Origin of the sequence: Moraxella sp. FZFQ2102 (genome assembly GCF_024137865.1) — a bacterium.
GTDB lineage: Bacteria > Pseudomonadota > Gammaproteobacteria > Pseudomonadales > Moraxellaceae > Moraxella.
In genome coordinates, this window is record NZ_CP099960.1 from 403700 (window position 1) to 634385 (window position 230686).

Annotated in this window: 216 protein-coding genes, 7 tRNA genes and 4 pseudogenes (2 of these 227 cut by a window edge); 125 read left to right on the forward strand and 102 right to left on the reverse strand. The window is 46.7% G+C overall.

The features are described 5' to 3' along the window. The 3 genes from NGM44_RS01865 to argS all read left to right on the forward strand — a co-directional run. Positions 1 to 1531 carry the 3' portion of an ATP-binding protein gene (locus NGM44_RS01865; RefSeq protein WP_253223987.1) on the forward strand. It extends 851 nt beyond the left edge of the window, so only the last 1531 of its 2382 coding nucleotides appear in the window; its start codon lies off the left edge, out of view; it ends in the stop codon at positions 1529 to 1531. Between the two features lie 146 nt (positions 1532 to 1677). Further along, positions 1678 to 2325 (forward strand): endonuclease III, encoded by a 648-nt coding sequence (gene nth / locus NGM44_RS01870; protein WP_253224599.1) that lies wholly within the window; start codon positions 1678 to 1680, stop codon positions 2323 to 2325. A gap of 115 nt (positions 2326 to 2440) precedes the next feature. Continuing rightward, positions 2441 to 4168 carry an arginine--tRNA ligase gene (gene argS / locus NGM44_RS01875; protein WP_253223988.1) on the forward strand — a complete coding sequence of 576 codons (1728 nt, stop codon included), beginning with the start codon at positions 2441 to 2443 and terminating at the stop codon, positions 4166 to 4168. A gap of 301 nt (positions 4169 to 4469) precedes the next feature. Here the strand turns inward: argS and NGM44_RS01880 are convergent, their stop codons facing one another. The 3 genes from NGM44_RS01880 to NGM44_RS01890 all read right to left on the reverse strand — a co-directional run bounded on the left by NGM44_RS01880 (position 4470) and on the right by NGM44_RS01890 (position 7094). Next, positions 4470 to 4958: a flavin reductase gene (locus NGM44_RS01880; protein ID WP_253223989.1), complete on the reverse strand. Its 489-nt coding sequence runs from the start codon at positions 4956 to 4958 to the stop codon at positions 4470 to 4472. Positions 4959 to 5045: 87 nt separating this feature from the next. Then, positions 5046 to 6074 carry a methionine synthase gene (locus NGM44_RS01885; protein ID WP_253223990.1) on the reverse strand — a complete coding sequence of 343 codons (1029 nt, stop codon included), beginning with the start codon at positions 6072 to 6074 and terminating at the stop codon, positions 5046 to 5048. Positions 6075 to 6131: 57 nt separating this feature from the next. After that, the gene (locus NGM44_RS01890; protein WP_253223991.1) at positions 6132 to 7094 is read right to left on the reverse strand and encodes a putative oxygenase MesX; all 963 of its coding nucleotides are present in this window, start codon (positions 7092 to 7094) and stop codon (positions 6132 to 6134) included. Positions 7095 to 7327: 233 nt separating this feature from the next. On the opposite strand from NGM44_RS01890, the gene NGM44_RS01895 reads away from it, so the two are divergent. Both NGM44_RS01895 and NGM44_RS01900 read left to right on the forward strand, forming a co-directional pair. Beyond that, the gene (locus NGM44_RS01895) at positions 7328 to 8020 is read left to right on the forward strand and encodes an AzlC family ABC transporter permease (protein WP_253223992.1); all 693 of its coding nucleotides are present in this window, start codon (positions 7328 to 7330) and stop codon (positions 8018 to 8020) included. A gap of 47 nt (positions 8021 to 8067) precedes the next feature. Beyond that, on the forward strand, positions 8068 to 8379 hold the full coding sequence (locus NGM44_RS01900; protein ID WP_253223993.1) for an AzlD domain-containing protein: 312 nt from the start codon (positions 8068 to 8070) through the stop codon (positions 8377 to 8379). A gap of 82 nt (positions 8380 to 8461) precedes the next feature. On the opposite strand, the gene NGM44_RS01905 is transcribed toward NGM44_RS01900, so the two are convergent. The 5 genes from NGM44_RS01905 to NGM44_RS01925 form a co-directional block, all read right to left on the reverse strand. Beyond that, positions 8462 to 9184 carry a PAP2 family protein gene (locus NGM44_RS01905; protein WP_253223994.1) on the reverse strand — a complete coding sequence of 241 codons (723 nt, stop codon included), beginning with the start codon at positions 9182 to 9184 and terminating at the stop codon, positions 8462 to 8464. Positions 9185 to 9253: 69 nt separating this feature from the next. After that, positions 9254 to 10876, reverse strand: coding sequence for an MCR-1 family phosphoethanolamine--lipid A transferase (locus NGM44_RS01910; protein WP_253223995.1), 1623 nt, complete (start codon positions 10874 to 10876; stop codon positions 9254 to 9256). Positions 10877 to 11184: 308 nt separating this feature from the next. Then, positions 11185 to 13464 (reverse strand): site-specific recombinase, encoded by a 2280-nt coding sequence (locus NGM44_RS01915; protein WP_253223996.1) that lies wholly within the window; start codon positions 13462 to 13464, stop codon positions 11185 to 11187. Between the two features lie 519 nt (positions 13465 to 13983). Continuing rightward, positions 13984 to 15759, reverse strand: coding sequence for an acyl-CoA dehydrogenase C-terminal domain-containing protein (locus tag NGM44_RS01920; protein ID WP_253223997.1), 1776 nt, complete (start codon positions 15757 to 15759; stop codon positions 13984 to 13986). A gap of 142 nt (positions 15760 to 15901) precedes the next feature. After that, positions 15902 to 17734: an acyl-CoA dehydrogenase C-terminal domain-containing protein gene (locus NGM44_RS01925; protein ID WP_253223998.1), complete on the reverse strand. Its 1833-nt coding sequence runs from the start codon at positions 17732 to 17734 to the stop codon at positions 15902 to 15904. Positions 17735 to 17901: 167 nt separating this feature from the next. Here NGM44_RS01925 and NGM44_RS01930 point away from each other — a divergent pair, with 167 nt between their 5' ends. Then, entirely contained in the window at positions 17902 to 18348 is a 447-nt protein-coding gene (locus NGM44_RS01930) for a hypothetical protein (protein WP_253223999.1), read from the forward strand. A gap of 52 nt (positions 18349 to 18400) precedes the next feature. Here NGM44_RS01930 and purU read toward each other — a convergent pair whose 3' ends face one another. From purU to NGM44_RS01965, 7 genes are all read right to left on the reverse strand, one after another. Beyond that, positions 18401 to 19276: a formyltetrahydrofolate deformylase gene (purU, locus tag NGM44_RS01935; RefSeq protein ID WP_253224000.1), complete on the reverse strand. Its 876-nt coding sequence runs from the start codon at positions 19274 to 19276 to the stop codon at positions 18401 to 18403. Between the two features lie 112 nt (positions 19277 to 19388). After that, the gene (locus tag NGM44_RS01940) at positions 19389 to 20183 is read right to left on the reverse strand and encodes an ABC transporter ATP-binding protein (RefSeq protein ID WP_253224600.1); all 795 of its coding nucleotides are present in this window, start codon (positions 20181 to 20183) and stop codon (positions 19389 to 19391) included. Between the two features lie 10 nt (positions 20184 to 20193). After that, complete coding sequence (locus tag NGM44_RS01945; protein ID WP_253224001.1) at positions 20194 to 21087, reverse strand: ABC transporter permease; 894 nt, start codon at positions 21085 to 21087, stop codon at positions 20194 to 20196. A gap of 221 nt (positions 21088 to 21308) precedes the next feature. Further along, positions 21309 to 22310: an ABC transporter substrate-binding protein gene (locus tag NGM44_RS01950; protein WP_371923521.1), complete on the reverse strand. Its 1002-nt coding sequence runs from the start codon at positions 22308 to 22310 to the stop codon at positions 21309 to 21311. Between the two features lie 413 nt (positions 22311 to 22723). Then, positions 22724 to 22800, reverse strand: a tRNA-Ile gene (locus NGM44_RS01955). A gap of 92 nt (positions 22801 to 22892) precedes the next feature. Then, positions 22893 to 23060, reverse strand: coding sequence for a hypothetical protein (locus tag NGM44_RS01960; protein ID WP_253224002.1), 168 nt, complete (start codon positions 23058 to 23060; stop codon positions 22893 to 22895). Between the two features lie 178 nt (positions 23061 to 23238). After that, complete coding sequence (locus NGM44_RS01965; protein WP_253224003.1) at positions 23239 to 25854, reverse strand: heavy metal translocating P-type ATPase; 2616 nt, start codon at positions 25852 to 25854, stop codon at positions 23239 to 23241. Positions 25855 to 25988: 134 nt separating this feature from the next. Between NGM44_RS01965 and mrcB the strand changes: the two are divergent. Further along, positions 25989 to 28480: pseudogene (gene mrcB / locus NGM44_RS01970) on the forward strand (penicillin-binding protein 1B). Between the two features lie 86 nt (positions 28481 to 28566). Here the strand turns inward: mrcB and NGM44_RS01975 are convergent. Beyond that, positions 28567 to 29409 (reverse strand): arylamine N-acetyltransferase, encoded by an 843-nt coding sequence (locus NGM44_RS01975; protein ID WP_253224005.1) that lies wholly within the window; start codon positions 29407 to 29409, stop codon positions 28567 to 28569. A 187-nt stretch (positions 29410 to 29596) separates the two neighbouring features. On the opposite strand from NGM44_RS01975, the gene prmA reads away from it, so the two are divergent. The 5 genes from prmA to NGM44_RS02000 all read left to right on the forward strand — a co-directional run bounded on the left by prmA (position 29597) and on the right by NGM44_RS02000 (position 34201). Beyond that, positions 29597 to 30520 carry a 50S ribosomal protein L11 methyltransferase gene (gene prmA, locus NGM44_RS01980; RefSeq protein WP_253224006.1) on the forward strand — a complete coding sequence of 308 codons (924 nt, stop codon included), beginning with the start codon at positions 29597 to 29599 and terminating at the stop codon, positions 30518 to 30520. Between the two features lie 149 nt (positions 30521 to 30669). Then, the gene (locus tag NGM44_RS01985; protein ID WP_253224007.1) at positions 30670 to 30921 is read left to right on the forward strand and encodes a helix-turn-helix domain-containing protein; all 252 of its coding nucleotides are present in this window, start codon (positions 30670 to 30672) and stop codon (positions 30919 to 30921) included. A gap of 282 nt (positions 30922 to 31203) precedes the next feature. Next, a complete protein-coding gene (purH, locus tag NGM44_RS01990; RefSeq protein WP_253224008.1) occupies positions 31204 to 32805 on the forward strand; it encodes a bifunctional phosphoribosylaminoimidazolecarboxamide formyltransferase/IMP cyclohydrolase in 1602 nt (533 codons plus the stop codon). 209 nt (positions 32806 to 33014) lie between these two features. Further along, positions 33015 to 33794: a phenylalanine 4-monooxygenase gene (gene phhA, locus NGM44_RS01995; protein ID WP_253224009.1), complete on the forward strand. Its 780-nt coding sequence runs from the start codon at positions 33015 to 33017 to the stop codon at positions 33792 to 33794. Between the two features lie 62 nt (positions 33795 to 33856). Next, a complete protein-coding gene (locus NGM44_RS02000; RefSeq protein WP_253224010.1) occupies positions 33857 to 34201 on the forward strand; it encodes a 4a-hydroxytetrahydrobiopterin dehydratase in 345 nt (114 codons plus the stop codon). 69 nt (positions 34202 to 34270) lie between these two features. On the opposite strand, the gene NGM44_RS02005 is transcribed toward NGM44_RS02000, so the two are convergent. Then, on the reverse strand, positions 34271 to 36121 hold the full coding sequence (locus NGM44_RS02005) for a SurA N-terminal domain-containing protein (protein ID WP_253224011.1): 1851 nt from the start codon (positions 36119 to 36121) through the stop codon (positions 34271 to 34273). A gap of 196 nt (positions 36122 to 36317) precedes the next feature. Continuing rightward, positions 36318 to 36590: an HU family DNA-binding protein gene (locus NGM44_RS02010; protein ID WP_253224012.1), complete on the reverse strand. Its 273-nt coding sequence runs from the start codon at positions 36588 to 36590 to the stop codon at positions 36318 to 36320. 416 nt (positions 36591 to 37006) lie between these two features. Here NGM44_RS02010 and NGM44_RS02015 point away from each other — a divergent pair, with 416 nt between their 5' ends. The 8 genes from NGM44_RS02015 to fdx all read left to right on the forward strand — a co-directional run bounded on the left by NGM44_RS02015 (position 37007) and on the right by fdx (position 43920). After that, positions 37007 to 37687, forward strand: coding sequence for a hypothetical protein (locus tag NGM44_RS02015; RefSeq protein WP_253224013.1), 681 nt, complete (start codon positions 37007 to 37009; stop codon positions 37685 to 37687). Positions 37688 to 37908: 221 nt separating this feature from the next. Beyond that, positions 37909 to 38412, forward strand: coding sequence for an Rrf2 family transcriptional regulator (locus NGM44_RS02020; RefSeq protein ID WP_253224014.1), 504 nt, complete (start codon positions 37909 to 37911; stop codon positions 38410 to 38412). Next, positions 38409 to 39632: an IscS subfamily cysteine desulfurase gene (locus NGM44_RS02025; protein WP_253224015.1), complete on the forward strand. Its 1224-nt coding sequence runs from the start codon at positions 38409 to 38411 to the stop codon at positions 39630 to 39632. Before NGM44_RS02020 ends, NGM44_RS02025 begins: the two co-directional genes overlap by 4 nt. A 415-nt stretch (positions 39633 to 40047) precedes the next feature. Then, positions 40048 to 40431, forward strand: coding sequence for a Fe-S cluster assembly scaffold IscU (gene iscU / locus NGM44_RS02030; protein ID WP_078254322.1), 384 nt, complete (start codon positions 40048 to 40050; stop codon positions 40429 to 40431). 63 nt (positions 40432 to 40494) lie between these two features. Continuing rightward, entirely contained in the window at positions 40495 to 40815 is a 321-nt protein-coding gene (iscA, locus tag NGM44_RS02035) for an iron-sulfur cluster assembly protein IscA (RefSeq protein WP_253224016.1), read from the forward strand. 17 nt (positions 40816 to 40832) lie between these two features. Continuing rightward, on the forward strand, positions 40833 to 41360 hold the full coding sequence (gene hscB, locus NGM44_RS02040; protein WP_253224017.1) for a Fe-S protein assembly co-chaperone HscB: 528 nt from the start codon (positions 40833 to 40835) through the stop codon (positions 41358 to 41360). A gap of 199 nt (positions 41361 to 41559) precedes the next feature. Beyond that, positions 41560 to 43419 (forward strand): Fe-S protein assembly chaperone HscA, encoded by a 1860-nt coding sequence (hscA, locus tag NGM44_RS02045; protein WP_253224018.1) that lies wholly within the window; start codon positions 41560 to 41562, stop codon positions 43417 to 43419. 162 nt (positions 43420 to 43581) lie between these two features. Then, positions 43582 to 43920, forward strand: a complete 339-nt coding sequence (fdx, locus tag NGM44_RS02050; RefSeq protein WP_253224019.1) for an ISC system 2Fe-2S type ferredoxin — start codon at positions 43582 to 43584, stop codon at positions 43918 to 43920. A 219-nt stretch (positions 43921 to 44139) separates the two neighbouring features. Here the strand turns inward: fdx and purN are convergent, their stop codons facing one another. Together purN and purM are read right to left on the reverse strand one after the other, a co-directional pair. Next, positions 44140 to 44802 (reverse strand): phosphoribosylglycinamide formyltransferase, encoded by a 663-nt coding sequence (gene purN / locus NGM44_RS02055; protein ID WP_253224020.1) that lies wholly within the window; start codon positions 44800 to 44802, stop codon positions 44140 to 44142. After that, positions 44802 to 45845 (reverse strand): phosphoribosylformylglycinamidine cyclo-ligase, encoded by a 1044-nt coding sequence (gene purM / locus NGM44_RS02060; protein ID WP_253224021.1) that lies wholly within the window; start codon positions 45843 to 45845, stop codon positions 44802 to 44804. Before purM ends, purN begins: the two co-directional genes overlap by 1 nt. Positions 45846 to 46046: 201 nt before the next feature. On the opposite strand from purM, the gene NGM44_RS02065 reads away from it, so the two are divergent. The 3 genes from NGM44_RS02065 to NGM44_RS02075 all read left to right on the forward strand — a co-directional run bounded on the left by NGM44_RS02065 (position 46047) and on the right by NGM44_RS02075 (position 48806). Beyond that, a complete protein-coding gene (locus NGM44_RS02065; protein ID WP_253224022.1) occupies positions 46047 to 47156 on the forward strand; it encodes an AI-2E family transporter in 1110 nt (369 codons plus the stop codon). Between the two features lie 151 nt (positions 47157 to 47307). Further along, positions 47308 to 48063, forward strand: a complete 756-nt coding sequence (locus NGM44_RS02070) for a DnaA ATPase domain-containing protein (protein ID WP_253224023.1) — start codon at positions 47308 to 47310, stop codon at positions 48061 to 48063. 92 nt (positions 48064 to 48155) lie between these two features. Next, positions 48156 to 48806: a DUF2057 domain-containing protein gene (locus NGM44_RS02075; RefSeq protein ID WP_253224024.1), complete on the forward strand. Its 651-nt coding sequence runs from the start codon at positions 48156 to 48158 to the stop codon at positions 48804 to 48806. Positions 48807 to 48899: 93 nt separating this feature from the next. On the opposite strand, the gene zupT is transcribed toward NGM44_RS02075, so the two are convergent. The 7 genes from zupT to NGM44_RS02110 form a co-directional block, all read right to left on the reverse strand. Further along, the gene (gene zupT / locus NGM44_RS02080; RefSeq protein ID WP_253224025.1) at positions 48900 to 49718 is read right to left on the reverse strand and encodes a zinc transporter ZupT; all 819 of its coding nucleotides are present in this window, start codon (positions 49716 to 49718) and stop codon (positions 48900 to 48902) included. A 71-nt stretch (positions 49719 to 49789) separates the two neighbouring features. Then, positions 49790 to 50047 (reverse strand): 50S ribosomal protein L27, encoded by a 258-nt coding sequence (gene rpmA, locus NGM44_RS02085; RefSeq protein ID WP_078254332.1) that lies wholly within the window; start codon positions 50045 to 50047, stop codon positions 49790 to 49792. Positions 50048 to 50110: 63 nt separating this feature from the next. Beyond that, the gene (rplU, locus tag NGM44_RS02090) at positions 50111 to 50422 is read right to left on the reverse strand and encodes a 50S ribosomal protein L21 (protein ID WP_253224026.1); all 312 of its coding nucleotides are present in this window, start codon (positions 50420 to 50422) and stop codon (positions 50111 to 50113) included. Between the two features lie 131 nt (positions 50423 to 50553). Next, positions 50554 to 50961, reverse strand: coding sequence for a hypothetical protein (locus NGM44_RS02095; RefSeq protein WP_253224027.1), 408 nt, complete (start codon positions 50959 to 50961; stop codon positions 50554 to 50556). 42 nt (positions 50962 to 51003) lie between these two features. Further along, complete coding sequence (locus tag NGM44_RS02100) at positions 51004 to 51516, reverse strand: TPM domain-containing protein (RefSeq protein WP_253224028.1); 513 nt, start codon at positions 51514 to 51516, stop codon at positions 51004 to 51006. Then, a complete protein-coding gene (locus NGM44_RS10865) occupies positions 51516 to 52514 on the reverse strand; it encodes a YgcG family protein (protein ID WP_305884153.1) in 999 nt (332 codons plus the stop codon). The genes NGM44_RS02100 and NGM44_RS10865 overlap by 1 nt, the downstream gene beginning before the upstream one ends. A 102-nt stretch (positions 52515 to 52616) precedes the next feature. Then, positions 52617 to 53222, reverse strand: a complete 606-nt coding sequence (locus NGM44_RS02110; RefSeq protein WP_253224029.1) for a LemA family protein — start codon at positions 53220 to 53222, stop codon at positions 52617 to 52619. 448 nt (positions 53223 to 53670) lie between these two features. On the opposite strand from NGM44_RS02110, the gene NGM44_RS02115 reads away from it, so the two are divergent. Further along, positions 53671 to 55179, forward strand: coding sequence for an alanine/glycine:cation symporter family protein (locus NGM44_RS02115; protein ID WP_371923522.1), 1509 nt, complete (start codon positions 53671 to 53673; stop codon positions 55177 to 55179). Between the two features lie 136 nt (positions 55180 to 55315). On the opposite strand, the gene metH is transcribed toward NGM44_RS02115, so the two are convergent. Further along, positions 55316 to 59077, reverse strand: coding sequence for a methionine synthase (gene metH, locus NGM44_RS02120; RefSeq protein WP_253224031.1), 3762 nt, complete (start codon positions 59075 to 59077; stop codon positions 55316 to 55318). A gap of 173 nt (positions 59078 to 59250) precedes the next feature. On the opposite strand from metH, the gene NGM44_RS02125 reads away from it, so the two are divergent. The 17 genes from NGM44_RS02125 to argB all read left to right on the forward strand — a co-directional run bounded on the left by NGM44_RS02125 (position 59251) and on the right by argB (position 70637). After that, positions 59251 to 59871 (forward strand): tetratricopeptide repeat protein, encoded by a 621-nt coding sequence (locus NGM44_RS02125; protein WP_253224032.1) that lies wholly within the window; start codon positions 59251 to 59253, stop codon positions 59869 to 59871. A 42-nt stretch (positions 59872 to 59913) separates the two neighbouring features. Continuing rightward, the gene (locus tag NGM44_RS02130) at positions 59914 to 61065 is read left to right on the forward strand and encodes a tetratricopeptide repeat protein (protein ID WP_253224033.1); all 1152 of its coding nucleotides are present in this window, start codon (positions 59914 to 59916) and stop codon (positions 61063 to 61065) included. A 22-nt stretch (positions 61066 to 61087) separates the two neighbouring features. Next, positions 61088 to 61651, forward strand: a complete 564-nt coding sequence (locus NGM44_RS02135) for a DUF1543 domain-containing protein (RefSeq protein ID WP_253224034.1) — start codon at positions 61088 to 61090, stop codon at positions 61649 to 61651. Positions 61652 to 61687: 36 nt separating this feature from the next. Continuing rightward, a complete protein-coding gene (gene truD / locus NGM44_RS02140) occupies positions 61688 to 62770 on the forward strand; it encodes a tRNA pseudouridine(13) synthase TruD (RefSeq protein ID WP_253224035.1) in 1083 nt (360 codons plus the stop codon). Positions 62771 to 62807: 37 nt separating this feature from the next. After that, on the forward strand, positions 62808 to 63287 hold the full coding sequence (locus NGM44_RS02145; RefSeq protein ID WP_253224036.1) for a low molecular weight protein-tyrosine-phosphatase: 480 nt from the start codon (positions 62808 to 62810) through the stop codon (positions 63285 to 63287). A gap of 108 nt (positions 63288 to 63395) precedes the next feature. Further along, complete coding sequence (murB, locus tag NGM44_RS02150) at positions 63396 to 64457, forward strand: UDP-N-acetylmuramate dehydrogenase (RefSeq protein ID WP_253224037.1); 1062 nt, start codon at positions 63396 to 63398, stop codon at positions 64455 to 64457. Beyond that, positions 64441 to 65163 carry a YdcF family protein gene (locus NGM44_RS02155; protein WP_253224038.1) on the forward strand — a complete coding sequence of 241 codons (723 nt, stop codon included), beginning with the start codon at positions 64441 to 64443 and terminating at the stop codon, positions 65161 to 65163. Before murB ends, NGM44_RS02155 begins: the two co-directional genes overlap by 17 nt. Before the next feature lie 62 nt (positions 65164 to 65225). Next, a tRNA-Ser gene (locus NGM44_RS02160) sits at positions 65226 to 65316 on the forward strand. Positions 65317 to 65356: 40 nt separating this feature from the next. Next, positions 65357 to 65447, forward strand: a tRNA-Ser gene (locus NGM44_RS02165). A gap of 221 nt (positions 65448 to 65668) precedes the next feature. After that, the gene (locus NGM44_RS02170; protein ID WP_253224039.1) at positions 65669 to 66325 is read left to right on the forward strand and encodes a LysE/ArgO family amino acid transporter; all 657 of its coding nucleotides are present in this window, start codon (positions 65669 to 65671) and stop codon (positions 66323 to 66325) included. A 95-nt stretch (positions 66326 to 66420) separates the two neighbouring features. Then, positions 66421 to 67488, forward strand: a complete 1068-nt coding sequence (gene rsgA, locus NGM44_RS02175) for a ribosome small subunit-dependent GTPase A (RefSeq protein ID WP_253224040.1) — start codon at positions 66421 to 66423, stop codon at positions 67486 to 67488. 3 nt (positions 67489 to 67491) lie between these two features. Further along, positions 67492 to 67683, forward strand: a complete 192-nt coding sequence (locus NGM44_RS02180; protein ID WP_253224041.1) for a hypothetical protein — start codon at positions 67492 to 67494, stop codon at positions 67681 to 67683. 86 nt (positions 67684 to 67769) lie between these two features. After that, positions 67770 to 68183, forward strand: coding sequence for a rhodanese-like domain-containing protein (locus NGM44_RS02185; protein ID WP_253224042.1), 414 nt, complete (start codon positions 67770 to 67772; stop codon positions 68181 to 68183). Between the two features lie 100 nt (positions 68184 to 68283). After that, entirely contained in the window at positions 68284 to 68541 is a 258-nt protein-coding gene (grxC, locus tag NGM44_RS02190; RefSeq protein WP_253224043.1) for a glutaredoxin 3, read from the forward strand. Positions 68542 to 68573: 32 nt separating this feature from the next. Continuing rightward, a complete protein-coding gene (secB, locus tag NGM44_RS02195; RefSeq protein ID WP_253224044.1) occupies positions 68574 to 69029 on the forward strand; it encodes a protein-export chaperone SecB in 456 nt (151 codons plus the stop codon). A 217-nt stretch (positions 69030 to 69246) separates the two neighbouring features. Next, positions 69247 to 69711 carry a dUTP diphosphatase gene (dut, locus tag NGM44_RS02200; protein WP_253224045.1) on the forward strand — a complete coding sequence of 155 codons (465 nt, stop codon included), beginning with the start codon at positions 69247 to 69249 and terminating at the stop codon, positions 69709 to 69711. Between the two features lie 29 nt (positions 69712 to 69740). Further along, complete coding sequence (gene argB, locus NGM44_RS02205) at positions 69741 to 70637, forward strand: acetylglutamate kinase (protein WP_253224046.1); 897 nt, start codon at positions 69741 to 69743, stop codon at positions 70635 to 70637. A 254-nt stretch (positions 70638 to 70891) separates the two neighbouring features. On the opposite strand, the gene NGM44_RS02210 is transcribed toward argB, so the two are convergent. The 3 genes from NGM44_RS02210 to NGM44_RS02220 all read right to left on the reverse strand — a co-directional run bounded on the left by NGM44_RS02210 (position 70892) and on the right by NGM44_RS02220 (position 75057). After that, positions 70892 to 71899, reverse strand: coding sequence for a porin (locus tag NGM44_RS02210; RefSeq protein ID WP_253224047.1), 1008 nt, complete (start codon positions 71897 to 71899; stop codon positions 70892 to 70894). Positions 71900 to 72485: 586 nt separating this feature from the next. Further along, a complete protein-coding gene (locus tag NGM44_RS02215; protein WP_253224048.1) occupies positions 72486 to 73544 on the reverse strand; it encodes a porin in 1059 nt (352 codons plus the stop codon). Between the two features lie 424 nt (positions 73545 to 73968). Further along, entirely contained in the window at positions 73969 to 75057 is a 1089-nt protein-coding gene (locus tag NGM44_RS02220) for a porin (RefSeq protein WP_253224049.1), read from the reverse strand. Between the two features lie 636 nt (positions 75058 to 75693). Here NGM44_RS02220 and NGM44_RS02225 point away from each other — a divergent pair. Together NGM44_RS02225 and NGM44_RS02230 are read left to right on the forward strand one after the other, a co-directional pair. Continuing rightward, positions 75694 to 76392 (forward strand): tRNA-(ms[2]io[6]A)-hydroxylase, encoded by a 699-nt coding sequence (locus tag NGM44_RS02225; RefSeq protein ID WP_253224050.1) that lies wholly within the window; start codon positions 75694 to 75696, stop codon positions 76390 to 76392. 38 nt (positions 76393 to 76430) lie between these two features. After that, positions 76431 to 77885: an NAD(P)H-hydrate dehydratase gene (locus tag NGM44_RS02230; RefSeq protein ID WP_253224051.1), complete on the forward strand. Its 1455-nt coding sequence runs from the start codon at positions 76431 to 76433 to the stop codon at positions 77883 to 77885. A 142-nt stretch (positions 77886 to 78027) separates the two neighbouring features. Here NGM44_RS02230 and NGM44_RS02235 read toward each other — a convergent pair whose 3' ends face one another. The 3 genes from NGM44_RS02235 to NGM44_RS02245 all read right to left on the reverse strand — a co-directional run bounded on the left by NGM44_RS02235 (position 78028) and on the right by NGM44_RS02245 (position 81495). After that, on the reverse strand, positions 78028 to 79032 hold the full coding sequence (locus NGM44_RS02235) for an ABC transporter substrate-binding protein (protein WP_253224052.1): 1005 nt from the start codon (positions 79030 to 79032) through the stop codon (positions 78028 to 78030). A 99-nt stretch (positions 79033 to 79131) separates the two neighbouring features. Then, positions 79132 to 80190: an ABC transporter substrate-binding protein gene (locus tag NGM44_RS02240; RefSeq protein ID WP_253224053.1), complete on the reverse strand. Its 1059-nt coding sequence runs from the start codon at positions 80188 to 80190 to the stop codon at positions 79132 to 79134. 207 nt (positions 80191 to 80397) lie between these two features. Further along, positions 80398 to 81495 carry a hypothetical protein gene (locus NGM44_RS02245; protein ID WP_253224054.1) on the reverse strand — a complete coding sequence of 366 codons (1098 nt, stop codon included), beginning with the start codon at positions 81493 to 81495 and terminating at the stop codon, positions 80398 to 80400. A gap of 190 nt (positions 81496 to 81685) precedes the next feature. On the opposite strand from NGM44_RS02245, the gene NGM44_RS02250 reads away from it, so the two are divergent. Both NGM44_RS02250 and NGM44_RS02255 read left to right on the forward strand, forming a co-directional pair. Next, complete coding sequence (locus NGM44_RS02250; RefSeq protein WP_253224055.1) at positions 81686 to 82477, forward strand: methyltransferase domain-containing protein; 792 nt, start codon at positions 81686 to 81688, stop codon at positions 82475 to 82477. Then, the gene (locus NGM44_RS02255; protein ID WP_253224056.1) at positions 82474 to 83361 is read left to right on the forward strand and encodes a DMT family transporter; all 888 of its coding nucleotides are present in this window, start codon (positions 82474 to 82476) and stop codon (positions 83359 to 83361) included. Before NGM44_RS02250 ends, NGM44_RS02255 begins: the two co-directional genes overlap by 4 nt. A gap of 55 nt (positions 83362 to 83416) precedes the next feature. Here the strand turns inward: NGM44_RS02255 and NGM44_RS02260 are convergent, their stop codons facing one another. From NGM44_RS02260 to pepN, 4 genes are all read right to left on the reverse strand, one after another. Further along, on the reverse strand, positions 83417 to 84148 hold the full coding sequence (locus NGM44_RS02260; RefSeq protein ID WP_253224057.1) for a 16S rRNA (uracil(1498)-N(3))-methyltransferase: 732 nt from the start codon (positions 84146 to 84148) through the stop codon (positions 83417 to 83419). Between the two features lie 15 nt (positions 84149 to 84163). Beyond that, positions 84164 to 85516 (reverse strand): 3-deoxy-D-manno-octulosonic acid transferase, encoded by a 1353-nt coding sequence (locus NGM44_RS02265; protein ID WP_253224058.1) that lies wholly within the window; start codon positions 85514 to 85516, stop codon positions 84164 to 84166. Positions 85517 to 85618: 102 nt separating this feature from the next. Then, positions 85619 to 86323, reverse strand: a complete 705-nt coding sequence (locus NGM44_RS02270) for a DUF805 domain-containing protein (protein ID WP_253224059.1) — start codon at positions 86321 to 86323, stop codon at positions 85619 to 85621. Between the two features lie 128 nt (positions 86324 to 86451). Beyond that, on the reverse strand, positions 86452 to 89022 hold the full coding sequence (gene pepN / locus NGM44_RS02275; RefSeq protein WP_253224060.1) for an aminopeptidase N: 2571 nt from the start codon (positions 89020 to 89022) through the stop codon (positions 86452 to 86454). A gap of 241 nt (positions 89023 to 89263) precedes the next feature. On the opposite strand from pepN, the gene pal reads away from it, so the two are divergent. After that, positions 89264 to 89788, forward strand: a complete 525-nt coding sequence (pal, locus tag NGM44_RS02280) for a peptidoglycan-associated lipoprotein Pal (protein WP_253224061.1) — start codon at positions 89264 to 89266, stop codon at positions 89786 to 89788. Between the two features lie 113 nt (positions 89789 to 89901). Then, positions 89902 to 90471: a 4'-phosphopantetheinyl transferase superfamily protein gene (locus NGM44_RS02285; protein WP_253224062.1), complete on the forward strand. Its 570-nt coding sequence runs from the start codon at positions 89902 to 89904 to the stop codon at positions 90469 to 90471. Positions 90472 to 90697: 226 nt separating this feature from the next. On the opposite strand, the gene NGM44_RS02290 is transcribed toward NGM44_RS02285, so the two are convergent. The 8 genes from NGM44_RS02290 to ruvB form a co-directional block, all read right to left on the reverse strand. After that, positions 90698 to 91498 carry a hypothetical protein gene (locus NGM44_RS02290; protein WP_253224063.1) on the reverse strand — a complete coding sequence of 267 codons (801 nt, stop codon included), beginning with the start codon at positions 91496 to 91498 and terminating at the stop codon, positions 90698 to 90700. Between the two features lie 308 nt (positions 91499 to 91806). Then, complete coding sequence (locus NGM44_RS02295; protein ID WP_253224064.1) at positions 91807 to 92565, reverse strand: hypothetical protein; 759 nt, start codon at positions 92563 to 92565, stop codon at positions 91807 to 91809. After that, positions 92562 to 93539 carry a type II secretion system protein J gene (locus NGM44_RS02300; protein WP_253224065.1) on the reverse strand — a complete coding sequence of 326 codons (978 nt, stop codon included), beginning with the start codon at positions 93537 to 93539 and terminating at the stop codon, positions 92562 to 92564. Before NGM44_RS02300 ends, NGM44_RS02295 begins: the two co-directional genes overlap by 4 nt. Beyond that, a complete protein-coding gene (locus NGM44_RS02305) occupies positions 93532 to 94074 on the reverse strand; it encodes a prepilin-type N-terminal cleavage/methylation domain-containing protein (protein WP_253224066.1) in 543 nt (180 codons plus the stop codon). Before NGM44_RS02305 ends, NGM44_RS02300 begins: the two co-directional genes overlap by 8 nt. Beyond that, positions 94071 to 94844 (reverse strand): ComF family protein, encoded by a 774-nt coding sequence (locus NGM44_RS02310; protein WP_253224067.1) that lies wholly within the window; start codon positions 94842 to 94844, stop codon positions 94071 to 94073. The genes NGM44_RS02305 and NGM44_RS02310 overlap by 4 nt, the downstream gene beginning before the upstream one ends. Positions 94845 to 94857: 13 nt before the next feature. Then, entirely contained in the window at positions 94858 to 96129 is a 1272-nt protein-coding gene (locus NGM44_RS02315; RefSeq protein WP_253224068.1) for a phospholipase A, read from the reverse strand. 37 nt (positions 96130 to 96166) lie between these two features. After that, positions 96167 to 96682, reverse strand: coding sequence for a DUF3465 domain-containing protein (locus NGM44_RS02320; protein WP_253224069.1), 516 nt, complete (start codon positions 96680 to 96682; stop codon positions 96167 to 96169). 174 nt (positions 96683 to 96856) lie between these two features. Next, positions 96857 to 97846 carry a Holliday junction branch migration DNA helicase RuvB gene (gene ruvB / locus NGM44_RS02325; protein ID WP_253224070.1) on the reverse strand — a complete coding sequence of 330 codons (990 nt, stop codon included), beginning with the start codon at positions 97844 to 97846 and terminating at the stop codon, positions 96857 to 96859. 265 nt (positions 97847 to 98111) lie between these two features. On the opposite strand from ruvB, the gene NGM44_RS02330 reads away from it, so the two are divergent. The 6 genes from NGM44_RS02330 (at position 98112) to NGM44_RS02355 (ending at position 106131) form a co-directional block, all read left to right on the forward strand. Beyond that, complete coding sequence (locus NGM44_RS02330; RefSeq protein WP_253224071.1) at positions 98112 to 98606, forward strand: MCR_0457 family protein; 495 nt, start codon at positions 98112 to 98114, stop codon at positions 98604 to 98606. Positions 98607 to 98724: 118 nt separating this feature from the next. Next, positions 98725 to 99723 (forward strand): porphobilinogen synthase, encoded by a 999-nt coding sequence (gene hemB / locus NGM44_RS02335; RefSeq protein WP_253224072.1) that lies wholly within the window; start codon positions 98725 to 98727, stop codon positions 99721 to 99723. Between the two features lie 194 nt (positions 99724 to 99917). Continuing rightward, on the forward strand, positions 99918 to 102230 hold the full coding sequence (locus tag NGM44_RS02340; protein ID WP_253224073.1) for an NADP-dependent malic enzyme: 2313 nt from the start codon (positions 99918 to 99920) through the stop codon (positions 102228 to 102230). Positions 102231 to 102377: 147 nt separating this feature from the next. Continuing rightward, entirely contained in the window at positions 102378 to 103556 is a 1179-nt protein-coding gene (locus NGM44_RS02345; RefSeq protein ID WP_253224074.1) for a tRNA nucleotidyltransferase, read from the forward strand. A 4-nt stretch (positions 103557 to 103560) separates the two neighbouring features. Then, a complete protein-coding gene (locus NGM44_RS02350; protein WP_253224075.1) occupies positions 103561 to 104376 on the forward strand; it encodes a pteridine reductase in 816 nt (271 codons plus the stop codon). Between the two features lie 369 nt (positions 104377 to 104745). After that, on the forward strand, positions 104746 to 106131 hold the full coding sequence (locus NGM44_RS02355) for an APC family permease (RefSeq protein WP_253224076.1): 1386 nt from the start codon (positions 104746 to 104748) through the stop codon (positions 106129 to 106131). Between the two features lie 129 nt (positions 106132 to 106260). Here the strand turns inward: NGM44_RS02355 and NGM44_RS02360 are convergent, their stop codons facing one another. Then, the gene (locus NGM44_RS02360; RefSeq protein WP_253224602.1) at positions 106261 to 106980 is read right to left on the reverse strand and encodes a TetR/AcrR family transcriptional regulator; all 720 of its coding nucleotides are present in this window, start codon (positions 106978 to 106980) and stop codon (positions 106261 to 106263) included. A gap of 398 nt (positions 106981 to 107378) precedes the next feature. Here NGM44_RS02360 and NGM44_RS02365 point away from each other — a divergent pair, with 398 nt between their 5' ends. From NGM44_RS02365 to NGM44_RS02380, 4 genes are all read left to right on the forward strand, one after another. After that, positions 107379 to 108563 carry a fatty acid desaturase gene (locus NGM44_RS02365; RefSeq protein ID WP_253224077.1) on the forward strand — a complete coding sequence of 395 codons (1185 nt, stop codon included), beginning with the start codon at positions 107379 to 107381 and terminating at the stop codon, positions 108561 to 108563. A gap of 106 nt (positions 108564 to 108669) precedes the next feature. After that, a complete protein-coding gene (locus tag NGM44_RS02370; RefSeq protein ID WP_253224078.1) occupies positions 108670 to 110196 on the forward strand; it encodes a protein adenylyltransferase SelO family protein in 1527 nt (508 codons plus the stop codon). Positions 110197 to 110325: 129 nt separating this feature from the next. Then, positions 110326 to 110511, forward strand: coding sequence for a cbb3-type cytochrome oxidase assembly protein CcoS (gene ccoS / locus NGM44_RS02375; RefSeq protein ID WP_253224079.1), 186 nt, complete (start codon positions 110326 to 110328; stop codon positions 110509 to 110511). Next, complete coding sequence (locus NGM44_RS02380; protein ID WP_253224080.1) at positions 110511 to 111317, forward strand: sulfite exporter TauE/SafE family protein; 807 nt, start codon at positions 110511 to 110513, stop codon at positions 111315 to 111317. The genes ccoS and NGM44_RS02380 overlap by 1 nt, the downstream gene beginning before the upstream one ends. A gap of 93 nt (positions 111318 to 111410) precedes the next feature. Here NGM44_RS02380 and NGM44_RS02385 read toward each other — a convergent pair whose 3' ends face one another. From NGM44_RS02385 to hisA, 8 genes are all read right to left on the reverse strand, one after another. Continuing rightward, entirely contained in the window at positions 111411 to 111584 is a 174-nt protein-coding gene (locus tag NGM44_RS02385; protein WP_253224081.1) for a hypothetical protein, read from the reverse strand. A gap of 183 nt (positions 111585 to 111767) precedes the next feature. Then, positions 111768 to 111923, reverse strand: a complete 156-nt coding sequence (locus NGM44_RS02390; protein ID WP_253224082.1) for a hypothetical protein — start codon at positions 111921 to 111923, stop codon at positions 111768 to 111770. A 22-nt stretch (positions 111924 to 111945) separates the two neighbouring features. Beyond that, the gene (locus NGM44_RS02395) at positions 111946 to 112413 is read right to left on the reverse strand and encodes a hypothetical protein (RefSeq protein WP_253224083.1); all 468 of its coding nucleotides are present in this window, start codon (positions 112411 to 112413) and stop codon (positions 111946 to 111948) included. A 1-nt stretch (position 112414) separates the two neighbouring features. Further along, positions 112415 to 112927 (reverse strand): hypothetical protein, encoded by a 513-nt coding sequence (locus NGM44_RS02400; RefSeq protein WP_253224084.1) that lies wholly within the window; start codon positions 112925 to 112927, stop codon positions 112415 to 112417. Positions 112928 to 112951: 24 nt separating this feature from the next. After that, positions 112952 to 113440 (reverse strand): hypothetical protein, encoded by a 489-nt coding sequence (locus NGM44_RS02405; RefSeq protein WP_253224085.1) that lies wholly within the window; start codon positions 113438 to 113440, stop codon positions 112952 to 112954. A 3-nt stretch (positions 113441 to 113443) separates the two neighbouring features. Continuing rightward, positions 113444 to 114457: a S1 family peptidase gene (locus NGM44_RS02410; RefSeq protein WP_253224086.1), complete on the reverse strand. Its 1014-nt coding sequence runs from the start codon at positions 114455 to 114457 to the stop codon at positions 113444 to 113446. Beyond that, positions 114454 to 114723, reverse strand: coding sequence for a hypothetical protein (locus NGM44_RS02415; protein ID WP_253224087.1), 270 nt, complete (start codon positions 114721 to 114723; stop codon positions 114454 to 114456). The genes NGM44_RS02410 and NGM44_RS02415 overlap by 4 nt, the downstream gene beginning before the upstream one ends. A gap of 206 nt (positions 114724 to 114929) precedes the next feature. After that, a complete protein-coding gene (hisA, locus tag NGM44_RS02420; RefSeq protein WP_253224603.1) occupies positions 114930 to 115655 on the reverse strand; it encodes a 1-(5-phosphoribosyl)-5-[(5-phosphoribosylamino)methylideneamino]imidazole-4-carboxamide isomerase in 726 nt (241 codons plus the stop codon). Positions 115656 to 116206: 551 nt separating this feature from the next. Here hisA and NGM44_RS02425 point away from each other — a divergent pair. From NGM44_RS02425 to nqrF, 6 genes are read left to right on the forward strand one after another with little or no spacing between them, the layout of a single operon-like run. Then, positions 116207 to 117559, forward strand: coding sequence for a Na(+)-translocating NADH-quinone reductase subunit A (locus NGM44_RS02425; protein WP_253224088.1), 1353 nt, complete (start codon positions 116207 to 116209; stop codon positions 117557 to 117559). Between the two features lie 2 nt (positions 117560 to 117561). Further along, positions 117562 to 118791, forward strand: a complete 1230-nt coding sequence (locus tag NGM44_RS02430; protein ID WP_253224089.1) for an NADH:ubiquinone reductase (Na(+)-transporting) subunit B — start codon at positions 117562 to 117564, stop codon at positions 118789 to 118791. Continuing rightward, complete coding sequence (locus NGM44_RS02435; protein ID WP_253224090.1) at positions 118775 to 119581, forward strand: Na(+)-translocating NADH-quinone reductase subunit C; 807 nt, start codon at positions 118775 to 118777, stop codon at positions 119579 to 119581. Before NGM44_RS02430 ends, NGM44_RS02435 begins: the two co-directional genes overlap by 17 nt. A 2-nt stretch (positions 119582 to 119583) precedes the next feature. Beyond that, positions 119584 to 120246 (forward strand): NADH:ubiquinone reductase (Na(+)-transporting) subunit D, encoded by a 663-nt coding sequence (locus NGM44_RS02440; RefSeq protein ID WP_253224091.1) that lies wholly within the window; start codon positions 119584 to 119586, stop codon positions 120244 to 120246. Further along, positions 120246 to 120854 (forward strand): NADH:ubiquinone reductase (Na(+)-transporting) subunit E, encoded by a 609-nt coding sequence (gene nqrE, locus NGM44_RS02445; protein WP_253224092.1) that lies wholly within the window; start codon positions 120246 to 120248, stop codon positions 120852 to 120854. The genes NGM44_RS02440 and nqrE overlap by 1 nt, the downstream gene beginning before the upstream one ends. 20 nt (positions 120855 to 120874) lie before the next feature. Further along, positions 120875 to 122110 (forward strand): NADH:ubiquinone reductase (Na(+)-transporting) subunit F, encoded by a 1236-nt coding sequence (gene nqrF, locus NGM44_RS02450; protein ID WP_253224093.1) that lies wholly within the window; start codon positions 120875 to 120877, stop codon positions 122108 to 122110. A 181-nt stretch (positions 122111 to 122291) separates the two neighbouring features. Here nqrF and NGM44_RS02455 read toward each other — a convergent pair whose 3' ends face one another. The 7 genes and pseudogenes from NGM44_RS02455 to NGM44_RS02490 all read right to left on the reverse strand — a co-directional run bounded on the left by NGM44_RS02455 (position 122292) and on the right by NGM44_RS02490 (position 134258). Continuing rightward, on the reverse strand, positions 122292 to 123836 hold the full coding sequence (locus tag NGM44_RS02455; protein WP_253224094.1) for an aspartate aminotransferase family protein: 1545 nt from the start codon (positions 123834 to 123836) through the stop codon (positions 122292 to 122294). Between the two features lie 74 nt (positions 123837 to 123910). Then, positions 123911 to 125127 (reverse strand): annotated as a pseudogene (locus NGM44_RS10875) (restriction endonuclease subunit S). Beyond that, entirely contained in the window at positions 125127 to 128282 is a 3156-nt protein-coding gene (locus tag NGM44_RS02470) for a type I restriction endonuclease subunit R (RefSeq protein WP_253224097.1), read from the reverse strand. Before NGM44_RS02470 ends, NGM44_RS10875 begins: the two are co-directional and overlap by 1 nt. A gap of 71 nt (positions 128283 to 128353) precedes the next feature. Further along, positions 128354 to 130006 carry an RNA-binding domain-containing protein gene (locus NGM44_RS02475; RefSeq protein ID WP_253224604.1) on the reverse strand — a complete coding sequence of 551 codons (1653 nt, stop codon included), beginning with the start codon at positions 130004 to 130006 and terminating at the stop codon, positions 128354 to 128356. Between the two features lie 30 nt (positions 130007 to 130036). Continuing rightward, positions 130037 to 131221, reverse strand: a complete 1185-nt coding sequence (locus NGM44_RS02480; protein ID WP_253224098.1) for a restriction endonuclease subunit S — start codon at positions 131219 to 131221, stop codon at positions 130037 to 130039. A gap of 2 nt (positions 131222 to 131223) precedes the next feature. After that, positions 131224 to 132768, reverse strand: a complete 1545-nt coding sequence (locus NGM44_RS02485) for a type I restriction-modification system subunit M (RefSeq protein WP_253224605.1) — start codon at positions 132766 to 132768, stop codon at positions 131224 to 131226. A gap of 128 nt (positions 132769 to 132896) precedes the next feature. Further along, positions 132897 to 134258, reverse strand: coding sequence for a diaminobutyrate--2-oxoglutarate transaminase (locus tag NGM44_RS02490; RefSeq protein ID WP_078317817.1), 1362 nt, complete (start codon positions 134256 to 134258; stop codon positions 132897 to 132899). 303 nt (positions 134259 to 134561) lie between these two features. On the opposite strand from NGM44_RS02490, the gene queE reads away from it, so the two are divergent. The 4 genes from queE (at position 134562) to NGM44_RS02510 (ending at position 137996) form a co-directional block, all read left to right on the forward strand. After that, complete coding sequence (gene queE, locus NGM44_RS02495) at positions 134562 to 135284, forward strand: 7-carboxy-7-deazaguanine synthase QueE (protein ID WP_253224099.1); 723 nt, start codon at positions 134562 to 134564, stop codon at positions 135282 to 135284. 17 nt (positions 135285 to 135301) lie between these two features. Beyond that, complete coding sequence (locus tag NGM44_RS02500; protein ID WP_371923525.1) at positions 135302 to 136267, forward strand: multidrug resistance efflux transporter family protein; 966 nt, start codon at positions 135302 to 135304, stop codon at positions 136265 to 136267. After that, a complete protein-coding gene (locus NGM44_RS02505) occupies positions 136268 to 136900 on the forward strand; it encodes a trimeric intracellular cation channel family protein (protein WP_253224100.1) in 633 nt (210 codons plus the stop codon). A 133-nt stretch (positions 136901 to 137033) separates the two neighbouring features. After that, on the forward strand, positions 137034 to 137996 hold the full coding sequence (locus NGM44_RS02510) for a bile acid:sodium symporter family protein (protein ID WP_253224101.1): 963 nt from the start codon (positions 137034 to 137036) through the stop codon (positions 137994 to 137996). Positions 137997 to 138264: 268 nt separating this feature from the next. Here the strand turns inward: NGM44_RS02510 and NGM44_RS02515 are convergent, their stop codons facing one another. Both NGM44_RS02515 and NGM44_RS02520 read right to left on the reverse strand, forming a co-directional pair. Further along, a complete protein-coding gene (locus tag NGM44_RS02515) occupies positions 138265 to 139509 on the reverse strand; it encodes an NnrS family protein (RefSeq protein WP_253224102.1) in 1245 nt (414 codons plus the stop codon). Positions 139510 to 139792: 283 nt separating this feature from the next. Continuing rightward, positions 139793 to 140488, reverse strand: a complete 696-nt coding sequence (locus NGM44_RS02520) for a YggS family pyridoxal phosphate-dependent enzyme (RefSeq protein ID WP_253224103.1) — start codon at positions 140486 to 140488, stop codon at positions 139793 to 139795. A gap of 138 nt (positions 140489 to 140626) precedes the next feature. Here NGM44_RS02520 and NGM44_RS02525 point away from each other — a divergent pair, with 138 nt between their 5' ends. Beyond that, positions 140627 to 141667, forward strand: a complete 1041-nt coding sequence (locus NGM44_RS02525) for a type IV pilus twitching motility protein PilT (protein ID WP_253224104.1) — start codon at positions 140627 to 140629, stop codon at positions 141665 to 141667. A 64-nt stretch (positions 141668 to 141731) separates the two neighbouring features. Here the strand turns inward: NGM44_RS02525 and fur are convergent, their stop codons facing one another. Then, positions 141732 to 142166, reverse strand: a complete 435-nt coding sequence (gene fur / locus NGM44_RS02530) for a ferric iron uptake transcriptional regulator (protein WP_253224105.1) — start codon at positions 142164 to 142166, stop codon at positions 141732 to 141734. A gap of 258 nt (positions 142167 to 142424) precedes the next feature. Between fur and NGM44_RS02535 the strand changes: the two genes are divergently transcribed. Continuing rightward, positions 142425 to 142805 (forward strand): outer membrane protein assembly factor BamE, encoded by a 381-nt coding sequence (locus NGM44_RS02535; RefSeq protein WP_253224106.1) that lies wholly within the window; start codon positions 142425 to 142427, stop codon positions 142803 to 142805. Between the two features lie 104 nt (positions 142806 to 142909). Here NGM44_RS02535 and NGM44_RS02540 read toward each other — a convergent pair whose 3' ends face one another. The 4 genes from NGM44_RS02540 to NGM44_RS02555 all read right to left on the reverse strand — a co-directional run bounded on the left by NGM44_RS02540 (position 142910) and on the right by NGM44_RS02555 (position 145784). Then, positions 142910 to 143254 (reverse strand): RnfH family protein, encoded by a 345-nt coding sequence (locus NGM44_RS02540; RefSeq protein WP_253224107.1) that lies wholly within the window; start codon positions 143252 to 143254, stop codon positions 142910 to 142912. After that, a complete protein-coding gene (locus NGM44_RS02545; protein WP_253224108.1) occupies positions 143251 to 144333 on the reverse strand; it encodes a hypothetical protein in 1083 nt (360 codons plus the stop codon). Before NGM44_RS02545 ends, NGM44_RS02540 begins: the two co-directional genes overlap by 4 nt. Positions 144334 to 144457: 124 nt before the next feature. After that, a complete protein-coding gene (locus NGM44_RS02550; RefSeq protein ID WP_253224109.1) occupies positions 144458 to 145153 on the reverse strand; it encodes a cytochrome c in 696 nt (231 codons plus the stop codon). A 385-nt stretch (positions 145154 to 145538) separates the two neighbouring features. After that, positions 145539 to 145784 carry a cytochrome c5 family protein gene (locus tag NGM44_RS02555; RefSeq protein WP_371923536.1) on the reverse strand — a complete coding sequence of 82 codons (246 nt, stop codon included), beginning with the start codon at positions 145782 to 145784 and terminating at the stop codon, positions 145539 to 145541. A gap of 251 nt (positions 145785 to 146035) precedes the next feature. On the opposite strand from NGM44_RS02555, the gene yihA reads away from it, so the two are divergent. The 3 genes from yihA (at position 146036) to NGM44_RS02570 (ending at position 148130) form a co-directional block, all read left to right on the forward strand. Beyond that, on the forward strand, positions 146036 to 146761 hold the full coding sequence (gene yihA / locus NGM44_RS02560; protein ID WP_253224111.1) for a ribosome biogenesis GTP-binding protein YihA/YsxC: 726 nt from the start codon (positions 146036 to 146038) through the stop codon (positions 146759 to 146761). Further along, entirely contained in the window at positions 146754 to 147590 is an 837-nt protein-coding gene (gene rsmI, locus NGM44_RS02565) for a 16S rRNA (cytidine(1402)-2'-O)-methyltransferase (protein WP_253224112.1), read from the forward strand. Before yihA ends, rsmI begins: the two co-directional genes overlap by 8 nt. Before the next feature lie 93 nt (positions 147591 to 147683). Then, positions 147684 to 148130 carry a GatB/YqeY domain-containing protein gene (locus NGM44_RS02570; protein WP_253224113.1) on the forward strand — a complete coding sequence of 149 codons (447 nt, stop codon included), beginning with the start codon at positions 147684 to 147686 and terminating at the stop codon, positions 148128 to 148130. A 243-nt stretch (positions 148131 to 148373) separates the two neighbouring features. Here the strand turns inward: NGM44_RS02570 and NGM44_RS02575 are convergent, their stop codons facing one another. Then, positions 148374 to 149897 carry a M48 family metalloprotease gene (locus NGM44_RS02575; protein WP_253224114.1) on the reverse strand — a complete coding sequence of 508 codons (1524 nt, stop codon included), beginning with the start codon at positions 149895 to 149897 and terminating at the stop codon, positions 148374 to 148376. A 269-nt stretch (positions 149898 to 150166) separates the two neighbouring features. Here NGM44_RS02575 and NGM44_RS02580 point away from each other — a divergent pair, with 269 nt between their 5' ends. From NGM44_RS02580 to NGM44_RS02635, 12 genes and pseudogenes are all read left to right on the forward strand, one after another. Continuing rightward, positions 150167 to 151810: an ABC transporter substrate-binding protein gene (locus NGM44_RS02580; RefSeq protein ID WP_253224115.1), complete on the forward strand. Its 1644-nt coding sequence runs from the start codon at positions 150167 to 150169 to the stop codon at positions 151808 to 151810. 41 nt (positions 151811 to 151851) lie between these two features. Next, the gene (locus NGM44_RS02585) at positions 151852 to 152007 is read left to right on the forward strand and encodes a hypothetical protein (protein ID WP_253224116.1); all 156 of its coding nucleotides are present in this window, start codon (positions 151852 to 151854) and stop codon (positions 152005 to 152007) included. 12 nt (positions 152008 to 152019) lie between these two features. Beyond that, positions 152020 to 153474, forward strand: a pseudogene (locus NGM44_RS02590) (ABC transporter substrate-binding protein). Positions 153475 to 153666: 192 nt separating this feature from the next. Next, on the forward strand, positions 153667 to 154587 hold the full coding sequence (oppB, locus tag NGM44_RS02595; protein WP_253224117.1) for an oligopeptide ABC transporter permease OppB: 921 nt from the start codon (positions 153667 to 153669) through the stop codon (positions 154585 to 154587). 30 nt (positions 154588 to 154617) lie between these two features. Then, entirely contained in the window at positions 154618 to 155517 is a 900-nt protein-coding gene (gene oppC, locus NGM44_RS02600) for an oligopeptide ABC transporter permease OppC (RefSeq protein WP_253224118.1), read from the forward strand. Between the two features lie 28 nt (positions 155518 to 155545). Continuing rightward, positions 155546 to 156523: an oligopeptide ABC transporter ATP-binding protein OppD gene (oppD, locus tag NGM44_RS02605; RefSeq protein WP_253224119.1), complete on the forward strand. Its 978-nt coding sequence runs from the start codon at positions 155546 to 155548 to the stop codon at positions 156521 to 156523. 3 nt (positions 156524 to 156526) lie between these two features. Then, positions 156527 to 157510, forward strand: a complete 984-nt coding sequence (gene oppF / locus NGM44_RS02610; RefSeq protein ID WP_253224120.1) for a murein tripeptide/oligopeptide ABC transporter ATP binding protein OppF — start codon at positions 156527 to 156529, stop codon at positions 157508 to 157510. A gap of 111 nt (positions 157511 to 157621) precedes the next feature. Beyond that, a complete protein-coding gene (locus NGM44_RS02615) occupies positions 157622 to 157954 on the forward strand; it encodes a sulfurtransferase TusA family protein (protein WP_253224121.1) in 333 nt (110 codons plus the stop codon). 416 nt (positions 157955 to 158370) lie between these two features. Further along, entirely contained in the window at positions 158371 to 159228 is an 858-nt protein-coding gene (gene rpoH, locus NGM44_RS02620) for an RNA polymerase sigma factor RpoH (protein WP_253224607.1), read from the forward strand. A 99-nt stretch (positions 159229 to 159327) separates the two neighbouring features. Then, positions 159328 to 159702 carry a DUF423 domain-containing protein gene (locus tag NGM44_RS02625; RefSeq protein ID WP_253224122.1) on the forward strand — a complete coding sequence of 125 codons (375 nt, stop codon included), beginning with the start codon at positions 159328 to 159330 and terminating at the stop codon, positions 159700 to 159702. A 50-nt stretch (positions 159703 to 159752) separates the two neighbouring features. Continuing rightward, complete coding sequence (gene thiS / locus NGM44_RS02630) at positions 159753 to 159953, forward strand: sulfur carrier protein ThiS (RefSeq protein ID WP_253224123.1); 201 nt, start codon at positions 159753 to 159755, stop codon at positions 159951 to 159953. 201 nt (positions 159954 to 160154) lie between these two features. Further along, on the forward strand, positions 160155 to 161015 hold the full coding sequence (locus NGM44_RS02635) for a carbon-nitrogen hydrolase family protein (protein ID WP_253224124.1): 861 nt from the start codon (positions 160155 to 160157) through the stop codon (positions 161013 to 161015). Between the two features lie 27 nt (positions 161016 to 161042). On the opposite strand, the gene NGM44_RS02640 is transcribed toward NGM44_RS02635, so the two are convergent. Beyond that, entirely contained in the window at positions 161043 to 161885 is an 843-nt protein-coding gene (locus NGM44_RS02640; RefSeq protein WP_253224125.1) for a nucleoside-diphosphate sugar epimerase, read from the reverse strand. Between the two features lie 15 nt (positions 161886 to 161900). Next, positions 161901 to 163709: a DUF4105 domain-containing protein gene (locus NGM44_RS02645; protein ID WP_253224126.1), complete on the reverse strand. Its 1809-nt coding sequence runs from the start codon at positions 163707 to 163709 to the stop codon at positions 161901 to 161903. 151 nt (positions 163710 to 163860) lie between these two features. Here NGM44_RS02645 and ampD point away from each other — a divergent pair, with 151 nt between their 5' ends. From ampD to fdxA, 4 genes are all read left to right on the forward strand, one after another. Further along, positions 163861 to 164466: a 1,6-anhydro-N-acetylmuramyl-L-alanine amidase AmpD gene (ampD, locus tag NGM44_RS02650; protein ID WP_253224127.1), complete on the forward strand. Its 606-nt coding sequence runs from the start codon at positions 163861 to 163863 to the stop codon at positions 164464 to 164466. 124 nt (positions 164467 to 164590) lie between these two features. Further along, positions 164591 to 166141 carry a murein biosynthesis integral membrane protein MurJ gene (gene murJ / locus NGM44_RS02655; RefSeq protein ID WP_253224128.1) on the forward strand — a complete coding sequence of 517 codons (1551 nt, stop codon included), beginning with the start codon at positions 164591 to 164593 and terminating at the stop codon, positions 166139 to 166141. Between the two features lie 526 nt (positions 166142 to 166667). After that, positions 166668 to 167147: a hypothetical protein gene (locus tag NGM44_RS02660; RefSeq protein ID WP_253224129.1), complete on the forward strand. Its 480-nt coding sequence runs from the start codon at positions 166668 to 166670 to the stop codon at positions 167145 to 167147. Between the two features lie 237 nt (positions 167148 to 167384). Further along, positions 167385 to 167708, forward strand: a complete 324-nt coding sequence (fdxA, locus tag NGM44_RS02665) for a ferredoxin FdxA (protein WP_253224130.1) — start codon at positions 167385 to 167387, stop codon at positions 167706 to 167708. Positions 167709 to 167822: 114 nt separating this feature from the next. On the opposite strand, the pseudogene NGM44_RS02670 reads toward fdxA, so the two are convergent. Both NGM44_RS02670 and NGM44_RS02675 read right to left on the reverse strand, forming a co-directional pair. After that, a pseudogene (locus NGM44_RS02670) lies at positions 167823 to 169328 on the reverse strand (alanine/glycine:cation symporter family protein). Between the two features lie 237 nt (positions 169329 to 169565). Next, entirely contained in the window at positions 169566 to 170876 is a 1311-nt protein-coding gene (locus NGM44_RS02675; RefSeq protein ID WP_253224608.1) for a solute carrier family 23 protein, read from the reverse strand. Positions 170877 to 171173: 297 nt separating this feature from the next. Between NGM44_RS02675 and NGM44_RS02680 the strand changes: the two genes are divergently transcribed. From NGM44_RS02680 to lspA, 4 genes are all read left to right on the forward strand, one after another. Next, the gene (locus NGM44_RS02680; protein WP_253224131.1) at positions 171174 to 171971 is read left to right on the forward strand and encodes a thioesterase family protein; all 798 of its coding nucleotides are present in this window, start codon (positions 171174 to 171176) and stop codon (positions 171969 to 171971) included. Continuing rightward, on the forward strand, positions 171964 to 172563 hold the full coding sequence (locus NGM44_RS02685) for a methyltransferase domain-containing protein (RefSeq protein ID WP_253224132.1): 600 nt from the start codon (positions 171964 to 171966) through the stop codon (positions 172561 to 172563). The genes NGM44_RS02680 and NGM44_RS02685 overlap by 8 nt, the downstream gene beginning before the upstream one ends. A gap of 119 nt (positions 172564 to 172682) precedes the next feature. After that, positions 172683 to 175466, forward strand: coding sequence for an isoleucine--tRNA ligase (gene ileS / locus NGM44_RS02690; protein WP_253224133.1), 2784 nt, complete (start codon positions 172683 to 172685; stop codon positions 175464 to 175466). Continuing rightward, positions 175459 to 175983 (forward strand): signal peptidase II, encoded by a 525-nt coding sequence (gene lspA / locus NGM44_RS02695; RefSeq protein ID WP_253224134.1) that lies wholly within the window; start codon positions 175459 to 175461, stop codon positions 175981 to 175983. The genes ileS and lspA overlap by 8 nt, the downstream gene beginning before the upstream one ends. A 65-nt stretch (positions 175984 to 176048) precedes the next feature. On the opposite strand, the gene NGM44_RS02700 is transcribed toward lspA, so the two are convergent. Beyond that, entirely contained in the window at positions 176049 to 176711 is a 663-nt protein-coding gene (locus NGM44_RS02700; RefSeq protein ID WP_253224135.1) for a LysE family translocator, read from the reverse strand. A gap of 106 nt (positions 176712 to 176817) precedes the next feature. On the opposite strand from NGM44_RS02700, the gene NGM44_RS02705 reads away from it, so the two are divergent. Then, positions 176818 to 177309 (forward strand): peptidylprolyl isomerase, encoded by a 492-nt coding sequence (locus NGM44_RS02705; RefSeq protein WP_253224136.1) that lies wholly within the window; start codon positions 176818 to 176820, stop codon positions 177307 to 177309. Between the two features lie 77 nt (positions 177310 to 177386). Here the strand turns inward: NGM44_RS02705 and NGM44_RS02710 are convergent, their stop codons facing one another. Further along, entirely contained in the window at positions 177387 to 178163 is a 777-nt protein-coding gene (locus NGM44_RS02710) for a 1-acyl-sn-glycerol-3-phosphate acyltransferase (RefSeq protein ID WP_253224137.1), read from the reverse strand. Between the two features lie 204 nt (positions 178164 to 178367). Then, complete coding sequence (locus NGM44_RS02715; RefSeq protein ID WP_253224138.1) at positions 178368 to 178853, reverse strand: peptidylprolyl isomerase; 486 nt, start codon at positions 178851 to 178853, stop codon at positions 178368 to 178370. Positions 178854 to 179075: 222 nt separating this feature from the next. On the opposite strand from NGM44_RS02715, the gene NGM44_RS02720 reads away from it, so the two are divergent. Both NGM44_RS02720 and NGM44_RS02725 read left to right on the forward strand, forming a co-directional pair. Continuing rightward, positions 179076 to 180857, forward strand: a complete 1782-nt coding sequence (locus NGM44_RS02720; RefSeq protein WP_253224139.1) for a M61 family metallopeptidase — start codon at positions 179076 to 179078, stop codon at positions 180855 to 180857. 166 nt (positions 180858 to 181023) lie between these two features. After that, on the forward strand, positions 181024 to 181308 hold the full coding sequence (locus NGM44_RS02725) for a hypothetical protein (RefSeq protein WP_253224140.1): 285 nt from the start codon (positions 181024 to 181026) through the stop codon (positions 181306 to 181308). 42 nt (positions 181309 to 181350) lie between these two features. Here NGM44_RS02725 and NGM44_RS02730 read toward each other — a convergent pair whose 3' ends face one another. The 3 genes from NGM44_RS02730 to NGM44_RS02740 form a co-directional block, all read right to left on the reverse strand. Then, positions 181351 to 182073, reverse strand: coding sequence for a pseudouridine synthase (locus tag NGM44_RS02730; protein ID WP_253224141.1), 723 nt, complete (start codon positions 182071 to 182073; stop codon positions 181351 to 181353). A gap of 122 nt (positions 182074 to 182195) precedes the next feature. Next, positions 182196 to 184259, reverse strand: a complete 2064-nt coding sequence (locus tag NGM44_RS02735; RefSeq protein ID WP_253224142.1) for an OmpA family protein — start codon at positions 184257 to 184259, stop codon at positions 182196 to 182198. A 48-nt stretch (positions 184260 to 184307) separates the two neighbouring features. Further along, positions 184308 to 184577, reverse strand: coding sequence for a hypothetical protein (locus tag NGM44_RS02740; RefSeq protein ID WP_253224143.1), 270 nt, complete (start codon positions 184575 to 184577; stop codon positions 184308 to 184310). Between NGM44_RS02740 and NGM44_RS02745 the strand changes: the two genes are divergently transcribed. Both NGM44_RS02745 and NGM44_RS02750 read left to right on the forward strand, forming a co-directional pair. After that, entirely contained in the window at positions 184576 to 185181 is a 606-nt protein-coding gene (locus NGM44_RS02745; RefSeq protein ID WP_253224144.1) for a rhomboid family intramembrane serine protease, read from the forward strand. The two genes, NGM44_RS02740 and NGM44_RS02745, sit on opposite strands and share 2 nt — an antisense overlap. 43 nt (positions 185182 to 185224) lie before the next feature. Continuing rightward, positions 185225 to 186094: a PhzF family phenazine biosynthesis protein gene (locus tag NGM44_RS02750; protein WP_253224145.1), complete on the forward strand. Its 870-nt coding sequence runs from the start codon at positions 185225 to 185227 to the stop codon at positions 186092 to 186094. A gap of 28 nt (positions 186095 to 186122) precedes the next feature. Here NGM44_RS02750 and NGM44_RS02755 read toward each other — a convergent pair whose 3' ends face one another. Both NGM44_RS02755 and ccmA read right to left on the reverse strand, forming a co-directional pair. Continuing rightward, on the reverse strand, positions 186123 to 186797 hold the full coding sequence (locus NGM44_RS02755; protein ID WP_253224146.1) for a heme exporter protein CcmB: 675 nt from the start codon (positions 186795 to 186797) through the stop codon (positions 186123 to 186125). Next, positions 186794 to 187441: a heme ABC exporter ATP-binding protein CcmA gene (gene ccmA, locus NGM44_RS02760; protein ID WP_253224147.1), complete on the reverse strand. Its 648-nt coding sequence runs from the start codon at positions 187439 to 187441 to the stop codon at positions 186794 to 186796. Before ccmA ends, NGM44_RS02755 begins: the two co-directional genes overlap by 4 nt. Before the next feature lie 198 nt (positions 187442 to 187639). On the opposite strand from ccmA, the gene NGM44_RS02765 reads away from it, so the two are divergent. Both NGM44_RS02765 and NGM44_RS02770 read left to right on the forward strand, forming a co-directional pair. Next, the gene (locus NGM44_RS02765) at positions 187640 to 188377 is read left to right on the forward strand and encodes a hypothetical protein (protein ID WP_253224148.1); all 738 of its coding nucleotides are present in this window, start codon (positions 187640 to 187642) and stop codon (positions 188375 to 188377) included. Positions 188378 to 188462: 85 nt separating this feature from the next. Further along, positions 188463 to 189365, forward strand: a complete 903-nt coding sequence (locus NGM44_RS02770; protein ID WP_253224149.1) for a histone deacetylase — start codon at positions 188463 to 188465, stop codon at positions 189363 to 189365. Between the two features lie 37 nt (positions 189366 to 189402). Here NGM44_RS02770 and NGM44_RS02775 read toward each other — a convergent pair whose 3' ends face one another. Continuing rightward, positions 189403 to 191088, reverse strand: a complete 1686-nt coding sequence (locus NGM44_RS02775; RefSeq protein ID WP_253224150.1) for a phosphoethanolamine transferase — start codon at positions 191086 to 191088, stop codon at positions 189403 to 189405. Between the two features lie 133 nt (positions 191089 to 191221). Then, positions 191222 to 194137 carry a valine--tRNA ligase gene (locus NGM44_RS02780; protein WP_253224151.1) on the reverse strand — a complete coding sequence of 972 codons (2916 nt, stop codon included), beginning with the start codon at positions 194135 to 194137 and terminating at the stop codon, positions 191222 to 191224. A gap of 323 nt (positions 194138 to 194460) precedes the next feature. Here NGM44_RS02780 and NGM44_RS02785 point away from each other — a divergent pair, with 323 nt between their 5' ends. Next, on the forward strand, positions 194461 to 195930 hold the full coding sequence (locus NGM44_RS02785; RefSeq protein ID WP_253224152.1) for a DASS family sodium-coupled anion symporter: 1470 nt from the start codon (positions 194461 to 194463) through the stop codon (positions 195928 to 195930). A gap of 140 nt (positions 195931 to 196070) precedes the next feature. Here the strand turns inward: NGM44_RS02785 and NGM44_RS02790 are convergent, their stop codons facing one another. The 5 genes from NGM44_RS02790 to NGM44_RS02810 form a co-directional block, all read right to left on the reverse strand. Then, positions 196071 to 196514, reverse strand: coding sequence for a YbjQ family protein (locus tag NGM44_RS02790; protein ID WP_253224609.1), 444 nt, complete (start codon positions 196512 to 196514; stop codon positions 196071 to 196073). Further along, complete coding sequence (locus tag NGM44_RS02795) at positions 196514 to 196885, reverse strand: YbjQ family protein (RefSeq protein ID WP_253224153.1); 372 nt, start codon at positions 196883 to 196885, stop codon at positions 196514 to 196516. The genes NGM44_RS02790 and NGM44_RS02795 overlap by 1 nt, the downstream gene beginning before the upstream one ends. Before the next feature lie 95 nt (positions 196886 to 196980). Then, positions 196981 to 197502, reverse strand: a complete 522-nt coding sequence (locus tag NGM44_RS02800; protein WP_253224154.1) for a UPF0149 family protein — start codon at positions 197500 to 197502, stop codon at positions 196981 to 196983. Between the two features lie 78 nt (positions 197503 to 197580). After that, positions 197581 to 197808: a PA3496 family putative envelope integrity protein gene (locus tag NGM44_RS02805; protein WP_253224155.1), complete on the reverse strand. Its 228-nt coding sequence runs from the start codon at positions 197806 to 197808 to the stop codon at positions 197581 to 197583. Between the two features lie 104 nt (positions 197809 to 197912). Then, positions 197913 to 199148, reverse strand: a complete 1236-nt coding sequence (locus NGM44_RS02810; RefSeq protein WP_253224156.1) for a hypothetical protein — start codon at positions 199146 to 199148, stop codon at positions 197913 to 197915. 190 nt (positions 199149 to 199338) lie between these two features. On the opposite strand from NGM44_RS02810, the gene serB reads away from it, so the two are divergent. The 4 genes from serB to hemJ all read left to right on the forward strand — a co-directional run bounded on the left by serB (position 199339) and on the right by hemJ (position 202647). Next, positions 199339 to 200448, forward strand: coding sequence for a phosphoserine phosphatase SerB (gene serB / locus NGM44_RS02815; RefSeq protein WP_253224157.1), 1110 nt, complete (start codon positions 199339 to 199341; stop codon positions 200446 to 200448). A 36-nt stretch (positions 200449 to 200484) separates the two neighbouring features. Then, positions 200485 to 200994, forward strand: coding sequence for a hypothetical protein (locus tag NGM44_RS02820; protein ID WP_253224158.1), 510 nt, complete (start codon positions 200485 to 200487; stop codon positions 200992 to 200994). A gap of 104 nt (positions 200995 to 201098) precedes the next feature. Then, complete coding sequence (bioB, locus tag NGM44_RS02825; protein ID WP_253224159.1) at positions 201099 to 202139, forward strand: biotin synthase BioB; 1041 nt, start codon at positions 201099 to 201101, stop codon at positions 202137 to 202139. Positions 202140 to 202221: 82 nt separating this feature from the next. After that, positions 202222 to 202647: a protoporphyrinogen oxidase HemJ gene (gene hemJ / locus NGM44_RS02830; protein ID WP_253224160.1), complete on the forward strand. Its 426-nt coding sequence runs from the start codon at positions 202222 to 202224 to the stop codon at positions 202645 to 202647. Between the two features lie 119 nt (positions 202648 to 202766). On the opposite strand, the gene NGM44_RS02835 is transcribed toward hemJ, so the two are convergent. Beyond that, entirely contained in the window at positions 202767 to 203837 is a 1071-nt protein-coding gene (locus NGM44_RS02835; protein WP_253224161.1) for an enoyl-CoA hydratase/isomerase family protein, read from the reverse strand. Between the two features lie 216 nt (positions 203838 to 204053). On the opposite strand from NGM44_RS02835, the gene yaaA reads away from it, so the two are divergent. Further along, complete coding sequence (yaaA, locus tag NGM44_RS02840) at positions 204054 to 204833, forward strand: peroxide stress protein YaaA (protein ID WP_253224162.1); 780 nt, start codon at positions 204054 to 204056, stop codon at positions 204831 to 204833. A 47-nt stretch (positions 204834 to 204880) separates the two neighbouring features. Further along, entirely contained in the window at positions 204881 to 205915 is a 1035-nt protein-coding gene (locus NGM44_RS02845) for a thermonuclease family protein (protein ID WP_253224163.1), read from the forward strand. Positions 205916 to 206019: 104 nt separating this feature from the next. On the opposite strand, the gene NGM44_RS02850 is transcribed toward NGM44_RS02845, so the two are convergent. After that, positions 206020 to 206104: transfer RNA gene (locus tag NGM44_RS02850), tRNA-Leu, on the reverse strand. A 206-nt stretch (positions 206105 to 206310) separates the two neighbouring features. Then, positions 206311 to 207363: a DUF4105 domain-containing protein gene (locus NGM44_RS02855; protein WP_253224164.1), complete on the reverse strand. Its 1053-nt coding sequence runs from the start codon at positions 207361 to 207363 to the stop codon at positions 206311 to 206313. Positions 207364 to 207479: 116 nt separating this feature from the next. On the opposite strand from NGM44_RS02855, the gene NGM44_RS02860 reads away from it, so the two are divergent. The 6 genes from NGM44_RS02860 (at position 207480) to NGM44_RS02885 (ending at position 210840) form a co-directional block, all read left to right on the forward strand. Beyond that, the gene (locus tag NGM44_RS02860) at positions 207480 to 207791 is read left to right on the forward strand and encodes a rhodanese-like domain-containing protein (RefSeq protein WP_253224165.1); all 312 of its coding nucleotides are present in this window, start codon (positions 207480 to 207482) and stop codon (positions 207789 to 207791) included. Positions 207792 to 208056: 265 nt separating this feature from the next. Next, positions 208057 to 208133, forward strand: a tRNA-Pro gene (locus NGM44_RS02865). A gap of 59 nt (positions 208134 to 208192) precedes the next feature. Continuing rightward, positions 208193 to 208269 (forward strand) — tRNA-Arg (locus NGM44_RS02870). A gap of 22 nt (positions 208270 to 208291) precedes the next feature. After that, positions 208292 to 208367: transfer RNA gene (locus NGM44_RS02875), tRNA-His, on the forward strand. Positions 208368 to 208610: 243 nt separating this feature from the next. Then, positions 208611 to 209399, forward strand: a complete 789-nt coding sequence (locus tag NGM44_RS02880; protein ID WP_253224166.1) for a thiazole synthase — start codon at positions 208611 to 208613, stop codon at positions 209397 to 209399. Positions 209400 to 209481: 82 nt separating this feature from the next. Beyond that, positions 209482 to 210840: a wax ester/triacylglycerol synthase family O-acyltransferase gene (locus NGM44_RS02885; RefSeq protein ID WP_253224167.1), complete on the forward strand. Its 1359-nt coding sequence runs from the start codon at positions 209482 to 209484 to the stop codon at positions 210838 to 210840. A 119-nt stretch (positions 210841 to 210959) separates the two neighbouring features. Here NGM44_RS02885 and NGM44_RS10850 read toward each other — a convergent pair whose 3' ends face one another. Then, the gene (locus NGM44_RS10850) at positions 210960 to 211091 is read right to left on the reverse strand and encodes a hypothetical protein (RefSeq protein WP_256470638.1); all 132 of its coding nucleotides are present in this window, start codon (positions 211089 to 211091) and stop codon (positions 210960 to 210962) included. Between the two features lie 590 nt (positions 211092 to 211681). Here NGM44_RS10850 and NGM44_RS02890 point away from each other — a divergent pair. The 9 genes from NGM44_RS02890 to NGM44_RS02930 all read left to right on the forward strand — a co-directional run bounded on the left by NGM44_RS02890 (position 211682) and on the right by NGM44_RS02930 (position 218438). Continuing rightward, positions 211682 to 212572, forward strand: coding sequence for an urea transporter (locus tag NGM44_RS02890; RefSeq protein ID WP_253224168.1), 891 nt, complete (start codon positions 211682 to 211684; stop codon positions 212570 to 212572). Between the two features lie 30 nt (positions 212573 to 212602). Next, positions 212603 to 212905, forward strand: coding sequence for an urease subunit gamma (ureA, locus tag NGM44_RS02895; protein WP_253224169.1), 303 nt, complete (start codon positions 212603 to 212605; stop codon positions 212903 to 212905). 39 nt (positions 212906 to 212944) lie between these two features. After that, positions 212945 to 213250 (forward strand): urease subunit beta, encoded by a 306-nt coding sequence (gene ureB, locus NGM44_RS02900; RefSeq protein WP_253224170.1) that lies wholly within the window; start codon positions 212945 to 212947, stop codon positions 213248 to 213250. A 9-nt stretch (positions 213251 to 213259) separates the two neighbouring features. Continuing rightward, positions 213260 to 214990: an urease subunit alpha gene (gene ureC, locus NGM44_RS02905; protein WP_253224171.1), complete on the forward strand. Its 1731-nt coding sequence runs from the start codon at positions 213260 to 213262 to the stop codon at positions 214988 to 214990. An 11-nt stretch (positions 214991 to 215001) separates the two neighbouring features. After that, the gene (gene ureE / locus NGM44_RS02910) at positions 215002 to 215568 is read left to right on the forward strand and encodes an urease accessory protein UreE (RefSeq protein ID WP_253224172.1); all 567 of its coding nucleotides are present in this window, start codon (positions 215002 to 215004) and stop codon (positions 215566 to 215568) included. Positions 215569 to 215571: 3 nt separating this feature from the next. Next, a complete protein-coding gene (locus NGM44_RS02915) occupies positions 215572 to 216267 on the forward strand; it encodes an urease accessory protein UreF (RefSeq protein WP_253224173.1) in 696 nt (231 codons plus the stop codon). Between the two features lie 25 nt (positions 216268 to 216292). Continuing rightward, a complete protein-coding gene (locus tag NGM44_RS02920) occupies positions 216293 to 216877 on the forward strand; it encodes a HupE/UreJ family protein (RefSeq protein ID WP_253224174.1) in 585 nt (194 codons plus the stop codon). Between the two features lie 31 nt (positions 216878 to 216908). After that, positions 216909 to 217544, forward strand: coding sequence for an urease accessory protein UreG (ureG, locus tag NGM44_RS02925; RefSeq protein WP_253224175.1), 636 nt, complete (start codon positions 216909 to 216911; stop codon positions 217542 to 217544). 72 nt (positions 217545 to 217616) lie between these two features. Continuing rightward, complete coding sequence (locus NGM44_RS02930; RefSeq protein ID WP_253224176.1) at positions 217617 to 218438, forward strand: urease accessory protein UreD; 822 nt, start codon at positions 217617 to 217619, stop codon at positions 218436 to 218438. 69 nt (positions 218439 to 218507) lie between these two features. On the opposite strand, the gene NGM44_RS02935 is transcribed toward NGM44_RS02930, so the two are convergent. Next, positions 218508 to 219338: an inositol monophosphatase family protein gene (locus tag NGM44_RS02935; protein ID WP_253224177.1), complete on the reverse strand. Its 831-nt coding sequence runs from the start codon at positions 219336 to 219338 to the stop codon at positions 218508 to 218510. Positions 219339 to 219438: 100 nt separating this feature from the next. Further along, positions 219439 to 221538 (reverse strand): 1-deoxy-D-xylulose-5-phosphate synthase, encoded by a 2100-nt coding sequence (gene dxs / locus NGM44_RS02940; protein WP_253224178.1) that lies wholly within the window; start codon positions 221536 to 221538, stop codon positions 219439 to 219441. Positions 221539 to 221823: 285 nt separating this feature from the next. Between dxs and ribA the strand changes: the two genes are divergently transcribed. From ribA to NGM44_RS02955, 3 genes are all read left to right on the forward strand, one after another. Further along, complete coding sequence (gene ribA, locus NGM44_RS02945; RefSeq protein WP_253224179.1) at positions 221824 to 222435, forward strand: GTP cyclohydrolase II; 612 nt, start codon at positions 221824 to 221826, stop codon at positions 222433 to 222435. Between the two features lie 29 nt (positions 222436 to 222464). Further along, positions 222465 to 223415 carry an oxygen-dependent coproporphyrinogen oxidase gene (gene hemF, locus NGM44_RS02950; RefSeq protein ID WP_253224180.1) on the forward strand — a complete coding sequence of 317 codons (951 nt, stop codon included), beginning with the start codon at positions 222465 to 222467 and terminating at the stop codon, positions 223413 to 223415. A 142-nt stretch (positions 223416 to 223557) separates the two neighbouring features. Then, complete coding sequence (locus NGM44_RS02955; protein ID WP_253224181.1) at positions 223558 to 224040, forward strand: cytochrome c; 483 nt, start codon at positions 223558 to 223560, stop codon at positions 224038 to 224040. Positions 224041 to 224181: 141 nt separating this feature from the next. Here NGM44_RS02955 and rplS read toward each other — a convergent pair whose 3' ends face one another. The 4 genes from rplS to rpsP all read right to left on the reverse strand — a co-directional run bounded on the left by rplS (position 224182) and on the right by rpsP (position 226405). Continuing rightward, positions 224182 to 224550, reverse strand: coding sequence for a 50S ribosomal protein L19 (gene rplS / locus NGM44_RS02960; RefSeq protein WP_103033791.1), 369 nt, complete (start codon positions 224548 to 224550; stop codon positions 224182 to 224184). 135 nt (positions 224551 to 224685) lie between these two features. Further along, on the reverse strand, positions 224686 to 225432 hold the full coding sequence (gene trmD / locus NGM44_RS02965; RefSeq protein ID WP_253224182.1) for a tRNA (guanosine(37)-N1)-methyltransferase TrmD: 747 nt from the start codon (positions 225430 to 225432) through the stop codon (positions 224686 to 224688). A gap of 80 nt (positions 225433 to 225512) precedes the next feature. Next, positions 225513 to 226046 (reverse strand): ribosome maturation factor RimM, encoded by a 534-nt coding sequence (gene rimM, locus NGM44_RS02970; protein ID WP_253224610.1) that lies wholly within the window; start codon positions 226044 to 226046, stop codon positions 225513 to 225515. Between the two features lie 110 nt (positions 226047 to 226156). After that, positions 226157 to 226405 carry a 30S ribosomal protein S16 gene (rpsP, locus tag NGM44_RS02975; RefSeq protein WP_078253324.1) on the reverse strand — a complete coding sequence of 83 codons (249 nt, stop codon included), beginning with the start codon at positions 226403 to 226405 and terminating at the stop codon, positions 226157 to 226159. 237 nt (positions 226406 to 226642) lie between these two features. Here rpsP and NGM44_RS02980 point away from each other — a divergent pair, with 237 nt between their 5' ends. After that, positions 226643 to 228040 (forward strand): ATP-binding protein, encoded by a 1398-nt coding sequence (locus tag NGM44_RS02980; RefSeq protein ID WP_253224183.1) that lies wholly within the window; start codon positions 226643 to 226645, stop codon positions 228038 to 228040. A gap of 37 nt (positions 228041 to 228077) precedes the next feature. Here the strand turns inward: NGM44_RS02980 and NGM44_RS02985 are convergent, their stop codons facing one another. The 3 genes from NGM44_RS02985 to NGM44_RS02995 form a co-directional block, all read right to left on the reverse strand. Next, positions 228078 to 229766 carry an ATP-binding protein gene (locus NGM44_RS02985; RefSeq protein WP_253224184.1) on the reverse strand — a complete coding sequence of 563 codons (1689 nt, stop codon included), beginning with the start codon at positions 229764 to 229766 and terminating at the stop codon, positions 228078 to 228080. A 66-nt stretch (positions 229767 to 229832) separates the two neighbouring features. Then, the gene (locus NGM44_RS02990; RefSeq protein WP_253224185.1) at positions 229833 to 230555 is read right to left on the reverse strand and encodes a response regulator; all 723 of its coding nucleotides are present in this window, start codon (positions 230553 to 230555) and stop codon (positions 229833 to 229835) included. A 48-nt stretch (positions 230556 to 230603) separates the two neighbouring features. Then, positions 230604 to 230686, reverse strand: partial view of a F0F1 ATP synthase subunit epsilon gene (locus NGM44_RS02995; protein ID WP_253224186.1) — the final stretch only. Its footprint extends 337 nt past the window's final position; the window shows 83 of its 420 coding nt (coding positions 338-420); its start codon lies off the right edge, out of view; the stop codon is at positions 230604 to 230606.

Sequence of the window (230686 nt, forward strand, 5' to 3'; positions counted from 1 at the left end):
CCCTGCGGTGCTGTCAGATGTGCCGAGCCGCTATGCGGTCAATGTACTGGTGAGTCATAAGGCAGGAACAGGTGCGCCGATTGTTTTTGAAGATTTGCCGACGCATTTGAACTTACTTGGTCATATCGAATACACCACAGAGCTTGGCACGGTACTGACCGATGTCAGCATGATTCGCGCAGGTGCGCTGCACAAGGCAAATGGCGGATTTTTGCTGCTTGAAGCGCAAAGCCTACTTGAGCATCCTTATGCATGGCAAGGGCTCAAGCGCGCACTACAGTCCAAGCAAATCAAAATCTCAAGCCTTGAGCAGATGCTCACCTTGACAGGCAGTCTGTCACTTGAGCCTGACAGCGTCGATTTGGATGTCAAAGTCATCTTGCTTGGTGAAGCTGATCTTTATTATGAATTATTAGAATTTGAACCTGAATTTAATTCAGTGTTTAAAATTCGTGCTGATTTTCACGATACCATCGCGCGCACCGCCGAGAGCGAAACAGGACTGGTGTGTAAGATGGTGGACATGGTCAAAGGCTATGAACTGCCGCACTTTGATAATACTGCGATGGCAGCGATTATCGATGAGTTATCTAAGCTTGCCGATGACAAAAATAAGCTTGATCTACACGCCAATCGCTTATCTGCACTGATGGTCGAATCGGCGCGTATCGCGATGATGAACGGCGATAAAATGGTTGGTGCAAACCATGTCAAATCTGCACTTGCTGATATGTTTGAGCGCACAAGCTACCTACAAGAGCTGTACTGGCAAGAGATCGAAAACGGTCAGCAAATCATCAGCACCACAGGGCGCGCCACAGGGCAAATCAACGCCCTAACGGTCATTAGCTATGCTGACAGTGAGTTTGGTCTGCCTGCGCGCTTGACGGCATTGATTCAGCCGAATTTCGGTCATGGCGAAATCCTAGATATCGAGCGAGATGTCGAACTTGGTGGTAGTCTGCACGCCAAAGGAATGCTGATCATGTCAAGTTTTCTGCGCTCATTGTTTAGTGAATTTCATGAATTGAACTTCAGTGCATCACTGGCGTTTGAACAAAGTTATGCACATATCGATGGCGACAGTGCCACACTGGCTGAGTGCTGCGCGCTGTTATCTGCGCTTGCCGATGTGCCGATTGCCCAAAATCTTGCCATTACAGGCTCGATGAATCAGCTGGGACAAGCGCAAGCGGTCGGTGGCGTGAATGCCAAGATCGCAGGCTTTTTTGATGCTTGTGTCGAAAAAGGACTTGATGGCACACAAGGGGTTATTCTGCCACGCACAAACCTTGATCAGCTCATGCTCAGAGATGACATCGTCGCTGCCTGCGCTGCCGATCAATTCGCCATCTATGCCATCGACGACATCCGCCAAGCACTCACCCTGCTCACCGGCATGGCGGTCGATGATAAGAACAAAAATGGTGAATATAAGAAAACCACGCTGTTTGGTAAAATCGCCAAACGCTTAGCATCATGGGAAGATGATGACGATGATAAATCCGATAAAGATATGAAGAAAAAATAATCTATCTTTATCAATAATATGATGAATAATTGCCATTGATTATTTAGTAAATTATGACAAAATCAAAAACCCTAAGCGCTGTCAAAGCCGGCAAAACCAGTAAGCTTGCCACAGCAAAAACCGCCGATACGCCGCCATCACGCCCAATGAGCGAACCAAAGCGTGTATCATTTTTTCAAAAGCTTGCCAAGCATATCAAAGAACCTGTCACTGAGCTGAATTATTCGAGCGACTTTGAGCTATTGATCGCGGTGATGCTCTCAGCCCAAGCCACAGATAAAAGCGTGAACATCGCTACCGATAAGCTATTTAAAGTGGCAAATACACCACAAGCGATACTTGATCTAGGTTTGGATGGTCTAAAATCTTATATTAGCTCCATCGGCTTATATAATTCAAAAGCCACCAATGTGATCAAAACTTGCCAAGATTTGCTTGATAAGCATGGCGGGCAAGTACCCCGTACTCGAGCCGAGCTTGAAGCCTTGGCGGGCGTGGGTCGCAAGACTGCCAATGTCGTGTTAAATACCGCATTCGGTCAGCCTGTGATGGCGGTAGATACACACATTTTTCGCGTTGGTAATCGCACGGGGCTTGCCACTGGCAAAACTGTCCTAGCGGTCGAAAAAGCACTGATGAAACGCATTCCGACGCAGTATCTGGTCGATGCGCACCATTATCTGATCCTGCACGGCCGCTACACTTGTATGGCGCGCAGCCCTAAGTGCGGTGCGTGCGTGGTGTTTGATGAATGTATGTTTAAAGATAAGGAAAAATGGGCACAGATTGACTGAGCTTTGCCGCTTTTTCCTTCCAAAAACCCAAGCTTTTTTAGCAAAAATTTGTTATTATATGCCGTTTTTCTGGGCGAATTTTTATACAGATTTTTAGACAATTTGACGGTCAATTATGAATATTCAACAATTATTAAATGATAAAGTCTATCAAGCGATGATCGCAGCGGGCGCAAGCGAAGATGCGCAAGCCTTGGTGCGTCAGTCAGGCAAGCCACAATTTGGTGATTATCAAGCCAATGGTATCATGGGCGCTGCCAAAAAACTGGGCAAAAATCCTCGTGAATTCGCCCAAAGCGTATTAGATCACCTAGACCTTAGCGAAATCGCTGACAAAACTGAAATCGCAGGTGCGGGTTTTATCAATATTTTCTTAAAAAATGATTGGATTGCAAACAGTGCCAATGCTGCCAATAGCAATGACAAACTTGGCGTAAACACCACCCAAAATCAGCGCGTCGTCGTCGATTATTCATCGCCAAATGTCGCCAAAGAAATGCATGTCGGTCATCTACGCTCGACCATCATCGGTGACAGTGTCGTGCGTACACTTGAGTTTCTGGGCAATACCGTCATCCGCGCCAACCATGTCGGCGACTGGGGCACGCAGTTTGGTATGCTGATCGCTTATCTTGAAAAAATGCAAAACGAAAACGCCACCGATATGGATCTATCCGACATCGAAGAGTTTTATCGTCAAGCGAAATTAAACTATGATAACGATGAGGCCTTTGCTGAGAAATCGCGCAATTATGTGGTCAAGCTACAAAGTGGCGATGAGTATTGCTTGTCAATGTGGCGTAAGCTTGTCGATATCACCATGACCCAATGCCAAGCGACTTATGATCGCATGAATGTGACTTTAACGCCAAATGATGTCATGGGTGAAAGCCTGTATAACCCAATGCTACCACAAGTTGTGCAAGCACTCAAGGATCAAGGCTTGGCAGTTGAAGATGATGGCGCTGTTGTTGTATTTTTAGATGAATTTAAAAACAAAGACGGCGAGCCAATGGGTGTCATCATTCAGAAAAAAGACGGCGGCTATTTATATACCACCACCGATATCGCCGCTGCCAAGTACCGCTATGAGACCTTGCAAGGCGATCGTGCATTGGTCTTTACCGATGCTCGTCAAGCACAGCACATGGCACAGGCTTGGCTCATCACTCGAAAAGCTGGCTTTGTGCCTGAGTCATTCAGCCTTGAGCACTTCACTTTCGGCATGATGCTTGGCAAAGATGGCAAACCCTTCAAAACCCGTACAGGCGGTACAGTAAAACTTAACGATCTACTGGACGAAGCCATCGAGCGCGCCACCGTGCTGATCAATGAGAAAAACCCTGATTTGACCGACAGCGAAAAACAAGCGGTCATCAACGCCGTCGCCATCGGTGCGGTGAAATATGCCGATTTGTCAAAAAACCGCAACACTGACTATGTGTTTGATTGGGATAATATGCTGTCGTTCGAAGGCAATACCGCGCCATATATGCAATATGCCTACACGCGCATCCGCTCAATCTTCGCCAAAGCTGGCATCGATGGCAACAGCTTAACGGGCGACATCACCATCAGCGATGATAAAGAGCGCGCATTGGCGGTGAAACTATTGCAATTTGAAGAAGTGCTATTGTCCGTTGCCAAAGATGGCTTGCCACATTTATTGTGCCAATATCTGTTTGAATTGGCGGGGGTGTTCTCAGGCTTTTATGAAGCCTGCCCGATTCTATCAGCGGACGAAGCAACCAAAACCAGTCGCTTACTATTGGCAAATCTGACCGCCAAAACCTTAAAACAAGGTTTGGATTTGCTTGGCATTAAGACTGTTGAAAAGATGTGATTTAATGATGTTGCGGGGTGTGTTATATACACCCCACTTTTTTAAATGATTAAGATATTATTTAAATCAGCTGTTCGCACCATTAAGATTCTGATGTGTCCAATTCTCAAAGAAATTTTGCCAAAATTATCATAAAATTCAAACATCTGCATTCAATTGAAGCATATAGCACCCCCTAAATTTTTATTTATTCAAATAATTTCTATAAATTTAAATAAAATTAAATAAAATTAAGGGCGTATCAATAACGCCCTTTTATCATTCCAAGATAACGATTTGACCTTATCGGAAAAACAATCCACTACCCTTGCGCCACCACCGAATGATACGCGCGATCACAATAAGCCAAGCCCTTTGCTGTACCATCACCTGACTTAACGGCAATGATTTTACAGATAAAAATACTGTGCGTGCCGACGGTTTTGATCTCGTCAATCTGACAATCAAAGCTCACCAAGCTATCGCACAAAACTGGCGAACCTGTGGCAAGCATCGTCCACCCTGCCTTGGCAAATCGCTCATCGGCAGTCAAAGGCGATGCAAACACACCCGATAAATCCGCTTGGCGCTCGCTCAAAGTATTGACGCACAGCACCTGATTTTCGACAAAATGCTCATACGAGCGCGCATTGCCGTTCATGCACACAAGCAAAGTCGGCGGCGTATCGGTAACACTGCACACCGCCGATGCGGTAAAACCATGCCGACCCGATTTGCCATCGGTGGTGACGATATGTACAGCGCTGACAAGCTTGGACATCGCATTTCTAAATTCTGTATTTGTAATCATTGCTTCACTTATATTTATAAAAAATTTGAGCAAAAGTCAGGATTACTCCCAACTTTTGCTATTTGATTGAATTATTCTGCAAATCGCTTAAGACAGTTCAGCACGCACCAGTGCCGCCCCTGCTGCGAGTGCTTCAAGCTTGCCGCGAGCCACAGAGCGAGATAGAGGCGCCATGCCGCAGTTGGTGCAAGGATACAGCTTGTCCGCATCGACAAATTGCAAAGCTTTACGCAAAGTATCCGCCACCGCTTCAGGCGTCTCTATCGCATTGGTCGCCACATCGATCGCACCCACCATGACTTTTTTACCACGCAACAGCTCAATCAAATCCATCGGCACGCGCGAATTTTGACACTCAAGCGAGACGATGTCAATGTTTGATTGCTGAAGCTTCGGGAAGCTTTCTTCGTACTGTCGCCATTCACTGCCCAGCGTTTTTTTCCAGTCGTTATTCGCTTCAATACCATAGCCATAGCAGATGTGTACGGCGGTTTCACACTTCAGCCCTTCGATGGCACGCTCAAGTGCTGCTACGCCCCAATCATTTAATTCATCAAAAAATACATTAAAAGCTGGCTCATCAAACTGGATAATATCCACGCCACAAGCTTCCAGTTCTTTGGCTTCTTCGTTAAGAATTTTTGCAAATTCCCATGCCAATTTCTCACGGCTTTTATAATGCGCATCATACAAAGTATCAATCATGGTCATCGGCCCTGGCAATGCCCATTTGATCGGCTTATCAGTATGCTGACGCAAAAATTTGGCATCATCGACGAATACCGACTTTGGACGAGACACCGCACCGACAACTGTCGGCACGCTGGCATCATAGCGGTTGCGGATACGCACGGTTTCTCGCTGATTAAAATCCACACCGTCTAGATGCTCGATGAATGTCGTCACAAAATGCTGGCGTGTCTGCTCGCCATCGCTGACGATATCAATGCCTGCACTGATTTGCTCTTGGAGTGATACCAATAGTGCATCTTGCTTGGCCTCACGCAGTGCATCGCCCGACAGTTTCCACGGCGACCACAGTTTTTCAGGCTCGGCAAGCCATACAGGTTTTGGCAAGCTGCCTGCGGTTGATGTTGGTAATAATAGTTTGCTCATGATATATTGCCTTTATAAATTTGTTTAATTTCAAATACTTAATCTAATATACCACAATCACTGAACGAATTTTGCCAAAATATCTGCATAAGGCTTGATGAAATGCTCTTGGGTATACTCACCTTGCTTAATGGCAAGTTCGGTACGCTCAACGCGGTCATATTCTACTTTTGTTAAAGAATAATCTTCGTAAGTCAAGCTTGGTGTATAGACTTCACCCGCCACCGAATTGGCATTATAAATCTCAGGGCGATAGATTTTTTGGAATGCTTCCATCGTTGCGATGGTGCTGATCAATTCAAGATTGCTATAATCATTTAATAGATCACCTGCATGATAAAATGCAAATGGCGCGACAGATTTTGGTGGCATAAAATAACGAACCTTTAAGCCCATCTTATCAAAATATTCGTCGGTCAATGAATCAGCTTCTTGCTGATATTCCACGCCCAAAATCGGATGTACATTGGTTGTGCGATGATAAGTCTTAGTGGTTGAGACACTTAGGCAAATCACTGGGGCTTTTTTAAATTTCGCTGTATAAGCATCTGATGTTAAGATTTGTTTAAAAAGCTCGCCATGCAGTACGCCATAATCATCTGGCACGCTAAAAGTCGGTTTGTCTTGATTATACTCACGCAGTAGCACGCTAAAATCATAATCGCGCACATAAGATGAGAAGCTATTACCGACGATACCATCTGTTTTTTGGCCAGTTTTGTGGTCGATGATATAGGTTTTTAGCATCTCAATCGCTGGAAAAAACTCACCATCACCGATGACATCAATATCTGCTGAGACGATCTCAAGCTCAACGCTATAACGGTTGGCGGTCGGATTATCCCAATTTGCCAAATCATTGAATCGCTTATCGATCATGCGTATGACATTTTGTAGATTTTCTTTACGATTATCACCACGCGCAAGGTTGGCAAAGTTGGTGGTCAAGCGCGTACTTTGGGCAGGGATATAATTTTCGTCAAATTTTAGCGTTTTGACTTGGCAGCTTAATGTGGTCATATTGCACCTATTTTCATTGTGAATTTGGATGAATTTCGAACAGGACATATTAAACCGCATTTTTAACATGAATACAATTGATATATTTTTGAAAAAAGATGAATATTTTTCAATTTATAACGCCACACTACTATTTTCAATACATTTGGCGCGGTAAAATTACTTGAGAAACAGTGAATTTAAGTTATAATAAGCGTTTTTACATAACCAGCTCTGATTATTTAGCCTAATTTATGACCCAATCCAACCGCGCCGCCTTTATCCAAGGCTGTCAAGCCGCTCTCCCTATTGCCTTAGGTTATATCCCTGTGGCGATTGCTTTTGGTATGGCGACGACAGCAGCAGGGTTTCCGACTTGGGTGATTGTGGCGATGAGCCTGTTTATTTATGCTGGGGCTAGCCAGTTTCTGCTGTTTGCATCCATCATGAGCGGTGCGAGTGTGACGGCAGTGGTCGGACTGTGCGCCCTGCTCGACTCTCGGCATCTACTGTATGCACCACTGATGAAACGCCATCTCAAATCCAGTGATGGTATGATTTGGATTGCACCACTGATTACCGATGAAGTCTTTGCAACCGCGATGGCAAAGCTAAAAGACATCGACCGCCAAAAGCCATGGCTAATTGGACTTGCTATCGTCTCTTGGGTCTCATGGTGGGGTGGGACGATTGTCGGGATTTTTGGTGGTAAGCTGCTTGCTAATTATCCGACGATGAGCGCGACGATGAATTTTGCATTTGTTGCACTGTTTGTTTCATTATCGACGCACGCTTTTATCAGTGAGCCACGCTTTCGCATTGCGCTGATTGTGTCTGCAATTGTGGCGGTGATTTGTACACAGTTTGGACATGGTGAAATTGCGCTGTTGGTGGCGGGATTTGCAGGGGTGTTGGTGCAGTTGATAATTAGCAGGTTTATTCGATAATGTTTAGTAATGCTAACTTTTCCACTTTAGTGATTTCGGTTGCAGCAATGGCGATTTTGACTGCTTTGTCTCGCGCTTTGCCATTTTTATTATCGGACAACTCACCGATCATTCGCTTTTTTACTGCTGAAAATTCACCACTTGCACCATTAGGTGGTGCGATTATCGTGGCGATGACGATGGTGCTTGCTTTGCCATTTTTTAGTGCGCCAACTGAGCATAACCCCCTCATTGCAAGCGTCTTTGGTATCATCACCACCATCATTGCCACCATGCGTAAGATCAATACCGGCATGAGCGTAATCATCGGCATGGTGGGATTTTTGATCGGTGTAATGGTGGATAAGGTGATTTTATAAGGATTTGAAAATCAATCCATTAGATCGATAAAAACGGGGTGCTTAAAACACGCCCTTTTTTATTGTAAAATTTTCTAAACGATTAAACTTGTTCACCCTTCTTAAAAAACACCCACGCAAGCCCTGCCGACATCGCCCACGCAAGCATCATCGACACCACCGAATGGCTCAAAAAATGATCGCCAATCATCATCTTATAGCAGCCCATCACCCAGCCCAATGCCATCACCGCGATGGTGATCGCACCACGACGGCGGCGCAAACTTGGCACAAAAGCAAAGGCAAACAGCGCAAATCCGCTACTGGCATGCGCCGCAGGAAAGCACTTATCAGGAATAGTGTTACGCATACTATCAAGCATCGGCAAATACGGCAGCGTGCCATCAAAAATTGTCAAATGCACAGGGCAGACCACATGAGTATAAGCCTTCAATGACGCGACAACTGTCGGCACTAGAATCAAAGTCAGCACCAGATACACAAGCTCACGCACGCGAAATTTTGCCACTGGGACAAGCCACTTGGCAGTGATGGCATTGCCCTTTTTCTCATGATAAGCGCGGTAAATGGTCGCAACCAGCAAGTAAATCAGCATCGCCATCAGTAGCTTTTTTAGTCCAGAATACAGCAGTAAATCGGGCAAAAAAGCTTGCTTGGCAACCATCCAATGCCCCATACCCAGATAGAACCAATCAGCGACCATCAGATCAATCTGACTATGTTCAAGGGTCAGCGCAGCAACGATCGCCATGACAAGAGCGATGCTCATCTCGACAAGCAGGCGTTTATTTGATAAATACGGCATAACAAACCCCACCCCACCGCCCTTAATACGAATGATTGTGCGGTGGGTTTGGAAAAATAAAGGGAGAAATCAGCGGATGAATGCGGTGCGGTCTTTGACTTTATCCGCGGTAACATCGAACAGCTTTAATAATGTCGGTGTAATCGCATCATGTGTCAGTGCGGTGTCACTGGCAGTTGGCGTGAACGATGAATTATTTGACCAAAAGAATGCCGGTACCGCTCGTTGTTCTTTTGGTGCAAAGGCATTAGGCATACCATGCAGATAGACACCGTTCTCACCCAGACTTTCGCCATGATCGCTGACATACAGCATCGAGACATCATAGGCATTGCTGTGCGTCTGCAGCCACTGGATACTTTGAGCGATAAAATCATCGGTCGCAAGTAGTGCATTATCATAGGCGTTGATGAGCGATTGATGTTCGCACTTGGCAAGCTCATTACCTTCACACACTGGCGTGAATTTGGCAAACTTTTCATCATATCGCTTAAAATACGCAGGCCCGTGATTGCCCATTTGGTGCAGCATGATCAGCATATCTTTGCCAGTATTGGCAGCGACAAAGTCATCTAAGCCAACGAGCATACCGACATCGCGGCATTCGTTATAAGGATTGGTGTTGCAGATGGTGTTGTTGGTCGCGGATTTATAATCGGCAAATTGCGCTTTTGGCAGCTTATCCATCACGCCTTTTGAGTCTGAATTATTATCACGCCACAAGATGCTCACGCCCAAGCGATCCAGCGTATCAAGCACATTTTCTTGGTACTTGGCGGTATCGACATCGTACTCATCCGCGCCTAAATAGCTGAACATACACGGCACAGAGTATGCCGTCGATGTGCCACACGATGTCACTTGGCTAAAATTGGTCACGCCATCGATCTTGGCAAGCTGCGGGAAAGTATCGCGCTCATAGCCATTGAAGCTGACATGATCGGCGCGTGCCGTCTCACCGACGACGAACACCACTAGGCGTGGCTTACGCATATCAGGCTTGGTTGCTTGTACCGCGTCTTTGGCGTGATAAATGGTATCTTTTGGCGCACTGGCTTTTTTATACTCAATACTGGCAAGCTTACCCACCGAGTAGATTGGCATGATCGGATTGACATAGCTACGCAGCGGCTTATGCACGCGAAAGAAACTGGCATAATGACTGCTGAACGCCACCACAGGCAGTAAAATCAGCGCAAGACTTGCCACGATCAAGCCCAATCGGCGCATCAAACCCTTGCCCCAAGTCGGATAATCCACCTTGACAAAAGCCACAAGCAAACTTGGTAACACGCCCAAGCCAATGATACGCATGATAAACGCTGCGTTTAATAGATCCTTGGTCTCGGCTTGGTCGGTCTGTAGGGCATTTTGGAGCATGGTCGTGTCATAGACCGTGCCATAAGTGTCAGTAAAATAACTGGTCACCGCGCCCATGATTAATAGCAAAATCAACACAGGCTTTAGCACATAGCGATACGATGATAACAGCGTGGTGATCAGTAGCATCGCGCCAAAGAGCACGACAGCGATCGTCAGCACAAAGCCGAGATTGTCCGCGATGGGATAGGTTTGGCTGATTTTATCAAAAAAGGTAAGATTGGCGGTCGCGGTCAAGAAAACGGCAACACTTGCCACAAGAACAAACGGACTGACCGAGCGTCGGTACCACACAGAAGTATGCTGCACCATGAGAAACTACTCAAAAAATAAACGGTGGGATAATTGCGGCAATTATACTGCAATTTTTTAAGAAATCCAGTACAATTTATCTGATATACAAAATTATGCGATACAGAAATATTTCAGAAATTTTATTAGCAGTCATTGCACAATCCCATACTGGATATACACTTGAGAGTATTTATAATTTGTATATAAAATTGATAATTATTCGCACTATTCCGATAGATTGACAAGCTGACATAAAAAAATGACGAAAAGCAAAAGTTTTCGTCATTGTGATGATATTGGCTATTAATTATCCAATGTCTTGTGCATTATTTAGGCAGCTTTGGTTTGACATCAGGTTTTGGTAATGAATTTGGCGTGCAATCATCGCTGCTCTGACCATCGATCAGCGGTACGCCATTTTCGCCACACACAGGTTCAAAGGTTGCTTCGATGATGTCATTTTTGATCTCTTGGGCGTCTTTTGGCTTAAAGTGCAGACGACGCACGATGGCATCAGAGAAAAACTGCGTTTCTTTGTCTTTGACTTCATCGAAAATGATCTCACCATCGCTGTTGATTTTGGCGTATTTGACCGTTTCTTTGCGCGGCCAAAAAAAGTCAAGCGGATGCTTTACAAAATGGCTAAATACCATGCTGTTAAGCTTTTTCCATTCAAAAAAGCGCACGCCTTTTGAACGCAGTGCCACCATCAAGGCAAGCGAGAAGCTCACCATCAAGTTCACCATACCAATCAGCAGCACACCGATGAACGACAGCGTAATCACTTGCCAAGTCAGATCCTGCGGCGCAAGATGATAAATGCCGTGAATGAAGTTCGCCGATGCAAAGGCAATGTGGCGAATATCCAGCGGCAAGCCAAGCATATAGCCGACGGTCGCGGTACTACCAAGGAAACAACCAAAAATAAAGTTCCCCATGATCGCACCTAGGTTTGCTTCGACGAAATCGCCAAGCTTGTTCTGCCAAGAGCTTGACATCACTGACTGTAGCCACGGATGGCGTTTAATGCGCTCGCCGATTTTATTGTACGCCGCCAAGTTATCATAATAACCTGAAATCAAGCCTGAAACAAACAAGAACACACCTGCAATGGCTGCGTGCGGCAAGGACAGTGAGCGAATCGGATCAAGGTCATGCAATAGATGAGCTGCCATCTTGCCATCGATCATCGGCGCACCATGCAGATACTGCCAAGTCCACGCGATCACGAACGCCACCGGCATCGCCACCGAGATATTACCCATGATTGCCACGAACTGCGTACGCAAAATATCGACGATCAGCTCAGCAAGCTTCGTCAGTTGTTGGGATTTTTTGCCCGAGCCTTCTGAGATAGTGGACGCGATCGCAGCTGCTGTCATCGCAGGCTGCTTGGTTGCGACCGTGCCTTTGGCGATATGAATAAACACAAAGCCCAAGCCATAGATCATGCTGTTCATGAATGCCTTGCCGATCGGCGCAAGCACCAAGTACGAGCCAAGCACCTTCAATGTCGCCATAAAGCCGATGAACAGACCACCGATGGCGGCTTTTTTTGACATTTTCATAAAGCCTGCGCGGTCGGTACTGATGTAGTTCTCACCGACGCGACTGGCGTTCTCAGTCACTTTACGCGACAGAAGCTTGGTGTTACTTTCGATCAATGAGCTAAAGCGATAGCGCGTGTTCGCCGTGCGCACCACTTGGGTCATCAGCTCAATCACCGCCTTATCACGGTTTTTGTCTTTATCCGTCACAAGACTCACCAGCACCTGCATACGGTGCAAGCTCTGCTCAAGACGCACAAGCAAATTGGTCATGCGAATCGAGATACCTGTCTTGTACACGCGTTTACGCACGCGGGTGACGATGTCTTGGCACTGCTCAACCATCACCAATAATGGCGCAGGATCGATGTCCACTTCAGGCATGACATCGGTCATCTCATCGAGATGGTGCGACTGGCGATACTGATTGACGAACAGTGTCGCTTCTTGGTTCTGCGCCACGAACGCTGCTGAGTGATTGAGCAGTTCTGGATAAAATTCCATCAGCTCAGGATGCAGACCCATGCCACTGATGCGATAAGATAAGATGACGATAGCGTTTAGAATGTTGTTCTTGATCTGCGCGACCAAGTTTAGATCATGCTTACCCACCTGCACCAGATCCACCAGCCGATCCCATTTTTCAGCATCGATATTAGCAATCCAGCGGTAGTCATTTTTATGATCAAACAGATCATTGGCAAGCTCCACCACCAGCTCTTCGTTGGGCAATAATGGCAAAAAACGATGTCCGACAAGCTTATTGACACTACCAAAAAAAGTCTCATCAGACGCGATGCCCGCATCGGTATATAGTGGAATTTGGCGATATTGCGTAATCAAGCGCAGCATGAAAGCCGCCAAGCCCTGACCGTATTCAGGGTTGGCTTGTAATAATTCGATCAACTCATCAAACTTGGCATTGGCAGCATCGACATCATCGGCATCGACACGCAGTGCATCAACCAAGCGCTTTAGTGATGCAGGCTCGGGTAGTTCTTGTAGTTTGACGATGTATTGTAAAATATGTTCTAAATCGTGATTATGCGATAGCGTCACAAAGTACTCCACTTGTTGGCGGTATCGTACCGCTCTGTACAAAATTTGTACAATTTTTCTCAATCTTTGGTAGGACACTCTAACACACTTGGGCAATTTTGCCAAATTTCAGAGCAGGATTTACCACAGAATTTTGTATCGAAATCTTTTGCTTTTTGCATTTTTATGATAAATGTTATGCAGGGATTTTAAAGTAAAAATGCTTGGGAATTACATATACTTGTAGGTTATTTAAGTTTGAATTGATAAAAAATTTAAAATACCTATAGGGCGTGCCGCACGCACCCTCAAAATACCTAATGCGTCAAATCTCCAAAAGATTTTTGCAAAAATTTATTATAAAAATCAAATCGTTATAATAAATTGGTGCGGATACCGCACCCTACGCATTAGGTTTTTAATCAAAATGCGTGTTGATGAGATGGGTTTATACAATATCAATGAACAATACCCATGACAAACCTACTACCCAAAAAAAAGCTTGGCGATCACTCACCAAGCTTTTTTCACAGCGATAATTTACGCAAAAAACCCAGCATCAAACGCCATGATACTGCTTGATCCTGCCGCTGCCATCTTGGCGTGTGCATCTAAGCTTGGCAGACTGCGCGCGACGAAATAGTCGGCAAGTTTGCGTTTATTTTCATAAAACTCACCTGCCTTACCTTCGCACGCGTTGATGATCAACAGATACATATAGCCATAGCACAGATAGCCAACCGCGTGCAGATAATCGACCGCGCTTGCGTTGATGGCATTGGCATCGTCTTTGCTGGCAGCGATCAGCTTGGCGGTCAGTTCGCGCACGGTTTGCACCGATGATTTGACACTTGCCACGATGGAGTGCGATGAAGCACTTGCACCAGCCGCAGCATCAATCTCATCTAAGAATGCCGACATCGCCACGCCGCCATCTTTAACGACCTTACGACCCAACAAATCCAGCGATTGAATGCCGTTCGTGCCTTCATAGATCTGTGAGATACGCGTATCGCGGACGATCTGCTCCATGCCCCATTCTTTGATATAGCCGTGTCCGCCGAATACCTGCTGACAGTCGATCGCTGCGGCGAATGATTTGTCAGTGACGAATGCTTTGACAATCGGCGTCAGTAGCGCGACTTTGGCATTGGCTGCTTTTGCTGCGGCGGTATCATCGCTGTATTTAGCGGTGTCGAGATTTTGTGCCACATACATCGCAAAGGTACGCGCCGCGACGCTGTTGGTCTTAGCATTCAAGAGCATACGGCGTACATCAGCAAAATGAATGATCGGATCGGCCGCTTTATCTGCATTGACGACACCGGTATCAGCACGACCTTGTAGGCGATCTTGGGCATAGCGCGCGGCATTTTGGTAAGCCAGTACACTTGCGCCAAGCCCTTGTAAGCCCATGGTCACGCGCTCATAGTTCATCATCACAAACATCGCAGCAAGGCCTGTATTCTCCGCACCGACCAGATAGCCTTTTGCACCGTCAAAATTCATCACGCAAGTGGCTGATGCTTTGATGCCCATCTTATGCTCGATGCTGCCTGCTTGCACGGCGTTGCGCTCGCCTAGGCTACCATCATCATTGACCATGAATTTTGGCACGATAAACAGCGAAATGCCCTTTGAGCCAGCTGGCGCGTCAGGCGTCTTAGCAAGCACCAAGTGAATGATATTTTCTGCCAAATCATGCTCGCCGCCGGTGATAAAAATCTTCGTACCCGTGATGGCATAGCTACCGTCATCATTCGGTAGAGCGCGCGTCTTGATGATTCCAAGATCCGTGCCTGCGTGCGCTTCGGTCAAGCACATCGTCCCTGCCCATTGCCCTGCGTACATTTTCTCAAGGTATTTGGTTTTTTGTTCATCGCTAGCAGCAGCCAGTAAGCAGATACTGGCACCGACGGTGAGATTTGGATACAAGGCAAAAGATTGGTTGGTGGCAAAAAGCATCTCTTCGGTCAGCATCGTGACCATCTTTGGCATGCCTTGACCGCCGAAATTTGGATCACCGCCAAGTCCGATCCAGCCCGCTTCGGCATACTGCGCGAATGCTTGTCTGAAGCCTGCTGGCGTTGCCACTTTGCCATCGCCTAGGTATTTTGCCCCTTCTTCATCGCCCGATTGATTGATCGGCAGCAGCACTTCACTGGCAAATTTCGCCATCTCATCTAGAATCATATCGACCGTTTCTTCATCGACATGGCTGAGCTTTTCGTTATTTTGCCAAAATTTCGGCGCATCAAACACTTCTTTTAGTGTAAAACGCATTTCATCCAAGGGAGCGGTATAGGTCAATGACATGATAATTTCCTTATAGTCGGTTTTTAAGTAATTCAAAATAACAGCATGATTGCACCATTTAAAACAAAGCTAGAGATTAAGCCGCAGATGATATAAATCCAAGAAACGATCTATTGCTTCAAATGACACAATCATAGTAATTTTAATACACAAATTGCTCAATATCCATCGCCATCAAGGTCTCTTCGCCGCTGTTGATGCGTGCGACATGGACGGCGGTGCGTGGTAAGAGCTTGGTGAAATAAAACTGCGCGGTCTTGATCTTGGCATCATAAAATCCATAATCACCGTGCAATGATTTATCACTGTCAAGATCTGCATCATACTCATCAAGCTTCACTTGCGCGACGACCGCCATGCGCGCCCACAGATAAGCAAGGGTCACATAGCCTGAGAAATACAGATAATCGACTGCGGCAGCACCGAGGGCGTCTGGGTTTTGTGTGCCTTGTAAGCCGATGCGTGCGGTGATGTCGCCCCACTGTTTATTCAGCTTGGCAAGTGGGCGGATGAATTGACCAAGTGCGTCATTTTCTTCATGTTCTTTACAGAATTTATGAATGATCTTGGTGAAATTGGCAAGCATACGCCCTTGCGAACCCATCACTTTACGACCCAACAAATCCAGCGACTGAATCTCTGTCGTGCCTTCGTACAAGCAAGCGATGCGCGTATCGCGGACATTTTGCTCCATGCCCCATTCGCTGATAAAGCCGTGACCGCCATAGACTTGCACACCGTGGTTCGCTGATTCAAAGCCTGTCTCGGTCAAGAACGCTTTAGCAATCGGTGTCAATAACGACAGCATATCATCGGCAAATTTCACATCCACACCATCGACGCCTGCGCCCTTATGCACGATGTCGGCATATTGTGACAGATAATACACCAGCGCGCGCCCACCTTCGGCAAAGGCTTTGGTGGTCAAAATCATATTGCGCACCGCAGGATGGTGGATGATACGGTCAGCGGCTTTGTCTTTGTCTTTCACACCCGAAATGGCGCGCATCGCGGTACGGTCTTTGGCATAAGTGATTGCCCCTTGGAAAGCAAACTGCGCCGCCGTCAAGCCCTGAATCGCCGTGCCAATACGCGCGACATTCATAAAGGTAAACATACAGTTTAGACCGCGGTTTTCAGGGCCGATCAGATAACCTGTCGCACCGTCGAAATTCATCACACAAGTTGCTGATGCTTTGATACCCATCTTATGCTCGATCGAGCCACAAGTCACGCCATTGCGCGCACCGATTGAGCCATCGGCATTGACCAAGAATTTCGGCACGATAAATAGCGAAATACCCTTAGTGCCAGCTGGTGCGTCAGGTAGGCGTGCTAGCACGATGTGGATGATGTTTTCGGTCAAATCATGCTCGCCTGCTGAGATGAAGATTTTTTGTCCTGTGATGGCATAGCTGCCGTCATCATTCGGCATGGCGCGTGTCTTGATGATGCCAAGATCTGAGCCTGCGTGCGCTTCAGTCAGACACATCGTACCCGACCACAGACCTGTGTTCAGCTTTTCTAGATAAGTGGCTTTTTGTTCATCAGTACCGTGGTGTTCGATGGTGGCGATCGCCCCGTGTGACAGCCCTGGGTACATAGAGAATGACCAGTTTGCCGTACCCATCATTTCGCTGACCGCACTTGATAAAGTGGTTGGCAAGCCCATGCCGCCGTATTCAGGCTCGGCGGTCAAGGCAGGAAAGCCCAATTCACAGTAGCTTTCATACGCTTGTTTAAAGCCTGTCGGCGTATAGACATTACCATCTTCGAAGCGGCAGCCTTCGATGTCACCCGTACGATTCAATGGCGATAGCACGCTTTGGGCAAAATCCGCCGCCGCTTCTAAGTAACTATTAACCGTCTCGGTATCCAGTTCAGCGTAGGCAGGTAGGCGCGCGTAGTGGCTTTGGCTGTCTAGTAGCTCGTGCATGACGAATTGAATGTCGCGAAGTGGGGCTGTGTATTGCATAGCTTATCCTTAATTATCTTAAAAATTGATAGCCATAAAATAAGCGATACATCCAAATCATGCAAGCCACCCAAAGCGACTGATGGGTCATGTTTTGGGTTTGATTTGTATTTATTTTAAGTATTTGATAAGATAAATCATTCAATCTACCGTATTTTGAACATTTTATGAAAACTTTATCTGACTATCTGTTTAATTTCGCCAATTTGCGGTGCTCGCCATCCAAGCTTGGTGTAGCACCCCATAAGCCAATTTTATTGCTCGCCGTCATTGATTTATTTGAAAAAGAATTAGTCAGCGGTGCTTATATTGAGATTTCATCAGCACTTGAACACGCCTTTAGCTGGCAGTGGGATAATTATGTCAAATCAGCACACCAAAAACGGTTGGCAACACCTTTTTATCATCTAAGCAACGAAGGTTTTTGGACATTGGATACCCATCCAAATTTTGATGAAATAATGAAAAATAAATCAACCATCGGCAGCCTAAATCAGCTCAAAACACTGGTTTATGGTGCTATTTTGGATGATGAATTAGCACGGTTATTATCAGACGATGATAGTCGCACTCGCCTAAAAGACTGTTTAATCCAAACCTATTTTGCCGATTAATCAACAAAAAAAGACTGGAAAATACCCAGTCTTTTGCTTAAAGCAGTTCGGCTCAATCAAACACCACTGTTTTACCACCATCGATGATGATGCGGTCTTCTAAATGCCATTTCACTGCGCGCGCCAAGACATCGCGCTCAATATCACGACCCAATTCACGCAGATCAGTCACGCTATAGGCATGGCTCACGCGCTCGACACCCTGCTCGATGATCGGACCTTGATCAAGCTCACTTGTCACATAATGCGCGGTCGCACCGATAAGCTTCACGCCTTTTTCGAATGCTTGCTTATAAGGATTTGCACCGACGAATGCAGGCAAGAACGAGTGATGAATATTAATAATCCGCCCCTGCCACTGATCGACAAAGCTCGGGCTTAAAATCTGCATATAGCGCGCCAGCACCAGCAGATCATTATCCTTCATCACTTCATGGATCTTAGCATAAGCATCTTCTTTATTGTCCTTATGCACAGGAATGTGGATGAACTCGATACCAAATGACTCCACCGACGCGCGCAGATCTTCATGATTGGACACCACTTGGGTGATTTGACACGGTAGCGCGCCACGACTGTATCGCCATAGCAGCTCAAGCATGGCATGGTCTTCTTTAGAGACCAAAATACCGACTTTTTTCAGATCTTTTTGGCAATTTAGTTGCCAAGTCATCTGATATTTTTCGGCGACATTGGCAGCAAAAGTCGCCATCATCGCATCTTTTTTCAGCGCCAAGCCATCCAAATGAAACTCAACGCGCATAAAATACTTGCCACCATAAGCTTCTGTAGTATGTTGATCCAGCGAAATGATATTCGCCCCTTGGTGGTACAAAAAGCCCGATACCGCCTGCACGATACCCGACTGATCTTCACAAGTTACCAATAGGCGCGCAACTTCGCTTTCACAACCTTCACAATTACTCATAATTTTACTCTTCTTGTTTGATACTCATAAAAAAGACAACTAAGTATAAGCTTAATTGTCTTTTTTTTACAGCAAAGATTTGTTACTATGCTTCAGATTAACCCAAAATAGATTAGCCCAAAATCAAGCTGTCATCTTCAACTTTCTCACCACGCGTTTTTTCAAACATATTCAGCAAATCCTGCACCGTCATGCCGCGGCGATCATCGCCCGAGACATCAAGCACCACTTGACCTTGGTGCAGCATCACTGTGCGCGTGCCATGGGTCAAAGCCTGCTGCATCGAGTGCGTAACCATCATCGTGGTAAGCTTACCTTCACCGACGATTTTATCAGTCAGCTCAAGCACGAACGCGGCAGTTTTTGGGTCAAGTGCGGCGGTATGCTCATCAAGCAATAGGATTTTTGATGGTTGTAAACTTGCCATCAACAAACTCACCGCCTGACGCTGACCACCCGATAACAGACCCATGCGGTCGGTTAGGCGATTTTCTAGTCCCAATTTTAAGATGGCAAGCTTTTCGCGAAATAGCTCACGGTTTTTACTATTTAAAGCACTGCTCAAACCGCGCGCACCGCCACGCTTGAATGCCAATGCCATGTTCTCTTCGATGGTCAAAGCTTCACAAGTGCCTGCCATCGGATCTTGGAATACGCGCGCCACTTGCTTAGCACGCTTATGGGTGTCTTGGCGTGTGACATCCTGACCGTTAATCTTGATCGTGCCACTATCGACACGCACCGCACCACTAATGGCGTTCAAAAAAGTCGATTTACCCGCGCCATTCGTACCGATGACAGTGACAAATTCACCATCAGCGATAGACAGCGACAGACCGCGCAAGGCAGGGTTTTCGATCGGCGTACCTGGGTTGAAAGTCAGGCGTAAATCAGTTGCTTGTAACATCATACTCCCCTTATGCCTTTTTTGAGATCAATTTGGCTTTGAACTTCGGCAGCATCAAGACGATGACCACAAGCAAAGCGGTGACAAGATTTAGGTCTTGTGATTTAAAGCCTATGCCGCGCAGCAGCTCACTAGACAGCGCGATTTGGATGAATAAACGATACAAAATCGCACCGATAATCACCGCCAAAGTCATCCAAAAAATCCGCTTGGCAGAAATGACCGCTTCACCGATAATCACCGCAGCCAAACCAATGACAATCGTACCGATACCCATCGAGACATCAGCAAAGCCTTGGGTCTGGACAAATAGCGCACCTGATAGTGCAATCAGACCGTTTGAAATCGCCATACCAAGAATAATCACCCATGGGGTATTGATGCCTTGAGCCTGTGCCATGCGTAGGTTTGAGCCTGTGGCGCGCATCGCAAGACCTGTCTCAGTACTAAAGAACCAGTCCAGGGCAAGCTTAACCAAAACCACCACGCCTGCGACCACCGCCACACGCACCCAAAAGCCATTACCACCATCAATAAACGGCGTAAATACCGTCGGCTGACCAAGCAGCGGTAAGTTTGGCGCATCCATGATGCGAAGGTTCACTGAATATAGCGCGGTCATCATCAAGATACCTGCAAGTAGGTGTAAAATGCCCAATTTGACATGCAGCCACGCGGTCATCATCCCTGCCGCCATACCTGCCATCATACCAAAAATACACGCGACCCAAGGGTTGATACCTGCGACGATCGCCACACCTGCCACAGCACCACCCAAAGGGAAACTGCCGTCAGCGGTCAAATCAGGAAAATCCAAAATACGAAACGAAATCAGCACGCCAAGTGCCATCAGGGCATAAATCAAGCCGCTTTCCAACGCCCCGAATAACGCAATCAAAGTCATGGGCAATACTCGCCATTAGATACAAAATGCCTATTATAACAAAATCCATGTCATGATAGAAACAAAAAAAGAATACAACCAATGCAAAAATCCGCTGATCAGAACTTATCAATTTGGCAGACTATAAAACAAACCCAAGCCATCAACTGCCTTGGGTTTGAGTTTATGCTTGGTATGCCAAACCGACACACCAAGCTGCATTGATCTTAAGTTTTATAAGCTTACTCAACCACTTTGGCAGCACGATCTAGCACAGCCTGTGGCAAGGTTACGCCTTGCTCTTCAGCGTGCTTTTTGCTGACATATAGGTCAAGATTTTGTGAAACATACACAGGGATAGCGTCTGGCTTTTCACCTTTTAGCACTTTACCGATGATCTTGCCTGCTTCTTTGCCAAGATCGGTATAGTTCACACCCAATGCCGCCACAGAACCACGCTCAACAGTACTGGTATCACCTGAAATCAATGGAATCTTCGCTTGTTTTGCCACTTGGTACAAAGCTTCGTACGCATTGACGACATTATTATCCGTCGAAGTATAAATCACATCAACTTTACCCACCAAAGCATTTGCCGCTTGGGTGATGTCGCTTGATTTTGGTGCTGGTGATTCGATGACATTGATGCCAAGCGGTGCTAATTTTTCTTTTAGATTTTTTAGCACGATGGTTGAATTGACTTCACCTGGGCTATAGACATAGCCGACATTTTTGACATTCGGGATCAGTTCGCGAATCAGATCAATTTGTGGCTCGTATGGTAGCAAATCTGATGCGCCTGTGATGTTGTTGCCTGATTTTTCCATACTAGCAACAAGCTTAGCTTCCACAGGATCGGTCACAGCTGAGAATACCACTGGAATATCCGTCGTCGCTGCTGCCACTGCTTGTGCTGATGGCGTGGCGATGGCGTAGATAAGATCAGGTTTATCCGCGACGAACTGCTTGGCGATCTGACCTGCTGTCGCCATGTTGCCTTGGGCTGATTGGAAAGTTACCTTTAGGTTTTCGCCTTCTTTAAAGCCGTCAGCCGCAAGCTGCTCAAGTGCGCCCGTGCGTGCCGCGTCCAATGCTGGATGCTCAACGATGGCTGTGATAGCAATGGTCTTGCTCTCGGTGCTGGCAGCAGCTGCACTATCAGCAGGCTTATCGCCACCACACGCGGTCAATGCCATCGCTGCAAGGCTTGCCCAAAGGGTTGTTTTCAAAAACTTCATTGTCATCCCAAAACTCCTTAACATAAAAACGGTCGTAAAATCAACGCACAAGCCCTGATTATTGGGGAGATGTGCTTATGTTGGCAGTTTATCACAATCAATTTTGGCGAACAAGCAATTTTATGGACTTTTTAGCAATTTTTGATGGCTTGGGATGGGTGTGTTAAATTAGGTGTAAATCTGATGGTTTTGGCAAGCAAATCATCAAGTGCGGTTTTCTTATCAATAAGATCGCCGATGTGTTAATTTGCCAAGATTTTTATAAAATTATATTATTAAAATCAGTATCTTATGATAAATTGGTGTGCAGGGGATATACCCTACAGTATTGGTGGTTATTATTATTTTTTGCCTTTCGTAAGCCAAAATAAAAGACTTGCAGCAGTTACTACAAGCCTTTGATTTTTATCAAGAAAATTTGGTAGGCCCAGCAGGGCTCGAACCTGCGACCAAAGGATTATGAGTCCTCTGCTCTAACCGACTGAGCTATAGGCCCAAATTAAGCGCGTATTATACCCAAAGTGCCAAGTTTAGTAAAGCCCAAAAACCATTTAGTAATTACTGCTATTGTGCGAATCTAACTTGATGCTATACATCATCCTTATCCAGATTGACAAGCACGCGCTTTAAGACCGATTGATGAAAATCTTTTGGCATGGGTACGGCTTGATAATCATCCTTTTTCATACGCTCAAGTGTATCGATTAATTTGGCATTGATCATTTCGCGGTAATTTTGCTTAGCCTTTCTTGCCATCGCATAGCTACTTTACATGGGCGAAAAATCATCATTTTTCAGTGCATATCCCATAAGCCCACCTTATTGATTGCTCTTAAAATTTTTCTAAGATTTAGTATAGCACACTTTTATGGTGCAATATCAAGGCGTTTAAACATTGATAGCATCCGCTACAATTTATAAACCATTTGGCAAATTACGCCCGCTTAATCCTAAGCGCATTAAGCACCACCGCAAGGCTTGATAAGCTCATACCAATCGCCGCAAGCCACGGCGGTACATAGCCAAACGCCGCAGGCAGCAGCACCGCAGTATTATAAATCAATGCCCAGCGCAGATTTTGGCGGATGATGCGTTGGGATTTGCTTGAGATTTCGATCGCGCGCACGATGGACTGTAGCCGCCCACCAAGCAACACGCTATCGCTTGAGACTTGCGCAAGGTCTGCCGCGCCTGCGATGGAAGTTGAGACATTCGCCGCTGCCAAAACAGGCGCATCATTGATGCCATCACCGACCATCAGCACGGTTTTGCCTTGTTCTTGTAAGCGCTTGATATGATTGACTTTATCTTCTGGGGTCAGCCCATAATACGCATCATCAATGCCAAGATCCGCCGCCACTTTGAGCGCATTGGCATTAGGATCGCCCGTGAGCATCAGCGGTGTGATGCCAAGATTTTGAAGATTTTTAATCATCGCTTTGGCATCAGCTCTAAGCGCATCATTAAAATAAAACCGCGCGATAACCTGCCAGTTGCCATCGATATATTGGGATAATAGCACCGACATATTCGCCTGATATTCACCCAGATTTTCGGCAAATTGCCCAAGCGCATCCGCCGTGCCATCAGTCATCTGCCCATCGGTCACAAAGCTGATATGCCCAACACGATGCCGCACACCATCAATCACAGCTTCGATGCCGCCTGCCGTATGATGCACTACATCACTCACCGCAGGCAGATGCAGCCCGTGCGCCGCCGTCAGCAGTGCTTTAGCAACAGGATGACGACTGCCAATCTCAAGCGCAGCCGCTCTTGCCAGCACCACTTGCTTTGGCAAATCAGTGATGACGGATAATAAATTTGCCTGCCCTGTGGTCAGTGTGCCTGTCTTATCAAATGCCACATGGCTAACACTTGAGAGCGTCTGCACCGTATGACCGCGCGTGGAGAGAAAGCCAAAGCTTGCTAAGCGATTGGTCGCAACCGTCAAAGCAATCGGTGTAGCAAGCGACAAGGCACACGGACAAGTCGCCACCAGTACCGCCACCGTCGCCCACAGCGCTTCGTTTTTGTCAATGAACCACCACACCGCAAAGACCAAGAGCGCAAGCACCAACACACGCGCGACAAACCATCGTGCCATGCGATCGGCATCTTGGGCGATTTTTGGCTTTTCGCTCATCGCGCGATTCATCAAGCGGTCAATCAGTGCGATTTGGCTATTATCCACATCCGCTGTCACAAGCATCACAAATGGCTGAGAGTCATTTTGCGAACCGCCAACCATTTGATCGCCGATATTTTTGACGATCAAATCGCTTTCGCCTGTTAATAAGCTTTGTGATACGGTCGCGGTATTGGACAACAAAATTCCATCAGCAACGATTTGGCTACCAGCATCAATAGCAATGATATCACCGACTTTTACGCTTTGGGCTAGGATTTTATCATCGCTGATATTTTTCGATTGAGAAGATAAATTAATTAGTTTAACTTCATCATCGTGGGCATTTTGCCAATTTTTAATAAATGCTTGATCAAGTTTACCTGCATGAAAAGCAGTGATCAGACTTGGATCATCGGGCAGTTTTTGTACCAAAGTTGGCTCGATGACGACCAAATCTGCCGCCATATTAGATGCTTTTAGCCGTGCGTTTTGTTCGATATAACGCCCCGCCAACAAGAAGAAAATAAACATCGCCACCGAATCAAAATAAGTCTCACCACCGCCAATCAGCGTGGCGTACAGACTGGCAGCAAAGGTCAAAATCAGCGCGATAGAAACAGGCACATCCATGTTAATTTGGCGCGCACGAATGGCATAAAACGCTGACACAAAAAACGGCACAGCTGCATAAAAAAACACAGGAATACTGACAAACAGCGACACATAACGCAGAAAATCCCGATGCTCAATCAGCATACCGCTGTACTCACCAAAGTACATCCCGATCGAGAACATCATCGCCTGCATCGCCCCTAAGGCCGCGATACCAAGACGGATGAGCATTTTTTTGTTTTGTCGCTTGAGCATCGCTTCGTGCGTGTCTTGGCGGTAGGGCTTGGCATCATAGCCGACTGAATGCACCGCCTTTAAAATCTCACTGATCGGCAGCACGCTATCGTCCCAATTGACACGCATCCGCTGCTGAGTTAGGTTCACTTGACAGTCTTTTACCCCATCCATTGCACGCAGCCGCGTCTCGATCAGCCATGTACAGGCAGAGCATTTCAGATTTGCCACCGATAACTCTGCCGTGCTGCCGCCACTTTCGGCATAGACGAACTGCCCCTTGATGTCATCATGGTCATAAGCGGTGAAATTGATGGCATCAGGCAGGCTTGCCGTTGGGCTGATCTCGCGGCGATCTAGGTAATACTGCGACAGACCTGCTTCGACGATGCTTTGGCTTGCAAGCTGACAACCTAGGCAGCACATCGCACGCGGCTTATCAAACACCAGGGTGAAAAACGGCTCTTTGGGCAGCACTTCCCCGCAGTGAAAGCAGCTGCCTTCTGGCGGCAGCACAAGGCTTTGTTCGATGGTGTCGGCAGTATCAAAAGACTGGGCAGAACGGTCGGTCATGGCGTGGTTTTGGTCAAGAAAATCAGGGGTATTATAGCATAAGACACACCTAAAGATGATGGCGCACGGTCACATTCCCACACAAAAATCCTACAATTAAGCAAATGCACACCAAAACTTCTGCGGTTTTTTGCTTGAAAAATCAGCAAAATTCGGCGATAGTATGGTTTTTATTTGTTGGGGTGGTGAATCTGTGTCCAAATCTCATCGTGCGATGACGCGCCGTCATGACTCAGGCTTTATTGGGACGATATTAGTCTTGCTGATTTTGGCAGGTATCGCTGCGGTTATGCTGTATGCAGTGTATCTCAACAGTACCGTCGTCTCAAAATTTGAAAGTCGTCGCTGGGACATTCCTGCCACGCTCTACTCACGCCCACTGCAGCTGTATCAAGGCGCAACGCTCAAGCCCAGCGAGCTTGACGCATGGCTAAAACTTTTGCGCTACAGCCAAGGCGCAACCAACAAAACAGGCAGCTACCAAAAATCAGGCAGCGTCTATACCATTCACACACGCGGCTTTGATTATGGCGATCAAGACACCGACACCAAACAGCTGATCGTCGTCACCATCAAAGACGATCAAATCACCAGCCTAAAAAGCACCGTGCCAAGCCCCACAGGTATGGTACGCCTTGAGCCTGTCAAGCTTGGCGGCATCTATCCTGACAGCAATAAAGATCGCCAACTGCTCAAATCTGACCAAATGCCACAGCCTTTGATCGATGCGCTGATCGCCACCGAAGATCGCGGATTTTATCAGCATTATGGTATCTCAGTGCGTGGCATCAGTCGTGCCATCGTCGCCAATGTCACCGGTCAGCCCATGCAAGGCGGCTCGACGATTACCCAGCAGCTTGTTAAGAATTTCTACCTAAACTCTGAGCGCACCTTGAAGCGCAAAGTCAATGAAGCGATCATGGCGATGCTCTTAGAAGCGCGCTATGACAAGCAAGAGATTTTATTGGCTTATTTAAACGAAATTAACCTTGGGCAAAATGGCAATCATTCGGTCAATGGCTTTGGGATTGCGTCACAGTTTTATTTTGATAAACCATTGAGCGAATTAAGCCTAGATCAATACGCGCTGTTGGTCGGTATCGCCAAAGGTCCAAGCTATTATAATCCGCGCAAAAATCCTGATCGCGCGCTTGAACGGCGTAATGTCGTGCTCAAAAATATGCTGAACACAGGCAAAATCGATCAAGCCACTTATGAGAAAAATATCAAAAAACCACTCGGCGTGGTAAAAACCCCAGCGATTGCCAAGCCAAGATTTCCTGATTTTCTCGACGCGGTGCAAAGAGAGCTAAAAGCCTATTATCGTCAAGAAGATCTACAAAATCGTGGACTGCGCATCATCTCAACACTCGATCCGATCGCCCAACAAGCCGCCGATAATGCCATGGCAGAACAGCTGTCCGCTCTGCGTAAAAAAGGCAACGCCACCAAAAACCTTCAAGGCGCATTGGTCAGTGCCAATCCGCGCACAGGTGAGCTTGTGGCTTTGGTCGGGTCGGGTGCAGAATTTACAGGGTTTAACCGCGCCATCGATGCCAAACGCCAAGTCGGTTCACTGCTTAAGCCTGTGATTTATCTGACTGCCCTACAGTCTGGGCGTTATAATCTAACTACCCCTGTCAATGACAGCCAAGTCACCTACCAAGTCGGTGGCAGCACTTGGACACCGAAAAATTATGGCGGCGTCTCGCACGGCAGCACGCCATTATTGAGTGCGCTTGCCAACTCGTACAACCAAGCAGCGGTGAATGTCGGCATCGAATTTGGCATGAATGCCTTTAAGGCGCAGATGGCGAACTTGTCGATCACCACTGAGATTCCGCCCTATCCATCGGTGATGCTTGGCGCAATCGATCTATCCCCCATGCAGATGCTTGGGATGTATCAAATCTTTGCCAATGGCGGCGCTTACACGCCGATCCACACAGTACGCAGTGTGATCGATGATAAAAGCCGCGTGCTACAGCGCAGCCAAGTACAACACCAGTTCCGCGCACCACCACAAGCGGTATATCTGCTGAACCGCGGACTACAAGAAGTCGTGCGCTCAGGCACTGCCAAAGCCGCCAATAGCATCAATGGCAATCTGGGCTTGGCAGGTAAAACAGGTACAACCAACGATGCGCGCGATGCGTGGTTCGCTGGCTACAGCGGTAATTATGTCAGCGTCGTCTGGGTCGGTCGTGATGATAATAAACCGATCGGTCTGACAGGCGGTACGGGCGCGCTGCCGATTTGGACAGCGTATATGAAACGCCTAAGTCTAAGCCCTGTCGCACTCTCACAGCCTGCGGGTGTCAGCTGGCAGTGGATGGATAGCACAACAGGCGTGATGTCGGATCAATACTGTGCAGGCGCGATGTGGCTGCCGATCATCGATGCCTATCGCCCAAGTCAGATGAGTGCGTGTGCCGCCGACATTATCTATCAGGCGCAAATACAAGCGCAAATGCAGTCACTTGGCGATAATCTGGTGGATATGGGCGGTTACTATATCGAGGGCGAACCATTATACACACCTGAGCCTGAGATACCGCCGACAGATGACTACATCATCGATGACTATATCGAACAATCAATGTCAAATAGCCAAGATGGGTATTGATTGTTACTCATCATGGTGATTGGCTTTACAAATTAACGCTTAAAATTCGCTTAATTTCGCCAAAGTTTAATGATTAACTCAAACCATCAGATAGCATGATGCTCTAAAAACTGCGCCAGTACCATCTTTTGGTCATCGATGTGCGTGGTATTGATGCCAAATGCCTGTGTTAATAACTCAAACAGCTCATCGACCGTGCCTATGTCATGGCTTTGGCTTGGCTGTCCGATCTGGTGGCGACGATAGCGGGTATTGAGTAGGCTATGTCTCACGCCCTGTGGCTCGATGCGAGATACCATCAGCCGTGTGCGAAATGGCGATGATGGATGCGTTGATACGAACCAATTACCCATCTCAAGCAGCGGCTGATCAGCTGGCGTCAAATCAAAAGCATACAGCATCTGCCATTGTCCCTTTATCTGTACCGACAGCACCCATCGATCCCCAAAAGCTGTGAGCCGATACTCGCCGTGTGGCGTCGTCTGTATGCTGTCAAATTCCAGCTTCAAAGGCGCGGTCGGCACCTGCCCACCAAAGCCCACATCCACTAGATAAGCTGCCCCATCTACCACCACCTTTAATAAAGTATGTGTGCGTGCTTTTGGGGTGGCTGGATTGTTTTCATGTACGATATAGCCTGTCAGCGTCACTGCATCGAAGCCTAGTGCCACGAGTGCTTGACGCAGCAGTTCATTTTGTTCATAGCAATAGCCGCCACGGCGCTCGATCACCAGCTTTTGATAGATGGCGGCAGGGTCGATGTCCACTGTCTCATGCAGCACCGTCGATAGGCTTTGAAAGGGATAGCGGCACAGATGCATCAGCTGCAGGCGTGACAGCGTTGTTAAGTTTGCACCATTTTTTTGAATATCTGATGGCGTGATGTCCAGTGTTGTTAGATAATGATCCAGCTGTGATTTAGTTAGCATAGTAACTCCTTGTTTGTTTCATTTGTCTGATGGGATAATATTCACATCAATTATAACCAGTCATCTACCCATCACTCAAGCACCCACTGCTGCCGCTGTGGTCATTGATATTCATAAATCTTCATCATTTATTAAGCTTGCGATCTTTGTTATAATACATATACTCATTTATTTTTTAGGATCTGCTATGTCTTGGCAACAACTTCACCTACAATGCCCCCAATCTGCCGTCGAGCTTGCCGAAGCTTTATTTTATGAATTGGGCGCAGTCTCAATTTTGCTTGAAGATGCAGGCGACGAGCCACTGTTTGAGCCATTACCGGGTGAAGAACCGCTGTGGCAAGATGTCATCATCACTGCGATTTTTGACACCAATAGCGATGACAGCTTTGCAGGCACGGACTTTGAGAGCCTAGCCAGTGAAGTCGCTACCGAAGTGGATGCCACGCGTTTTTGGCTGACACGCCTAGATGATAAGGACTGGACACGCGAATGGATGACTTATTACAAGCCAATCAAATGTGCGGGCAATCTATGGATTGTCCCCGAATGGCTTGAGACACCTGACCCTGATGCGATCAATCTAATCTTAGACCCCGGTCTTGCCTTTGGTACAGGTTATCATGCGACCACGCGCCTGTGCTTGGACTGGCTGTCTGAGCAGGATTTGACCGATAAGCTTGTGATTGATTATGGCTGCGGCTCGGGTATTTTGGGCGTGGCGGCGTTGCTACTTGGCGCGCGTCAAGTCTTGGCAGTCGATATCGACCCACAAGCGGTACTTGCCACACGCCAAAATGCCGCATTGAACGGCGTTGAAGATAAGCTTATTGCCTTCTTGCCTGATGAATTTATCAGCTATCGCAATGCGCATAATGAGCTGTGCGACACCATCACCGCCAACATTCTTGCCAAGCCACTGATTCACTTTGCCCCGACTTTTAGCGAGCTACTTAAAGATGGCGGCAGCATCGTGCTGGCAGGTCTGATCGAGAACCAAACCCAAGATGTCATCGATGCCTATGCGCCATATTTTGAACTGGATGCGCCATATGCTTATGACAATGCCGAAGATCATCACTGGAATCGCCTAAGCGGTCGCAAGTGCTGAGAAAGGTTGTGTCTTTACAAAGCTACTACACGCCATAACACAAAAATCATAGGCAGCACTCAGATGGTTTGTTAATATAAAATGGTAAATTCACTATTTGATATTGATGGCACGATTTGGTTTCACCCAAGAACAATGAGCGATGAGCGATGAGTAGTAAGCACCCGACGGACACCACCCCGCTACACCTTCATGTTGAGCGCGCTGTGCAGCGTTATTTTGAAGGGCTTGAAGGCGAAGACACTGACAATCTTTATAATATTTTTTTGGCAGAATTGGAGCGCCCTTTACTCGCGACCACGCTCAAATACGCACGCGGCAACCAATCAAAAACCGCGCAGCTATTGGGTCTAAACCGTGGCACGCTGCGCACTAAGCTTAAAGCACATGGCTTGCTATGATTGTATAGCATTGTTATTACCCAAAGCATCATCCGCTTTGGGTTTTTTATGCTCAAATAAATTTGAAATGCGATTGCAATAAGGAAAATAAGCAAAATTACGAAGCGAGTTTAACTTAAGTATTATTTCAAACCAGATAAACCACATCATCAAAAATTACAAAATTTTCACCAATTTCCCTTTATAAACGCTGTAATAACTGGTATCATTTTGTTTTTAAATTGTAAATGAGCCTTTGGCGTAATTTGCATGATTTACTTAATAACCATTTAAAGGTGATTTATGAGTTCAAAGCGTTTTGCCTTGTTGTCGGTCTCTGATAAAGCAGGGATTGTTGAATTTGCCAAGGGCTTGGTTGAGTCTGGTTTTGGCATTTTGTCCACTGGTGGTACTTTTAAGCTACTCAAAGACAGCGGCATCGATGCCATCGAAGTCTCAGCGCACACTGGCTTTAGCGAGATGATGGATGGCCGAGTCAAGACGCTACACCCAAAAATCCACGGCGGCATCCTAGGTCGTCGCGGCACAGATGATGCAATCATGGCAGAGCATGGCATCGACCGTATCGACATCGTCGCGGTGAATCTATATCCATTTGCCGCGACCGTCGCCAAAGCAGATGTCACCATGAGCGACGCCATCGAAAATATCGACATCGGCGGCCCTGCAATGGTGCGCTCTGCTGCCAAAAACCACGCCCATGTCGGCATCATCACCAACCCAGCTGACTATGATCGCGTGCTAAATGAACTAAAAGCAGGCGGCAATCTAAGCTTTGCGACGCGTTTTGATCTGGCAGTCAAAGCCTTTGAACACACCGCTGCCTATGATGGCATGATCGCAAGCTGGCTGGGCGCGCGCCTACCAACCGACGATAACGCACAGCCAAGCGATGATGCGACAGCAAATACCCTATTCCCACGCACTTTCAACAGCCAATTCATCAAAGCCCAAGACCTGCGCTATGGCGAAAACCCGCACCAATCAGCGGCATTCTATGTAGAAAGCAGCGCAAAAGAAGCATCCGTCTCGACCGCCAAGCAGCTACAAGGCAAAGAGCTGTCGTACAACAACATCGCCGATACCGATGCTGCGCTTGAGTGCGTCAAATCATTTGCCAAGCCTGCGTGTGTCATCGTCAAGCACGCCAACCCATGCGGTGTGGCAGTCTCACTAGATGGTATCTTGGATGCGTACAATCTTGCCTACGCTACCGATCCTGAGTCAGCATTCGGCGGCATCATCGCCTTCAACCGTGAGCTGGATGTCGAGACCGCCAAAGCCATCGTTGAGCGTCAATTTGTCGAAGTCATCATTGCACCAAGCATTGCCGATGGCGTGCTTGAAGTCACCGGCGCCAAGAAAAATGTCCGTGTCCTAGTCTGCGGCAAGCTACCTGCCATCGATGAGCGTGCCAGCCAGTTTGACTTCAAGCGTGTCAATGGCGGCCTACTTGTCCAAGACCAAGACCTAGGTATGATCACCAAAGACGACCTAAAAGTCGTCACCGACAAAGCACCAACAGAAGCTGAGCTTGATGATTTGATCTTTGCTTGGAAAGTGGCAAAATATGTCAAATCAAACGCCATCGTCTATGCCAAAAACCGCCAAACCATCGGTGTGGGTGCAGGTCAGATGAGCCGAGTCAACTCTGCTCGTATCGCTGCCATCAAGGCTGAACACGCAGGTCTGGTGGTCGAAGGCGCTGTAATGGCATCGGATGCGTTCTTCCCATTCCGTGATGGTATCGACAATGCCGCTGCCGCTGGCATCAAGTGCATCATCCAGCCAGGTGGCTCAATGCGTGATGATGAAGTCATCGCCGCTGCCAATGAGCATGGCATTGCGATGGTATTTACCGGTATGCGTCATTTCCGTCATTGATTGGATGATCTTTATGATAAGCACAGCCTTAGGGTTGTGCTTATTTTTTTACATCGGATAAGCCGATAAATTAAACCAAATTTTATATAAATAATAATTATAATAACAAAAAGTTAATAATGAAACGACAAAGCGAATGATTTTTCATTTGACGAAACTGCTTGATTTTTCTACCATTATGGCAGAATCATCACAATCAGGGATTTGATATGAGTACCACTTACCAAGCTCACACGCCAGATGCGTCAGGATTTATCCAATACAGCGATGATGAGCATGCCATTTGGCATGACTTATTTGTCCGTCAGCAGTCGAGTATCATTGGCAAGGCTTGCCAAGATTATCTTGATGGTCTGGATAAGCTTGCTCTGCCAACCACACAGATTCCACAGCTTGCCGACATTGACCGAATATTACAGCAGACGACAGGCTTTGCTACGGCTGCAGTGCCTGCACTGATTTCATTTTCCAAATTCTTTGGGCTACTTGCTGATCAAAAATTCCCCGTAGCGACCTTTATCCGCACTCGTGAAGATTTTGACTACATCCAAGAGCCTGATATTTTTCATGAAATTGTCGGGCATTGTCCGCTATTGACCCACCCTGCCTTTGCTAAATTCACCCATACCTACGGCAAGCTTGGGCTAAAATCAGATAAGGCGACACGAGTATTTTTGGCACGCTTGTATTGGTTCACGATGGAATTTGGATTGATTGATACCACGGAAGGACTGCGTATCTATGGTGGCGGTATCTTAAGCTCGCCAGCTGAGACCGAATATGCACTATCAGGCAAGCCTGAATATCGACCATTTAATCTCAATGATATTTTGCGTACGCCCTATCGGATCGATAAGATACAGCCGATTTATTATGTGATTGAGTCGCCTGATGTGCTGTTTGATCTCGACGAAGCCACGCTACTGACTGCCATCGCCCAAGCACAGCGCGATGGACTGTATGAGATGCACCCAAGTTTGATTGATTAATTGGTTTAATATTAATTGTAAAGTTTAATAAATTTAAATTTAAATTTAGAAAGGATAAACCCATGACTACTCCACTAAAAGACCAAGCCTGTGAAGTCTGCCGCCTAGATGCGCCATTGGTATGTGATGATCAGCTGCCGAGTCTGCTTAAGCAAATCCCCACTTGGCAGATGGTGACCATCAATGATGTCAAACGCTTAACCAAAGTGTTTAAATTTAAAAACTTCAAACAAGCACTGGCGTTCGCCAATCGCGTCGGCGACATCGGCGAAACAGCAGGTCATCACCCTGCGCTACTGGTCGAATGGGGTAAGGTCACCGTCAGCTGGTGGTCGCATGAAGCAGGTGGCTTGCATAAGAATGATTTTATCCTAGCTGCACGGACAGATGATGCGGTGGATAGCTAAGTACTTTTCTTTTAATCCTTAAAAAAACAAACCCCAAATCATACAGACTTGGGGTTGTTTTTTTAATCATCACTGCTGAGCTTTTAGTGCGTCTTCATTGATGATTACTTCACTGGTGTCTTTAAGATAGCGCAGATAGTCCTTGAGCTGATCATCACCGATGTTCTCACGCAGTAGCAGTGCCGTACGCGCACGATCGGCAGGGCTCAGCTGCGATTCTGAGATCTCTTCGACAGGACCGCCGACGATGATACTTGCACCGTCTGCAGTCTGTACCGCCCAAACATCATTACCATCTGCCGACTTGTGCAAGAACAGGCTTGCTGACTCTTGGGCGCTAAGTGTCGGTGTCAGACGCGTCACCTTGCCACGATTATTCGCCGCAGTCATCAGGCGTGATGCACCGTCTGCTTTGGCATCCGCGGCTTGTTTTTGAGCATCTGCATAGGCAAGCTCAGTGGCTTTTTGCTTAGCAAGCACTGTCTTGATCTGCGGTGTGGCTTCAGCAAGGCTCAATGCACGCGATGTTTGATGATTGGTCGGCTGTACCCAGATGTTCTTCTCGCCAACTGTGATATTGGCACTCACGCCTTGATCAGCAATGGTGAACTCATCGAACGCCGCTGCGATCACCACAGGCTGAGACAGTGCAGTTTGGTTATTGATGCGTGGATATGCCTTGATGCTCTTGGCTTCCACGCCTACTTCTTTGGCGATGTCAGCGATACCGACGCCATCTGTCGCCAGTGCATTGATACGCGCTGATAGGTCGGCAAATGCCGCTTCGCGCTTATAAGTCGCCGCACGATTGATCAGCTCATCACGCAAACTCTCTAAGCTTGGCGCATTGCTATTCACTGCCGTGATCTTGAAAATCTGCGTACCGAACGATGTCTTGACTGGAGCAGACACCTGACCTGCGCCCAAGCCATTCAACGCCTGCTCTACTGCAGCTGCGTCCTGACCGAACACCGATGGGTTGAAGCTACCGATATTACCGCCAGTCTCACCGCTTGGATCTTGTGAATATTGCTTGGCAAGTGCTTCAAACGACTCGCCAGCATCTAGCTTAGCCTTGATCTCGGCAGCTGTCTTGTCCGCATCGCCGCCAGTCAGCAAGATCTGCGCAAGCTCACGCCCATCGCTGATGCCTTTTTCTTTCAGATAGCTTGCGTACTGCGCGCGGATCTCATCTTCGGTCGGCGTATCAATTTTTAGAGTCTGTGGATCAAGCTCAAGATAAGTCAAATCCACCGTTTCAGGGCTGACCAGCGTGTCTTTATTTTCATTAAAATACGCGTCAATCTGCGCATTGGTGATCTGCACTTGATCAACATAATCCTGCCAGTTCAGACGCTGCACCCACACTTCACGCGTCTCGCGCTGCAGATCAAGCAAGTGCGATACTTGGCTGTTCGGATAGATCGCTGTGCCTAGAATGCTTGCGTTCAGCTGACGCAGGCTCAGCTGCAGGCGAAATGTCTGAAATAGTGTGTCTTTGGTCATGCCACGCTGCTGCAAAAACTGCGCAAATAGATCGTTAGAAAACTGACCATTGGCATCTTGGAAACTGGCGTCTTGCTGCAACAGGCGCGTGATCGTCTCATCCGATACCGTCATGCCCAGTGCGATCGATTGATTTTCAAGCAAAGCGCGATTGACCATATTATCCAGCACCTGCTTAGCAAGCGCATCTTCATTAATCATGCTCGCATCGATCTGCTGCATCAACTCAGCGCGCAGTGCATTGACTTCCGCCTGATAAGTACTCAGATCTACCACCTGATCGCCAACTTTGATCAGCTGATTGGGCTGAATCTCAGCACCGCCAAAAGTGCCCTGCACGCCCAAAAATGCCATCGGAATCAAAGTACCCACCAAAATCAGCTTGCCCGGCCAACTTTGTAGGAATTTACGCATATTTTCCATAGTTATTGCAACTTTATCACATTAAGATCAAATTAAGATTAAAAACCTTACTATGATACGCTACTTTGAGCATTTTCTCAAAGCTCTTTTTGTATCAAATCGCCTTTGTCGGCTATTTTATTGTATATCAACGGTAAAAACCGCCCAAATCAATGACTTGAGCGGTCCATAAAAGCGTGCGGTAAAATTAGTTTACTGCGTCTTTTAGCGTTTTACCTGCTTTGAAGCTTGGTGCTTTGCTTGCAGCGATTTCTAGCGTTTCGCCAGTTTTTGGGTTACGGCCAGTGCGAGCAGCACGCTTTTTGACGCTGAAAGTACCAAAACCAACCAATACCACATCGTCGCCGCGTTGTAGTGCGCCAGTTACGCTGTCAGTGAATGCATTCAATGCTTTAGCAGCTTGTTCTTTGGTTAGGCCAGCGCTTTGAGCGATGCTATCTACAAGTTGTGTCTTATTCATGGGGGGTATCCTCGTGGTATTACAAAATCATCATAAAGTTGGCATCAAAGCCGTAATGTGTGCATTGTAAGGCGATAGCCACACTTTTACAAGTGTCAAACGCAGTTTTTTGCAAGATTTTTGCAAAAAATGTGTACTTTTTACTCGCATCAAGATATTTTTGTGCAAAAATATCACAGATTTGTTGCAATCGACTAGACAATTACTGCAATTTATAACAAGCTTGGCGATAATAAGCAAGCAAAATTATCAATTTTAACGAAAAAAATGTAAAAAAACCGCTGAATTTTGTGCAATTTTACAGTATGATGGGGTATTTTATCGCTAGTGATGGCTTGACGGTCAATTTTAAGACAACAAACCAACCATAGAGCACACACCACCATGAGCGATTTGACAAGATTGATAGGATAAGTATGAGTACAGCACACGCACCCAAGCAAACACCCCAAAATGAGTCAGGCGGCGTCATTTCGCGCGGCATTTTAAATGTGCTTTTGGTTTTTATTGAGTCAGCCATCACGCTGATTTTGCGCTTTGACCCAAAATTACGCCAATTGGCTTATCCACTGGCAGAAGCTGGTAAAGTAGTCTGTATTCGCACCTATTTGCCGCACACCAAGATTTATGCTACTTTCGGCTTTCGCGGTGTGCTGCTTGATGATGTCCTGCCTGCCAATAAGCAAGCACCCGATGTCATCATCAATGCTTATAGCTTTCAAATCGCTAATGTGCTGATGAACCACAGCGAGTCAAGCGTCGATGCGCTACAGATTCGCGGTGAAGCCCAAGATGTCCAAGATGTCAAAGCGTTCTTGGTGCGTGTCGGTGTCGGTGGTGCAATCCAAAATCTGATCAATAAGCTCAAAGGCAATCCACAAGACAAACCAACCCCTGAACAAAAAGCAGAGAAACTCGCGGACTATAAAGCCAAAATCGCTGAACAAACCGCACAAATCGATGAGCAGGCACGCGACATCGCCCGCCTAAAAACACAGCTTGCTGAAGCTAATAATAAGCAAAAAGCTATGCTCACTGGCTTGATCATCAGTGCGATCATTGCCATCATCGCGATTGTGCTGCACTTTTTTATTTAATACTTTGTTTATTATTTAATCACAATAAGTTGATTATAATTTATCAAATCCATCGATTGAGTAAATTGATGGATTTTTATTGGCTTTAATCTTGACCTATTTACTCGGAATTATTATAATAGCGACATAAAATTCAACTGTATCCATAACTGGCTAAGCTTTTCTTATAAACATTTCAGCAGCCTGTTATGTGACTTTAGGCATTTTATCGGAACTTTATCATGCGTTTAACCACTCGTGGACGGTATGCCGTCACCGCCTTACTCGACTTGGCAGTCCAAGAGAACCGCCATCAAGGTGCGGTGTCGCTGTCGGACATTGCAAAACGCCAATCCATCTCCATATCATACCTTGAACAGCTGTTTTCCAAGCTGCGCAAAAAAGGCTTGGTCAATAGCACGCGTGGTGCATCAGGCGGCTATCATCTTGCCAAGCCGCTGAACGAAATTGACATCATGAGCATCATCACCGCCGTCGATGAAAGCATCAATGCCACACAATGCGGTGGCAAAGGCGACTGCCATGATGGCTCAATGTGTCTGACGCATGATTTGTGGCACAGCCTATCTGCTCATATTGAGTCGTATCTTCGCAATGTCACGCTTGCCCAATTATTAGAAACCAAAAACACCCAAGCCATCGCCGACCGCCAAGAAAGCCGTCTGTGTGGCACGAAAAATAATTCACAAATCACAACCATTAATCTGATTGGAAATCCAGCATGAGCCAAAATTCATTGATTTATTTAGACTACGCAGCCACCACCCCTGTCGCCAAAGAAGTCGCCGACAAGATGGTGCAATACATGACTTTCGATGGCATCTTCGGCAACCCAGCATCGCGCTCACACGGCTTTGGCTGGCAAGCAGAAGAAGCGGTAGAGACCGCGCGTGACCAAATCGCGCAAACTGTCGGCGCTGACCCGCGCGAAATCGTCTTCACCAGCGGTGCGACCGAGTCTGATAACCTTGCCCTAAAAGGCGTGGCACATTTTTATCACAGCAAAGGCAAGCACATCATCACATCAAAAATCGAACACAAAGCGATTTTGGACACTTGCCGTCAGCTGGAAGAAGAAGGCTTTGAGATCACCTATCTTGAGCCTGAACAAGGCACTGGTTTGATCACGCCTGCACAAGTTGAAGCGGCGCTGCGCGATGATACCATTTTGGTCAGCCTAATGGCAGTGAACAATGAGCTTGGCACAATCACTGACATCGCTGCCATCGGTGAAATCACCCGTGCAAAAGGCGTGCTATTCCATGTCGATGCTGCCCAAGCCGTTGGCAAAATCAAGATCAATCTTGGTGAGCTAAAAGTAGATCTAATGAGCTTTAGTGGTCATAAAATCTATGGTCCAAAAGGCATCGGCGCACTGTATGTCAGCCGTAAGCCACGCGTACGCATCAAAGCTGAGCAGCACGGCGGCGGTCATGAGCGCGGTATGCGTTCGGGTACTTTGGCGACGCATCAGATCGTCGGTATGGGTGAAGCATTCGCCCTGTCTGTCAAACGTTTTGAAGAAGATCATGCCCACATCAAAGCCCTGCGCGATAAGCTGTGGAACGGTTTGCAAGATATCGAAGAAGTGTATCTGAACGGCAGCCTAGAGCATGGCATTCCAAACATCATCAATGTCAGCTTCAATTTCGTAGAAGGCGAAAGCTTGATGATGAGCCTAAAAGATTTGGCAGTATCGTCAGGTTCGGCGTGTACTTCAGCCACCCTTGAGCCATCGTATGTGCTGCGTGCCATCGGTCGCCCTGATGAGTTGGCGCATTCATCGATTCGCTTTAGTATCGGTCGCTACACCACCGAAGAAGACATTGATCGCGTATTGGCACAGATTCATGAAGCAGTAGAGAAGCTGCGTGAGTTGTCACCGCTGTGGGATATGTTTAAGGAAGGAATTGATCTATCAACCGTTGAATGGCAAGAACACTGATTGTCTTTGTGGTTATGCCTAGTGCGTCGTTAGGCTCACTCGATGTACTTCAATGTACACCTTCGTTCGCCTGCCTAGCACTAGGCGATAACCACTGCGACAATTGATTTAGGTAATGCTTTTGCTTCGTTGGATTTCGCTCGATGTACATAAACCATCGCTTATCTGCCTAGCACTAGCCACATATAAAGGTTAATTTTGCAACTGGTTTATACAACGCTTAATTTGTAAAAATAAAAACCGTAGGGTGCGTTTTACGCACCCGCCAAATACCAAATTAATGAACAGCAAAGTGCGTTATACGCACCAATATAATACCAGATTTTACTATTGGACTGGTGAGATTTCACCAACAAACAAATAACAGCAAATCCAGCCAACCGCCCGATTTGCTACAACCAAAAGAGAATTTACCATGGCATATTCAGATAAAGTCATCGACCATTACGAAAATCCACGCAATGTGGGCAACCTAGACAAAAACGCCAAAAATGTCGGCACTGGCATGGTTGGTGCGCCTGCGTGTGGCGATGTCATGCGTCTACAAATCCAAGTCAGCGACGATGGCATCATTGAAGATGCAAAGTTCAAGACTTATGGCTGCGGCTCTGCAATCGCATCAAGCTCGCTTGTCACCGAATGGCTAAAAGGCAAAACCCTAGATCAAGCTGCCGCGATCAAAAACAAAGACATCGCTGAAGAACTTGCGCTACCACCAGTGAAAGTACACTGCTCAGTACTTGCCGAAGACGCGATCAAAGCAGCGATCGAAGATTATCAAGCCAAAGCACAAGCTTAATGATCAATTTACCGAATTGATTATTACACAAGCCAATCTTAAAAAAATTTTTAAGGAATTGTCATGATTACCCTAACCACTCGTGCTGCACAGCATGTCAAAGATTTCTTAGAAAACCGTGGCAGCGGCGAAGGCATCCGTGTCGGTGTCCGCACCGCAGGCTGCTCAGGATTGGCTTATGTGCTTGAGTTCGTCGATGAGCCAAACGGTGAAGATGAGAAATTCACCAGTGACGGCGTGAACATTTTCGTCGATCCAAAAAGCTTGGTATATCTAAATGGTCTTGAGATGGATTATGTCACCGAAGGGCTAAACTCTGGCTTTAAATTCACCAACCCTAATCAAAAAGGGGAATGTGGCTGCGGTGAATCTTTCACTGTCTAAGAGCGAGAGCATAATTGATGAGTGATAATCATTTTTTCGCCCTGTTTGGTGCACCTGTCAGCTTTCGTATTGATCAAGCGCAGCTAAAAAATAGCTTACTTGAATTACAAAAGCAGCATCATCCCGATCGTGCGACAGGCGAAGCACAAGCCGTCAGTCAAAATGCATCATTGATTAACCATGCTTATAATATTCTAAGCCGTGATGACAGCCGAGCTGCTTATTTACTAAGCCTAAATGGTGAAGATGTCGATTTGGACAAATCGATCAGTGATTGGGATTTTTTGGGTGAGATGATGGAAATTCGTATCGAGCTTGAAGAAACCGATGACCGCCCGACACTTGATCAGATGGCAGCGCAAGTACAACAAAAAAGCCATGCACTGGCTGATGAATTTGACACCGCTTATCAAGCCAAAGACTGGGCGGCGGCACGCGACACCGCCCAAAAACTACAGTTCGTTGGCAAGCTACACGATGACATCACCGCCAAATTATCAGAGATCCTACAGCACAACAGCGATGACGATGATTTGTATGTCTGATGATTGATTATGATCAATTTATCAAGCTATTGGTGATTTTATCGCAATTCTACAATAAATTTACGCCAAAATTCGATCCGTTTTGGCGTGTTTTTATGAAAATAACTTTGTAACAAACTGCCCAAATTTGCCGTCAAATTTAGTATAATAGCCACAAGTTCATATCTAACCAATTTATTTTATCAAATAAGAATTTATTATGTCATTACTACAAATCAGCGAACCGAACCAAAGCAAAAATCCCCATCAGCACCGTTTCGGCTTAGGCATTGATCTTGGCACGACGCATTCTTTGGTGGGTGTGGTGCGTTCGGGCAAATCCGCTGTTTTGCCGTTTAATGACACGCCGCTGCTGCCATCGGTGGTGTATTATGGCGCGCAGTCGGAGAAACCCTTGGTTGGTAAAGAAGCCTTGGCGTACAGCGATGACACTGCCAATACAATCATCTCTGCCAAGCGATTTATGGGGCGTGCGCGCAGTGATATTAAGTTTTCACACCCTTATACCCTAAGCGGTGATGATGCCACCATGCCTGCATTCGTCACTGCACAAGGTGAGAAATCACCCGTTGAGACTTCAGCACACATCCTATCGCGCTTGTATCGTCATGCTGCTGCTGCTCTGCCTGCTGACAGCATTCAAGGGGCGGTGATTACCGTGCCTGCGTATTTCGATGAAGCGCAGCGCAATGCCACCAAAGACGCCGCCACCGCTGCAGGCTTGACAGTGCTTCGCTTGCTGAACGAACCGACCGCCGCGGCGATCGCGTACGGACTGGATAAGGCGACCAATCACGGCATTTATCTTGTCTATGATCTGGGCGGTGGCACATTCGATGTCTCAGTACTGCGCCTAAGTGATGGCGTGTTTGAAGTGCTTGCCACAGGTGGTAATTCAGCTTTGGGTGGTGATGATATTGACCGCTTGCTTGCCAATTGGCTGATCAAACAATCCAAGCTAAACCCTGCCGATATTGATAATGCCGAAAAATCACGCCTTGCCAAGCTTGCCAAAGACTATAAGCAAGCCCTAACCACTCAAGATGGCATCAATATCGACACAAACATCGCAGGCACCCTACTTAACACTACTTTAAATAATGCCACACTTGCCCAAATCATCGAGCCTGTGATTCGCCGCACGCTGCAAGCCTGCGAGCAAGTGCTGCTTGACGCCAAGCTTGATAAAGCTGTGCTGAATGATGTGATCTTGGTCGGTGGTTCAACGCGTATGCCTGTTATTCAATCAGCAGTGGCGAGCTTTTTTGACCGCACGCCACTGTGCAGCATCAATCCTGATGAAGTCGTGGCATTAGGGGCAAGTATCGCGGCCGACCAGCTGGTGAATAAAAAAGACGGTGGCTTGCTTCTTTTAGATGTCACACCGCTATCATTAGGTCTTGAGACCATGGGTGGTCTTGTTGAAGTCATCATTCCACGCAATACACCAATCCCTGTGGCTCGCCGCCAAACCTTCACTACACACCAAGATGGTCAGACAGGCATGGTGGTGCATATTGTACAAGGTGAGCGCGATACAGTCGCCGATTGTCGAAGCCTTGGACGCTTTGAGCTGTATGGCATTCCGCCGATGAAAGCAGGTCTTGCGCGCATCGAAGTTACTTTCAGCATCGATGCCAATGGTCAGCTGACGGTATCAGCACGCGAAACGACGACGGGTGTCACTAGCCAAATCGAAGTCAGCCCAAGCTATGGTTTATCCGAAGCGCAGCAAGAACAGCTACTCCTGGCAGGCTTTACCCATGCCAATGAAGACAAAGCCGTGCGTATGCTGATCGAGACCAAAGTCGAAGCCGACCGCGAATTGATCGCCCTATCCTCGGCTTTGGCAGAATTTGGCGAGTTATTGACCCAAGATGAACAAACAACCTTAACCCATCTAATGCAAGCGGTACGCAGTGCGATGGATAGCAATGACAAAGCAGTGCTTGATACTGCAATCGCCGCGCTAAAACCTGCCAGCGATCATTTTGCCAGCGTGATTATGGATAAAAATGTCAAAGATGCATTGGCAGGCACACGCACCAGTGATTGGTAATGGCAGTTTTAAATAAAAATTTGTAGATTTATTCAAAATTATAGTCAAGCAAATTTGAAATAAGATAAGAAAAACAAGCGAAGTTGTACAAGTCGTACTACGCGAGAGTTTGACGCAGTATTATTTCAAAGTCGGCAGACTATATCGTTAAAAGAGAAACTTATGACCACCGTAACCCTACTTCCACACCACGAAATCTGCCCAGAAGGCGCAACCGTAGAAATCAATGCAGGTGAAAATCTATGTGAAGCCCTACTAGATCGCGGCATCAAAATCGAACACGCCTGCGATATGTCAAAAGCCTGCACCACTTGCCATGTGATAGTACGCAAAGGCTTTGATAGCCTAGGAGAGATGGACGACATCGAAGGCGATTTACTTGATCGTGCATGGGGTCTTGAGCCTGATTCGCGTCTTGCTTGCCAGTGTATCGTCGCCGATGAAGATTTGGTGATTGAGATTCCAAAATACACGCTGAATCACGCCAAAGAAAATCATTGATTTTTAAGCATTAAAAAAGCCATCAGATAAAACGATGGCTTTTTTGTTTTTGCTAAAAACTTGTGTGTGGTGAGTATAGTTACTGAACGCCAAAATATACCGCGATTCAGTTTTTCGTTCGTAGTGAGCCTGTCGAACCATGACGCGAAAATCATTACCCTTCGATCAGCTTAAGATGAACGGTTTTGGTAATTGAAGTTAAATCACCATATAAAACACTTAATCCAACCACAATTTCCATGGCAAATCGACAAATCCAGTTGTCTGCCCTGCTTTGATGGCTGTCAGATCAAGCGCGCCTTTGGCGATCAATTCCAATGTAAACGGCACCAGTCGATGCTCAAGCTTTTGTACTCGCTTACCAAGACTCTCAGCGGTATCATGCTCATCGACAGACAGCCAAGCTTGGGTCAATACCTGTCCAGCATCCAGTTCAGGCGTCACCAAATGCACGCTACAGCCATGATGCTGATCACCTGAGCGAACCACTCGCGCATGAGTATCTAGCCCCTTATAAGCAGGCAAAAGTGACGGATGTAGATTAATCATCGCACATGGTACCGCATGGATAAAGTCCGCCGACAGTACACGCATAAAGCCTGCCAGCACCACCAAATCAGGTGACCAAGCCATAATTTGATCAAGCGCGTGCTTTTCAAAGGTGGCGATACTCATACGCTTGCCACTCGGTGCGTGAGACAGCACTGTCACAGGGATGTTGGCAGTGTTGGCTCGGGTGATGGCATACGCATCTTCACGATTGCTAATCACACCGATGATGTCGATGGGCAATGTACCTGCCTGCATGGCATCGATCATCACTTGCAAGTTTGAGCCGCTGCCTGAGACCAGCACAGCGACTTTTAGACGACGATTGCTCATCAGATATACACCACAGCTTTATCGGTGCGTTCGACGATTTCACCGATTTTCCAGACGGTCTCGCCACTAGCAGACAGCTCGCTCATCGCTTGCTCAGCCTTGTCCGCAGGGATGGCTAGAATAAAGCCCACGCCACAGTTGAAGGTGCGATACATCTCAAGCATCTCAATGTTGCCGCCTTTTTGTAGCCACTGGAACACTTCTGGCAGTGCCCAGCTTGATGTGTCAATTTGTGCAGCCAAGTTCTCAGGCAATACACGCGGCAAGTTCTCAGTCAGGCCACCACCTGTAATGTGTGCCATCGCATGGATATTGGCATTGCCCAGTGATTTTTGAAGCGCATTGACAGATTTGACATAGATGCGTGTTGGCGCCATCAGCGCATCCGCCAATGAACGCTCGCCCAATTTTTCACTCGCCACATCTGTACCAGTCACTTCAATGACTTTACGGATTAGCGAATAACCGTTTGAGTGTGCACCACTTGATGCCAATGCAATCAGCACATCGCCTTGTTGAACATTGTCGCCTGTGATGACTTCAGACTCTTCGACCACACCAACACAAAAACCTGCCAAGTCATAATCTTCATCTTGGTACATCCCTGGCATCTCAGCAGTCTCACCACCGATTAGGGCACAGTTGGCAAGCTGACAGCCATCACCAATACCAGCGATCACCGTCGCTGCTGTATCGACATCCAGTTTGCCTGTTGCATAATAATCTAAGAAAAACAGCGGCTCAGCACCACAAACCAGTAGGTCATTGACACACATCGCCACCAAGTCTTGACCGATGGTCTCATGGCGATTCAGCTGTAGAGCCAACTTTAGCTTAGTACCGACACCGTCCGTACCAGAGACCAATAGCGGTGATTTATAGCCTGTTGGAATACGGCACAATGCACCAAAACCACCCAAGCCACCCATCACTTCAGGTCGAGAAGTAGCCTTTGCCACCGATTTGATACGAGAAACCAACGCTTCGCCTGCGTCAATATCCACGCCTGCGTCTTTATAACTGAGTGAAGTTTGCTGTGTCATAGCTACCCTTAAAAAATGCAATGCCAACTGGCGGAAAAATATTACTGTTTATTATAGCAAATTTTTTTGGTTAAGTTTTATGTCGTTGGCAAAATTATTGAGTTTTTTTAAGTTTATATCAAAAAATGTTGGCTAATGAGTATCTAAAGCGCACAAAATCGCTTAAAATAATCATCGTATTTATCGATGGAATTTTTATAAATGTATCGCACTGGCATTGACCCATTTTTTCGCCGTTTATTGATTTTATCAGCGGTTGGATTGTTTTTGTATACGCTGTTTTTAATGAAGTCTGTCATCGCACCGTTTGTGGCGTCATTTATTCTGGCATACTTTCTAAATCCCTTGGTCAGTATCGTCGGTCGTTTTATGCCACGCATTTTGGCAATCAGCCTAGTGTATGTGAGTGGCGGTGTGATTGCGGTGGCTTTTTTTGTATGGCTTGTACCACTGCTTTGGGCACAGCTTGAACTACTATGGCAGTCACTACCGGCAGCGGTACTTTGGTACAATGATGTTGTGCGTCCATGGATCTCAATGCATACCAATGCCGATTTGTTACCACTGGATGTCAATGTGCTATCCAATGCCGCTTTGGAATTTTTTCAAAAAAACTATCAATTTGCCGATGCTCAAAGCTTTATTCGTCAGGCGCTCAGCTCTGGTATGACTTTTGCCAATAGCTTTGGGCTTTTGGTGATGATTCCAATTTTAGCATTTTATTTTTTATTGGGCTGGGATCAGCGTCTTGCTACTTGGCAATCCGCCATCCCAAAACCATATACCAAAAAAGTTGTCGAAATCACCAAGGACTGTCACGAAGCACTGATGAGTTTTGCCAAGGGTCAGCTACTTGTCATGGTACTCCTTGGCACGATTTATGCCGTGCAACTCGAGCTGATTGGACTCAAGCTTGGTCTGATCATCGGCATCTCAGCAGGCATTGCAAGCTTTGTACCCTACCTTGGCTTTGGCGTTGGCATCATCGCTGCTCTGATTGCTGGCGTGTTTCAATTTGGCTTTGATTGGTTGCAGCTTGGTTTGATTGTCGGTGCTTTTATGGTTGGACAAGCCTTAGAAGGCTATGTACTACAGCCGCTACTGCTTGGCAATAAAATTGGTCTGTCGCCACTATGGGTGATTTTCTCAGTACTTGCCGGTGCAGCGGTTTTTGGCTTTGTCGGGATGCTCATTGCTCTACCCGTCTCTGCGGTGCTCAATGTGCTTTTTTATCATGCTTATCAAGCGTATCTGGACAGTGATTGGTACAAAGGGCGCAGGCAGTATCAGCTGTTTAGGCGTGATGAATGAGAAGCGCGATGAATATTTGTCAATTTATCTTGCAGCGCAGCGCCAAAATGTGCTATATATAGCCTAACAAATGTAGCCTTGTAAAACTTGACTAAACCCCCTACAATAACAACGATAATTTTGGACATTTTTCGCACAAGCTGACTGTTTTATGACCGATTTATTTTCGCAAGATTCCTTGAACATTGATATCCGCCAAGAGATCAGCTTGGCGGACTTTAGCTCAGCAGGATATCGCCCCATCATCGATGCGGTGGCAAGGCTTGTCGATGGCTCACTGCGCGAGCTGTTCATCGTCGGCGGTAAGGGTTTTGGCAAGACGCGCCTTGCCAGTGCGATTTACGATCATTATGTCAAGCAAACGCAAAAGATGGCGATCAGCCTGCACTTAGATGAGCTCATTGATGAAGATCCGCACGCCACTGCATTGGCAGGACTTGAGATGTTCGATTTGATCATTATCGATGACTTGCAGCTGGTGCGCCAAAATTATGAATGGCAAGAAGGCTTATTTCACCTAATCAATCGCATTCATGAGCACAAAAAACAGCTGCTGTATTTTGCCGATGATACCGCACGCGAACTTGAGCTCAGTCTTCATGATCTGCACACACGGCTATCGCTTGCGCCGATGCTCAATATGCCTGATCATGATGACATCAATGATCGCAAGATTTTGATCGATACGATTTTAAAGAAGAAAAATTGGCGACTGCCTGAAGAGATTTTGGACTATTTATTACACGAAGGACCGAGAAACGCAGGTGATATCAATATTGTGCTTAGCCACATCACACCGCTACTGACTCGACTGTCGCGTGTGCAAATTCCCAAAAAAACCATCACCGAAGCCAAAAATATCATCCTTCGCGAAACTTTCATGCTTGAAGTCAGTGAAGGAGAATAAGCTTCAGCGATTTTTGCAATATTGCAATAAACTATAGCCAAAAGCACAAAAACATGATATTTTATCAACACATTATTCATTAGGATTTGATTATGAAAACAGTAAAATTGCTCACCATCGCCGCCGCTGCTATTATGAGTGGTAGTGCTTTGGCACAAGTCACGCTGAATGTCGATGACAACATCAAAGTTACCGCTATCAATGGCAAAGAAGTGCGTCACGGCCTGTTGCAGCCGCTGAAGCAAAGCTTTACGCTTGAACCAGGTCAGCATGTGATCACCGCGCGTTATGATCGCTTGTTCAACCTAAATAGCGACAACCACGATTATCTAAAATCAGGTAACATCACCGTTGCTGCTGAATTGGCTGATAACCAAACCTATCAGCTGATCATGCCAAATCAGCCAAATACTTATAACGCCGCTAAGGACTATGTCAAAGCGCCAAGCCTTGCCATCGCCCAAAACGGTAAAATCATCGCCCAAGAAGACAGCAGCGAAGATCGCAATGGTGTCTTTGCCAACCTAACCAACTCAATCGGTGGCATCTTCAGCCGTGGCGACTCGGCACTGAGCGCCAATCAGCGCACCATCACTGCCATCAATCAGCAACAAGCCACCGCCCCTGTCGCGCCTGCTGTATCTGCACCACGCGCGCAGAATAACTTGGATGGCTTTATGCAACTGTGGCTGAACTCCAGCGACGAAGAGCGCGAAAAGATCCGCCAATGGATTGAAAAATAATCCATCATTAAAAAAGGGCTTGTATCATTCAAGCCCTTTTTGTTTTATTAAATTTTCAGCTATGTCAAATTTGATAAATCTGGTTCATGCCAATTAGGTCATGCTAAATAATGCCAAACTGATGGCAATCATCGCCATACCACCGACCAAGCCATACACCGTCTCATGTCCGTCAGAATATCGCTTGGCAGCAGGTAACAGCTCATCCATCGCCAAAAATACCATCGTCCCTGCAATAATACCAAACACCCAACCAAATACATCAGCGGATAAAAATGGCTTCAGCACAAAATAACCCATCAATGCGCCAAATGGCTCAGCAAGCCCTGAGACCAGACACGCCATCACAGTCAGCCGCTTATTCTGCGTGGCAAAATAAATCGGTGCTGCGATAGAGATCCCTTCAGGAATATTATGCACCGCAATAGCAAATGCCAATGGCGCACCCACTGTCGGACTGTCCATCGTCGCAAAAAATGTCGCCAACCCTTCAGGCAGATTATGTGCAGTAATGGCAAGCGCTGACATCAGACCGATGCGCTTGAGCATGGTTTTTTGACCATCTTGGAACTGCGGATCATTGACATCCAATGTCTCGTGCGGATTGGGAATCAAGCGATCGAGCATCAGCACCATCACAAGCCCGAGCAAAAATGCTGCCGTCGCCCACAGTGTGCCATGACCATTTAACTGCCCAAAGCTATTGACTGACTTGCCAAAAATCTCCGTCAAAGAAACAAAGACCATCGCCCCTGCCGCAAAGGCGAGACCAAAGGCAAGCAATCTTGGGCTTGGGGTTTTTTGGAAAAATACCAAAGCACTACCAAACACCGTCGCCATGCCGGCAGCCAAAGTAATCACAAGCGCAATTAGAACATTATCAAGCATATCAATACCCACAGCTGCACTCATCACAAAACATACAACAAAAAGACCCATCATGATCAGACACGATGAGTCTTTGGCTTTGGATCTATACGAGATTATTTAGCAAGTACAGAAACATAGCGACGGCCAAATTGACCTTTGGTCTCGAACTTAACCACACCTTCAGTCAAAGCGAATAGTGTGTGGTCACGACCCATGCCAACACCTTCACCTGCGTGGAATTCAGTACCGCGCTGACGAACGATGATGTTACCAGCAACGACATCTTGACCGCCAAATACTTTTACGCCAAGCATTTTTGGGTTAGAATCACGACCGTTACGAGTAGAACCTGCGGCTTTTTTATGTGCCATGAGAATATCTCCTATTGGGATACCGTTGAGTGCGCTCTAGGTATCAAATACTAATGTGGTGAATTAAGCGTTGATGGCTTTGATTTTAAGCTCGGTGAACCATTGACGGTGACCTTGCTCTTTGTGGTAGTGCTTACGGCGACGGTGCTTAACAATACGCACTTTCTTGCCACGACCATGATCAACCACTTCAGCTTCTACACTCGCACCAGCAACTAGCGGCTCACCGATTTTGATGTCTGCGCCATTGACAACCATTAGCACATCTTCGATTTTTAGCGTTGCGCCTTTTTCAGCTTTTAGTAGCTCAACTTTCAAAGTCTCGCCAACGCTAACACGGTGTTGTTTACCGCCACTTTTGATTACTGCGTACATCTTGAGTTCTCCAGATAAACCTGTGTGCCGTGGCTATCCCTTGATAGCACTTGATAACGAACACGACAAGGATGTAAAATAAGGCGACATTTTACTAAATTAATGCCTTAAAAGCAAGCGTTTTTTGTGTTTTATTGTATCGCGCGGATCTCATCGATGATGGTTTCGATTTGTCGTACGCTAAAATCACTTGGCACGCTAAAAATCAGCACATCATCCAGCTTACGGCGCGACCACACGGCAGTATCATCAATGGTAACGATGGCAAGCTGTTTGCCGTTTTTGCTGATTAAGACACGATTGGCTTTGTGCTGCAGCATATGATCTGTCAAGCTTGGGCGCAGGATGTTTAATAACTTTTGTAAAGTTGGATCGGTATCATCAATAAATCTTAAAGCGTGCTTTGGTGCGGATTTTTTGGACGGCTCTTTTCTAGGCAACCCTTTTCTAAATAACACAGGCTTTAGCCATGCTGCCAAAAACAGCACAAGCAGCAATAAACCCAAAGCAATCAGCCAAGTGAGTGCGCTATAATTCACATTCGTCCCATTTATCAGTTATTCAAAATCATCTTATAAAAGCTATCTGATAAAAGTCACGCGATTGAGCAGCTCATTACCCATCACATCATCGCTCGGCTGATGTGTGGCAAGCAACCCGCCCACCTGATGAATCAGCCGACTGATCGCCGATGGCATATCCCCTGCTCGGCACTGCATCAATGCTTGATCGCACAGTGCCTGCCAAGTCTGCTCGCCCACCGCTTGATCGATACCGCGATCAGCGACGATCTGTAGCTGATGCTCGCACAGATTCAGATAAATCAGCACACCGGTATTATACTCTGTATCCCAAACGCGATGAAGCGCGAACAAATCAATCGCACGCTCGGCACAGTCTTGATGATACGCGCTGCTGATCGGCAGATGATTTTCGACGATGACACAGATCTCACCTGCGTGTCCGATCTCAGCTTGGGCAATGTCATCACTCCAGCGTGCTTTGACCGCCTTATTCAGCCAACGACTTTGAATCATCGACACATACATCAGCTGACGGAACAGCCGCGCCAAACTGGTTGTTGAAGTTGTCATCACCATGAACCCCCTGCACCGCCGCCGCCAAATCCACCGCCGCCGCCACTATAACCACCGCCACTATAACCACCGCCGCCAAAGCCGCCACCGCCGAATCCACCACCAAAGCCGCCGCCAGAACGACCGCCACCGCGATAATTACCTGCGCTCGTGCCCAGTGCGCGCGATACCGACGATCCTGAGATGAGCAAAAATAAGAACAGTACAAATGCCGCAGGAATGGCGAATAATAACCCAATCCCTGCAAGGCTTGATAATGCCACAAAGCCCACCGATGTGACGCCTGCACCCAAGATACGGCCCAGCATGGCGGTGAAAATCTTACCAGCAATGATTCCGATGATAAATAAAGTCAATAAATCAAAACTACCTGCATCTTCTTCTGGTGCAGCATTCATCTGTGAGAGTGTCTGCGGATCGGCTTGTAGGCGCGCATCGATGGCATCAATGGCTTGCATGAGACCATCCGCATAGCGCGATTCACGAAATGCCGGCGTCATCTGCTCACGAATAATCCTCTTGGCAATGACATCAGGAATGACCCCTTCTAGCCCATAACCTGTGACAATTTGCATCTTGCGATCATCGATGGCGACGACGATCAATAGGCCATTGTCGGTGTCTTTATTACCTAGCCCCCAACGATCCGCCGTCTGCATGGCATAATCAAAAATCAGCACATTGCCTGTAGTCGGCACAATGACCACCGCCATTTGCGCTTTGCCTGAATCATGGATTTGGCGTAAGCGGTCAGATAAGCTCTGCTTTTGCGCAGCGCTCAAGACACCCACTTCATCGATCACAGGCGCATCAAGCAGCAGCTGATCGGCAGATTTGACAGACTGCTCATTGACCGCACCCGTCCACGATGCATCTGCCGTATCCGCCTGCGCCACTGCGACCGCTTGGGCACTGCCTGCCAAGCTTGTCATTGGCGCGCCTATAGCAAGCGTCGTAGCAAGTGCGATTTGGGCTGCGCGTTTTAATAATTGCACTGGAATTCCGTGTAGTTAAAATGCGTGAAACTTATCAAAAACCATCGGAATTAACCTTAGGTTTTGACTTTATATATAAGTAATTAACAAGTAAAAACTTGCTTATTTTTGCTCTTTATTGCCAAATTCTACTTTTGGCGCTGTCGAAATCGCTTGTTCATTTTCAACGCTAAAGTTCGCCTTTGTATCCATACCAAAGACTTTGGCGGTCAAATTGGTTGGGAATTGGCGCACGGTGGTGTTATAAGTTTTCACATCTTCGATATAGCGATTACGCGCAACCGTGATGCGGTTTTCTGTACCTTCTAGCTGTGCTTGTAGGTCTTGGAAAGCAGCATCGGCTTTCAGCTGTGGATAATTTTCAGACACCATCATCAGACGCGATAGAGCTGAAGTCATCTCGCCTTGCGCCGCTTGATAATTTGCCATCGCTTGTGGGTCGTTCAGCGCTTCTGGAGTCAGCTGCACACTGCCGACTTTGGCACGCGCGTTCGCCACTTGGGTGAAGACTTCTTGCTCATGCGTGGCATAACGCTCCACAGTCGCCACAAGGTTTGGCACAAGATCAGCACGGCGCTGATATTGGTTCACTACTTCTGACCATGATGCGTTGATTTGTTCATCTTGGGCTTGCAGATTATTATAACCACAACCAGATAGACTTAAGGTGCTTGCCAATACCACACTTGCCAATAACGACTTTTTCATAAATCACCCTCACGATAAAATAAAAAAACTGCTACTATTATGCGCATGATTATCGCGCTTTTTCAATGATTAGTTACAAAACTAGACAAAAAATCAATCGCACGCCCATCAAATCACCATCCGCCCTTTGGATGATTGACAAGTGGGGCAAAAAGCGGGATTTTTGGCAAAATTTGGTGAAAAATGGCTATTTTTTCACAATTTTTTACGAATTATTGCATTTTTTACTAGCTTTTATTCCGATTTTGTGGCAAATTGCAACAATCTAAGCCGTGTTTGTTGCAGATGGCTTGTAATCGGTTATTTTTTGTTACCGAACAAACACACTTAGGGCAAATGGATTGACCATCCAAAGCGCATTTTGCAAGGCTTAAATGAGCTGTCAGATGATCTTTCGATGGTCGGATTGAGATGCGCACCGATCAAGGTGCAAGACACTATAAAGGATATGCTTATGGAAAGCATGATTAATACGCTCAACGGCATCATTTGGAGCCCTGCGCTGATCTATCTGTGCTTGGCAGCTGGTCTTTTTTTCTCCCTACTCACTCGTTTTATGCAGGTTCGTCATTTTAAAGAAATGATCAGCCTGCTTTTTGCACGCAATGAATCACCAGAAGGCATCAGCTCATTTCAAGCACTTGTAGTTGCGCTGTCTGGCCGTGTTGGTATGGGTAACATCGCAGGTGTCGCAGCAGCGATCGGTTTCGGTGGTCCAGGTGCGGTATTTTGGATGTGGGTCGTGGCATTTTTGGGTGCATCGACTGCTTATGTGGAATCTACCCTAGGTCAGATTTATAAAGTCAATGACAATGGTCAATATCGCGGCGGTCCTGCGTTCTACTTCGATCGCTTCTTTGGCGGCGGTTTTGGTAAGTTTTATGGCATCTTGGTTGCGATCTCGTTCGTGATCTCGTGCGGCCTATTCCTACCGGGTGTACAGGCTAACGGCGTTGTGAAAGCTATCACAGGCATCACAGGCGAAGGCACAATGGTTGCGACCACTTTTGGCGATCTTGGCATGAACACTTTAATCGTAACTTTGGTGGTAGTATTGCTACTGGGTCTGATCATCTTTGGTGGTATCAAGCGTATCGCACGCGTCGCTGAGTTTGTCGTACCTTTCATGGCACTTGGCTATATCTTGATGGCGGTGCTAATCATCCTATTTAACATCGAAAAACTACCAAGCGTCATCAGCATGATCGTCGGCGATGCCTTCACTGCACAAGCAGGTCTGGGCGCAGCGATCGGTTGGGGTGTGAAGCGTGGTGTCTATTCGAACGAAGCCGGTCAAGGTACTGGTCCGCATCACGCGGCGGCAGCTGAAGTGCAACATCCAGCACAACAAGGTATCGTACAAGCATTCTCTGTCTATGTCGATACACTATTCGTCTGCTCAGCAACTGCATTCATGATCCTAATGACTGGCATGTACAACATCCAAGGCACACTGCCTGATGGTCAATTCCTAGTACAAAATATCGATGCAGCAACCACCATCAGTGGCCCTGCCTTCACCCAAATGGCAGTATCTAGCATCTTTGGTCATTTTGGTAATGCTTTCGTAGCGATCGCGGTATTCTTCTTCTCATTCACCACGATCATGGCATACTACTACATCGCAGAAGTGAACATCGCTTATCTGACTCGTAAAGCCAACTCAACTCTGCCAATTTTCTTGATCAAAGTCGTGCTAATGCTTGCTGTTGCTTATGGCGCGGTAAACAGTGCAGGCTACATCTGGAATATGGGTGATGTCGGCGTAGGTCTAACTGCTTGGCTGAACATCGTCGGTATCTTGATCATCTTCTTTATGGCAAAACCAACCATCATTGCCCTAAAAGACTATGAAGCACAGAAAAAAGCTGGAGTTACCAACTATACTTTTGACCCTGTGAAACTTGGCATCAAAAATGCAACTTTCTGGGAAGATCGTATCAAAAATGGTAAATAATCAGTTTTGACGATTGATAAAATTAAGCCCTGTCGGATGATGGGGCTTAATTTTTTGGGGTTTTGGTCAATTAGAAAAAATCCGCTTGCAAAGCTTAAGCCCAACAAGCGGATTTTTATGAGTTTAAATCACATCATCACAGATTCGGATTTAGCCACTTCTCAGCGGTCTTGATATCCCAACCCTTACGGCGTGCATAGTCTTCTAATTGGTCGGTGCTGATTTTACCGACATTAAAATAGGTGCTGTCAGGGTGACTATAATAAAAACCTGATACGCTAGATGGTGGCCACATAGCATAGCTTTCGGTGAGATAAGTGCCGATGGCGTTGGTAGTGTCCAGCCAGTCAAACAGCTTACCTTTTTCGGTATGCTCAGGACAGGCAGGATAACCCGGTGCGGGACGAATGCCGACATATTGCTCTTTAATCAGCTCTTCATTGCTTAAATTTTCATCCGCTTGATAGCCCCAGTAGTCTTTGCGAATCAGTTCATGTAGATGCTCGGCAAAGCTTTCGGCAAAGCGGTCGCACACTGCCTGCACCATGATGGCATTATAGTCATCGCCTTTTGCCTTATACTCATTGGCAAGCTCTTCAGCACCAAAGATAGACACGGTAAAGCCGCCCAAATAATCATCACCATTTGGCGAGATAAAGTCAGCCAGACTATAATTTGGCTTGCCTGTGACTTTGTCGCTTTGTTGGCGTAAGTGTTCAAAGTACTGAACCGCTTGACCTGCTTCATCATAGACGGCGACGGTGTCAGGTGCACTGCGTTGTGCCTTGGCTAGGCGAAATACCGCTTTGGCAGTAACCAGTTTTTCTTTGATCAGCTTATCAATCATTGCTGTTGCATTGGCGTACAAATCACGGGCTTCTGCGCCGACCACTTCATCATCAAAGATTTTTGGATATTTACCAACCAATCCCCATGAGATAAAAAACGGCGTCCAGTCAATATACGGCAACAAGTTTTCAAGCGGATAATCATCAAGCACCACCTGCCCAAGCGTATTTGGTACTGGCGGTGTATAACTATCCCAGTCGTATTGAAAACCTTCGGCAATCGACTGCTCATAGCTGAGCTTCGCCCCTTTTGGCTTACGATTGGCTAGGCGTTCACGCACTTCGCTGTATTCTGCACGAATCTCATCAATGAACTCGCCACGCTTATCCTTGGATAATAAGGTCGTCGCCACACCGACAGCACGGCTGGCATCCGCCACATAGACGACGATGTCATTTTGGTAATTGGGTTCGATCTTGACCGCCGTATGTGCTTTACTCGTGGTCGCACCACCGATCAAGAGCGGCAGCTTAAAGCTTTGCTCCTGCATTTGTTTGGCGACATAGACCATCTCATCAAGGCTCGGGGTAATCAGTCCTGACAATCCGATGATGTCCACATTCTCGTCACGAGCCACTTGCAAAATCTTCTCGCACGGCACCATCACGCCTAGGTCAATAATCTCATAGCCGTTACAGCCCAAGACCACGCCGACGATATTTTTGCCGATGTCATGCACATCGCCTTTGACGGTCGCCATCAGGATTTTACCCTTGGACTCGCCTGCGACCTTTTCGGCTTCGATGTACGGATTTAACCATGCGACGGCTTGTTTCATCACACGAGCCGATTTAACCACTTGTGGCAAGAACATCTTACCTGCACCGAACAAATCCCCTACCACATTCATGCCGTCCATCAAAGGCCCTTCGATGACATCAAGCGGTCGTGGGTATTTTTGGCGAGCTTCTTCGGTGTCCTCATCAATATAGGTAGTGATACCTTTGACTAGGGCATATTCAATGCGTTTTTCTACCGTGTCTTCACGCCATGCTAGGTCAGCACCGCCTGATTTGGCTTTGTCGCCTGAATGATAATTTTCGGCAACTTCAAGCAGCTTCTCTGTCGCTTCGTTGTTGTCGTTATTACGGTTTAAAATCACATCTTCAATAGCATCACGAGCAGATGGCTCAATCTCATCATACAGCTCGAGCATTGCAGGATTGACGATACCCATCGTCATGCCGTTATTGATGGCATGGTACAAGAACACCGCATGAATCGCTTCACGAATCGGATTACCACGGAAACTAAACGACACATTGGACACACCGCCTGATACCATCGCATTAGGCAGATTATCGGTAATCCATTTGGTCGCTTTGATAAAGTCCACGCCGTAGTTGTTATGCTCTTCGATACCTGTGGCGACCGCAAAGATGTTCGGGTCAAAGATGATGTCTTCGGATGGAAAACCCACTTCATCAACCAAAATATCATAACTGCGTTTACAAATCTCAATCTTGCGTGCTTCGGTGTCCGCTTGACCGACTTCATCAAACGCCATGACAATCACCGCCGCCCCGTATCGCATACATAGGCGAGCCTTGGCGACAAATTCATCATAGCCTTCTTTTAATGAGATAGAATTGACAATCGCCTTGCCTTGCGTACATTTGAGACCTGCTTCGATAATGTCCCATTTTGATGAATCAATCATCAGTGGCACTCGGCTGATGTCAGGCTCGGACGCAATCAGATTGACAAAATGAATCATCGCCTGCTTACTATCAAGCATCGCTTCGTCCATGTTGATGTCCACGACCTGAGCACCGCCTTCTACTTGGTCTCGGGCGACATCGAGTGCCTCGCTGTATTCTTCGTTTTTGATCAGTCGCAAGAATTTTTTGGAGCCTGTAACATTGGTACGCTCACCGACATTGACAAATAAGCTATCACGAGTGATGTTAAAGGCTTCTAGCCCCGACAGACGGCAAGCAGGCTTGTACTCAGGAATGGCTCGTGGTGCGTGCGGTGATACCATCTCAACAATCGTGCGGATATGTTCAGGTGTCGTGCCACAGCAGCCACCGACGATATTGACAATCCCTGCTTTGGCAAAGCCTTGCACCATCGTGGCGGTCTCGGTGGCCGTTTCGTCATATTCGCCAAATTCGTTCGGCAAGCCTGCGTTGGGGTGTGCTGACACAAAGGTCTCACAGACATCAGATAGGCTTTGGATATGAGGCTTGAGTGCATCCGCCCCCAAAGCACAGTTAAAGCCGATAGAGATGGGCTTAGCATGACGGACTGAGTTATAAAACGCTTCTGCCGTCTGCCCTGACAGCGTCCGCCCTGATGCGTCGGTAATCGTACCACTGATCATAATCGGCAGCTCAAAGCCAATCATCTCAAATACGCCCGTCACCGCAAAAATCGCCGCCTTGGCGTTTAGGGTGTCAAACACCGTCTCAATCAAAATAATGTCCGCCCCACCGTCAATCAGTGCCAGCGTACTTTCGGTGTAGTTGTCCACGAGCTCATCAAAGGTCACATTACGAAACGCAGGGTCATTGACATCGGGTGAGATGGAACAAGTGCGAGAAGTTGGACCGATGACACCTGCCACAAAGCGTGGCTTATCAGGCGTTTTGGCGTTGTATTCATCACAAGCTAGGCGGGCTAGGCGAGCGGCTTCACGGTTGATCTCATAGGTCAGATGCTCCATGTGATAATCCGCCATCGAGATCTGCGTACCATTAAAGCTGTTGGTCTCGATGATGTCTGAGCCAGCTTCCAGATAACTTCTATGAATCGCACTGATGATGTCAGGCTGTGTCAGTACGAGCAGGTCATTATTACCCTTGACATCGTTAGGTATATCAGCAAAACGAGTGCCACGATAGTCGCTTTCGGTGAGTTTATAGTTCTGAATCTCTGTCCCCATCGCCCCATCAAGAAATAAAATCCGCTGTTTCAAAAGCTCTGTCAAGCGTGCTTTATTGGTGCTTTGGGTATCACGATGGGCAAATTCGCCCTGTGGCGTGCGAATAAAATTATCAGGATTGTGCGGTTTGTGAGTAGTGTTGTTATTGGCTGATACGCTCATAAGTTATCCAAAATTTGGCAAATAAAATGGGCTTATTATAGCAGTTTTATGCTGTGATGATGGCTAAGTTTTTGTAATTTTTGTCGAAGTAATATTAACTACCAACCAATTGTTTCAGCATAGAAATATTGCTATACTATTACCCATATTTCAAGGATAAATAAGGATAGTTTGTGAATACCATCTTAATTGGTTTGGGTTTATTGATTCTACCGCTCACTTCATGGGCACAACCGCAGAATTATTTTAAGTCAAATACTGCTTATGTGACATCAACACCTGATATAGATATTGATGCTGCAATTACAAGCTTAATAGCTAGCTCTGCTACCCTACCCAATATAAAGAAAACAAATTGTTCACCCAAAAATCCCATTTCTTATACTCAAGATGAATTGGAAAGCTTCATTAATGATGCAAATCTTGGTAATTCATTCGCTCAAAATGAGCTCGGGTTTTATTATCAAAGTCATGGCGAAAACCATCAAGCAGCTACTTGGTACAAAAAATCCGTCGAGCAAGAAAATCCATCTGCTCAAAACAATCTAGCATATCTGTATGAATATGGCTGCGGTGTGCGTCAAGACCTAAAGCAATCTAGACACTTATACACTTTGTCAGCAAAAAATGGTAATGCCGTTGCACAAGCCAATCTTGGTGATTTTATTCTTTCTTATGATGCTCGCAACAAAGCCAATGTTGCTATCGCCAAAGAATGGTATGGCAAAGCTTGTGATAACGGTAATCAGCGTGGCTGTGATGAATATCGTGAGTTAAAGCAGCAAGGCTATTAAAAAGGTGAATTTCTGATGAAAAAATTGTCAATATTGCTCGCAATGCTAACACTTTCTTTATCAGCGGTGGCGAATACCGCCTATGAGCAAGGCTTGTATTATTACAATCTTGACACTGATGATGGTTATCGTCAAGCATTTACATATTTTAGTCAAGCGGCGGAACAAGGGGATAGCAAAGCACAACTAGAACTTGGCTATATGTACGATATGGGCTATGGCGTAAATCAAGATTACAATAAAGCACTCGAATGGTACACCAAATCTGCCGAACAAGGGAATGCTGGTGCTCAGTACAATCTTGGTGTTATGTTTAAAAACGGTCAAGGCACACCTGTTGATTATCATAAAGCGGTACAATGGTACAGAAAATCTGCCAATCAAGGATATGCTAGCGCTCAATACAATCTTGGAGTGATGTATGAAAAAGGCTATGGAGTGCATCAAGATTACAATAAAGCCATAGAATGGTACACCAAATCCGCCAATCAAGAAGATGCTAATGCTCAATACAATCTTGGCGTGATGTACGACAATGGTTATGGCGTACATCAAGACTATTATCAGGCGGTGCAGTGGTATGCCAAAGCAGCTAATCAAGGAATTGCTGACGCACAATATAATCTTGGGGTGATGTATTATGAAGGTGAAGGTATTCAACGAGACTATCAAAAGGCAATTGAATGGTACACCAAAGCCGCTAATCAAGGACATGTAGAAGCTCAAAACAATCTTGGTTTTATGTATGGAAACGGCTATGGCGTAAGTCAAGACTATCAAAAAGCCATAGAATGGTACATTATGGCAGGCAGTCAAGGAGATTATGCAGCTCAATACAATCTTGGACTAATGTACTACGAAGGTCATGGCGTGCATCAAGATTATCATCAAGCAGTGCATTGGTACAAGCAATCCGCCAATCAAGGACATGCAAATGCTCAGGTAAATTTAGGCAATATGTACGAAAAAGGTTATGGCGTCCGCCAAGATTATAAACAAGCCTTTAATTGGTATGCCAAAGCTGCTGCTCAAAATAATGCCACCGCCCAGTACAATATTGGCAATATGCACTCCAATGGATGGAGTGTCCGCCAAAACAAAACCACTGCCAAAGACTGGTATGGCAAAGCCTGTGATAACGGCTATCAAAAAGGCTGTGATAAGTATCGTGAGTTAAACCAACAGGGTTATTAAAAAAACTATTTAAAGGTAAACCATGTATCTATATATGCTAAAAATCGGTGCTACACCAAAGGGTCGGCTGATTGAGCAGCACGATATTTTCTTTGGAATTGCCAATGAAGTGCATGAATTAATACCGCATTTTGAATCGGCTTGGGTCGAGATTAAGGACATTTGGCACTTGGATGCCTATCGCACAGTCACCGCCGTCGATGGCTATCGCATCGAAGTCATCGATAAGCACAGTACGCCTGATGTACCATCTGGCAAACAGCTGTACTTTGTCAATCTCGGTGGCTACAAGCCCAATCACTTTGAAGAATATCATCACAAGCTACTCATCGTCGCCGATAGCATCCACCAAGCGACCGCCATCGCCAAGCAAAGCGAGTTTTATCAAGAATTTAATATTGCTAATACTCGGGCGACATCGCATATCGATGATAAATATGGCGTGGATATTGACGAGATTCACAATGTCAGTGATGTGCTACCCCAAGCGTTCAAAGACCGCTACCGTCTGCGTATCACTACAGATCGTACAGCTACCCCTGATGAGATGGTGATTGGCTATCTGCCGAAGAAGATGTTTGTGTGATACAATGGTGGCAAAGATATTTTACTGAGCGACACCATGACCCGCCCTATCCGACACGCTATTTATAAAGCCGCGCCTGCCGACTTTATCGTCACCGAACAGCTTGCCATCGAGCACACCCACGATGGCGAACATCTGTGGTTATACATCACCAAAATCAATCTAAACACCGCCTATGTCGCACGGCTACTGGCTGACTGGACAGGCGTACCTACGGCAGATGTCGGCTATTCGGGGCTAAAAGACCGCCACGCCATCACCCATCAGTGGTTCAGTATTCGCCTACCGACCAAGGCGGTGCCGAGTGTGCCATTTACTGACTTTATCAAGCCACATCTGCACGATGGTGAGTCCGTCCACATCAGCGAGCAAGTGTGGCACAGTCGCAAGCTAGGTCGTGGTACGCACAAATCCAATCACTTCATCATCACCCTACACGCCATCACAGGCGATAAAACCGCCATCGATGATAGACTCAATCAAATCAAAACCAGTGGCGTGCCAAACTATTTTGGCGAACAGCGATTTGGCAATGATCAGGGCAATATCCAAAAGGCTCAGGGGTTTTTTGAAAAAATCCTAGCCACGCCCAAGCCCTACCGCCCAAATAAAAAAACCGCTCATCGTGACAGCCTACTGATCTCGACCGCTCGCAGTGTGCTGTTCAATGCCATGCTGGATGCTCGTGTGGCAGATGACAGCTGGCAGACGGCGATCGATGGTGATGTATTTAATCTGGATGGCACAGGCTCGATTTTTGTCGCTGATATCGATGATGACATCCGCACTCGCCTGAGAACTTGTGATATTCACCCCACCGCTCCACTGTTTGGCACAGGTACGCCCAAGCATACTGCTGATGCAGCCGCACTGTATGATGGCGTGCTTGGTCGGGATGAATTTACCGTATTTTACCAAGGACTGCTGAAGATTGATGCCAAAATGAGCTATCGCCCCTTACGCCTATTGGTGCGGCTACTTACTTGGTACTGGGCAGATGATGCGTCGTTGGTGCTGAATTTTGAACTACCAAAGGGGGCATTTGCCACAGTCGTGCTATCGGCTTTGGTGGATGAGTTGGTGATGGGATCATCGTCACCAGACACACCAGATGCATGACAAGCACAAGATTTCACATTGATGATTGAGAAGATTTATGACTTATCCTAGCAGTATTTTATTTGTTTGTCTTGGCAATATCTGCCGATCACCTGCTGCTGAAGCGGTGATGACGACCAAAATTGCCAATGCTCGCCTACCCATACACCTAGACTCAGCAGGCACCGCCAATTACCACACAGGCAATCCGCCTGACACTCGCAGTATCAAAGTTGGTCGGTCTCTAGGCTATGATTTATCAAGCTTAAGAGCCAGACAGATCAGCGTGGCGGACTTTTATGAGTTTGAACTCATCTTTGCGATGGATGGGAGTAATTTGGCAAATTTAAGCAAACTACGCACCCAAGCCGAACAGCTTGCAGATGGTCGCACGGTGGCACGCTTGCAGCTATTTGATCCAACTGGCAAAGCTGTCGCCGATCCTTATTATGGGGATGAGTCTGATTTTGTGGCGATGTATGCGCATTTAGAATTGGTGGCTGATCAGCACCTGATCGCGTGGCAACACCGTATATGAGATTTGTTATTATTTAAGGGCGACTATTTACAGGCAGATAGCAAGCCATTATAATGGCTAAAATGCTTGCGGATACACCCGAGCGATTCATATATTTAAGTTGCGATCATGTCAGATACTCCTATCAGCCATCAAGTTTTTCATCACTACGATCTATCCCATCTAAACACCATGGCACTACGCTGTGTGGCAGATACCGCCATCATCATCCATGATGTTGATGCATTGCCCAAGCTTGAGCTTGGCGATCGTTGGTTTGTGCTATCTGGTGGCAGTAATGTGCTACTACCAAGCACACTTGACGCCACAGTCATTTTGCCACGCATGATGGGCAAGCGTATCATTGATGAGTCCGATGAGCATATCCTGCTTGAAGTGATGGCAGGCGAAAACTGGCATCAGCTGGTCAGTGACTGCACACAGCAAGGCTGGTATGGACTCGAAAATCTCGCCTTGATTCCCGGATTGGCAGGTGCTGCACCAGTCCAAAATATCGGTGCTTATGGGGTGCAGCTCGAAGATGTGCTTCACAGCGTCCAAGTCTATGAATGGGCGACAGGTGAATTTCACACCCTAAGCCGTGATGAATGTCATTTTGGCTATCGCCACAGTATCTTTAAAGATGAACCAAACCGCTATTTGATTACCGCTATCACCCTACGCCTACACAAAGATGCGACACGCACTCGCACAGGCTATGGCGATTTGCACGCACAGGCACAGATGCTTGCCGAAGCAAATCAGCGTGACAGCATCAGCCCGATGGATGTCTATCAGGCGGTGATTTTTATTCGCCAATCAAAACTGCCTGACCCTGCGACACTGCCAAACTGCGGATCATTTTTCCAAAATCCTGTCATCTCAAGCAGTCTATTTCGAGAAATCCAAAAAGACTATCCTGATATGCCATTTTATCCAGTCAGTGAAGATGAGACTAAAGTGCCAGCAGGTTGGCTCATTGACCAAACAGGACTCAAAGGCAAAGGCATCGAGCCAATTCTCACTCATGCCAAACAAGCCCTTGTACTGACCAATCATGCACCGCTGACCGCCACCCAAGATGACATCAAAGCTGCACAAGATTTTATCATTCAAAGCGTTGAAGACAGTTTTGGCATTCGTTTGGTGCGTGAGCCTGTGTGGGTGAATGCCGATGGCAGCTACGCATAAACCCTTGCCAAAAGCCGTCAAATGGCTAGGCGTGGCAGGTCTATGCACCGCGATTGGCGCACTTTCGACAGTGACGCCGATTTTTGCCACCGTTGGCACAGGACTATTAAACCTATATCCTGCCATCACCCTACCTCAAGTCGATGACAAGCCCACCGCCATCATCGTGCTTGGTGGTGGGCTTACGCGCAATAGCGCAGGCAAAATCACGCTCAATCACTACAGCCAAAGCCGCGCCGATCAAGCACTCAAGCAATACAACACAGAGTCGATGCCCATCATCACAAGTGGCGCAGAATCGCCGTGGCTGCGTGATTATCTGGTTGAGCAAGATGCCAATGTGGTGATCTTAAGCGACAACGCAAGTATGAATACTTGCGAAAATGCCAACTTCACCGCCAAGCTGCTTAATTATCACGAACTGCCAAAAACTGCCTATTTGGTCACGGATCGCTATCACATGGCACGCGCACGCCGCCAGTTTGCCAAAGCAGGTATCGCCACCATCGCCAATCCTGCACCGCTTGCCATCGCCCCAAGCTGGCTACACCCCAAGGATAATCTCATCCACACGCGCCGCACCGTCTATGAGATGGTGGCATTGGCACGCGATATTTTCGCCCCCCAAGAAAACTGCCGCACTGCTGACGCCATCAGCATTGAAGAGATCAGCACCCCCAGACGCAAGCCCAAGTTATTCTTTTAATGTGATAATTTTATAAAAAAATGCTTGCATTTAAGAAAAATTCGGCTATAATACGACGCATTGGAAGCTTGGCAGAGCGGTTGAATGCACCGGTCTTGAAAACCGGCGTGGGTTTATAGCCCACCGAGAGTTCGAATCTCTCAGCTTCCGCCATTATTTTTTTATCATTGTCAATTGACAATAGACCGCTTTAGGAAGCTTGGCAGAGCGGTTGAATGCACCGGTCTTGAAAACCGGCGTGGGTTTATAGCCCACCGAGAGTTCGAATCTCTCAGCTTCCGCCATTATTGATCGCCTCTTTCGCTTGATTGGGGCGATTTTGTTATGCTAAAAATGTTTGGTTGAAATTTACAGTCAATTATCACAAGCCACATCCTGCTTTTATAAATTCACAAAACTTGGTATATCATGAGCGTATGCGATGCACCCGTTCACATCAAGTTTCTTAATAAATATAGGATGGATGACTTGGGCTGATTGATACAAACACGGATTGATCAAAATTATGCTAGATGCAGCGCTTTTTCCTACATTTATCAAAGGCTTGGTGGTCTCAGGTGGTCTAATCATCGCCATCGGTGCGCAAAATGCCTTTGTGCTTAAGCAAGGCTTATTAAAAAACCACATCTTTTGGGTGGCTTTGACCTGTTTTTTGTGCGATTTTGTCTTGATGAGTTTTGGCGTGCTTGGCTTTGGATCATTGATCAGCCAAAGCCCGATCGCGACGATTGCGCTTGCGGTGGTTGGCGCGCTGTTTTTGGCGGTATATGGATTTCGCGCCATGCGCTCGGCGATCAGCGGCGGTAGTAGCCTTGCACTGGATGATACCACACCCAAGGCAAGTTTAGTTGCTACCATTGGCACGACACTTGCCCTAACCCTGCTCAATCCGCATGTATATCTGGACACAGTAGTCATCATCGGCGGTGTGGCAGGGACGCTGAATTTCGAACAAAAAATCGCTTTTTTGGCAGGTGCGCTCATCATCTCGGCGGTGTGGTTTTTTGGCTTGGGCTATGGCGCACGATTATTGACGCCATTATTCAAAAATCCAAGCACTTGGCGCGTGCTTGATGCCATCATCGCACTCATCATGTGGGGCATTGCGCTCAGCCTTGCCATCTATGCCTGTGAATTGTACAATCTGCCAACTTTGAAATAATACTGCATCAAACGCACTTGTTCGATTGATTGAGCTTGCTGACTTCAGTCTTTTGTGCTACAGTGCTTTTATTTTTTTTGGAAAATTAACCTCTTATGTCGCTGATTCGCGGTCGCAAAATCACCAAACGCCAAGCTCGCCAAATCGAGCAAAACCAACTCACCCAAGTCGATGATGGCACGCTTGCCACTGGGGTGATTATCTCGCATTTTGGCAAACAGCTCGATGTGCAGATTACCGCGCTGCCGCAGATTTTGCCTGATCATCCAAGCGACGCCATCACGCTTGGGGCGATCTGGCGATGTCATACACGCACCAATCTGCCGATGCTTGCCACGGGTGATACGGTGCAGTTTAGCCTAGATACCACGGCAAACCTTGGGCGTATCGAACGCCTGTGCGAGCGCACGCGTCTGATCACCCGCCCTGATCGCTATCATAAGGTCAAGCCCGTGGCGGCGAATGTCGATGTGCTGGTGATTGTCTTTGCACCCCTACCAAAGCCTGCGGTAAATCTGATTGATCGCTATCTTTTGATCGCGCGGCTCAATGACATCACACCGCTACTGGTGATGAATAAAGCGGATCTGTTGGTAGATCATGCCGATGCCATGCAAATTATCGAAGAATATCAAGCACTTGGCGAGAAATACGGCTTTAGTGTCATCACCACATCCAGCACCACACAGACAGGATTGGATGCGCTTAAACAGCACATTGATGGCAAATTATCCATCTTCGCAGGTCAGTCAGGCGTGGGCAAATCCAGCCTGATTAACGCACTACTGCCCGACGCGCAGCAAGCCACTAACATCATCTCGGTAAACTCGCAATTAGGTCAGCATACCACCACCACAAGCCGCCTACTTGCCTATGACACACAAAACCTTGCTGCTGGCGGTATCATCGACACCCCTGGGATTCGCGAATATGGCATCTGGCATCTGTCTGCGGATGATATTTTGGCAGGGTTTGATGAACTCAATGAGCTGGTTGGCAGTTGTCAATTTCGCGATTGCAATCACCAAAAAAACGCCAAAGGCTGTGCATTTTGGGCGGCAGCGGACGCAGGAGAAGTGCTACCGCGACGCATTGAAAGCTTGACGCTACTGATCGATGAAGCCAAAAACGGACAGTCAGCGGTCAAGCCGTCGGGGAAATAGATTTTGCCAAATTCAATCATTAAAAAGCACAACAATCATCACATCCAACAAACTGATTTGGATCAGCTACTGGATGAAAGATTGGCACGCATCGAACAAGGCAAAGCCACTTTTTATAGTCTAGAGATATATCGAGCTAATACCCGTGCTGCTGTATCAAAACACTTTCGGCTATTAAAACCGCAAAAACAATAATATCACCACAAACCACAAAACAAGTGCAATCGCCCCCATTTCACGATATAATAAGTGTTTGAATTTTATTTTGATGGAGAAAATCCTTGGAACGCTGGTTTGAATTTGTGGGCAATCACCCATTTTTATTCGGTCTATTAATTGTACTTGCCATCGCCTTTTTTGCCATCGAAGGTAAACGCAGCGGCCGCAAAGTACCACCAAGCGAAGTTGGTCTGTTGGTCAATAACCAAAACGCGCGCATCATCGACATCCGCCCTGCCAACAAATTCGCCACAGGACATATCACAGGCAGTGAAAATATCCCATTCACCGAGCTTAAAAACCGCCTAACCGAGCTGCAAGCCATCGAAGTACCTGTCATCATCGTCTGCGACATCGGCATCCAAGCAGGTGCAGCGGTGCAGCTGATCGCACGCCCGAACTTCATGCGACTAGAAGGCGGCATCCAAGGCTATCAAGCTGCTGGCTTGCCATTGGTCGGTGCGAAGAAAAAATAATCCACTTTGCACTACCCTTAAGCCGCCCTTGAAATGATGGCAAATCATCCCCATCAAAGCGTTATCACGATTGGATTTTTAAGACAACTACGAGTAAATTATGACACAAGTCACCATCTACACCACCCCAGTATGCCCATACTGCACCAATGCTAAGCAGCTTTTGACCAATAAAGGCGTGGCATTTGACGAAATCAGTATGTACGATTTGACCACCGAAGAGCGTCAAGCCCTATCAGCTAAGACCAATGGCTATCGCACCGTGCCGCAGATTTTCATCGGTGAGACTTTCGTTGGCGGTTTTGATCAGCTAAACAAGCTGAACCAAGAAGGCAAACTGGACGAAATGCTGGGCTAATTTTTCAAATTTTTCAAATTAAGGAGCAATCCATGTCAGACGAATTGAACCAACCGCAACTAGGTCTTGAGCGCATTTATACCAAAGACATTTCATTTGAAGTGCCAAGCGTCGATGTCTTCACCAAGCAATGGAAACCAGAAACCGACATCAACATCGCTGCAAGCGTCACCGATCTTGATGAAGACTATAAAGAAGTTGTGCTAACTGTCAGCGTCACCGCCAAACTAGAAGACAGCGTGGCATTCATCGCTGAAGTGCAGCAAGCAGGCATCTTCCTTCTAAAAAATATCCCAGAAGACGATATGCCACACCTGCTACAAGCCTACTGCCCAAATATCCTGTTCCCATACGCGCGTGAAGTGATCAGCGATGTGGTCAGCCGCGGCAGCTTCCCACAGCTACTGCTTGCACCAGTGAACTTCGAACAAGCTTTCTTACAAAGCCAGCTAGAAGCCCAAGGTGAAGATGCTGAAGGTAAGGCATAAGCCATTTATGGTCAAACCAATTTGAAATAAGGCAAGGAAAACGAGTGAGTTTGGCTTAAGTTTTATTTCAAATTTATAGACCTTATAAAGCTCGGATTAATTTTCGGGCTTTTTTATCGTCTGAATTTTATAGACCATAATTTATTGTGTAAACCCATTGCAATTGTGGCTTATTTTTGATAACTTTAACTGATTTTCACCATAATAAAGGCAACCCATGAACAGCGTCCAAGTCAAAATCCTAAATCCAAAAATCGGTCAAGATCCTGCATTCCCCCTACCAACTCGCGCCACCGACGGCTCGGCAGGCATCGATCTGCGCGCCTGCATCGATGCTCCAATCACCATCAAAGCAGGCGAAACTAAGCTTATCGGCACAGGTCTGTCGATCTATATCGCCGATCCAAACTTCGCCGGTCTGATCCTGCCGCGCTCAGGACTGGGTCATAAGCATGGCATCGTCTTGGGTAATCTTGTGGGTCTGATCGATGCCGATTATCAAGGTGAGCTGATGGTCAGCGTCTGGAATCGCAGCAGCACCGATTTTGTGCTTGAGCCTGCCGAGCGTATGGCGCAGTATGTCGTCGTACCTGTGGCGCGCCCCAGCTTTGAGATTGTCGATGAGTTTACCGATGTCAGCGCACGCGGTGCTGGCGGTTTCGGCTCATCAGGTCGCCTATAATTTTCACTGCTTGTAAATAAGGAAATACCATGTCACTTACTCTCGATGAAGCCAAACTCACCGCCGAAGTCATCACCACCGCCCTGCCGTATATCCAAAAATACAAGGATAAACTGATCGTCATCAAATACGGTGGCAATGCCATGACCGATCCTGTACTCGAAAGCTCGTTCGCGCGCGATATCGTCCTACTAAAAACCGTCGGTATCCATCCTGTCGTCGTGCATGGCGGTGGCCCACAAGTAGATAGTCTACTCTCAGAACTTGGCCGTGAATCTGAACGGATCGATGGAATGCGTGTCACCGATAAAGCCACGATGGATGTGGTCGAGATGGTGCTGGGCGGTCAGGTGAACAAATCCATCGTCAGCCTGATCAACAAGCACGGTGGTAAAGCCATCGGCATGACAGGCAAAGATGCCAACCTGATCCGCGCCAAAAAGCTCTATATGCAAAAAATCGACGATGAAGGTCGTCCACAAGCGGTGGACTTAGGCTTCGTCGGTGAAGTCGAATCCGTCAATAAAGAAGTTATTGATATGCTGATCGCTACCGACTTCATCCCTGTGATCGCGCCACTGGGTGTCGATGCCAATGGTCATAGCTACAATATCAATGCCGACCTTGTGGCAAGCCGTGTGGCAGAGTTTCTCGGTGCTGAACGCCTACTACTGCTGACCAACATCAAAGGCGTGCTGAATAAAGAAGGCGAAGTACTGACCCATCTGTCTGCTGAAGATGTCGATAATCTGATCGCAGATGGTACGATCTCCGGCGGTATGATTCCAAAAATCGCAGGCGCACTCGATGCTGTCAAGGCAGGTCTGCGCAGTGCCACCATCGTCGATGGTCGTGTACCGCACGCGTGCTTGCTTGAGATCTTCACCGAAGAAGGTGTGGGTACGCAGATTTTACGCGATAAATAAGCTTGGGATAAATGATAAAAGCCTGCCAGTTGGTGGGCTTTTGTTTTTATGGGCAGTATGGGATGTAGAGTGCGGTATCCGCACCTTTTCACCGAAGATGTTTGATTTTATAATAAATTTTGCAAAGATTGTTTGGGAATTGATGCATTGGGTATTTTAATGGTGCGTAGAACGCAACCTACACTGATACCAATCCCAATAAAAAAGCCCATCTTTTCAGATGAGCTTTTTTTGATCAAGATAACTTCTTTAGATTAGAAGTTGTACTCTAGACCAGCACCTACGCCGAATTGCTTGTCTGTTGCACGAACTTTTGTTTTGTCGTTAGTGATTTCATCTTTTAGGTAGCCAGTGTAGATGTGACCAGTTGCTGCTTTGTTGAACGCATACTCAGCACCAACTAGAGCGCGTTGACGCTTGTCATCAGCAACACCTGAATAGTTATCAACATAGTCTAGCTGACCATATACAGACCATGGAGTTTGGGTCTTGTATTTAGCACTTAGCGTGTAACCGTTTTCGTTGTCATCAGTTGCATGGTCAGTGTTTTGGTATAGTGCGCCAACAGTCAATGCTGGAGTTACTTTATAGTCACCAGACACGCGCAACCATGATTTCTTGTCGTCGATAGCAGCGATGTTTGCAGTGCTGATGTAAGTAATACCTGCGCGTACTGGGTATGCTTCTGGCTCATATTTTAGACCAACACCATATGCATCAGTTTTGATTTCTCCTAGGTCACCCTGAGTGTCATCTAGCTCATCTAGACCGTACATACCTAGGAATTGTAGGCCGTTGTAGCTTGGTGAGATATAAGCAAATGCGTTGTTCGCGCGTGGTTCATTGATTGATACTAGTAGGTCATCACCGCCTACAACGCCACCAACAGTCACATCAGCGTAGTCGATTTGATCGTCGATCGCAGATAGACGACCAGCTAGAAGCGTACCGTATTGCTTGTTAGAAACACCGATGAAAGTATCGCGTGGTTCGAAGTTACGATTTTTCTTAGCTTCTTTGTCGCTGTCTGGGCGAACGCGGTATTCTAGTTGGTAAACTAGGTCAGTGTTAGCAGTTAGTGCTTCTGCACCTTTAACACCGATACGAGAACCGTGTGTGTTCAAAGTAGTACGAGTGCTGTCTTCAAGGTCAGAATTAACCACATCAGCAGTCATTACGACTTTACCGTAAACGGTTGGTGCTGCTTGAGCAGCAGTGATAGACAATGCAGCAACAGCTGATGCTAGAACTAGTTTTTTCATGGGTTTCTCCACTTAGGTTTTGGACATCGATGTCCACTACAAGACTACTTGTAAATTCGATGCTGATAATGTCTAGGACATCACTTCACATCTGGGTTGTTATATTTGACCATCCATCGCATCCTGTTACACTCAGCAACATTATGGAAGTATCCGTGATAGTCAAGCTTCATATTGTGTCTATAGAATACCAAGTTTGAAATATTTTGCAATACCTTTTGCGCATTTGATGCGATGATTTTTACAAATTATTTTATAACTTATTGATTTATTGTGATTTATTTGGATAAAAAATCATAAAATTTTTTGTAAATTTTCCACAACTTAGGTATGATTAGACAAATTTTTGGGTATTTTTTGGGCAAAATGCTGGCAAATTTGAGCAATTTTACAATTTTTGTTACAACTTATTGAGCGCAAAAACTTGACATTTGGCTGACAAGTGTTCATTGAAATGTCATATTTTCTACTTTTATGTTACTGTTTTATGACATACAGTTACTTTGTTTATCATAAACACAGTGATTTAATTTCATTAAAAAACACCCCAAAATGACTTTGGGGTGCTTGTGTGTCGATGTACCGATTAGAATTTGAAATCGATACCTGCACCAACGCCAAATGCTTCATATTTCGCGTTGCCAGCTGCGCCAAGGTTTTGCTTGCCTGCACCAACAAAGGCAGTCTGACCTGCGACGCGATCTTCATCGCGATATGATGCATAGACATGACCTGTGGCTGCTTTATTGAAGGCATATTTGCCACCGACGATATAGCGCTGACGCTCACCATCTTTAAAGCCACCTGCATTGTCCACATAGTCCACCTGACCATAGACAAGCCACGGTGTTTCGGTTTGGTATCTTAGGCTTGCGGTATATGAGTTTTCTTTCTCATCACCACCGAAACCTTCACCCAATTTGGTGTTTTGGTATAGTACGCCCAATGTGGTTTTTGGTGTGAACTTATAATCGCCTGAAACTCGCAGTGCTTTGATGCGGTCAGATGCTTGCATCCAGCCAATACCTGCACGGAATGGCGCTTCTGCAGGCTTATAAGCGATCGCTGCTTCATAGTAGCCGTCAAACACCTTGTCATTGTCATCATTCTCATCCAGCGCGTACATACCTTGAAATGATAGACCGTTGTAGCTTGGTGAGAAATAAGTAAAGGCATTGTTCACGCGTGGCTTATCCAGCGCTGACAATAGATTATCGCCACCATCGACCGCGCCTGCTGAGACATCAGCGAAGTTAATGCCGTTGTTTACCGAAGTTTGGCGACCTGCCAATACTGTACCGTATTGCTTGTTCGCAAGGCCAATGAAAGTATCACGCGGTACGATATGACCTGTGGTGCTTGCATTGTCATCGACGCGCACGCCGTATTCTAGCTGATAGACAACATCAGTGTTCGCGGTCAATGGCTCCGAGCCTTTGACACCGATACGGCCTGTGGTTGAGTTCAGCTTGGTACGCGTGCTAGAGTCTGTGCGTTCAACAGTTTTGCGATCAGCGCTCAGTCTGTCAAGATCAGCATCGACCGTATCCAGTGTCAAAAACACTTTACCATAAACAGTCGGTGCGGCGTGCGCTGCAGTGATCGATGCGGCGACGATGGCAGTTGCCAAAACTAATTTTTTCACATTGTTCTCCTTGTGTGTGATCGGACTCAAGATGGTGAGTCGCACTTTTTCCATTGGATCGGTATGACACCCATCCATGTCGGCAAAACACATCATCCATCGACCGATCTTTACGCATAGTTACACGCAAGATAGAAAACAGACAATATATTTTTAAAACCTTGCACATAGCATAGCAAGTTTGTAATATTTTGCAATACTTAAAACCAAAAAAAATTCATCAAAATTTCTCATAATTTGCATATTCATCGATAAATTATTTTTACTGCATTGATTTTGAAAATAAAATTATTCTCCTATTGCTTCTCTTGCTTTTTATTCATCAACTTTTACCAATGATCGGCTGACTTTTAGCCAAAAACACCCAAAGCTTGCGGAAACTTTGGGTGAAACCAGTGCGGTTTTTTATAGCCAATCGATCAGTTTAGAAGAAGTATTGTAAACCAACGCCGACGCCATAGCGTTTGTCATGGCTGCTGTTGGCAGCGACACTGACGAAATCTTGGTTCCATAGGGTTTGGCTTGCCACGGTTTCGTCTTTTTTGTACGATGCATAGACATGACCAATGGTGCTTTTATTAAAGTAGTATTTGCCACCGACGACCAAACGCTCTTTCATTGCATCTTCGCAGCCACCGGCATGATCGACATAGTCATACTGGGTGAACAGACGCCAAGGAGTGTCAGTCTGATGTAATACGCTGACAGTGTATGAATGCTCGTCGCTGGCATTCGACACCTTAGTGATGCGTCGTGATTGTACCGCATCATCCTTGCCCCACAGATAGCCAAAATCGGTATTTTGGTAGATTGCGCCAACTGAAGTTTTTGGCGTTACTTTATAGTTGGCAGCTAGACGCAGTGCCTTGAACTGATTTGGCGCTTCTGTATATGATGCACCCACGCGGTATGGCTTGCCTGTTGGCTCATATTTTACCGTGGCTGAATATAAGTTGTTACGAAGTGGCCAGTCTTGGACATTATTCTCATCCAAAGTATAGTATAGATAGCCTGTGACACCATTGACAGTCGGTGAAGTATATTGCACGACATTGTTTAGACGCGCACGATCGACCGCTGCCAAGATATTATCACCGCCATCGACCGCCATCGATACCATATTGGCATATGGCTCAAGCATGATGTCAGGTGTGGTCATGCGGCCAAAGGTCAATGCGCCGTATTTTTTGTGCTTGACACCTAAGAAAGTATCACGCGAGTTAAACTGTGTACTACTGCCTGAATCAGGGGTCACGCCATACTCTAGCTGATAAAACACACTCAAATCATCGCTGATGTCTTCTGTACCTTTGACACCGATACGACCTGTGGTTGAATTCAACTTGGTGCGCGCGCTTTTGACATGGTATTCATCTGGCGCATCAGGATGTACCCTCTCATCGGCATGGATAGTATCTAGCGATAATGAGATGCGACCATAGACAGTCGGTGTGGCATGAGCGGCTGCGGTAGATAGCGCAAGGATGGCGGTGGTGAGCAACAGTTTTTTCATGAGCGTCTCCATGAGTGCACATGATGCCAACTTAGTTTTTATGGTTATTATACAGCCAGTCAAAGAAACGAGAAGATGGCATCGCTTTTTGTTATTATTCTGTCTATTTTTATTTTTACATACAGACATATTATTTTAATAATTATCACAAAATGCTACGCTAATATTTATTTTTGAATATTTAGTATGCACTTTGTGATTTATAAGATAGCAAGTTTTGGGAAAATTGCAACATTTTTTTGCGAAAAATCCTTAAAAAATTTAAGGAAATAAAATTTTATGTTGATTTTCAATAAGTTATTGATATTATATTGACAAATATTTTTTGTAACTGGAGTAAGATTTGTGTAAAAATCGTCCATTTTTGCTGATTTTTGGCACTGATATTCGCTTAAATTCTGTGATGAATGCAATTTTACAATACAAAAAGTTTGACAAATTTTAAATTTTATGAATTAAATTTAGATAAATTTTCGGCATTTATGTTTCTATAATATTGCTAATTGTAAATACATGACAATGACTCATTGCCTAAAATAAACAACCCAACAAAGCCTGCGACAAGCACGCGTGATGTGCTATAATTAAAACGATATTTGACCGATACTTTGAAATAACTGACTCTTTGGAATCATAATGACTCACCCGACCGATATTCACGATGATGATAAACTTGAGAACATCACCACGCGTGCTCGAGCGAAGACTGATATTAGCCATATTTATGAATTCTTGGGCTGTCGCACATCAGACACTTGGCTAAAAGTCGCCAAACTACAGCTGCCGCTACTACTCCAAGACCACGCCAACTGCGAGAAAAAGGCCGCTGGCACAGCGATGAATCTGATCTTTCGCTATGAATTTCATCGTCAGCTTCAAGAGCGACTCGCGCAGCTGGTGCGTGAAGAAATGCTACACTATGAACAAGTGCTATCACTGATGAAAGAGCGCGGCATCGTATGGCATTATCTGCCTGCAGGTCGCTATGCCAAGGGGCTACTTAAGCACAAGCGCACGCATGAACCTGCTGCAATGGTCGATGTACTGATCATCGGCGCGTTCATCGAAGCGCGTTCGTGTGAGCGGTTCTCGGCTCTGGCAGATGTGATCGATGATGAGAAATTGGCGCGTTATTATAAATATCTGCTAAAATCTGAATCGCGACATTATGAAGACTATCTGAATCTTGCGCAGTCGATTACTGATGAGAGCATCGATGAGCGTGTGGCGTTTTTTAAACAAGTAGAAAAAGAGCTGATTGAGACGCCTGATGATATGCTGCGCTTTCATAGCGGCGTGCCGAGTGATGCGCTGCTTGAGAGTTTGTTAGTATAAAACAGAGTACATAAAATAGATTCACAGGACTTATCGCCATGCATCACCCCATCCCTGTCTATACCGCCCACGCTGTCAAGGCATGGGAGAGCCGTTGGTTCGCCGCTGACAACTCAAGCTTTGGGCTGATGCAGCAAGCCGCCCTTGTCATGGCAAATGTCCTAAAAACCCGCCTATCACCTGCTGCCACGCTGTGCATCTGGTGCGGCAGCGGCAATAATGGCGGTGATGGCTATCTATTGGCGGCATATCTGGCGGATGTATATCGCGTGCAAGTGTACCAGACCGCGCCGCCATCAAGCGCAGATGCCAAGCGCGCGTATCAAGCGGCTGTCGATCACGGCATTCATATCACCGATACGCCCTGCGCTGCCGATGTGCATATCGATGCCATCTTTGGTAATGGCCTAGATCGTCCACTCACTGATGCGATGATCGATATCGTCCGTGCGTATAATGCCGCAACTGGACAAAAAATCGCCATCGACATTCCCACAGGACTGCATCCTGACACAGGGATGCCGCTGCCGATTTGCATGAGTGCTGATTTGACGCTGTGCTTGATGGCTTATAAAGCTGGGCTGCTGATGGGGCACGCCAAAAGCCATGTTGGTGAAATCATCTGCCTACCACTCATTCCGACAGATAGTGAACTGATCAGCACCGCCACGATTGATAACACCCTGCCGACACTGCCCACGCGCGCAGGACGCGGCAGCCATCAGCATAAGGGGGATTTTGGCTCGGTGATGGTCATCGGCGGCTCATCGACTATGGGTGGCGCTGCCATCATGAGCGCTGAAGCTGCCATCCGTGTGGGTGCAGGTCGCGTCACGGTAATGACGCACGAAGCCAATCACCCTGCCATCATCGCACGCCTGCCGAATCTTATGCTTGGCGACATCGAACTGTCCGAAACCTATCGACTGTCGCAAATGTCGGCAGCGTGTATCGGCATGGGGTTTGGGCGTGATGACTGGTCGGCTCGCTGTTTTGATACTTGGCTGCTTGCATTGGTGGAATATGGCATTCCGACGGTGCTAGACGCTGATGGCTTGTGGCACTTGGCGCAATATCAAGCGTATCGCCTGCCCGATCACATCATCGGCACACCGCATCATGCCGAAGCTGCGCGCCTACTTGACATTCATGCTGATGAAGTTGAAGTTGATCGCATCGCTGCCATTCGCGCTCTGCGTGATAAATTTGGCGGTCAATGGCTATTAAAAGGTGCGAACTCACTCACCATCGATCATACAGGCACAATCCGCATTTGCACACTTGGCAATGCAGCAATGGCAACAGCTGGCATGGGTGATGTACTGGCAGGCATGATGGCGGGTATTTTGGCGCAAGCGCCTGATACGCCAATCTCACAGATTGTTGCTTTGCACGCGCATTGTGGTGATTTGCTAAGCGGTAATCATATCGCAGTCGATGTCAATGAAATAGGTAAAACAGCAGCAAGGATATTGAAGAGATGTGCAGTTTGAGCGTGAATTTATTCATATCACCGTTAAATTCATTCATTGTAAACCAAAATCACACCCAAAAATTTTATGAATTTTCAATCAGTCTTCACCCAATAAAAAATCCCAAGCGCACACTTGGGATTTTTTATCATGAACAAAAAGCTTATTCTTGCACCGTAGTAGCACGCTCAAGCACCGCTGCAGGTAGCTCAATGCCTTGTTCAGCTGCGTGTTTTTTATTCACGACCAAATCCAGCTTTTGTGGGATAAATACAGGAATATCCGCAGGCTTTTCACCTTTAAAGATGCGCGCGATGATTTTGCCTGATTCCTTACCCAAATCGGTATAGTTCACGCCCAATGCCGCAACCGCACCACGCTCGACCGCTTCGGTGTTTGATGCGATCAATGGGATTTTGTTATCTTTGGCGACTTGATAGATGCTTTCATAAGCATTGACCACCAAGTTATCCGTAGAAGTGTAGAAGACATCGACTTTACCGACTAAGCTGTTTGCCGCTTGGGTGATGTCGGTTGATTTTGACGCGGTGGCTTCGACGACATTAATGCCAAGTGGTGCTAATTTTTCTTTTAAGGCTTTTAGCACGACGGTTGAGTTCACTTCACCTGGATTATACACAAAGCCGACATTTTTCACGCTTGGTACAAGCTCGCGAATCAGCTCAATCTGCGGCTCAAATGGCAGCACATCCGACGCGCCTGTGACATTATTGCCTGATTTTTCTAGGCTTGCCACAAGCTTGGCTTCTACAGGATCAGTCACCGCCGAAAAGACGATCGGTAGCTCAGTGGTCGCTGCCGCCAAAGCCTGCGCTGACGGTGTCGCGATCGCCAGTACCGCATCTGGATTATCCGAAACAAACTGCTTAGCAATCTGCCCTGCCGTACCCATATTGCCCTGCGCTGATTGGAAATTCACCGTCAGATTCTCGCCCTCTTTATAGCCTTCTGCTGCCAGTGCTTCGATCACACCTAGGCGCGCCGCGTCCAGTGCTGGATGCTCTACGATGGCGGTGATGGCAAGGGTTTTGGTGTCGGTAGCACCCGATGCAGCGGCTTGCTCCAGGGCTTTTTCACCGCCACACGCACTCAGTGCTAGCGTCGCAACGCTTGCCCATAGGACTTTTTTTAGAAAATTGGTTTTCATAATAAACTCACAAATACAGCTGAAAATTTGCGAAATTTTAGCAAATTTTATAAGTATAGATAAATAGTATTTTAATGCCAAATTAGCCTAAGCCCAAGCTTATTTCTGTGGCTGGCGTGGTGGCGTGGTATCGACATTGATGCTGTCGCCTAAGGTGGTCAAATCCACAGTCACGCCTTGCTCGGCAGCGTGTTTTGGACTGATAAACAGCGTCAAAGTATTCATCACTTCTGGAGTGATTTCGCTTGGTTTTTTACCATCTAAGACCTGTGCGACCAATTTGGCGGTGGTCAAGCCAAAGTCATAATCACTCACGCCCAAAGCAGCGGTCGCACCACGACGCACCGAAAACTCATCCGATGTGATCACAGGCACTTTGATTTCGTTGGCAGCTTGTACCATCGCTTCCATCGCAGATGCGACGCCATTATCCAATGATGTGTATAGCAAATCCACTTTGCCTGCCAATGAACGCGTGGCATCGCCGACATCGCTTGAGCGGTTAGCTGGGACTTCAACCAAGGTCATGCCATAATTTGGCAACAGCTTGGCAAGATTTTCTTTGACCACAACAGAGTTGGCTTCACCTGGGCTATATACAAAGCCGATACGCTTGGCATCTGGTTTGACTTTTTGGAATAATTCAATCTGTGGCTCAAGTGGAAGCTGACTTGATAGACCCGTGATGTTCTCTTGCGTGCCTTTGTTATTTTCATCGATCAATTTGGCAGCGACAGGGTCGGAGACGGCGGTATAAATCAGTGGAATGCTGGTCGTGGCAGCGGCAAGGCTTTGGGCGGTCGGTGTGGTGATGCCAACGATAGCATCAGGATTATCTGCGGCAAATTGTTTGGCGATTTGTCCTGCGGTCGCCATGTTGCCTTGGGCAGATTGGAAATTCACGGTCAAATTTTGACCATCTTTATAGCCCAAGCTTGCCAAGCCATCGATCACGCCTAAGCGGATATCATCCAGTGATGGATGCTCAACGATGGCAGTAATTGCCACAGTTTTAGCGGGTTTGTCAGCGGTTTGTTGGGTGGTTTCTTTGGCGGTAGGTTCGGCAGATTTGTTAGCAGGCTGACCACAAGCAACCAAAACTGCCATGCCAACCATCGCTGGCATCACTTGAGCAAATTTATTACGAGCTAGATTCATGAGTTTCTCCAAATTCTAAAAAAGTTGATTGTATGGATTTTAAAAAGCTGTAAAGCATTCTGATTGTAACATAAATTTTAAAAAAGCAACACAACAGCAACCGATAAAAATCCCCAAAGCTGAATCACTTCGGGGATTGGTTCTATCAATGCAGACTTAAGCAATCATCACGCAATTGCCATCAATAAGCTATATTAATAAGATATATTAATAAGTGTCATTAGTCTCAACGACAGTGATCTCACTGCTTGGCTTAGCGTCCGTCTTTGGCTGTGGTTTTGGTTCAGGCTTCGGATCAGACTTCGGCTCTGCTTTTGGTTGTGGTTTAGGCTCAGCTTTTGGTTCAGCCTTAGTGATGGTACGCGTCACACCATCATCGCTTGGCTTGGTTGCTGCTCTGGTGTCTGTCTTGGCAGGTGCTGGTGCAGGCTTAGCAGCCGGTTTGGCTGTTGATTTGTTTTCAGTTTTTGTCACTGGTTTGGCAGCGGTTTTGTTCTCTGCTTTGGCTTGTGGGCGCGGTGCAGGCTGTGATTTTTTCACTTCGGTGCGCTCTGTTTTTGGTGCGCTTGTGCTTGTCGTCGCACTGGTGCTGCTGCGAACAGGTGCGTTGGCTGTGGTGTCGGTCGTGACAGGGCTTGAAGTTGTACGGTCAATCACTTGTGGGCGCACAGCCACTGTCGGCGCGGTGATGGCAGCGCCTGTGGCAGCAGCGGTCGCTACATCAGCAAGACCGACAGTATTAGCGCTCGAGCCTGCCGCTGTCACCATCAAATCCGCCACCGCAACAAACAGCGGATGCTCTGGATTATCAAGCACCGCTTTATTATCCACGATATTATAAGTCACACCCTTGGCAACGATACGACCTGCGACCAGATCACCGCCTGCTGAGCGCAGTTCATTCACAAGGTCAATGCCAGAATCAGCAAGCAGGTTCTGCGCTGCTGCCAATGACTGCGCTGATGGCGTGATATAGATATCTGCGATACAGCCTGTATCAGTGTTGGCAACGCTTTGAGCATCGAAACTCACCGTCGCAAGCTGATTACGAATCTTAGCTTCCATGTCCTGCATCTGCAGCTCTGATAGACCTGACAAACGAGAAAGCGATGCGTCAAGCAGATTGGCTTGTACCGCATCTGTTAAGCGATTTTTAAGACTGAAATCATCACAAACTGCCGTGATCTGCGTCACCACAGGCTCAGCCACAGGCATCTCAGGCTCAGAGTTTTCCTTACTACATCCTGCCAATGCCAACAGCGCCACCGCAGAAAGGCTCATCAGTTTTAAAGGGGTATGCTTCATAAGTTGCTCTTATCTCTTTGTCAAATCAATCACCACCAAACCATCTATGATAAGCATCAATTCTCAATCGCAATTGTGCTATAATGTCGATATTTGGTGAAAATAAGGCATTATAGCACAGTTATCCGCATTCGCAGTGCCTTGACCACCGTTTGATACACTTATCCGTTTAATTTTTACAAACTTTAACATGACAAACGCCACCACTGCCGCTACCGATCGTAATTTTGACCCCATTGCTGAACATTTTGCCAAAAAAGTCTATGGCGGACTAAAAGGTCGCATTCGCTTAGCGGTGCTTGAAAATGACATCAGCCAAACCATCGCAGACTTACAACAAAAGCACCATCGCCCCCTAAAAATCCTAGATGTCGGTGCAGGACTTGCCCAAATCAGTCTAAGCTTAGCTACCGATCATCATGTCACCATCAATGACATTTCCGCCAATATGCTTGCTATGGCAAAACAGTCTGCCGATGCGCTTGGCGTAGGTGATAAAGTGCGATTGATCACTTGTCCGTATCAGGCACTGCCGCAGTATCTTGGTGATGAGAAATTTGACTTAATCCTTTGCCATGCCTTGCTTGAATGGCTGGGTGAGCCAAGCGAAATTATGGCATTTTTTGATCAATATTTGGCGACCGATGGCGCGCTGTCGCTGTGTTTTTATAACCCTGCAAGCCTTATCTATCGCAATCTTGTGATGGGGAATTTTTATCAGCTTGACACCCCGCGACCTGCCGATGATAAGAGTCTGACACCCAATCACCCTGTTGCGCCTGAGACAGTAGAAACTTGGTTGTCTGAGCATGGTTATACCATCAATATCCGCTCAGGTATTCGCGTATTTTCTGATTATGCACCGCTTAAGCGCGGCGGGCTGAACAATCCTGATGATGTCGTGGCGATGGAACTGCGCTACTCACGGATGATGCCGTTTCGCCTGATGGGTCGTTATCTGCATATGATGGCGGTGAAATGAAGACAGAACAATCCACCCTACTTATCGGCTCACTACAGGTCATCTTAGCAGGCATCTGCTGGGGGACATTGGGTATTTTTTCTACACAATTGGGTGATCTTGGCTTAACAAGCTTTCAGATCACCACCTTAAGAATCGTGACTGCAGGCATGATAGTCTTGGTGCTATTGCCCAAGCTGTTCACCACCTTTGCCGCCATGCCCGCTAAGCAGTGGCTTGGTCTAATTATCCAGTCACTGATCGGTGTGCTTGGCATGACTTTGTGCTATTTTTATGCTGTCGGTCAAGTGGGTGTGAGTATGGCGGTGGCACTACTTTATACCGCACCTGTGTTCAGCCTTGTACTTGCGCGCGTCATTCTCGGTGAGCGCATCACTGCCAAATCCGCCCTGCTTGCCATCATCGCGGTGATCGGCGTCGCATGCCTGATGGCAGGTGATAAATTCACCATCAATGCCGGTGTCGCGGTCGGCTTATTATCAGGCTTGTGCTATTCTTTGTATGGTATCTTGGGCAAAAAAGCGATGGGCTTTAATCACTCAGCACAGATGGTGTTTTTTAGCTCGGTGGCGTTCAGTAGCCTAGCTTTGCTGTTTTTGCCACAGACCTTTACCACTTATCAAACCGTACTGACACTGCCTGTGCAGACATGGGGGCTGGTATTGGGTTTAAGTTTGGTTGGGACGATTGCGCCATTTTTATTATATATGAGTGCACTACAAAAGCTGCCTGCGACCACCGCATCGGTCTTTACCATCGTTGAGCCTTTGACGGCGATTATTTTGGCGGTGTTTTTATTACATCAGCCGCTGTCGATGATGCAGCTGATTGGCGTAGTGCTGATTATTGGCGCGACACTGGCAAATGCACTTGGGCGAAAATAAAACCATCGTCAGACAAAATGGGTTTGGTATCCGATTTTACCAAACCCATTTTTATTCAATCAAGCCACCGCCCAAGCAAGGCATTGACCGCGCTTTCGGTACGCAGGATACGACTGCCGAGACTGGCTGCGCGCACACCAACACTTGCCAAAAGCTCAATCTCATAAGGCACAAATCCCCCTTCAGCACCTACGATCAGCACCTTGGGCAGTCCATCTTGGCACGCCTGCCCAAAGCTGGCATCCGCATACGGATGGGCGACGATGGCGGTATTCTCACCGATGATACTTGGCAGCTCATCCTGCACAAAGGGCTTGAACCGCTTGGCAATCGTCACTTTTGGCAGTACAGTATCCACACCCTGCTGCAAGCCTTCGAGCAAATATTCATCCATGCGTGCAAGCAGTGGCGAACCCCAGTATGATTTATCCGTGCGTACACTGTTTAGCAAAATGATATGATTCACCCCCATTGCTGTCATATCCATCATCAAGCGGCGCAGCACCTTTGGACGCGGTAAAGCCAAAATCAGCGTCAAATCAAGCTTCGGCGGTGGCGGTGTATCTAGGCGCACTTCTGCCAAGACCACCCCATCATCACACATATCTACAATCTTTGCCACACCAAGCTGACCGCCGATTTCACCGACTTTCAGCGTATCACCGACGCCTGCACCCAGCACAATTTGAATATGTCGAATCACCGAAGAATCTGTGATAACTACTTGATTGCCAGATGATTTCTCAGAACTCACCCAAGCAGATGATGGAAATAAAATCACATTCATGCCACACTTTCCTTATCACATTTTCTTGTCATGAGCGCGATCAATCACCGATAAAATCATCTGAAATTGCTCAGTGACGGTTTGCTGCTTTTTTGCGACCAATTTCACCCCTTGCTCGCCCGACCAGTGATAGACATAGGCTTGCGTGATGCCTTCAGAGAGCGCTTCGGCAAGATTATCGCCATCGGCTGAAATCTGTGCCAGTGCGCCGACTTTTTTTAGATCTTTTACCAATTCTTTACAATTATCATCAAAGCTACCCATAATCACAGGCGTGCCAAGGCTGATGGCTTCGATCGGATTGTGCCCACCGACAGGCACAAATGAACCGCCCACCACCGCATAATCGGCTATCTTGTACCACACAAGCAGCTCACCCATGCTGTCTGCCAAATAGACTTGCGTATCTGCGCTAATCGCTTGTTGTGCTGAGCGCCTAGCGGTGATTAGCCCCGATTGCTTGCACAAATCAGCAACCACATCAAATCGTTCAGGATGGCGCGGCACAAGAATTAATAGCGGATTGGCTTTGTCTTTGGATAATTGTTGTAATTTATCAATGACAAGTCGATGTGCATCCAGCGCAAGCGACTCTTCACCATCGTGCGTGCTTGCCATTACCCACACCGCACGCCTGCCTGCGTGATGGATTTGTGCAGTGATGTCAGTGGCAAGCTGTTCTTGGACATCGGTTAATTGTGCTGTACTTGCCCATTTGAGCGATGCCATCACTATAAGCTGATCATCGCTTGCGCCAAGCTCACCAAATCGCTTGGCATATACCACATCTTGGGCGATGATTTTATCCAAATTTGCCATCATACTTTGGCTGACCGCGCGGATTTTGGCATAGCCTTGATAGGATTTATCACTCAGGCGCGCATTGATCATCAGGCTTGGGATGCCACGACTTTTACAAGCATATAAGGTATTCGCCCACAGCTCAGTCTCAATGAACAGCACCGCACACGGACGCACATGATCCAAGAATCTTGTGACCACCGCGGTTGTATCCACTGGCACAAAGCTATGCGCCACTTGCCCTGCCACGATCTGATCAGCGAATAATTTCGCTGCTCGCTCAAAGCCTGTCTGCGTGGTACTGCTAATCCACAGCCCAAAGCCTGCTTCAAGCAGCTTACACAGCAGTGAATACGCCGTGTTCAGCTCACCCAATGACACCGCATGACACCAAATCACGCCGCGATCGCCCGTTGGCACAGCCGAATACTGCTCACCAAATCGTTCGGCAAGTTCACGCTTGAGCGTCGGGCGGTGTTTGGATTTTTTGATCACCAGTTGCCGATAAATCGGTGCAAGCAGGCGCGTGGCAAGGCGGTAATATAAAGGCGGACGAGTGGCTGTCATGGATGATGGATTGTATAAAAATTTGCCCTATTTTACCATTTTTGCCTTTTTATGGCGATAAAAAAGACAGGCGTTAAACCTGTCTTTTTGGCAAAATACTTATCAGCGCTCGGCGGCTTTTGGGTCAGCGCCAAAGCGATTCTCACCGCGCGTGCCTTCGGTGCACAAAAGGATCAGTAGCCAAATCCCGCCAATCAGCGGAATCAGTGACACCAAATAAAACCAGCCCGATTTATCAATATCATGCAAACGACGCACAGTGATTGATAACATAGGAATAATCAGCGCCAAATAAATCAATGACGCCACCACCATCAAAAAATAAGTCAAATATTCTGAGATCAGGAAAGTTAGATTTACCACCATTGAGACAATAATACTTAAGATAAAATACACCAACATCGAACCCCAGTATTCTTTACGGCGAGCACGACCTTCAAAATTGGCATAGTTCTTGGTCACTGCCAAAACCGCAAAATCAATAAATGTCGATGGCGTGTCATTTTGCTTCACTTTCATTAAGCTGTTATTAATATCAGCGGTGAATTTATTGAATGATTGACCGACTTTATTGCCGATATCATCCAAAGTCTGTGCAGTGTTACTGGCTTGCGGTGCGGCAAAAACATCTGGATAAATCTCAATCGCGCGCTGCGCATCATCGACATCAAAGTCCACATCTTGCCCAACTTTTGGCAAGCTTTGACCGCGCCATTGATTAGCAGCAAACATATAACGCACGCCATCTTCGCTCAAGATCAAGCCGCCATCTTGCGCGACCGAAAAATCTAGAATTCTACCTTTCATACACTGCCTCATTACTTAATTAAACCTTAATTTTTATTATAACAGTTACTCTAAATTTTAACAATATCACTTAATAAAAAGTAATAAAAAAGACAGGCATCATACCCATCTTTTTTATTCAAACCGCCTTACACAGTCAGCATATTACCCAAAAACTCAAGCACATTTTTGGACTTAGCCTGAGTTTGTAGTGTGCTAAGTTTGGCTTTTACCATCGCTTTGGCATCATCGCCCAAGGTGTACCAACGCGCAAGCGCCGTCAATAGACGCGCCGCCATCAGTGGGTTTGAGCCATCCAAGCGCAGTACCGCCGACAGATACAGATCCACGCCTGCTTCGCTCCATAGCTGCACCGGCTTGGCTGCTAGAGCACTAAGCACTGCACGCACACGGTTTGGCGTATTCCAATCAAAATCATCACGCGCCATCAATGCCGCGATCGCATCGACACTGGTATGGCTTGACATCGCCTGCGCAGTGAACCAAGTGTCAATCACCAAATCTTCATCGCTAAATCGCGCATAAAAATCTGCCAACAGCTCATCACGGCGCGCCAAGTTATGATTCACCACTGCATTAAGCGCACCCATACGCTCGCTCATGCACGATGCCGACTCATACTGGGCATAAGCTTGGCTCTCAGCAGTTGCCACACCTGCGGTCAGCAATAGATCTAACAAGACATTTTTCAATAGACGGCGGCCGCGCGCATCAGGGCTATCGACATACGGCTCGCTTGGCAGGGCTTGATACCACGCCGCTGCCTTGTCTGCCAAGGCGTTAGCAATCAGGCTTTGCAGTTCATCACGGCGTGTCTTGACTGCGACTGGGTCATAATTAACATCATAAGCCATGGCAAGCTCTTTTTGGCTTGGAATGTCAAACAAGCGCGCCGCCAGCATCGGATCGGTATCATGCAGGCGAGACACCGCACTGTCAAGCGCGTTGATCAGAATGCTTGCGTCAGTACTTTCACCAAACAACCAACGATTGACCAAAGTCTGCACCGCTTGCCATTGGTTAAAGCCTTCGGTCTCAAATGCCACAAGGCGCGCCAAATCTTCATCCGTGTATTCAAAATCCACTTTCACAGGCGCAGAGAAATTACGCAGCACCGACACCACAGGGTGCGAACCTGCCTGCAATCCAATATCATCAAACACAAATTCTGCACTGTCTGTGGTCAATAGCAGCATCTGACTTGCCAGCATCTCACCGGTTTGACTGTCAAAAATCGCGGTATCCACAGGAATCGGCAGTGCGATTGGTGCGTCATAATTTGGCACATGGCGTGTCGCTTGGCTTAAATGCACCACCACTTTATCACCATCAACACGCGCATGACCTGAGACTACAGGCGTACCAGGCTGGCGATACCATGGCAAAAAGTCCGCCACGCGCGCATCTGCCACCGACAGTGCCGATAGAAAATCTTCCACCGTCACCGCCATGCCATCATAACGGCGGAAATATTCATCCGTACCTTGGCGGAATTTTTCTTTACCCATCAAATTGGCAATCATACGGACGATTTCCGCGCCTTTTTCGTAGATGGTCATGGTGTAGAAATTATTAATCTCCACAAAGCTCTCTGGACGCACAGGATGCGCAAGCGTGCCTGCATCTTCGGCAAATTGCGCCGAACGCAGCATCGCCACATCATCGATGCGCTGCACTGCTTTTGAGCGAAAATCACCCGAGAAGCTTTGATCGCGAAACACGGTAAAGCCTTCTTTTAGGCACAGCTGAAACCAGTCGCGGCAAGTGACACGGTTACCCGTCCAGTTGTGGAAGTATTCATGCGCGATCACCGCTTTGACATTGAAGCTTTTTTCATCGGTGGTGGTCTCAGGGCTTGACAATACACAGCTGGTATTAAAAATATTTAAGCCCTTATTCTCCATTGCACCCATGTTAAATTGCCCTGTGGCAACAATCATATAGCGGTCAAGGTCATAAGCGCGTCCGTAATTATCTTCATCCCACTTCATCGAATCTTTCAAGGCTTGCATAGCGACATGGCACTTATCAATGTCATGCGCATCGGCATAAATCTCAAGCAGCACATCGCGCCCTTCGATGGTGGTGTAACGATCGCTTAACACTTCCAAATTAGCAATCACCGCGGCGAACAGATAGCTTGGTTTTTTGGTTGGGTCGTGCCAAATGGTGTAGTGGCGATCATCACCAGCGTCGCCTTGTTCGATCAAGTTGCCATTGGCAAGCAAAGTCTTAAAACGCTTCGGTGCTTCAAGGCGCGTGGTGTATTCGGTCAAGACATCAGGGCGATCTGGAAAAAAGGTAATCTTACGAAAACCTTCAGGCTCACACTGTGTAACAAACATCAGCTCATCACCCTGCCCCGACTGATACAAGCCTTCAAGCGTGGTGTTGGTCTGTGGCACGATATTTACCACCGTCTCGATTTCCACATCATCGGCGGCATGATGAATGGTAAGACTTTCTTCATCTAGTGTGTAGTCATCTTTTGATAACTGTAAGCCATTAACTTGAATGCTTTGCAGCTGCAAACTTCTGCCAAATAGCACAAGCTCCCCTGCATGGCGGCGCGTCATAACAAGCTTTGTTGCAACTTGTGCATGATCATCAAAAAGCTTGATGTCCAAATCCACTTTCGACACTTCATAAGCAGGTGGTGTGTAGTCTTTGAGATAAATTTTGGTTGGTTGGTTGCTCATTGTTTGTTCTCGAATTTGTAAAAATGATTTTGTAAAAATAACGCATCATAGTAACAAACTTTCGCGATGAATAAAAGCACAGCCCACTTTGGCACTCCGTATTTGCAAGTTTGTAACACAAAACGCAACAATCTGTAAAATCAATGCAAAAAGTTCTTGTAAAATTGTTATAAATTTGTCATTATAGTCACATCCATGCAACGATTTTGCATTATTACTATAATTAAAAAAAGGTGGTCTTATGTCACATCTTATCAAATTAACAAGTCTTGCTACCATCATCGCTTTGGCATTCACCACAGGCTGTGCCAGTCGCACCACCCCTGAAGTTGTGGTTGCACCAAATACCGCATCCGTTCCTGCAGGCTATACTGGCGCGATTTATAATCCAAATCAAGCCCTAGTCGCAAACTCTGATGCCATCAGACAAGCCGCAGCAAGCTTGCCAAGCCTTGTGCATTTTGATTTTGACTCTGATGTGATCAAGCCTGAAGCTGCTGCCATCTTAGATCAGCAAGTTGCCTTTTTGAACGCAAATGACACAGCGCGCGTACTGGTCGCAGGTCATACCGATGAGCGCGGTAGCCGTGAATATAATATGTCATTGGGCGAACGCCGTGCCGCTGCTGTGCGTAGCTATCTGCTTGCCAAAGGCGTGAAAGACACCAATGTCGAGATCGTAAGCTTCGGTGAAGAGCGTCCTGTTGCCGTCGGTTCAAATGAAGAAGCATGGTCACAAAACCGCCGCGCCGAGTTGGCTTACTAAGATTTAGTAAATTTACCGGAATAAAAAGCTCAAATCATTTTTGGGCTTTTTTCTTATCCATAACGCGATCGTTTGCGATACGCCGATACAACGCTTGCGCTTGGTTTGCCATCATGTCACTTATCCAATCACCCCATTTTATTCATCTGCCCAACCACATCATCGCTCATGCACTGATGACGACAGCAGATAAATCACAGCAGTCAGCAGCGGTGCGCGCTTTGCTTGTACGCACGATGGATGAATTTGGCATCGATGGCGCGCTTGATGACGCCCAATTTCCTTATCGGATTTTTCATGATAAGCCTACGCAGTTTGTTAGTTTTAGCCATTCAACCGATTGCGTCGCACTGATTATCGGTCAGACACTTTGCGGTATTGATATAGAAAATCGCAGCATTAGCCCAAAAGTTGCCGCGCGTTATTATCATGCTAATGAGCTGACACACTTATCAGCACTTGATGATGACACACAAGCACGCGCGCGTAATCTGTTGTGGTCATTAAAAGAAGCGATGATCAAATATCATCAAGGCACGCTCACGCAGGGCATGGGTGCGGATTTTAGCTTATATATCATGCCCTTATTAGCCACTCAAGATGGCGTATTTTCCCTTGCCAATCATCTAACCGCTTATGTCAATCATCGGTTGAATCTTGTGGCAGTGATGGATGATGATTGACAATCTGCCAACTTTAAAATAATACAGCCGTAGGGTGCGTTATACGCACCAATCCACTATAAATAATTGATTTAAAATAAATTATTTATAAAAAATCTTGAGAGATTGGAATTTTGGCTCTCTTACTGGTGCATACAATGCACCCTACACGCCCAACTCCATTATTTTATACACAACAAAAAAACAGCACCCAATTGGATGCTGTTTTTGCTTGTCAAGACAAGGCTTAGAAGCGGTAAGTTACACCAACTTTAGCGATTGGCGCCCAACGACCCCAGTTTTTGTCTTCGATGTCAGCAGATGCTTGGTTGGCTAGCTGAGACATAGTTTTGGTTGTACCATTGTCGCTGGTTACAACGCTGTCTGGGTTGGTTGCAGTGATGTCTGCACGAGTGTCACCCATGTATGCTGCACCAACTTCACCGAATACGCCCCAGTTGTTGTTGATGGTTGGACGGAAGCCAACAGTCAAGTAAGGCGCGATTTGGTTGCGATGCTCAAGTTTACCTTTTAGCTCACCGTTCTCTGCTGAGTTATAGTTATAAACTTCGCCACCAACTTTGAACGAACCTTTACCAGATGCTTTTACATCGATGTCGTTGTCAGGGATGATGATACCACCGTTTACAGTTAGCCAGTTTGACATTGGGCGAACTTGTACACCTACATATGGGTTGCTCATGTCGGTATCAACTGTGTAATCAACACCGCGTGCAGTGAAGTCATCGCCAACTAGGTCAGTAATGTCGCCGCCAGTCCAACCAGCAACGATAGAAGTGTTTTCGTTCGCTGCCCATGCGATGTTCGCGCCATAACCCAAAGTACCTGCTTCAACACTCACTGCAGCTGGTTTTACCGCAGTTTTTACTAGAGTGCGGCCACCGTCAAAGATTGCTGCGCCAGTATTTTTTACTGCATTTACAGTACCAGTTGCTACATTGCTTGCAGTGTCAGTAACGACATTTGCCATGGCTGAAGTTGATAGTACAGCAGCAGCTGCGATGGCAGTTAGTTTGATAGCTTTCATAATTTTTCTCCAAAAATGTGAAGTAGTCTTGTCTTGAAATGATGATCTATTTGCTTGTTTGTCATCATTGGTTACATTCTAGTTGATACCGATGGCGCTTGTCACCCCAAAAAATGCACTTTTTATATGTTGCTCTGTAAGTTATGACCGTGTTTTGTAGTATTTGTTGCCCAAATCTTAGCATGCAGAAAGGTAATTACATAAGTTTACACGCTGCAATTTATCATTTTTAATATCCAAGTATTATATCACTGATTTTCTTTGATAACTTTTGTTTATAATATTACAAAAATTCTTGAGAAATTTTGCTATTCTCGTGGCAGATTCACTTGATAAAAACGCAATTTTTTAATCGTAACAGTGGGTGCATTATCGTCTGCTTGGTTGTTAGGCGCGGCATTTTGATGATTGAGATCTGAAGCAGGATAATTTAACTCTTTGATTGTCATCAGCCATTCGGCAGCGGCAGCGCGCACCAAGATCCCTGCCTGCTGATAACAGCGCATGGCTTGCTGTTGATGCATCGATGCTGTATTGCAAGTGCGCGCAGCGACATCAGCACGGTGCGCCACGGCAAAGGCAGTGATTAAGAAATATCGCGTGGTCTCTGCAGGTTCTACCGCTTCATCTGGCACTGATGACTCATTGGCGATGGCATAATGCGGCGCAGCGATGGGTCTAGCATAGGCGTACAGCTCGCGCACCGATGGCGACAGATCGCGCGACGCCCTGCAAGTCGGTGCAGCGATCATATCCTGCACGCCTGTGGACTGACCATAGCTCGGAGTGCCGATGGGTGTACATCGCCTTGTGACATGAATCACATCAGGCTGTGCGATGATCTGAGCCGCCCAAGTATGCAGCCATCCATCGTCGCTCGCCTGCCAAAGCGGGGTGAGCAAGGTGTCGGCTTGGGCGGATAATTGCTGATCATAAAATGCTGCGCCACTTGCCTGTGTATCACTGGCAGCTTGATTGAGCAGTAGCGCCGTCATCATACTGATGAATAACAACGCAACCAGTACGACAAGCAGCACAAAGCCCTGCTGTGATTGAGCCTTTATCATGGCGCGCCTACCTGCCTTATGCTTAGATCTGCAACATTGTCAAATCGCACATCACTGATAAATACCCTGCGCATCACGCCATCATCGAAGGTCAGCTCTTGCCCCATGATATTGATGGTATCACTTGCTGGCTGTTCATCAGCAAAAGGTGCGCGCACCAATACCGCAAGCTTAGCACCGATGATCGGCAGCGGCTGTGTTAAGGCTTGATAAGCATCGATCGGCATCAGCCGAAGCATGTCGCGATCTTGCACCAAAAGCCGCACCCACAAGCCTTCGACATCGCTTAATAACACCGCGCCATTTTCATGAAAGCCCTTGATCTGATAAGGTTTGGATGCGCCATCGCGTGATGATACTTCGCGATCGATGATGGCATTGGTAAACGCAGCACCAAGCCCGCGGCGATCCCGTGTGCCATCGCGCGCGATCTCATCGGTGATATAATGTGTGGCATCACAGCGCAGCGCCATCTTGCCATCACCATCTGAGCCGATAAAATATCGCTCAATCACCACTTGCCCATCGACATCCGCCATCTTGCCATCGCTTAGGCGCACGCGTCTTGGCCCAAGTGCCATCTCCCCTTCACAATCCCATAGATCCATCGGCGCGATATAACGAATTGTCAGCTGATCAGCTTGATGTACCGCTTGAGTGGGTACTGGCATCGTACGCGTCACCATGTCATCAGCGATGGATGCAGGCAAAACCTGCGCAGGAGATAAGATCAGTGCCTGAGTGCCAGATAAATCATTCAGTCCCAATCCTGCACGCTGCATAGACACTGCAATATCATTCACCACCGCACTTTGGGTATCGATCATCACTGCGGTGTTTTCGGCGGCGTTCATCGCCTTGATGCCACTGCCATACAGCATGACTGTCATCAGCACCACCATCGCTCCGATGGCCAAAGCGATACTCAGCTCAATCAGACTAAATCCGCCCTGCGCACGCATCTGACTACTCATCCCAACCCCGCACCAGTACACAACCGCTCGACTGATATCGGCTCACGCTTTGTAACATGGTGCATTGATCAATCGGCACAACGCCTGATGCACCCCAGTACACCACCCAGCACTCTGCCGACTGACACGCTGCACTACTGATGATGATCCCTTGTGCGCTTGCAAGCTGCGCTGTCTGGATTGCTTGTGCTTCACCATAGCGTGATGGACTGCAACCTGATCGGCAATCGATGTGGATCGCATGACTGACTTTATAATAGCTGTCTATCGCCTGATCACCTTGGGCGCGCGCTGCCAACTGCGCAAGTGTACGCCGATAGCTTGTGCGCATTTGCCGATCAAATCCACGCAGCAGCCTGTGATCATTATGGATCAGCTGTAGTGCATAGCCAAGCTTATCAGCACTGACCGTGTTTACACTACTACGCGCAAGCATGCCCAAAAATCCCATCATCACCACCGCCAAAATCACGAGTGCGACCAGTACTTCTAATAGCCCAAAGCCTTGCTCTTCTTGTCCACCCAAATACTTCATCGTGTATGCAACCCAAACTCTGCCGTGCCATGCGCAAGGCAAATGCCAAGTAGTCGCACTTGTGGCTGTACGCCTTTGATCAGTTCTGCCATCGCTGCAAGCGTTGCGCCGGTCGTCACCACATCATCAAAGATAATCACCTGCCGCGTCGGTACAGGTGCAGCCAAATAAAAATCCGCGCTCGGGTTCTGCAAGCGCGCTTGCCGATCCAGTCCGCGCTGATGCCGCTCGCCATCTTGTCTAAGCACTCCTTGCCACAGCGGAATACCCCAATGCACCGCCAGATACTTTGCCAAAATCAGCACAGGGTTAAAGCCGCGTTCGCGCATTCGGCTCATCGTCGTCGGTACAGGCACGATCACGGTATTATCCGCTGTGCAGTGCAGCGGCTTGGGCAAAGTGCGTATCAAAGCAACCAATGCCACCAGTGCATCAATTCTCTCATGGTCTTTAAACTGAGTAATCAGTGCATTCATCGGATGTTGATAATAACTGAGTGCAAAGATGCGCAATGCGCCGCCCGCTTCATTCAAAGCCACACTCACAGGCGGCAGCTGTGTCGGTATGGATGCTTGACACGCTTGGCAAATTAGCCCACGCACACTCAGCGACTGATGACACAATACACATGCACGCCGCCAAGCCGCCATCATCACCGCCAGCTGATACGGCGCAAAATAAATCCGCTTGGGCAAAATCGCCCCAGCGGATTGATGCGGATGAGCCGTGCGAGCGGATGGATGCGTCTTTTTGACAAAATATGGCATCATCGCCCCTGATGGCTTATTGTAAGCTGGTCCAGTTATTCAGCATCACACCGACACCGATGCCTGATGTCGATTCATTATAATCAATGATCGACTGACCATAGCCGTGGAATAGCTGCACATAACCACTGATGCCGCGACCGATCGGATGAATATAGTCTAGCTGAAGCGCGCCTTTGTTGGTCGATGGATTATAACGACCTGTGCCTGACAAGTTACCGCCATTTTCTAGCTGATATAAGAACTTGATATCGCCATAGCCATAATAATCGGTGATATCTGGGTTATCATCATCGGCGGCTTTTTCGTTATTGATACGCGACCATAGACGCGGAATGACGGTCAATTTGCCCCACTCTGCCCCTGCCATCATATAAGCACGGTTCCATGAGCGCGACATATCACCTTCTTCACCATTAGAATGATGCACAAGACCTGCACCAAGCATACGCAAGCGACCACCAAATGGCAAATCCGCTGTCACAGGCTGAGTGACGAAAACCTCTGGCTGATAGTCATGCGCGCGAAATGGGCGTGAATAATCCGAATTATACACCTGCCAATGCGACTGCTGCGTATAACCAAACCACAAATCCGCATCCGTGCCCAAAAGATTCTCAGCAGCTTTGGTTTTCACCGACAGCTGGAATTTCATCTCAGGGATCTGCATTTCATTTTGGCTAAAGTCCACACGAGCGCGGCTTGGCGTCTCTGGATGGCGGTTCGGACTTGCATTAAAATACAGTGGCAGCACATACATCGCGTTGTGTGGACGCGCTGTCCATAGACCTGTGTTATTCTTATCAAGGTCATAAGCAACACTAAGTGGCGTGTAGCGTTCTGCTTGCGCGCGCAGCATATCGATGTCCACAGGCTGACCGCTTGGTGGCATGTCGGCAAGCTCTTCTTCGGTAGCATAGACCAGTTTCAGATCGCCTTTAAGCGCGCTTTTGACGGTGTCTGCCAGTTTTACTTGGCGTTTTTGACCGACCAAGCTTGGGACATTGCCCTGCGCCAAAGAATCAAAACACGCCAATCGACTGGCATCGCTGATGATCGCTGCACATTCCAAGAACAAATCTGCGCCCAGTGAGTCCGCTGTCGTTACCGAATCGACCACCACGCCATCACCAACATTCGGAATAGTTTGAGCGATCGGCGTGACTGTTTGACTGACTTGTAGTGTAGGCTCAGCATTGTCTTGTGCCGCCTGCGCAGGGCTTAGCAGTGATAAGCTTGCCAATGTACCAAGCCCAAAAATCACAGGAGTTTTGAAGTTTGTTTGCATGGGTTATCCTTGGAATGACTGTGGTCATCACCAGTGTTTATTGATAGATATTTGAGTTATGCTTAATATAACCGTGCTGATGGCGACTGGCAGGATCGTGATGTGTCCAGTGCACCACACCGCCTTGTTCGGTGTATTCATATTCGCCAAAAAATGCCACTTCATCGCCTTTTTTAATCCCAGCAACGCGCGGCGCAAGATCAATATTATGCGCGATCAGTACTGTGTGGCGACTGCCGTCTAAAGTTACGATGAATTTTTGGTGGCGGCTGCCTTTATTATCATCGGCAAGCACTGCCTTGACTTTACCACAGCCAAGCACTTGCACATCTGAGCGCATCTGGTCATAGCTTTGTAAGATCAGCTGATTGTTGCAGCGCGTCGGTTGTGATTGGGCAGATTTTGATGTTTTATCCTGCTTGCCAGCATCTTTAGATTTGGCGGTTTGCACTTGCTGAGCATCTGCCTGCGCAGCGACTTGGGGCTGATTGGGCTGACAAGCGCTCAGCATCGCCATCGATGACAGCAACAAGCCTGTGATCAGTTGTTTCATTGTTTTCACCACCACAACCACATGGAAAAATTGACAAAGTGATCAATTATAGCAAATTTTTGTAAAATTCAAAGGCAAATTGTAGCAAATTTACGATGAATAGCAAGAATGTTTTGTGATTTTTACAGTTTTGTTACACGATGGCACAAACTTCGGCTTTTTATGCCGCTCATGCTAATCAAGCACCCCATCATGCAGCACCTTATCTGAGATGATACGCCCCCTGATCGTGCGCTGAATATAGCCTTGTTGTAATAAGTATGGCTCAATTACATCTTCAAGCGTGCCTTTATCTTCTGCCATCGCCGCTGCCAAGGCTTCCACGCCTGCAGGCCCGCCGTGGAATCGCTCTTGTAATGCGGACAAATAGCGACGATCCAACTGATCAAGCCCTTGCTTGTCCACTGCAAGCATATCCAGTGCTGATGCTGCTAGGCTTTGGGTAACGATGCCATCACCTTTGACTTCGGCATAATCACGCACACGACGAAGCAGACGATTGGCGATACGCGGCGTACCACGACTGCGACGCGCCACTTCTACCGCGCCATCATGCTCCATCGCCACGCCCATCAGCCGCGCCGAACGCTTGACGATGGTGGTCAGATCATTGACATGATAAAACTCAAGCCGCTGCACAATGCCAAAGCGATCCCGCAGCGGTGAAGTCAAAAGCCCTGCACGCGTCGTCGCTGCCACTAGGGTAAATGGTGGTAGATCAAGCTTGATCGAGCGCGCTGCCGGCCCTTCACCGATCATAATATCAAGCTGAAAATCTTCCATCGCAGGGTAAAGAATCTCTTCGATCGCAGGGCTAAGTCTGTGAATCTCATCAATAAATAGCACATCACCTGCTTCAAGATTGGTCAGCATCGCCGCCAAATCGCCCGCCCGCTCAAGCACAGGCCCTGAAGTGGAGCGCAGATTGCCACCCATCTCGCGCGCGATGATGTTAGCAAGTGTCGTCTTACCAAGCCCTGGTGGCCCAAAAATCAAGGTGTGATCCAGCGCTTCACCGCGCGCCTTTGCTGCAGGAATGAACACTTCCATCTGCTCGCGCACCTTAGGCTGACCGATATAATCCGCCAAAGACACAGGGCGAATGGCGCGATCAGTGGCGTCTTCTTTTTTGGGAATGGGATCTATCAGGCGATTATCAGACATAGGCTCATCATGAAAATTACGACAAAATTGCTTGGTATTTTAGCATATTCTTGGTGTGCCTGCCGATTTGTTTGCACAAGATTTGCCTAAGATTGACAAATTTTGCCCAAGATTTGCTAAGCGGACGATATGTTTACAAAAGTAGTTAGTTTTTCCACAGTGTTACAAAAACAAGGGAAAATCTACAATACACATACATACATTGTGGGATTTTTTTGGGCAAAAACAGTATCATAAGCAGGTGCCAATTTCGCAGTGATGATTTATGATGAAATTTCGAGCTTTAGGATTGACTGATGCACCTTTTGCCCATGTGCAAGCCTTGCCATTGGGCGTATCACAGACGCGTTTTCGCGTGTCGGTGCTCATTTGTCTATTGCTGATCGGATTATCATTATCACACGCAGCCGATGCCACGACAGGTTCACAAGCACGCTATCAACGCGTGACCGCCATCACCCCAACCAATCAAGACATCTATCTGACCGTCAGCCAATACGAAATCGCGCTAGTGCAAGTGCTGTCTGAGATCTGCCCACCTGTGCTGAACGAGCGTCAGCGTCTGCGCTTCGATAAAGCCTATAATCGCCAATTGCGCGAGTTCATGCCACGCGCGACCAATCCCCAACAAAGCTTGCGCTTATTATCAGGTCGCCGCGATTATCGTGCGGTATTGCACAATGTCCGCTCGTGGACGGCAAGCTACCCTGCTAGCGAAAACCGCGCCTTGTGCCGTGAATTTGCTGAGATGTCTGTTTAATCTGTTTAATTTTTCTAAATAAATTGCCTGATTTTGTGCGATTGATCATATCTGATTTTTCGCCCCATTGACTGTGGTTTTTTGGTATAATGACCCTTATTTGATCAAAGGGGGTATTATGTACACTTTCAATCGCAGTTTTCCACACACACGCCTGCGCCGTATGCGCGTCTCAGATGGTATTCGCGAAATGGTGCGCGAGACACATCTTGCACCGTGCCATCTGATCGCCCCTGTCTTTGTCATCGAAGGCACGAACCAGCAGCAAGCCATCACAAGTATGCCCAATGTCTATCGCTATTCGATTGATTTATTGATCGGCTATGTGCGTGAACTGTATGCCTCTGGCGTGCGCATGATTGACATTTTCCCTGTGATTGATCCTAGCCTTAAGAGTGCTGATGGTCAAGACGCTTATCATCCAGACACCCTAGCGGTACGCGCCGTCAAAGCCATCAAAGACGCTGTACCTGAGATGATCGTCATGACTGATGTCGCACTTGATCCTTATACCACGCACGGTCAAGATGGCATTATCGATGAGACAGGCTATGTGCTAAACGACATCACCACCGATGCTCTGGTCAAGCAAACTCTTGCCCATGCACGCGCTGGCGCCGATGTCATCAGCCCAAGCGATATGATGGATGGCCGCATTCGTGCCATGCGGGATGCACTAGAATCCGAAGGCTTTGTCAATACTTCAATCATGGCATATTCTGCCAAATACGCATCGGCATATTATGGCCCATTTCGCGATGCCGTCGGCTCATCGGGCAATCTAAAAGGTCATAAAAAACAATACCAAATGGACCCTGCCAACCGCGCCGAAGCCTTGCACGAAGTTGCACTTGACATCGCCGAAGGCGCCGATATGGTAATGGTCAAACCTGGTCAGCCATACCTAGATGTCGCGCGCGAAGTCAAAGACACATTTGGTGTGCCGACTTTTGCTTATCAAGTCTCGGGCGAGTATGCCATGCACATGGCAGCGATCCAAAACGGCTGGCTGACCGATGCGGTGATCTTAGAAAGCCTGATCGGTTTTCGCCGTGCAGGATGTGATGGCATCTTAACTTATTTTGCGCTTGATGCCGCACGAATGCTGGCAGAATGATGATTTGATAAGCTATTTGATATGCCAAATAAGCCAAACCGATATTTGGCATCGTACCTACATTTTTTTATGCAAAATAGCGTTTAAGCACGCCAAAATCATGTTAAAATAGCAAAATCATTATACAATTTATTTCAACCAAATTATCTCAACCTAAGTTTGCCAAGCAAACACAACAAAAGACGGATTTTATTATGACCATCGAAAACGATACCGCGATCACCGACGCGCAGCTGCAAAAACAGCAGTTCGAGCAAGCCGCCCTACATTACCATGAGCATCCACGCCCAGGTAAAATCTCTGTCACCCCAACCAAGCAAATCGCCAACCAACGCGACCTTGCCCTAGCGTATTCACCAGGTGTGGCAGTACCATGTCTTGAAATCGAAAAAGACCCAAAACTTGCTGCCAAATACACCGCACGCAACAACCTGGTCGGCGTCATCACCAACGGTACTGCGGTACTTGGCTTGGGCAATATCGGTGCTTTGGCATCTAAGCCTGTGATGGAAGGCAAAGGTGTATTGTTCAAAAAATTCGCAGGCATCGATGTATTTGACATCGAAATCAACCAAAACGATCCTGATAAATTCATCGAAGCGGTAGCAAGCCTTGAGCCGACTTTTGGCGGTATCAACCTAGAAGATATCAAAGCGCCAGAATGCTTCAAGATCGAGCGTGAACTGCGCGAGCGCATGAACATTCCTGTGTTCCACGACGATCAGCACGGCACTGCAATCATCGCCGCCGCCGCCCTATTGAACGCCCTGAAAATCGTCAATAAAAACATCGCCGACATCAAAGTCGTCTGTTCAGGCGCAGGCGCAGCAGCTATCAGCTGCCTTGAGCTGATCATCGCGCTTGGCGTTACTCGCTCAAACATCTATGTACTAGACTCTCGCGGTGTCGTCACCACTCGCCGTGAAAATCTGGACGAATCAAAACAACGCTTCGCTCAAGATACCGACGCAACCACCCTTGATGAAGTCATCGGTGATGCAGACTTCTTCTTGGGTCTGTCAGGCCCTGGTGTGCTGACCCAAGACATGGTCAAGCGCATGGCAAAAGATCCGATTATCTTTGCCCTAGCCAACCCAACCCCTGAGATCATGCCAGAGCTTGCTCATGCCGCTCGCTCAGATGTCATCATGGCAACAGGTCGCTCTGACTATCCAAACCAAGTGAACAACGCGCTGTGCTTCCCATACATCTTCCGCGGTGCATTGGATGTGGGTGCAACCATCGTCAATGAAGAGATGAAAATCGCGTGTGTCCATGCCATCGCAGCAATGGCACACACTGAAGTGTCAGTCTCAGAGACCGAAAAGAGCAAAAACGCAGGCGCAAGCTTTGGTCGTGATTACCTAATCCCTGGCCCACTTGAGCCAAATTTGATCCTTGAAATCGCGCCAGCAGTAGCAAAAGCTGCGATGGATTCGGGTGTTGCGACATTGCCAATCGAAGACTTTGATGCTTATCGTCAAAAGCTGTCTGAGTTTGTCTATAACTCAGCCTTGGCAATGAAACCTGTCTTCACCCAAGCCAAACGCGATCCAAAACGCATCGTCTATGCTGAAGGTGAAGATCCAAATGTCCTGCGCGCTGTACAGGTCGTCGTCGATGAAAACATGGCTAAGCCAATCTTGGTCGGTCGCCCCGATGTCATCCAAGCACAGATCGATACGCTGGGTCTGCGTCTGACACTTGGCGAGAATATCGAAGTCGTGGATCTGAACAACAATCCAAAACACGAAGAATATTGCCAACATTACCTAAAAAACAACCAACGCCTAGGCATCTCAGAAGAGCTGGCGCGCCGTGATATGCGCCGTAAGAGCTCGCTACTGAGCGCAATGATGGTCGAAATGGGCGATGCTGATGGTATGCTGTGTGGTACTTTCGGTTATTATGATCTGCATCTGAACTACATCCGCCGCGTCATCGGTAAGCGTGAAGGTGTGAGCGACTACTACGCCATGAGCGGTGTCATCATGCAAAACCGCACGCTCTTCATCGCCGATCCGTACATCCACGAAGATCCAACCGCTGAACAGCTGGCTGAGATGACCGTACTTGCCGCCGAAAGCGTACGCAGCTTTGGTGTAGAGCCACGCGTCGCCCTGCTGTCGCACTCTGACTTTGGCACTTCTAGCAAAGAATCGGCAGTGAAAATGCGCCGCGTCTATGAGCTATTGACCAAGATGAATGTGGACTTTGAATTTGATGGTGAAATGCATGGCGATACCGCGCTGGATGCTCGCCTACGCGAAGAAAATCACCCATTCAGCACACTAAACGGCTCAGCGAACCTGCTGATCATGCCGACACTAGACGCTGCCAACATTGCCTTTAACCTAATCAAGGCAGCCACAGGTTCAGCAGCCATCGGCCCTGTCCTGCTTGGTGCAGATAAGCCTGTACATATCCTAGTGCCATCATCGACAGCGCGCCGCATTGTCAATATGACTGCCGTTGCCGTCACCGATGCACAAAAAGCAGCGCAATAATCCACATGCCTGCATCAAATGCCAGCCGAAAGGTTGGCATTTTTTATGCCAAATATATCTGAAACATTTGCAATTTTGCCAAATCTTGTTATAGTAAATCCAAGCTATTTTTGGACAATATTCTTTATTCCTTGGATAATTACTATAATGCAAGTATATTTGGTCGGTGGTGCGGTGCGCGATAGTCTTTTGGGCTTACCCATTAAAGATAAGGACTTTATGGTCGTGGGCGCAGATGCTAAGATGCTTATTGATCAAGGCTTTAGCCAAGTCGGTGTCGATTTTCCCGTATTTTTACACCCACACACGCACGCAGAATACGCTCTAGCGCGCCTTGAACGCAAATCAGGCGCAGGTCACACCGCCTTTAGTGTACACGCAAGCCCTGATGTCACGCTTGAAGACGATCTGATTCGCCGCGATCTTACCATCAATGCCCTAGCCATCGAAGTCAATGGCTTATTTGACGATACGCCAAAAACTGGTGAAGTCGTGGATTATTATGGCGGACTGGCTGACTTGCACGCCAAAGTCCTGCGTCATGTCAGCCCTGCCTTTAGCGAAGATCCGTTGCGGGTGCTACGGGTGGCACGCTTTTATGCTCGATTTGCCCCGCTTGGTTTTAGGATCGCACCCGAGACACAAACACTCATGCAATCGATCAGTGGTGCAGGGGAGCTATCCCACCTAAGCCGTGAGCGCATTTGGAGTGAGACTGCGCGCGCCATCGGTGAATCGCATGGTTATCATTATATCGACTGCTTACACTCGCTGCAGATTTTAGCGGATGTATTGCCAAGCCTAGCGGTGTTATTTACCGATCACGCTATCTATCAGCACACTCTTGCAAGGCTAACAAATGCCTGCCTTGCCAATACTGACCTTGCCACGCGCTTAAGTATGCTGTTTGCTGATTTTGGCGATGATAAAGATGCTCTGAATGACTGCTTAACACGGCTGAATATGCCAAAAGCCCCTGCACAGTTTGTCCATGCCTTTATCAATTATCACAAGATTTTATTAAATATACCTAACATCACCGCTGATGAATTATTAATGCTCATTGAACACACCAAAGCCCATAAAGATGATACCCTGCTGATGTCGCTGTATGATGCTTGTGAAATTTATCAAAATAAATCAATGGCTTATCCAAAGGCATGGCTGCATGATGTCATCACGCGTTATCAAACCATTAGCATGGCAAATATCGATCCAAACTTGACAGGCAAAGCCATTGGCGATGAATTATCACGCCTAAGAAAACAGGCATTGCTCGGGTTATTGGGTAATTTTCAAATGGCAAATTCTTTAAGTATTTTTTAATATCATGACAAAACCAACCAACGCGATGGCATGCACAAATACCGACAAAGCCCCAAAAGTTGCCCTAATCACAGGCGGTGCAAAACGCATTGGCGCTGCCATCACCACTGCCTTACACACCAATGGCTATGCGGTGATTATCCATTATCATCACAGCCAAACAGACGCCATCACACTTGCCGATACACTCAATAGTATCCGCCCCAACTCTGCAAAAATCATCCAGTCAAGCTTAACAATGTCTAATGATAAAGCTACGCTTATGGCGTTTAAAGATGCTTGCCTTGATCTGTTTGGGCGCATTGATGTGCTTGTGCATAATGCATCGAGCTTTTATGCCAGTGATTTGGGTGGCAAGATTGATACACTGTATCAAGATTGGGATGATTTGTTCTTGACTAATGCCAAAGCGCCGCTGTTTTTAAGCACAGTTTTTCAAAATGAACTTAAGAAAAATCACGGCACGATCATAAGCCTGCTTGACATTCATGCCGATGCCAAGCCCTTTGTTGGCTATCCGATTTATAACATGGCAAAGGCAGCACATCGCATGATGGTGCAAAGCCTTGCATTGGAATTTGCGCCTGATATTCGCATCAATGGCGTCGCACCGGGGGTGAATATTTTCCCTGATCATGACCAAAATCCAGAACTTAATAGCCAAACCCAAGCCATTCTCACCGACTCTGTACCGCTCAAATGCATCGGCACGCCCGAAGACATCGCCGATGCGGTGGTGTTTTTGGCAAACAGTCGCTATGTCACAGGGCAAATCATCGCCATCGATGGCGGTCGCGGTTTGACTTTAAAAGGCGGATAGATCAAATTTGGATAACTGTTTGGCTTTTTTTTTGCAAATCCTGAAGCTATTTCCTTAAAATTATTAAGGTTTTAATTGCCCATTTTTTCATCAATTTTTACAAAATAGTGAGTAAAAATCAGCAAATTGACTAAAAACTTGCTGACAAATGACAATTTTTGGGCTAAAATTCACACGAACTTACATGGGTATTGAATGTTGTTACAAATCAGCAATTTTAATACCCATTTTTTCAACCCCTAAACTTTTTTTAATTCTTGGAGCAGATAGCCTAATCGAACCAAATTCAAACGATTGCGTTTGATACGATGAAGCTGTAGTTCTCTTTTGTGTTGGCTGCATTTTGCACACTTAAAAGGAATACCATCGTTGAATACTTCACCTACCCCGAATGTCGCTAAACTAAAGCGAAATCTTGGACTTTGGCACGTCATCATCATCGGTCTTGCCTATATCCAACCAATGACCCTATTTGATACCTTTGGTATGGTATCTCGTGATAGTGGCGGTCATGTGCCAATGTCTTACCTGTTTGCTTTGATTGCGATTTTGCTGACTTCAATCAGCTACGGTCATATGATTCGCGCATATCCATCTTCAGGTTCTGCTTATACCTATACCCAAAAATCAATCAACCCAAGCATGGGCTTTATGGTGGGCTGGTCAAGCTGGCTTGACTATCTGCTATCGCCAATGGTAAACATCATCCTTGCGGTGCTGTACCTAGAAGCACTATTCCCATCAGTGAACCACTGGGTATGGGTGATTGGCTTGACGGCATTGATGACAGGCGTGAACATTTTTGGTTCAAAAGTGGTGGCGTATTTCAACAGCTGGATTGTCTTTGTACAGATTATCGTCATCGCTGTGTTCACCTATCTGATTTATACCAAGCTAAGCATCGGTCTGCACGCTGATGGCACGCTCAAAGAAAACGCTTATGAGCTTTGGAGCTTAAAGCCATTTTGGGATGAGATGACTTCTGTCGGTGCGCTAATCACTGGTGCGACCATCCTATGTTTCTCGTTCACAGGCTTTGACTCTATCTCAAGCCTAGCTGAAGAAACCAAAGATGTCAAAAATACTCTGCCAAAAGCCATGATTTTGACCACGCTGATTGCAGGTATCATCTTTATCATCAGTGCGTATTTTATGCAAACTTTCCTACCAAGCGATCCATCAATCTACTTTGAAGCGGTGGACGAAACTCAAGCAGAAATCCTGCTATTGGTCGGTGGTTCTGCATTCCAAGCAGCTGTTCTAGGCTTTGCGATTGTTACCGTCATGGCATCAGGTATCTCAGCACACGCGGGCGTATCACGTCTGATGTATGTGATGGGTCGTGATGGCGTAATCAGCAAAAAGATTTTTGGTCAAATTCATCCAAAATTCTTCACTCCAGTGAACAACGTATTGATTGCTGGTGCGATTGCTTTGACCGCAGGCTTTATCAGTCTTGAGACTGTTGTTAACCTAATCAGCTTTGGTGCATTGACTGCGTTTAGCTTTGTAAACCTATCTGTCATCTTCCGCTATGCGATCCGTGACAAGATGGTACGCAATGTCAAAGAAATCTTCAGTTATGTCGTCGTACCAGCACTTGGTTTCGTTGCAATCTTCCTAATGTGGCTAGAAGTTGACGGCACGACCTTTAGTGTCGGTCTATTCTGGGCAGCACTAGGCTTTATCTGGCTAGGTATCAAGACTCGTGGCTTTAAAGCACCAGTGCCACAGTACCGTGAAGAAGATGTGTAATTGATCAATCATTAATACACACGACATATCCCCATCGACATCGGTGGGGATATTTTATTGGATAAGCATTTGCATATAAAAAAACCAAGCAATCATACAACTGCTTGGTTTTATCAATGTTCAACCTGCTTAAACGCTCATCTCAACACGCGCACCGATCAAATCTGCAAAATCTTCCAAATCAACGATCTGCTGCTTTAGTTGTGTGCTGAATTTGGCATTTTGTTCATCTTGCTCATCACTTGTGATGTCTTTTGGATACAGTCTTGGTAAGTCCAAAATCTGCCGCACCAATGCCTGCTTCAGCGTATCACGGCGACCCAGATAACGCTGATAAAAGGTGGAATTTAGCAGACTTGCGCCGCCTTGCCCCACCGCATAGATGGTCGCAAGATAATCACGCGTGGTCATGCCGCTGTTTTGTTCGGTCAGATAAGTCTCAGCAATCTTAGCAACTCGTGCCATACGCTCTTTGCGCACTTGATACAGTTCGCCAAATAGCTTGTTCAGCCCTGATGCCGTCGATGACAGCCGCTCTTCAATTTGGTTGAACAAGACCGCACGATGTGGCAAATTCAGTAGCTGCAGCACCAAACGCGCCACGCCTGCCCCTGCGCCATCATCGACATCATTCATCATAAATTTGCGTTTTTCAAAATCAATCAAGATCCGCATCAAAAGCTCATCTTTACTGGCAAAGTGCTTATACAGCGTCCCCTTGGCAAGGTCAAGCTGCATGGCAAGACTGTCCAGTGTCAAATCCCCTTCGCCTGAGTCCAAGAGCAACTGCTCTGCGGTCTGCAAAATGCGAATTTCCCGTTCTTCATATTGCTGCTTACGATTGCTCATGATCGTTTTTTCCATTCAAAATTCGCCTAATTATAGCAAACCTAGCCAATATCCTGCAGTACTTTTTGCATAAGCAAGCGGCAAATACTGAATATAATATTTAGTAATGATACCCCAATTCTGCCAATTTTAGGGCGTAGATAATTTGCAACAAAGTTACAATTTCACCATAAAAATTTGTGAATATTTGTTCACATTTTGCCAAAATTGTGATAGCATAAATCAGTGCGAAATTTATGCCCAAAATCTTATGCCAAGCTTTGCCATTATTAGGTTTGCTTCGGTATCAATTTTCAAATATTTCGGCATAAGCACCGCTATTTTTACAAACCATTTGGAATGCAATTTCGCAGCTTCACATCGGCTTGTCCGCTTATTTTATAGAATATCCATCGTTTATGAGTATCGAACGCAATCCTGAAGCCTTTAAAAATCCACCCATCAACTGGGTGCCTGCTATTGTGCTTTTATCAACCCCTATTCTTGCCATCGTGCTGGTGCCGTGGTATCTGTGGACGCATGGCGTCAATCCTGCTGTTTGGACGGCATTTGCTTTCTTTATGGCATGGACAGGGCTGTCAATCACCGCAGGCTACCATCGTCTGTGGGCGCACAAGGCTTATGATGCACATCCGATTGTCAAATATTTCTTGCTCTTGGGTGCAACTTTAGCGATCCAAAGCTCAGCTTTCGACTGGTGCTCAGGTCATCGCACCCACCACCGCCATGTCGATGATGAATATGAAGATCCGTACTCAGCGCGCCGTGGTTTTTGGTTCAGTCACATGGATTGGATGCTACGCAAATATCCAAGCGGTCAATACGATTATAAAAACATCCCCGATCTAAAAAAAGACAAAGCACTGACCTTGCAGCATAAATACTATGGTTTTTGGGTGGTCGCGACAAACCTGATTGTCGTCGGCATCGCAGGCTTAATTACAGGTGATATGCTTGGCACTTTCTTGATCGCAGGCTTGTTGCGTCTGGTGCTGACCCATCATTTCACTTTCTTTATTAACTCACTGTGCCATATGTTCGGCACGCGTCCTTATACCGATACCAATACCGCGCGCGACAATGGTCTGCTTGCGATCGTGACTTGGGGCGAAGGTTATCACAATTACCATCACTATTTCCAATACGACTATCGCAACGGTGTCAAATGGTGGCAATATGATCCGACCAAATGGTTCATCGCCATTTTGTCAAAAATCGGTCTGGCATCAGATCTAAAACGCGTGGACAATCTGACCATCAAGCACGCCGAAGTCACCATGCAGTTCAAGCGCGCCCAAGAACGCATCGCTAAAGGCGGTGAGCTGACCTTGGATGATCGCCTAAGCGCATTCAAAGATCGCATCACAGCTGAATATGATGAATTCACCAAAACCGTCGAAGAATGGCACGCACTCAAAGCCCAAGCCATTGAGTTGAAAAAAGCAGAATTCGCCAATCGCCTGCACGAAGCTGATGAGAAATTAAAAGCGCAATTTGCTGAAGTGGAAGCCAAAATCCTAGCCCACAGCGCGCGCATTGAGCAAGCCATTATGCAGCTAAAAGGCAAAACCGCCAAAGCATAAAAGCATTTGCGTACATCTTTCTCCACCCTTTATCACTGTTGATAAAGGGTTTTCTTTTTGGGCGGTATCGTTGTTATAATAAGCCAAAAGCCACACTGGATTTGCCATGAAATTTACCACCGACTATCTCAAACACGATGATCGCCTGTATCGCCACATCGCACCACAGCCGCTTGACAACCCCAAGCTTGGGCTGCTCAATCACGATTTGATTAAAAAGCTTGGCTTGGGTGCGCTCAATGATAGCGAATGGACGGATGTCATCAGCGGACGGCTTGAACCTTTAGCAAAGCTTGCGCCACATGGGCTACAGCCGATTGCCATGGCATATGCTGGGCATCAGTTCGGACAGTGGGCAGGTCAGCTTGGCGATGGGCGCGGTCTGCTGATCGCACAGCTACAGGATGATGATGGCAAACTGACCGATCTACACCTAAAAGGCGCAGGTCGCACGCCCTATTCTCGCCATGGTGATGGGCGCGCGATGATTGCAAGCACCGTGCGTGAGCTGCTTGGCGGTCATGCGCTCAATCATCTTGGCGTGCCGTCATCCGATGCCATCGGCTTTGTGGTGTCGGATACGCAGATTCGCCGTGAGTATTTTGAGCGCAGCGCGGCATTATTGCGCGTCAGCGACTGCCATGTGCGACTTGGGCATTTTGAATGGGTGGCGATGTATGCACCTGATTATTTTACAGATTTTGTTCATAAAATCGCCCAAAGCTACTATCCCACACTCTACAATAATGGCACAACCGATGTCACAGCCCTACTCTCTGCCATCGCCCGCAATACCGCGCAGATGATCGCACGCTGGCAGCTTGTCGGCTTTAGCCATGGGGTGATGAATACTGATAATCTCAACATCACAGGCACGACGCTGGACTTTGGACCTTATGGCTTTATGGAAGGTTTTCACCCTGCATGGATTAACAATCACTCTGATCACACAGGCAGATACACTTACCAAAATCAGCCGATGATCGGGCATTGGAATTTGGCAACAGTATTTAGAAAATTTGGACACTTGGTCAGTCAATCCGAGATTGATAACGCCTTGGACGATTATGAAAACACCCTAACCGACAGCTACTATCGCGGACTGCTTGGCAAGCTTGGGTTTGTTATACCAGACGACAAGCCACTTGATGATACCGACGATAGGCTGCATCTTGCTTTTGAATTTTTGGAGATATTACAACAGCATAAACTGGATTATACCAACGGTTTTCGCGCCTTGATCGCGGTAGTAAATGGCGATCAAAACCTTGAAAATACTGATAAAAATCATGCACATGAATACAAATTACTCAGCCAATTCACCTTAAGCCTACCACACGCGCATCACCATCAATGGCACGAATGGCAGCAGAGATATTTATCATGCTTAGCAAAAAATGCGCAGAGTAAAGCTGATACCATCGCACAATTACAGCACGCCAATCCTGTCTATATTCTGCGTAACCACATGGCACAAAAGGCGATTGATTTGGCACTGATGGATGACTTTAGCGAAGTCAAAAGACTGTTTGAATTATTAAAAAATCCTTATCAATCAAACCCTATCTCGACTGCCGATGATACACGCATGGCACTATCTGATGAGCAAGTGGCGGTCAGCTGTATGTCGTGACTTTAGATGGTGAAATTTAAGTCTTAAAATTAAGACATTACAACTGATGATTTTTTGTACAATACTTGGCTGTGCCTTTAATTAATAAGGGATTTTTGGTACAATAAGACTTTTTGGGATGAGTGTGTCATGCTAAGCATTTATCTGTTAATCCCTTTGAGCCTGATGCTGTTCGTGGTGGCGATTTGGGCGATTTATTATGCGGTGAAATCCAACCAATTTGAAGATTTGGACAATGCCCCTGAGCAGATCATCCTTGACGATCGCCAAGCGCGCCGCAAGATCAATGCCACCAATGACAGCCGAGAGAAGTGATGAGTATTGTACTGGTTTTTGCAGCCCTGAGCATGGGCTTGCTTGGCTCGCCGCACTGTCTTGGGATGTGTGGCGGTATCGTCGCGGCGTTTAGCTTATCGATGCAGAGCCAATCCCCTGCCAAAAAAGCCCTACTGATGGCAGGCTATCATCTGGGACGCTTGGGCAGCTATCTGATTTTAGGCGTTATCGCATCACTACTGGGGCAAGAAATCCTATCGCCACTGATGGCAAATGGCAACTTCCCTAAATACCTGCTCGGTGGCGCGCTTGTTTTTGCTGCACTACTCATGCTTGGCGTGCCAGTGCTTAATCGCTTAGAAAAAGCAGGCTTGGGGCTGTGGAATGCCCTAGCACCCATCCGCACCAAAGTGCTGCCAATGGATAATCTACCTAAGGCGGTAGCGGCAGGTTTATTATGGGGCTTTTTGCCTTGTGGCTTGGTCTATGGTGCGCTTGGTGTGGCATTGAGCCTGTCTGCCGATCAGCAGATTGGGCTTAGCGCGGCAGGTTTTATGGTGTTTTTTTGGCTAGGGACTTTGCCAATGCTGCTTGCTACAGGCTCGCTAATCCATTGGTTGCGCTCAAAGATTGCCAATTTTCATCTACGCAAATTCAGCGGCGCAATTCTGCTGATCTCAGGGCTTGCGATTGCCTTTAGCTCGCCGATCATGCAAGCGATGCACGGCGGTCATGGCGGTCATAGCGATCATGGCACACACAGCACAACACATGCCAACCACGATACAATGGACCATAATTCGCACAGCGATCATAGTAATCATAGCGAACATAGCCATCATTAATTGGTAAATGATTTTAAAATAATACACCCCAAATCTGTATGGATCTGGGGTGTAATTTTAGGTCATTATGATGGTAAATTTAGTATTTTCATATTATCGTTTATCCGACATATCATATTTTTCGATACTGATTGTGCCAAGATCTGCTATGCCAACTGCCGATGCAAGACATTTAATATCTTCAGGGCTTTTATCTTCCATAAATCGATCAACAAGAAAATCTTCATAACGAGAGCTTTTCCCATTTGTATAGATAACGTCACCCATCTTAAAAGTAAACTGTTTTGGCGGTCTATCTTTATTGGCTATGGTTAGGGTTTTATCCCGTTCATTCCATTGGATGTCATCTTTTGGAAATTCAGGAAATCTAACAGCAAGCTTTCCATACTGATTTAATAGATACAGACAACCATCTTGCCAATAAAATTCCCCTGATGTCGTAGGGATATATTACCCCTGCGTGATTGGATCCACCCAGTAATACATGATGTGTGTTTTAATGGGTTCTACTGCAGGCTGCTCTACCGTAGGCTGTTTTACTGGCTGTGCAGTTGAAACACAGCCAGTGATGGCTAGAGCTAGGATGGGTGGGATAAGTTTTTTCATATCAATCCTTGATGATAACTTATTAATATTTATCTATGCTAAAAGTACCAACAAAAGCAATACCATCTTTTGACAAGCACTTTCTATCAGTCTCATTGAAAGAATTTGCCAAAGCGGTGCTGTAGGCAATTCTGTGTCCATTGGTATTGATGCCATCACCCATCTTAAATTCAAACTCTTTGGTTAAATCATCAGCATTTCTCAATACCAAAACCTTCTCGGTTTCGTTCCATGAAACGCTATTTTCAGGTAATTTTGGAAACATGGCTGTTCTTTTATAATCATCAGTTACCAAATAAATACACCCATCTTCCCATGCAAATCTACCAACAACTACCGCCGTAGCCTGCCCCATATGCACAGGATCAACATCATAATATAGGATGTTGGTTATGGCAGGTGCTTGTGTAATGGTTGGGATAGTTGGTTGTTTTGTTGTTGTACAGCCAACCATTGATAAAGTTAGCGCAAATAGCAATGATTTTTTCATATCACTGTTTATCCGACATATCATATTTTTCAATATCAATTGTGCCAATATGCACGACACCATCTTGATGAAGGATGCATTTGATATCATCAGCTGTTTTGGTATGCCATGAGATATTTTTATAAGCATAATATTGACCGTTGGATACAATACCATCGCCCATTTTAAAGACAAATTGCTTAGGTTCTTTGTCTTTATTGGTTAATATCAATATTTTATTAACTTCATCCCATTGAACAGCTTCTTTAGGATACTCTGGAAACATTGCTGCATATTTACCGTATTGATTGACCAAATACAAACAACCTTTTTGCCAATAAAATTGACCACGAATATCCATCAAATCCTGAGCTTGAGACTTAGGATCCACCCAATAATACATGATATGTGTTTTGACTGGTTTGGCTGTCGGTGCGACAGGCTGACTGGTTTGTTGCGATACTTGAGTGATCGGCTGCGTGGTTGCACAGCCAATGGTAAATAGTGCTAGAGTGAGTGTTAGGAGTTTTTTCATAATCATCCTTGATAAGCTTAGATTTTAAAGTTTTTCAATACTAAGTGTGCCGATGTTTGCCATACCATCTGGTGATAAGCACTTTCTATCCCGCTCATCCGTATTGGCAATTTTTTCTGCCGTATAAGCAGAATAATAACCATTGGTATAAATAACATCACCCATCTGAAATTCCACACTTTCAGATAAATTATTGGCGTTTTTTAGTGTCAAAGTGCGGCGCTGCTCATTCCACACAACGCTATCTTTGGGCAGTTCTGGAAATTGGGCAGTGAATTTCTTGCCATCTTGCAATAAGTAAATACAGCCGTTTTCCCAATAAAACTTACCTGCCACCACTCTGAGCATTTGCACAGGATTTTGTGGGTGCACCCAATAATATAAGAGCTGTGTTTTAATAGGTTCTGCTGTTAATTTCATCATTTCAGTTGATTGACTTACTTGAGCAATCTGCTGTGTGGACGCACAACCGATGGTAAATAGTATTAATATGAGAGGTAAAAATTTTTTCATAACTTAGCTCCCTAGCTTAAGCTGAAAACCTGCTTGAGCAATATAACGAATCGGCGTGACAGTTGTTGAATTACCAACGCCAGCACTAGCTAAACCATAAGCTTTACCACTAGCATCAAAGAAAGGTCCGCCACTATCTCCTTTTTGAACCTGCAGTGAAGAACCTGCCACATTTATGAATGTTGATGCACAAGCTCTATGATCGTTTCCTGATATGGTCGCATTGCAACCCCCACCACCAACATTAACAGCTGCCACCGTACCACAGCTAAACCCAGTTGTTTGACCGATATGGCACAACTGCAATCTCCCAACATCACCGGCGGTATAGGCATTGCCTGTATTTACTACCCCTAAGCCTGTGATTTTCATATTGTCGCGATAAGTTTGATTAACACCCCGAGCTGATAAATATTGATATACTTCGCCCAACATTTTTCCATTATTTACAGGAACAAAAGACACTTCATGATAGATGGACTTATCAGTGATCGGCGTACCTAGTGCGTATTTGGTGCCAAAGCGATTGACATAATGCGTAGGCGGTGGACTTGTGATACAATGCGTCGCAGTAATAAAGCCATTACGCCCATTCATCGTGCCAATAAAGCCTGCCGTACAGCCTGATGTATTGGTAGCTGAATAAGCCAATGCACCACCGCCAACCACTTCATCGGTTAATGAAGTCTGTGTCATTGGCTGATCCAAAAATTCAATAATGGTATCCATACCTGATAGCTTGGCAAATTGCGTGCTGATATTTTGTCTTTGGGTTGCATCAGGTTCATAAAACGCCAATGAAATGGCATCATGCTCAGGATTATAACCAATCATCTGTAAACTTGGATATTGGCGAGAGATTCTACTGTATTGGTTGGTAATAATATTCTGAACAGATTTAAAGTTTCTTGGGTGATTGGCGATTACTTCGATCGGCAATCCATACTCTTTTGAAATTTCTGCTGCTAATTTGGTAATTTGATTTTGTGTATTACCTTTTTTACTGGTTCTAATCACCTACTGGTTCTAATCACCATTTTAAAATCTTGTTCGTTTTTATAAAAAATACTGGCGATACTATCGCCAAATTCACGATTGATTTTGGTAACAATTTCGTCAGTCTGCGACATGATACGCAGGCGTTTTTGTGCTTCTTCGGTTGAAACATTGAACTCTTTGACATAACTTTCAACCGCAAGCGGATGAAGTTCAATATTTGAATTAGCAAATGCCGAACCACACAGCAAAGCAGATATCATAGAAAAGATGATGCGTTTTTTCATAACTACTCCTTGTTTAGGTTTAGGCAATGTTCCAGTTGATATTTTTAGCTTATAACATATCTATGTATACTTCAAGTAATCATTATTAAATCTTTTGTTAATTATTATTGCTGCTTACTTTAATTTCTAGTTATGAAAACACCCCAACCGCTACTTTATTAAGTATCGCATTGGGGTATTTGGGATTTGGTGAATGTGATTAAGAATCACGCATCCAACAACTTCTGTGCCACCGCCAAATCCAGCGTCCCTTCATAAATCGCACGCCCTGTGATGGCACCGAGTAGATGCTCACTGTATGGCTTGAGTGCTTGGATGTCATCAAGATTGGTCACGCCACCTGATGCAATCACTGGCAGACCGCTATAGCGAGCCAGCTCCACCGTCTGCTCGATATTCACGCCCTGCATCATGCCATCTTTGGCGATGTCGGTATAGACGATGCTTGACACACCAGCATCAGCGAAGCGTTTGGCAAGCTCGGTCGCTTTGACATCAGTGACATTCGCCCAGCCATGTGTCGCCACCATACCATCTTTGGCATCGATACCGACGATGATATGCCCTGCAAACTCACGGCACGCTTCTTCGACAAACTCAGGCGCTTCGACCGCCTTAGTGCCGATGATGATATAGGTCAGCCCTGCGTCTAGATAATGCTCAATCGTACTAAGACTACGCACACCGCCGCCCAGCTGAATCGGCAGCGTCGGATGCGCTTTGGCGATCTGAGTGACCACATCTTTATGCACAGGCACGCCATCAAACGCACCGTTCAAATCAACCAAATGCAGACGGCGCGCACCTTGTGCTACCCATTGACTCGCCATCGCGACAGGGTCATCGCTAAATACGGTATCATCTTCCATACGGCCTTGCTTAAGTCGCACACATTTTCCATCTTTTAGATCGATGGCAGGAATAATCAGCATAGACATGGTCAATCCTTAAATTTGACAACAAAACCTTGGCATTGTAACCAATCTTGTAGCCAAATTCAACCAAGTATCAAGCATCTGGATGGGCTTTGTCGCCTTACTAGCCATCATCAAGCTTATCAAAGGGGTAAATTAATCATTCAAACTTGGGTAAATCGCTGTGATTTGGTGATAAATTTTGGAGATTTTGGCAAAAATTCGGGGAAGAATTTCGCAAAATTTTGCAACTTATTATCAGATAACCCTATAATTTTTCACCATTTTAGCGTATAATTGGTAGGTTAAGCGTGTGAATTGTCATTTTGTAGCAACCATTGCGCAACATTTTTTACGCAATGGTTTTCATGTGATACATGACAAATTGCCGAAGAAATGGCGCACAAATTCACACTTTTGCTTTTTCCCTTAGACAAAATCAGCGATTGCCATCATTGGCATGGCTTTGGATGTTTTTGGGAAATTTTTTGGTAGCCAGCCATTTTTGCGACGCCCTTTGTTGGTGTTGCCGTGCTGGTGTGTTTTGGTCTTAATTTAAGTATCCGCTTATGATTACCATCAAAAAAGGCTTGGATTTGCCGATTACTGGCGAGCCATCCAAGCAAATTAGCGAACACACGCCATCAAAGGTTGCACTTGTCGGCTACGATTATGTCGGTATGCGCCCAACCATGCAGGTGAAAGAAGGCGATGTCGTTGTCAAAGGTCAGGTGCTGTTCGAAGACAAAAAGCGCGCAGGCGTAAAATATACCGCGCCTGTCAGTGGTACTGTCGTCGCCATCAATCGTGGCGAACGCCGTGTCTTTGAAAGTCTTGTCATCGCGTGTGATACTCACACCACCGACGAAATCACCTTTAACGGCTATCGCCCTGAAGATTTGAGCTCATTGGATCGCGCAACTGTGGTTGAGCAGCTGGTGGCTTCTGGTGAATGGACTGCATTTCGCACGCGCCCATTTAGCCGCACCCCAGAGATCGACAGTGTGCCAGATGCCATCTTTGTCACTGCCACTGATACCAACCCATTGGCGGTCGATCCTGCACTGGTCTTGTTCGAAGAGATCGCCGCGTTCAATGACGGCTTGGCAGTGCTATCGACTTTGAGCCCGAAGACTTTCGTCTGCCACGGTGATGTCGCTCCAGAAAAAGTGAGCAAAACCGCAGAAGGCAACGAAACCATCTATCAAGGCTTCACTGGTGTGCATCCAGCAGGGAATGCAGGCACGCACATTCATTTCTTGCGCCCAATCGGCCGCGGCACGACAGTTTGGACGATCAATTATCAAGATGTGATCGCCATCGGTAAACTATTTACCACAGGTCGCATCCACACCGAACGCCTGATCAGCTTGGCAGGCCCTGTGGTTGCCAATCCACGCCTAGTGCGTACTACGCGCGGTGCGGATTTGACTGAACTGACCGCAGGTGAGCTTAACCATGAAGACAGCCGTGTGATCTCAGGCTCGGTGCTGTCAGGTCGTAAGGCAGTTGGTGCGTTGGTATTCCTTGGTCGTTTCCACAACCAAGTCTCAGCCCTAGCTGAAGGTCGCGAACGCCCAACCATGCACTTTTTTACACTGGGTGCGAATCGCTTTTCAAAATTGCCAATCTATATCTCGCAATTTTTCAAAGGCAAAAAATACGCTTTTACCACCAGCACCAACGGCTCACCGCGTGCGATGGTACCAGTCGGCTTGTACGAAACTGTCATGCCACAAGACTACCTACCAACTCAGCTACTGCGCGCGCTGATTGTCGAAGACATCATCAGTGCAGTGGATTTGGGTGCTTTGGAGCTTGATGAAGAAGATTTGGCATTGTGCACCTTTGTATCACCAGGTAAATATGAATTTGGTGATATTTTGCGTGATAACTTGACCCGTATTGAGCAGGAAGGCTAACCATGAAGTTCATTCACAATATCTTTGACCGTATGGAGCCATCTTTTGCAAAAGGCGGCAAGTACGAGAAATATTATGCTGTGTTTGAGATGTTTGACACCTTTTTCCGTCAGCCATCGTCTCAGACTTACAGCGCATCTCATGTGCGTGACGGTATTGACCTGAAGCGCATCATGATCACCGTATGGCTATGTACTTTCCCTGTGATGTTCTGGGGTATGTACAATGTCGGCTTCCAAGCCCTAACCGCCATCCAATCTATGGGCATCACCCCAGAAGGCTGGCGCACCATCATCACCGACATGGCAGGCTATGATCCAAACAGCGTTTGGGCAAGCTTCGTTTATGGCGCGATGCAATTTTTGCCAATCTATGCCGTGACTTTCGTCGTTGGTATTATTTGGGAAATCATCTTCGCTGTGGTGCGCGGCCATGAAGTCAATGAAGGCTTCTTCGTCACTTCTGTGCTATTTGCCCTATCACTACCACCTGATATCCCACTATGGCAAGTTGCCATCGGTATCACCTTTGGTGTGGTCGTTGCCAAAGAAGTGTTTGGCGGTACAGGCAAAAACTTCCTAAACCCTGCCCTAGCTGGCCGTGCTTTCTTGTACTTTGCTTATCCTGCTTATATGTCAGGTGATGCGATTTGGACTGCGGTCGATGGCTTTAGTGGCGCAACCCCACTTGGTCTTGCGGCAATGGGCGTTACCCCTGAGCAGTTTGTCGATGCCTATGGCAACACCATCACTTGGATGGATGCATTCCTTGGTAATATGCAAGGCTCAATCGGTGAAGTTTCTACTCTTGCTATCTTGATCGGTATGATCGGTCTATTGTGGACGCGTATTGCATCATGGCGTGTGATTGCAGGTTCGGTTGTCGGTTTGGTGGTGACTGCATTCATCTTCAACCTAATCGGCGGCGAAAACCCAATGATGAGCCTACCTGCTCATTGGCATTTGGTCATCGGTGGCTTTATGTTTGGTGCGGTATTCATGGCAACTGACCCTGTGTCAGCGGCACACACCAACACAGGTCGCTGGTGCTATGGTCTATTAATCGGCTTTATGACGGTCGTCATCCGCGTGGTGAACCCAGCATTCCCAGAAGGCATCATGCTTGCCATTTTGTTTGCCAACTTGTTCGCCCCACTGTTTGACTACTTCGTCACTCAAGCCAACATCAAACGCCAAACTGCACGGAGAGTAAGCCATGTCAGCCAAAAATAGTAATGCAAGCACCATTGTCACAGCATTGGTACTGTGCTTGGTGTGCTCGGTGCTCGTGTCTGCGGTTGCTGTTGGTCTAAAATCAAAGCAACAAGACAATGCGCGCCTTGATTTGAACAAAAACATCCTGATCGCTGCAGGTAAATTTGATCCAAATACCGACAAATCTGATGTCATCGCCGAACGATTTGCAAGCTTCGATGTGCGCTATGTCAATCTTGAAACAGGTGATTTTGCTACCGATGAAGAGATTGCCGCTGCTGGTCTGGGTGATGTCAATAGCTATGACATCGCAAAAGCAGCGCGCACCCCTGAGCTATCTACCGCACTAGAAGTAGATACAGCAGGTATCGGCGGCAAGCCAAAATTTGGTAAAGTCTATCTATCAAAAGATGGCGCAGGTAATATCGAAGAGATCGTACTGCCAATTCACGGTGCAGGTCTGTGGGGTCAAATCTTTGGTCTATTAACCCTAGATAAAGATCTGAACACCATCAAAGGCGTGAACTTCTACCAACACAAAGAAACACCGGGTTTAGGCTCGCGCATCACTGATGAGCCATGGCGCGCCCTATGGGTAGATAAGAAGCTGTACAATGAAGATGGCTCAATGAAAATGGCAGTCACCAAAGCAGGTACAGCCAAAGAAGGTCAAGTGGACGGTATCAGCGGTGCGACTTTGACCATTCGTGGTGTGAATAACTTGCTGCAATTTTGGCTAGGCAATGATGGCTACAAGCCATTTTTGGATAAGCTAAAAGCCAATGCTAGCACGAACCAAGGAGCATAATCATGGCTGATACCAAAAGCATTTTAACGACGCCGATTTTTAACAACAACCCGATCGCACTACAGATCTTGGGTATCTGTTCGGCATTGGCGGTCACCACCAGCGTACCGAACGCCTTGGTAATGTGTATCGCTTTGACCTTGGTTACTGCATTTTCGAGCTTTTTTATCTCGATCATTCGTAACAAAATCCCATCAAGCATCCGTATTATCGTGCAGATGGTCGTCATCGCATCACTGGTCATCGTCGTTGACCAAATCCTACAAGCGTATGCCTATGACATCAGTCGTTCGCTGTCGGTATTCGTTGGTCTGATCATCACCAACTGTATCGTTATGGGTCGCGCTGAAGCGTTCGCGATGAGCAACCCACCAATCCCAAGCTTCCTTGATGGTATTGGTAACGGTCTTGGCTACTCAGCAGTATTGCTGTTCGTTGCCAGTATCCGTGAAATCATCGGTAACGGCAGCTGGTTTGGCATCACTTTACTTGAAAAAGCAACTGATGGCGGCTGGTATGTGCCAAATGGTCTATTGCTATTGCCACCATCATCATTCTTCGTGATTGCCGCTTTTATCGTGATCATCCGCATCTGGAAAAAAGATCAGCAAGAGCCAGCAGAATATGTGATGAAGCCACAATCTAAAGGCATGGGAGGTCACTAATGGGACACTATATTAGCCTATTTATTACATCTGTTTTCATTGAAAACATGGCACTTGCCTTCTTCTTGGGCATGTGTACTTTCATTGCGATTTCTAAGAAAGTCTCTACCGCCATCAGCCTTGGTATTGCGGTGGTTGTGGTTATGGGCATCACCGTACCACTGAACAACCTTCTATACCAATACCTACTAAAAGATGGCGCATTAGCATGGGCAGGTTATCCAAATACCGACCTAAGCTTCCTTGGCTTCCTAAGCTACATCGCACTGATCGCTGCGGTGGTACAGATCATGGAAATGTTCCTTGATAAATATGTACCAAGCCTGTACAACGCACTGGGCGTATTCCTACCACTGATCACCGTAAACTGCGCGATCATGGGTGGCGTACTGTTCATGGTTGAGCGTGATTACAACTTCGGCGAATCAGTCGTGTATGGCATCGGCTCAGGCTTTGGTTGGGCGATGGCGATCGCTTGTTTGGCTGCTATCCGTGATAAGCTGAAATATTCAGATGTCCCAGGCCCACTTCGTGGTCTTGGCATTACTTTTATCACTGTTGGCTTGATGTCGCTTGGCTTTATGTCATTCGGCGGTATGTCACTATAAGCAATTAGGAGAAAAGTATCATGGAATTTGGTACCGCATTTGGCGGCGTTGCCATGTTTACCGTCATCATCATGAGCTTAGTTGCTGTTATTTTGGTGGCACGCTCACGATTGGTAAGCACTGGCAAAGTTACCATTAATATCAATGACAACCCTGACAACAGTGTCACCACCGAAGCTGGTGGCAAACTGCTACAAACCCTAGCAAACGAAGGCATCTTCCTATCGTCTGCTTGCGGTGGCGGTGGTACTTGTGGTCAGTGCCGTTGTAAAGTCGTGGACGGCGGTGGCGACATCCTACCGACCGAAGAAGGTCATTTCACCCAAGGCGAAATCCGTGACGGTATGCGCCTTGCGTGTCAGGTTGCTGTCAAGCAAGACATGAAAATCGAAATCGATCCTGAATTTTTTGATGTCAAAAAATGGGAATGTGAAGTTATTTCTAATGATAATGTCGCAACATTCATTAAAGAGCTTACCCTTAAGATTCCTGAAGGTGAAGTCGTACCATTCCGCGCAGGCGGCTATGTGCAGCTAGAAGCACCACCGCACACCGTGCATTATAAAGACTTCGACATCGCTGAAGAATATCATGAAGATTGGGATAATTTCAATCTATGGCGTTATACTTCTAAGGTGGATGAACCTGTGATTCGCGCCTATTCGATGGCGAACTACCCAGAAGAAAAAGGCATCATCAAGTTCAACATTCGTATCGCAAGTCCACCACCACGCGGCCCTGAAGGTATCCCACCTGGCAAGATGTCATCGTATGTCTTTAGCCTAAAACCAGGTGATAAAATCACCGTTTCAGGCCCTTATGGTGAGTTCTTCGCCAAAGACACCAAAGCCGAGATGGTATTCATCGGTGGTGGTGCAGGCATGGCACCGATGCGTTCACACATCTTTGACCAGTTAAAACGCCTAAAATCAGACCGCAAAATCAGCTTCTGGTATGGTGCGCGTTCTAAGCGTGAAATGTTCTATGTTGAAGATTATGACGGATTGGCAGCTGAATTCGACAACTTCGAATGGCATGTCGCTCTATCTGACCCACAACCAGAAGACAACTGGGAAGGCTACACTGGCTTTATTCACAATGTGCTGTATGAAAACTATCTAAAAGACCATCCAGCACCTGAAGATTGTGAGTTTTATATGTGTGGACCTCCGGTGATGAACGCCGCTGTCATCTCAATGCTCAAATCACTGGGCGTCGAAGATGAAAACATCCTACTGGATGACTTCGGTGGCTAATCACCAAAAAAAACACAAAATCCCTGCCGTTTGGCGGGGATTTTTTATGGATAAAGCTTGGTTTTGATAATCAGCTAAGCCTATTTGCGATTGGGTAAACTTGGTATTTAAAAAATCATCTGCCAAAATAAAACCGCCTTTACGATAAAAGGCGGTTTGTGTGGACTTGATGACAAGCAAATCAGTCAATCGGTGGCGTGTAGTTGCCACTTGCGATGTCATCTTTGATGCGTTCGGCTTCGGCGAGTACTTGAGCAAGCAGTGACTGGACATTCTCTAGTGTCGCAACTGGGCTTAATGTCGTCATCTTGAGCGACTGCACATCTTGGCGTGCATCAATGACACGAGTCACGCCGATATTGGCTTCACCACGAGCAAATAGCTCATCGGCGACATTTTGGTTCAAGCTATCAATAAACTCAGCTGGATAACCTGTAGGCACGACACGGAATAGCACCGATGCAAATTGTGGCTCCACCAACAATTCAAGCCCATCGGTCGCCTTGATATACTCTGCCACTTGGCGAGTCAGCTTCACCCCATGGTCAATCATCGAGCCGTACAACTCTTCGCCCAATGCTTCAATGGTCATCCACAACTTCAATGCATCGAATCGGCGTGTGGTTTGTAATGACTTGGACACAAGGTTTGGTACGCCATGCTCTTCATCATAAGCAGAGTTCAGATATTCTGCTTCATAGTGCATAAAGCGATAATTTTGCTCATCTTTTAGCAGGAACGCACCGCATGAGATGCTTTGGAAAAAGTGCTTATGAAAATCCAGCGTCACCGAATCGGATAACTCAATGCCATCCAGCATATCACGATACTCGTTAGACAACAATAACGCCCCACCCCATGCCGCATCAATATGCATCCACGCGCCGAATTTATCGGTCAATGCACGCACCGCCTTTAGATCATCAATCGCACCAGCATCGGTCGTGCCTGCGGTTGCCACCACACAGGCGACGATTTTGCCATCATCTTGCAGTGCTTGCATGGTTTTTTCAAGCGCTGCGATATCAATTTGGGCATTGTCATTGACTGGTACCGTCACCACTGATTGAAATCCCATGCCCATCATCGCCATGTTTTTTTGGACACTAAAATGGGCATTTTCTGAGCAAATGACTTTCACCTTTTGCATGGCATCGGCAGGGATGCCATCACGCTGTACAGACCATGCTTGTCCGTCGCTATTTTGATAGTTTTTGGCGATGCACCAATCACGAGCCAATAATACGCCCATCAAGTTCGACTGCGTACCACCTGAAGTAAAGACGCCAGCCGTACCGCTACCATAGCCGACTTTTTGGCGTAGCCAGTCAATCAGCTGCACTTCCATCAACGAACCTGCTGGGCTTTGATCCCATGAGTCCATCGATTGGTTGGTGGCATTGATGAGCACTTCAGCGATTTGGCTGGTTACCATCGTTGGGCAATGCAGATGCGCCAATGAATGTGGATGATGTACCTTTAGGCTTTTATTTAAAAACAGCTCAACAAGTCGCTCAAGCGATGCGTGCACGCCCAAACCTTCTTTGGTCGGCTCAAAGGCGATTTCTGAGCGAAGTTGCTTAATGCTGCCACCGGTGTACATTTTTTCATTTTTTAGCCAGTTGGCGACGGCTTGGGTGGCTTGTGCCATCGCGGATTCATAATCGGCGATCGATTGGGCATCGTTGCACAGTAGGGCTTGTTTGTGTTGGTCAAAAGTTGGCATAGGTTAGGTTTTCCTAGTTGGTGAAATGTGGCTATTGTAGCATAATTTTGGTATTACTTAGCCATATCACCGCATCAAAACGACAACAAGACTTCTCGATAATACTCATACTGCTTTTGACGCAATTCAATTTCACGGGGCAAGCCTTCGGTGATGGATTGGGTCAGCGTGTCAAATTTATCCAAAATGGCGACAATTCGGGCTTGTTCAGATAGGGGCGGGATTGGGATTTTCTTATTAGAAAAATTACTAATCCATTGACGCTTATGATCTGTATTATCAAAATTTGGTAAAGTATTAAGCCAATAATAAATGTATTTTAATAAGAATTGATTTTCATCAACCGATGTAATCATTTTCATAGCTGATGATTTGACTTTAAAATCAAAATCCACCCATTTATTTGCTGTTGTAAAATCATCAAAAATAATAACAGGATTTTTTGATGCTTGATAAATACCATCCATTTCATCAGTATAGCCCAATATAAAAGTTTTACCCGCTGTTAAAACTGGTATTTCAAACTCATCGCAATATTCAGTCGATTGAACAATATACTTAGTTGGTTGCTCATATTTCGTAACTTCACCCAAAGTCTTCCACACCACTGCCGTCCGCTGTCGCTCGCTGTCGCCAAGGATTGTACGGCTTCAAAATCGAATGTCAAGAACTTATTGAGATAATATTGATATTGTTTTTGGCGTAAATTTAGTTCATGTTTTAACTCACCAATTAAACCTGCCATCAAATCCAATCTTTGCACAATTTCAGCCTGAACGGATAGCGGTGGGATTGGGATTAAGACTTTTGCCAATTCTTTCATTGGAACACTTTTTACAGTACCTCCTGCCGATTTGCTTAGAAAATCATTTCTGATTTTTTCACTTTCAAACAAATACAATAAAAATTTAGACAAAATTTTGTTTTTCATAGGTTTGATAGCATAAACCCCTTCCTTGATATTCCAATTATTGGGATTTTCATTAACTAAAGCAACGATTCCTATCGTGCCAGTGCCTGAAAACAAAATATCATCCACTTCCAAATTAGAGCGATGATTGCAAAGTCTCAAAGCTTCATCGTTTATTTTGTCTGTTTTATCAGTAAATACAATTTGATGATTTTGTAGCTCTCTGATGGTTACATAATAATTTGTTGCATCATCTGTATTTAACTGGAAAAACTGTCTTGGATTTAACCCTGTTTTAATTGAATGACAAACCTCCCCCAACGGTTTCCATTCCACCGCCTGCCCATTGAGTAAGTTTTGCAAAAATGGATGTTGTGCCATCAGTCATTTTCCTTATTAATTAACCCTGTCAGATTGCCAATGCCTTTAAACTTCTCTACAAACTGGGCGATTTTTTGGAATACGCTTTGTTTTTTGGTGAGATATTGTGGATTGAGCGGACTCATTTTTGGCAAAATATCATTCAGCTCTGTGCCGTTTTCGCTGGCGTATTCACGCTTTAGAGATGTGGCGATATACCGCAAGGCAGCCTCGGTGTTGAGATTTTCATCACTGATCAGCTCATCGGCCTGTTTTTTCTGCTCGGTTTGGGCGTATTGATAAAAAGCCTCGATCACGCCTGCTTTATCGGGGAGATGATCCAGATCGGTTTGGTTGATGAAGTCCACGATCAGGCTTTCTTTGGCACGATGATCAAGGCTTGAGCGAATCAGGCGACGGATCTCATCGATGATGATGGTCTTGTCCTTGGTTTTTTTGTTATGCTCAAAAATCAGCTCTAGGATATAATCCAAATTAATCTCTTGGGATTTTAATAGATCCACCTCAAACACCACATCATCCCAGCTGATGGTGGATTTGGCTTGCTCCTCGCCCTCTCTTTGCTGACGACTCCAATCACGGATATCGTTATAAGTCGAACGATAATCCTGAATCATCCGCTCGCTCGGCATGGGAATGGCTTGTAGCTTATCTAGCGTCTCATCATCGAGCTGATATTTATTTTGGATGTCTTGGATGCTTTGGCTGATCTGTGCTGCTGTCGCCTCATCGGTCGCATCGGTGATCGGTGGTAGGCGTTTTAGCTCTATCATCGCCTGATATTCATCGAAGTTTTGTAGGGCGTTTTCGGTGCGTAGATATTCGCCGAACAGCTTGGCGAAGTCTTTTTTATCCTTTTCGGTGATGATATTATCAGGCTCACCAAAGCGTTCGTTCAGCTCATTGACGATGTCCACAAAGCCACGATGCGCACGCCCTGACAGCACATCGGTATAGCCATCCAGATAGCTGTCCAGTGGCTGCTCTAGCACCACTTGGCGAGTGCTTTTATTGCCAAACAAGGTGATGGCATCGATGGTCGGCTGCTCTAGATTACGGAAAGTGACGATGTTGCCAAAGGTCTTGGTGGCGTTATAGATGCGGTTGGTGCGGCTATAGGCTTGGATGAGTCCATGATAGCGTAAATTTTTGTCCACAAATAGCGTGTTCAATGCTGGTGCGTCAAAACCTGTCAAGAACATACCGACGACGATGAGCAGATCAATCTCTTGGTCTTTGACACGCTTTGCCAGATCTCGGTAGTAGTTCTGAAATTCTTTACTATCCACGCTAAAATTGGTTCTAAACTCGGCATTATAATCATTGATCACCTTTGTCAAGAACTCTTTGGCGGTGGCATTCATCGCCGAGACTTCAAAGCCCTCATCTTCGATCTCACCGATGGCATCCTGCTCTTCGTTGGCAGCGTATGAAAAGATGGTGGCGATTTTTAGGGGTTTGGCATGGTCTTTTTGCAGGTCATAAAGCGTCTCATAGTATAGTTTGGCAGCATCGACGCTACTCACCGCAAACATCGCATTAAAGCCCTTGCCTGTGGCGTTGTTACGGTGAGTTTTCTGATTGAATCTATCCAAGATATAGCTGCTGACTTCACGAATCCGCTCAGGGTGCATGAGTGCCTTGCGGTTCTCGGCAGCGGATAGCTTGGTGAGATCCTGCTCATTTTCATCAGTTTTAAACTTGGGTAGGACATTATGATAATCCACCTTGAACTTTAGCACCTTTTCATCACGAATCGCATCGGTGATGACATACGAATGCAGCTGCTCGCCAAAGACGCTGGCGGTGGTCTCAGCGCCGATGGCATTTTTTGGGAAAATCGGCGTCCCCGTAAAGCCAAACTGACAAAATTTCTTGAATCGTCTTGTTAGGTTCTTTTGGGCTTCGCCAAACTGCGAACGATGACATTCATCAAAAATAAACACCACAGGCTCATCATACACTGCCAAATTTTGTTCAGATTTCATCAGATTATTGAGCTTTTGGATGGTGGTGACGATGATTTTATTGTCGTCTAGTTCGATATTTGCCTTAAGCCCCTTAGTGCTGTCCGAGCCATTGACACTATCAGGACTAAAACGCTGATATTCTTTCATGGTCTGATAGTCCAAATCCTTTCTATCCACCACAAAAAACACTTTTTTGATAAATGGCAATGCAGTCGCTAAGCGTGCCGCCTTAAAGCTCGTCAAGGTCTTGCCCGAGCCTGTCGTATGCCAGATATAGCCGCCACTGGTTGGGTCGTTATAGTTTTTGGTATTGTGCGAGCTGCTGATCTTCCACAAAATCCGCTCCGCCGCTGCGATCTGATAAGGACGCAGAATCAGCAAGGTATTATTACTATCAAAGACGCAGTATTTGATCAAGATATTGATCAAAGTGTTCTTATCAAAAAAGGTCGCCGTAAAATCCTTTAGATCCTTAATCGGAACATTATCCGCCCTTGCCCAGTTCATGGTGAAGTCATAGCTGTTCTTTTCTCGCTTGGTGGTATTGGCAAAATAGCGGGTATGGGTGCCATTACTGATGACAAAGATCTGTAGATATTTGAACAGCGAATTTTCTTTATTAAAGCTTTCTTTAGAATAGCGATGAATTTGGTTAAAGGCTTCACGGATGGCGACGCCGCGTTTTTTGAGCTCGATTTGTACAATCGGCAAGCCATTGACCAAAATAGTCACATCATAGCGGTTCTTACTCGTGCCTGTCTGCTCAAATTGATTGATGACTTGTAGCTTATTATTACCCAGATTGACTTTGTCGAGTAGATGAATATTTTGGATACGCCCATCATCAAACACAAAATCATAAGCACTGTCATCGTGCAGCTTACGCGTTTTTTCGATGATGTTCTCACTGGGCTTATCCAAGAATTCTGCCACAAAGCGATGCCACTCACCATCACTAAACTGCGTATGATTCAGCCGCTCTAGCTGCACACGCACATTGGCAAGCAGTTTATCATGCGTAGTCAGATCGGTGCGGTACTCATAGCCTTGAGCCACAAGGTCTGCGATGAACTCCCTTTCCATCTCGCTTTCGGTCTGATAGCTACTGACTTGCTCGATTTTGTCGTATTTATCCAGTACGATAAAGTGATTGGTTTCGGTGATGGGGGTGGTTTGGGTTGTCATGGTTGTTCCCGCTAAGTTCGTCTAAGTTCGTCTAAGTTCGTCTAAGTTCGTCTAAGTTCGTCTAAGTTCGTCTAAGTTCGTCTAAGTTCGTCAGACAGCTTCCAAATCTTATTAATATTGTAAATTTTACCGCTTCTTTTTAGCGACTGTAACAAATTTTTGACTTTATGGTATTTTTGTCCATCGCTTAGACTATCTGGCAGTTTCGGATACAAAAGCTCTCTAAATTTTTGTACATTTGCCTCTGAAAAGGATTGCAGATATTTCACAATCAGATCCTTATAGTACATATCATCAAAGGCCATGCTATGCACATACGAAACCTGTTCATCGCTTTTTTGTGCAACATAAGCAGAAATACAGTAATTAGGCTTCCTACCCTCAATCAGTCCCATTTTTTTGAGTAATTTTGCCTGATCATCATCAATAAATTGCCCTTTTTGTACTCGGTCAAGCAAGATAATTTCTTGCAGACTAAGATCGGGTGTATCCGCCAAAAGCATGGCGTAATTCATATCCAAAATCCTTCCCTCAATACTCACCTGAACAGCATCTTGGGTTAATTCATAATCAGGCATGGGGAAAAATCTTGCTTTTTGTTGCAAGAACATTTTTTTAATACCACTACCAATGGTATCAATCATTTTTAGATTGACCATAGCATCTGCCAAAAATTGATTGCGATATCTCTCCTCTGGCGCATCATCATTTATAACATTCCAAATACTCCCTGGGATAAATTTTCCTTTATTCTTAAATACAATTTTGCTATTTTCAAATTCAACCACGCTAATCTTACCCGCCAACTGATAATCTTGGTGAGCAATGGCATTATTTAAAGCCTCTCGTATCACAAAAGCATCGTACTGATCCACCTCATCGGGGAATAAAGTACCCTGCTTAATGTAACGATATTTAAGATTTCTGATTTTTGCAGCCAGCTTATCAATATTTAGCAACAAAGGTGTCCCAAAATGCTGATAGTCTCTCTCCACACCATCTCTATCTTTTAGAATCCAAGTCATGGTTGGTGTTGCAGGATTTAATAATACTGCGGACTCAGGCAATCCCAATAGCAAAATAGCAGTTCTTGTAATTCTACCTTTGATGGTTAGTTTAGCTTTATTTAAAAATGTAACCGTATCCCAATGCACCATCTCTTGTTGCAAGTGAGGGTATTTTTCGGAAAATTTTTGACGAGCAAAAGCTATTGCCTCCATAGACAAATCATTAATATCGGCATTCTCAACAATACCTGCACTCCAGTCATACACTTGGTTTTGTAGGCGGATTTGTTCAATTTTATGCAAATCCAAACCCACTAAAGACTCACCCTGTCTGGCATAAAAATGCTCTTTCCAAGCAGTTGGTATACCTTTTAAAGCTGGCGGTATTTCAAACAAAATCACTCGCCTACCCTGATAATCAACTTCATGTATATTTTTGAAACTGATATTGTTATTTGTATGATTAGCAATCATCTTTTTGACAGCTTGTAGGCTTGTCGCTGTATTTTTATATTGGGTTCCAACAACCGTTCTATCATCTTTGACACCAAAAACCAACCACGCCGAGCTTTTTTGATGCAAATTAGCTTCATTACTCAAAGCAGAAAAATACATACCCAAATCATTATCGCCAAACCCATTTTTGGCTTGCTTAAATTCAACCACTTCACTTTCAATTTGGTCTAGCAAATTTAACAATTTATTCTTAATATCCACCAATCTAACTTCCTATTTACTAAAAAATACCTATCTTACGCCATCAAACCCCAACAACATCTCCCGATAATACGCATACTGCTGTTGGCGTAGCTCAATCTCACGCGGTAAGCCATCACTGATGGACTGGGTCAGCGTATCAAATTTATCCAAAATGGCGACAATGCGGGCTTGTTCGGCTAGGGGTGGGATTGGGATTAAAATATTTTCAATAGAATTTCTCCCCAATCGTGGCACACTTGCTTTTCTAACTTGTCCTACAATTTTTTGTTTTTGATTCATTAAAGCATGATAAACAAACCTATCATTTAATTTATCTTTAGGACATTCCAAATAATAACAATCATCAGCCGCCCAAAAATCAGTGTAACTATAACCAATTTCACCTGCAGCACCTGCTGTTATTATAAATGTTGAATTTGATGGGCAATTTGCTTGATGATAATATCCTAAAGGCTGTAAACTATTTTGATAAACAGCGTATTCTCCTGTTTCTTCTAACTCACTACGAACCAATCTTTTGCCACGCTTTAGGTTGATTACTTCACCCAACGACTTCCACTCAAACCCAACTTTTGCCAATTCATTTTCGGACAATAATTTATCTCTATAGTATTGATATTGTTGATTTCTTATGTTAAGCTCAGCGGTGAGCTCAGCGGTGATAGCGGTAAATACGTCCAAAATTTGGGCGATTTTAGTTTGCACGGATAGGGGTGGGATTGGGATTTGTATTTTTTTAAATTTCTCTTTTGAAATATTAAAGCGAGTAACTCCACTTGCAGTTTTTGCAATTTGCATTCTCATAAAATTAGAACGGAAAAGAAATTTAGTAAATTCTGGCTTGATTTCAATATCATCATGGAAACGAACACCAAAAGAAAAACTATTTAAATAAACTTTCTCAGAAAAATGAGTTGTTACCACTGAAGACATACCAGCCTCTTCAGCAATTTCTGATGAACCAGTAAATAAAACATCGCCATATTTTACTTCATACTGTCGTTCGTTATCATGAATTTGAACAGTTTCCAAAATACTTTCTTCAACTTCAATATTTCCAAAAATATTTTTATAAGTTACATACTTAGCATTGCCTGCCTCAAAATCAGCTTTCTTCTTTCCAGTAAGACCGCCATAAACAATAGCAACCTCCCCCAACGGTTTCCACTCCACCGCTTGCCCTGCTAACAATTTTTGTAAAAATGGGTGCATACTTATGCCTCAATCTGCTCAATAATTTCATCAATCTGACGGCGTAGTTCATCAATTTTAGCAACGGTGATTTTTATTTCACTATTGAGTACATTAATATCAATCGTTTCACGCGTATCTTTTGCCTCAACATAACTACTGACCGCTAGATTATAATCATTGGCTTTAATCGTTTCATAATCCACCATCACCGCTTGATGGGCAACATCTACCTTATCGGCAAATAAGCTCATAATAGTTGCAATGTGTTCATCGGTTAAAATGTTATTATTGGTTTCTTTTTTAAATAATTCACTAGCATCAATAAATTGCGTACGGTTATCCGTTTTATGTTTTGATAATACCAAAATATTCACCGCAATACTCGTACCAAAAAATAAATTCGGTGCTAGGGCAATGACTGTTTCTACATAGTTATTATCTACCAAATATTGACGGATTTTTTGCTCCGCTCCACCCCGATAAAAAATCCCTGGGAAAGAAACAATCGCCGCACGCCCTCTGGCAGACAGATAATTGAGTGCGTGCAGAATAAACGCAAAATCCGCCTTGGATTTGGGCGCCAACACCCCAGCTGGTGCAAAACGCTCATCATTAATCAGCACGGGATCATCAGAGCCAATCCATTTCACCGAGTACGGTGGATTGGAGACGATGGCGTCAAATGGCTTGTCGTTTTGTAGCTGTGGGCTAATGAGCGTATCACCCAGCTCAATATGAAATTTATCATAATTAATATTATGCAAAAACATATTCATACGAGCCAAGTTATAAGTCGTATGGTTAATTTCTTGGCCAAAAAACCCTTCTTCGATCACATGTTCATCAAACTGCTTTTTGGCTTGTAGCAGTAGCGAACCTGAACCACAAGCAGGGTCATAGATTTTATTGACCGTGCTTTGTCCATGCAGTGCTAATTTTGCGATGAGCTTAGAGACATGCTGCGGTGTAAAGAACTCGCCACCTGATTTACCTGCATTGGCCGCATAATTTGAGATCAAAAACTCATAGGCATCGCCAAACAGATCAATTTGATTGTCATTAAAATCACCAAAATCCAGCTCAGCCACGCCTTTTAATACCGCCGCCAAGCGTTTGTTTTTATCCGCCACGGTATTGCCCAAGCGGTTACTGGTGGTGTCAAAGTCAGCAAACAGGCCTTTGATGTCATTTTCAGAATCATAGCCACTGGCTGATGACTCGATGGCACTAAAAATATTCGCCAAATCGGTGTTTAGATCTGGATTGGTATGTGCGTTTTTGGCGACATTGACGAATAATTGGCTTGGATAAATAAAAAACCCTTTGGCCTTGATCGTATCGTCTTTGATGGCATCCAAAATAGGATTGGCATCATCAAACTGAGCATAATTGACGCTATCATCCCCAGCCTCGATATAATCGGCAAAATTCTCACTGATAAAGCGATAAAACAATGCCCCTAAGACATATTGCTTAAAATCCCAACCATCCACAGAGCCACGAACATCGTTGGCGATCTGCCAAATACGGCGGTGAAGTTCGGCGCGTTGTTGCATACTGGTCATCATAGTTTCCTTAGCTTTCGTCATCAGATTAAATAACTCTCATTGTAGCATAAAAATTGACATAAAAATAAGGCTTAGTATCAGATACTAAGCCTTATTCATCAAGCCCTATGGCTCACTGTGATGCATCAGCCACGCACAGCTTTCACTGCTTCATCGACGGCTTTTGTGAAGCGTGCGATGACTTCCTTGCACTCATCAGCGGTGATGGTGATTGGGCAAAGTAGGCGTACCACCGTACCACCACGACCACCACGCTCAAGTAGTAGCTTATTATCAAAGCAGGCTTTTTGGATCGCTGCGGCAAGCTCGGCATCTGCAGGGTATGAGCCCATGTGGTCAGCAGCTTTACGCTCATCGACAATCTCAATACCTGTCATCAGACCACGGCCACGCACATGACCGATACATGGATATTGTTCTGCGACTTTCTTAAGTTCAGCGCGTAAAAACTCGCCTTGGATGCGAGAGTTCTCAGCTAGGTTGTTTTTGGTGATTTCTTCTAGGACATTATAACCTGCTGCCATCGCCAGCTGATTACCACGGAATGTGCCTGTATGACCTGCTGGCGCCCATGCATCAAATTTCTTATTGATTGCAAGTACGCACAGTGGCAAACCGCCACCGACCGCCTTACTCATCACCACCACATCAGGGGTGATGCCTGCGTGTTCAAAGGCAAACATCTTGCCAGAGCGAGCAAAGCCTGCCTGTACTTCATCTAGGATAAGTACGATGTCATGACGGGCAGTGACTTCACGGATTTTTTGTAGCCATTTGGCAGGTGCTGGGACGACACCGCCCTCGCCTTGGATGGCCTCTAGGATGACCGCAGCAGGCTTGACCACACCACTTTCGACATCTTCGATGAAGTTCTCAAAATAATAAGTCAAGGCATCGACACCTGCTTCACCGCCTAAACCCAGTGGGCAACGGTATTCGTGCGGATATGGCATGAACTGCACGCCTGCCATCAGATTGCCGACTTTTTCTTTGGCAGATAGGTTGCCAGTCATGGCAAGTGAGCCATGCGTCATGCCATGATAGCCACCGCTAAAGGCGATGACATTGTCACGACCTGTATAAGTCTTGGCAAGCTTAATCGCAGCCTCTGTGCCGTCCGCACCTGTTGGGCCACAAAATTGCAGAACGAAGTCTTGTGGGAAAAATGACAACAACTTTTCGGTAAACGCATCTTTGATCGGCGTTGTGATGTCAAGGGTGTGCAATGGCAACCCGCTTTCCAATACATCTTTGATGGCGTTAATCGTAGCAGGATGATTATGCCCAAGAGCAAGTGTGCCTGCACCAGCTAAGCAGTCAAGGTATTCATTACCCTCGACATCAGTGATCCAGCAACCTTGTGCTTTGGCGATTGCCAACGGCAGCTTGCGTGGGTAACTGCGAACATTAGACTCCATCTCATTTTGGCGAGTTAGGTAGTATTCATTGGTCGCATCAGTGATTGGTTTTACAGGTGTTGCATTCATAAAACAGCCTTAACAAAGTTTAAGTCGTGGTTATCTTTTCCTATGACTTATGGGTGAAAATGACCAAGTCTATGACTTGAGTGTATGCTTGTTTTCTATCACAAAAACAAACAAGCGCATGATACGCCTTTTTTTAAAAAATAAAAGCTTTTTTTTGCCAAATTGCCAAACTTTTTTGTAACCAAGCATCGTTTTCACCCTTGCCATATTTACTTACGCTTTTTAGCGATTTACACAGATGATTTTATAGAAATTTTATGGCAATTTCGTTACAATAGCCTATTTAATTGACACACCAGTACAATGACCATCACCGACCCACTTCGCAACACCAAAATCCCCACCACCGACCCACAAGCAGGGCTAAAGCTCACCGAGATTTTTTATTCGCTACAAGGTGAAGCATTAGCATCGGGATTGCCGACGATTTTTATCCGATTGACAGGCTGTCCGCTCCGCTGTACTTATTGTGATACCACTTATTCATTTACAGGTGGTGAGCGTTTTAGCTTAGATGAGATTATTGATCATATCAGCCAATATCCGTGCAAGCGTGTCTGCGTGACTGGTGGTGAGCCTCTGGCACAGCCTAATGCCATCGCTTTGATGGATAGATTATTAAGCTTGGGTTATGAAATCTCGCTTGAGACCGCAGGGGCATTATCCGTCAAAGATGTCCCTACTGCCGTCTCAAAAGTGATGGATCTAAAGACACCTTCATCCGGTGAGATGGATAAAAATCTGTGGAAGAATTTGGATTATCTCACTCATCACGACCAACTCAAAATCGTCATCGCCGATCGTGCGGACTATGATTGGGCGGTGGCACAGCTACACGCTTATGAGCTTGACAAAAAAGTCGGTACGGTGTGGTTCTCGCCAATGTTTGATGTCCACACCGCTCACAAGGGCGAAGTGCCAAATATAGCAACACAACTGGCCGAATGGATACTGGCTGATGGCTTGCCGGTGCGTTTTGGGCTTCAGTTACACAAAATTATCTGGGCAGATGCCAAAGGTAAATAATCAATCACAAGGATGTCATGATGCTAAAACTTATCCTAATCGGTGTGGTCGCAGGGGCATTTTTTAGCTCAACCTTTGTACTCAATGAGCTGATGTCCAGCCAAGGTGGTCATTGGTTTTGGTCGGCATCATTACGCTATGTGTTCATGTGGCTATTGTTATCAGCAATGATTGGCATCAAAAGCGGTGTTGGTACGCTTGCCGGCCTGTGCCGTTTATTTGGCGAGCATTATAAATTTTGGTGCATCGCAGGTGGTATTGGCTTTGGGCTATTTTATGCACCGCTATGTTTTGGTGCGGATCATGCACCCGGTTGGGTGATCGCAGCGACTTTTCAGTTTACGACAGTGGCAAGCCTGATCGTGCTTGCACTTTTTGGCGAGACGATCAATAAAAAAGTCATCGCCACCAGCGTGCTGATCTTTGCCGGGGTGGTGCTGACCAATATCGGCGAAGGCTTACATGGCGGCGAGACAGGCTCGCTGACGACTTTGCTACTGCTTGGTGCGCTGCCTTGTTTGGTAGCGGGATTTTGTTTCCCGATTGGCAATCAGCTGGTTTGGTATGCCACTCGTCCACCATCAACGCATCCCTTGTTATCCAAAGTGCCGCATTTGACCAGCGAGCTGATGGCAAGTCCACTGCACAAGGTATGGCTACTGTCGGCAGGCTCGCTACCGTTTTGGGTGCTGCTTGGGCTCGTGGTACAGCCGCCGATACTAGGGGTATCACAAGCGTTTAATGCCCTATTGGTCGCCTTATTTGCTGGCGTTATTGCCACATCACTATTTTTGTACGCTCGCTCAAAGGCAGCCAATGGCGGTCAAATCGCTGGGGTCGATGCCACTCAAGCCACCGAAGTGATTTTTTCGCTGATTGGCGGTGTGCTACTACTTGGTACACCGATGCCATCGGTGATGAGCTGGATTGGCATTGCGATGGTGAGTGTTGGTATTGTGTTATTTTGTCGGATGCAAAGTTAGATGAATTTACCGTTTAGCCCTGAGCAAATGATCTATCTATTGGACATGGTCGGCATCATCGCCTGTGCAATTGCTGGTACGACGCTTGCTCTGTACAAGCGATTTGATTTGTTTGGCTGTATCTTGGTGTCGATGGTCAATGCCATCGGTGGTGGCACACTTAGAGATGTGATGCTAGGTCGCCATCCGCTGTTTTGGATGACGGATCTCAACTATGTCGTTGTGATTACACTGACATCGATTTTGGGGCAGATGTTTTTTTACCGTCATCAGAAGATTGATGGGATGTTAAAATTATTTGACGCTATCGGTTTGGCAGCGTTTAGCGTGATTGGTCTGACAGTGGCGTTATCGCTTGATGCACATCCAATCATTGCCATACTGATGGCGGTGATGACGAGTATCGCAGGCGGTATCATGCGTGATATGATCTGTAATGAAATCCCCTTGGTGCTCCAAAAAGAAATCTACATCTCAGCCAGTATCATAGGCTCAGTGCTGTATCTGACACTGCTGCACTTCGGTGTCGCTGACTGGGTGCGTGAGACGGTGGCACTGATTAGCATCTTTGGCATACGGATGCTGGCGGTGAAGTTTGATTGGCATTTGCCATCGATACAGTTGAGACGGTGAAATATCACTAGCGGTCAGTTGATACATCAATAAAAAAAGCTTGTATGGTTATAACATCTATTCATTTGAATCAGTCATAAAATTCACTGATAATACAACGGATAAGTTAAACAGCGATAAAGGATTATACATCATGCCATTTTTGGTTAATGTCAGTCAGCAACTGACTCGTTTTACTGCACTGGTGATCATCGCCGCTGCAATCATTGCTATGATCGAGCCTGCCACTTTTTCTTGGGTAAAAGACAATGCCCAAATGCTTGTCCTAGGGACAATCATGCTTGGTATGGGGATGACATTAGGCAAGCAAGATTATCAAATCTTAGCCAAACGCCCTTTCGATATTTTGGTCGGCACCATCGCACAGTACACCATCATGCCACTACTTGCCATCGGCATTAGTAAGATGCTGAATCTGTCAGATGGTTTAACATTAGGTTTGGTACTGGTCGGCTGTTGTCCTGGTGGCGTATCCTCGAACATCATGAGTTATCTTGCCAAAGGCGATGTTGCATTTTCTGTCGGCATGACAACCGCTTCAACCATTTTGGCACCTGTCATGGCACCGCTATGGATGTTATACTTGGTCGGAGAAACTGTCGCTATGGACGGTTGGGGTATGTTCAAATTTATGCTGATTGTCACCTTATTCCCTGTGCTAATCGGCTCATTTGCCAATATCACTTTGCAAAACAAATCATGGTTCGCTGATGTCAGAAATATTATGCCAGGCGTGGCTGTGCTTGCTTTTGCCGCTATCGTAGGTGGTGTGGCAGCCGTACATGGTCATCGATTTTTTGAATCAGCCTTAGTCATGGTCGCTGCCATCGCACTGCATAATATCGGTGGCTATTTGCTGGGTTATTTTTCTGGTGCGTTTATGGGAATGAATACCGCCAAAAAGCGTACGCTTGCCATCGAAGTGGGTGTACAAAATGCTGGGCTTGCTACAGGTCTGAGTGCAAAATTTTTCCCTGCCAATGCTGAATCTGCCGTTGCCACTGCAGTTGCTTGTGTTTGGCATTCCATTTCAGGTACTGTACTTGGCAATGCTTTTGCTTGGTGGGATAAAAGAACCAAATCCAGCTCTGATTAATTCCTGCGGCTTTAAATTTATTATGCCATTGTCCCATTAGATAATTTTCAATAATCAAACAGGACAATGGCATATGCTATTTAGTCTAAACTTATGAAATGCACTCGATTCAGTCCATCTGATATTTATGACATAATTATAATCTAACAAGGTACCAAATCTCCGATGATAAGCTATAGATTTCAACCACCTTGTTCCAATACACCTCCAACCGCCCCAATATCCAAATCACTATCTCAGTCTTATTAAAACCCCTAGAAGTAAATCACTACCCCATCACCCCATCCACTCTAGGCTGCATCAGCATCCGCCCAAAGCCAATGACAAACAGCGCAAAACAAATCATCCACAAGCCCTGCGCATAAGCAATTAACGCCATATAATCATCAACAAACAGCGGCAGCGCCGAGCGCACCAACACACAGCCAATCATCAGCGTAAACATCACGCCAACCAAGCGCGGCGGCTCATGGATATTGCGACCTGTATGCCCAAGGCTAACACGCGCCATCATCGCCACCGTCATCATGCCAATACCCGTCAAAGCAAGCAAATGCACGCCTGCATTAATCGGCAAATCCAGTATCGGCGTTACGCTCAGCATGACAAACGCCGCCACCATACCCCAAAACGATAGATACAGCGACCACAACAGCGGCTTAATCCAAATGCCGTGATGGTGCCAGCCGATCAATCGCCATGCATTGATAAATGCACACACCGCCGCCCCAAGTGATAGCAGCCACGGCACATCTGCCAAAAACCCGATGACAAACACCACAAAGCTCACAAGGCTCATACGATCACGCCACGCGGCATTCGGCAGACTCACCTGCTCGCCTGTGGGCTTACGGTCTTTACCGACGGTGACGCCTTTTTCGATAAAAAATGGTAGCACACGCCGACCAATCGTCAGCACCACACCAATCACCAAAAACAGCGCAACATACAGCGACAACCACTGACCGCCCGTATACCCAACACTGCTGGCAAGCAAAAATCCCAACTGACATAAGAGCAGCAGCACAAGCTTGGCAACGATACCCGCTTGGCGTTTTTGGCGCACAAGCCACACCGCACGCGTCACCACCGCCGTCACCAATGCCCAAAAAATCACATCTGCCATCAGCGCGATCAACAGCACACCTTTGGCAACATCATCAGTAATGAATAATGCAGCTGCGAACAACACGCGCGCCACAAGCCACGGCAGATAAATACCAAACAGCTTCCAGCCCACAGGCATCGGCACGCCGGTCCATGCCTTCACCGCCGTCAGCAAAAACCCAGCAATCACCGCCAGCGCATAGCCAAACACCATCTCATGCCCATGCCAATAAAACAGCGATACGCCAAAATCTTTAAGCATCACGCTCGGCGAGACAATCAGCGCATAATGCCACAGCAGCATGGTGATGATGGCAAACACTGCCGAGCTTAGGAAAAATACACGAAAGCCAAGATTCAGCAGTGGATGTGGGGATTTTTGTGGTTTGGCGATATTAATCAACATGGCAATCACCTTAGGATTTGGTTGTTATAATAAATTTGCTTGACAATCATCCACTTATCCCAAAAATAGAGTATTTTTATAACTTTATAATTTTTAATGAGATTTTGGGATATATCACATACATCTATGGATAATTTTAAGACAAATTAATAACTTATCAGTCAAATATTAATCAAGTTATCATGGATAAACGGTAAATTTTACTGTAAATCATGGCAATCGATTAAGCAATACTTCTAAAGTGGCAACAGTATAAAAATCAGCGATATTTTAATAATGCTAATCACTGACTATAATCTCGCTCACCAAAAATCGCCGTTCCCAAGCGCACCATCGTTGAGCCATGCGCCACCGCATCTGCCATATCACCACTCATGCCCATGCTGATGCTATCCCATGCGGCAAGTTCAAACCGCTCTGCCATCTCATCGAACAATGCTTTTGTGCGTACAAATGCATCACTACCATCTTTGCTTGGAATGACCATCAAGCCACGCAAGCTCAGATTTTCGCACGCTTGAATACAAGCAATCAGGGCAGGCACTTCATCGGGCGTGCAGCCCGATTTGCTGTCTTCGTCGTCGATATTGACTTGGATTAGGACATTTAATGGTGGCAAACCTGCGCGCTGCTCGTTCAGACGCGTGGCGATCACTTCGCGCGAGACGGTATGCACCCAGTCAAAATGCTTGGCAATATCACGCGTCTTATTGCGCTGAATGCTGCCGATATAATGCCAGACGATCGGCAAATCATTCAGCTCATCCATCTTCGCCATCGCTTCTTGCAGATAATTTTCCCCAAAATCCACCTGCCCTGCCTGCACCAAAGCGCGAATCATCGCCGCAGGCTTGGTCTTGGACACCGCAAGCAAGCCACACGGATGGCTGCGATGTGCTGCATCATTGGCAGCTTGTAGAGCAGATTTGACAGCGTGAAAATTGGCAAGCAGTTGATTATTATCGATATTTTGGTGCATAGGATACCTTGATTGGGCGAGATGGTCAAAAATCTGGTTCAAATTTATGCCAATTATTGTAGCACAAATCAGCCTGCGCTTGCGATGACTTGGCAAATTTGCTTTAATAAGCATTTTTAAAGATTTTTGGCAGATTTTATGCTTAACCTAACCAACTTACTCACTTTCGCCCATGCCCAAGGCGCGTCTGATTTGCACTTATCCACCGGCAATGTCTTTATGCGTATCGATGGCGTGCTTACGCCTGTTGCCCTGCCTACGCCCGATCATCAGATGGTGAGCGATCTGTTGCGCTCGGTGATGAGTGATGCGCAGTACCAGACCTGGCAAAATGAGCTTGAATGTGATTTTGTCATCGAAGTGACGGGCGTGGCGCGCTTTCGTGTCAATGCCTTTTTTCAGACGCATGGCGCGGCGGCGGTATTTCGCACCATTGCAAGTACTGTACCAAGTCTAGATAGCCTATTTGATGATGAAATTTGTCAGATTCTTGAGCATATCAGCCACGCCAAATCAGGGCTTGTACTGGTCACAGGCAGCACAGGCTCAGGCAAATCCACCACGCTTGCCGCCATGGTCAATGCCATCAATCGCACGCAAGCTGCACACATTCTCACCATCGAAGACCCGATTGAATATCTACACACGAGTGATAAATCTCTCATCAGTCAGCGACAAGTCGGCAAGGATACGCACAGCTTTAGCCATGCGCTGCGCTCAGCACTGCGTGAAGATCCTGATGTGATTTTGGTCGGTGAACTTCGCGACCTTGAGAGCATTCGCCTTGCACTCACCGCTGCTGAGACTGGGCATTTAGTACTGGCGACGCTACACACTATCAATGCCGCCAAGAGCATTGATCGCATCATCGATGTGTTTGATTCGCATGAGAAAAATATGATTCGCACCATGCTTGCCGACTCGCTTACCGCGATCATCGCACAGCGGCTGCTGCCAAAGACAGGTGGTGGACGCGTGGCAGCATTAGAGATTTTGCAGCATACGCCTGCGGTAGCGAATTTGATCCGCGAAAATAAGCTTGCGCAGCTACCATCAGTGATCCAAACAGGGCAAGCACACGGTATGACAAGCCTTGATCAGTCGCTATTATCACTGGTCAAACAAGGCAAAATCAGTAAAGAGACGGCGAATTTAGCCGCAAAAGAGATGGTGTTTTGATTCACACATCGATAAAGACATCAACAAAAGGTTTGAGATTCATCAAACCTTTTTTAATCATCAATCAGCTTTCGGCTGTCTTTTGGCACTCACTACTGTCGCACACGCCATACAGCACCAATGAATGCCCCGACAGCTTAAAGCCATGTTCTTCAGCGACTTTAAACTGCTCTTGTTCGATGATTTCGTTATGAAACTCAACAATCTTACCGCAGACATCGCAGACCAAATGGTCATGATGCTCATCTTGTACGATTTCAAAGACCGATAAGTTATTCTCAAAATTATGACGCTCAACGATACCCGCCTGCTCAAACTGCGTCAGCACGCGATACACCGTCGCCAAACCCACATCCTCACCCTGCTCAGCCAAAGCGCGATAAACATCTTCAGCACTCATGTGATGATGTTCTGCATTCTCTAAAAGCTCAAGAATTTTAATGCGTGGTAAAGTAACTTTTAAACCTGCTTTGCGCAAATCTTTGTTGGTGAATGCCATGGTTTGCCCTTAAAAATTCTACAAAATTCAATAATGATAGATAAGCGATAATTTACCACAAAAATCACGCCGATGCACCTATAAATCCAAACAACTTCACAAAACATCACGATAAGTTTTACCAAATCATTGAGCAGTTTTTTCAAAATGTAACTGGCGCGCGCTGTTTTCACGATTTTACTTGCATAATCGCCAAGTTGTGTTTAATATGGTCGCAATTGTATTTTATTGACTTTGAACTACTCACCCTTGGGAGTGATGATGAAACAAGCAACCATCTTAAAAATCGCCAGCATCGGTCTGGTGTCGGCATTGACGCTGACAGGCTGTAATATTTTTCGCGTTTATACCATCGATTTGCCACAAGGCACGCCATTAAGCCAAGAGCAGGCATCACGCGTACAAGTCGGCATGAACCAAAACCAAGTGCTGTACTTGCTTGGCTCGCCTGCCATGCGCGACACCCTAGCACCGAACCGCTGGGACTATATCTATGACTACACCGCAGGCACGGACGGCAAGCGCAAAAAACAAAAAAATGTCAAAAATGCCACGCAGTACATGAGCATTTATTTTGACAATCAAGGTCGCGTCGCGCGCATCGAAGGTGCAGGCAGCCTACCTGAAACGCGTCATTGATTGACTTGTGGTGATTTTGAACAATCATCAATCATCATAAACCAAACGCCCAAAGCACTGAGTTTTGGGCGTTTTTATGTGTAGATTTTGCAAAATTATAAAAATCACAACGGTCGATAGCCGAGCTTTTTTAATTTCACTTTTGATTTGGATTTGCGCTTAGCCATCGGATCGATGGTTAAAGGTCGATAAATCTCAATGCGATCGCCAGCATTGAGTACAGTATCTAAACGCACTTTTTGGCTATAGATACCGACATACCACGCCTTGTGATTGGTGTCGCATGACAGATGTTCATTGCACCAAGTGGTAAACTTCGCCAAATTCGGCAAATTCAGCACACCACTTGAGCGCAGAGCATTGATGATGGTTGTGCCTGCAGGGACGCTCAGCTCTTGATAATGCTGCTGCCCCTGCTCATCGACATAAGCGATCGCAATGTCTATCATATCAGCCACTGCATCACCAAGCCAACAAATGCCACAATAATCGCGATCGGCACAATGATGCGCACCAATACGCGCCATAGGTTATAGCGAAGCTCTGAGCCGAAGTTCAAGGTCTTACGCAAGTGACTGATTTTCATCACAAATCCTGAGAAAATCGCCAATGACAATACCGCAACCAAACTCAGCACGATCAGTGCCATCAACAGCGCCTGCACAGGCACGATACTCAGCACCATGCACAAAACCAATGTCACCACCACACCGATAATCATACCAAAGCGCGCCATCAGCTGCATACCAGCATAATACAGTAAAAAGGCAGCGATCAATAGCATGCCAAGACTGGTCATCACAAAGGATAACTGTCCTACCAATGCATTACCTGCAAGCAAAGCAAACGCACCAAAAATCAGCTGCGTCAGCCAAATCGGTAAAATATAGCCTGTTAATGATTTCTTAGCCTGCATCAAACTTGGTGCGATGCTGACACCACCAAACCAGTACAAACCACTGCCAACACCCACGCACAGTAGCGCAAGCACCACTGCCTGTGCCCATTCGCCCAAGCTTGGCGCGGTCAGCACAGGCACGCTCACGGAGCTGTCAAACAGTGCCACTACTGAACCTGCTAAGATCAATAGCATCCCCACAGGCAATAGACGCGCTTTTAATAAACTTAAAATCAGCGCAATCACCGACACACCTGCCGCAAGACCAAGCGTCGGCACATTCACCGTACGAAACACATCAGGAAACTGCGATACCGCACCTACCGCAATGCGCGCACTGATGCTTGATGCGATCAAAATCGCCACCAATACCGACAGTACAGCAAAGATACGCCACACAAGGCTTGCATCCGCTTCACGCGTAAGCTTCTGCATTCCCTGCCAAGGTGTCGCTGCCGAACGCGCCGACAGTGCAAATTCAGCGAACAGCACAGGCAGACCAACCAGTACCATCGCCACAAACCACAGCAACCAAAAATCCAGCTCACGCGCCATATTCGGTGCTACTTGACTGGCAAATAACAGTGGCAAACTGCTCGCCACAAAAAATACCGTATAACGATGTAACATAGGAATATCCTATCGAAAATGTCGTACTATTTTAGCATATTTATCATAAAATGCAGTAAATGCTGTCTGCGCGTATCAGCAACAAAAAAAGCCCAGCAAAGGGCTTTTTTGGAAAAATCACGAATCAGTGTACCGCTGCTAGGTATTCTGATAGGATCTTGATGTCGCGATCTGACAGACGCGATGCAACCATCTGCATCATGCCTTTTTCGCCTTTTTTGGCAGCGTCATTGGTACGCACTTCCATATCGGTCGCTACATCATCTTCACGGCCTGCAGCACGGAATAGTTTTAGCTGAGTCGCTAGGTAAGTCGCGTGCTGACCGCCTAGGCGTGGGAATGCTGCATAAGCATTGCCTGCACCTTTTGGATCATGACAGCCTGCACAAGGAATCACGCCACGCGTCTTATCGCCACCTAGGTATAGCTTGGTCGCTGCAGCAACAGTGGCTTTATTACCATAGCTTGGTGTCCATGGTGCTTGGTTAGCATAGTAGCCTGCGACATTGGCAAGATCTTGCTGAGTTAGGCCCACCAGCTGAGCTTCCATCACACCATTACGGCGTGCTTTATTTTTGAAATCTACCAATTGCTTGTACAGATATTTGATATTTTGACCAGCTAGGTTGGGCTGCGCTGGTGCAACGCTCACGCCATTTGCGCCATGACACGCGGCACAGTTGACATCCACGATCGCTTTACCCGCTTCGATATCATAAGCAGGCACAGGATAAGAAACAGCATTGGCTGACAAACCGGTCAGACCAACACCCAGAGCTAGGGCAAATTTGGCTAGTGTTGCTTTTTGTGCAGGTTTCATAACAATTTCCTACTAACTTGGCTAAATCTTGGTTCGTGTAGCGCGACTGAAATCCTATCCAATATTCAGTACACCGTCTATATGCTAGACCGCTAACAAGGCATTATTCCTAAAACTTGGGCTATTATAGCAAGATTTGGCTAAATTTTCCTACAAAAATTGTGGTTTTGGTAACATTTTTTTAAAAAATTTTCGCCAAACACACCATCCAAGCAGTAATTTTATCAATTTTTATAAATAAATCAATCATTTATCATCACAGCTTATCACCAAGCCGCACTGATACATCACAGCAATCCCTGCTAATTTTAGCAATATTGGCAGTCTTGACAAGCGATATTTACCAAGTGTTATCGCCAAATAAGCCGCTCAGTAAGCTTGAAAATTATTTGCTCATATACTCGATCAATTGCTTAAAATCTTCATCGCTACAAGCCTTGCACAGCCCCATCGCAGGCATCTGTGGCATACCTTGGCGCGTGGATTTGACAAGTCCGTCCATGCCTTTTTGAGATTTCAGCTTTTGCCAAGTGGCGGTATCACCTGTTTTTGGGGCGTTTAGATTGCCTGAATCATGGCACGCCGCGCAGCTTTTTTGGTAAGTGTCCGCAGTATCCGCGTGTGATACCATGCCAAGTGCACTCAAACCAACAAGTGCAATTGCACCGATCATCTGTCGTAATTTCATAAACTTTCTCACAAGTAATGACGGCTGTTAGCACAGCCAATGTCTTTATTATGGGCTTTTTTCGAATAATTACAAGTATTATTGAGTAAAGTTAAGCGATTTGTACAAATGTTGAACAGTTTGGCACTTTTACATTTTCAGATTGGGGTAAATCATGATAAACTTAAGTGAATTTTTTATTTTGTGAAATCCTTATGAGTGCAGCGTATCTCAAGCAAATTCGCCAAACCAGTTTTTTGATGTCGGCACCGACTTTTAAGCTTTGTCCTACAGATTCAGGGTTTGAAGTGGCATTCGCTGGGCGTTCAAACGCAGGCAAATCATCAGCGATCAACACCATCACCCAACAAAAACAGCTCGCCCGCTCATCCAAAACCCCAGGGCGCACGCAGATGATCAACTTTTTCACCGTCGGGCATGAAGACGCACGCATCGTCGATTTACCAGGGTATGGCTATGCTGCCGTGCCTGAGAGCATGAAAATCAAATGGCAAAAAGAGCTGGAAGAATATCTGGTGTCGCGCAAATCCTTGGTGGGCTTGGTACTGATGACCGACATTCGCCATCCGCTTAAGTATTTTGACGAGCAGATGCTGCACTGGGCAAAAGATGGCGGTCTGCCTGTGCATGTGCTGCTGACTAAGGCAGATAAGCTTAAACGCGGCGCGCAAAAAACCGCCCTACTTGCCACCAAAAAACAACTACAAGCATTGGGTTTGCCATTTAGCATTCAGCTGTTTTCTGCGCTTAAAAAAGAAGGTCTAGATGAACTTGGAGCGGTGCTTGGCGAATGGCTACATTTAGATGAATTAAATAATATCGCCAAAGATGCACAAAGCAAATCTGAAGAAAGCGATAAACTTAACGCTATAAATACCGCTGATACCACCAACGATCAGCAAGGCGAATCCCATGAATAATGGCACTTTGTACATCGTCGCTACCCCGATCGGCAATCTGTCTGACATCACTGAGCGCGCCATCGCGACGCTCAAATCCGTCACCGTTATCGCTTGTGAAGATACACGCACTTCGGGTAAATTATTAAATTATTTTAACATCACCACACCGACCATCGCCTATCATGAGCATAATGCCGACAGCCAAACCACCAAAATCATCGAGCGACTACAACGCGGTGAATCGGTCGCTTTGATCAGCGATGCAGGCACGCCACTTGTCTCTGACCCTGGATTTCGCTTGGTCAAGGCGGCGCACGAAGCGGACTTGACCGTCATGCCGATTGTCGGGGCGTGCGCGATGATTGCGGCGCTATCGGCGGCAGGCTTGCCATCGGACAAGTTTAGCTTTATTGGCTTTTTACCTGCCAGGACACATGGACGGATTAAGACGCTTGATGAATGGGCGAATCGCGCTGAGACTTTGATTTTTTATGAAGCGCCGCATCGCATCAATGAGAGCTTAACGGACATGGTGACGGTATTTGGCGCCGATCGTGAAGCGGCGCTATGCCGTGAGCTGACCAAGACTTTTGAGACGATTAAAAAACTGCCACTGGGCGAGCTACTTGACTTTGTCAAAAATGATAGCAATCAGCAAAAAGGCGAGATCGTGCTTGTTGTCGCAGGCAAAGATAATGACGCACAAACCCCAGAAGATTATGATGCGTGGTTATTAAGAATCGCTCAAGATTTGCCACCAAAAAAAGCAGCTGCCATCGTCGCTGATGTCTTGGGGCTAAAAAAATCAGCGGTCTATGATCGCCTGCTTGAATTACAAAAAGCATGAATGATACCACCAATCTTGGCAAAGATGCAGATATATACCACAAAAGATTAAGTAGTTTAAATAAAAAATCAAACAATCAAATAGGAGTATGCCATGAGCTTAAAACAAACCATGACCGATGCCGTTAAAACTGCAATGAAAGCCCGTGAAATGGATACGGTCAAGGTGCTGCGCAATGTGCAAGCAGCCATCAAAAAAATCGAAATCGATTCTCAAGTAGAGCTTGATGATAAAGCCGTACTTGAACAGCTACAAAAACAAATCAAACAACGCCAAGAATCACTAACCATCTATCAAGCCAATGGTCGTGAAGATCTTGCCGAAAAAGAGCAGTTTGAGATCAATGTCATTGAGCAGTTTCTACCAGCACAATTAGGTGAAGATGAGCTTAACACCATCATCGCTGCTACCATCGCAGAAACTGGCGCAGCTGGCATGAAAGACATGGGCAAAGTGATGAATGCCGTCAAAGAAAAAACCGTCGGTCAAGCTGATCCTGCAGTGATCTCAGGCTTGGTGAAAAAGGCGCTGTCGGCGTAAATAATTTGGGTAAGTTGTGGCTTGTCAGATAGTCAAGCCACAACTTTAAGCATGGTTATTTACACATAATTTTGAAAATTTTATTATAAAAATCAAGCAGCTTTGGTACATTGGTGCGTATAACGCACCCTATGGCGACTGTATCTCTAATACATTATTTGTACAATGAGCCGAATTATAGGGGTATTGTATACACCCTTTATCAGACCTGAAATCAAGCAGTTTATCAAACATCATCGCCGCTTAAGGTCGAAAATCCCTTGCGCTGATCACCGCATCTTTATCCTTGGCAAGCATCGCGCGCATGAGCTTAGTGCGATCACTACCTGCCGCCAACTCATCAGCCTGCGCCAATGACTGCAGCGCCCCTTGATATTGCCCGCGCCACAGCTCCACTTGGCTACGCGCACGCAGTGCATTGATGGTAGCGATAGTGGCAGCATGATCACTAGCGGCAGCGCGCGCCATCAGCTCATAAGCTTGCGCAGACAGCTGCCACGCGGATAAGTCATGTGAGCCATCGAAAGTTAATGGTGAGAGAAGTGCATTTGCCGCTTGCCCATCACCTGCATGGATATGATACTTTGCCAAAATCAAGCGCAAATCACGGCGTTCTGGATAAATCGCTTGGCACGGCTTAATCATCTCAATGGCTTGATCATACTGCTTTTGGGCAAATGCCAAATGCGATTTGGTGATACATACCAGTGCGTCAGCAGGGTCAAATCGCCCTACTTCCAGCACCTGCGCTGCTTCACGGTGACGCTGTGCATCAGCCAGCCATGATGCCAGTGCTAAGCGCGCACCTTCACTTTGTGGCGCATTGGCGACAAGCTCTGCATAAGTCGCCTGCTTGGTCAAATATTTGATGCGCCACGACCAGCGATCGAACAGCTTGGCTTGTTCATGCTTGGCAGTCATCACAGGCTTGGCATAGCTTGCCGCGCGTGCAGACGCTTCACTCATGCGCTCAGCGGTGAATGGATGCGACTGCATGAAGCTTGGCATAAAGGCATTTTTGGCTTGATTGATATTCAGCTGTCGCTGCAAACGGCTGAAAAATCTCGGCATGGCATGAGCATCATAGCCCGACTGCACCAAAATCTGCATACCCACGCGATCTGCTTCTTTCTCATTCTCACGGCTGTGCGTCGCTGCCGACTCTGCTGTCGCCGTCTGGCCGCCTGCCATTGCAAGTAGCGCCGCATCACCACCTGCCGCCGATGCTGCGATCGCTGCGATCAAACCACCAAGCTGTAGCGCCATCAGCTTTTTGTTATTCTCCATCCGCGATTCATAATGCCGCTGACTGATGTGTGCAATCTCGTGCGCCAGCACACTTGCCACTTCATCAAGCCCTTGCGCCGCCAAAATCGTCCCCGTATTCATCCCGATCAGACCACCTGGTACAGCAAAGGCATTCATGCTGTTATCGACGATCAGCGGTGTGGCATACAGCTGCTGCGTGCGCACTTTAGCATTCAGCTCTGCCGATAGCTGCACCAATACTTGATTTGCCCACGGATCTTCGACAAGTGGCAAATCATCATAAATCTGCCGCAGCGACCACGCAGCGATCTGCTCATTGCGATAAGTGTCATAAAAATTTGCACCTGCGGTCATGCTCGGCAAGCTAAATGCCGTCGGTGCTGTCGCTGCCACACTCGCCGTCGTCATCAGTGACAAGCCCAGAGCGATCGTCAGCGATCGCGCGGTTAAGCGGCTAGAAGTTTTCGTGTGAGTAGTTGGAAGTTTGGTGATTTTCATATACTTGGGCGGCTTTGCTTAAGTTCGGTTTAGGGTGTTTTGGGTAAGGTTTAAATATTGTCAATTTACCATCAAACCTATCATCAATCAATCAATCATGAACATATCCCGAAATTGTACTAGAAAATTGGTGCGCCGATGTGTCTTTGGCACATCTTTTTGTTATTGGCATTGACAAGGTTGTAACATTTTGCCAAGATAAGCGCCAAGATTGTGTAAGAACATTGTGTCAAATTTCACCGAATTTGCCACCAAAAAAGGACTGAGTTATGAAACCATCATCGCTATCACTGCGCCTGTTGGGTGTGTTGGGTCTGTGTATGCTGAGCGCCTGCGGCACAAGCCAAACCGACGCGCCTGCCGCCGTGCACAGCAAGCCCACCGACCCAAAAGCACTCATCATCAACAACGGCGCTGAGCCTGAATCGCTTGATCCGCACAAGGTATCAGGCGTGCCTGAGTCGAATATTTTGCGTCAGTTGCTCGTTGGACTGGTCAGTACCGATGATCAGGGCAACACCATCGGCGGCATGGCGACGAGTTGGACAACGACGGATAACAAGGTGTGGACTTTTATCCTGCGCGATGATGCCAACTGGTCCAATGGCGATACAGTGACGGCACACGATTTCGTCTATAGTTTTCGCCGCTTGACCGACCCTGCGACCGCATCACCTTATGCCAGCTACCTTGTCGATGCCAAAGTCATCAATGCCCAAGCCATCATGAACGGCACGGCAAGCCCTGAGAGCCTTGGCATCACCGCCATCGATGATCGAACGCTACAGATCAGCTTATCTGAACCCGTGCCGTATTTCGTCGATATGCTGATCCACACCGCCACCCTGCCCGTGCACCAAAAAACCATCGAGACATTCGGCGATAAATGGACGACGCCTGAGCATTTCGTGGGTAATGGCGCGTATCGTCTGAGTGCTTGGCAGGTCAATGAACGCATCGTGCTTGAGCGTAATCCGATTTATTTTGATACCCAAAATGTCGCCATCGATAAGGTGACTTTTTTGGCAATTCCCCAAGCATCCACCGATGTACAGCGTTATCGCGCAGGCGAGATTGACATCAGCAATGAAGGCTTACCACCTGAGCAATATGCCAAGCTCAAACAAGATCTGGGCGCTGAAGTCGTCGAACCGCCCAAGCTATGCACTTATTATTATGAGTTCAATCATACCAAGCCACCGTTTGATAATGCCGATGTGCGAAAGGCACTGGCCTTGACATTAGATCGTGAGATCATCACTGACAGCATTCTAAAACAAGGGCAAACGCCTGCGTATCAATTCTCACCGACGACCATCGGCGGCATCACGCCGTTTGAGCCTACATGGAAAGCGATGAGCAAGGATGAACGCATCGCCGAAGCCAAGCGACTGCTTGCTCAGGCAGGCTATAGTAAGGAGCATCCGCTGAAGTTTGAGCTGCTTTATAATACCAATGAACAGCACAAAACTCTGGCGGTGGCAGCAGCGGCACTGTGGAAAGAAAATCTGGGATTTGTAGAAGCTAATCTTAATAATCAAGAATGGAAAACCTACCTAGAAACTCGCCGTAAGCAGAATTATCAAATGGCGCGTGGCGGTTGGTGCGCTGATTATAATGAAGCATCGTCATTTTTGAACACCTTTAAATCTGATAACAGCAACAACTATGGTAAATACAGCAGTGCTGCCTTTGATAACATCATGAACAGCACACTTGGCAATGCCATAGACACTAAGGCGCGCGCTGAATTGTACCGTCAAGCCGAAGCACAACTGGATCACGATACAGCGACGATTTTTGTGTATCATTATACCGCGCCGCGCTTGGTGAAATCTTATGTACAAGGCTTTCCCATCCACGATCCCTTGGGGAATTGGCAAGTCAAAAACCTAAGCATTCGCGCAGATTGATTGTATAAATTTATTAAATAATTATCAAAAAAGTATCACCCATGGCCATAATCAAACCGATGCTATTGATGACAAGCTTAGCCCTAGCGCTGGGCGCGTGTTCATCGGACAATACGCCCAAAAATAGCACAGCTCAAACCAATCCAACAGGCATCACCATCAATAATGCCAGTGAGCCTGAGACACTCGATCCATAGCTTGCCAAAGGTGTGCAAGAAGGCAACATCATCCGCCAGTTCGCCGAAGGTCTAGTCAGCACCGACAATGACAGCAAGCTCATTCCTGCCATCGCAGCCGAATGGTCATCACCTGATAATAAGGTCTGGACTTTTAAGCTGCACGATGCCAACTGGTCCAATGGCGATGCGGTGACTGCCGATGATTTCGTCTATAGCTTTCGCCGACTGGTCGATCCTGCCACAGGGTCGGATTATGCAAGCTGCCTAGATGATGGCAAGGTGCTGAACGCCCAAGCGATCATCAATGGTAATGCAAGCCCTGACACACTTGGTATCAAAGCCATCGATGCCAAGACGCTAGAGATCACTTTATCTGAACCCGTGCCGTATTTTGTTGATATGATGACGCACTGGTCGGTGCTGCCCGTGCATCGCGCCAGTGTCGAAAAATTCGGCGAAAAATGGACAGATCCTGCCAATATCGTCGTCAATGGCGCGTACAAGCCAAGTCAATGGGTGGTGAACGAAAAAATCGTACTGACCAAAAACCCAAGCTACTATGATGCCAATGCGGTATAAATTGAGAGCCTGACGCTGCTGCCAATCCCCCAAGCCACCACCGATGTGCTGCGCTATCAAGCAGGCGAGATCGACATCACTGCAAGCGAGCTGCCATCTGAGCAGTTTGATAAGCTCAAAGCCGACTATGGCAATGAGCTAAAAACCGCGCCTGCGCTGTGCACTTATTATTTTGACTTAAATAACCAAAAGCCACCGTTCGATGATCTGCGTGTGCGGACAGCACTGGCTTTGACACTAGATCGTGAGCAAATCGTAGATAAGGTGATGGGTCAAGGGCAAATCGCCGCTTATCAATTCACCCCAACTGCCATCAAAGGCAGTGTCAATTTCACCCCAGAATGGCAAGCGTGGAGCATGGATCAGCGTATCGCCAAAGCCAAAGAGCTGCTTAATGAAGCAGGCTATAATGAACAAAATCCACTGAAGTTCGACCTACTCTACGACACCAATGAAAGCCACAAGAAAATCGCCCTAGCCGCCACAAGCCTATGGAAACAAGCGACTGGCTTTATTGATGTAAACTTAACAAACCAAGAATGGAAAAGCTATCTTGACAGCCGCAGTAATGGTAATTATCAAATGGCACGCGCGCGTTGGTGCGGTGATTATAATGAAGCATCGACTTTCCTAAACTTATTAAAATCAAACAACACCAACAACTGGGCGCGCTATCATTCGGCTGAATATGACGCGCTGATGAACCAGACCTTGCGCACAGGTCTCAGTGACGCTGATCACAATAAGCTGTACGAACAAGTCGAAACGATCTTGGATAAGGACCATGCACACATCGATATGTTTTATTATGCCAATGTGCGCTTGGTCAAATCACGCGTCGGTAATTATTCCAACAGCGATCCGCTAGATCTGTGGCGCGCCAAATATTGGATGATCAATCCATAATCATCAGCCGCACCACCCAAAGCCTGCCTGTATCGGCGGGCTTTTTTATGCAAAAAGCACGGCGAAATTTTGCCAATCATGCATGGAACTTTTGCTATAATAACGCTCATTATTCTTAAGTCCAAGCCTTAGATAAGCCTTAGGATTGCTTGGTTGATCCACCAAAACCAGCGTGGCAAACAAAGGATTTTTATGTTCAAACTCATCATTCGACGCACGCTAGAAGCCATTCCAACGCTGCTATTTTTGATTACCATTTCTTTTTTTATGATGCGCTTAGCACCAGGTAGTCCTTTTACTGGTGAGCGTAACTTACCACCCGCAGTACTTGCCAATATTGAGGCTAAGTATAATTTAAATGATCCATTGTGGCTGCAATATTTAAATTATCTAAAGCAATTATTGCACGGTGATTTTGGCCCATCATTCACTTATAAGGACTACACCATCAATGAACTGCTACAGCAATCCTTACCTGTCTCAATAGAGCTTGGTGTTTATGCATTCATCATCGCGGTCATCGTTGGTGTTACCATGGGTATCATCGCGGCATTAAAGCAAAATAGCGTACTTGACTACAGCTTAATGACCGTGGCAATGGCAGGCGTGGCAATTCCAAGCTTTGTCAAAGCGCCTTTGATGGTCTTGATTTTTGCAGTCATCCTAAAATGGTTCCCTGCTGGTGGCTGGAATGATGGTGCGTTTATGAACCTTGTTCTGCCTGTGACGGCACTGTCATTGAGTTATATCGCCAGTATCGCGCGTATCACTCGTGGCTCGATGATTGAGACGATGAACTCACAGTTTATCCGTACGGCTCGTGCCAAAGGTCTGCCACTTCGACACATCGTCATCAAGCACGCCCTACGCCCTGCATCACTACCTATCATCTCATATCTTGGCCCTGCATTTGTCGGTATCATCACAGGCTCTATCATCATCGAAACCATCTTTGGCTTACCAGGGATTGGTCAGCTATTTGTCAATGGTGCATTGAACCGTGACTATAGCCTTGTGCTATCTTTGACCATTTTGGTGGGTGTTTTGACCATCGTATTTAATGCCATCGTGGATATTTTATACGCTGTCATCGACCCAAAAATCAAATACTAAGTGATTGCGATATTTTTATAAGGATTGTTTATGTCTAACATTGCAACGACCACACCAACCACGACCCAAGCCAAAGAAATCAAAGGTCGTAGCCTGTGGCAAGATGCTTGGCGCCGCTTTTCACACAACAAAGCCGCCTTGGTCAGTGGCTTGGTATTATTACTCATTGCGTTATTTGTGACATTTGTACCGATGTTTGCACCATTTGGCTATGCTGATACCGACTGGGCAAATATGGCATCAGCACCATCGATGGAAACCAAGCACTATTTTGGTACAGATAACTTAGGCCGTGACCTACTCGTGCGTACCGCTGTCGGTGGTCGTATCTCATTGATGGTCGGTATCGCTGGTGCTTTTGTCGCGGTATTATTCGGTACCATCTACGGGGCGATTTCAGGTTATTTGGGTGGCAAAGTTGATATGCTGATGATGCGTTTTGTTGAAGTATTAAACGCATTCCCATTCATGTTCTTCGTGATTTTGCTAGTGACTTTATTCGGTCGTAACATCATCTTTATCTTTGTCGCCATTGGCTTGGTGTCATGGCTAGATATCGCGCGTATTGTGCGTGGTCAAACCCTGAGCCTAAAAAACAAAGAATTCATCGAAGCGGCACACGTCGGCGGTGTCTCTGGATGGAAAATCGTGACTCGCCATATCGTACCGAATGTCTTGGGCGTCGTTGTGGTCTATGCATCACTACTTGTCCCAAATATGATTATGTTCGAATCATTCCTAAGCTTTCTAGGTCTGGGTGTCCAAGAGCCAATGACCAGCTGGGGTGCACTACTTCAAGAAGGTGCTCAAACCATGCAGGTATCGCCATGGCAGCTGCTCATACCGTCGATTTTCTTGACCATCACCCTGTTTTGTTTCAACTTCTTAGGCGATGGCCTGCGTGATGCACTTGATCCAAAAGATCGCTAAATTCATTATTTAAAAAAAAGGATATACCATGGCTCTATTAGAAGTCAAGGGCTTAAAAGTCAAATTCGCCACCGAAGATGGTTTGGTGACGGCGGTTAATGGACTTAATTTCAAACTCAATCAAGGTGAAACGCTCGGCATCGTCGGCGAATCAGGCTCAGGCAAATCCCAAACCGCCTTTTCGATTCTAGGCTTGCTTGCCAAAAATGGTCGCACCGAAGGCTCAATCAAATTCCGTGATAAAGAGCTGGTCGGACTACCAGAGCATGAACTCAACAAAATTCGTGCCAACGAAATCGCCATCATCTTCCAAGACCCAATGACCAGTCTAAACCCATTTATGAAAGTGGGCGATCAGCTGTCTGAAGTCTTGGTATTGCATAAAGGCATGAGCAAGGCTGAGGCTTGGGAAGAGTCTATCCGTATGCTTGATGCAGTCAAGATCCCCGAAGCTCGCAAGCGTATCGGTATGTATCCGCACGAGTTTTCAGGTGGTATGCGTCAGCGCGTGATGATCGCCATGGCACTGCTATGTCGCCCCAAGCTACTGATTGCAGATGAACCAACCACCGCACTGGATGTCACCGTGCAAGCACAGATCATGGCACTGCTGAACGATCTTAAGCGTGACTTTGACACCACCATCATCATGATTACCCATGACCTAGGTGTCGTCGCAGGGACTTGTGATCGCATCCTTGTGATGTATGCTGGTCGTACGATGGCATATGGCAAGACCGAAGAGATTTTTTATAATCCAACTCATCCATATACCATCGGTCTGCTTGGTGCCGTGCCACGCTTAGATAATGATAGCGAGCGACTCACCACCATTCCAGGCAATCCGCCAAACCTACTGAACCTACCAGTCGGCTGTCCATTTGTTGAGCGTTGCCAATACGCCATGGATATCTGCCACAGCACACCGCCTGAGCTACAATTTTTGCCAAATGAGCGTCAGCGTGCCTGCCACTGGAAGCACCCAAATCTACCTGTAGGAGAATAATGCATGAGTACCCCACTATTACAAGTTCGCGATGTACAAACGCATTTTGATATCCATCAAAAAGGTGCGTTCTTTTGGCAAAAACCAGCAACTCTCAAAGCCGTCAATGGCGTGTCATTTGATCTAAAAGCCGGTGAAACCTTGGGTGTCGTTGGTGAGTCAGGCTGTGGCAAATCGACATTGGCTCGGACCATCATCGGCTTGGTCAAAGCCAAATCAGGCAGCATCCTATTTGATGGTGAAGAGCTTGTAGGCTTATCTGAAAAAGACTGGAAGAAAAAACGCCAAGAAATTCAGATGATTTTCCAAGATCCATTGGCATCCCTAAACCCACGCATGACCGTCGGCGACATCATTGCAGAGCCGCTACGCACTTACCACCCCGAGCTTGGCAAAGAAGAAATCGGCAAGCGCGTGCGTGAGATCATGAAAAAAGTGGGTCTATTGCCCAATGTCATCAACCGCTATCCGCATGAGTTCTCAGGCGGTCAGTGTCAGCGTATCGGCATCGCTCGAGCTTTGATCCTACGCCCAAAGCTAATCATCTGTGATGAACCAGTGTCAGCACTGGATGTCTCGATTCAAGCACAGGTGATCAACCTACTTCAAGAAGTCCAAGAAGAGATGGGTTTGGCACTGATTTTCATCGCTCATGACCTATCTGTCGTCAAGCATATCTCAGATCGTGTACTGGTGATGTATCTGGGCAACGCTGTCGAAGTCGGAACGGATGCAGCGGTCTATGACAAGCCAACGCATCCATACACCCAAGCGCTGATGTCAGCTGTACCTTTGCCCGATCCAGATCTTGAACGGAACAAATCAGTACAGCTACTTGAAGGCGATCTACCAAGCCCGATCAATCCACCATCAGGCTGTGTGTTTCGCACTCGCTGCCCAAAAGCCACCGACGCTTGTGCTCAAACCAAGCCAAGCCTAGCTGGCAATGAGTCTCATCAGGTGGCGTGCTTGCATTCACAGGTGTGATTATCCAAATCATCCAAATCCGCTCAGAAATGGGCGGATTTTTTTACTTGTAAAAACTGTCATCAACCCCATATCTTGAGCAATTTTGTTGGTAATTTGGTAATTTTATTCATGTCGCACACCCTATTTGACAGCGTCGATACCGCCGAACAGTCGCTACTTGAGCAAGCACTCACACAAGCTGTTGCCACGCATGGTCTGGATATGGCGATGGTGAGTCATTTTTTTGATGCACGCCATCTGCCCTGTCCGATGCCACTACTCAAAGCCAAGCTGACACTACGCTTGGTTGCTGATGGTCATGCACTGTATCTGATCGCCACGGACAAAAATTCTCAGCATGATTTGGTGGCGTTTTGCCAAAAAAATGGCCATACCGTCCATGCATGGCAAAGCGGGCAAGACTCATCAATCATTTATCATTTTATTATCATAAAAAATTAATAAACTATATTGAACACCTAAAAATTACTACAAGCTTTGCTGATTGTAAAATTTATAAAACAGTCGCATCTAGCACTAGCCACAACCGCCAATTTGCCGTACAATACAAAGCAATAAATAACGATATTTTGTGAAAAAACATGGCACCAAAAAACCGACACGATGACTATCACGATGATTATGATAGTCATGACTATGAGCATTATGACGACGGCTACGATGATGATTATGCCGATTATGAAGATGTGCTTGATGATGATCTCATCAGTGAACTGGATGATTTTGATGAGACATTGATTGATGATATTGATGAGCTGGATGTATCAGACGCCCCAGTCATCAAAAATCGCCCTCAAATCATCGACCACGGCGACACCGACAAGCACAACATCCCAACCAAAGAACTTGTGCCTGCAATGCCGACTCACCTTGCCGCGCCTGGTGTCAATCTCGGTGCTTATATCAATACTGTGCATCAGATTCCGATTCTTACCCCCGAACAAGAACAAGAGCTTGCTAAGCGTTACTACAATGATGGTGATGTCGAAGCGGCACGCCTACTGGTGATGAGCCATCTACGCTTTGTGATTCATATCGCACGCAGTTACTCAGGTTATGGGTTATCTCAAGCCGACTTGATTCAAGAAGGCAACCTTGGTCTGATGAAAGCCGTCAAGCGATTTGACCCTAATAAAGGCGTGCGACTGGTCAGCTTTGCGGTGCATTGGATCAAAGCAGAGATTCATGAATTTGTCATCAAAAACTGGCGTATCGTCAAAGTCGCCACGACCAAAGCGCATCGCAAGCTGTTTTTTAATTTAAGAAGTCTTAAAAAGTCCAGCAATCAGCTGACACTCGAAGAAGCTGAAGCCATCGCCAATGATCTGAATGTCACTGTCAAACAAGTGCTTGAGATGGAATCACGGCTAACCAGCTACGATGCCTCTTTTGAAGCACAAGATTCGGATGATGAAGATGGTCGCTATGCACCGCAGCTATTCTTGGAAGATGCTGCCGACCCTGCTGATATGGTCGAAGAAGCCGACTGGGAAGAAAATACCACCAACGCCCTAAAAGATGCGATGGATAGTCTAGATGATCGCTCACGAGACATCATCACCCAAAGATGGCTTGCCGACCAAAAATCCACCCTGCATGAGCTTGCGGCTGTGTACAATATCTCCGCCGAACGCGTTCGCCAAATCGAGAAAAACGCCATGGATAAAATCAAAGAAGCCATTACCTTAGATCGTATGATTATTGATAATGACTAAAAAGTTGGTTTTTCTCCTTATAAGCCTAAGGCAATTTTTTAAAATTTTATCAATCCAAATTGGATTTAAACCACCATCTATTTGGGACTGAAATCTTTGATGAACTGGCTAAAAATAGCAGCGATTAACCTTGCCATCGGCGTCGGTCTTGGGGCGTTTGGTGCACATGGTCTTAAGAAGATCGCCACGCCCTATGCCATCGAGATTTGGCAAACAGCGACATTATATTTATTTGTCCATGCCTTAGGACTACTTGCCATTGGCGTGTTGCACACTGTCTGTAATCATCGCGCGACCAAATCCGCCATCTGCCTACAGCTTGGCATCATCATCTTTAGCGGCAGTCTGTACGCGATGGCACTTGGCGCACCCAAATGGCTTGGAGCGATCACACCAATTGGCGGTATGCTATTTATCATCGGCTGGCTGATTTTGGCATTTAGCACGGCTAAGCCTTACAAAAATACGATTTGATAATCAGTTTAATCATTAAAAATTTTTAAAAAATAAATGGGATAACTGCGATGAAAAACATCACTTTAAATGGACAAGCACAAAACAGCAGCGCCGACACTGTACTTGCTTTATTAGAAGAGTATAGCCTAACCCAAGGACGCTTTGCCGTTGAGATCGACGGTCAGCTCGTCCCAAAATCTCGCCTAGGCGCAACCGCCCTAGTAGATGGCATGAGCATCGAAGTGGTGCAAGCGGTCGGCGGCGGCTGATAAAAAATACCCAATGACAATCGCAAGCCTGTTAGTAAAAAGCAATCATCATCGGGTATCGGCTTTACTATCGCACAGTTTATATGACTTTGCAAGCGGTTTTGATTGCCCAACGCAAGTTTTTTGTTGCTTTCGCCACAGTTTCACCGCCCAAATTTTCGCCACTACCTATTTTAAATTCTTATCGCAAATTAACACGCCATGAACACCCTAAAAATCGCCAGCATTCAGCTAAACAGCCAAACCAACATCGATGCCAACCTTGCCATCATCGCATCTGCCGTGCGTGACGCCGCAGCACATGGTGCGCGCTTGATCGTCCTGCCTGAAAATGCCTGCGTGATGGGTCGCCAAAAAGATTTGTCAGCGCGATTTGATGAAATTTGTGAGTTTTATCAAGCACTTGCCAAAGAATGCAGCGTGCATATCTTGGCAGGCACTTTGCCTTGTCCGACGCGTCCTAATGGTCAAATGGTTGCACATGATAAGGTACGACAGGTCAGCCTACTCATCGATGATGCAGGCACCATCAAGGCACGCTATGACAAGATTCATCTGTTTCGCGCAACCGTCGATGATGCCACAGGTAGCTATGATGAAGGTAAAACCTTTGAAGCAGGCGATCGGCTTGTGGTCGCGGACTGTATGATCGATGGCGTGGCGGTCGGCATCGGTATGATGATTTGCTTTGATGTGCGCTTTCCTGCACTCGCCCAACGACTGCGACAAATGGGCGCGGACATCATCACCGTGCCTGCGGCGTTCACCTTTTTGACAGGGCAGGCACACTGGCAAATGCTGCTACAAGCGCGCGCCCTTGACAGCCAATGCATGGTGATCGGCTCAGCACAAGGCGGCACGCACCACATCGGCACGAGCACGCGCGAGACTTGGGGACATTCACTGATCATCAATGCACACGGACAAGTTATCGCCGATACGGGCAGCACCGATGTCGATGAGCACGGTTATCTTGTGGTGTATGCAGACTTTGACCCCGCCAAGCAAGCCAAAATCCGCCAAACGATGCCGATTTTTGATTGCCATCGATTGGGCGCGTGATTTTCATGGAGAATGCGTGATGTGTATTTATTCTTGTAGCTGATCCATCACCGCTTGATAGCCTTGGCGATAATCGGCAAAAGACAGCCACGACCTTGGCAGATTGCTAATGATACGCTTGCCTGTTGGCGCACCATCTAGACACTTGGGCGGTGGATAGCCCATCTGATCTGCGATAAATGACAACACTTCAAAACTGGTCACAGGCAAAAAGTCTGTCGCCAGATACACGGGCTTAGGCCTGTCTGATTGTAAAATCTGCGCAAGCGCCGCCACCAAATCCTGATCCATGATGCGATTGGTATAATGATGGCTTGGTACGCCTGTTTCGTGTGCGGTTTTGGCTTGGGTGATCAGACGCGTGCTATTGATATGATAAATACCACTGGCGCGTACGATGACGGCCTTATCGCCAAATGTGTCGATCAACACCTGTTCAGCTTGGCGCAGCACCACAGCAGTCGCACTGGCAGGATTTGCCTGCGTCATCTCATTGATCCACTCACCTGCATTCTCGCCATACACTGCCGTCGATGATACGAACAGCACTTGGTGAAGTGCCGCCATCTGCACTGGATGCGCTTGGTACAGCTTAGCAATGCTATCACAGACTGACCAATAGCTGTCTTGATACTCTTGGGCTGTCGCTTGCTTGCCTGCCTTTGTTGGCGTGACAATGATTGCAATGTGCGTCACACCCATCACATCACTGATCTTTAGATCTTGTGCGCGTTTTTGGATAAATCGCACAGGCGCAGCATAAGCCTTGGGTGTCGTCGCAACTGCACTGACCGCAAACCCCGCCGCCAACTGCTCTGCTAGGGGCTTGCCAACACCACCCTGCCCGATAATCAGATATCCTGCGCTCATTTTTCATTCCAATAGTTAAAAATATGTTAATAATGATACCATCGCTTGCGTGTTGGTGTCGTGATGATTGCGCTCGGTTTTGGTCACAGCACGCACCGCATGAGTGCGTCCGATATCCGCCTGTACACCGACGCTCAGCGATGGCTGAAAATAGCCTGATCGCACGCCATCAGCACTGTCATGATGATAATAATACGGCGCTGCGACCTCGATCATGCCACGCAGATGATCGGTGGCATAATGCACACAGCCTGCCACAGGCCCTGCGCCGATGCGATAGCCTTGATTAACCCTACCCACTTGCACACCGCCATCGATGAGCGCATAGCAAGTGGTATCAGCGATCTCACCGCTCCCAGCACGCGCCTGCCCCATGTTCCATGATTTGCCTTTTTGCATTCCGACATCCAGCACCAGATGGTCTTGATTACTGGTATCGGATGCGTCCGTGACTTGGGTAAATCGTAGTCGCTGCCCCCAAGCCTTGCCCACACCTTTTGGATCAGTGGCATTATTTTTGGCAGTGTTGGCAGGGTTTAGGCTGCGCGTTGAGAAAATGGTCAAGTCTTTAAGCTTTACCTTCTCATCATTGACGATGGCATCGACAGATAACAACTGCAAATCCAAAAGCGGTCGCACACCCATAGGATTATCCAACAGGTCTTGATACGCACCATTGAACGAGATGCCATAGGTTGCCTTTTTTGCCCATTTATCATCCAATCCTACACCAATGCCGATGCGATGCACAGGCGTTGCATCCGCTGGATTATTGCGGCTTGGGGTGATTGTACTGATATCAAACTCATCATCATTATTAAGATAAGCTTGACGAATGGTTGATACTGATGGGATAAATTTGGTCGATGAGACCACACCTTGCTCGTCTAAAATCGCCGCGATGCGCGCAGGAATGACGATGTTGCCAACGCGCTTTTGCAGCGCCATCTGTGGGCGCACCACATCGATCAAGCGGACGATTTCGGTCGCGCAATTATCATGGGTGAAAAAATACGGACGCGCCATATCCTTGACTTCCCAAATATGCCGCACGATTTGCGCTACTTCATCTTCGGACAGATTCAGCGCATATTGCCACAGATCGCGTTCGTCTTTTTGTAGATAGTCGGCTTGTTTCTTGGCAAATGGCAAAATCTCCATCACACCTGCATAACGCCCTGCGATCGACTTGACTGTCGCCGTCAGCGTACCATCATCAGCATCTGGCACAACTGTATAATTGATCACCATCGCGCGCGCATCGTCATCACGCCCATCATCTGCGCGCAGTAGCACATGAGCAAAGGCAGATGCCAGCGCATTGGGATGTTCTTCGGCGAAAATCAGTGACAGACGCTTGGCATCCAGACTGTCTGCAAAGGCTTGAAATTCTTGGCATTTTTGTAAATCCAATGGCACATCGATACCCAGTTTTTTAAGCCTAGTTGCCAAAAAATGCATCCGCGCAGGAAAGCGGCAGATCGCGTCATTATCCATCTCAGCCAGCGCATTGATCGTCGCGATAAGCTCAGCGCGCGCATCGTTATGTCCATTTTTTGCCAAGAAAAAATTCGGATGATCGATACGGCTACCTGCTTTATCCAAGCGATCAGGGAATAATAACAAGCGACGCCATGCCACCGAATCGGCGATTTCATTTATCTGCGCATCACTTAAATCAAAGGCAGGTTTTAGCTGCGTCAATTTAAGCTGCGTGCCATCAGTAATGCTGTGCGCGGTAGAATTTGCCATCGCGCCATGACAGATCGCCACACAGATGGTCACCATCGCTGCTTGCTTTGCCACAAAAGAAAATTTCGCCATACGCACTACCCACAGTTATCATCAAACAGTTATTATCGGTAAGTGCATTGTAACACAGTGATTTATACATTTACCAAACTAAATCATCTTAAAATTGTGCTAAAATAAAGATAAATGCGTGATGAATTTTTATAATGAAGTGGCTACAGATATGAGTTCACAATTTTTTATCAAAGATGGCTTATTGCATGGGGCGACATGGCTGCCATCGCCGAATTTTAATGCGCGTCCGACAGACAGTACAGGCATTGTTGCAGGCATTGTCATTCATAACATCAGCCTGCCGCCATCTACTTTTGGGCAAGTTAATGCCGATGGCGTGCATCATGTTAAGGCATTTTTCCAAAACCAGCTCAATGCCGATAACCACCCTTATTTTCAGACCATTCACACAATGCAAGTCTCAGCGCATTTGTTCATCGAGCGCGACGGCACGGTGACGCAGTTTGTCAATTTCAATGACAGAGCTTGGCACGCGGGCAAATCGCACTATCTTGGGCGTGATAATTGTAATGATTTTACCATCGGCATTGAGCTTGAAGGCAGTGATGACACACGCTATGAAGGCATGCAATATCAAGTGTTGGCGCAGATTATTGCCGCCATTTATGATGCATATCCTGCCACGCGTCGGCATTTGATGGGACATAGCGACATCGCTCCAATTCGCAAAACCGATCCTGGTGTGCATTTTGACTGGCAAAAACTGCGCGCGATGGTGGCGAATTTATTGGCAGATTCAAGCGAAAATCAGTAAATCTGCACGCTTGGGCGTGATTTTGATAAATCTGCTTACAATAAAGCGCGGTTTTGCTCGATTTTTATGACAAATTTCTCAAAAACACAGTAAAATACAGCATTTTTGGCAATGAAGTAAACTTATGGCAAAATCTCGGCTTTTTCGCTCGACCATGATTGTCAGTGCATCGACCATGCTTTCACGCATTTTGGGATTGGTGCGCGACATGGTGCTGATGAGCGTGTTTGGCGCAGGCGGTCTGATGGATGCGTTTTTGGTCGCCTTTAAGATTCCCAATTTTTTGCGCCGCCTGTTTGCCGAAGGTGCGTTCAGCCAAGCCTTCGTGCCGATTCTCACTGAATATAAAGAGAAGCGCACTTTCAATGAAGTACAGCTACTGATCAGCCGCGCATCGGGCGCATTGTCATCGATTTTGCTTGTGCTGACAGTGGCGGTGATTTTGCTTGCGCCACAAGTCATCACCCTATTTGCCCCTGGGTTTCACGGTGATGGTGAGAAGTTCGCTACCGCAGCTGAGCTGCTTCGTTTGACCTTTCCTTATCTGCTACTGATCTCGATGACTGCGTTTTATGGCAGTGTGCTCAACAGCTATGGTAAATTTGCTGCGCCTGCCTTTGCGCCTGTCTTGCTCAATGTCTGCATGATCGTCGGCGCGCTGATCATTGCGCCGATGATGGATACACCGATCATGGCGCTCGGCTATGCGGTGGCGGTATCGGGCTTATTACAATTACTCATCCAACTACCGCAGCTGTGGAAACAAAAACTACTGGTCGCGCCAAGTATTGATTTTAAAGACGAAGGCGTCGTGCGCATTCTTAAGCTGATGTTGCCTGCGATTTTTGGCGTGTCTGTTACTCAGATTAATTTGCTACTATCTACCGTCTTTGCATCACTAATGATCGCAGGTTCGGTATCATGGATGTACGCTGCCGAACGCCTAAGCGAGCTGCCACTGGGACTGATCGGCGTAGCGATCGGTACGGTGATTTTGCCAAGCTTATCATCCAGCCGCGCTAAGGCGGATGATGACAGCTTTAAAAAGACACTGGACTGGGCAGCGCGTTTGATCATCTTGATTGGTCTGCCTGCTGCACTTGCGATGTTTGTGCTGTCGGATGTGCTGATGGATGCGCTGTTTGTCCGCGGTGAGTTCAGTCACCAAGACGCCTTGATGAGTGGTATCGCGCTCAAGGCATTGGCAGGTGGCATTTTAAGCTTTATGCTGATTAAGATTTTTGCGCCTGCATTTTTTGCAGGTCAAGATACCAAAACCCCTGTAAAAGTCGGCATTGCCTCAGTTTTTGCCAATATGATTTTTAGCGTGCTATTCATCGGATTGTTTTATTTATTTGATTTGCCGCTGCATGGCGGATTGGCATTGGCGACGACAGCGGCAAGCTTTGTCAATGCAGGTCTTTTGTACTTTATTTTGCATAAGCGCGGCATTTATCGCTTTGGTGCGCACTGGAAAAAGCTGTTCACGCAGTTTGGCATTGCAAGCGCGGCGATGGTCGCAGCCTTGTATGTGATTTTGCCTTATTATCCGATCGATGGTGGTCAATGGTTAAAAATCGCCATTCTGCTCGGCATTTGTGCAGCAGGTGCAGCGGTGTATGGTGTGGTACTGCTTGCGACAGGTTTTCGCCCGCGTCAGCTAAAGCATGGTTGATTTTTGGTAAAATTAAACAAATCCAAAAAAGCACAAGCAATACATCACTACAATTCATTGTATTATTGAAAATAGTATTTAAAAAAATACAATGAATGTAGGGTGTGCCGAGCGCACCTTTCAGATAGCTAATGCGTCAAATCATCAAGGAATTTTTGCCAAATTTATTATCAAAATCAGTCGTCTTTGCCAAAATGGTGCGAAAGCCGCACCCTACGGCAGATTTTCAATGGTATAAAAAAAATAAACAGATGCATACGAGCGTATTGCATACACCTTTTATACATAAAACCTTACCAATACCCAACAATCTTTGAATTATAGTCAAACAAATTTAAAATAAGGCAAGGAAAACGAGCGAAGTTGTACAAGTGGTATTGCAAGCGAGTTTGACGCTGTATTATTTTAAAGTTGGCAGGCTATACAAATATTCACTGATAACATAAAGCATACAAAGGCAGCTTGTGATTTGTCGGCAATGCCCTAAAATAGAATTTACATTCATTTTAATTTACAGGAAAAGACAATGACCAAACCAGTTGCCACCCATGTCGATGCCAACATGAACCTTGAGCACATTCGCCTAGAATGCCAAAATCTTGCCAAATCTCGCGCCAAGATCTCAGCAGGCGTGGCGGTGATTCCGCTGCCATTTTTGGATGTCGCCATCGATGTGGCAATGCTGTCTAAACTACTGCCTGAGATTACCACGCGCTTTGGCTTGACCGATGTCGAGCACGCACAAGCCCAAAGCCAACAAAACCTAAAAGAAAAAATCATCGCAGTCGGCGGCTTGGTTGCAGCGCGCGGTGTGGTAAATAAGACCGTTCAAGGCTTTGGCGGCAAGTTTGTTGGTAAACAAGTCAGCAAATATGTACCGTTCGGCGGTCAGATCGTCGCAGCGACTTTGGGTTATATGATTTTTAAGAAAATCGCTTTTGATCACATCGAAGAATGCTTCAAGATCGCCAAACAAGCACAGCGCGACAGTTTGCAAAATTCATAAGTCATCACCGCCAAAAACCGTTTAGCAAGAATCATTTGCATTTGCTAAACGGTTTTTGCTGTTTTTGGCTATATTTTTTCGATTTTGGCATAATAAAATCTCGGGTTTTATTTGAGAAAATCCGCCAAACGCGTTACAATATCAAAACAATTTTTTCGGGCACTGCCCACTCTTTTCCACGGGCAGCTAGCCACTCGGCTATCGCGAACGCCCCAGCCAAAAGCCAAAGGTAATCACATGACATTTGTAGTAACTGATAACTGCATCCGCTGTAAATACACTGACTGTGTTGAAGTTTGCCCTGTGGATTGTTTCTATGAAGGCCCAAACTTCCTAGTCATCAACCCAGATGAGTGCATCGACTGCGCACTGTGCGAGCCTGAATGCCCTGCCAATGCGATTTTCTCAGAAGATGAAATCCCTGCGGGTCAAGAAGAATTCCTAGCGATCAACGAAGAGCTGTCTGGCATCTGGCCAAACATCACTGAGAAAAAAGACGCCCTGCCTGATTATGAAAAATGGGACGGCGTCAGCGGCAAGATTCAATATCTTGAGCGTTAATCGGTGGATTGACCCGTTATTAAAAAGCTCTGATAATATCAGGGCTTTTTTATTGGCAATTTTTAGAAAAACAAAAGCCGCTCAAACTGAAGCGGCTTTTGCTGATAGATCACATCACTTCCAAATATCTGAACGCACTTTTTTCATCAAATGCGGATATTTATTGATGTCAAATACTGGCTTATCCACGCCTGCTTTGAGCTGAGCATTATAGTCTTTGACCAGTGTAAATACATAGCGTGATAGTAGCACGATGGCGATTAGGTTGATAAATGCCATCACACCCATCGTCAAATCACCCATATCCCATACTACAGCCACCTTGGTCACCGCACCGAAGTACACAAAGCCAAGTACCGCCATACGGAACAAGGTCAGCAAAAATGCATTATTCTTCAAAAACTGCATATTCGACTCAGCATAGGCATAGTTACCAATGATGGTAGAGTAGGCAAACATAAACAGAACGATAGCCAAGAAATACTGACCCCAAGCACCCACATGACTCTCAAGTGCTGCCTGAGTCAGCTGTACACCTGACAAATCAGCGGCATTCTCTGGCATCACCGCAAGCAAAATCACAAACGCAGTGCATGAGCAAACAATCAGCGTATCCACAAATACGCCCAGCATCTGAATGATACCCTGCTCTACAGGATGCTTGACATTGGCAGCGGCAGCGGCGTTTGGTGCAGAGCCTTGACCAGCTTCGTTTGAGTACAGACCACGCTTGATGCCTTGCATCATTGCCACCGATACCATTGAGCCAAACAGACCACCGCCTGCTGCTTCAAAAGTAAACGCCTTGGTAAAAATCAATGAAATCACGCTTGGGATTTTATCAATATTCACACCAACGATATACAACGCAACCAGTAGATAAAACAGCGCCATCACAGGGACAAAAGTCTCAGCAATCTTCGCCACACGAGTGATACCACCAAAGATAATCGGTGCAGTAATCACCACAAGCACCGCACCCACGACGTGCTTATAAATCTGCCAATCAGCTTTGCAAGCATCATTCTCACCCACACAGCCTGCTGCCGATTGGATGGCAAGCGCGATTGAGTTTGACTGAATCGACTGATACACAAAGCCAAAGCACACAATCAACGCAAATGCAAACACCACGCCCAGCCATTTTTGGCCAAGACCTTGTTCGATATAGTAGGCAGGGCCGCCACGGAAGCGATTGGTATGCTCATCACGCACCTTGAATAGCTGAGCCAGACTGCTCTCGGCCAATGCCGAGCACATACCAATCAAGGCAATCAGCCACATCCAAAATACCGCACCAGCACCACCGATACCGATAGCAATCGCAACACCTGCGACATTACCGACACCGACACGACTCGCAAGACCTGTTACAAAGGCCTGAAAGCCTGAGATACCATCAGCATCATTGTCATTTTTGCGGCTGCCAAGCATCGTTTTGATACTTTGACCAAATAGGCGAAACTGTGCAAATCCTGAGAAAACAGTAAAGAAAAAGCCAATGCCGACCAACATCCAAATCAACACATCCTACAAAGGTGCGCTAAAGGCATTGACCGTACAATGTAAAATCTCGACAAAGCTTGGCTTTGCCGTACAAGAAAGTGGATTTTCGTACATAAAACACTCCATCTTGATGGCAACCCATCACCATCCAAGATAAAAAAGCACAAAAAAAAGATGATAGCAACTTGCCATCATCTTCCTTAATTCAACAGTTTTTATAATTGACTATACAATATAAAAAGTAATGCGTATTATAACTGATTTTTTGGTAACAATCACGCAATTTTAGAGAAATATCTTAAAATTCATTAAAATTACAAAGCCATCACCATCAGCGTTATTTATGAGCGATTAATGTGCTTGACCTACCTTTTCTTCCCGTAGGCTTAAGAACCAATGCAGAATAATCGCTGCAAAGGTCGCCGTACCTATACCACCCAGATTAAATTCACCAATCATTAAGCCAAAATCGCCCGTGCCTAGAATGATAGTAATGGCAGCGACCATCAGGTTTTTGTTACTGGCAAAATTCACCTTATTATCAATCCAAATCTTCGCACCTGCAATGGTAATCAGACCAAACACCACGATCGATGCACCTGTCAGGACTGGACTTGGAATGGTCTGAATCATCGCACCAAATTTTGGTGAAAAGCCTAGCACCATCGCAAACACACCCGCCACCACAAAGATAATGGTTGAGTACACACGAGTCACCGCCATCACGCCGATATTCTCGCCATACGTCGTCATGCCTGTGCCACCTACGCCTGCCGATAAGGCAGTCGCCACACCATCAGCAACGAAGGCTTTGCCAAGCTGCGGAGTTAGGTTTTCGCCAGTCATTGCACCGACCGCCTTGATATGACCCAAGTTCTCCGCCACTAGGATAAATGCCACTGGCGCAATGATTAGCATGGCGTTGGTATCAAAGGTTGGCGAGCTAAAATTCGGCAAACCAAACCAAGCAGCATCACGAATCAAGCCAAAATTAATCGGCTCACCCAGCCCCATCACATTGGTTGCAATCGCATAAATCACATACGCCATCACAAGACCAAGCAGTAGTAGCAAACGCTGCATAAAGCCACGAGCAAATACCGCAATCATCCCCATGCATAGCACAGTAATCAGCGCCATCCACAGCTCAAATGGCTTGCCTTGTACGCCTTTGACAGTCACTGGTGCTAGGTTTAGACCAATAATCATCACCACCGCACCTGTCACCACCGGTGGCATCAACTTCTCAATCCAGCGTGTGCCTGTCGCCATCACAATCAAACCAATCACAGCATACAAGATACCACAGGCAATGATACCGCCAAGTGCTACAGATAGATTTGGATTCGCCCCTGAACCTGTGGCGTGTGCTGTCGCTGCTGCCACCACACCAATAAACGCAAAGCTTGAGCCCAAATAGCTTGGCACACGCCCACCCGTCATCAAGAAAAATAAAATCGTACAAACACCCGACATCATGATGGCAAGATTGGCATCAAAGCCCATCAAAAGCGGTGCCAACACCGTCGCACCAAACATCGCCAGCACGTGCTGCAGACCCAGCATGATGCTTTGACCCACCGGTAAATATTCATTGGTGGCAACAGGTTGCGTATTGATATCGCCTTGATAAGGCTGCCATTTTGGGAACCAGCTCATAATAACTCCAACGGTAATTGATGCACCAAAAAACGGCGAATGGAATTTTCCAATCACCTTGCATCATCATTTGCTTAATAAAGTGAGATATTTTTATAAAATTTCACTATTGTACTACATTTGAGTGATGAATGTGTAGGATTTATAACTGTCATAACCAAAAAATTGGAATGATGGGTCACACTAAGTCGCTAGCCATGTACTTGTTATTTTGTTACAATGCTTAGTGCCAATTTTAAAAAATCCATTTTTAAAATGCAAATAAGGAAAGCCAGTAAACTTATCAAAAAAGGATTTGTCATGCCAAGTTATTATCAATTCTTAGACCGCCAAGAACAAGCCGATGGCAGTATCATCGCCCGCTACATGAGCACCATCCATGCCCAAGGTGCTTGGAATGAGCACGAACAGCACATGGCGCCTGCCACAGGCATCATCAGCCACGAATTACAACATTTCTCCCCACGCACCGATATGCGTATCGCTCGCATCAGCCTAGATATTTTTGGACTGATTCATGCCGGTGAATTTGAGATCACCACTCACACCATCCGAGCAGGTCGCACCATTGAGCTGATCGAATCAGTCATGACCGCCAAAGGCAAAGTAAGCATCACCGCTAGAGCATGGCGACTGCAGATGAGTGACACAAGTGCCGTCGCAGGACTCGAAGATACACCGGTCGCCATCTCAGACAATAGATGGCCGATGGATGTGCAGTGGGCGGGTGGATTTATCCGAAGTGTTGAAGCCTGCACCGATGATCGCCGTGCCGGTAGCGGTGTGGTATGGCTGAGCAATGACCTTGAGATGGTCGAAGGCGTGCCGACGACGGACTTTGTACGGTTAATGGGCATGGTCGATGCCGCCAATGGTGTCGTACCACGCATCGAGCAGCAGACGATTGAGTGGCTATTTCCCAATCTAGACCTACAAATTCATCTATATCGCCTACCCGTCGGCAAACGACTAGGCTTACAGAGCATACAACAAATCGGTGATGATGGTATCGGTCTCACCAGTAGTATCTTGCATGATGAGCTTGGGCCATTTGGTCGCAGTGAGCAAATTTTGACGGTGAGGCAGCTACATGGATGATACTGCCGCACAAGTCAATCACGCCAGCTTTTGGCAAAATCGCTATGACCAAGGTCAGACCAACTGGGATGCTGGTAGCATCACTACACCGCTCAAGACCTATATTGATCAGCTTGATAATCGCCATCAACGCATCTTGATCGCTGGTGCTGGCAATGCTCATGAAGGTGCTTATCTGCACCAACAGGGTTTTGATCGTGTGTTTTTATTGGATTTTGCCACAGCGCCGCTTGAGCGATTTGCCAAAGCTTATCCAGATTTTCCCCGTGATCATTTATTATGCCAAGATTTCTTTGATCTTGATGGACTAACCTTTGATTTGATTTTGGAGCAGACTTTCTTTTGTGCCATTCATCCCAAGCGACAACAGGATTATGTCAAACAAATGCATCGCTTATTGGCGACAGAGGGCAAATTGGTTGGCGTATTGTTTGATTGGCAATTTGAGACATCGCCGCCTTTTTCTGGCAGTATTGATGAATATTTGACACTGTTTTCAGAATATTTTTATATTAATACGATGGCACCTTGTTATAATTCCATCTCTGCCCGCCAAGGCAAAGAACTATTCATTCACTTAACCAAAAAATAGTCATCACCCACCCCAGACCACCACATTCATCGCCATAAGTTGCCGATTATCCTTTGTAACTTACATCATTTTGGCTTATAATAAGGAGTTTATTAAAATTATCCAGTAGCGAGATACTCATGAGCGAGCCAATCGATTATAAAAACACCCTAAATCTTGCCGATACCGCCTTTGCCATGCGTGGTGACCTTGCCAAGCGTGAACCGCAATGGCTTGAACAATGGCAAAAAGACGATGTCTATGGTCAAATTCGCAAGGCTCGTCAAGGTCGCAAAAAATACACTCTACACGATGGCCCACCGTATGCCAACGGTCAAATCCACCTAGGCCATGTGGTCAATAAAGTCCTAAAAGACATCATCGTCAAATACAAAACTCTAGACGGCTATGATGCACCGTATGTGCCAGGCTGGGACTGTCACGGTCTGCCTATCGAACAAAAAGTCGAAGGCTTACTGGGTAAAGTCGGTCAAGAAAAAGACGGCCGTATCATCTCATCGACCGAATTTCGTGGTGCTTGCCGTGACTACGCCAAAAGCCAAATTGCACTACAAATGGCAGATTTCAAACGCCTAGGCGTGCTTGGCGACTGGGAAAATCCATATCTGACGATGAATTTTCAAACCGAAGCCGACACCGTACGAGCACTTGCCAAAATCTATGAAAACGGTCATATCGTGCGTGGCATGAAGCCTGTCAACTGGTGTCTAGACTGTGGCTCTGCTTTGGCTGAAGCTGAAGTCGAATACGAAGACAAGACCTCTGACGCCATCTATGTCGGCTTTGATATTGTCAATCGTGAAACTCTGGCACAGACTGCCAACATCACAGGTAGCCTACAAGCAGTGATTTGGACAACGACGCCATGGACACTGCCTGCCAACCAAGCCATCAGTGCACACAGCGAGCTTGACTATGCCATCATCTCATCGGGTGAGCGTCATTTTATCGTCGCCAAAGATCTGGCCGAAGACTTTGCCAAAGCCATCGCCTTGGAAGATTTTACCATCGTCACGACCGTCAAAGGCAGCGAGCTTGACACCCTAAAAGCCCAGCACCCATTGATTGCTGAGCGTCAAGTGCCAATTATCCTAGGTGAGCATGTGACCGCTGATAGTGGTACAGGTCTTGTGCACACTGCCCCTGCACATGGTGTCGATGACTACAATGTCGGCCGTGCCAATGGCTTACCAACCGAAAATCCCGTCGGTGGCAATGGCGTGTATCTGCCTGAAGCCAAAGTATTCGTCGGTGAGCACATTTATAAAGCCCAACCAAAAATCATCGACACCCTAAGCCAAAGCGGTCATCTATTAGCACACAACAAAATCCGCCACAGCTATCCACATTGCTGGCGACATAAGACACCGATTATTTTCCGAGCGACGCCACAGTGGTTTATCAGCATGGAAGCCAAAGGCTTGCGTGAACAAGCTTTAAAAGACATTCCTGAAGTCATCTGGACACCAGCATGGGGTCAAAACCGCATCGAGTCGATGATGAACGGTCGCCCTGACTGGTGTATCAGCCGTCAGCGTACTTGGGGTGTGCCAATTCCGTTCTTTATCCACAAAGACTCAGGCGAATTGCATCCACGCACTTTTGAGCTGATGGAAGAAGTTGCCAAGCTTATCGAACAAGGTGGCGTAGAAGCATGGTTTGATGCTAGTGCCGAAGCGTTTATCGGTGCTGATGCTCAAGAATACAACAAATGCACCGACACGCTTGATGTGTGGTTTGACTCAGGCTCAACCAACTTTGCCGTATTGGCTAGCCGTGATGAATTATCAAACCCTGCCGATCTATACCTAGAAGGCTCTGATCAGCACCGTGGTTGGTTCCAGTCATCGCTATTGGTCAGCGAATCCATCTATGGTCGCCCGCCATACAAGCAAGTGTTGACGCACGGTTTCACCGTCGATGCCAAAGGTCATAAACTGTCCAAATCCAAAGGCAATACCAAAGGCTTTGAGCCATCTGACATCGCCAATAAGCTTGGCGTGGATATTCTGCGTCTGTGGGTCGGCTCATCAGACTATCGCTATGAGATGGCGGTGAGTAAAGAAGGCTTTGACCGTACGACCGATATGTATCGCCGTATCCGTAACACCATCCGATTCTTACTTGCCAATACCGATGACTTTGATCCAGCAAGCGATTTAATCGATGCTGACAAGCTTGTCAGTTTGGATAAATTTATCCTAACTCGTGCCAAAGCTGTCCAAGACGAAATCATCAACTCATACACCAATATGGACTTCCATCAAGTCTGCCAAGCGGTGATGGGTTTTTGTTCGCAGGATTTGGGTGGGTTTTATTTGGATATCATCAAAGACCGCACCTACACCACGCGTGCAGACGGTCATCCACGCCGCTCAGCACAGACTGCCCTTTATCATATCGCACACGCGCTACTCCGCTGGATTGCACCGATTTTATCATTCACCGCCCAAGAAGCATGGCAAGTGCTCAAAGGCACAGATGGCTATATCTTCACCGCTGAATGGTATGAACTGCCAACGCCTGCGATGACTGACATCTCAAGTGATGAATGGCAAGCCATCGTCGATGCCAAAGACATCATCAATAAAGCCATCGAAGATGCACGCACCGACAAGATCATCAGCAGTAACCTGACTGCCAAAGTCGCCATCACCGCACCTGCCCAGACTGCTGAGATTTTGGCAAAATTAGGCGATGAGCTTCGCTTTGTCTTCATCACCAGTGATGCCACTGTCAATACAGGTGATGTGCTGTCTGCTGTCATCACCCCTGCTGATGGTAGCAAATGTGTCCGCTGCTGGCATATCCGCACCGATGTCGGTCAAGACAGTAGCCATCCAGAGCTATGCACCCGCTGTATCGAGAACTTAGACAATGGCGAGGTACGCCACTATGCCTAATACTAACCAAATCCCAAATGGCAGCAAGGCAATGGGATACTATCTTATTGCCATCGTCGTGCTTGTGCTTGATCAGATTAGCAAATACTATTTTAAATTTGCCTTTGAAGAAGGTGATACGGTGAGCGTCATTGAGCCTGTGCTCAACTGGACTTTGGCGTACAATCGTGGTGCTGCCTTTAGCTTTTTGGCAGATCAAGCAGGTTGGCAAAAGTGGTTTTTTGCGATCTTGGGTCTTGCTGTATCAGGCTTTATCATCGCCTATCTGCGTAAAGTGCCGAAGGGTGCTGGTGTGCTAAGCCTAGGGCTTGCGATGGTGCTGGGTGGTGCGATGGGCAATGTCATCAACCGCATCATTCACGGTTATGTGATTGATTTTATTCATGTGCATTATGCTGATGTATGGCATTATCCGATTTTTAATATCGCCGATATCGGTATCTGCGTAGGGATGATGCTCGTGGTCTATGATATGCTGTTCTTGGAAAAGAAACGCACACTTGGGCAAAACTCATAAGACAATCAAAAAGGCTTAATCAGATGGATTAAGCCTTTTTATTAATCAAATCCCTGTATTTATACTCAATCCGACACCGCAACTTTTGCACCCATCAACACAAACACCGCACCCGAGCCAATATCCATATAACGCTTAGCTTTTTGGCTGGTGAGCAGCTTGGATAATACCGTGCCTGCCAACATCGCCAGAGCCACAAGCCATACCGCCGAGATGATGGCATAAACCACACCAAGTAGCAGATAGGCAGCAGCATTATCCACTTGTGTCGCCACAATAAACTGCGGAAAAAACGCCAAGAAAAACAGTGCCACTTTGGGGTTGAGTACATTGGTCAGTAAGCCTGAACGATAGGCTTGCCATGCACTGATGGGGATGGCATTGCTAGAGCTATGAATGGCAAGCTTAGTTGGATTTTTGATGGCATGATAAATTGCCATAACGCCTAGATACACCAAATATGCCGCACCCAAATATTTAATCATGCTAAACAGCATCGCTGATTTGGCGACAATCGCTGCCAGCCCCACGGCCGCAAGCACCGTATGCACCAGCACGCCGCTTGCCACACCAAGTGCCGCCATCGAGCCGATATGCTTATCATAGCCAATGGCACGATTGAGCACAAACACCGTGTCAATCCCTGGTGTCATCGCAAAAATAATCGTCGCCGTCACAAAGGTGGCAAATTCTTTGATACCAAAGTGTAAGAGCAGCTCGCCAAACATGGTCAGTCCTTTTTTTTGGAAACTGACTCAGATTTTGCAAGTTTTGGTGGTGAATGTCAATGGATATTATGCTAAACTAAGGCAATTTTTGAGACTTTATTTGATTATGAACACACCAATTTTACCCAATGAAGAAGTGCGTATCGCACATGGCAGTACAGTCAGTCTGCATTTTGAAGTCAGCCTACCAAATGGTACTGTCATCGACTCCACCTTTGACCGCCCTGAGCCTGTCAGCCTAACCATCGGTGACGAAAGCTTGCTTGCTGGTTTTGAAAAGGTACTGATTAACCTAAAAGCTGGCGATACTCGCACCGCCCACCTGCCTGCCGATGAAGCCTTTGGGCAATGGAATAGCGAGAATGTCCAGAGCTTTGCCCGTGCACAGTTTGCCCTATCTGAGCCAAACCCTGTCGTCGGTATGATGATGGAGTTTGCCGATAAAGGTCAAAATTCACTCGTGGGCGTCATCAGCGAAGTCAATGATGATACCGTCAAAGTGGATTTTAATCACCCATTGGCAGGTCAAGAAGTACTGTTTAAGGTGCAGATTTTTAAGGTCACACCAAAAGGCGAAGTCGGTGTTCAATTAAGATAATCTGCACACCACTCACAAAAAACCCAGTTCACTGAACTAGGTTTAGTTATATCGCCATCAAACTAAGCAAACTAAGCCTAAGCCGTCAGCACTCGGCTGTGTAATTCGGCAAGCCCTGCTTCCATCACCTTTTGTAGCTCATCGGTCAGCGCGCGGATGTCTTTACCCACTGGTGAAATCGGCGCAAGTGGCAGCACATGAGCGGTGATGCCTTTAGAATCGGCGACGATTTTTAGACTGTCCGCCATCGTACGATCGCCATAGTACGCCGCTTCATCGGACAACTTACCATCTTGATCGACATAGGCAAGCACCATCGGACAGATCGGCAAGCCAGTATCGATCGCTGATTTGAGCAGTTTGCCGTAGATTTTTTTGATTTGCTTGCCATCGGTGGTGGTCGCTTCAGGGAAAAACACCACCGATGAACCCCCTTGCAAAAACGCGGTGATCTGATCAGACACTGAGCCTGCATCACCCGAGCCGCGCTTGATGAACAACGTGCCGCCTGCTTTGGCAAGTCGCCCAAAAATCGGCCACTCACCGATCTCAGCTTTTGATAAGAAAAATACAGGCGCGACCGACCCCACCACAGGAATATCCAGCCACGAGACATGATTACTCACCCACAACCCATGCGTCTGCGGTATGGGTTCGACTTGCACGACTTTGACGCCAAAAGAGCCTGCCATACGACGGCAAAACTGCTGCACATACGGCGACAGCGTCTCACGCGACGCACCATCGCCAAAAGCACCAACTTTTTGGGCAGCACGAAAGCCACCGACCAAGGTGCTGGTCATGCCGATGATTTTTTTACTGCGGTTGTATTGGGTGCGGATAAAACTTACCATAATCATTCCACTGATGAATTTACAGTGTACAAGCCTAAACCCAAATGCCAAAAAAAGCAAGTGTTTTTGGTGAACGGTTATTCACTTTTTGTAACTGCTGCGGTTTTGGATTGTTGCAATAAAAATCGCCCAAGTATTCACTTGAGCGAGATTAGATTTGTCATGATGATCAGACTAAATGATCAGATAAAATCATCGGACAAATCAGTGATGATGACCACCTACACCATGCGCATGACCGTGTGCGATCTCATCAGCTGTCGCTGCACGCACTTCCACGATCTCAACATCAAAGGTCAGCTCAACGCCTGCCAGCGGATGGTTGCCATCAACCACAACCACTTCATCATTGACATCTTTAACAGTCACCAGCATCACATGACCATCGTCAGTTTGTGATTGGAACTGCATACCCACTTCGATATTGTCCACGCCTTGGAAATTGGCGCGTGGCACTTCTTGTACCGCTTCTGCGATGTACTCACCATAGGCTTCTTCTGGCTTAACAGTGACTTTGAATTTGTCGCCTGCTTTTTTGCCAGTCATTTCTTTTTCAAGACCCGGGATGATGTTGTGATGACCGTGTAGATAAGCCAATGGCTCGCCTTGAGATTGGTCAAGGGTCTCACCTTTATCGTTGGTCAATGTGTAGTTAAACTTTACAACGGTATCATTTGCGATAGTTGTCATAGGGATTCCTTACAAAATTGTGCCACGCCTGCCACAGGTCAAATACCCGATGCATTAAATGGCAAAAATTGATGTCTATTATAACAGAAGTTTGGCAATTTTGCCGTTTGGTTACAAAAAAGTCGTTACAAGCTGTAAAATTGTGGCGCAAGGTTTGAAAATCAAGTGCAGTTTGTTATGATACTGCTGTTTGTTTACTGTTTATTTTGACCGGAAGGGAAGATGATGAGCATACAGTATCGTTTGGATTTTGGCCGTTTTTATGATCATTTGTGCGATGTGACCATACAGTTTAACAGCGCAGAAGATGCGCCAAGTTTATCCATGGTGACTTGGATTGCAGGCAGTTATTTGATTCGTGAATTTGCCAAAAATATCACTCAGGTTAGTTATACGATCGCAGGTGATGACCGTGTTTATCGCGCCAATAAATCTGATAAGCACACCTTTAGGCTCGTCCATGCCAAAGCAGGCGATGCTATCACGGTACAGTATGAAATCTATTGTCATGATTTATCAGTGCGTACGGCATTTGTCGATCAGCAGCGGATTTTTGGGAATTTTAGCTCTTTATTATTGTTAATTAAAAATAATCAATTCACCCCTGCTACTATTGAGTTATTTTTATCTAAGAATTTTACTAATATTCATAAAAACTGCAGCATCGCCTGCGGTCTGCCACACGATATCAAGCATGGTGATGACGGGCTGACCTATCAATTTGCCGCGATGCCAAGCTTTGAGTATTTGGATTATCCGTTTGAGATCGGTACGCAAGATAAATTTGGCTTTGATGTGCGCGATCATGCAGGGCGAGGCATCCCCCACCGCGCGTTCATCGCAGGTCGCCATCAGGCAGATTTGACAAGGCTTAGCCACGATTTACAAAAAATCTGCCAAGCTTACATCGATTGGCTTGGCAGCGCGCCGTTTGCTGATTATACCTTTATGACGATGGTCACGGGCAATGATTATGGTGGGCTTGAGCATATCAACTCCACCGCACTGGTCAGTCCGCGCAGTGATCTGCCGAGTGCTGCTGAGCCTGCCGTGCCATCGAGCGATTATCAGCGTTATCTGGGTCTGTGCAGCCATGAATATTTCCACGCGTGGTGGGTGAAGACTGTTAAGCCTGATGTGATGATTGACAACCCTTTGATTGATGAAGCTTATACGCCGCTGCTGTGGGTATTTGAAGGATTTACATCGTATTTTGATGATTTGATGCTGCTACGCGCAGGTGTGATTGATAAAGAAAGCTATCTAAAATTATTAGCAGCACAAATCAATCGCTATCTACAGACCGATGGCAAAGCCCATCAAAGCGTCGCAGAATCAAGCTTCGATACTTGGATCAAACTGTATCGCGCCGATGAGAATACCGCCAATCAAGGGGTGAGCTATTATAACAAAGGCGCACTGGTGGCGTGGCTATTGGATGCAACTTTACTTGAAAATTCTGATGGCAAATACCGCCTGTTCGATGTGGTCAAGGCATTCTATGAGCGCGCGCACGGCAAGCCTTATGGCATGACGACCGACAGCCTTGATGAAGTCATTAGTGAGATGATGGGCAAAGATCAGTGGCAGGCATTTTATCAAGACTATGTCATCGGCACAGCGCCGCTACCGATCGGTGAGACTTTGGCGAAATTTGGTATCGATATCAAAGCAAGCACACAGACCAAGCCTTGGGGTATGACGCTAGACGAAAAAGCAAGTGGCTTAAAAATCAAGCACTTACATCGCAACAGCCAAGCAAGCAAAGCAGGCTTAAGCTTTAATGATGTCATCATCGCCATCAATGGACTCAAAGCAAGCAGCGCGCTGTTAAACCGCCAAATCGCCCTACAAAATACCACAGGGCAAGCGGTGCAAGTACACGCATTTCGCCGCGATGAGCTGATGACTTTTGATGTCCTAACAGCTGATGATGACACGCCTGCGACCACGCATAAGCAAATGAGCCTAAGCGGTAATGGCGGTGCGTGGTTAGTGTTTTGATTAAGCGCATGATGATTTCCAAGCCAATTGTGCAACAAAATTTACAAAATGCACTTATAACCACTCCCAAACACTTGTAAACTCACAAATTGAATTTACAAGTGTTTGCTTTAATATACGCATCAAGTCCACTATCGGTCTTGATGCTTATTTTATAGGAAATATCATGTCAATCAAACAACTTATCACCGCATTTACCTTATCGGCATTTACTTTGACCGCAATGGCTGCACCACAAAACGCACAACCTACCAAACCAGAAACTGCACAAACCGTTCAAAAACAAGCTAAGAAAACTGACCATCAGTCTGAAAAACAAGCCAAAAAGAAAACCAAGAAAGCTGAGCAAAAAATGAAAAAACAAAACAAAAAGCCAGTAAAGAAAAAGCTTTCACAAGAGAAAAAACCAACAAACAAAATCGCTGAACAAGCAAAAAAGCAAGTAAAATAATTTTCTGACAAAAGACGCCAATTTAAAATATGGCGTCTTTTTTTATCCACCAAATTTCGGTGGTCTTGGGCGTTTGGCAGATTTTCGGTTATTTTTAAATGCTTTGGCGGCATGACCGACAGGCTTTGTGGTTGCAGGCTTTGGTGTGTTGTCACTGATGCCCATTTTGGCAAGCTCATCGGCGGACAAGCTAAGCGTGCGATACTCCCCGACCTCCAAATCACCAAGCGTCCATGTGCCGACTTGATGGCGAATCAATCGCAAGCACGGCAAGCCCACATGAGCGACCATGCGTCGCACTTGGCGGTTCTTGCCTTCGATGATACTAATGGCAAGCCAAGCAGTTGGAATACTTGCCCGACTGCGAATCGGTGGCGTACGCGCCCACAGTGTGATGGGCAGCTCATCATCAGCTAGATGCTTGACGGTCGCGGGCAGCGTTTTACCATCTTTTAGCATCACGCCTGATTGCAGCGCGTGAATCTGCTCAGCACTGGGAATGTTCTCAACTTGCACCAGATAAGTCTTGGCGTGCTTAGCATTGTATTTGGCATTGATGGCGGTGGGCGGCGTGGTGATGGCATGATTGAGCACGCCATGATCGGTCAAGACAAGCAAGCCTTCAGAATCCTTATCCAATCGCCCTGCCACACGCAGCGATTTGTCCGTGAAAAAATCTGCCAAAGTCGCCATGCCGTCATGCTCTTTGCGAAATTGGCTATGTACGCCATAAGGCTTGTTAAATAAAATTACCGTCGCTGTCATTATTTGCTCTTTTTGGTACTTATTTGACCAAAATCATCTCTGAGCGTATGCGATACGCCCCTATAAAACAAAACCAAGCGATATGATACCGCTTGGTTTTGTTTTATACAATGCTGAATCGATTATTTTGCCAATACTGAAAATTCGATACGGCGGTTTTGGAAGCGACCTTGCTCGGTGGCATTGGTGGCTACTGGTTGATCAGGGCCGACGCCAGCAGTTGCTAGACGAGCGGTATCCACACCTTTTGATACTAGGTAATCACGCACCGCGTTCGCACGAGATTCTGACAGTTTTTTGTTCATGTCAGCATTGCCTTGGCTGTCGGTGTGACCTGTGATTTGCAGGCCTGCGTCTTTCAGTTCAGCCATTTTTGCCACAGCCAAATCAAGGATGGCTTTGTTTTCAGCTGGGATTTCGCTTGAGCCTGATGCGAAGTTGATGATCTGCATATTCAACGCCTTGACCAAGTCTTCAGCGGTAGAATCTGCGGTTAGCGCTTCTAGTGCAGCTTTGGCTGAAGTGTTGCCTGCAGCAGCGGCCGCAGCAGCATCAAGCTTAGGCTCAGCTTCGACGACGAAATCAGCAGGTACAGCAGCTTTAGCCGCTTCAACAAGCTTCGCCACAGTCGCTTCATCAGCTGCATTAAAGCGGATGGTCTTATCTTCGATGCTCACGCTGGCATTTGGCACGCCTTTCATCACACCTAGGATGGCAGGCAGCTGCTCGGCAGCCGGTAGGGTCGCTGCGTGCGCAGTATCGACATTGGCTTGGCAAGCATCTGCACCAAAGGCAGCGCTCAGTGCTGATTTGATACCAGTGATCACACCTTCTTCACCAGCGGTCGCTGCGCATGAATCGATGGCATTGCCCGTAGCGTCAGTTGCGATGGTGACTTTGGCTGGTGCAGCATTGGCATTGGCAGCAGCCGCGTCGCCTTGAGCGGCATCAGCTTGTGGATTTAGTAGTGATTCGATGGTACCTGCTTGTACATCAAAGTCAGCAGGAACGATGCCTTTGGCTTGCTCGACAAGCTTAGCCACTGTTGCATCATCCGCACCGCCAAAGCGCACTGCTTTATCCGCGATGCCCAAAGTAGCATTTGGCACGCCTTTGATTAAGCCAAGTAGCGCAGGTAGATGTGGCTCAGCCGCCATGCTGTCAGCGCGGTCGGTCGCGGTGTTCAGCTCACATTTATCGGCAGTGAATAGACCTGTGATGGCAGCGCGGATGTTGCCCACCAAGCCTTCAGAGCCAGCTTGTGCAGTACATGATGCGATGGCTTGACCGGTGCTGTCCATAGTGACGCCAAGTACGGCTGGATTGACCGCAGTTGCTGCGCTGCTTGCGCCTGCTTCTTGTGCCACTGGTGCAGCGACTGGCGCTGGTGAATCTTGGCAGCTGCGCAGTAGTAGCCATGCTAGACCCGCAAAGATTAATAGACCGATGATCGGCAGCAAGCTTTTTAAGAAGCCGCCTTTTTTCTCTTCGGTCACGACTGTAGAAGTATCGACATGGGTCGCAGTTGGCGCAGCAGCAGCTTTTGGATCAGCTTTGTCGCTCTTGATGTCAGCAGCTTTGACAGCGGTAGCAGCGACGGCAGCAGCACCTGCACCGACAGCAGCGGTAGCAGCAGCCACTGGCGCGATTGATGATTTGTCTTCGGTAGCTTGGGCAACTGGAGCTACAGCGTCAGTGGTAACAGCGGTGTTTTTGACGATGCCATTTGCCAAAGTCGCACCGCCTGCCAATAGACCCGCTGGCAAAAATGCACTTGCCCATGCTGGCAATACACCATTAAAGCCTTGTAGTGATGATTTGACGAACTGCGCCACTGGCGCGCCGCCTGCAAGTTCTTCGATTTTTGCAAAGCTGTGCGCCGATGCTGCGCCTGTGACGGCTGATACAGCTTCACTTGATACGCCAAATTCTTGAGCGAATTTTGCAATCATTGACTGCGTGTCATTGCCCATGACCGCACCCAGTAGCGCTTGACCATAGTCCACTGTCTCATCAGATACCGCTTGTGCCGCAGTAACAGTGCCAGCGTCTGCTAGGCGCGCTGCGAACAGTGGATAAAATACTGACAAAATGCCTGCTTTGGCATCGTTATTGCCCGCCACATCCTTGGTCATGGCAAGTACATAAGGGGTCACAAATTCGCTTAATTTGGCGATCAGGTTCATAATAGCTCCACTGAAATAAAAAAAGTTTAACCACGAAAAATCGGCAAGTTAAGCATCATTGCCCTTATTGCCCTTTTGCCGTGAAACATCTGCACATCTGCGATATATTGTGACTGATTTTTGGACAAGATAAAAGGGTTTGCAACAATTAACAAACACAATCCATTGATTTTTCATCTTTTTTGGAAAAACTGTTACAAAACTCATGTAAAACTTACCAATACTCACCGATTCAGCCGCCATTTCTGCCAAGACGGTTGGTTTTTGTGCGTGTCGTGCTATACTACGGTAATTTTTTATTATTAAGTTTAATGCCATGAATCATACCACCGCCATTATCATCATTACTGTTATCATTAGTATCGCCGCTTGGCAATCGCGTCCGCTGTTTGAGCGGTTGATTTTTTGGCCGCCTGCGATCAAAAAAGGTCAAATCGACCGCCTATTAACGCACGGATTTATCCATGCTGATGGGATGCATCTGCTGTTTAATATGTTTACGCTGTACTTTTTTGGGCGGGTGATTGAGCAGTTTTATATCAGTCGCTTTGGTAGTCTTGGCTTTGTCGGCTTTTATGTGCTGTCGATCATCGCCGCGATCATTCCGACTTATCTTGCCCAAAAGGACAACGCGCGCTATTCAAGTCTTGGTGCATCAGGCGCAGTCTCCGCGGTGCTGTTTGCGTTTATCTTGTTTGCACCGTGGGAGACTTTGTATTTATTTGCCATCATTCCCATTCCTGCAATCATCTTTGCCGCCGCTTATGTGGCGTATAGCATCTATGCCGATCGCCGCGGCGGTAGCACAACCAACCACTCAGCGCATCTATTCGGCGCGGTCTTTGGTGTAGTAGCGACGATCGCAATCGAGCCAAAGCTTATCATGCATTTTATCAATGCACTGCTTAATCCGTCGTTTTGATGGATTGATGGATAAACTTGATGGATGAACTTACGAGATTTTGATGACAAAACTACCCTATTATCTGGTCAATGTTTTTGCCGAGACGCATTTTGGCGGCAATCCTTTGGCGGTATTTACCAATGCTGCCATGCTAAATGATACCCAAATGCAAGCGATTGCCAAGCAGTTCAACTTAAGCGAAACGGTGTTTATTCAGCCAAGTAATGATGATCATGTGGTGGCAAATTTGCGGATTTTTACACCCAATTATGAAATGCCCTTTGCAGGTCATCCGACACTGGGTGCAAGTTTTGTATTATCACAGCTTAATAATCTGCCCGATCAATTTATCATCAATACTCAAGCCAAAGCCGTACACATCCACCGAGATGATGTACAAATTTTCTTAACCATCAGCGGCTTTGAAGTTACGCCCTGTCAAGTTAGTCAAGCTTATCTGACTGATATTTGCCAAATTAATTCAAATAAAATCAATTATCTGGGTTATTTTGCCAATAGTGGCACAACGCAGTTTTTGCTACAATTAGACAGCTTAGATGACTTATTGCACGCCAAGATCGATTTGATAAAATTACAAGAATTATTCGCCAAGCACTGCCCTGATACAAGTGCTGAGCCGTCAATTTATCTGTGGTATCAAGATGAATATTGTGAAGAAATCATTCACTCAAGAATGCTGTTTGAACAAGATGGCATCTTCATCGAAGACACTGGCACAGGCTCTGCGTGCGCCAATCTTGGGGCGTATCTGATTCATCAAGGACTGACACCGACACGCAAAACCATCCATCAAGGCGATCATTTGGGGCGTGCCAACCGCTTGTATCTAAATATCGATACAGCACAGAACATCCAAGTCGGCGGACGCGTAGTGATGGTGGGTACTGGGGAGTTATGGCTAGATGGGTGATTTTTGATTGGATAAAACTCAATCAAATTCAATCCGACCATGCCATTTTTAGCACTTGTGCAACCGCCCACGGCGTCACCAGTACTGCGATAATACTACCTGCTGCAAGCAGCGCCAATGTCGGCAAGCCATTTAATCCTGTAGCGTGCAAATCCACCGCGCCAGTAGCGAAAATCAGCACTGGCAGCTGCATGGGTAGCGCAATCAGCGGCACAAGCACCGCGCCATTTTTCAGTGTCAATGTCAAGCTACTGGCAATGGCAGACAGCGCAAGCAATAACGGCGAGCCGATGATAATAGAAAGCGCAAGTATCGCCGCATCAGCAGCATTCATGCCAAACAGCACAATCACCAACAACGACAGCACCGCTACCACCCCTGCACTGAACAGCCAATGCACCATCAACCGCGCCAGCACCCACACAGACAGCGGCGCACCTGCTACCACTATTTGCGCAAGCGTGCCATTATCAAATTCACCGCGAAATAAATCATCCACCCCGATCACAAGCGCAATCAGCGCCGCAATCCACACCGCTGATGGCGCAAGGCGTAATAACAGATTCGGCTCGCTACCGATGGCAAGTGGAAACAGCGTAATGATAAGCAAAAACAGCACAATCGGAAACAGCCACTGCACCGCACCCTGTCTTTTGATCTGCCATTCGCGCGCAAGCATGGTCATAAAAGCCTGAGTCATCATAATGCAAACTCCGCCAAATCAAGCGTGCAAGTCGCCGCATAGGTCGCTTGGTGACTAGTCATCAGCACCGCGCCACCTGATTTGGCAAATGCCGCAATGCGGTTTTCTAAGTGCGTGACCATCGCCACATCGAGCGCGGTCAAAGGCTCATCAAGCAGCCAAAATGGTGCGTGCGCCACATCCAGCACGAACAATCGCGCAAGCCCCACACGGCGCATCTGCCCTGCTGACAACTGCGCACAGCTGACATCTTCAAGACCATCCAAACCCACGCAAGATAACGCCTGCTCAATCATCGCCGCGTCCGCATCCACACCATACAGCGACAATAAAAAGCGTAAATTCTGCTCAACGGTCAAAGCTGCACTGATGCCCAACTGATGCGAGACATAGACGCACGCACCACTCATGCGCGCCTTGCCCGTCGTGATGGGCAGTAGCCCTGCGATTTGGGATAACAGCGTGGTTTTGCCCAAGCCATTTTCACCGATCAAATGACAAACATCGCCTGCATACAGCGTTTTATTCACCGTTTGGCACAGCAAAAAATCACCGCGCTGCACATCGACATGATCAAGGTGCAAAATCGGTGAACAGCTAAGCGCATCAGCGGTTTGAGCGTCAAATTCGGTGGCGTTTGTCATGAATACCTAATAAATATCCCGTTGTCATGAAAGTCTTGGCAAAATAAATCAATCTGCCTATCATACCAAAAAACCGTATTGATTGCTGAAGTTTTGTTTCATACGGATTAAAAAACTCTGCCGCCATCAGTTAGTACTACCGATTTGGGCAAAAATTTGTTATGCTAATGGCTGAATCATGCCGTATCGATACATTTCATGAAATTATTTAAAAAAATTGCACAGTTTATTAGTGATAAATTAGCTACAGCCGAACCAAAACCGCAGCCACAATCACAGCCAAATCCAGTGAACGACGCTGCCGATGACACCGCCCATCAAGCAGACACACTCAATAGCACGGACAGCCACACAGACAGCCACCCCATCACCGATGAACTGATGGTATTTTTGGATGCGCACAACTGGAAATACGAGCACCGCCATGCCAACACCGCAGATGGCTATGCTGTCGTACCACAGATTCATCATCTGATCGTGCCATTTAGTGATAAAGATGCTGAGTGGACTTGCGTGTTTCGTATCAATGAACGCACGCAGCTGGTGTCGATTTTTGGGATTTTGCCTGAAGTTGTGCCCCAAAGTCACTTTGCGCCGATGACGATGGCAATCGCAATGGCGAATCTTGGCATTCCTTTTGGCAGCCTAGAGCTTGACCCTACCGATGGCGAAGTGCGCGCCAAGATCAGCTTTGATGCTGAATTTACACCGATGACCGATAAGGCATTAGGCTGTCATCTACAAGGCTTAGCAAGCTTAACCGAACTTGCCCAAAAAGCTTATGATGATGTGCTGAGCGACCCTGAACCCAGTCTTATTTTATTAGATTATCTACATTTTCATCCTGAGCATTTTATTGATTCTGCTGAGCATTCGACCGATGCCAATGCTGTGCGTACGGTAGAATTTTTTGAACCAACTGATCAGTATCAATAAATTTAGTTTTTATTTTTACAAATTTATTGTGTCAAATTAATAATAAAAATTGATTATAAAATTATTTAACTTATCAAAAAATACCATGCTAAAAATCGCCCATTCGCCCATTTTTTGTCACGCTGTGCCTGATGGTCATCGCTTTCCGATGGCGAAATATCGCCTACTACCCGAGCGACTGCTTGCTGATGGTATCATTAGGGCAGATGATATATTTGCACCGCAGCTACTATCTGCCGATGAGATTTTGACCACGCACACGGCAGAGTACTGGCATAAGCTTGAGACACAAGCCTTGAGCGCAAAAGAAGCACGCGCTATTGGTTTGCCAATGTCGCCCGAGCTTGTGCTGCGTGAGCGCTATATTTGCCACGCTACTTATGAATGCGCCTTGTACGCCAAGCAGTACGGCATCAGCTTATCGACATCGGGCGGTACGCATCATGCCTTTGCCGATCGCGGTGAAGGCTTTTGTGTGATGAATGACATCTGTGTGGCGAGCAATTTATTGCTGAAACGCAATCAAGCGAAGCGGATTTTGATCGTGGATCTTGATGTTCATCAAGGCAATGGCAATGCGGCGATCATGGCGGATAATCCTGCGGTCTTTGTCTTTAGTATGCATGGCGAGAAAAATTATCCTTATCATAAGCCAAAATCCGATCTGGATATTGCCCTAGCTGATGATACTGGTGATGATGAATATTTAGAAATTTTAAGCAATACCCTACCAAAAATCATCGCAGAGTTTACCCCTGATATGATCTTTTATCAATCTGGTGTCGATGTGCTGGCGGTGGATAAACTGGGTAAATTATCGCTGACGCTGGACGGCTGCTATCAGCGCGATGAGATCGTACTGACGATGGCACATCAGCTTGGCATTCCTGTCGCGGTGGTGATGGGCGGCGGCTATGCGCCTGATATTGATGTCATCGTTCAGGCGCATATGGGCGTGTTTGGGGTGGCACGATCACTCATCGGCTAAATATTTAACTGATAATCTTCTGACAACTTATTGTTTTTTATTCAGTTTTTTTATTATTTTGCCAATATGGAAATTTCGCTTTCGGAGCAAATTGATAAGCATGATCCGACCACGGCAAGGGCTGACCTGACTTGGTCAAAATACCCATGCGCATCAGCATATGGTTATTGAGCTCAGCGGTATCCACCAATCTGCCTTGCTCAATGCCTGTGCGCGCATTCGGCGAGTTTTGCCAGACGATCAACGGCACCTTGTAACCCGCTTCACTATGATCACTATGCCCTGCATAATCCTTGACATGACCGACTTCATTACCATGATCGGACACAAAGGTCAGGCTTTGATTATCCGCTGTGTCATTTTTTAGCTGTTTTAAAATCTCGGCAAACATCCAATCTTGGTACAAAATACTGTTGTCATATTCATCACGCGCCTGTCTGGTCAGACTGCCAAAATTCTGCCGATCAAAATGCGCATCAATCTGATCTGCCCCTTTATTATCATCAGGAAACCGCTCAAAGCGATCGGGATAACGCGCCGAATAATTGGGATGTGCGCCAATCAGATGTAGGATGATAAGCTTTTTGGTATGCGTATCAGCCAAGGCATTGTGTAGATGTGGTAACAATCCTTCATCTTTTGAAAAACTACTGCGACCACTTAAGCGATTGTGATAAATCGCCACATCTGCCAATGAACCAAACAGCGATGACAAATAACTGTCATCTTGATTGCTGATCCAATAGGTCTGATAACCTGCTTGCTTGGCGTGGGTAAGTAAGCTCTGTGTCGGCACGAACTTCGGCGCGCCTGCCGGCATATCGGTCAATAATGCCTTGACGGCATTGATCGTCGTTGCGTACGGTGAATACGCCTTACAATAGATCATCAGCTCATTTTGTAGCGCGCTGATATGTGGCGTGGTATCGCGCGGATAGCCACAAATGCCGAAATTCTCACTGGTCAAACTCTCAGTGATGGCAATGATGTGCGTCTGCGTGTGGCGATCATCAGTTGCGATGATATCACTGATTGCTTGCTGCTGCCATCGCTTGTGCCAACGCTGATGTAACTTAAGCTCATCTTGAAAATCCACAATCTTGGCATAATAATTGTACCAAAAAAACATGGGTGCATTTTTGCGATTGGGCTTAGTGGCATAAGCTGCAACACACAAGATGACAAACAACACAAACAAGGTCTTATGTGTCCAAGTTGGTTTGGCAGACACATAGCTATCAACATCAAAATATCGCAGCAGCATCCAAAAATAGCCATACAAGCAAACACATAGCAATGCAATCAAAAATGCAATCTTGTGCCAATGAAACTGCACAAATTCCATCGCTTCAAGCCGTGTGGTGTTCGCCACCGCCTGAACGATGAAAAACGCATCGATACTACTGTCAAAAACCGCCCAGCTTGCGGACAATACCGTACTATGTACCGCAAATATCAGCCACCATACAACACTCAGAGTACCGTATAATAAGGTTTTGCGATGATAAATGCTGTGCGCACGATATACTTGGATAAAGACAAGTGTCGGATAAATGCCTATGAGTGATAAAACAAACAAACGCACGCCTATGCTTGCTGATTGATAATACCCAAGCAAGCCACCAAACACTATGGCGGGCAACAGTAACAGCAACAAATTAATGCTGTTCTTACCACTGAAAAATCGGGCGCGGCGATGGCTTGATGTAGGGGTGAATTTCATTGATTTCATTGATTATCTTAACTATCTTTATCAAGTCCATTGATTACAACCGCCATCAGTAGCAGATGGCAGTCATGGGTCTTTATCGAGGAAATTATGCTAAAAGAGCAATAATCATTTATAAAACAATAGCTTATAAACTCTCAAGCTGTACAACCTGCTTAGCGATCTCAGCCAGCTGCGTGTTTAGCTCATCAAGCTTGGCCTTCTCGGCGGCGACCACCGCTTCTGGGGCTTTTGCCACAAAGCCTTCATTGCTAAGCTTACGCGTGATGCCATCGGCTTGTGCTTGTAGCTTTTCAGATACTTTGGCTAGGCGGTTTAGCTCTGCTGTTGGGTCGATGAGCCCTTTCATCGGTACCAGCACCTTAACCTGCCCCACCATACTCGATGATGATAGTGGCGTTTCTTCGCCCTCAGCGACGATGGTCAGAGTCTCAACTTTTGCCAATGCCTTGAACTGATTGGCGATACGGCTTAGCGATGCTTGCTCAGTGTCATTCACACCTTGTAGTAGCACCGGCAGACGCACAGCATTACCCAGCTTCATCTCACCACGGATGTTACGCACTGCACCGATGAGTGCCTGTAGCCATGCCATATCCTGCTCGGTCTCACGACTGATGTCATCGGCATTTGCCACAGGGAAATCAGCAATAACGATGCTGTCAGTCGTCTTACGGTCAATCAGTGGTGCAACCGTCTGCCATAGGCTCTCGGTCAAGTACGGCATGATTGGATGGCTAAATCGCATCGCAACCTCAAGCACATGAATCAGCACATAGCGAATCTGCGCTTTGCGATCATCGCTGACACTGTCGTCATTGAGTGCTGATTTGGCAAGCTCGACATACCAGTCACAATACTCATTCCAAATAAACTCATAAATCGCTTGGCTCATCAAGTCAAAACGATAAGTCGCCATCGCCTCATGGATGCTTGCGATGGTTGAGTTTAGGCGGCTCATGATCCATTTTTCAGGCAGCTCCCACAGCTGTTTGTTGGCAGCTTTATCAATTGGCAGCTCATTGCCTGCTTTGTCCACGCAGTTCATCAGTACAAAGCGAGTGGCGTTCCAGATCTTGTTACAGAAGTTGCGGTTGCCCTCGATACGCTTGATGTCAAAGTTAATATCACGGCCAGTGCTGGCAAGGCTTGTGAAAGTAAAACGCAGTGCATCAGTACCAAATGCTTCGATACCATCAGCGAATTCTTTGCGGGTTGCTTTTTCGATTTTGGCAGCATCTTTTGGATTCATCAGCCCTGTGGTACGCTTGGCCACTAGGCTTTCTAGATCGATACCATCGATCAGATCAATCGGGTCAAGCACATTACCCTTTGACTTACTCATCTTTTGACCTTGTCCATCACGCACGAGACCATGCACATAGACGGTCTTGAACGGTACTTGTGGCGTGCCATCAGCATTTTTGACAAAATGCATGGTCAGCATAATCATGCGAGCCACCCAGAAAAAGATGATATCAAAGCCAGTCACCAGAACACTGGTCGGATGGAAAGTCGCCAGTGCCTTACCGTCATCGGCATCATTACCCCAATCCAGCGTGCTAAATGTCCACAGACCTGAGCTAAACCAAGTATCTAGCACATCTTCATCTTGACGCAGGGCGACATCGGCAGACAGATTGTACTTACTACGTACTTCAGCTTCATCATGTGCCACATAAATACCACCCTTGTCGTCATACCACGCAGGGATGCGATGACCCCACCACAGCTGACGGCTGATGCACCAGTCTTGGATATCACGCATCCACGCCATGTACATATTCTTGTACTGTGCAGGCACAAACTCAATGCGACCATCTTCGACCGCTTCGATGGCAGGCTTGGCTAGCGCATCGATGGCGACATACCATTGGTCGGTCAAATACGGCTCAACAATCTCGCCACTGCGATCGCCTCGTGGTGCTTTGAGTGCGTGCGGTTCGATTTTTTCAAGCCAGCCTTGAGTTTCGGCATCTGCCACCAATTTTTTGCGAGCATCAAAACGAGCCAGACCTGCATAGTCAGATGGTGTCGCTTCTAGCGTTGGCTCACGCTGAGTTAGGCTCTCATACACCTGCATATCCGCTAGGATATTGGCGTTTTTATCAAAGATATTAATCAGTGGTAGATTGTGGCGTTTGCCGACTTCATAGTCATTAAAATCATGCGCAGGGGTGATCTTGACACAGCCTGTACCAAAGTCTTTTTCGACATAAGTATCCGCCACGATCGGTACGATACGGCCGGTAATCGGCAGGACGATATTTTGTCCAATCAAGTGTGCATAGCGTTCATCTTCAGGATGTACCGCCACCGCTGTATCACCAAGCAAAGTCTCAGGGCGTGTGGTCGCTACAACAAGATAATTTTGACCATCTTTGGTGGTAAGAGATTGATTTTCAAAGAAATATTTAAAGTGCCATAATGAGCCTTGTTCGTCATGGTTTTCAACTTCAAGATCAGACAACGCTGTCTCAAGTTTGATATCCCAGTTCACCAGACGCTTACCACGATAAATCAGCCCGTCATCATACAGCTTGACGAATACATCTTGCACAGCTTTTGATAGACCTTCATCCATCGTAAATCGCTCACGGCTCCAGTCCACCGATGAGCCTAGGCGACGGATTTGGCGAGTGATGTTACCACCCGATTCGCTTTTCCACTCCCACACTTTGTCTAGGAATTTTTCACGGCCCAGATCGTGGCGTTTGATGCCCTGTAGGCCAAGCTGACGCTCAACAACCATCTGCGTCGCAATACCTGCATGGTCAGTGCCTGCTTGCCATAGCGTGTTATAGCCCATCATACGATGATAGCGAGTCAGCGTATCCATGATGGCATTATTAAAGCCATGCCCCATATGCAGTGAGCCTGTGACATTCGGTGGTGGCAAGGCGATAGAGAAGGCTTTTGACTTGCTATAATCAGGCTTAAAATAACCTGCATTCTCCCAACCTTGATACATCCCTGCTTCAATCTCGGCAGGATTATAGGCGGAAGATAAGCGATCTAGTGCGGTTTGGATGGTGTTAGTCATGAGAATGGTAAACCTTTATAAGTGCAAAGTTTTTGGTTCAAAATACAATAAAAAATACTGATTATTTTAGCAAGTTTTCTTGGATTTGTGGGGATTTTTATTGAAAATACTTCATCGCCCATCGCCAAAAATTTGTCTAGCATTTTTATAGAAAATGATTTTGCAAAAATAATAGCAATCCCTTACTTTTTGTGGGTGATTTTTTGTTGTATAATGCTTGTAAAATTTGATAACAAAAGCGCAATTTGAAGGGAGTCGTCATCACGGCTTCTTTTTTTTATTTTTATAATAACAACTTGCCATAAATTCACATCAGGTGACTTATGAATAATTCTAAATTAGGCTTTAAGCCCATTCCGATGGCGATCGCCATTGCACTGGCTGCCATCATCTTTTTTATCCCTACTCCTGATGGCGTATCGGCACAAGCTTGGGGACTGCTTGCGCTGTTCGTCGGTGTCATCGCTGCCATCATCGGCAAAGCCATGCCCATCGGCGCACTGTCGATCATCGCCATCATGCTCGTTGCCATCACGGGCATCACTGTCGCTGACGGTAAAGCCGACGCCGCCATGAAAGATGCACTGTCAAGCTTTGCCAACCCATTGATTTGGCTGATCGGTGTGTCAATCATGATCTCGCGCGGTCTATTAAAAACAGGCTTAGGCGCGCGTATCGGCTATCTATTCATCGCCGTCTGGGGCAAAAAAACCATCGGCATCGGCTACAGCCTTGCTTTATCAGAGCTGATCTTGGCACCTGTAACGCCAAGTAATACCGCACGCGGCGGCGCGATCATGCATCCAATCATGCGCTCAATCGCCCAAAGCTACGACTCAACGCCTGAGAAAAACACCGAAGGCGTGATGGGCAAATACCTTGCGCTGGTTAATTATCACAGCAACCCAATCAGCTCAGCGATGTTCATCACCGCCACCGCACCAAACCCGATGGTGGTCAATATCATCGCCGAAAGTTTGGGCAGTGAGTTTCGCCTAAGCTGGAGCCAGTGGGCGATTGCGATGCTGGTACCGGGTTTGATCGCCTTTATCGTTATGCCGATCGTGCTGTATTTTATGTATCCACCGACCATCAAAAATACGCCGAACGCTGTACAATTTGCCAAAGATAAGCTTACCGAAATGGGCCCGATGAGCCGCGATGAGAAAATCATGTTTGTCATCTTTGGGATTTTGCTTGCGTGTTGGGCAGGCATTCCAAAGCTACTATTTGGCTTTGATATCGATGCGACCGCCACGGCATTTTTGGGCTTAAGCTTGCTATTATTGACAGGTGTTTTGACTTGGGATGACATCACATCAGAAAAAAGTGCGTGGGATACCATCGTGTGGTTCTCAGCCTTGATCATGATGGCGACTTTCTTAAATAAACTTGGTTTAATCACTTGGTTTAGCCAAAGTCTAGAAACAGGCATCAGTGGCTTAGGCTTAAGCGGTATGACAGCAGGCTTGTTGCTACTGGTGGCTTATATGTACGCGCACTATATGTTCGCCAGTACCACAGCGCACATCACAGCGATGTTCGGCGCGTTTTTGGTGGCAGGCATCGCTCTAGGCGCACCGCCAATGTTCTTTGCACTTGCGATGGCAGCCGCGTCCAACATCATGATGACCTTGACACATTATGCCACAGGCACATCACCAGTCGTCTTCGGCTCAGGCTTTGTGGGGCTTGGTGAATGGTGGAAAGCAGGCTTTGTGATGAGTGTGGTCAATCTGATCATCTTCTTGGTCATCGGCGGTCTGTGGTGGAAAGTGCTGGGTTATTGGTAATTTCCCCTTTTCCAAAAACAAAAACCACGGTTCATGATGAATCGTGGTTTTTTACTGGGTTTTAGTAGACCCCCTCCCCTTGTTAAGGGGAGGGTTGGGATGAGGTTTATTGACAGACAATTTCAACCAAGAAACACTAATCACTTCACCGCCACGCCATAAGCCAGCACTTCCACACCACCATCAATATCACACATCTCAAAGCGGATGCCATAGATGGCATGACAGCCTGCATGGTTGGCTTGGTGTTTGGCGCGCACCACGGCTTCACGGCGCGCACGGTCAAGCAGACTTTCATAGACGGTCAAATTTTTACCAAATAAGCTCATGATTGCCGCCATCACAAGCTTAAAGCGGTCTTGGGCAATGACCACGCTGCCTGTGACAAATACCGAATCACGCACCCCAACAGGCTCAAAAAATCGCTCGCTTGACACGGTGATATGCGCCAAATCGCTTTCGTCTTTTTGTAAGCTTGCCAAGTGCTTTTTCTCAGCGCGCGTACCAAAATACCAACCGACCACAAACAGCACAATGGCAAAAATCCAGTCAGCATACCGAAATAATACCGCTTCAATATCCATCACACATTGCCATTATTATCAAGATGATCTGAAGAATTTCCAAATGGATTGAATTTTTTCTGTACTTTCACCGCTGTGCCATAGACGAAAATCTCGGACGCGCCTGCGGTGATGTTCGATGTGGAAAAGCGCACACCGACAATGGCATCTGCGCCCAGCGCTTGAGCTTTGGCAATCATGCGTGCCATCGCTTCTTGACGCGCTTCTTCAAGCAGCTCAGTATAAGCCGTCAGCTCACCGCCGACGATGTTTTTTAGACCTGCTAATAAATCCTTACCCACATGCTTACTGCGAACGGTGCTGCCATAGACAACATCGAGTCGCTCGGTGATGATGTAGTTTGGCAAGGTTTCAAGATTGGATAATTGCATGATTTTCCTTGGTAAACTTTGGATAAAAATAAAAATAAGATGAAAAAAGCAGGAAAATCGCCCTGCTTTTTTAATAATCACCAAACAATCGGTGATCAATCATCGGTATGGAATAATAAGAACAGCTCAGTGATGTTGTCTTCTAGGGCATTTGCCATATCTGCCAGCATCTCATCGCTGCGAATCTCATCAAGCTCTTCATCGATGCCTGACAACACCACCATCGGCAAGGTCAAATCAGCAACATCTTGTTCGGTGTTTTCATCATCAAACCAATCGACATTCTCATCAGAATACATCGCATCGACAAAGCCGATCGCCCATGCTGCCAAGTCGCCATCCTCACTGAAATCTTCCGCTTCTTCGCTGGCATCGAACGGCAGCTCAATCGGCTGCTCGGCTTTAAGCGTATCGATCAGCTCTTGACGCCATGCTTGCAGCGCGGTTTTCACTTCGCTTGGCACAGCCGCATCCACCCCTTCAAAAAACGCCGACAGCCAGTTTGGTAATGGCTTACCCACCACAGTTGCGGTCAAAAAACCATGCGCCGCAATTGGGTCAAGACCCATTTCATTGGCAGGCGATTCTAAGTAGGCGAACAGTTCTTGTTTATTCATTTTTCATACTCTTTGTAAAAAATAAGGCTTATACCGACACGCTGTCAGTATAAGCGGCAGTGTTTTGGTAATTGGCGATCAAAAATCATCGTCCAAATCATCAAAATCATCATCCAAATCGTCAAATTCGGCAAAATCATCTTCATCTTCTAGCGCGCGCTTAAGCTTGTTCAGTCGCTGCTCTTCTAATAAAGCGTCGATTTTTAGGCGTTTTTCGAGCGGTTTGGCCTTGCCTTCATCAGCAAGCTTGGCATCGGCATCTTCTTCAAAGTTATCATCATCAAAATCATCATCAATATTGCTCATAATGACTCCTTAGTATTCATTACAATCATTCCTACCCTTGTTATCCAAAGGGTTTGAATAGCCTTATAAATGAATTTTGAAATTTTGTCAAGTAATAAGATTACTTACTCTTCCAAAAACACCGCATCACGCGCCACACGCAGTCGCGTCACCGCACTTTGGTTCAGCGAGCTGACCACTTGGCAGTCGCGCTCTGATGCTGACAATGGTTTATCCAGTGTATCAAGCACACCCACAGTGGCGATTTCCTGCTTAGCAGCACTGTCAAATAATAGCACCAGTGGCAAACCGCGGCGCGCTGAGATGCTGTGCACGGTATTGGCTTGGGCGCTGTCACTTGCCATGGTGCTGATGTTTAGGGCAAATTGTCCTTGTTTGCGATGGCGTTCATAGACGATTTGATTGACCATCAAGGCAAGCTTGGCAAGCATCAATGACGCGGTTGCCACTTTGGCGTGCTCATGCTCAGCCACAAGCGTGACGCTTGCGCCATTTTCATCAAAACTTTTGATGCTATGGATTGACACGCCTGCCAATAATGGCGCATCAAGCAGCTTTTGTGCCGCCTTGGCAAGCATCTGATCACACAGCGCAAAGTACATCTGCTTATGATCGAAACTTAATGCCAATAGCAAGCCATTAGGATCATCGAAACGCACTTGGGTGACATAGCTATCAGCAACTTTTGGTGCGGCTACTGGCATCTCCTGCTCTTTATCGTCATCATCTTGGATATCATCAGCCACAGCCGTCTGTACTTGCACAGGTTCAGCCACTTCAGCGACTGGCAAAGTGCCTGAAATAACGCCTTGGCTGATCAGCTTAGCACGCGTTTGGCTTGCGATTTGTGCTTTAAGCTCTTTGCTTGGGCGCGCAAAATAGCTGTACGCCACCCAAATCAAACCATGCAGCACAAGCATCGCCAGCAAAAACAACCACTGACCTGACAAGATACTCGCCGTGCGCACCGCCTTAGTCTCGATCACCGCCGAACCCAGCACCTTATCACCTGAGATGATCGTCTCGTTCTTGGTGCGATAGCCGCTTTCGCCTTCACCGACCGACACCACGATATTATCCGCAGCGTTATACACACCAACATACGCCACTTCAGGCTCTTTGGCATATTGGCTTGCGATATAGCTCATGCTCACGCGGTCATTGGCAGCACTTGGCATCACCAAATCCGCGCTCATCTCAGCGACCAAGCGATCCGCGATCATGCGATGATTCTCGGTTTGTAGGCGGTTTGAGCTAATGACAAAAAAGATGATGTGCAATAATAAGCTAATCAGCAAAATGACAAAAAAAGTGGTTTGCTTGGGGGCAGAATATGGCATGATGAGTCTAAAACCAAAATAACAAGGACAAAACGGTCTTTTGTAAGCAAAATAAACTAATTTTCCCATGTTTGCACCATTTACGCAACTGTTTTTAATTGATTTGCCAAATTTGCACATATTGCCCTTTTATCATCGCTAGTTTGGTGCTAATATGTTCATTTTTATCCTGACAAGTTTTGAGTGACTTATGAGCATCTACGCCCTACCGAATAATAGCCAAGCATGGCAAGCTGCCCTAAGCCAAGTGGCGCACATTCTGCCCGATGCCCTGCACGGCTGCGATCTTGATAACCTAGAACACTGCGCACAGCTTGGGATATTGCCATTATTTGCCATCGTCGTCGTCACCCAAGATGGTGCACAAGTCGATACGCTGATGCAGTCATGGACAGCCACCCAAGCCAATTGGCAGCTGATTACCGTCTGTGATGACGATGCCGCCAAAGCACGCGCGCACAAGATCGATGGCGGCGAGACTGTAAGCAATGTGGGGATTTATCGCTATTTGCTTGCACCAAAAGTACAGACCGAGATGAGCAGCGAGAAAAAAACTGCCGCTGCGCACATCATCGATGAGCAAATCAGCGCACATTTGGCTTTACATATCCAAGCCGATGTGCATATTTTATCCGCCGAAAAAATGCTGACGCGCCATCGTTTGGCGTGCTTTGACATGGATTCTACCTTGATCCAAGAAGAAGTGATCGTTGAACTTGCCAAATTCTGCGGCATCGAAGATAAAGTCTCAGAGATCACCGAAGAAGCGATGCGCGGTGAGATTGATTTTGCCACAAGCTTTGCGCGCCGCGTGGCACTGCTTGCTGATACACCAGTGAGCGTGGTCGATGAGATCATCGCCAATCACATTCATTTTCAACCTGGTGCAGCCACCGCGATCAAGAGCCTAAAGGCATTGGGCTATCATACGGTGCTGATCTCAGGTGGCTTTGAGCCATTTGCCGACTATGTCGCGCGTACGCTTGGCATGGATGAATTTTATGCCAATCCACTCATCAATGATGGTAAGGTGCTGACAGGCACGGTTGCCGATCCGATTTTGGACGGCATACAAAAAGCTGCCATCGCCCAAAAAGTCGCCGCACGCTTAGGTCTATCCATGCAAGAAGTGGTCTGCATCGGCGATGGTGCGAACGATTTGCCAATGATGGCGGTCAGCGATCTAGGCATCGCTTATCATGCTAAGCCAATCGTGCAAGCACGCGCATCGGCAGCGGTGAATGTCACAGGGCTTGAAGGTGTACTGTATGCCCTAGGTCATCGACTGGATAAAGCTTAAGCCATTTATATATATTTACTTTATTAAGGAAAACTTATGTTTACCGTCCCTGTAATCAATGTCAAAACCGATCCATTGGACGCATTGCTCGCTGCGCTTGGTCTGCGCCTACAGAACCTTGCCAAGAGCAAATCCAATGATGCGTTTAACAATTTGATCAAAGATCGCACCGTGTGCATTCAGTTCATCTCACCGAGTGTTGAGCGGTATTTTCGCTTTGATCATGGGCATTTTGGGCAGACTGCAGGCACAGCACAAGATGCTGATCTGACCATTGATTTTAAAGACTCGATGACTGGCGTCAAGCTACTCACCAAAGGCGATGTCGCAGCCTTCATGACAGCAATCCAAGATGGCGATGTCAAAATCACGGGCGATTATAAACTGGTGCTGTGGTTTGCAGGTATTGGCAAACAAGCTGCCACCATTCCTGATGAATATAAAGGCTATGTCGAGCAAGCCAAGCCTTATCTTGAGATGGCAAAACCTTATGCCAATACCGCCAAAGATTTATTAGTATCTCTAAAACAAAAACTGGGCAAATAAGCCAAACTTTGGCATGACATTGGTAGGATAAATAGCAAAGGGATTTGCTATTTTTGATAAAATTCATTACAATTGTACACTTAAATTCTTGACGAGATGACCCAATGATGACACAAATTTCCAAGGATGAAATCGCGCGTTTATTCGATTTGCCACTGATGGACTTGCTGATGCAGGCGCAGACCGTGCATCGCCAACATTTTAATGCCAATGAAGTGCAAATCAGTACGCTACTTTCTATCAAAACAGGCAACTGCCCTGAAGACTGTGGCTACTGCTCGCAGTCGGGTCATCATCGCGACAAGACAGGCTTAACGCCTGAAAAACGCCTTGAAATCGAAAAAGTACTGGCCGCCGCACGCCGCGCCAAAGCACAAGGCTCATCGCGCTTTTGCATGGGGGCAGCTTGGAAACACCCAAGCGATAAAGATATGCCGTATTTGGTCGAGCTGATCAGCGAGGTTAAGGCGATGGGGCTTGAGACTTGCATGACCTTAGGTATGCTAAAGCCAGAACAAGCGCAAACCCTTGCCGATGCTGGACTTGATTATTATAATCACAATCTGGACACATCGCGCAACTATTACGACAGCGTCGCCACCACGCGCAGCTACGATGACCGCCTTGAGACCATCGAGTATGTGCGCAATGCCGGTATCAATGTCTGCTCAGGCTCTATCGTCGGCATGGGCGAAAGTCGCCAAGACCGCATTGACTGGATCTATGAACTGACCCAAATGCCGATCCCGCCGCAGTCGATTCCTGTAAACTTGCTCGTCCCCATCAAAGGCACGCCGCTTGGCGATAAGGTCTTGGCAGAAGGTAAATTATCCGTGATCGAATGGATTCGCACCATCGCTGTTACGCGTATTGCTTGCCCGACAAGCTATGTGCGCTTATCTGCTGGACGCGAAAGTCTAAGCGATGGCGAGCAGGCATTGGCATTCATGGCGGGCGCGAACTCATTTTTCTATGGCGATAAGCTACTGACCACAGGCAACCAATCAACATCACATGATGATCGCCTAATGGCAGAGCTTGGCTTGACGCCGACACGCCCGATGCCAAAGCCGCAAATCATCGATGCGATGAGCGGTACAGCGATCAATCAAGAACTGCCTGAAGGCTGTCCTTTAAGCGCCTAACGAGCCACCCATCTATCATCAAAGATGTGCTATACTAGCGCATCTTTTTTGTTGAAACATCAAGCTTTGTCGGGGAAAATCAATGCTAGAATACATCCGCGCGTTTCACATCATCAGCATGGTGTGCTGGTTTGCAGGGATTTTTTATTTGCCGCGCCTATTCGTCTATCATGCGATGAGCGATGATCAGACCAGCCAAGAACGCTTTGCCATCATGGAGCGCAAGCTGTATCGCGGCATCATGACCCCATCGATGATCGCTACTTGGGGTTTTGGTCTGAGCATGATCGCCCTTGCCCCTAGCGTGTATCTGTCCCAAGGCTGGCTGCATATCAAGCTTGCCTTAGTCATCTTACTCACCATCTATCATCTTGCCTGTGGCAGATTTCGCTTGCGTCTTGTCAATGAACCACAATACAAAAGCCATGTCTATTGGCGATGGTTTAACGAAATTCCTGTGATTATCTTAATCTCCGTGGTGATTTTGGCGGTGGTTAAGCCATTTTAATTCTTCTTAATAATATTCCCATTTAATAAGCCCAAGTGATCGCTAACACACTTGGGCTTATTTACCTGCCTAATACTCCAAATAAATGCTCTACAATAAGCACTCTGAAACTTCACCTTTTACCAAGGCACAAAATGCACATCCAAATGCGACTGCGGCAGCGTATCTATCGTATAATGCCACTTCGGATTTTTATCTTTATCAATCAGTAGCGCGCGCACCCCTTCGGCAAATTCACCAAAATGACAGCAATACAGCGCAACGATCAGCTCCATATCCATCACTTGATTAAAGCTATAACCATCTACTTTATGATGAATCTGCCACGCTAAGCCTGCCGATGTCGGGCAGCCTTGGCGATAACTTGCCAAAGCCTTGGCGATATACTCATTATCATCGTACTGCCCCGATCTTGCCAATCTATCAAAATCCTGTAAGCTATCTACCACAACCAGCGCACTAACCTGCGCACGATTTGGCAGCAGCCAGCCATCACCCAGTAGCATCGGATTGCTTAATTTATCCAAGCAATTATTTAATAAAGTTTCATTATCTGATCTATTATCCGTCCAAGCAAGTGATGATAAGGCAGTGATCAGTATATCAAAATCAGCACTATCCATCGCATAATCTGCCACGCCCAGTGCCAAAGCATCCGCACCATTAAAGCGCGCCCCTGTCAATCCCAAAAACAACCCCAAGCGATCAGGCATATGCTTTAAAAAGTACGAACCGCCCGCATCAGGAAACAGCCCGATCGCTACTTCAGGCATCGCCATCATCGTCGTCTGCGTGACGATGCGATGACTGCACGGCGTGGCAATCCCCATGCCGCCACCCATGACGATGCCACTCGCCCAGACGATACATGGCTTAGGATAAGCCTTGATCTGCTTGCACAGACCGTATTCGGTGACGAAAAACTGCAACGCCAAGGGATTGGGAAATTCTTGATCATTATAATGATGATATAGCCCACGAATATCGCCGCCAGCGCAGAACGCCTTTTCGCCCATACCGCGAAACAGCACTGCGACAATGTGTACATCATCTTGCCATAAGCTTAATAGCGCGCTGGTTTCGCGCACCATCTCAAGAGTTTGCGCATTGAGCGAATCAGGATTATTTAAAGTAATGACACCGATTTTATAACCGTCGTTTAATTCGATAAAGTCCTTGATAATACTCATCTTTTTTCCTTAAAAAAATCATTGTCAGATAGGTCAGTCATCGCACCAAATATGCCTATTTGGCATACCTGATCACAAATTATACAAAAATTTCGCCCAAAACCCAACTCATGATTGATGGTGCAAAAATAATCGTCCATGATTTTTAAATTGGCAATCTGATTATGTTTGGTATAATGTTGTTATGCTTTTGGGATAAATTTTTAGGATAATTTTATGTATTTTTTAATTTCACCTGCCAAAAACTTGGACGAAAAAACCCCTGTGCCGCTCGATGTCAGTGCGCATTTGACCACACCTGAGCTCATCGATGATGCGATGACGCTGATGCACACGCTCAAAGACTGCGATGCCATTGATCTACAAGAGCTGATGGGCGTTTCTGCCAAGATCGCTGAGCTTAATGTCATGCGCAATCAGCGTTGGGCATATCCTTTTGATGACAGTGCCAAGCCTGCGGTATATCTGTTCGATGGTGATGTCTATACAGGGCTTGATGCTTATACACTTGACGCAGATGAGATTGGTTATCTCAATACCCATCTTGGGATTTTGTCTGGGCTGTATGGGTTGCTTCGCCCACTGGACTTGATGCTGCCATATCGCCTTGAGATGGGTACGAAATTTAAGACGCCACAAGCGGACAACCTATATCAATTCTGGGGTGATCGCATCACCGATGTCATCAATGCGCGTATCGATGAATCAGGCTCGCAAGTCTTGGTCAATCTAGCATCGAGTGAATATTTTGGCGCGGTCAATCCTAAGAAAATCAACGCACGCATTATCACGCCGCGCTTTGAAGATGAGAAAAATGGTAAATTTAAAGTGATCAGTTTCTATGCCAAAAAAGCACGCGGTTTGATGGTGAATTATGCCGCCACACATGGCATTACCAAGCCTGATGCACTCAAGGCATTCGATGTCGATGGCTATTATTTTGCTGCTGATGTCAGCGATGATGATACTTGGGTGTTTCGCCGTGCCGAGCAATAAACAGGCAAACATTGGTTAATTTTTAGGCAAATCACAGATCTGACATCATGGCAAAACCACGCAAACCGCGCAAAACCACACCGCCAAGCAAACGCACGCTATCACAATACACAGCCAAGTTGCCACAGTGGCAGCAGCTGATTTTTTGGTTGATTGCACTTGTGCTCGGTGCGTGTGCGCTTGCCATGATGGTGATTCAACCGATCGCAGGGGCAATTTGGCTAATTGCTGCCATCCTTGTAGCACCACCGATACTGCACAAATTATCATGGCGCACATGGCAAAACATGGCAGCAAGCTTAATACTGGGCGCGATCGGGCTGATCGCAGCGGTAGTACTGGGCGGTAAAGAGCACAGCCCCGATGCGACACTTGACACAGGCGCGCAGATCGTCAGTCAAGCAAGCAACATCGCAAGCGAGCAAGCCAAATCCGCCACCGACAGCCTAAACAAACAAGTCAAACAAAGTGCCGATGCCACAAGCAGCGCCTTGGGCGGTATCAGTAGCTCAATCGATGAGCTTGGCACTGCCATCAGCTCGCCGATCAGCCAAAGCACTGATAGAATCAACGCCAAGCTCGATGAATGGCGCGCCCTAACCAAGCCAAACACCAAATCTGATGGTGTAGATAATGACAGTGATCAGGCTGCCGCACGCCCTGCTGATCATGCCATCAGCTGTCGTATCGTCGGCGTCAGTGATGGCGACACCGCCACTTGTCTGGATGTCAATAAACAGCAAATCAAAATCCGCTTCGCACAAATCGACGCACCAGAGCGTGGACAGGCTTATGGACAAGTCGCCAAGCAGGCACTCAGCGATCAGATCCATGGTAAATCAGTGGTGCTCGCCATCACCGAATACGACCGCTATGGGCGCGCCGTCGCCGAAGTCTTCGTCAATGGACGCAATATCAATAAACAAATGGTCGCCGATGGCTATGCGTGGGCATATCGCGCGTATATGACGGACAATGATTATCTACTGCTTGAAAGCCAAGCCAAAAGCCAAGACTTAGGATTATGGTCGCAGCCCAATCCAATCTACCCAGAAGAATTTCGCAAAGCCAAACGCCAATAGCGCAAAATAAAAAGCACAAGGAAAAATCCGTTGTGCTTTATTTATATATCAGAGAAAATCCAGACAATAAAAAAGACCAGCTTTCGCCAGTCTTCTTTAGAATTTGGTGGGGTCGGAGAGACTCGAACTCTCACACCTCGCGGCGCTGGAACCTAAATCCAGTGCGTCTACCAATTCCGCCACGACCCCAAGTTGTAGTATCAATCCGTATCGCATCGCTGCGTCGTCTTGATGGTGCGTATTATATAGAGTTTTGAAATTTGTGCAAGCACTTTTTTCATCATTTTGTCAAAATTATTGCAAATAGTTTATAACTTATTGATTTTACATAAGTTTTGTTATTGATATTTTGCATAATAATTTTGGCAATCATGCAGATATTGTCGCCCTGTCACTTACTTGGATGTATTTAACAGCGTATCAATATCTAAACCTTGGCGAATTTGCTGAGAAAACTGCGCCGATGACATCGCTGCTGCCATATCCATCTGCGCTCTGTCAGCCACCACACGATCATTGATAAATGCTGCCTTATGCCAAGTGTCAAACGACACACGATTATCAATCGCACCCAGCTCGTACAGATATTCAGGCAATCGCCCTGACAGTAAAATGCGATAATCCACAGGCACAGGATCAATCTCTTTAACTAACTCAAAAATCTCCGTCGTGCAATTGGCGGTCAAAGTATTGTACCAATCAGGCTGCTTACGCAAACGCTCAGCCAGCTTTAAATAACTCAAAAATAGCTGCCGCATATCAGCACGATCATAAATGAGTGGGTACAGATACACGCGCTCACCGCGGGCATTGCTGCGCGTATAGATGATGTCTTTTTCGTCAGCGGCGATCACCGTCATCTCATATTGACGGAAAAATCCACCAATCGAACTGAAACTTTCGCCAATTTCCTTACGAATCTCCACCGAAAACGCCACGCGCTGCCCATCGCCAAAGCCAAAAGACAATAGCGTATGCGCGATATCGTCATTATCCCAAATCGAAATGACAAGATCGAGCGTCTCAAGCTTGGACAAATCATAACGGCGCACTTCCCACGATGGCGTGTAATTAAACTCACTCACCCACTGAAAATTACGCACATTATGCACAGTCACGATATCGCCCTGCTGCTCATAATCAAGCTGCTTGGCAACATCATCCTGCCACGCACGCTGATTGCTCGGCTGCATCAAAACCAGCCACGCCGTCACCGCAAGCAAGCCAAGCGTCAGCACCCAATGCGCACGCCGCCATTTGCGTGTCAATCCCACGCCGAACGCCGCCGCCATCACTGCCATCACAGGATAGGTCGCCGCGCCCAAAGGTTTATGCACCATCAGTGCAAGCGACCCCCACACTGTCCATAGCCCAAGCGCACCTGCCACTGTCGAGCGAGCAACCGTCGTCATCACAGAGCTGCGCTCGTTTACATTTTGCTGATTCATAACTTCATTGACATAACATGATAATTCATCCATCATATCATATATGTTACACTTTATTATAACGCCTTTTATCAATATTCTTGATAAATCATCCACTAGCTTTATAAGGAAAATGTATGATTACCGAGTTACCGATCAGTGAATTTCAGCCAAGCCAAGCCAAAACCATCTGGGATGTGCGCGATGCGGACAAATACCAAGAAGGTCATATCGAATACGCACAATCACAGCCGCTTGCCACCTTAACCAAAGAAAAACTCGATGCGACCACAGGCGACATCTATGTGCTGTGCGGTGGCGGCACGAAGGCTGCCAAAGCGGTCGCGCTGCTTGATGAGCTTGACCCAAGCCGAAACATCATCCATCTGACAGGTGGTACGCGCGGTGCAGCAGCGTGCGGCATGACGATCATCCAAGAAAATGGCTAATATTGATTCATTTTGGCAAAATTGGCTTAAAATTCATGCTTAATTCTGCCAAATTCGCCCATCATCAGATCATGATGATGGGCGTTTTACAACTTCACCAAAAATCATCACAAAAATTTCACAAATTAAAATCATTAAAAATCAATAACTTATAAACTTTATGCATATTTTTAAAAATAAGCGCTTGACACTTTTGGGTCTTGCTTGTATTATACGCACCACAACGACGAGCTACTAACGAAAAGCTTGAAGTTGATGAAAAAATCGGAGTGTAGCGCAGCTTGGTAGCGCATCTGGTTTGGGACCAGAGGGTCGGGGGTTCGAATCCCTCCACTCCGACCATTTTTAAAGCCTTAAAGGCTTTTTTTGTTGGTAAATACCCCAACATATAAGCCACTCGAGCGCCTGTAGCTCAGTTGGATAGAGCATCTGCCTTCTAAGCAGGTGGTCGCAGGTTCGAATCCTGCCAGGCGCGCCATATGCCTGCAAAATTTATTATGGCGGCTGTAGCTCAGTTGGTAGAGCCCCGGGTTGTGATCTCGGTTGTCGTGGGTTCGAGTCCCATCAGTCGCCCCATCTTCTAGGCCCATCGATGATTTCGGTGGGTTTTTTATCGTTTGTCATGTTTTCACCCCATACAAGTTATAAACCACTTTACCCTTGTGCTGATTATCGCTATACTGTACACGCTTTAAGATTATAACATCAATAACAACAATGATCGTTTAAGAGCAGAACAACTGCACGATAGCGCGTCACTTGCCCTAGGAAGTCTGCATCGCTGTTTGATGCTTTTAAACGACTAATAAAGGTAAAAATATGACAACAGATACTTTAACCATCGGCTCTCGCACTTTTAATTCTCGCCTGCTGGTCGGCACGGGCAAATACAAAGATTTGACCGAAACAGCAAGCGCCATCGAAACCAGTGGTGCTGAAATCGTCACCGTCGCCATCCGCCGCACCAACATCGGACAAAATAAAAACGAACCCAATCTGCTTGATGTCATCTCACCAAATAAATACACCATTTTGCCAAATACCGCAGGCTGCTTCGATGCCGACAGCGCGGTGCGCACCTGTATGCTGGCGCGTGAATTGCTGGATGGGCATAATCTGGTCAAGCTTGAAGTGCTGGGCGATGACAAAAACCTATATCCCAATGTCATCGAGACCGTCAAAGCAGCACGCACGCTGATTGATGATGGCTTTGAAGTGATGGTATATACTTCGGATGATCCGATCGTCGCCAAAGAGCTTGAGAGTATGGGCTGCGTGGCGATCATGCCATTAGGCAGTCTGATCGGCTCAGGACTTGGACTGCTAAACCGCCACACCCTAAGTCTAATCATCGAACAAACCCAAGTGCCTGTCCTAGTCGATGCAGGCGTCGGTACAGCATCTGATGCGGCGATCGCCATGGAGCTTGGCTGCGATGGTGTGCTGATGAATACCGCCATCGCCCACGCCCAAAATCCTGTGCTGATGGCATCGGCGATGAAGCACGCGGTGATCGCAGGTCGTGAAGCTTATCTGGCAGGTCGTATGCCAGCGCGCTATATGGCACAGGCAAGCAGCCCACAGACAGGATATTTTTTCACCAAATAAGTAAATTCACCCATCAGCCACTTATCAAACCCCAAAAATTTTGCTATTATGCGCTTTTTGGGGCGTGAATTGGCGGTGAATTGTGCGTGCGTTAAGCGTTGTTGATCTCTTATTTTTGTTGTTCGAAAACAGCAAGCAGCCGATGCATGTCAGCGGTTTGTGCACCTTTGAGATTCCAGTTGGTGATGAGCATTTCGTCAGCCGTCTGATGAGTGAGATCAATACGGAGATTTTGCCGAATTTTCCGTTCAATCAAGTACTGTATCGGCAGATTTTTTGGCAAGTGTCCGAAGATTTTCAGCTGCATCATCATTGCCAATATCATAAGCTTACAACTGGCAGTAATGATGAGCTGATGACGCTGATTTCGCGCATTCACGAAAGACCACTGGAGCGCAGTCGTCCGCTGTGGTCGATTCACATCATTGATCATCTTGCGCCTGAGTCTGATGGCGCACCCAAGCGCTTCGCCTTATTTCTAAAAATTCATCACGCGCTGGCCGATGGTGTCGCAGCGATGCGCCTGTTTCAGCGATCTTTAGCACAGACTGCGTATGAGAAAAATATGCTGCCTGTCTGGGCAATGAAGCTCAAAAAATCCACCGCCCTACCACCGCCCGATCAACCGTGGGCAAAGCACATCAGCGAGCAGATCAAAAGTCTTGCACCTGCTTGCCGCGAGCTTTTGGTGAATTTTAGCCAAAAAAAACAGCAAAACCGCCATCTGATCAGCAGCTTCGATGCACCCAAATCGATACTCAATCAGCGTATCGGCACGGCGCGCCATCTGGGCATTCGAGCCTTTGACAAAGCGCGGTTTGTCACCATTGCCAAGCGGTTCAATGTCAGCACCAATGATGCACTGATGGCGGTCTGTGGTCATGCCCTGCGCGCTTATCTGCTTGGTCAAAATGCCCTGCCTGAACAATCATTGGTGGCGTTCGTGCCTGTCTCCTTGCGTGATAATGACAGCTCGGTGGGCAATCGCATTTCATTCACGCCGACCCTGCTTGGCACAGAGCATGACGATGCCATCATGCGCCTGCACGACATTCACCACAGCATGAAACTTGGTAAAGAACGCTTTGAGCGGCTTAGCTGGTCGGCGGTCATCAACTACACCGCGCTTAGCTATGGTTGGGCTGGGCTAAACCTTGCTACGCGCGCATACCCCACCAAGCAAGCCTTTAATCTGATCATCTCCAATGTCCCTGGTGATGATATGCCACTATTTCTAAATGGCGCAAAGCTGACGGGCATTTACCCTGCGTCGGTGCTGTTTGACGGGCAAGCGTTGAACATCAGTTTTTGTAATTATCAAAATCGCATTGATTTTGGCATCACTGCCTGTCAGACCGCCCTGCCAAATATCGAGATACTGCTTGATTTGATCGAAGATGCGCTACAAGTTTATGAAAAATTAGCCACCGATCAAGCTTAACTTGACAGATTGATCACGCGCCAAATCATATATAAAATCCCCCCAATAAAAAAGCCGCCAATCAGCGACTTTTTTAAACCCAAATTTATGAAACGATACAAGTAATCGTAAGTTTGCCCTTATGCAGTCATGGCAAGTGGCTTGGCATTGCCTTGCGCTAGCTTCTTAAGTACCGCAACGATCATTTCGCTGGTGATTGGCTGCTCTTTACCTTTTGATAGTACATTCATTTCAGTAATATTTGTATTCATGGCTATTTCCCCATTTGCTTTAAGTCGGTGGCGATTGCTTGCGACTGGTATCTTTTTCGTTGGACTTAGTATAACCTAAGTTTACGAATGTACACAACGACTAATTGCGATTTTGACCCTGTAAAGTGTAAACACTTGTTTCATTTTTGATACACTTTGTCATAATTGGCGAAATAATGAGTTTAAATGATAATAAGTATCAGTTCGCCATCATGTTGCGTGATTTGCCAATTTAATTTCCCATTCCAAATTCAAGCCACCACTCACCCATCTGTCTTATTCTGCTCTCAATATACTTTTGCACACTTTTGATATTTAGTATCCATAATCAGCATTATATACATATATATATAAATTTATGATTAGTATATTAGATTTTCATATAAATATAGAATGATTTACAAAATATCCCCATTTTACAAGAATATCCTTGATATGTATAATCCCTATTAAGATTTTGAGTGGTGATATTGGATTTTTAAAATAAAGAATATAAAGTTTGCAGATTTATCTTGGTTTATATTATTTATTTTTTGCATAATTATTGACCATCACCATTCTATAACTGAGCAAAAATAGAGATGATGCACATGGGGTTATTCAAAACCACACTCACTGGCATTGGGCAAATTTTTTTGCAGCAAAGCGCGCTATCTGGCTTGATCATCGCGATCGGTATGTTTTTTAGCCACTGGACATTGGCGGTCGCCTGCTTGCTTGGATCGTTGATTGGCACGATTTGTGCGCACCTGCTCAAAGCCGATGACCAAGCGATCGCGCAAGGCTTATATGGATTTAATGGCAGTTTAAGCTTTATGGCGGTGCTATTTACCTTTGGCTTGGTGGATGCAAGCAACCCTGTGATTTGGCTACTGGGTCTAACTGCCAGCATCGTATCGACCATCATCATGCACATCTTTTTATTAAAACAAAAACCTGCTTTTACCTTTCCATTCATCGCCACCAGTTGGCTATTTTGTTGGGGCGTGGCGCAGCTAGGCTTGTTCGGTCTTAGCCAAACCACACCGCCGCTGCCTGACCATACCAGTATCTTTGCAAGCTTACAATTTCCCTTTTATGCGTGGGCGGAAGTCAATTTCGGCGCCAGTGCCATCACCGGTGTACTACTATGCCTAGCTGTCGCCATTCATACACCCATCGCTGCGGTGTATGGCATGATGGCGGCGATTATCGGCACTTTGATGGCGCATTATCTATTCGGTGTCGATGCCAATACTTTGGCAAATGGCATCTACGGCTTTGCGCCGATTTTGGTGGCGTGCGTGTTCGCTGGATCGAAATTGAGCGATTTGTGCTTGATTGTGCTTGGTGTCTTGTTGGCGGTATCCATCCAGTATGGCATCACTTTGACAGGTCTTGCTCCTTATACAATCGGCTTTGTGGTTGCGACATGGCTATTATTACCACTCAAAGCCAAACTCATCAACTACCGCCCACAGGCTGCGGCTAAGTTTTCATAACTCACTACTGTTCAAAATAAGGAACTTTGTATGCATTTAACTTCCCGAGAACAAGAAAAGCTGATGCTGTTTTTGGCAGGAGAGCTTGCCGCCAAGCGAAAGGCACGCGGTTTGAAGCTCAATTATCCTGAAGCGATGGCATATATCGCAAGCCACCTACAAGAAGCTGCGCGCGACGGCATGAGCGTCGCTGAAGTCATGGCGTACGGCGCGACATTGCTTGGTGTCAATGATGTGATGGAAGGCGTGGCTGAGATGATCGATGAAGTGCAGATCGAAGCCACCTTTGCTGATGGCACAAAGCTGGTCACTGTTCATCATCCGATTCGCTGATGTGTAATAAATTCAATCAATGATTTTTAAGGATATTTTATGATACCAGGTGAATATCAATTGGCAACAGGTGACATCACTGCCAATCAAGATCGCAAAACCATCTCTTTACAAGTCGTCAATACTGGCGATCGCCCTATTCAGGTCGGCTCGCATTATCACTTTTATGAGACCAATGCCGCACTACAATTCGATCGTGCGCTTGCTCGGGGTATGCGCCTGAATGTCCCATCTGGCAATGCTGTGCGCTTTGAACCTGGTGAAACCAAAACTGTGCAATTGGTCGCCTATGTCGGCGCGCGCACTGTGTATGGATTTCACAATCAAATCGATGGCAAGTTATAGGAGAGTATCATGAGCTTAACCATTCCACGCAGTCAATATGTGGCGACTTTTGGGCCAACCGTTGGTGATAAAGTGCGTCTTGGCGATACCGATCTTTGGGCAACCATCGAAAAAGACTATCTGACTTATGGCGATGAGAATAAATTTGGCGGCGGTAAAAGTGTTCGTGACGGCATGGGTCAGTCAGGCACAGCCACGCGCGCCAATCCAAATGTCTTGGATTTTGTCATTACCAATGTGATGATCATTGATGCCAAGTTAGGTATTGTCAAGGCAGACATCGGCATTCGTGATGGCAAGATCGCAGGCATCGGACAAGCAGGCAACCCTGACATCATGGATAATGTCACGCCCAATATGATCATCGGCGCAAGCACAGAAGTACACAACGGCGCGCATCTGATCGCGACAGCAGGCGGTATCGATACGCACATTCACTGGATCACACCCCAACAAGCCGAACACGCCATCGAAAGCGGCATCACAACCATGATTGGCGGTGGCACAGGTCCTGCCGATGGCACGCACGCCACCACTTGTACACCTGGTGCGTTTCACATTGAGCGTATGTTGCAAGCTTGCGAATCACTACCTGTGAACATCGGGCTTTTTGGTAAAGGCAACTGCGCCACCACCGAGCCACTGGTCGAACAGATCAAAGCAGGCGCATTGGGTCTGAAAATCCATGAAGACTGGGGCGCAACACCTGCTGTGATTGATGCTGCGCTTAAGGTCGCTGATGATATGGACATTCAGGTGGCAATTCATACAGACACCTTGAACGAAAGTGGCTTTTTGGAAGATACCATCAAAGCCATCGACGGACGCACCATCCACACTTTCCACACCGAAGGCGCAGGCGGTGGTCACGCCCCTGATATCATCAAAGCTGCGATGTACACCAATGTTCTGCCAGCATCCACCAACCCAACACGCCCTTATACGGTCAATACCATCGATGAGCATCTGGATATGCTGATGGTTTGTCATCATCTGGATAAGCGCGTGCCTGAAGATGTTGCCTTTGCTGATAGTCGCATTCGCCCTGAAACCATCGCTGCCGAAGATATTTTGCACGACATGGGCGTGTTTAGCATCATGAGCTCAGACTCACAAGCCATGGGGCGCGTCGGCGAAGTGATCATCCGCACTTGGCAAACCGCTGATAAAATGAAAGCTCAGCGCGGCAGCCTGCCTGATCCCGTCACAGGCGATGATAATGACAACTATCGCATCAAGCGCTACATCGCCAAATACACCATCAACCCTGCCATCGCGCACGGCATCAGCCATGCGGTCGGCTCGCTGGAAGTTGGCAAACTTGCGGATATCGTACTATTTAAGCCGATGTTCTTTGGGGTAAAACCCGAAGTTATCATCAAAAGTGGCGTCATCAGCTATGCCAAGATGGGTGATCCGAACGCATCCATTCCAACGCCGCAGCCTGTCGTCTATCGTCCGATGTTCGGCGCACTGGATAAATCCAATTATCACAATGCAGTGTATTTTGTCTCGCAAGCTGCACACGATGCCGATATCGCGCGTCAATACGGCTTACAAAAACCTACCATCGCGGTCAAAAACTGCCGTGATGTCAGCAAAAAAGACTTGGTGCACAACGATCAAACACCCGAGATCACCGTCGATCCTGAACGCTATCAGGTGCGTGTCGATGGCGAGCTGATCGGCTGTGATCCTGCTGATAAATTGCCATTGGCACAGCGTTACTTCTTATTCTAAAAGGAATGATAATGAGCAATTTGATTATCATACAAGAGATTTTGGGTAAGTTATCCCAATTACAACAAAGCGGTAAAATCACCGATCAGACCATTGATTATGTACATTTGCAATGGTTTGAAAGTGATCGCAACATTCTGCGTAAGACCAGTCAAGCAGGTCGTGAAGTGGCATTTCGCCTGCTCAAAGAAGGTGTGCGCTTGGCGCATGATGATGTGGTCATGCTTGATGAGCAGACAGCTTTGGTTGTTGCTATTGAACCTTGTCAAGCCATCGTCTTATCACCCAAAACCCTACCTGAGATGGCGCGCGCCTGCTATGAGATTGGTAATAAGCACGCACCGCTGTTTTTGGAAGGTGATGAAGTGTTATTGCCTTTTGACAAGCCAATGTTTGCTTGGCTAGATGCCGCTGGCTTTCACCCAAGTGAGCAGATGCGCCGCCTAAGTCATGCCTTGCGCGCCAACTCTGCACAAGGACATGGACATGGTCATGACCATCACCATTATCACGATCATGGTGATCATGCGCACAGTCACGGTCATCACCATCACCATGATCATGCGCATAAGGACTGACCCATGACACAGGCGCTCACTCAGTTAGGTGCATTGCTGCATTTGGTTGATCCTACTCTGCCAATCGGTGGTTTTAACCACTCCAATGGACTTGAGACTTTCGTCCAAGAACGCGTGGTGCACAACAAAGACAGCCTACACAGCTATGTCCAAGTACAACTACAGCAGAACTGGGCGTACAACGATGGCGCGTACTTATCCTTGGCTTATGACGCCATGATGGCAGATGATGTGCAAGCCTTGATCCAACTTGATCAAAAACTTGCCGCCACCAAAATGCCACGACAAATCCGTGACGGCGGTGCCAAGCTCGGCATTCGTTTATTAAAAATCTTTGGGCGTTATGAGACGCATCCGACTTTATTGGCATATGCAGATGCACTGACCCAAAAGCACGCCAAAGGATTTTTCCCCATTGTATTTGCCATCGTGGCAGCAGCGATGGGACTGGATAAGAGCAGTACTTTGTACGCATTTTATTATAATGCCGCGGTCGGCACTGTGACCAATGGTGTAAAACTCATTCCTTTAAGTCAGATGGATGGTCAAGATATCTTGTACGCACTGCGCACACCCATTGAACAAGCGGTGCAAAGCAGCCTAAATCCTGATCTGTCTTGGCTTGGAGCAGCCACGGTTGCAAGCGACATTCGCGCCATGCGCCACGAACAACTTTATACACGCTTATACATGAGCTAATCATTTTTACACAAGGAGACTTCTTATGAAACCAGTACAATCACGCACTTTAATGGCATTGACCGCGCTATTACCAAGCTTGGCAATGGCACACCCTGGTCACATGGATGGCGGTCATGCCTTTATGTCAGGGCTACTGCACCCGATTGGTGGTCTAGATCATCTACTGGCGATGGTTGCTGTCGGACTGTGGGCAGCACTATTGAGCACACGCTTTAAAAACGCTGTCTGGGCAGTGCCGACAAGCTTTGTGGCGTTGATGGTTGTCGGTTTTTTCTTTGGTTTACAATCAGGCAGCATCGCCATGACCGAACAAGCCATCGCTGCATCAGTTTTGGTCATTGGCTTGGCAGCAGCATGGGCAAAACAAGTACCTGTTGCTTTGGCATCAGTGATCGCAGCTGCATTTGCATTTTTCCACGGTGTCGCGCACGGTGCTGAAATGAGCGGCGGCGCAGCAGGTGTATTTGCCGCAGGTTTTGTACTAAGCACCATTGCACTGCATTTGGTCGGCCTTGCGTTTGGTATGGCGCTGAGCAAAAACACCCTACTGACTCGCACCGCAGGCACTGCTATCGGCTTGGCTGGTCTTAGCTTTTTCTTTATTTAAATAAACTTAACTTGATAATAACGAGAATACCATGCGAAATTATATCAAAATCGGTGTCGCAGGCCCTGTAGGCGCAGGCAAGACCGCGCTGATTGAGCGACTGACACGCAAAATGGCAAATGATTACAGCGTTGCCGTGATCACCAATGACATCTATACCAAAGAAGATGCAGAGTTTTTGACCAAAAATAGCCGCCTGCCTGCCGAGCGCATTATGGGTGTAGAAACAGGCGGCTGCCCACACACCGCCATCCGCGAAGACGCATCCATGAACCTAGAAGCTGTCGATGAGATGGTGGCGCGCTTTCCTGATGTTGAGATCGTTTTCATCGAGTCTGGCGGCGATAACTTATCAGCGACATTCAGCCCTGATTTGGCAGATGTGACTTTATTCGTCATCGATGTGGCACAAGGTGAAAAAATCCCGCGCAAAGGCGGACCAGGTATCACGCGCTCAGACTTATTGGTCATCAATAAAACCGACTTAGCACCCCATGTCGGCGCAAGCCTTGAAGTCATGCAGCGCGATGCCAGTCGTATGCGTCAGGGTCAGCCGTTTATTTTTACCAACTTAATGACCCAAGAAAACCTAGATGGCGTCATCGGTTGGATTGAAAAATACGCTCTATTAAAAGCAGTGGACGAGCCTGCTGCTTTGGTACGCTAATGACCATCACTCTATGACAGCCACAGCCCATGTCTTTGATAGACCATAAGACATGGGCTTAATGGATTGACAATGAAAAGTAAATTACACATCTCAACCAAGCTGAATAATCATGGCAAAACAGTACTGGATCAGTACTTCGTACAGCCACCGTTCAAGCTGATGAGCCTACCGAATAACAGCGCATGGGATACTGCATTGACAGCCATGCAGATGTCGTCTTCACCAGGGTTATTAGCAGGCGATGATCTGTCTGTCGAGATCGCTTTGGCAGCCAATACGCGCCTGATCTTGACAACACAAGCATTCACCCGTGTGCAATCCATGGATATTGGTAAGCGTGCGACACAGTCACTGAACATTCATCTGGACACAGATAGCCGCCTGCACTATGTGCCACATCCATTGGTGCTGCACAAGGACAGCGCACTAGAACAGCGCACTGACATCACGATGCGCTCAGGCAGTCAGCTGATTTTTGCTGAAGTGATTGCCATTGGTCGTGCTGCCAATGGTGAGCGGTTTGAATTTTCGCAATTTAGCTCGCACTTAACCATTCACGAACAACATCCTGATCACAGTACCGTACTGCTCAGCGACTGTATTCAGTGGCATCCCAAATTAATGGACTTAACCGCCATCGGGCAGATGGAAGACTATAGTCATCAAGGCATGCTGCTATTCATGCACATCGATCAAGATCCTGCAGACATCGCCGCACGCCTAAGCACCATCCAAGGCATGATAGATACTGCCGAGCAAGATGATCCACAGCTGTTGATTGGCGCATCGTTGATACAAGCGCATGGCTTCGTGGTGCGTGCCTTAGGTCACAACGCCCAAAGTATTGAGCAGCTATTTGCACGCATTGGGCAAAGCCTGCAGGCTAATTAACATACCAATTTGCATAAAAAAATACCAAGTCTTACACAAGGCAAAACTTGGTATTTTTTTATACATCAATCAACCAATCGCATTTTCCCAACGCGGTACGACCAGCTGCATCAGTGGTTTTAGTAGTTTCATATTGCACGCAAACACAGAGCCTGTCTTCATCGCTTCGTTCGCGCCTTTATGATCGACGACCACGCCGCGCGCTTCAGTGACGATCAACTCGCCTGCTGCCACATCCCACGGCTTTAATGACATTTCAAAATAACCATCAAAGCGACCTGCCGCCACATAGCACAGATCCAGTGCCGCCGAGCCGAAACGACGCACTTGACCGCCATTTTCACAGATGGCTTGTAGGCTGGCAAAATGCTGACGCGCAAAGCTAACGCGCTCGCCATCGATCATGCGCTCATATGGATGACCTGTGGTGAACAGACCGCCTTCGATGGTTTTGCGTTCGCTGACTTGTAGGCGGCGCTGATTCATCAACGCACCACGACCGCGACTTGCCGAAAACAGCTCATCACGCACAGGATCATAGACCACGCCATGCTCGGTGACGCCATTTTTTTGTACCGCGATCGAGACACAAAAATGTGGCACGCCATGGACGAAATTTTGAGTGCCATCAAGCGGATCAATCACCCAGCACCAATCAGCATCATTGCCCTTGCCTTCTTGTAGGCCAAATTCTTCACCCAAATAAGAATGATTCGGATAGCTTTCTTTGAGCGTGGCGATGGTCAGCTCCTCGGCATAACGATCGATTTGGGTGACTAAGCCATCAAGACCTTTAGACTCGACCGCCAAATCAAGACGGTGGCGGTTTTGATGCGCGCGTAAAATTTCATGACCTACTTTTTTGGCAGCGTTTGCCGCCATAACTACCATCGGTTCCATAACTCACCTTTTTAAACAAGTAAACGAAGTAAAATTAAATAGTCTAATCATCATTCATCATGATGACGGATTTTTTGAAAAAATTAATAACAGCAATTCATCAAGCATTGAGCCAATTTGACAAAGACTGATAAACACCATCTTTATCCAAACCGCACGCTGCCAATTGCTGCTCGTGGCTAGCGTGCTCGATGAATCGATCAGCAATGCCTAGATTTTGAATCTTCGCATCAGCATTGTGCGCAAGCAGATATTCATTGACCGCACTGCCTGCACCGCCTGCGATTTGATGCTCTTCAACTGTGGCGATATGACTCACCCCTTGCGCGATCAGAGCATCAAGCAGTTCCGTATCCAGTGGCTTGACCCAGCGCATATCAATGACACTCATCGCCATGCCTGTATCATCAGATAATTTCTTGGCAGCAGCCAAAGCATCAGCCAGACGCGTACCAAATGCAAGCACCGCAAGCTTATCGCCTTGTGCAGTCGCAAAATTATCCGAAGACCACACATGATTAGCCTTACCAATCACAAACGCATCAACAGATGTATCAATCGCGCGCCCAATACCTGCACCACGCGGATAGCGCACCGCTGCCGTGCCTTGGTATCTATAGCACGCATTCAGCAGATGATGGCATTCATGCTCATCACTTGGCGCAGCGATGATGACATTTGGCACACAGCGCAGATACGCCAAATCAAACACCCCTGCGTGCGTTGCACCATCTTCACCGACCAGACCCGCGCGATCGATGGCGAAAGTGACATCAAGATTTTGCAGTGCGACATCATGAATCAGCTGATCGTAGCCACGCTGCAAAAAGGTCGAATAAATCGCCACCACAGGCTTAAGCTTGCCGCTCGTCGCCATGCCTGCCGCCAAAGTCACCGCGTGCTGCTCAGCGATCGCCACATCAAAAAACCGCTCAGGGAACTTGTGCGCATACTCCACCATGCCCGAACCTTCTGCCATCGCAGGGGTGATCGCAACCAAATTGGCATCGTCTTGCGCAGTCTGCATCAGCCAGTCGCCAAAGATCTGTGAATACTTCTTGGCAGGTGCTGTAGTAGGTTTGGCGGCATCACCGCTTGCTGCTTTTGGTAATTTACCAATGGCATGATAGCCGATCGGATCAGCTTCAGCAGGCAAAAAGCCCTTGCCCTTGACCGTATGCACATGCACCAGTACCGCACCTTTTAATTTACTGGCGCGCTCAAGCACACTGACTAATTTTGGCAAATCATGCCCATCAAATGGACCAAGATAAGTAAAACCAATCGCCTTAAATAAATTATCCGCAAATAACTTATCACCGATTTTCTCAGCAATCTTATCAGGCAGCGGCGATGATGAGATGCCGCTTAATAGACCTGTGATTTTCTCACTGATTTTACTTGGCAAGCGACTTGAGACATCTTCAAACGCGCCATTTGCCATCTGCAGATAATGGCGAATGCGACGATCATCTGACGAAATGTCACGCTTGACCATCAAAATATTGCCATGCTTATCAATATCCATGGCAAGTCCGCGCTGCCACAGCTTCGCCAAATGACGCGAAAAACCACCGATCGCCGCTGAGATGGACATATCATTATCATTTAGGACGACCAACAAATCGGCATTTTGTTGCACCGCGTCGTTCATCGCTTCAAACGCCATGCCGCCTGTCATCGCGCCATCGCCAATCACCGCCGCTACTTTGCGGTTCTCGCCAAGTAAGCGTGCAGCAAGGCTCATGCCCAATGCCGCCGAAATCGAAGTCGATGAATGCCCCACGCCAAAAGTATCGTACTCACTTTCACTGCGCTCAGGAAATGCAGTCAAGCCATCTTTTGAGCGAATGCTTGGCAGGCGATCACGGCGACCTGTCAGCACCTTGTGCGCATAGGCTTGATGACCGACATCCCACACCAATTTATCATAAGGCGTGTTTAATACTGTATGTAGTGCGATAGTCAGCTCAACCACGCCCAAATTAGCACCAAAATGCCCGCCACTCACCCCTGTCGAGTACAGCAGATACGCACGCAGCTCATCAGCAAGCGCAATCAGCTCATCGCTTGATAAGCCCTTCAGATCTGCAGGCGATGCCACGCGATCCAAAATCGGCGTATCAGGACGCGTCGCCAAAAGCTCGGTAAAAACTTTGGCTTGATACGATTGTTTGGCTAAGTTGGCTACATCTGACATAATAGGCTGATTTCCGACGCTTGGCTTAAATAGACTTTTTAACAACACCAAGACTTGTGGCGCAACTTATGGCATAATAAGCACTGACATGATCTGCGCACAAAACTTTTTGATGTTGCAAAGTGCTATTTTACTAGATAGCCTTTATTTTTGCTAGAAAAACCCCATATATTCTGCGATTTTTCATCAAAAACTCTTGATTATACCCTGTATATATCATAATTTTAATAATATATATTAGATTTTATTGCTTTCAGCCAAGTTTTGCTGAACTAGGGACAAATTTTGTATCAATTCATTACCAAAGCCAAACTGCCGACCGTGCATGGCGATTTTGACATTCATGTATTTGAAAACGAAGACGGACAAGAACACATCATGCTAAGCACAGGACTGCCGAGCGCAGGCGATGAGCTGCCTTTGGTACGCATCCATTCTGAGTGCCTGACTGGTGATGCTTTTGGCTCGCTCAAATGCGACTGCGGCCCACAGCTGAACGCCGCGATGCAAGCGATTCAAGAACATGGCGTCGGTGCAATCTTATACCTGCGTCAAGAAGGTCGCGGCATTGGTCTGACCAATAAAATACGCGCCTACGCCCTACAAGATCAAGGACATGATACACTTGACGCCAATCTGCTTTTGGGTCTGCCTGCCGATGCGCGCACCTACGAGATGTGTGAAGTGATGCTGCACTCTGTCGGTGTTGATAAACTGGCACTGCTTACCAATAATCCTAATAAAGTCAATGACTTGGTAGAGCAAGGCTTTGATGTTGTCGAACGCATTCCACTGATCGTCGGTGTCAATGCACACAACCAAAATTACCTAGCCATCAAAGGCGCAAGAATGCAGCACCACATCACGCCGCAAGATTTACAAAATTCACAGTCTTAAACCAAAGTACAAACCCAAAGGAAATCGCCATGCACGCTCAAATCCAACAGGTAAGAGAATTTTTATTAACTCTACAAGATAACATCATCAAAGCTTTAGAAAACCAAGAGCAAACAGGCGGCGTGGATGGTGCAAGCGATACCAAATTCATCGAAGATATTTGGCAGCGTCCCGAAGGCGGTGGCGGTCGCTCCTGCGTGTTCAAAGGCGGTAAAGTCATCGAAAAAGCAGGCGTGATGTTCAGCCACATTCACATCAAGCAAATGCCCGCATCCGCGACCACGCGCCATCCACAGCTGGCAGGCGCACAGGCGCAGGCATTGGGCGTGTCTTTGGTCATTCATCCGACCAATCCTTATGTGCCGACCAGTCACGCCAATGTACGCTTATTCGTCGCAACCCCTGAAGATGGCGGCGCGCCGATTTGGTGGTTCGGCGGCGGGTTTGACTTGACGCCATTTTACCCAAATCTTGATGATGTCAAGCATTGGCACAAGGTGGCGCATGATTTGTGCCAGCCGTTTGGTGATGGCGTGTATGACAAATACAAAGCTTGGTGCGATGAGTATTTTTATCTCAAGCACCGTGGTGAGTGCCGCGGCGTGGGCGGCCTGTTCTATGACGATGTCAATACCGCAAGCACGGGCTGGGATTTTGATACTTGCTTTGCGTTCATGCGTGCGGTCGGACAAGGCTATATTGATGGCATTGTGCCAATTTTTGAGAACAATAAGCACCGCGCTTATGGCGAGCGTGAGCGTGAGTTTCAGCTGTATCGCCGTGGGCGTTATGTGGAGTATAACTTGGTCTATGACCGTGGTACGCTGTTTGGCTTGCAGTCTAATGGTCGCACTGAGTCGATTTTGGTATCGATGCCGCCCTTGGCTGCGTGGGAATATCGCTTCGAGCCAAGCGCGGGCACGCCTGAATACGAGCTGACGGATTTTTATTTAAAGCCGAAAGATTGGCTGGCTTTGTGATATTGATCTGCTTTGGTCATGATTTTTGTTATTTTTGGTTAAAAACTCTGCAATTATGACAAAAATTCGGTAGAATGAGAATCACTTATCACTGTGATGATTGATAAATCACAATATCATTTTAAACAGCCAAAGAGGATGCATGATGCAAACCAAAACTCTATTAGCCGCACTGGTTGCTGCGACCCTTGCCCTGACTGCCTGTGGCAAAAACGAAACTGCAGGCGCAAGCACTGCTGCTGCACCAGCCGACCAATCAGTGGTAAAAGCGCGTGAAGATCTGATGACAGATTGGCGCCGCGCCAACCAAACCCTAAAAGGCATGATCGAAAATCCATCGACTTTCGATGCAGCGACCTTTAAAGAGAACGCTGATAAAATCGCAAACAGCACTGAGCAAATGTGGACTTATTTTGAAGGTGAAGCTGCCAAAGGCGGTGAAGCTGCAGACGCCATCTGGACAGACGCGACAGGCTTTAAAGCTGAAACCGAGAAATTCACCGCTGCTGCCAGCGCACTATCTGCCGCAGCCGCCACAGCCAGCAGCGCTGCCGATGTTGAAAAGCTATACGGCGAGATGGCAAGCTCGTGCGGTTCATGCCATAAAGGCTTCCGCAACGACTAAGCCGATAACTAAGTTCAAGCTTGAATATTTTGCAATCCCTACACCATCCGTGTGGGGATTTTTATTAATTGGTGATCAAAAATAACAAAACCCCAAGCGTGAACTTGAGGTTTTTGTTGATCCATTGGAATCGCAGAAGGATTAAGCTTCTTTGCGCGCGCCCAATTTTTCTTTAATACGAGCAGACTTACCTGAACGATCGCGTAGGTAGTAAAGCTTCGCACGGCGTACATCACCACGGCGTTTCACTTCGATGCTTGCAATCAGTGGTGAGTGTAGTTGGAATGCACGCTCAACGCCAACACCGCTTGAGATTTTACGCACGGTGAAAGCAGAGTTTAGACCACGGTTGCGCTTAGCGATAACCACGCCTTCGAACGCCTGCAGACGCTCACGGTCACCTTCGCGTACTTTTACTTGTACGACAACAGTGTCACCTGGACCGAATGATGGATGGTCTTTAAGTTGTGCATTTTCAACAACTTGTACTAGCGGATGTTTATTGCTCATGGAAATTCTCCAATTATCATGGCATAGGCTAAAAGTCTTTATTACCCAGTTTGCTGGGCAATGGCTAAAAGACCGCATACCATCGTTACATAATGCGCCACATGACGCGCTGTCCGAACCATACAGACAAGTTTCTTAGTCATTCAAGTCTTTAAGCCACTTGAGTTGCTGTTTGTTTGGGCTAAATTTTTCCCACAAATCAGGTCGTCGCGCTTGCGTGCGTTTGACCTGCTGAATAAACCGCCATTTGGCGATATTGGCATGATGACCTGACAAAAGCACATCAGGCACCGCCTTGCCTTGAAATTCCAAGGGCTTGGTATAATGCGGGCAATCCAATAAGCCATCGACAAAAGAGTCTTGCTCAGCGGATAAATCATCGCCCATCACGGCAGGCAATCTGCGAATCACGCTATCCATCAGCACCATCGCAGGCAGCTCGCCACCAGTTAAGACATAATCACCGATGGAAATTTCCATATCGACATAAGTCTCAAGTAGTCGCTCATCAATGCCTTCATAGCGACCACAGAGCAAAATCATGCCATCAAATGCCACCATCTGCGTTACTACAGTTTCGCCAAGCGTCTCGCCTTGTGGAGATAGATACACCACAGGGCATTTATCAAGATCGCAGCCTGCTTGCATTGCCAAATCTTTGGCGTGCGCGATGGCTTTTTCAAGTGGTTCGGCCATCATGACCATACCTGGCCCACCACCAAAAGGTCGCTCATCAATACGGCGATAATTATCAGTGGTAAAATCTCGCGGATTAATCAGATGAATCATCGCCTGTTCGCGCTTAATCGCTCGCCCTACCACGCCATATTCAGTGATGGCGGTAAACATTTCGGGCAAAATACTGATAACCGCAAAAAACAAAACTAAATCCTTGATTTTACTATCTTTTAATTACTAAACCATATGCCAAAATTGATAAAATGACACACTGATTAATTGGCTTAGTAATCAGCGCCCCATGCTACCAACATAGTTTGCTTTTCCAAATCCACCGATAGCACGACATCTTTATGCCACGGGATCAGTCGTTCTTCTTTATCAATGCTGTCCGCTGTCGGCTTGACTGAGATGATCTCATGCGCGCCAGTTTCAAACATCTGTATGATCACGCCCAACTTTTCGCCATCTTCATTGATGACCGCTAAGCCAATCAAATCCGACCAATAATACTCATCTTCGCCAAGCTCAGGAAAGCTGTCTTTGGACACCCAAATGGTTGTGCCATTCATGGTCTCAGCGACATTACGATCAGCAATCTCTTCAAAACACGCCACCAATCCCTGACCTTGCGCGCGCCAGTCTTTGACCGTCAAAGGTTTAAACCCTGTCGCTGTCTTCATCCACCAAGGCGACATCGCAAAAATGCTTGAGCGCTCATCAGTTTCACTAAATACCCACAGCCAGCCTTTGATGCCATAGGGTTTTTTCAGTGTGGCAATCTTAACCAAATCGGCAGGATCAGGCGTTTGAGTCAGACGAGTACGAGTATTGGTATTCACGGATTTTGAGAATTTTTTAATTAATCTGATAGCAGAAACGGTTTACACTCACATCTAAGTGCAAACCGTATTCATCAAGCTGAGTATTAAGCAGCTTTGTTCAATGCTTTTACCAATGAAGCAACGCGATCGGTAGGCTGTGCGCCTTTTGCGATCCATGCATTGTATGCTTCTAGGTCAATGCGAGTTTCAACTTCTTGACCACGCGCTAGTGGGTTGAAGAAACCGATTTTCTCGATAAAACGACCGTCACGAGCTGCACGCTTGTCAGCAACAACGACTTGATAGAATGGACGCTTTTTAGAACCGCCACGAGCTAGACGAATAACTACCATGATAACTCTCTTTTAAAGTATGAAAAACTAAAAATTAATTTGTGCAAGAATTAGAGCATGATACAGATCCGATGAAGTTGAGGATGAGCCGTTACGAACCTGAACCACTAAAGCGACTATTATAGCAAGAAATTTGGCTTCTTAAAAGTAAAAATTTGCTTTTTGCCAAAATAATCTACAATTTCGCTACAAAAGCTGTGATACAATGAACTCATTGGTTTTTTATTGGCGCTGATTATGAGCTTACACGCACGCACTTTATTGGGCAAAATTCGCTATCGCCTACATTCTAACACCATGCAGACGGTGGCGATGGTTATTTTTATCGTATTTGTCAGTGTGACGCTGTCCTTGTGGCTGATTTGGCGCAGCTTATACCGCCCTGAGATCCAAAACCACGCCACTTATCTTGCCAGCGAAATTAAGCTTTTGACATCTGCCAAGCAAGAATGGCGCAACAGCCCAGATTTCGTACATTGGCTGACCGATAATACCCATGTCGAGATCGTCACTGATCCGCGTGAATTTCCTGATGTCACCGACAAGGTGCTGGTCACTTATATCACCGAAGTGTTCGCCGAAGAGCTAGAACGCAGTTTGGGTCGCCCTGCTAAGGTGTATTTTAAGTTCAAACCTGAGCCGAAATTATGGATCCAAGACAGCGCCAATCCCAACATCTGGATTCGCGAGCCGATGATGCATTATTCGCAGTACAGCACAGGTGTGCTGGCAGGTTTTGTGTTTGGCATTCCACTTTTGACCATTTTGACCATTTGGATCTTGATCCGCGGCTTAAACCGCCCGCTGCGAAAGCTTGAGCGCGCAGCATCTGACTACATCTTACAAGGACACGCCACCACTCTACCCACCCAAACCGGCCCGAGCGAAATCCGTAAAGTAAACACCGCGTTCAACCGCCTATTTACCACACTCAGCCAAGCACAAAAAGAGCGCACCATCATGCTTGCTGGCATCAGTCACGATTTGCGCACGCCTTTGACACGGATGCGCCTGACCGCCGAGATGTTACCTGATGAATTTTTCCGCGAAGGCTTGGTCTATGACATCGAAGATATGGATGCGATCTTGGATCAGTTCATTTCGTTCATGAAAGATGGATCGGACGAACCTGTGAAATTGACCAATTTGGATACGATTTTTAAGGAAATCATGATCCAGTTCGATGGCACGCGTTTTATTTATGACAGCAGTATCGATCAGTCTGTGCCTGTGCGCCCTTTGTCGATCAAGCGTTTGATTGTTAATTTGGTCAATAATGCCATTCGCTATGGCAGTGAGCCGATTCATCTGATGGCGAAAATCACTCCTACCATCGATGAAGATAGTGATGAGCTATTGACGCGTTATCCTGTTTTGACGATCAGCGTCAAGGACGAAGGTGAAGGCGTGGCAGAAGATCAGCTTGAGCGTATCATGCAGCCTTTTGAGCGTGGCGAGTCGGCACGCACCACTCAAGGCAGCGGTCTAGGACTTGCCATCGTCAGTCGTATCGCTCATCTGCACCAAGGTGAAGTGATCGCGCAGAATCACCCTGATGGCGGCTTACAAGTGCTGATCAATATTCCGCTGATGACCGCTGTGGCAAATGATCATAAAGACAGCCCTAGCACATGATATTTAAGTGATAATTTACACCAAATAAAGCAAATCATCAGCTTGATTTATAAATGGTTTTCTCAACGCGCTCTTGGGTAATCTCATCGGCAGCGACGCTCACACCCACTTGCTTGATCGGCCAAGTCATCATAAAGCGCGCGCCATGCAAGCTTGGGCTTTCATCAACCGATAAGGTGGCATTGAACCAAAACGCAATGCGACTGACGATCGATAAGCCCAAACCATAACCGCCCGACGCACGCGTACGACTGTCATCAAGTCGCGCAAATGGCACAAACACTTTTTCACGATCAGCTTCGGCGATACCATGTCCATCATCTTCGACACAGATGAATGCCGAGCCTTGGTGCGTACCTGCCGACACGCGCACAGTCGATTCGGCATAACGCAGTGCATTACCGACAAGGTTCTGTACCACGCGGTGCAGATAACGGCGATCCGCCATCGCAACTATCTTTGGTGGTGGAAAGTCACAAACAATCTTAATCGGCTTACCCAAAGCATTAGTCTCACGCTCGATCTGCTCAAGCAGTTCTTTTAGATTCACCATTTGCCAATCAAGCTTCGGCGAGCCTTCTTCTAGCTTGGCATAAGTCAAAATCTCATCAATCAACTCATCAAGCGACTCAATGTCATCATCGATATAATTTTTTTGCAGTTGGCGCGAATCGGCATCATCGGTATCAGCAAGCATATCGACAGCAAAGCGAATACGCGCAACGGGGGTTCGTAGTTCATGCGATACCGCACGCGTCAGCTCTCGCTGCGATTCGATCAAGCGCTTGATATGTGCGGTCATTGAGTTAAAAGTCGATGTCAGGCGCGCAATGTCATCACTGCCAACCACTTGAACTTTGGTGTCAAGATTGCCTTCAGCAACACGATCGACGCCCGACTGAAGTAGTCTTAGACGGCGCTCCAATGGGAAAATCAGACCATACACACCAAGCCCGATAAGCAGCATACAAATCAGCACCACACTGACCAGTAGATTAAACGGAAACCAGTTAAACAGCGCAATCGGACCGATGACAATCACACGCCCTTCGACATCGGACGATGCCACCACTTCAATAAAAGAAGTTTGTGCATTGTTGCCATCACCAAAAATAATCACAGGTTCATCGCGTCTTAGGCGTACGATTTGATCTTGGTCAAGATTCAATTCGTCTAAATTACGCAGATGTAGTGGGTGTGAAAACTTCTTGCTCAGAAAATCAAGGCGCGCTTGCTTTTGTTCAAATTCAGGATAATAAGACAAATCATCAAGCAAAAAAATCGCCAAGGCGCGCACTTGTCGCTCGCCAACTTGCGAGATTTTCACCGTCAAAAGATTGCTTTCGCCTGCGATACGATGATAAATGGTATATTCATTGACCGCGTGATCATAGCGGACGACGGTTTTTTCTTCTTCTAATCGCTTAATCTCGCGCGCTTTTAGCTCGACATCCATCATCGGCACAATGGTGAATTTACTACCAAACAACTGACTGGCATCATCCAGCCAATACACGCGCGCCGCTTCGGATTTTTGATTGACCACCCCTTGACCGATCAGATAAAACACCCCTGTCGCCACAGTTTCGCGGTAGTTTTGCACGCGCTCTTGATTGAGCGTATCGACAAGCAAATACGCAAAAAAAGCCACAGATACACAGACCAACAACAAGCCCATGTAAATTCGATAAAAAATACTGCGTTCAGTGAGAGTGAGTCGAGCCATAAATCATGATTTCATAAAACAAAAGCCAGCAATAAGCCAGCTTTTGGGAATGCAAACAAGGGCAAATCAGTTGCCTTCTTTGACGAATAGATAACCTTTACTGCGAACGGTTTTGATGCGCTTCGGATTCTCTGGATCATCGCCAATTTTTGGACGAATACGAGAAATGCGCACATCAATCGAACGGTCTTGACCATCATACTCAATGCCGCGCAGACGCTCAAAGATGTCTTCGCGCGATAAGATACGACCAGCGTTTGATGCCAATAGCCAAAGCAAGTCATACTCAGCACTGGTAAAATCAACCAATTCATCGTTCAAAGTTACCGAACGACCGCCATTGTCAATTACCAAATCGCCAAATTCTAGGCGCTGTGGCGAATCATCAGACGGTGCAGAATCAGAACGGCGCAACAATGCACGAATGCGCGCCAATAGTACGCGTGGCTGTACAGGCTTTGCGACATAGTCGTCTGCACCCATCTCAAGACCCAGCACCTGATCCATGTCGTCAGTACGCGCTGTCAACATCAAAATCGGCTGCTGATAATGTGCACGCACTTCACGGCACACAGTCAGACCATCACTGCCTGGTAACATCACATCAAGCACAACCAAATCAGGCTGCTCAGTGATAATACGACGAATCGCTCGCGTACCATCGGTTTCCAAAGCAACATCAAGATCATTACGACGCAGGTAATCCTGTGTCAGCATCGCCAAACGCTCATCATCTTCAACGATGAGAATTCTTGGCATACCTTCTTTTTCTGGCGTAGTCGATGTCATATCATCTTATCCTTGGGCAGATCGCAAAATCACCACAACCGCACCTGATTAGGCACGGTTTTTGTATTTTTGAATGGTTTGTAGCTGTGCTAATGATTCAGCCAATGCGTGTAATGCAGCATTGGTTTGTA

Coding starts and splice junctions, on each gene's coding strand:
- nth (WP_253224599.1), top strand. CDS start 1,678: ATGAGCGAACCAAAGCGTGTATCATTTTTTCAAAAGCTTGCCAAGCAT.
- argS (WP_253223988.1), top strand. CDS start 2,441: ATGAATATTCAACAATTATTAAATGATAAAGTCTATCAAGCGATGATC.
- NGM44_RS01880 (WP_253223989.1), bottom strand. CDS start 4,958: ATGATTACAAATACAGAATTTAGAAATGCGATGTCCAAGCTTGTCAGC.
- NGM44_RS01885 (WP_253223990.1), bottom strand. CDS start 6,074: ATGAGCAAACTATTATTACCAACATCAACCGCAGGCAGCTTGCCAAAA.
- NGM44_RS01890 (WP_253223991.1), bottom strand. CDS start 7,094: ATGACCACATTAAGCTGCCAAGTCAAAACGCTAAAATTTGACGAAAAT.
- NGM44_RS01895 (WP_253223992.1), top strand. CDS start 7,328: ATGACCCAATCCAACCGCGCCGCCTTTATCCAAGGCTGTCAAGCCGCT.
- NGM44_RS01900 (WP_253223993.1), top strand. CDS start 8,068: ATGGCGATTTTGACTGCTTTGTCTCGCGCTTTGCCATTTTTATTATCG.
- NGM44_RS01905 (WP_253223994.1), bottom strand. CDS start 9,184: ATGCCGTATTTATCAAATAAACGCCTGCTTGTCGAGATGAGCATCGCT.
- NGM44_RS01910 (WP_253223995.1), bottom strand. CDS start 10,876: ATGGTGCAGCATACTTCTGTGTGGTACCGACGCTCGGTCAGTCCGTTT.
- NGM44_RS01920 (WP_253223997.1), bottom strand. CDS start 15,759: ATGTCATTGACCTATACCGCTCCCTTGGATGAAATGCGTTTTACACTA.
- NGM44_RS01925 (WP_253223998.1), bottom strand. CDS start 17,734: ATGCAATACACAGCCCCACTTCGCGACATTCAATTCGTCATGCACGAG.
- NGM44_RS01930 (WP_253223999.1), top strand. CDS start 17,902: ATGAAAACTTTATCTGACTATCTGTTTAATTTCGCCAATTTGCGGTGC.
- purU (WP_253224000.1), bottom strand. CDS start 19,276: ATGAGTAATTGTGAAGGTTGTGAAAGCGAAGTTGCGCGCCTATTGGTA.
- NGM44_RS01940 (WP_253224600.1), bottom strand. CDS start 20,183: ATGTTACAAGCAACTGATTTACGCCTGACTTTCAACCCAGGTACGCCG.
- NGM44_RS01945 (WP_253224001.1), bottom strand. CDS start 21,087: ATGACTTTGATTGCGTTATTCGGGGCGTTGGAAAGCGGCTTGATTTAT.
- NGM44_RS01950 (WP_371923521.1), bottom strand. CDS start 22,310: ATGACAATGAAGTTTTTGAAAACAACCCTTTGGGCAAGCCTTGCAGCG.
- NGM44_RS01960 (WP_253224002.1), bottom strand. CDS start 23,060: ATGGCAAGAAAGGCTAAGCAAAATTACCGCGAAATGATCAATGCCAAA.
- NGM44_RS01965 (WP_253224003.1), bottom strand. CDS start 25,854: ATGACCGACCGTTCTGCCCAGTCTTTTGATACTGCCGACACCATCGAA.
- NGM44_RS01975 (WP_253224005.1), bottom strand. CDS start 29,409: ATGCTAACTAAATCACAGCTGGATCATTATCTAACAACACTGGACATC.
- prmA (WP_253224006.1), top strand. CDS start 29,597: ATGTCTTGGCAACAACTTCACCTACAATGCCCCCAATCTGCCGTCGAG.
- NGM44_RS01985 (WP_253224007.1), top strand. CDS start 30,670: ATGAGTAGTAAGCACCCGACGGACACCACCCCGCTACACCTTCATGTT.
- purH (WP_253224008.1), top strand. CDS start 31,204: ATGAGTTCAAAGCGTTTTGCCTTGTTGTCGGTCTCTGATAAAGCAGGG.
- phhA (WP_253224009.1), top strand. CDS start 33,015: ATGAGTACCACTTACCAAGCTCACACGCCAGATGCGTCAGGATTTATC.
- NGM44_RS02000 (WP_253224010.1), top strand. CDS start 33,857: ATGACTACTCCACTAAAAGACCAAGCCTGTGAAGTCTGCCGCCTAGAT.
- NGM44_RS02005 (WP_253224011.1), bottom strand. CDS start 36,121: ATGCGTAAATTCCTACAAAGTTGGCCGGGCAAGCTGATTTTGGTGGGT.
- NGM44_RS02010 (WP_253224012.1), bottom strand. CDS start 36,590: ATGAATAAGACACAACTTGTAGATAGCATCGCTCAAAGCGCTGGCCTA.
- NGM44_RS02015 (WP_253224013.1), top strand. CDS start 37,007: ATGAGTACAGCACACGCACCCAAGCAAACACCCCAAAATGAGTCAGGC.
- NGM44_RS02020 (WP_253224014.1), top strand. CDS start 37,909: ATGCGTTTAACCACTCGTGGACGGTATGCCGTCACCGCCTTACTCGAC.
- NGM44_RS02025 (WP_253224015.1), top strand. CDS start 38,409: ATGAGCCAAAATTCATTGATTTATTTAGACTACGCAGCCACCACCCCT.
- iscU (WP_078254322.1), top strand. CDS start 40,048: ATGGCATATTCAGATAAAGTCATCGACCATTACGAAAATCCACGCAAT.
- iscA (WP_253224016.1), top strand. CDS start 40,495: ATGATTACCCTAACCACTCGTGCTGCACAGCATGTCAAAGATTTCTTA.
- hscB (WP_253224017.1), top strand. CDS start 40,833: ATGAGTGATAATCATTTTTTCGCCCTGTTTGGTGCACCTGTCAGCTTT.
- hscA (WP_253224018.1), top strand. CDS start 41,560: ATGTCATTACTACAAATCAGCGAACCGAACCAAAGCAAAAATCCCCAT.
- fdx (WP_253224019.1), top strand. CDS start 43,582: ATGACCACCGTAACCCTACTTCCACACCACGAAATCTGCCCAGAAGGC.
- purN (WP_253224020.1), bottom strand. CDS start 44,802: ATGAGCAATCGTCGTCTAAAAGTCGCTGTGCTGGTCTCAGGCAGCGGC.
- purM (WP_253224021.1), bottom strand. CDS start 45,845: ATGACACAGCAAACTTCACTCAGTTATAAAGACGCAGGCGTGGATATT.
- NGM44_RS02065 (WP_253224022.1), top strand. CDS start 46,047: ATGTATCGCACTGGCATTGACCCATTTTTTCGCCGTTTATTGATTTTA.
- NGM44_RS02070 (WP_253224023.1), top strand. CDS start 47,308: ATGACCGATTTATTTTCGCAAGATTCCTTGAACATTGATATCCGCCAA.
- NGM44_RS02075 (WP_253224024.1), top strand. CDS start 48,156: ATGAAAACAGTAAAATTGCTCACCATCGCCGCCGCTGCTATTATGAGT.
- zupT (WP_253224025.1), bottom strand. CDS start 49,718: ATGAGTGCAGCTGTGGGTATTGATATGCTTGATAATGTTCTAATTGCG.
- rpmA (WP_078254332.1), bottom strand. CDS start 50,047: ATGGCACATAAAAAAGCCGCAGGTTCTACTCGTAACGGTCGTGATTCT.
- rplU (WP_253224026.1), bottom strand. CDS start 50,422: ATGTACGCAGTAATCAAAAGTGGCGGTAAACAACACCGTGTTAGCGTT.
- NGM44_RS02100 (WP_253224028.1), bottom strand. CDS start 51,516: ATGACAACTTCAACAACCAGTTTGGCGCGGCTGTTCCGTCAGCTGATG.
- NGM44_RS02110 (WP_253224029.1), bottom strand. CDS start 53,222: ATGAAAAAGTCGTTATTGGCAAGTGTGGTATTGGCAAGCACCTTAAGT.
- NGM44_RS02115 (WP_371923522.1), top strand. CDS start 53,671: ATGCTTATGGAAAGCATGATTAATACGCTCAACGGCATCATTTGGAGC.
- metH (WP_253224031.1), bottom strand. CDS start 59,077: ATGAGCGTATCAGCCAATAACAACACTACTCACAAACCGCACAATCCT.
- NGM44_RS02130 (WP_253224033.1), top strand. CDS start 59,914: ATGCTAACACTTTCTTTATCAGCGGTGGCGAATACCGCCTATGAGCAA.
- NGM44_RS02135 (WP_253224034.1), top strand. CDS start 61,088: ATGTATCTATATATGCTAAAAATCGGTGCTACACCAAAGGGTCGGCTG.
- truD (WP_253224035.1), top strand. CDS start 61,688: ATGACCCGCCCTATCCGACACGCTATTTATAAAGCCGCGCCTGCCGAC.
- NGM44_RS02145 (WP_253224036.1), top strand. CDS start 62,808: ATGACTTATCCTAGCAGTATTTTATTTGTTTGTCTTGGCAATATCTGC.
- murB (WP_253224037.1), top strand. CDS start 63,396: ATGTCAGATACTCCTATCAGCCATCAAGTTTTTCATCACTACGATCTA.
- NGM44_RS02155 (WP_253224038.1), top strand. CDS start 64,441: ATGGCAGCTACGCATAAACCCTTGCCAAAAGCCGTCAAATGGCTAGGC.
- NGM44_RS02170 (WP_253224039.1), top strand. CDS start 65,669: ATGCTAGATGCAGCGCTTTTTCCTACATTTATCAAAGGCTTGGTGGTC.
- rsgA (WP_253224040.1), top strand. CDS start 66,421: ATGTCGCTGATTCGCGGTCGCAAAATCACCAAACGCCAAGCTCGCCAA.
- grxC (WP_253224043.1), top strand. CDS start 68,284: ATGACACAAGTCACCATCTACACCACCCCAGTATGCCCATACTGCACC.
- secB (WP_253224044.1), top strand. CDS start 68,574: ATGTCAGACGAATTGAACCAACCGCAACTAGGTCTTGAGCGCATTTAT.
- dut (WP_253224045.1), top strand. CDS start 69,247: ATGAACAGCGTCCAAGTCAAAATCCTAAATCCAAAAATCGGTCAAGAT.
- argB (WP_253224046.1), top strand. CDS start 69,741: ATGTCACTTACTCTCGATGAAGCCAAACTCACCGCCGAAGTCATCACC.
- NGM44_RS02210 (WP_253224047.1), bottom strand. CDS start 71,899: ATGAAAAAACTAGTTCTAGCATCAGCTGTTGCTGCATTGTCTATCACT.
- NGM44_RS02220 (WP_253224049.1), bottom strand. CDS start 75,057: ATGAAAAAACTGTTGCTCACCACCGCCATCCTTGCGCTATCTACCGCA.
- NGM44_RS02225 (WP_253224050.1), top strand. CDS start 75,694: ATGACTCACCCGACCGATATTCACGATGATGATAAACTTGAGAACATC.
- NGM44_RS02230 (WP_253224051.1), top strand. CDS start 76,431: ATGCATCACCCCATCCCTGTCTATACCGCCCACGCTGTCAAGGCATGG.
- NGM44_RS02235 (WP_253224052.1), bottom strand. CDS start 79,032: ATGAAAACCAATTTTCTAAAAAAAGTCCTATGGGCAAGCGTTGCGACG.
- NGM44_RS02240 (WP_253224053.1), bottom strand. CDS start 80,190: ATGAATCTAGCTCGTAATAAATTTGCTCAAGTGATGCCAGCGATGGTT.
- NGM44_RS02245 (WP_253224054.1), bottom strand. CDS start 81,495: ATGAAGCATACCCCTTTAAAACTGATGAGCCTTTCTGCGGTGGCGCTG.
- NGM44_RS02250 (WP_253224055.1), top strand. CDS start 81,686: ATGACAAACGCCACCACTGCCGCTACCGATCGTAATTTTGACCCCATT.
- NGM44_RS02255 (WP_253224056.1), top strand. CDS start 82,474: ATGAAGACAGAACAATCCACCCTACTTATCGGCTCACTACAGGTCATC.
- NGM44_RS02260 (WP_253224057.1), bottom strand. CDS start 84,148: ATGAATGTGATTTTATTTCCATCATCTGCTTGGGTGAGTTCTGAGAAA.
- NGM44_RS02265 (WP_253224058.1), bottom strand. CDS start 85,516: ATGACAGCCACTCGTCCGCCTTTATATTACCGCCTTGCCACGCGCCTG.
- NGM44_RS02270 (WP_253224059.1), bottom strand. CDS start 86,323: ATGAAAGGTAGAATTCTAGATTTTTCGGTCGCGCAAGATGGCGGCTTG.
- pepN (WP_253224060.1), bottom strand. CDS start 89,022: ATGAGCAACCAACCAACCAAAATTTATCTCAAAGACTACACACCACCT.
- pal (WP_253224061.1), top strand. CDS start 89,264: ATGTCACATCTTATCAAATTAACAAGTCTTGCTACCATCATCGCTTTG.
- NGM44_RS02285 (WP_253224062.1), top strand. CDS start 89,902: ATGTCACTTATCCAATCACCCCATTTTATTCATCTGCCCAACCACATC.
- NGM44_RS02290 (WP_253224063.1), bottom strand. CDS start 91,498: ATGAAAGCTATCAAACTAACTGCCATCGCAGCTGCTGCTGTACTATCA.
- NGM44_RS02295 (WP_253224064.1), bottom strand. CDS start 92,565: ATGATAAAGGCTCAATCACAGCAGGGCTTTGTGCTGCTTGTCGTACTG.
- NGM44_RS02300 (WP_253224065.1), bottom strand. CDS start 93,539: ATGAGTAGTCAGATGCGTGCGCAGGGCGGATTTAGTCTGATTGAGCTG.
- NGM44_RS02305 (WP_253224066.1), bottom strand. CDS start 94,074: ATGAAGTATTTGGGTGGACAAGAAGAGCAAGGCTTTGGGCTATTAGAA.
- NGM44_RS02310 (WP_253224067.1), bottom strand. CDS start 94,844: ATGATGCCATATTTTGTCAAAAAGACGCATCCATCCGCTCGCACGGCT.
- NGM44_RS02315 (WP_253224068.1), bottom strand. CDS start 96,129: ATGCAAACAAACTTCAAAACTCCTGTGATTTTTGGGCTTGGTACATTG.
- NGM44_RS02320 (WP_253224069.1), bottom strand. CDS start 96,682: ATGAAACAACTGATCACAGGCTTGTTGCTGTCATCGATGGCGATGCTG.
- ruvB (WP_253224070.1), bottom strand. CDS start 97,846: ATGTCTGATAATCGCCTGATAGATCCCATTCCCAAAAAAGAAGACGCC.
- NGM44_RS02330 (WP_253224071.1), top strand. CDS start 98,112: ATGATGAAATTTCGAGCTTTAGGATTGACTGATGCACCTTTTGCCCAT.
- hemB (WP_253224072.1), top strand. CDS start 98,725: ATGTACACTTTCAATCGCAGTTTTCCACACACACGCCTGCGCCGTATG.
- NGM44_RS02340 (WP_253224073.1), top strand. CDS start 99,918: ATGACCATCGAAAACGATACCGCGATCACCGACGCGCAGCTGCAAAAA.
- NGM44_RS02345 (WP_253224074.1), top strand. CDS start 102,378: ATGCAAGTATATTTGGTCGGTGGTGCGGTGCGCGATAGTCTTTTGGGC.
- NGM44_RS02350 (WP_253224075.1), top strand. CDS start 103,561: ATGACAAAACCAACCAACGCGATGGCATGCACAAATACCGACAAAGCC.
- NGM44_RS02360 (WP_253224602.1), bottom strand. CDS start 106,980: ATGAGCAATCGTAAGCAGCAATATGAAGAACGGGAAATTCGCATTTTG.
- NGM44_RS02365 (WP_253224077.1), top strand. CDS start 107,379: ATGAGTATCGAACGCAATCCTGAAGCCTTTAAAAATCCACCCATCAAC.
- NGM44_RS02370 (WP_253224078.1), top strand. CDS start 108,670: ATGAAATTTACCACCGACTATCTCAAACACGATGATCGCCTGTATCGC.
- ccoS (WP_253224079.1), top strand. CDS start 110,326: ATGCTAAGCATTTATCTGTTAATCCCTTTGAGCCTGATGCTGTTCGTG.
- NGM44_RS02380 (WP_253224080.1), top strand. CDS start 110,511: ATGAGTATTGTACTGGTTTTTGCAGCCCTGAGCATGGGCTTGCTTGGC.
- NGM44_RS02385 (WP_253224081.1), bottom strand. CDS start 111,584: ATGGGTGACGTTATCTATACAAATGGGAAAAGCTCTCGTTATGAAGAT.
- NGM44_RS02390 (WP_253224082.1), bottom strand. CDS start 111,923: ATGAAAAAACTTATCCCACCCATCCTAGCTCTAGCCATCACTGGCTGT.
- NGM44_RS02395 (WP_253224083.1), bottom strand. CDS start 112,413: ATGAAAAAATCATTGCTATTTGCGCTAACTTTATCAATGGTTGGCTGT.
- NGM44_RS02400 (WP_253224084.1), bottom strand. CDS start 112,927: ATGAAAAAACTCCTAACACTCACTCTAGCACTATTTACCATTGGCTGT.
- NGM44_RS02405 (WP_253224085.1), bottom strand. CDS start 113,440: ATGAAAAAATTTTTACCTCTCATATTAATACTATTTACCATCGGTTGT.
- NGM44_RS02415 (WP_253224087.1), bottom strand. CDS start 114,723: ATGAAAAAACGCATCATCTTTTCTATGATATCTGCTTTGCTGTGTGGT.
- hisA (WP_253224603.1), bottom strand. CDS start 115,655: ATGCTGATTATTCCTGCCATCGATCTAAAAGATGGAAAATGTGTGCGA.
- NGM44_RS02425 (WP_253224088.1), top strand. CDS start 116,207: ATGATTACCATCAAAAAAGGCTTGGATTTGCCGATTACTGGCGAGCCA.
- NGM44_RS02430 (WP_253224089.1), top strand. CDS start 117,562: ATGAAGTTCATTCACAATATCTTTGACCGTATGGAGCCATCTTTTGCA.
- NGM44_RS02435 (WP_253224090.1), top strand. CDS start 118,775: ATGTCAGCCAAAAATAGTAATGCAAGCACCATTGTCACAGCATTGGTA.
- NGM44_RS02440 (WP_253224091.1), top strand. CDS start 119,584: ATGGCTGATACCAAAAGCATTTTAACGACGCCGATTTTTAACAACAAC.
- nqrE (WP_253224092.1), top strand. CDS start 120,246: ATGGGACACTATATTAGCCTATTTATTACATCTGTTTTCATTGAAAAC.
- nqrF (WP_253224093.1), top strand. CDS start 120,875: ATGGAATTTGGTACCGCATTTGGCGGCGTTGCCATGTTTACCGTCATC.
- NGM44_RS02455 (WP_253224094.1), bottom strand. CDS start 123,836: ATGCCAACTTTTGACCAACACAAACAAGCCCTACTGTGCAACGATGCC.
- NGM44_RS02470 (WP_253224097.1), bottom strand. CDS start 128,282: ATGACAACCCAAACCACCCCCATCACCGAAACCAATCACTTTATCGTA.
- NGM44_RS02480 (WP_253224098.1), bottom strand. CDS start 131,221: ATGCACCCATTTTTACAAAAATTGTTAGCAGGGCAAGCGGTGGAGTGG.
- NGM44_RS02485 (WP_253224605.1), bottom strand. CDS start 132,768: ATGACCAGTATGCAACAACGCGCCGAACTTCACCGCCGTATTTGGCAG.
- NGM44_RS02490 (WP_078317817.1), bottom strand. CDS start 134,258: ATGAATGCAACACCTGTAAAACCAATCACTGATGCGACCAATGAATAC.
- queE (WP_253224099.1), top strand. CDS start 134,562: ATGACCATCACCGACCCACTTCGCAACACCAAAATCCCCACCACCGAC.
- NGM44_RS02500 (WP_371923525.1), top strand. CDS start 135,302: ATGATGCTAAAACTTATCCTAATCGGTGTGGTCGCAGGGGCATTTTTT.
- NGM44_RS02505 (WP_253224100.1), top strand. CDS start 136,268: ATGAATTTACCGTTTAGCCCTGAGCAAATGATCTATCTATTGGACATG.
- NGM44_RS02510 (WP_253224101.1), top strand. CDS start 137,034: ATGCCATTTTTGGTTAATGTCAGTCAGCAACTGACTCGTTTTACTGCA.
- NGM44_RS02515 (WP_253224102.1), bottom strand. CDS start 139,509: ATGTTGATTAATATCGCCAAACCACAAAAATCCCCACATCCACTGCTG.
- NGM44_RS02520 (WP_253224103.1), bottom strand. CDS start 140,488: ATGCACCAAAATATCGATAATAATCAACTGCTTGCCAATTTTCACGCT.
- NGM44_RS02525 (WP_253224104.1), top strand. CDS start 140,627: ATGCTTAACCTAACCAACTTACTCACTTTCGCCCATGCCCAAGGCGCG.
- fur (WP_253224105.1), bottom strand. CDS start 142,166: ATGGCATTCACCAACAAAGATTTGCGCAAAGCAGGTTTAAAAGTTACT.
- NGM44_RS02535 (WP_253224106.1), top strand. CDS start 142,425: ATGATGAAACAAGCAACCATCTTAAAAATCGCCAGCATCGGTCTGGTG.
- NGM44_RS02540 (WP_253224107.1), bottom strand. CDS start 143,254: ATGATAGACATTGCGATCGCTTATGTCGATGAGCAGGGGCAGCAGCAT.
- NGM44_RS02545 (WP_253224108.1), bottom strand. CDS start 144,333: ATGTTACATCGTTATACGGTATTTTTTGTGGCGAGCAGTTTGCCACTG.
- NGM44_RS02550 (WP_253224109.1), bottom strand. CDS start 145,153: ATGAAACCTGCACAAAAAGCAACACTAGCCAAATTTGCCCTAGCTCTG.
- NGM44_RS02555 (WP_371923536.1), bottom strand. CDS start 145,784: ATGGTATCACACGCGGATACTGCGGACACTTACCAAAAAAGCTGCGCG.
- yihA (WP_253224111.1), top strand. CDS start 146,036: ATGAGTGCAGCGTATCTCAAGCAAATTCGCCAAACCAGTTTTTTGATG.
- rsmI (WP_253224112.1), top strand. CDS start 146,754: ATGAATAATGGCACTTTGTACATCGTCGCTACCCCGATCGGCAATCTG.
- NGM44_RS02570 (WP_253224113.1), top strand. CDS start 147,684: ATGAGCTTAAAACAAACCATGACCGATGCCGTTAAAACTGCAATGAAA.
- NGM44_RS02575 (WP_253224114.1), bottom strand. CDS start 149,897: ATGAAAATCACCAAACTTCCAACTACTCACACGAAAACTTCTAGCCGC.
- NGM44_RS02580 (WP_253224115.1), top strand. CDS start 150,167: ATGAAACCATCATCGCTATCACTGCGCCTGTTGGGTGTGTTGGGTCTG.
- NGM44_RS02585 (WP_253224116.1), top strand. CDS start 151,852: ATGGCCATAATCAAACCGATGCTATTGATGACAAGCTTAGCCCTAGCG.
- oppB (WP_253224117.1), top strand. CDS start 153,667: ATGTTCAAACTCATCATTCGACGCACGCTAGAAGCCATTCCAACGCTG.
- oppC (WP_253224118.1), top strand. CDS start 154,618: ATGTCTAACATTGCAACGACCACACCAACCACGACCCAAGCCAAAGAA.
- oppD (WP_253224119.1), top strand. CDS start 155,546: ATGGCTCTATTAGAAGTCAAGGGCTTAAAAGTCAAATTCGCCACCGAA.
- oppF (WP_253224120.1), top strand. CDS start 156,527: ATGAGTACCCCACTATTACAAGTTCGCGATGTACAAACGCATTTTGAT.
- NGM44_RS02615 (WP_253224121.1), top strand. CDS start 157,622: ATGTCGCACACCCTATTTGACAGCGTCGATACCGCCGAACAGTCGCTA.
- rpoH (WP_253224607.1), top strand. CDS start 158,371: ATGCCGACTCACCTTGCCGCGCCTGGTGTCAATCTCGGTGCTTATATC.
- NGM44_RS02625 (WP_253224122.1), top strand. CDS start 159,328: ATGAACTGGCTAAAAATAGCAGCGATTAACCTTGCCATCGGCGTCGGT.
- thiS (WP_253224123.1), top strand. CDS start 159,753: ATGAAAAACATCACTTTAAATGGACAAGCACAAAACAGCAGCGCCGAC.
- NGM44_RS02635 (WP_253224124.1), top strand. CDS start 160,155: ATGAACACCCTAAAAATCGCCAGCATTCAGCTAAACAGCCAAACCAAC.
- NGM44_RS02640 (WP_253224125.1), bottom strand. CDS start 161,885: ATGAGCGCAGGATATCTGATTATCGGGCAGGGTGGTGTTGGCAAGCCC.
- NGM44_RS02645 (WP_253224126.1), bottom strand. CDS start 163,709: ATGGCGAAATTTTCTTTTGTGGCAAAGCAAGCAGCGATGGTGACCATC.
- ampD (WP_253224127.1), top strand. CDS start 163,861: ATGAGTTCACAATTTTTTATCAAAGATGGCTTATTGCATGGGGCGACA.
- murJ (WP_253224128.1), top strand. CDS start 164,591: ATGGCAAAATCTCGGCTTTTTCGCTCGACCATGATTGTCAGTGCATCG.
- NGM44_RS02660 (WP_253224129.1), top strand. CDS start 166,668: ATGACCAAACCAGTTGCCACCCATGTCGATGCCAACATGAACCTTGAG.
- fdxA (WP_253224130.1), top strand. CDS start 167,385: ATGACATTTGTAGTAACTGATAACTGCATCCGCTGTAAATACACTGAC.
- NGM44_RS02680 (WP_253224131.1), top strand. CDS start 171,174: ATGCCAAGTTATTATCAATTCTTAGACCGCCAAGAACAAGCCGATGGC.
- NGM44_RS02685 (WP_253224132.1), top strand. CDS start 171,964: ATGGATGATACTGCCGCACAAGTCAATCACGCCAGCTTTTGGCAAAAT.
- ileS (WP_253224133.1), top strand. CDS start 172,683: ATGAGCGAGCCAATCGATTATAAAAACACCCTAAATCTTGCCGATACC.
- lspA (WP_253224134.1), top strand. CDS start 175,459: ATGCCTAATACTAACCAAATCCCAAATGGCAGCAAGGCAATGGGATAC.
- NGM44_RS02700 (WP_253224135.1), bottom strand. CDS start 176,711: ATGTTTGGCGAGCTGCTCTTACACTTTGGTATCAAAGAATTTGCCACC.
- NGM44_RS02705 (WP_253224136.1), top strand. CDS start 176,818: ATGAACACACCAATTTTACCCAATGAAGAAGTGCGTATCGCACATGGC.
- NGM44_RS02710 (WP_253224137.1), bottom strand. CDS start 178,163: ATGGTAAGTTTTATCCGCACCCAATACAACCGCAGTAAAAAAATCATC.
- NGM44_RS02715 (WP_253224138.1), bottom strand. CDS start 178,853: ATGACAACTATCGCAAATGATACCGTTGTAAAGTTTAACTACACATTG.
- NGM44_RS02720 (WP_253224139.1), top strand. CDS start 179,076: ATGATGAGCATACAGTATCGTTTGGATTTTGGCCGTTTTTATGATCAT.
- NGM44_RS02725 (WP_253224140.1), top strand. CDS start 181,024: ATGTCAATCAAACAACTTATCACCGCATTTACCTTATCGGCATTTACT.
- NGM44_RS02730 (WP_253224141.1), bottom strand. CDS start 182,073: ATGACAGCGACGGTAATTTTATTTAACAAGCCTTATGGCGTACATAGC.
- NGM44_RS02735 (WP_253224142.1), bottom strand. CDS start 184,259: ATGAACCTGATCGCCAAATTAAGCGAATTTGTGACCCCTTATGTACTT.
- NGM44_RS02745 (WP_253224144.1), top strand. CDS start 184,576: ATGAATCATACCACCGCCATTATCATCATTACTGTTATCATTAGTATC.
- NGM44_RS02740 (WP_253224143.1), bottom strand. CDS start 184,577: ATGGCATTAAACTTAATAATAAAAAATTACCGTAGTATAGCACGACAC.
- NGM44_RS02750 (WP_253224145.1), top strand. CDS start 185,225: ATGACAAAACTACCCTATTATCTGGTCAATGTTTTTGCCGAGACGCAT.
- NGM44_RS02755 (WP_253224146.1), bottom strand. CDS start 186,797: ATGATGACTCAGGCTTTTATGACCATGCTTGCGCGCGAATGGCAGATC.
- ccmA (WP_253224147.1), bottom strand. CDS start 187,441: ATGACAAACGCCACCGAATTTGACGCTCAAACCGCTGATGCGCTTAGC.
- NGM44_RS02765 (WP_253224148.1), top strand. CDS start 187,640: ATGAAATTATTTAAAAAAATTGCACAGTTTATTAGTGATAAATTAGCT.
- NGM44_RS02770 (WP_253224149.1), top strand. CDS start 188,463: ATGCTAAAAATCGCCCATTCGCCCATTTTTTGTCACGCTGTGCCTGAT.
- NGM44_RS02775 (WP_253224150.1), bottom strand. CDS start 191,088: ATGAAATTCACCCCTACATCAAGCCATCGCCGCGCCCGATTTTTCAGT.
- NGM44_RS02780 (WP_253224151.1), bottom strand. CDS start 194,137: ATGACTAACACCATCCAAACCGCACTAGATCGCTTATCTTCCGCCTAT.
- NGM44_RS02785 (WP_253224152.1), top strand. CDS start 194,461: ATGAATAATTCTAAATTAGGCTTTAAGCCCATTCCGATGGCGATCGCC.
- NGM44_RS02790 (WP_253224609.1), bottom strand. CDS start 196,514: ATGGATATTGAAGCGGTATTATTTCGGTATGCTGACTGGATTTTTGCC.
- NGM44_RS02795 (WP_253224153.1), bottom strand. CDS start 196,885: ATGCAATTATCCAATCTTGAAACCTTGCCAAACTACATCATCACCGAG.
- NGM44_RS02800 (WP_253224154.1), bottom strand. CDS start 197,502: ATGAATAAACAAGAACTGTTCGCCTACTTAGAATCGCCTGCCAATGAA.
- NGM44_RS02805 (WP_253224155.1), bottom strand. CDS start 197,808: ATGAGCAATATTGATGATGATTTTGATGATGATAACTTTGAAGAAGAT.
- NGM44_RS02810 (WP_253224156.1), bottom strand. CDS start 199,148: ATGCCATATTCTGCCCCCAAGCAAACCACTTTTTTTGTCATTTTGCTG.
- serB (WP_253224157.1), top strand. CDS start 199,339: ATGAGCATCTACGCCCTACCGAATAATAGCCAAGCATGGCAAGCTGCC.
- NGM44_RS02820 (WP_253224158.1), top strand. CDS start 200,485: ATGTTTACCGTCCCTGTAATCAATGTCAAAACCGATCCATTGGACGCA.
- bioB (WP_253224159.1), top strand. CDS start 201,099: ATGATGACACAAATTTCCAAGGATGAAATCGCGCGTTTATTCGATTTG.
- hemJ (WP_253224160.1), top strand. CDS start 202,222: ATGCTAGAATACATCCGCGCGTTTCACATCATCAGCATGGTGTGCTGG.
- NGM44_RS02835 (WP_253224161.1), bottom strand. CDS start 203,837: ATGAGTATTATCAAGGACTTTATCGAATTAAACGACGGTTATAAAATC.
- yaaA (WP_253224162.1), top strand. CDS start 204,054: ATGTATTTTTTAATTTCACCTGCCAAAAACTTGGACGAAAAAACCCCT.
- NGM44_RS02845 (WP_253224163.1), top strand. CDS start 204,881: ATGGCAAAACCACGCAAACCGCGCAAAACCACACCGCCAAGCAAACGC.
- NGM44_RS02855 (WP_253224164.1), bottom strand. CDS start 207,363: ATGAATCAGCAAAATGTAAACGAGCGCAGCTCTGTGATGACGACGGTT.
- NGM44_RS02860 (WP_253224165.1), top strand. CDS start 207,480: ATGATTACCGAGTTACCGATCAGTGAATTTCAGCCAAGCCAAGCCAAA.
- NGM44_RS02880 (WP_253224166.1), top strand. CDS start 208,611: ATGACAACAGATACTTTAACCATCGGCTCTCGCACTTTTAATTCTCGC.
- NGM44_RS10850 (WP_256470638.1), bottom strand. CDS start 211,091: ATGAATACAAATATTACTGAAATGAATGTACTATCAAAAGGTAAAGAG.
- NGM44_RS02890 (WP_253224168.1), top strand. CDS start 211,682: ATGGGGTTATTCAAAACCACACTCACTGGCATTGGGCAAATTTTTTTG.
- ureA (WP_253224169.1), top strand. CDS start 212,603: ATGCATTTAACTTCCCGAGAACAAGAAAAGCTGATGCTGTTTTTGGCA.
- ureB (WP_253224170.1), top strand. CDS start 212,945: ATGATACCAGGTGAATATCAATTGGCAACAGGTGACATCACTGCCAAT.
- ureC (WP_253224171.1), top strand. CDS start 213,260: ATGAGCTTAACCATTCCACGCAGTCAATATGTGGCGACTTTTGGGCCA.
- ureE (WP_253224172.1), top strand. CDS start 215,002: ATGAGCAATTTGATTATCATACAAGAGATTTTGGGTAAGTTATCCCAA.
- NGM44_RS02915 (WP_253224173.1), top strand. CDS start 215,572: ATGACACAGGCGCTCACTCAGTTAGGTGCATTGCTGCATTTGGTTGAT.
- NGM44_RS02920 (WP_253224174.1), top strand. CDS start 216,293: ATGAAACCAGTACAATCACGCACTTTAATGGCATTGACCGCGCTATTA.
- ureG (WP_253224175.1), top strand. CDS start 216,909: ATGCGAAATTATATCAAAATCGGTGTCGCAGGCCCTGTAGGCGCAGGC.
- NGM44_RS02930 (WP_253224176.1), top strand. CDS start 217,617: ATGAAAAGTAAATTACACATCTCAACCAAGCTGAATAATCATGGCAAA.
- NGM44_RS02935 (WP_253224177.1), bottom strand. CDS start 219,338: ATGGAACCGATGGTAGTTATGGCGGCAAACGCTGCCAAAAAAGTAGGT.
- dxs (WP_253224178.1), bottom strand. CDS start 221,538: ATGTCAGATGTAGCCAACTTAGCCAAACAATCGTATCAAGCCAAAGTT.
- hemF (WP_253224180.1), top strand. CDS start 222,465: ATGCACGCTCAAATCCAACAGGTAAGAGAATTTTTATTAACTCTACAA.
- NGM44_RS02955 (WP_253224181.1), top strand. CDS start 223,558: ATGATGCAAACCAAAACTCTATTAGCCGCACTGGTTGCTGCGACCCTT.
- rplS (WP_103033791.1), bottom strand. CDS start 224,550: ATGAGCAATAAACATCCGCTAGTACAAGTTGTTGAAAATGCACAACTT.
- rpsP (WP_078253324.1), bottom strand. CDS start 226,405: ATGGTAGTTATTCGTCTAGCTCGTGGCGGTTCTAAAAAGCGTCCATTC.
- NGM44_RS02980 (WP_253224183.1), top strand. CDS start 226,643: ATGAGCTTACACGCACGCACTTTATTGGGCAAAATTCGCTATCGCCTA.
- NGM44_RS02985 (WP_253224184.1), bottom strand. CDS start 229,766: ATGGCTCGACTCACTCTCACTGAACGCAGTATTTTTTATCGAATTTAC.
- NGM44_RS02990 (WP_253224185.1), bottom strand. CDS start 230,555: ATGACATCGACTACGCCAGAAAAAGAAGGTATGCCAAGAATTCTCATC.